Source organism: Micromonospora sp. CA-248260 (assembly GCF_050942205.1).
Taxonomy (GTDB): Bacteria; Actinomycetota; Actinomycetes; order Mycobacteriales; family Micromonosporaceae; genus Micromonospora; species Micromonospora antibiotica.
Window position 1 is genome coordinate 3,421,378 of the sequence record NZ_CP192021.1, and the last position, 230,027, is coordinate 3,651,404.

The window sequence follows — 230,027 nt, forward strand, 5'->3', positions numbered from 1 at the left end:
CGCCGCCCGGCTGACGGGACCCGTCGTCGGCCCGGGGTGTGTCGCGCCGACCTGCCGATAGGGTGCGGCGGGTGAGCGTTGACACGGAATCACGGCGACGGCGGCTGGAGCCCGACGCCCGGCGCGGGCAGATCCTCGCCTGCGCGGTGAGGCTGTTCGGCGCGCGCCCCTACGCCGACGTGTCCACCACCGACGTCGCCCGCGAGGCCGGGGTGGCCCGGGGCCTGATCAACCACTACTTCGGCACCAAGAAGCAGCTCTACCTGGAGGTCGTCCGGGTGATGGTGACCGTGCCCGGGGTGGCCGTCGAGCGACTACCCGTCGGTGACCTGCGCACCCGGGTCGACGCCAGCGTCACCTGGTTCCTCGACGTGGTGTCCCGGCACCGCGATTCCTGGCTGGCCGCGGTGACCGCCGGGGGGATGGGCCACGACGCCGACGTCGCCCGGGTGCTCACCGAGGCCGAGGAGGTCGCGGCGGACAGCGTCCTGGTGGCGGTGGGGCTGGCCGACGTGACCGTCCGCCGGGCCGAACTGCGCGCCATGATCCGGGCGTACGGCGGGCTGGCCACCGCGACCGCCCGGGAGTGGCTCCAGCGGGGCGCGTTGGACCGTGACCAGGTGCACCTGCTGCTGACCGCCACCCTGCTGACCATCGTGGAGCAGGTCTATCCGGCGGTCGTCGGCCCGGCCGGGGCCTCTCAGGCGGGCGGAGCCGGATCGGGCCGTTGCACCGCCATCGGCACGGTGTCGAGCCGGGCCCAGTCCTGACTGATCCCGGCGGCGGTGCGCAGCAGGCGGGGCAGGTGCTCGTCGGTGAGCCGTTCCAGTGAGGTCTCGGCGGCGTGCACCGTGACGTTGAGCGCGGCCACCACCCGGCCGTCGCCGTCGCGTACCCCGGTGGCGATCGACCGGATGCCGGCGGCCAGGTCCTGGTCGGCCAGGGCCCAGCCGCGTGCCCGCACCTCACGCAGCTCCCGGTCCAGTTCGTCGCGGTCCGGCCGCCAGCGGGCGGTGATGCCGGAACGGCCGGGCACGGCCAGTACGGCGGTGAGTTCCGCCGGGGTGAGGGCGGCCAGCAGCACCTTGCCCATCGAGGTGGCCACGGCCGGGAACCGGGTGCCGATGGTCACCGCGAGCGTGACGATCTTGGGCACCGCGACCCGGGACACGTAGACGATGTCGCTGCCGTCGAGCTGGGCCAGCGACGTCGACTCGTCGGTCTCGGTCACCAGCTGTCGCATGTGCGGGCGGGCCACGTCCCAGATGCTCAACGAGTTGACGTAGGCCACGCCCAGCTCCAGCACCCGGGGGGTGAGCGCGAAGCCCCGGTCGGCGGTGCGGACGTAGCCCAACTCCTCCAGGGTGAGCAGGATGCGCCGCACGGTGGGGCGGGCCAGCCCGGTCACCGCCGCGATCTCGCTGAGGGTCATCGTCGGCTGGCCCGGACGGAAGCAGCGCAGCACGTCGAGGCCGCGCGCCAGCGCCTCGATGAAGTCGGTTCCGGCCTCGCGCCCCATGGAGTCCCTTCGCTGGCTGCCCCGCGCCCGGCGGGTGGTCACCGCCGGGCGCGTCGGATGGCTATTGTTTCCACTGCGCCGAGCCGGCGTCCCACTGGGTGTAGGTGTACGGGTTGTCCAGCACCGCAGTCTCGGGGACGTCCGGGTTCATCCCCTTCTCCCACGCGTCGGCGCCCATGGTGTCGGTGAGGTGTTCGACGGTGCGTCCGACGGCGGCGCGGGCGGCGGCGAGGTCGACGCCGACCAGCCGGTGCTCGTGCTTGACCAGCCGGCCGTCGATCAGCACGGTGTGCACGTCGCCGCGCTGGGCCTGGAACACCACGTGGCCGTAGGGGTGCAGGATCGGGAACATCACCGGGGAGTTGTCGTTCTTGATCAGCACCACGTCCGCCTTGCGGCCCGGGGTGAGGGCGCCGACGAGGTGGTCGAGGCCCAGGGCCCGGGCACCGCCCCGGGTGGCCCACTCCACCACCTGCTCGGCGCGCAGGTGGCAGTGGGTGACGGTCTCCTGTCGACCGTGCGCCTCGAGGTGTTCCCGGGACCGGTCGGCGCTCAGCGTGGCGCGCATCGCGGAGAACAGGTCCCCGCTCCACCAGACGCTCGTGTCCATGGACAGCGAGACCGGGATGTCGTGGTGCCGTAGCTGCCAGGTGGGCGGGTAGCCCTGGCCTGCGCTCTGCTCGCTCTCGGTGGACACCGAGACCGAGCCGCCGGTTGCCGCGATCCGGTGGTACGAGTCGCGGTTGAGGGTGGCGGCGTGCACGTAGACCGTCGAGTCGGTCATGAACCCGTGCTCGTGCATCAGCCGGATGCCGTCGTCGTTGGTGGCCCCCCACACCCCGGCGTGGGTGGTGACCGGCACCCCGAGGTCCCGGGCCACCTCGAAGGCGGCCCGCTCGGGGAAGGCCGGGTCGCCGGTGACGTCGAAGGCCATCTGGAAGCCGAGCCGGTCGCCGCGGCCGTGGATGCGGCGGGTGACGAAGTCGCGGAACTCGGGGGTGGTGGCCCACTCCCACGGACCCTGTTGCAGGTTGCCGTAGGCGAGCACGAACCGGCCCGGCACCGCCTCCAGGGCGTCGACGGCGGCATCGGCGTGCTGCGGGGTCTGCAGGCCGTGTGACCAGTCCACGGTGGTGGTGACGCCGGCGTCGACCGCTTCGATGGCGGCGAGCAGGTTGCCGGCGTAGACGTCCTCGGGGCGGAACAGCTTGCCGGACTCCAGGTAGTACCAGACGAAATACTGGGTCAGCGTCCAGTCGGCACCGTAGCCGCGCATCGCGGTCTGCCACATGTGCCGGTGGGTGTCGATCATGCCGGGCATGACGATGCCGCCGGCCGCGTCGATCTCCCAGGTGCCCTCCGGCACGGCCAGTTCCGCGCCGACGGCGGCGATCCGGTCGTCGATCACCAGCACGTCGGCGCGGGGGAGCACCGTGTGGGTGTCGTCCATGGTCAGCACCAGGCCGTTGCGGAAGACCACCGGCTGGCCTGCCGCCGGTGTCCGCCCCTCGTTCGCACTCATCGCCGCCACTTCCGTTCCGGGGTGCCTGCGGACGCTTGTCCGCTCTACGGTCAGATCAGGGTTTCGCCAGTGTGTTCCCGGTCACCGGCCATGTCAAGAGCACGTTACCGTCGTGTCTCCGGTTGCTTTCTAACGCGTGGACCTGGGAGTTTCCCGAGAATTTAGTCGAGGTGTTGACGTCTCATGGAGTCATCGGGAAACTGATCGAGCGGACACTCGTCCGCCTAGCGGTCAACGAGAGGGTGGATCATGGCGGAGGAGACACCGGGCCGAACCGGCCCGCTGCACGGCGTCGTGGTGGCCGACTTCTCCCGCATCCTCGCCGGGCCGTACGCCACCATGCTGCTGGCCGACCTCGGCGCCGAAGTGATCAAGGTGGAGGGGCCCGGCGGCGACGACACCCGCACGTGGATGCCCCCGGTCCGCGACGACGTCTCCACCTACTACCTGGGCATCAACCGCAACAAGCGGTCCATCGCCCTTGACCTGAAGGACCCCGACGACCTGGCCGTGGCCCACCGGCTGGCCGCCCGGGCCGACGTCCTGATCGAGAACTTCAAGCCCGGCGGGCTGCGCCGCTTCGCCCTCGACTACGACACCGTGGCCGCCGGCAACCCCCGGGTGGTCTACGCCTCGATCAGCGGGTTCGGCACCGGCGCGGGCGCGGGCTACCCCGGATACGACCTGATGGTGCAGGCGATCTCCGGGCTGATGAGCCTCACCGGCGACCCGGACGGCTCGCCCTACCGGGCCGGCATCTCCGTGTTCGACGTGATGGCCGGGCTGCACGCGTCGATCGGCATCCTGGCCGCCCTGCACCACCGCCACGACTCGGGGCGCGGCCAGCACGTCGAGGTCAACCTGCTCTCCTCCGCGCTGTCCGGGCTGGTCAACCACAGCAGCGGCTACGTCGCGGGCGGAGTGGTGCCCTTCCGGATGGGCAACGCCCACCCCAGCCTCTTCCCGTACGAGCCGTTGCCCGTCGCCGACGGCGAGCTGATCGTGATCGCCGGCAACGACGGGCAGTTCCGCCGGCTCTGCCAGGTGCTCGACCTGCCGGAACTGGTCGACGACCCCCGGTTCACCCGCAACCAGGACCGCACCGCCAACCGGGAGGAACTACGTCCGCTGCTGGTCGAGCGGCTGCGCCGGCGCACCCGCGACGAGTGGTTCACCGACCTGATGGCCGCCGGGGTGCCCTGCGCCCCGATCAACACCATCGACGGCGGGGTCGCGTTCGCCGAACGCCTCGGGCTGGACCCGGTGGTCACCGTCGGCGAGGGCGCCGCCGCGGTCCCCGGCATCCGGCACCCGATCACCCTTTCGGACACCCCCGCGCGGTACGGCACCCCGCCGCCCGCGCTCGACGAACACGGCGAGGAGATCCGCGCGTGGCTGACCGGCAGCTAGACTTCCCGACCTCGATCGGCACCTCCGACCCGACCACCATCCGGCTACTCGGTCAGGACCTGGCCGGTGACCTGATGGGTCGGGTGGGCTTCGGTGAACTGGCCTTCTGGCTGGTCGCCGGGCGTCGCCCCGGCCCCGGCGAGGTCCGCGTCTTCGAGACCGTCCTGGTGGCCCTGGCCGACCACGGCTTCACCCCCACCGCGATCGCCGCCCGGCTGACGTACCTCAGCGCGCCGGAGGCGTTGCAGGGCGCGATCGCCGCCGGCCTGCTCGGCGGCGGCTCCCGCTTCCTCGGCGTCACCGAAGACTGCGGCCGGTTCCTCGCCGACACCCTCGCCGGTCTCACCGAGCCACCCACCGACGACGCCGGCTGGGACGCCGTCGCCCTGGACGCGGTCCGCGCCGCCCGCGCCGCCAAGCGCCTGGTGCCGGGGCTCGGCCACCCGGTGCACAAGGAGACCGACCCGCGCACCCCGGTGCTGATCGCGATCGCCGAGCAGGAGGGGCTGCGCGGGCCGCACCTGCGGCTGTTCGAGGCGATCGGCCGGGTCCACCCGCAGGTGCTCGGCCGCACCCTGCCGCTCAACGGCGCGGGGGTGTGTGGCGCGGCCCTGGCCGACCTCGGCCTGCCCATCGACCTGCTGCGCGGCTTCGCGCTGCTGGCCCGCACCGCCGGCCTGCTCGGCCACCTCGCCGAGGAACGCCGCCGCCCGCTCGGCATGGACATCTACCGCACCGTCGACCGCAACGCCCGGTACGTGCCGGACGACGCCGACTGATCCCCACCCCACCGTCTGCGAGAGGAGCGGCCATGGCCCAGGTCGTCGCGGTCATCGCCTCCACCCACCACCCGTTCTACTACCGCGCCACCACCGCCACCGGCGAGGACCGGCCCCCGTTCGCCGACGAGTGGGCCCGCAAGATCCTCGCGTTCCGGGAGACCCTCACCCGGGCCAGGCCGGACGTGCTGGTGATGGTCGGCTCGGACCACTTCCACCAGCTCTGGCTGGACAACATGCCGCAGTTCCTGGTCGGCAAGGCCCCGTTCTACGACGCCAACTGGTACAACGAGGAACGCGAGTTCGGGCTGCCCCGGATGCTGCTGCGCGGCCAGGAGGACCTGTCGGCCCACGTGCTGCGGGCCGGCCTGGACGCCGGTTTCGACCTGGCATTCAGCAACGAGCTGCGCATCGACCACAGCATCACCTGCCCGATCATCACGCTGCGGCCCGAGGCGGACCTGCCGATCGTGCCGATCTACACCAACATCTTCGCCCCGCCGCTGCCGCAGCCGAAACGGTTCGTGCAGCTCGGCGCGGCCATCCGGGAGATCGTCGAGAGCTGGCCGAGCCACCTGCGGGTGGCCGTCATCGGCACCGGCCACCTGTCGTTGGAGCTGGGCGGGCCCCGCCAGTTCGGCCCGCAGGGCCCGGACCCGGAGTTCGACCGCCGGGCGGTGGAGTGGATCGCCAACGGCGACCTCGACGGCTGCCTGTCCGAGGTGACCCTGGACAGCCTGCACGCCCCCGGCAACGCCACCCACGGTTTCATGGACTTCATGCTGATGATGGGGGTGGCCGGCGCGGGCGCCAAGGCCGACCACGTGGACACCCTGGACCTGTTCCACACCATGGAGGCGTACTTCACCTGGTATCCGAACGGAGCGCCGGCATGAGCCGCTACCTGGTCGACAAGTTCCTCTACACCGTCGACCGCGATCCGGAGCTGGTCGAGCGCTACCGCACCGACCCGCACGCCACGGTGGCCTGGTGGGAGGCCGAACGCGCCAATGCCGTGCTGAACTGCACCACCGGTGAGGCGAGCACCTGGCTGCGGTTCACCGACGAGGAACGCGACGCGTTGGCCAGCCACGACCACGTCCGGCTCTTCGCTCTCGGCGCCCACCCGTTCCTGACGTTGACCCTGTTCATCGCCATGTTCGAGCGGGACCACGACGAGCCGATGGCCTACCAGAAGCAGTACGGCCTGCGGTTGGCCCACTTCTCGCTGCCCTACCCGGACATCGCCACCTGATGACCGCCGGACCCGACGCCGCGTCGATGCCCGCCGTCGTCGTCACCGGTCACGGCGAGCCACCCGAGGTGGTCACCCGCCCCCGCCCGGTGCCGGCCGAGGGTGAGGTGCGGGTACGGGTCACCGCCGCCCCGCTGACCCCGCTGGACCTGCTCTGCGCCTCGGGCACCTCCTACCTGGGCGCCCCGGCGCTGCCGTACGTCCCGGGGGTGCAGGGCGTGGGCACCCTCGACGACGGCACCCCGGTCTGGTTCCCGACCCGGGCGGGACTGGCCCCCGGTGACGGCAGCCTGGCCGGGTACGCGGTGGTCCCCGCCGCCGACCCGGTCGTGCTGCCGGACGACGCCGACCACTGCCTGGTGGCTGCCCTCGGGCTCTCGGCGGTCGCCGCCTGGGCGGCGTTGACCCTGCGGGGCGGCCTGCGCCCCGGGGAGGTGGTGCTGGTGCTGGCCGCCGGTGGCACGGTCGGTCAGGCCGCGGTGCAACTCGCCCGGCTCGCCGGGGCGGGCCGGGTGGTCGCGGCCTGCCGGTCCGACGCCGCCGTCTACTCCGCCCGCCGCTGCGGCGCGGACGCGGTGGTCCGGCTCGCCGACACCGACGATCCGGAGACCCTCGCCCGGCGGTTCCGGCAGGCCGCCGCCGGCCCGGTGGACCTGGTGCTGGACCCCCTGTTCGGGGTGCCCGCCGCGGCGGCCCTGCGCGCCCTGGCCCCGGGCGGCCGGCTGGTCAACCTCGGCGGCTCGGCCGCACCGACCACGACGATCGACTCGGCGACCCTGCGCGGCGGGTCGTTGCGGATCCTGGGCTACACCAACAACGAGCTGACCGCCGCCGAACGCGCCACGGCGATCGCCCTGGTCGCCGGGCACGCCGCCGCCGGTCGGTTGACCGTCACCCACCAGGTACGGCCGCTGGCCGAGGCGGCGCAGGCCTGGGCCGACCAGCGCGCCGGCACCACCGCCGGCCGGTTCGTGCTGGTGCCCCCGGGCTGACCGTCCGCTCCGTGCAGCCCGTCGGCGACAGCGTCGGCCGACCGGCGATGCCGTCGTCTGCGGGCGGGAGCAGGTCGGCTGACCGATTCCCGACCGCCGCTGCCGTCGGGTTGCCCGCCGGCGCGAGGATGAGGCGGTGCTCGAGCTATCACCGCAGGTCGCCGTCCTCGTCGTCGATGCCGCCCGTACGGCCGTCACCCGCTACGCCCCGGAGGAGCTGGAGGTCTTCGACGCGGTCGCCGCCGACTGGCGGGCCGGCACCGGGCGACCCGCCCGGACGTCGGGGGCACCGGGCAGCGCCGTCGGCTTCGGCATCGACACGTCACTGGTCGGCGAGCTGTTCCTGCAGGCGGTCGCCGCCGCCACCAGCGAGGTGCTCGTCCTGGGTGCGACCGGGATCGGCACCGGGATCCTGGCCGGCTGGCGTCGCCGCCGTCGCCCGTCCGAACCGTCCCCGGGCACCGAACCGTCGTCGACCCCGCCAGCCGGGGACCGGGACGGCACGTCGGCCGACCCTCGACCGGCCGCCTGCGCGTCCGCCGCCCCGCTTCCCGGCACACCGGCACAGCAGGACCGGCTGGAGCTGACCGCCGAGCAGGCGGTCCTGCTGCGGGCGGCCTGCCGGCGGCACGCGCTCGCGCTGGGCCTGCCTCCGGAGGCGGCCGACCTGCTCGCCGATGCCACGATCGGCGCGACGGTCACCCCGGACGACCGGTGACCGGACCCGCCACCGGTCCGCCCGGTCCGGTCGACGCGGCCGGACCGGGCGCCACCCGTCCCGCCGGTGGGCCCGCCTCGGCGTCGAGCGCCGGTGGGCCCGGCCCTCGGCAACCCGTCGGGGCGGTCGGCGCGCGATCCGGTCCCGCACCGGACCGGCTGGGCTGGTGGTACCTGCTCGTGGTGGCGGCGCTCGGCGCGGTGGGCGTCGGTGCGGGAGACCTGTACTTCCTCGCCGACCGGTCGCTCAGCCTGCCCTGGGCGGTGGCGTTCGACGCCTGCGAGCGGGCGTTCGGGGCGACCACCGTCGACCCGGTGCCACCCGGGTTCACCGACTGCCTGGCCGAGCCGACCCGACAGCGGGCCCTGGTGCTGCTCGTCGCGGTCGCCGTCGTGCTGGGCTGCGCGGCGGTGCTGCTGGTGGCGGTGCCGGCGGTCGACCTGTGGCGGCTACGTCGGCGCCGGCGTTTCACCGTCGGCGCGGCGGCGCAGCGGTTCGCGGTGCTCTGCGCCGCCGAGGGACTGACCGGCCGGGATCGACCGCGCCTGCTGATCGCCGGTCCACCGGTGCGGCAGGCGTTCACCGTGGGGGTCGTCGGTCGACGGCCGATCGTCGTCCTCCCGGTCGGGCTCGCCCTGGCCCACCGGGACCCGCGACGGTTCGACCCGGTGGTGCGCCACGAGCTGGCCCACGTCCGGGCCCGGGACGTGGTGTGGGTGGCCGCCGTCCGCGCCCTGGTCTGGTTGCCCCTGCCGGCCGTCGCCGTCGGTGGGCTGCTGGAGGTCGGCGTGTTCGGACCGAACCGGACCGTCGCCGGGGCGTTCCTGCGGGCCGGGCTGCTGGCCACCCTGGTCGCGGTGCTGTCGGCGGCGTTGCTGCGGGCGCGTGAACGGGCGGCGGACCGGCAGGCGGCCCGGGACGACCAGGCCGGGGCACTGACCGCCCTGCTGCGCGCCGACGGCGCACGGGCGCGCGCCGACGGCGGCGGACGGGTGCGCGGCGGGCCGGCGCGGGCAGCGCTGCGGACGGTGTTCGCCCGGCACCCGACTCCTGAGCAACGGATCAGGTCGCTGCGGGAGTCGTCGGACCGGCGCGGCGGTGAGGTCACCCAGGGGATGGCGGTCGGCGCGGTGACGGTGGTGAGCATGGCCGCCGTCCACGAACTCGTCGCGAACGCGCACTACCCGGCGCTGGGCTGGCTGCCCCGGCTGGTCGACGTCTGGGTCGCCGCCGTGCTGCTCGTCGGCGGGCTGTTTCCGTCGCTGCTGCGGCGGGCGACCACCGCCCACCGGTCCGCGACCGCGCCCGGCTGGTGGCGTCCGGTCGCCGGTACGGGCCTGGGTCTGTTCGGCGCGACCCTGGTCGTCGCCGTGCTGCCACTGCCCGGCAGCGCGGGACTCTTCCTCGCCGAAGGGGCGGTCGCCGGTCTGGTCTTCGCCGCGGTGACCGGCGTGCTCGGCGCGGGCGCGGTGGCGCTCTGCGTGCTCGTCGCGTCGGCGCTGGCCGACCTGGCCCGACCTCGCACCGGCAGCTGGCGGTACGCCGGGCACGCCACCGCCCTCGCGGTGACGGTCGCGGTGCTCTGGCCGGTGCCGGGGCTGCCACCGCTCTGGTCCGACCCGGAGCTGGTGCGGATCTGGCTGGCCTACGACCTGCCCGACACCGGTTGGCTGCTGCTCGCCCTCGGGCTGCCGGTACTGCTGGGCGTGCGCTTCCTGGTGACCGCCCGACGCGCCGACCGGCACCACGGCGGCTCCCTGGCCCGCCGGATGGTCGACTCGACCCGGGTCCGGGTGGTCGCGGTGGCCGTGCTGGTCGGCGCCGGTGGTGCGGTCGGGCAGCTGCGGTTCGCCCCGCCGGGCACCCTCGACGAGGCGGTCGGCGACGCACAGGCCCGTGGGCTGCTCACCGGGCTCGTCGGCGTCGTCGTCCTGGTGATCACCGCAGCCGGGTCCGACCCCGGTCCGACGAGCGACCCCGGTCCCGCGTCCCCGTCGGACCCCGGGGCCGGTCATTCACCCGCCCCGGGCCGTCGGGGCGGGGTCGCGGACCGGCTCGGTGGGGCGTTGCTCGCCGCGACCGCGGCGACCCTCGGGTCGGCGCTGGTGCAGTACCTGGACGCGGTCCTGGCCGGGCGGTCCGCCGACGGGTCGGCGTTGCGGCTGACCGTGGGCAACCCGCTGGTCTGGCTGCTGTATCTGGCGGCCCTCGTCGTGCCGGTGCTGCTGCCCCGGGCCGTACCCCGCCGGATGGTGCTGCCGACCCGGCTGGTGCTGCCGGCGGCGGTGTCGATCGTGCTGACGGTGACCGTGCTGGTGCTCGGGCCGGGGGTGCCCGGCGTCCGGGTCCCGGTGCCGACGGCCGGCACCTCGTCCGCCTCCCGCGCAGCCCCTGACGCGCCGACCCCGTCGGCACGGGTGGTCCCCGACCCGCCGCCCGCTGCCGGGCGACGACTCACCGCTGCCGAGGCGCGGGTCGCCGTCGATGCCGTCCGGTCGGCGCTACCGACGTCTTGGGAGTCCCGACCGGTCACCGCCGCCGGCAACGATCGGATCGAGCCTACCGAGTGTGTCCCGCTGGCCCGCGACAGCTACCTCGACCGGCTCAGACCGGGGGAGCGGGCCCGGGCGGCGGCGCGGTACGCCACCCCACGCGGCAGACTCGGCATCGCCTCGACCACGGTGGAGGTCGGTGTCACCTCGTACGTCGGGCCGGTGGGCGGGGGCGTGTTCGCCGCCGCCGAGACCGCCCGGGCCGCCTGTCGGCGGTTCGTCAGCGGTGGCGTGCGGTTCACCGTCGGGGGCCGTCCCGCCCCGGCCCTGGGTGAGCAGTCCTGGCGGGTCGACTATGCGCTGGCCGTCGGTAGCGGGCGGAGCCGGATCACCGGTGCGACGGCATTCGTCCTGGTGCGGGTGGGACACAACCTGGTCGCCGTGTCCATGGTCGTGACGGCACAGCCGTTGGACGAGCGGCTGCTCACCGCTGTGGTGACCACCGTGGTCGGTGCACTCGGTCCGCCCTGACCGTCCACGACCCACACCGGGCGGCCGATCGGACGGCGTCCCGCCCGACGCGGAACCGTCTGCCACTTTACTGTTAACAAACTTTAAATTACCGTGGGGGCAGTCACCGGGTTCGATCCGAGCGGCGCGTCGTAGGGCCATCCGGCGCCCGCCGTCGACCGCACGTCCCGCCCCGAGGAGGGTCCCCATGCGTCGAACCGTCACCGTCCCCCTGCTGGCGACGGGTGCCGTCGTCACCTCCCTGGGTCTCGCCGCGCCCGCCCAGGCCCACGGCTACGTCTCCGCCCCGCCCAGCCGCCAGGCCCTCTGCGCCCAGGGGAAAGTGCCCGACTGCGGTCAGATCCGGTACGAGCCGCAGAGCGTCGAGGGCCGCAAGGGGCTGCGCAGTTGCAGCGCCGGGATCACCGGGTTCGCCGTCCTCGACGACGACAACCGGGGCTGGCCGGCCACCCCGGTCGGCAGCACACTCACCTTCACCTGGGTGAACACCGCCCGGCACGCCACCAGCAACTGGGAGTACTTCGTCGGCGACACCCGGGTCGGTGTCGTCGACGGCGGCGGCCGGCAACCCGAGGCCACCGTCTCGCACACCGTCAACCTGGGCGGCCTCACCGGCCGGCAGAAGATCCTCGCCGTCTGGAACATCGCCGACACCGCCAACGCCTTCTACTCCTGTGTGGACGTGCAACTCGGCGGCGGTGGCCCGACCCCCACCCCGACCCGTACCCCGACTCCCACCCCCACCCCCACCCGTACGGTCACCCCGCCCCCGACCACTCCCGGGCCCTCGCCGACCGCCGGCGGCACTTGGACGGCCGGCCGCAGCTACCAGGTCGGCGACCTCGTCACCTACCAGGGGGCGAGCTACCGGTGCCGGCAGGCGCACACCGCGCTCCCGGGCTGGGAGCCGCCGTACGTGCCCGCCCTGTGGACCCGGGTCTGACCGGCGTCGACCGTGCCCGTCCACCGAATCCGGGCCGTGCCCGTACCCCGGCAGGCGGATGGCGTAGCGCCACCGTCCACCATCGACCGCACCCGGTCCGACCGCCACCGTCCCGGCCTGCGCCGGCTGGGTGTGGTGGTCGGCGCGGTCGTGCTGCTCACCGGGTGCGCGCCCGCCGTGTCCCCGGCCACCCCGGGGCCGCCCCCGTCGAGCGGGTCCGGCCCGCCGCCCGTGATCGGCGGATCCGACCTGGTGTTCCTGCACACCATGACGGCCCACCAGGAGCGCACGCTGGTCATCGTCCGGGTCGCGCCGCAGCGGATCCGCCACCCGCGACTGCGTACCCTGGTCGCCGCCATAGACGCGACCGAGACCGACGAGGTCGCCCAGGCCCGCGAGTGGCTGCGCGCCGCCGGGGCGGAGCCCGGCGGGCACCGGCACGAGCATCCCGCCCCGGGGGGCGCACCCGACCCGGTGTCCCGGCTGCGGGACACCCCCGTCACCGGGTACGACGCCGCCCTGGTGGCGGTGCTGGTGGTGCAGCAACGGCAGGCGGCCGGGCTGGCCCGGGCCCACCGGGCGTCGGCGGTCTCCCCGATCGTGCGCGACCTGGCCCGGCGCATCGACGAGTCCCGTACCGCGCAGGTCCGGCTGCTCACCGAGCTGCCGGTGGCCCGGGTCGCGCCCTGACCGGGCGGGCAGCTGTCGGCGGACGACCGGCCCCGCCAGCCGACGTCAGCAGTACGGTGGGGTGCCGGAGCCATAGCGCAAGCGGCTGAAATAACCACCCGTACGGTCAGCGGGTGGGAGTCGTTCGGCCACCCCGACGGAATCGATGTTCCTCGTCTTCCTTGGTCCCCGGTATAGTCCCGTCAATCCTCATTGGAGTGTCGCAGGGAAAGCACGTGATCTGCGTGATGGCAGCTGGGCTGGAGAACGCGGTGGCCGGCCCACCATTCGTCGGGCGGCACCCGGAGATCGCGCGTCTGCGCGCCGCGCACGTCGACCGCGTACGCACCGCGACGCAGGTGGTCTGCGAGGTGGTGGGCGACCCCGGCATCGGCAAGACCCGCTTCGTGCACGCGGCGTTGGACCGCTGCGCCCCGGCCCTGCCCCTCGTCGTCGGCACCGGCGCGGAGGCCGAACAGGGCATCCCGTTCCACGTCTTCCGGCACGCCTTCGGCACCGCCCGGCCACCCCGGGCCGACCCACGGCGACCTCCCACCGGTGGGGCCGAACCCGACGGCGCGCTGCTGCCCCGCTTCGCCGGCCCGGTCGACGTGCGGCTGTTCCGCACCTATCAACTGGCCCGCCGGCTGCTCGCCCTGGCCGCCCGGGACGGGCTTACCCTCGTCCTGGACGACCTGCACTGGGCCGACACCGCCTCCATCGGGCTCGTCACCCACCTGCTGCGTTACCCGGTGCCCGCGCCGCTGCTGCTGATCCTGGCCTACCGGCCCCGGCAGATGGCCACCGCGATGCCGTTCGGCCCACCGGCCACCGGCGTCCCGGCGGGTCGGTGCCGGGAACGCATCGAGCTGGAGCCGCTCAGCCTCGCCGAGACCGTCGAACTCTACCCGGACGACGACCCGGATGAGCTGGACGAACGCCACGAGTGGGCCGCCGGTGTCCCCGGCTACCTCACCGCACTGGCCGGCGTCGTGCCGACCGGTGACCGTGACGCCCCGTCGACCGGCCCGCCCCGGCTCACCGACCGGGCGGTGGCCACCCTGCGTGCCGAGTGGGCCGGCCTGCCCCCGGCCGACACGGCGTGCCTACGCGCCGCCGCAGTGCTGGACACGCCGTGCGCGGTGGAACTGCTCGCCGAGGTGGCCGGCCTGCCCCCACCGCTGGTCAACGAGTCCGCGTGGCGCCTGGTCCGCCGCGACCTGTTGCGGGTCGTCCCGGCGACCTCGCGGTTCACCTTCCGACATCCGCTGCTGCGCTCGGCGGTCCGTCAGGACACCGACCCGGCCTGGCGGGCCGAGGCCCACCACCGAGCGCTGACCGCGTTGCTCGCCGGGGACGCGCCTCCGGCGGAACGGGTGGCGCAGGCCGAACAGCTGCTCGGCCTGCCCCACGACCGGCCGGTCGAACCGTACGTCGAGGTGCTCTGCCGGGCCGCGAGGGAGATCCGCCGCGAGGCCCCGGAACTGGCCGTCCGTTGGCTGCGGGCGGCGTTGCGCGCGTTACGCCCACCGGCCGGTTCCCCCGACAGCCGGCACGACGTCACCCTGCTGTTGGCCCGGATCACCGGGGAGGCGGGCGACCTCGCCGAGAGCCGGACGTTGCTGCGGGAGGTCGTCCCGGAGCTGCCCGCCGACCCGGCGGGTCGGCGGGCAGCCGCCGTCGCCCAGTGGGTGCGGGTGGAACGGCTGTTGGGCAACTACGCGGAGGCCGCCGCGATCAGCCGCCGGGAGCTGATCAGGATGCCGACGCCGAGCGCCGGGGCGTACCAGCTCGCCACCGAACTCGGTGCCGTCGGCATCCTGTCCGGCCACCCCGCGCCGGTGCCCGGCGGCGCACCCGACGGAGACGCCAGCGGCATCGACCGGGCCGGTCTGCTCGCGGTACGGGTACTCGCCGCCGCCCACGACGGTGACGTCGCCATCGCCCGGGACCTGCTCGCCACCGCGACGCCGATCGTCGACGCGCTGCCCGACCGGGACCTGCGCGACCACCCCGACTGTCTGCTGGCCCTGGGCCTGGCCGAGCTGTTCCTGGAACGCCCCGCCGACGCCAGCCGGCACCTGGACCGCGGCATCGCCCTGGTCCGTGACGCCCACCGCGACGACGGCCTGTGCCAACTGCTGCTCGGCCGCAGCCAGGTGGCCTACCACCGGGGGCAGCTCGGCACGGTGATCGCGCTGGCCACCGAAGCCGGGACCGTCGCCCGCCGGATCGGCAGCCGTTCCCTGCTCAGCTTCGCCCTCGCGTTCGAGGCGCAGGGCACCGCCTGGCGGGGCGGCCCCCGCGACGACGAACGCGCGGTGGCGCTGGCCCGCGGCGCGGTGGAGTACGCCAGTGACCTGGACAGCTGGTCCGGGCGCACCGCGGCGACCGCGTTGGCCACCGCGACCCTGCTCGCCGGTGACCCGGTCACCTGCCGGGAGATGCTCACCGACGCCGGTGGGGACAGCCGACTGACCCGCCTCCAGGCATCCCTGCGTCCGATGTGGCACGAGCTGCTCTGCGCCGCGGCGCTGGCCGCCGGGGAACTGCCCGAGGCGCAGCGCCGGGCCGAGGCCGCGTTGGTGGCCGCCGACCTGATCGACCTGCCCGGGCAGCGCGCCTTCGCCGAGTCGGCGTACGGGGAGGTGCTGCTCGCCCGCGGGGAGGTGGCGGCGGCCATGCCCTACCTGCGTGCCGCGGCGGACCGGTTCCGGGCCGCCGGCATGGTGTTGCGGCACAGCCTGGCCCTGGTCTCGATCGCCCGCGCGGCGGACGTGGTGGACCAGGGCGGTCCCACCGCCGCCCGGGCCCGCCACCGGGCGTTGGAACTGGCGGCCCGGTGCGGCACCGACCGGGTCGGCCTGCGGCTGGCCCGACCGCTGCGGGCGCTCGCCGAGACCGCGCTGACCGACCGGGAGTGGCACATCGCCCGGCTGGCCACCACCGGTGTCACCAACCGGCTGATCGGCCGTCAGCTCCACATCAGCCCCCGCACCGTGGAGGCGCACCTGACCCGGATCTACCGCAAGGCGGGGGTGGAGTCCCGGTCCGGTCTGGTCGCCTGGGTGTCCCGCTTCGACGACACGGACCGCTGACCGGCCCCGCGACGCAGGAGCGGCCCACGGGTCGGTCACGACCCGGTCAGCCGTTGTCGACGGGCCGCTGCGGGCCGGGCGGATTCTCCAGCAGGTCCGCGACGTAGGCCTCCGCCTGGTCCTCCACCGCCAGCCGGAACGCCTCGGTGAGCACGTTGACCACCCCCTGGGTCAGCAGGATCGTCTCCCGGTCCACGTCGGACCACGACGGACGGTCACCGGTGCCACCCAGTTCGGGGGCGAGGGCCAACATCCGGGCGGTGACGGCCGCGACCAGTTCGTCGGCGAGGGGCCGGACGCTGTCCAGCACCTCGCTGAGCGCCTGCAACGCCGGCACCGTGCCCATCCGTACCCGGTGCAGGTCCAGCGCGGCGCGCAGCGGCCGGGGCCGCACCGTGCGGACCGTGCCGTCGGGGGCACGTCCGAGCACCCCGTGCCGGGTCAGCGCGTGGGTGAGCGCGGGCCGTTCGGTGGCCAGCCGTTGCAGCATCGCGGTCAGGCCGTCGGGTGCCTCGTCGCCGCTGCGCACGCCGAGCATCGCCTCGATGGAGACCAGGTTGAAGCCCTGCCGTTGCAGGGTCAGGATGGCCTCGAGGCGGCGGACGTGGGAGTCGTCGTAGAGCGCTACCCGACCCCGGCGCACCGGTGGGGCCAGCAGCCGGCGGGCCTGGTGGGCGCGGATGTTGCGCGCCGACATCCCCACCTTACGGGCTAGCTCCTCCACGGTGTATCCGACCGCGGTGCCGGCGGTAGCCGGCCCGGTCGTCACCCGGTCGATGGTCACGGTGGCCTCCGCAGGCGTCGGGGACGGGGTACGGCGACCTGCCGGCCGGTTGCGGCGGACGGCGGGACTTCCCGGGGCCGAGCGTATGACCGGGTAACTGCCGGGCGACAGGAGGGGAACCACTACTTGTCCCCGTCGGCGATCAACCATTATCCTCCGTGAGCGCGCGATCACTGTCCCGTATCGCCCGGTCTCTCCACTCCTGTCCCACCGGTCAGCCTGTCCCAGCGGTCAGCCGGCGCGGGCGGGCGCGGTGAACGGCAGCAGCACCCGGAACACGGTCGCCCCCGGCACGCTGTCCACCCGGATGTCGCCGTGGTGCTTGTTGACCACGATCCGGTACGAGATGTCCAACCCCAGACCGGTGCCCTCACCGACGCCCTTGGTCGTGAAGAAAGGCTCGAAGATGCGCGGCCGTACCGCCTCGGGAATGCCGGGTCCGGTGTCGGCCACCTCGACCGTCAACAGGTCGCCGGCCCGCCCGGTGCGCAGTGTCAGCACGCCCTGCGCGCCCATCGCCGACAGGGCGTTGTCGATCAGGTTCGTCCACACCTGGTTCAGCTCAGCCGCGTACGCCGGCAGGGGCGGCAGGTCCCGGTCGTAGTCGCGGACCACCCGTACCCCCGGCGGGATCTTGGCCTTGAACATCACCAGGGTGGCGTCGAGCAGGTCGTGCACGTCCACCACCTGGTGCGGGGCCCGGTCCAGCTGCGAGTACTGCTTGGCCGCGCCGACCAGGGTGGAGATCCGGGTGACCGCGTCGTCGATCTCGGCCATCAACTGCTCGGTGTCCAACGTGTACGCAAGCCACCGCACCGCCGACTCCAGGTCCTGCGGGCCGACCACCTCGCGGACCTGTTCCAGCCAGGCGACGTCCAGGCCGGCGGCGACCAGTGTCGGCGCCAGGTCCCAGCCGGCGGTGAGCCGCTGCCCGTCCAGCCAGTCGGCCAGCTCGTCCTCGGCGTCGCTGACGGCCATCGGGGACAGTTGCGGCGCGCGGGCGGCCCGCTTCACCGCCTCCTCCTGCAACTCCACCAGGGCGTGCAGCCGGCTGCCGTCGAGCCGGCCGTCGGCGATCATCGCCAGTTTGTGCCGCATCCCGGCGACCCGGTCCCGCAACGCCGAGGTGGCCCGTACGGCCGCGCCGGCCGGGTTGTTCAGCTCGTGGGTGAGCCCGGCCGACAACGAACCGAGGGCGAGCAGCCGTTCCCGCTCGCCGACGATGCTCTGGGTGTCGCGCATCCCGAAGAACAGCCCCTCCAGCAGGTGCATCGCCATCGGGAACCAGGTCCGCACCGCGTGGGCGAACGTCTCGGAGGGCAGCACCAGGAACTCGGCGTCGGTGACTGCCCGCAGGGTGTTCAGGTAGACCTGGTCGACCTGCCCGCCCAGGTACGCCTGGGTGGCCCCGCCGTACACCCCGCGCTGGTCGGTGCGGTTGACCTCCAGGTCGTCCCCGTGCACCCGCCGGCTCATCGACACGGTGCCGGACAGCAGGGTGAAGAAGCAGGTCGCCGGCTCGCCCTCGGCGTAGACGACGGTCCCGGCGGCCCGCTGCTCGACCCGACCGTGCTCGGCCAGCCAGTCGAGCTGCCCGGCGTCGAGGGCGGCGAACAGGAACAGCTCCCGCAGCTGGTCCGGGGTGAGTCGTTCGTCGGAGTCGCTCACTGTGCCTCCAGATAACGGTGTACCAGCGAGACGGCCATCGCGCCCTCACCGACCGCCGAGGCGACGCGCTTGACCGACGAGGCCCGCACGTCCCCGGCGGCGAACACCCCCGGCAGGCTCGACTCGAGGTGGTACGGGTCGCGGGCCAGGGTCCAGCCGGGTGGTCGCCGGCCGCCTGCGGTCAGGTCCGGGCCGGCGACGATGAAGCCCCGCTCGTCGCGGACCAGCACCCCGTCCAGCCACTCGGTGCGTGGTTCCGCGCCGATGAAGATGAACAGCCAGCTGGCGTCCATCTCGCGGACGTCGCCGCTGCGGGTGTCGCGCAGCCGCAGTCGTTCCAGGTGCCCGTCACCGTCGCCACCGACCACCTCGGTGTGCGGGTGCACGACGATCCGGTCGTTGCGTTCCAGCTGCTGGATCAGGTACGACGACATCGAGGCGGTCAGGTCGGCGCCCCGGATCAGCAGGTGCACCTGGCTGGCGTACCGGGAGAAGTACACCGCCGCCTGGCCGGCCGAGTTGGCCCCGCCGACGATCCACACGTCCTGGTCGACGCAGCTCGGGGCCTCGGTCGACGCCGCGCCGTAGAACACCCCCAGCCCGGTCAGGTCGGCCAGGCCGGGCGCGTCGAGCACCCGGTAGGACACCCCGGTGGCCAGCACCACCGTGTGGGCGGCGATGGTGCTGCCGTCGCCGAAGTGCAGCAGCCGGGCCGCTCCGGCGCTCTCCAGCCCCACCACCTCGCGGGTGCTGAGCAGTTCCGCGCCGAACTTCAACGCCTGCCGGCGGGCCCGGTCGGTGAGCTGGGCGCCGGAGACCCCGTCGGGGAAACCGAGGTAGTTCTCGATCCGGCTGCTCTGTCCGGCCTGGCCGCCGGTGGCCCGCCGCTCCACCAGCACGGTGCGCAGCCCTTCCGACGCCCCGTAGACGGCCGCGCCGAGTCCGGCCGGGCCGCCACCGACCACCACCAGGTCGTAGAAGTCGGCGGACGGGGCGACGGTGAGCCCGGCCACCGCCGCCAACTCCGCCTCCGTCGGGGCGATCAGCGCCTTGCCGTCCGGGGTGACCACCAGCGGTACGTCGGTGGCGTCGGCCCCGGCGGCGGCGAGCAGCCGGCCACCCTCCGGGTCGTCGGTGAGCAGCCAGCGGTAGGGCACCAGGTTGCGGGCGAGGAAGTCCCGGACCGCGAACGACGGGGCCGACCAGCGGTGCCCGACCACCCGGATCTCGTCGCTGGCCTGGTCGGGGCTGGCCGCCCAGGCCTCCAGCAGGGTGTCCACCACCGGGTAGAGCTTCTCCTCCGGCGGGTGCCACGGCTTGAGCAGGTAGTGGTCCAGGTCGACCACGTTGATCGCGTCGATCGCCGCCTCGGTGTCGGCGTACGCGGTCAGCAGCACCCGGCGGGCGGCCGGGAAGAGGTCCATCGCGGCCTCCAGGAACTGGATGCCGTTCATCTCGGGCATCCGGTAGTCGGCCAGCAGCACCGCCACCCGTTCGCCGCGCAGCTTGATCTCCCGCAGCGCCTCCAACCCGCCGGAGCCGGAGTCGGCCCGGACCACCCGGTAGCGGTCGCCGTAGCGGCGGCGGATGTCCCGGGCGACCGCCCGGGAGACGGCGGGGTCGTCGTCGATGGTGAGGATCACCGGCTGTGCCATGGTGCCCATGTAAGCACAGCGGGCGGTCCGGGCCGCCGCGCCGCCGGGGCGGTCCGGCGGTGGGTGTCCGTGGCATTATCCGTTGGCTTTCGTCGGGGCGCGGCCTATGGTGGGCCTCATGTCCCTGGCCGTTCGACTGCGCCGTCCCACCGCCACCGGTTCTCCGGTGACGGCGGTCGTGGTCGGCCGGTTCGAGGCGGTGGCGCCCGGTGCGGCACAGTCCGCCGTCGTGCCCACCCAGGGGCGGCCGAGCCCGATCCCCGCCGGGCGTGGCCCACCCGGAGAAACGCTCCTCCTCCGGATCGGCCACCAGGGCGAAGCCATTTCGGCTTCGGCCCTTTTTCTGTTTCCGTCCCTTTTTCTGCCCGTCGTTCCCCGCTTCCCGAAGCGCGGTGCCCCGAAAGGACACGCCATGAGCACCGACCTGCACCACCAGGCCGAGCAGCACCGGCTGACCATGCTCCGCCAGGCCCTCACCGATCAGTTCGCGACGCAGACGGCCCGGTTGACCGAGCTGACCGCCGACACCGGCGACCCGGCCGAGGCGCACACCCGGGGCGCGTTGATCGCGGCCACCAGGCAGAGCCTGGACCACCTGGCCGCAGCGCTGCGACGGCTGGCCGAGGGCGGCTACGGCCGCTGCGAACGCTGCGAGGCGGCGATCCCGGCGGAACGGTTGGAGGTGCTGCCGCAGGCCCGATTCTGCGTTCCCTGCCAGCAGAAGGCGCACGGCTGACCGGCCGTCCGTAGCCGGCGGTGGGGCGGGATGGGGTCGGGGACCCCATCCGCTGATTGCCCTTTCCGGTCGATGGCCTCGCCGGTGGCCGGCCTTTCTGATTGATGGCCTCGCTGGTGTCGGGCCGGCCGCCAGCGGGGCGGTCGCCCCGGCGGGCGGATTCTCCCCGGCCTCCCGGCAACGGTGTCCTGCCGGGAGGCCGGGGAAGCTCGGAACCCCGTTCCGCCCCGCCATGATGCCGGGGAACCCACCCACCGGGCCGCCGGCCCCGACGACCGCCCCATCAACCACCTAGCTACCTAGGATGCCTTACGCGAGCTGACCCCCGGCGTCACCATCGACCAGGCGCCCAATCAGGACGCCGCAGTCAGGGGAGCCGGAGCGTGGTACGAACCGGTACGGTGCTCGCCGTGACCGCAGACGATCACCGGGCGGCCGGCCCGGTCGCCGTGCTCGCCAATCCCACCGCCGGCCGGGGCCGCCATAGGGGTCTGCTGCCCCGGGTGCTCGACGGCCTCGCCACGGCCGGTCGGCCGGTGGAACTGCTCACCGCGCACACCCCGGCCGAAGCGGAGGCGGCCTGCCGCGCGGCGGTCGCCGCCGGAGCGTCCGCGCTGGTCGCGGTCGGCGGTGACGGCACCGTCCACCAGGCCCTCCAGGTGGTCGCCGGCACGGCCGTGCCGTTCGGCCCGGTGCCGGCGGGCACCGGCAACGACTTCGCCGCCGACACCGGGTTCCCGGCCGACCCGCTCGCCGCCGTCGAGGTGATCGCCGCCGCGCTGCGCGCCGGTCGCACCCACCCGGTCGACCTGGCCCGGATGTCCACCGCCGGTGGTGCCGACCGCTGGTACGGCGCGGTTCTCGCCGCCGGATTCGACGCGATCGTCAACGAGCGCGCCAACCGGATGCGCTGGCCGCGCGGCCCCCGCCGGTACGACCTGGCGATCCTGGTCGAGTTGGCCCGGTTGCGCCCGCGTCGCTACACGCTGCGCCTCGACGGCACGGAACACCACGTGGACGCCGTGCTGATCGCCGTGGGCAACTGCGCCAGCTACGGTGGTGGGATGCGGATCTGCCCCGCCGCCGACCCCACCGACGGGCTGCTGGACGTGGTGGTCGGCGGCCGGTTCGACCGGCGCACCCTGATCCGGGTCAAGCCGCGCATCTACGCCGGCACCCACGTGGCGCATCCGCTGGTGCGCAGCTACCGGGCCCGTACCGTCGAGGTGGCCGCCGAGGGCATCACCACGTACGCCGACGGCGAGCGGTCCCTGGACCTGCCGGTGCGGATCACCGCGGTGCCCGGGGCGGTGCGGCTGCTGCGCTGAGCGGCCCCTGCGGCGGCGGCACCGGTGTGGGCAGGGCAGGACCGCCCCCACCCGCCGGCCACCTACCCGCCGGGAGGGGCGGCGACGCGCGGGGCGGCGACCCGGACCGCGCCGATGCTGGCGACGACCACCAGGCCGATCGCCAGCACCTCGACCGGGTGCAGGTCCTGGCCGAGGATCAGCCAGCCGGCGAGCGCGGCGAGCGCCGGCCCGAGACTCATCAGCACCGCGAAGGTCGAGGTGGCCAGCCGGCGCAGGGCCAGCAGTTCCAGGGTGTAGGGCAGCACCGAGGCGAGCAGAGCCAGCCCGGTGCCGAGGGCCAGCACCCCCGGATGCCACAGTCGCGCCCCGGCGTCGGCCAGACCGAACGGCAGGGTGAGCACGGCGGCGAGGGCGAGGGCGAGGGCCAGTCCGTCGGCGCGGGGGAACCGGCCGCCGACCCGGGCGGAGCAGACGATGTACGCCGCCCACAGCGCGCCCGCCCCGAGTGCGAGGGCGGCGCCGACCGGGTGCAGCCGGTCGAATCCGCCCTGGCCCAGTAGGGCCACCCCGGCGAGCGCGAGCCCGGCCCAGCACCAGGCCGTCCACCGGCGGGCGGTCAGCACCGACAGGGTGAGCGGCCCGAGCACCTCCAGGGTCACCGCCGGGCCGAGCGGAATGCGTTCGATGGCCTGGTAGAAGACCGAGTTCATGCCGGCCAGGGCGAGGCCGAAGGTGCCGACGGCCAGCCAGTCCGCCCGGTCGTGCCCGCGCCACCGGGGACGGCACACCAGCAGCATCAGCAGCGCCCCGATGGCCAGCCGCAGGGTGACCGTGCCGGCCACCCCGACCCGGGGGAAGAGCAGCGCGGCGACGGCGGAGCCGAAGTGCACCGACAGCGCCCCGCCGAGCACCAGTCCGACCGCCGCCGCCCGGCCGGAAGTGTCGATCATGGGGAGGGCAGGGCCAGGTCGAGCACGGCGCCGAGGCCGTTGGGGCGGCCGGGGCCGGCGGCCGGCAGCACCAGCGCGCCGCACCCGGCGGCGACCGCCCCGGCGTCGGCGGGGGTGTCGCCGACCATCAGGGTCCGCTCGGGGTCCACCCGCAGCATCCCGCAGGCCCGCAGGAAGATGCCCGGGTCCGGCTTGCACCGGCCCACCTCGTACGACAGCGCGTACGCGTCGACGAGGTCGGCCAGCCCCCAGGCGGCGAAGAACGGCCGCAGGTCGAAGCCGATGTTGCTCACCACCGCCACCGGAATCCCGGCGGCCCGCAGTGCGGTCAGCACCGGCGCGGTGTCCGGGTAGGGCACCCAGCCCTGCGGCACCAGCACCCGTTCGTAGAGCGCCTCGGCGAAGCCCTCGATCCCGGCGTCGACCGTCTCGGCCAGCCCGGTGTACGCGGCCCGGTGGGCGTGCTCGTAGAGATCCCGGTCGGCCCACAGCTCGGCCAGTCGGGGTGGCACCCGGGCCGGCAGCGGTCCACCGGCCCGGCCCGCGGTGAGCAGCCGGTCGGCCAGCGCGGTGGCCCGCATCCGCTCCAGGCTCACCCCGCACGTCGCCGCGGCGGCGACCACCCAGTCGTGGGCGGGTTCGACCTGCGCGAGGGTGCCGTGGAAGTCGAAGAGCACGGCCTGCACGGGGCGGCGGGACGCGTCGGTTCGGGGGGTGTCCCCGACGCCGTTCGTGGCTTCGGGCGGTTCGACGTGATCCGGCACGTCGTGCACCCTACCGACCCGCCCCGACCCCGCTGCCGGACGGCCTTGGCGGGTGGCCGTCGGGGGTACCGATTAATCTTGCTGACATGTCGAGCCCCGCCGAGCGGTACGCCGAGGCACGCCGCCGGGCTGCCCAGGCCGCCCAGTTCCCGGCCCTGGAAGAGTTCGCCCTCGACCTGGGGTTCGATCTCGACGATTTCCAGCGCGAGGCGTGCCAGTCGTTGGAGCGGGGCAGCGGGGTGCTGGTCTGCGCCCCGACCGGGGCGGGCAAGACGGTGGTGGGTGAGTTCGCCGTCCACCTGGCGTTGCGGGGCACGCCTGCGGCGGTGTCGGCGGCGGCCGACGAGCCGGCGACGCCACCGGTGCGGCGCAAGTGTTTCTACACCACGCCGATCAAGGCGCTGTCCAACCAGAAATACCACGACCTGGTGCAGCGTTACGGGGCCGCGCAGGTCGGCCTGCTCACCGGCGACAACGCGATCAACGGGGACGCCCCGGTGGTGGTGATGACCACCGAGGTGCTGCGCAACATGCTCTATGCCGGGTCGACCACCCTGGCCGGCCTGGCCTACGTGGTGATGGACGAGGTGCACTACCTCGCCGACCGGTTCCGGGGCGGGGTCTGGGAAGAGGTGATCATCCACCTGCCCTCCTCGGTGACCCTGGTGTCGCTGTCGGCGACGGTCTCCAACGCCGAGGAGTTCGCCGACTGGCTGGTCACCGTGCGCGGTGAGACGGCGGTGGTGGTCAGCGAGCACCGGCCGGTGCCGCTGTGGCAGCACATGCTCGTCGGCAAGCGGATGTTCGACCTCTTCCACGACGCCGACGCGGCCCGCAAGCACGACGTGCACCCCGAGCTGCTGCGCTACACCCGGGAGCAGACCCGGCGGCTGGAGCTGGGGGAGGGGCGCAGCGCCGGCCCTGGCGGCGGGCGGCGTGGCCCGCGCTGGCGGGGCCCGATGCGCCCCGACATCGTCGACCGGCTGGACCGGGAGGGGCTGCTCCCGGCGATCCTGTTCATCTTCAGCCGGGCCGGCTGCGCCGCCGCCGTGCAGCAGTGCCTGGCGGCCGGCCTGCGGTTGACCTCGGCGGAGGAACGCGCCGAGATCCGCCGGGTGGTGGAGTCGCGGGTCACCGCGATCCCCGGTGAGGATCTCAGCGTCCTGGGCTACTGGGAGTGGCTCGACGGGTTGGAGCGTGGTCTGGCCGCCCACCACGCCGGGATGCTGCCGGTGTTCAAGGAGGTCGTCGAGGAGCTGTTCGTCCGGGGCCTGGTCAAGGCGGTCTTCGCCACCGAGACCCTGGCGTTGGGCATCAACATGCCGGCCCGGTGCGTGGTGCTGGAGCGGCTGGTCAAGTTCAACGGCGAGGCCCACGTCGATCTGACCCCGGGGGAGTACACCCAGCTCACCGGGCGGGCCGGTCGACGGGGCATCGACGTCGAGGGGCACGCGGTGGTGGTCTGGTCGCCGGAGACCGACCCCCGGCACGTGGCGGGCCTGGCCTCCACCCGCACCTATCCGCTGCGGTCGAGCTTCCGGCCGTCGTACAACATGGCGGTGAACCTGGTCGGCAGCGTCGGCGTCGAGCCGGCCCGTGCGTTGCTGGAGTCGTCGTTCGCGCAGTTCCAGGCGGACCGGTCGGTGGTCGGGCTGGCCCGCCAGGTGCAGCGCAACACCGAGACCATCGAGGCGTACGGCGCGGAGGCGGTCTGCCACCAGGGTGACTTCGACGAGTATTTCGCGTTGCGGGTGGCCATCGCCGACCGGGAGCGGGCCATCGCCCGGCAGGGGCAGACCCAGCGTAAGGCCGCCGCGGTGGCGGCGTTGGAGCGGTTGCGGGTCGGTGACGTGATCCGGGTGCCGTCCGGGCGGCGGGCCGGGCTCGCGGTCGTCCTCGACCCGGCGACCGGGGGGTTCGGGGAGCCCCGGCCGCTGGTGCTCACCCAGGACCGTTGGGCGGGGCGGATCAGTCCCGGCGACTTCACCACCCCGGCCGAGGTGCTCGCCCGCATCCGGGTGCCCAAGCACTTCAACCACCGCTCACCGGCCGCCCGGCGGGATCTCGCGGCCGAGGTGAGCAGCACCGGGCTGGACCGGCACGGCGGCCGGCGGGGCGGGCGTTCCCGGCAGGCCGCCGGTGAGGACCACCGGCTCAGCCAGCTCCGCACCGAGCTGCGTCGGCACCCCTGCCACGCCTGCCCGGAACGGGAGGACCACGCCCGTTGGGCGGAGCGGCGACGCCGGTTGGAGAACGACACGGAGGAGCTGCGGCAGCGGGTGTCGGGGCGGACCGGCTCGCTGGCCCGGACCTTCGACCGGATCGTCGCGTTGTTGACCGCCCGGGGCTACCTGTCCGCCGACGGGCGGGTGACCGACGCCGGGCGGATGCTCGGCCGGATCTGGACCGAGGCGGACCTGCTGGTCGCCGAGTGCCTGCGGCGGGGCGTCTGGGACGGGCTGTCCCCGGCGGAGTTGGCCGCCGCCGTGTCGGTGGTGGTCTTCGAGGCCCGCCGGGACGTCGACGAGCGGGCGTCGCTGCCGCGCGGGCCGGTCGCCGACGCGGTCGACGAGACGCTCAAGTTGTGGAGCGAGATCGAGGCCGACGAGGCGCAGCGGGGGTTGACCGTGACCCGGGAACCGGATTTCGGGTTCGCCTGGCCGATCTACCGCTGGGCGCGGGGGGAGACCCTGGCCAAGGTGCTCGCCAGCGGGCACCAGATCGACGGTGAGATGCCCGCCGGGGACTTCGTCCGGTGGGCCCGGCAGGTCGCCGACCTGCTCGGTCAGCTATCCGACTCCGGTGGGGCGTCGATCGAGCTGCGGGCCACCGCGCGGCAGGCGATCGCGGCCGTGAACCGGGGCGTACTTGCCCATTACACCTCCGCCTGATCATCACTTTCGGTCACCGACGGGCGGTGAATCGACGCATCGCACGGTCACCGTGACGGCACCGGCCAGGAAACCGGGGGGCCGATGTTGCGCCTGCTCGGAGCCTCCCCGATCATTGCTCGGGCGCGGTCTCCTACGCGCCGGTAATGAGTGGGGGGAAGGCCGCCGTGGCGGAGATCAATCACTTTGAGTACGGGTGGATCACACCCGCGTTGAGTTACGCACTGTCCGTGCTCGGTTCGTTCCTCGGTCTGGTCTGCGTCGGGCGGATCCGTACCGCCACCAGCTCCGGGCAGCGCTTCTGGTGGGGTCTGCTGGCGGCCTGGGCGATCGGCGGCACGGCGATCTGGGCGATGCACTTCATGGCCATGCTCGGCTTCGCGGTCACCGGCACCCGGATCCGCTACGACGTTCCGCTCACCGTCGCCAGTACGGTGATCGCCGTCACCGCCGTCGGGATCGGCTTGGCCATCGTCGGCACCGGTCGGCTGGGTGCCGCGAAGGTCCTCGGCGGTGGCCTGTTCACCGGCATCGGTGTCGCCGCCATGCACTACACGGGGATGGCGGCGATGCGTCTCAACGGCGACCTGAGCTACGACGCCACCCGGGTCGGGCTGTCGGTGGCCATCGCCGTCGTCGCGGCCACCGTGGCGCTGTGGCTGGCGATGACCGTCCGCCGGGGGCTGGCGATCGCCGGGTCGGCCCTGGTCATGGGGGTCGCCGTCAACGGTATGCACTTCACCGGGATGAGTGCCCTGTCGGTGCACCTGCACGAGCGGCGCGGGGAGCTGACCGGCGCGGGGGTGAGCACGCTGCTGGTGCCGATCGTCCTCGCGGTGATCCTCGTGGTGGTCGGGCTGGTCTACGCGTTGCTCGCCGCCCCCACCGACGACGACCGGGCCGCCGCCGCCTACCTGCACGCCCGGCAGGCCAACGCGCCGGTGGTCGAACCGGAGACCGCCCCGGACCCGGTGGGACTGCGTAGCCGGTCGGCCACCCTGGGTCGGCCGGGCACCCCGTTCCCGTCCCGCCGGGACGTCCCGCCCCCGCGCTGACCGGGCCCGTGCCGGGACTGTCCCCGCCGCGCTTACCGGGCGTGCGTCGCGCGCACCGGGCCCGGCCCGGCCGGGACGTCCACCGGCCGGGCCCGCACAGCCGTGGCCGGCCGGGTCAGGGCTGCGCGGCGAGGGCGTCGACCAGCCGTCGGCAGGAGCCGGCCAGGTTCCACCGTTGGGCCAGCTCCAACAGCCGGTCGGGATCGGCGGGCGCGGTGGGTAGCGTGGTGACCAGCGTCGGCAGCGGCACGTCGGTGGCGACCCGGACCACCTTCGGGGCCACCGCCAGATAGTCGCGGGCGCCGTCGAGCTTGGCCCGCAGCCCCGGGGCGAAGCCGGAGCCCGGGTCGTCGAGCGCGGCGAGGATGCCGGGCAGGCCGCCGTAGCGGTCGATCAGCCGGGCGGCGGTCTTCTCGCCGACCCCGGGCACCCCGGGCAGCCCGTCGCTCGGGTCGCCGCGCAGCGCGGCGAAGTCGGCGTACCGGTCGGCGGGGACACCGTAGCGGGCCCGGACGGCGGCGTCGTCGCAGTCGTCGAGCTTGGCCACCCCGCGACCGACGTAGAGCAACCGGACCCGGCGGGCGTCGTCGATGAGCTGGAACAGGTCCCGGTCGCCGGAGACCACCTCCACCGGGCCGGGTTGGGTGACCGACAGGGTGCCCAGCACGTCGTCGGCCTCGTAGCCGGTGGCCCCGGCGGCGGTGATGCCGATCGCGGCCAGCACGTCGAGGATCACCGGCACCTGCGGGGAGAGGGTGTCCGGCACCTCCTCACCTCCCTCGGGGGCGACCCGGTGCGCCTTGTACGACGGCAGCAGCTCCACCCGCCAGGCGGGCCGCCAGTCGTGGTCGAGCGCGCAGACCATCCGGTCGGGCCGGCGGGTGCGGACCAGGTGGGCGAGCATGTCGAGGAACCCGCGCACGGCGTTGACCGGCTGGCCGTCGTCGGTCCGCGCCGCCGACTCGGGCACCCCGAAGTAGGCCCGGAAGTAGAGGCTGGGGGCGTCGATCAGCAGGATCGGGGGTTGGTCTGCCACGCCCGACAGCCTGGCACACCCCACCGACGGGATGGGGGACGGCACGACGGTCGACCCGGGCCGCAGCTCGGGCCGGCCGGTGACGCGGTGGTCTCCCGCACCCGTCGGGTCACCAGCGCACCGGCACGGTGACCACGATGAGGGTGTCCCGGCCATACCGGACCCGGAGCCGGTCGAGTAACCGGTGGTGGCGGGAAACCGGCGTGACACCCACCGGCCGGCGGGGCGAGACTGCGGGCATGGAGTTCGTGCCCGGTCTGGTGCTGTGCCGCCGCTTCCACGACGAGGTCCTCGCGCCGCTGCTGGCGAGCCGACTGCCGGGCCTGCGGTACTCGGCGGGGTTGCTCGACGGCGGTTCGGAGCTGCTGGGTCTGGACACCGAGCGCTCCACCGACCACGACTGGGGCCCCCGGGCGCAGATCTTTCTGGCCGAGCCGGCCGACCTGGCGTCGGTGCGGGCGGCGTTGGTCGACCTGCCGACCCGGTTCCTGGGCCGACCGACCCGGTTCCTCAGCTGGCCGACCGCCCGGCTGGGGGTGCCCGACGCCGCCGGGGACCGTAGCGGGGTCGAGGTGGCGGGCTGGCGGGACTGGCTGCGGGGCCGGCTCGGTTTCGACCCCACCGTCGCGGTCACCACCGACGACTGGCTCGCCACCCCGACCCAGCGGCTGGCCGAACTGACCGCGGGTGCGGTCTTCCACGACGGGCTCGGCGGCGCGGTCGGCGCGGTCCGCGCCCGCCTGGCCTGGTATCCGGACGACGTGTGGCGGCACGTGCTGGCCGCCGGGTGGACCCGGGTGGGGCAGGCCGAGCATCTCGTCGGCCGGTGTGCCGAGGTGGGCGACGCGTTGGGCAGCCGCCTGCTGGCCGCCCGGGTGGCCCACGACCTGATGCGTCTCGGTCTGCTGCTGCACCGGCGCTGGCCGCCGTACGACAAGTGGCTCGGCACCGCGTTCGCCGCGCTGCCGGATGCCGGGCCGGTGGTGGCTGCGCTGGCGGACACCCTCGGGCCGGGCGACTGGCCGCACCGGCAGGCGGGCCTGGTGCGGGCGCTGGAGACGGTCGGTGAGTGGACCAACGCCACCGGGCTGGCCGCGCCGGTCGTCACCACGGCCCGCCCCTTCCACGGGCGGCCCTTCCTGGTGCTCGACGCGCCCCGCCTCGCCGCCGCGCTGCGGGCCGCGGTCGTGGACCCGGCACTGCGGGACCGGCCGCTGCTCGGGGCCGTGGACCAGTACGTCGACAGCGTGGACGTGCTGACCCACCCCGATCGTGCGCGCCGGGTCTGCGCCGTCGTCGCCGGCTGACGGTATCGCCGGGGGGCCGTGGCGTCGCCGGGCGGCGGTCTCCGTCGGGGTGGGTCGCGGCCACCGACGGTCGGCCCCGCCGCGTGCGGCGACGCCGACCGTCGGTGGCCAGCCGGGTCAGCCCCGGATCCGGCTGCGGATGAACTCCCCCGACTCGGTCAGCACGGCGGTGCCGGTGAAGTCGGCGCCGGCGCAGGTGCCCCGCCGGAACACCGAGTTGCTCTCCGGTCCGTCGGAGTAGCTCCACATCGCGTAGCTGATCTTCAGGCTCTTGAGCAGGTCCAGCCAGGTGGTGGCGCTGTCCAGGTCGTTGGGGCCGTCGCCGGTGAAGGTCTGGGTGCCGAACTCGCTGACGAACAGCGGCAGGCTCCGGGCGGCACGGGCCACCGTGGCCCGTTGCAGGTCCCGGTGGGACGCGGCGTAGAAGTGGAAGGTGTACATGATGTTGGCGGCGTCGACCGGGTCGTCGATCACCTCGGTCTCGTCGGCGCCCTCGGAGACGCCGAGCGAGGAGAATCCCCGGGTGCCGACCAGCACCACGCTGTCCGGGTCGGCGGCCCGGATCACCGGGATGACCTGCTCGGCGTAGCTCTTGATGTCGGCCCAGCCGACCCCGTTGGGCTCGTTGGCGATCTCCCAGAGCACGTTGGTCCGGTCGGCGTGCCGGGCGGCGACCTCGGCGAAGAACGACGTGGCCCGGTCCAGGTTGAACCGGGGGTCGCCGGGGGTCAGGATGTGGAAGTCGACCACCACGTAGAGGCCGAGCGCGCTGGCGGTCGCCACGGCCTCGTCGACCTTGCGGGTGAAGCCGGCCGGGTCGGTCTCGAAGCCGCCCTCCTGGACGTACATGGCCACCCGGACGAAGTCGGCCCGCCAGTCGGTGCGCAGCGCGGCCAGCGAGTCCGGGTTGAGGCAGTTCGGGAAGAACTGGAGGCCGTGGCTGCTCATCCCGCGCAGTTGGATCGGCTCGCCGGCCTCGTCGCACAGGTTCACCCCGCACACCCGCAGCCGGCCGTGCACGGCCACCGGGGACCCGGCGGGCGCGCTGGCCGGGCCCGCGGTGGGCCCGTCGGTGGCGGTGGCCGGGGGAGCGGTGGTGCCGGTGGTCGGGTCGGTGGCGACGGGGCCGGCCGTGGCCGGTGGCGCGGGCTCGGTGTCGGCACTCGCGGTGGGGACGGCCAGGGCCGCCCAGCCGGCGACCAGGGAGGCGAGGGCCACCCCGGTCCAGGTCAGTGCTGCGCGTCGGTGCATCGGAATCTCCGGTCGGGCTCGTCGGGACCCGGGGAAGGCATCCGGTGGTACGAGATCGACGCGGCCACGGTTCACCCCGGGACATGGTCGCCTCCCGACCGCCGGACTGGGCCCTGGCCCAAACGACCGTTAAGCTGACGGGGTGGCGCCCGACGACGGGCAACGGCTCACCACCCTGGAGTTCATCGCGCTATGACTGTCGACCGGATCCTGCCCACCGACGAGGCCCACGACCTGCTCGACCTCGCCACCGAACTCGCCGACCGGGAGCTCGCGCCGAGGGCCGCCGGCTTCGAGGAGCGCGCCGAGTTCCCCCGGGACGTGCTGCGCACCCTGGGCCGGGCGGGCCTGCTGGGCCTGCCCTACGCCGAGGAGCACGGCGGTGCCGCCCAGCCGTACGAGGTGTACCTCCAGGTGCTGGAGATCCTGGCCGGGCGCTGGCTCGCGGTCGCCGAGGCGGTCAGCGTGCACACCCTGTCCTGCTACCCGCTGGCCGAGTTCGGCACCGACGCCCAACGCAAACTGCTGCCGGACCTGGTGGGCGGGGAACTGCTCGGGGCGTACTGCCTCTCCGAGCCGCAGGGGGGCTCGGACGCGGCGTCGCTGACCACCAGGGCGGTCCGCGACGGCGACGACTACCGGGTCACCGGGGTCAAGGCGTGGATCACGCACGCCCGGGTGGCGGACTTCTACAACGTCTTCTGCCGCACCGGCGAGCCGGGCCCGAAGGGCATCTCCTGCCTGTTGGCCGACCGGGACACGCCGGGCATCGTGCCGCAGGCGGCCGAGCGGACCATGGGGCTGCGCTCCTCGCCGGTGGCTCAGGTCGCCTTCGACGACGCCCGGGTGCCGGCCGACCGGCTGATCGGCGGCGAGGGGGCGGGGTTCACCATCGCGATGTCCGCGCTGGACTCGGGGCGGCTCGGCATCGCCGCCTGCGCGGTGGGCCTGGCCCAGGCGGCGCTGGACTACGCCGTCGGTTACGCCCGGGAACGGCAGCAGTTCGGCCGGTCGATCATCGACTTCCAGGGGCTGGGCTTCCTGCTGGCCGACGCGGCCACCCAGATCTCCGCCGCCCGGGCGCTCACCCTGGCCGCCGCCCGGCTGCGCGACGCCGGCCGGCCGTACTCGATCGAGGCGGCCAAGGCGAAGCTGTTCGCCACCGACGTGGCGATGCGGGTGACCACCGACGCGGTGCAGGTGCTCGGCGGGGCCGGTTACGTGTCCGACCATCCGGTCGAGCGGTACATGCGCGAGGCGAAGGTGCTCCAGATCGTCGAGGGCACCAACCAGATCCAACGGCTGGTGATCTCCCGGGCGTTGGCGAGGGACTAGCCTGTGCCGGTGACCTTTCCCCGGATCACCATCGACCCCGAGGTGATGGGTGGCGCACCCTGCGTGCGGCAGTCCCGGATCCCGGTGGCGACCCTGCTGGCGATGATGGCGGAGGGGATGTCGGTGACGGACATCCTCACCGATCTGCCCTTCCTCGACGAGGACGATCTGGCCGAGGTGTTGAACTTCGCCGCGGACGCGGTGCGCGACCGGGCGGCCCGCTGAGCGTCATCTCCGGCGGGACGTCGTCGCCAGGGGAGCGCTCCACCGGGTAGGTTGCACGCGTGGAGGAGATCGACCGTGCCATCGTCGCCGCGCTGACCGCCGACGGCCGTCTGTCGTACACGGATCTGGCGGAGCGGGTCGGCCTGTCGGTCTCGGCCGTGCACCAGCGGGTCCGCCGGCTGGAACAGCGCGGCGTGATCAACGGGTACACCGCCCGGGTGTCGTTCGAGGCGCTGGACCTGCCGATGACGGCGTTCGTGGCGATCCGGCCGTTCGACCCGTCCCAACCGGACGACGCGCCGGAGCGGCTGGCCCACCTGCCCGAGATCGACTCCTGCTACTCGGTGGCGGGGGAGGACTTCTACCTGCTGCTGGTGCGGGTGGCCGGGCCGGCCGACCTGGAACGGGTGCTCCAGGAGATCCGCACCGCGGCGAACGTCACCACCCGCACGACGGTGGTGCTGTCGACGCCGTACGAGGGGCGACCGCCGAAGATCACCGTCGGCGAGTTGCGGCCCCGGGCCCGGGGTGGCGCGGAGGCGTCGGCCTGACACCCCCCGGTGGGTGCGCCGTCGGTCGGTGGCGTGACGCGGGGCCCGCTCAGCGGCCGTTCCAGCGCAGGAGCACCGGTCGGCCGTGTTCGTGGCCGAGCACGCTGACGGTGGCGGTGTCCAGGCGGAGTTTGCCGCCGCCGGATGGGGGCAGCCCGATCCACCGGGCGCCGACCACCCGCAGCTGGTGGGCGTGCCCGACCAGGCCCACGTTGCCCCGCTCCAGCAGGGGAGTGAGCCGGGCGAGCAGCCGGTCGACCCGGGCGCCGATCTCGTCGGGGGCCTCCCCGTCGGGGCAGCCGTCGGTCCAGATGTCCCAGTCCGGCCGGTCGGTGTGGATGTCGGCGGTGGTGCGGCCCTCGTACCGGCCGTAGTTCCACTCCACGAGGTCGTCGTCGGTGTGGTCGACGGTGAGGCCGGCGAGCTGCGCGGTGCGCAGCGCCCTCCGCCGGGGGCTGGCGAGCACGGTGGCGAGGCGCTGGCCGGTCAGCACCCCGGCCAGCGCGCGGGCCTGCCGCTCGCCGTCGGGGGTCAGCTCCAGGTCGGTGTACGAGGTGTGCCGCCGGCTGGCGCTCCACGTCGTCTCGCCGTGCCGGATCAGGATGATCTCGCTCATCCCCCCAGTCAACCAGCATTCGCCGGGCCCGGCCCGGCTCCGCCCGCAGTTCCCGGCGCGGAGACACCGGTCCGTTTGCCGGTTTCCGCCACCGCCACCGCCACCGGGGCCGCCACCGGGACCGGGACCGGGACCGTGCCGTCGTTCTGCGGGGTTCCCACCTGCGGCGGGAGTGGATCGTCACCCCGCCGGTCGGGTGAGTCTGGCGGCGACGGCGTCGAGGACCCAGTCCAGGCCGGTGGCGAAGGAGACCTCGGCGGCCACCTCGGTGCCGTCGTGCACGGCCCTGCTCAGCGCCGGGAAACGGCCGGTGGCCAACATCTTCGTCACGTGCGGGCCGCAGGCACGCTGCCACTCGCGCTTGGACAGGCCGGTGGCGCGTTCGGCCCGCAGGTCGGCGACCTCGCGCCTGATCGCGCCGGTGAAGTAGGCGCTGACCGTCTCCACGGCGCGCATGACGGTGTCGACGTCGGCGAGGCCGTCGAGGGCGGCCAGCGTGGCTTCGGTGACGGCGAGGCCGTTCGGGCCCAGGGCCGGGCGGCCGCCGAGCAGGTCCGCCAGCCATTCGTGCCGCAGCGCGGCCTGTCTGGTGCGGTGGGCGAGGCCGCGCAACGCCTCCCGCCAGTCACCGGGTCGCTCCCCGGGGAGGATCTCGGCGTACACCTCGTCCACCATGAGGTCGAACAGTTGGTCCTTGGTGGAGATGTGGCCGTACAGCCGCATCGGGCCGGCGTTCAGTCGGGCGGCGACCTTACGCACCGACACCGCCGCCAGCCCGCCCTCGTCGGCCAGCGCGATGGCGGCGGCGATGATCTGCCCCCGGTCGAGCGGTACGGGGGGGTTCGGCGGGGCGGGCCGGTCCCAGACACTCATGATCACTCCCTGTCGTTGCGCTGAATTATAGGGGAGCTATACGGTGTATCGCCATGAGACATCGTATTGCTGTGGTCGGGGGTGGCCCGGCGGGTCTGACCTTCGCCCGGGTCCTGCACCGCCACGGCCACCCCGTCGCCGTCCTCGAACGTGATCCCTCGCCCGACTCCCGCCCTCCGGGCGGCACGCTGGACCTGCACGAGGGGCTGGGGCAGCGGGCCCTGGACAAGGCGGGGTTGCTGGCGGAGTTCGAGGCGCTGTCCCGTCCCGAAGGACAGGCCATGCGCATCCTGGACGCCGCGGGGACCGTGCTGCGGGACTGGAAACCCGCCCCGGACGAGCGGGCCAATCCGGAGATCGACCGCGGGCAACTCCGCGATCTGCTGCTCGGCTCTCTGGACGTGCGGTGGGGGCGGGAGGTGACGCGGGTGGTGCCGGGGGCGGGGGAGGGCGTCCTGGTGCATTTCGCGGACGGGCCGCCGGAGGCGTTCGATCTCGTGGTGGGCGCCGACGGCGCCTGGTCCCGGGTCCGTCCGGCGGTCTCGTCGGTGACGCCGCAGTACACCGGCGTCACCTCGGTCGAGACCTCCCTCGACGACGTCGACACCCGCCACCCTGACCTCGCCCGGCTCATCGGTGAGGGTTCGGTGTCCGTGTACGGCGTGAACCGGTCTCTCGTCGCCCAACGCAACAGCGGCGGTCACGTCAAGGTGTACGCCAGGCTCCGCGCGCCGCTGGACTGGCACGCGCACCTGGACCTGGCCGATGTCGAGGCCACCCGGTCGGGTCTGCTGGCGCTGTTCGACGGCTGGGCCGCTCCCGTGCGCGACCTGCTCGGCCACGGCACCGCCTTCGCCCACCGACCCGTGTACGTCCTACCCGCGTCCCACACCTGGGACCATGTCCGGGGGGTGACGCTACTGGGCGACGCCGCCCACCTGATGCCACCGTTGGGGGCGGGCGCGAACCTCGCGATGCTGGACGGTGCCGAGCTCGCGGAGGCCATCGCCGCCGACCCGGAGAATCTGGACGAGGCGGTCCGCGCCTTCGAGGAACGGATGTGGGCCCGGGCCGCCACCTGGTCGAGGATCACGACGGCCGGTCTGGAACGCCTGGTGAGCCCGGACCCCGCCGAAGCCCTCGCCCTCTTCGACCAGGTCCAGCCCTCCTGACCACCGGCAGCAGACCACCGCTTGCCGCCTATTGTCCTAGGATGGCCTACCGGTGGTGTGCCCCGGCACACCACGAACATCAGCGCCCACGGCGCAAATCCGTTTCGAGCCGGACAGAGCGGGGACGCCACGGGTGCGGGGCATCGGCCCCGTGACCGCCGGAGCGACAGGAGGCGACATGAGCTTCACCGACAAGGCGAAGAACAAGGCCCAGGAGCTGACCGGCGCCGCGAAGGAACGGATCGGCGACGTCACCGACAACGAGCGGATGCGCGCCGAGGGTGCCACCGAGCAGAGCGAGGCGCGCGCCCGGCAGGCCGGTGAGCACGTCAAGGACGCCGGTCGCGACGCCCGGGACGCCATGCGCTGAGCGGATCACCATCCGGACAGCCCCCTGAGCATGCTCAGGGGGCTGTCCGGGTTAGCGTGCGGGCATGGTGGTCGCCCGGTCGTTGGTGTTGTTCGTCCTGGCCGCGCTCGCCGAGATCGGTGGGGCGTGGCTGATCTGGCAGGGCTGGCGGGAGCACCGGGGGCTGTGGTGGATCGCCGCCGGGGTGCTCGCGTTGGGCGTGTACGGCTTCGTGGCGACCTTCCAGCCGGATGCGAACTTCGGCCGGATCCTGGCCGCGTACGGCGGGGTGTTCGTGGCGGGATCGCTGGCGTGGGGGGTGCTGGTGGACGGTTTCCGGCCGGACCGGTGGGACCTGACGGGCGCGGCGATCTGCCTGCTCGGCGTCGCTGTGATCATGTACGCCCCGCGCGGGGTGTGACGCGCGCCGCCCCCGGGACCGGTCGGGTCGTCGGGGGCGGCGGGGTGGGTGTGTCGTGGGGTCAGTCGTCGCGGTGTGCGGCCCACCACTGCTGGCCGGCCTCGGGGAGGGTGTCGATCGGGTCGTAGTAGGCGTAGCGCTTGTTGAGCGCCTCCAGGTCGGCCGACTCGATGGAGGTGCGGTAGTTCTTCGTCCAGTAGGAGATGCCGCGTTCCCGGTCGTACTCGGTGAGCATGTGCACCCAGCGCTTGCCGACGAAGGGCACGTCGCAGACGATCCGGGGGGTGGCGTAGCCGGGCAGGTAGCCCATGATGTCGTGTTGGAGCTGCTGGGCGTGCCAGACCGGGACCCGCCAGTGTTCGGCGTTGGGGATCATGTCGCACATGTAGAAGTAGTACGGCAGGATGCCGGCCTCGCCCTGCAGGGCGAAGCACAGGTCGAGCAGGTCGGGGGTGGTGGCGTTGACGCCGCGCATGAGTACGCCCTGGTTGCGCACGTCGCGGACGCCGACGTCGAGGGCGGTCTGGGTGGCCTTCGCGACCAGCGGGGTGATCGACTGGGCGTGGTTGACGTGGGTGTGGATGGCCAGGTTGACGCCGCGGCGGGCGGCGGTGCGGGCGACCCGTTCCAGGCCCTCGACGACGTCGTTCTGGAGCCAGTGCTGGGGCAGGCCCATGAGGGCCTTGGTGGCGAGCCGGATGTCGCGGACGGTTTCGAGTTCGAGCAGCCGCATGAGGTACGACTCAAGGTTGCGCCACGGGACGTTGGCCACGTCGCCGCCGGAGACGACCACGTCGCGGACGCCGGGGTGGGCCTTGAGGTAGCTGATGTGGGCGTCGTAGCGGTCGACGGGCTTGAGGGTGAGCTTGAGTTTGTCGACGGCGGGGGTGGAGTTGCCGACCAGGTCCATCCGGGTGCAGTGTCCGCAGTACTGGGGGCAGGTGGAGAGCAGTTCGGCGAGGACCTTGGTGGGGTAGCGGTGGGTGAGACCCTCGGCGACCCACATGTCGTGTTCGTGCAGTGAGTCACGGCTGGCGTAGGGGTGTGACGGCCAGTCGGTGCGCCGGTCGGCGGCGACGGGGATCATGTAGCGGCGGATCGGGTCGGCGCGGAACGCCTCGGTGGTCATCGGGGCGAACGGCACCATCGTGTTGATCATCTGGGGTGGCACCAGCATCGACATGGTGGCCAGGGCCTGCTGGTCGGCGGCGAGGTCGGTGTAGAAGGTCTCGTCGACGGTGTCGCCGAGGACGGCGCGCAGCTGCTTGATGTTCTTGACGCAGTTGACGCGTTGCCACTGGGCGTTCTCCCACTGCTCGCGGGTGACGTGACGCCAGCCGGGGAAGCGGGTCCAGTCGGGCTCGACCAGGGGGCTGCGGCGGTATTCGTAGGGCTGGCCGGCGGTCGGTGCGGCGACCGGGGCGGGGCGGGGCCCAGGGATGGTCGCCATCGGTTGGGTCTGGGTCACGGCCCCTCCTCGTGGTGTGCGTGGCCGGGGTGGCCGGCGGGTGCGAGCCGGGGTGGCCGGCGGTTGATGATCGGTAGATCCGAAGGCTACTGGAAAATATCCGGCGAAGAAATTAGTCTGCCGTAAGTTTTCCCGCGATGCGAGTCCTGGTCGGGGCTTCGGGCGGTTGAGGGGGGAGGTTGGTGTGACGTCACCGGTGGGCCTGCACCGTGTCGTGGAGCCGGCGGGGGTGCTGCCGCAGGCGGCCTGGCGGCTGGACGCCGACCCCCGGATCGCCCCGAACGAGGTGCGCATCCGGGTCGAGCGGTTGAATCTCGACGCGGCGAGTTTCCGGCAGTTGGCGCAGAAGCACGACGGGGACGGGGAGAAGGTCCGCGCCGAGGTGCTGGAGATCGTGTCGACGCGGGGCAAGATGCAGAATCCGGTGACCGGTTCGGGGGGGATGCTGATCGGCACCGTGGAGGAGGTCGGTCGTCGGTCGCCGTTGGGGTTGGCGGTGGGTGACCGGGTGGCGACGCTGGTGTCGTTGACGTTGACGCCGTTGACGATCCTCGACGGGTTGGCCCGCTGGGACGGGCGCAGCGAGCAGGTGCCGTGTGACGGGTACGCGATCCTGTTCGCCCGGTCGATCGCGGCGGTGCTGCCGGGGGACCTGCATCCGGAGTTGGCGTTGGCGGTGCTGGACGTGTGTGGGGCGCCGGCGTTGACGGCCCGGGTGGTCGCTGAGCAGGTGGCGCGGCGGGAACGCGCCGGTGACGGGTCGGCGGTGACGGTGGCGGTGATCGGTGGGGGCGGTAAGAGCGGGTCGTTGTCGTTGGCGGCGGCGCGGCGGGCGGGTGCGGGTCGTACCGTGGGGGTGGTGCCGGTGGCGGCGGAGCGGGATGCGCTGGTGGCGGCTGGTCTGGCGTCGGTGGTGGCGTTGGCTGATGCCCGGGATCCGGTGGGGTTGTCGTCGGCGGTGACGACGGCGTTGGGTGGGCCGGCGGACGTGACGGTGGTGTGCGTGGACGTGCCGGGGTGTGAGCACGGTGCGGTGTTGGCCACGGCGGACGGCGGCACGGTGGTCTTCTTCTCGATGGCGACGAGTTTCGCGGCGGCGGCGTTGGGTGCGGAGGGGTTGGCGGCGGACGTGACGATGCTGGTGGGTAACGGGTTCGTGCCGGGGCACGCGGATCTGGCGTTGGGGTTGTTGCGGTCGGAGCCGGGGGTACGTGGTCTCTTCGAGTCCCGGTTGGCGGCAGACTGAGTGCCATGACGAACCCCTCGACGTTGTATCGCGGTGGAGTGCTGCACTGTCCGGCGGAGCCGAGCGCGACGGCGCTGTTGGTGCGGGACGGGCGGATCGCCTGGTTGGGTGGTGCGGCGGATGCGCCGGCCGCCGATCGGGTGGTGGAGCTGGACGGGGCGTTGGTGACGCCGGCGTTCGTGGACGCGCACGTGCACGCGACGGATACCGGGCTGGTGTTGTCGGGTCTGGAGCTGTCGTCGGTGCGGTCGGCGGGGGAGTTGCTGGCGGCGGTGTCGGCGTTCGCGGCGGGTCTGCCGGGTGACGCGGTGGTGTTGGGACACGGTTGGGACGAGTCGGCGTGGGGGGATCCGCGGCTGCCGGATGCGGTGGAGCTGGATCGGGCGGCGGGTGGCCGGCGGGTGTACCTGTCGCAGGCGTCGATCCATTCGGCGTTGGTGTCGCAGGCGTTGCTGGCGGCGTGTCCGCAGGCGGCGGTGGTGCCGGGTTTCGATGCGTCGGGGTGGTTGCGGCGCGACGCGCATCATGTGGTGCGGGCGGCGGCGCTGGGTTCGGTGGGTCGGGCGCAGCGGGTGGCGGCGCAGCGGGTGGCGTTGGCGCATGCGGCGTCGTTGGGGATCGCGGCGGTGCACGAGTGTGGTGGTCCGCAGATTTCCGACGAGGAGGACTTCACCGGGTTGTTGGCGTTGTCGGGGGCGGGGTTGCCGGAGGTGTACGGGTACTGGGGTGAGTTGTCGGGGGCGGCGCGGGCGCGGGAGTTGGGTGCGGTGGGTGCGGGTGGTGATCTGTTCGCGGACGGGGCGTTGGGGTCGCGGACGGCGCACGTGTCGCGGGATTACCTCGACGGTGAGGGTTGCGGTCACGGTTATCTGAGTGCCGGTCAGGTTCGTGATCATTTGGTGGATTGTGCGGCGCACGGGATGCAGGGCGGGTTCCATGCGATCGGTGATGCGGCGATCTCGACGGTGTTGGAGGGGTTCGCGGGGGCGGCGGCGGTGTTGGGCACGGACCGGGTGCGGGCGGCGCGGCACCGGGTGGAGCATGCGGAGATCATGAGCAAGCGGTTGATCGCGGGGTTCGTGGAGTACGGGGTGGTGGCGAGTATGCAGCCGGCGTTCGACCGGTTGTGGGGTGGTGCGGGTCGGATGTATGAGTCGCGGTTGGGTCTGGCCCGGTCGTTGGAGTCGAATCCGATGGGGGCGATGCACGCGGTGGGGGTGGCGTTGGCGTTCGGGTCGGATTCGCCGGTGACGCCGTTGGATCCGTGGGGTTCGGTGCGGGCGGCGGCGGCGCATCACAGTGCGTCGCAGCGGATGAGTGTGCGGGCGGCGTTCGCGGCGCACACCCGGGGCGGGTGGCGGGCGGTGCATCTGGACAACGAGGGGGTGATCGCGTTGGGTGCGCCGGCGACGTTCGCGGTGTGGTCGAGTCCGGCGGGGGTGGAGCGGGGGTTGCCGGTGGTGCAGGCCGAGGATCCTGAGTTGCGGGGTCCGGCGGATCCGACGCCGTTGCCGGTGTGTCGGCGCACGGTGTTGCGTGGTGAGGTCATCTATGAGGAAGGCGTTTCGTGAGCGAGCGATCCATCGGTACGGCGCGGCAGGGCGGGTCGGGCAAGCTGGGTCTTGATCCGGTGTTGGTGGGTCGGGCGCGGGAGTTGGCGCGTCGGGCCGGGCAGCCGGTGGTGGATCTGGCGCGGAGTCACACGACGGTGTCGGTGGAGCGGGCGGTGTTGCGGCTGGCGGGGGTGTCGGGGGCGGATCCGGACGGTATTCCGTGGGTGAACCGGTTGGTCGATGCGGTGGTGGCGGATGTGGGGCTGGGGCACGGGGTGGCGTTGCCGGTGTTCGACGCGTTGGCGCGGGAGGGTGTCGACGATGTGACGGTGTTGGCGCAGGAGGCGGCAGCGGGGTCGGTGCGGTTCGTGGTGCCGTCGGGGAGGGCGGCGACGGCGGCGCGGCGGGTGTCGCGGCGGGCGGTGGCGGCGGGGGTGCGGCGGGTTGATCGGCGGCGGGTGGAGCGGGAGCGTCTGGTCAGGCGGTACGGGGATCCGGTGCGGCGGCCGTGGATCTATCTGATCGTGGCGACCGGGGACATCTATGAGGACATTCCGCAGGCGCAGGCGGCGGCGCGGGCGGGTGCGGATGTGATCGCGGTGATCCGGTCGACGGGGCAGTCGTTGTTGGACTATGTGCCGGAGGGGGCGACCCGGGAGGGTTTCGCGGGGACGTATGCGACGCAGGAGAACTTCCGGTTGATGCGGGCGGCGTTGGATGAGACGTCGAAGGAGTTGGGTCGGTATGTGCGGTTGACGAATTATGCGTCTGGTTTGTGTATGCCGGAGATGGCGACGTTGGCGGGTCTGGAACGGCTGGACATGATGCTCAACGATTCGATGTACGGGATTTTGTTCCGGGACATCAATCCGATCCGGACGTTCGTGGACCAGCGGTTTTCGCGGCAGGTGCACGCGCGGGCGGGGATCATCATCAACACCGGTGAGGACAACTATCTGACCACGGCGGATGCGGTGGACGAGGCGCACACGGTGACGGTGTCGCAGTTGCTCAACGAGTTCTTCGCGCATGAGGCGGGGTTGGCGGACTGGCAGTTGGGGTTGGGGCACGCGTTCGAGATCAATCCGGATGTGCCGGAGTCGTTCCGGTTGGAGTTGGCGCATGCGTTGTTGGCGCGGGAGTTGTTTCCGGATGCGCCGTTGAAGTGGATGCCGCCGACGAAGCACATGACGGGTGACGTGTTCCGGGGGAACCTGTTGGACGGGTTCTTCAATCTGGTGGGCACGATGACGGGGCAGGGGATCCTGTTGGTGGGGATGATGACGGAGGCGGTGGTGACGCCGTGGTTGTCGGATCGGGACATCGCGTTGCAGAACGTGCGGTACGTGTTGGGTGCGGCGGGTGGGTTGCACGAGGATTTCGTGCCGGCGCCGGGTGGGTTCATCCAGCAGCGGGCGAACCGGGTGTTGGGTGAGGCGGTGCAGTTGTTGGAGCGGATCGGGGACCAGTCGTTGTTGACGGCGATCGCCGAGGGCACGTTCGGCATCATGAAGCGCCCGGCGGACCGGGGTAAGGGGTTGGCGGGGGTGGCGCGGCACGAGGCCGGCTACTACAACCCGGCGACGGAGATCCTGGAGCAGCCGGCATGAGTGAGCGCACCGAACGCAGTGAGGGCCGCGAGAGCATGCCCGGCGGGAACGGCATGAGTGAGCGCACCGAACGCAGTGAGGGCCGCGAAGGCATGCCCAACGGGAACGGCACGGGTGTCGTGGGGGCTGGCGCGGTCGCCGGGAAGCGGGTCGTGCGGCCGTACGGGGACACCACCGGTGACGGGATGGTGCAGGTGTCGTTCACGTTGCCGGTGCCGCACGACAAGCGGGCCGAGGGTGCGGCGGTGCAGTTGGCGAACCGGATGGGTATCGATCCGGCGATGCTGGTGCACGCGAAGCCGATGAGTGACGGGTTCACGTTCTTCGTGGTGTACGGGCGGGTGAACCACCTGGTGGATCTGGATCAGGTGCAGGTGGTGGAGCGGGACTTTCCGTTGCTGGGCGCCAAGGAGGTCAACGCGGTGGTGAAGCAGCGGTTGCGTCGGAAGTTGTCGGTGGTGGGGGCGTGTATCGGCACGGATGCGCACACGGTGGGTATCGACGCGATCCTGAATGTGAAGGGTATCGCCGGGGAGAAGGGGCTGGAGTATTACCGGGAGTTGAAGGTGACCAATCTGGGTGCGCAGGTGAGTGTGCCGGAGTTGGTGGAGGCGGCGCGGCGGGAGCGGGCGGATGCGGTGTTGGTGTCGCAGGTGGTGACGCAGCGGGATGCGCATCTGCACAACACGCGGGAGATGTCGGCGGCGTTCCGGGAGGCGTTGCCGGCGGGTAAGCGGCCGTTGCTGATCGTGGGTGGGCCGCGGTTCGACGAGACGATGACCGCGGAGTTGGGGGTGGACCGGATCTTCGGTCGGGGCACCACGCCGGGTGAGGTGGCGTCGTATCTGGTGCACGCGTTGGTGACGAGCAGGAAGGCGGGGGCATGAGCGATTCGCGGGTCGGGTTGACGGTGACGCATCGGCGGTATGTGCCGTATTCGCACGCCCATTACGCGGGGAACCTGGTGGACGGGGCGTACACGTTGGGGTTGTTCGGGGACGTGGCGACGGAGGTGTGTATCCGTACCGATGGTGACGAGGGGTTGTTCGCGTCGTACGCGGATGTGCAGTTCCTGGCGGCGGTGCGGGCGGGTGACGTGCTGGAGGTGACGGCGACGGTGGTGCGGGTGGGTACCCGCAGCCGGACGGTCGATTTCGTGGCGCGGGTGGTGTGTCGGGGGCGGCCGGAGCGGGGTGGGTCGGCGGCGGAGGTGTTGGCGGAGCCGGTCGTGGCGGTGACGGCGACGGGCACCGTGGTCGTTCCCGGGGCGGCGTGAGTCTGGCGGTCTGCGCCGACGTCGGGTCGACCTGGACGAAGGCGGCGGTGGTGGACCTGGCCGTGGGGCGGTTGGTGGGGGCGGCGTCGGCGCCGACGACGGTCGGTACGGACGTGCTGCACGGGTTGGACGCGGCGGTGGGTGCGGCGGTCGACGGGGCCGGCGCGGGGCGTGCGGGTGCTCTGCCGTGGTACGTGTGTTCGTCGGCGGGTGGTGGGTTGCGGTTGGCGGTGGTGGGTTACGAGCCGTTGGTGACGGCGCAGGCGGGTCGGCGGGTGGGGTTGTCGGCGGGGGCGAACGTGGTGCACGTGGCGGCGGGCCGGTTGGCGGCGGCGGAGCTGGCGGCGGTGCGGGCGGCCCGGCCGGATGTGGTGTTGCTGGTCGGTGGCACCGACGGTGGGGACGTCGACACGGTGACGCACAACGCGACGCGGTTGGCGCGGGCCCGGTGGCGGGTGCCGGTGGTGTTGGCCGGCAACGTGGACGTGCGGGAGGGGTTGCGGGAGGTGTTGGCGGCGGCGGGGGTGCCGGTGACGGTGGCGGACAACGTGTTGCCCCGGATCGGGGTGTTGGCGCCGGCGTCGGCGCGGGCGGCGATCCGGGAGGTGTTCCTGCGGCACGTCATCGGGGGTAAGCGGTTGTCGCGGGGGTCCCGGTTCGCCCGGTTGGTGCGGGCGGCGACCCCGGATGCGGTGTTGACCGGGGTGGAGGTCCTCGCCGACGTGGTGGGGGGTGATCTGGCGGTGGTGGACGTGGGTGGGGCGACGACTGACGTGTATTCGGTGTTGACGCCGGACGAGCGGGCGGGTGGGCCGGGTCGGGAGGTGGCTGGGGCGTTGTGGCGGGCCCGCACCGTGGAGGGTGACCTGGGGATGCGGTGGAGCGCGCCGGGGGTGGTCCGGGCGGCGGTGCAGGAACGGTTGCTCGATGCGGTCGGGCAGGAGGAGTTGGCGGCGGCGGCGGCGGTGCGGGCGGCTGATCCGGGGTTCCTGCCGGTTGATGCGGCGGGTCGGGCGGTGGACGGGCGGATCGCGGTGTTGGCGGCGACGGTGGCGTTGCGGCGGCATGCCCGGGGTGCGGCGACGGGGGAGCGGGCGGGTCGGGATCTGCGGGATGTGCGGCTGCTGGTGGGTTCCGGTGGTGTGCTGCGTCACGCGTCGGCCGGTGCCGGGGTGGGGGTGTTGGCGCAGGTGCTCGTGGATCGTGCGGGTGGGTGGCCGTTGCCGCGGGCGGCGCGGCCGGTGGTGGATGTGGATTATGTGCTGGCCGCCGGGGGGTTGTTGGCGGGGGAGCATCCGGTGGCGGCGGCGGCTTTGTTGCGTCGGCATCTCGGTGGGGATTGAGACCTGCCGACGCGACACGCCGGGTTGGTGGACGTGACTGGCCGGTGGTGGGTTGACAGCGGCGGGGGTGTAGGCCGTACCGTCTTTGAGTCCTACTACGGGAAGCGGCTGTTGTTCGCTTCGTCCCTTCGTCCGCTGGCCGAGCGACATTGTTGGTGCGTATTTGTCGCGGCGGCCAGGTCCAGCGGGCGGGGGTCGGCGGGGCGGCGCGAACCGGCCGCGGTTACCGGTGTACGGGCAGGGTGAGTGGTACGGCCAGTAGACAACGGCCGGGCGGGGGCAGCCAGTCCACCGTCGGGTCGGTCCGAAGGTCGGCGTCGCTCATTTTGTCCCACCGGCCGGGAAGGGCCTGGGAGCATCGGGGCGCGGCTGAGGCCGCGCCCCGATTTCGTGTCCGCCCGCTGCGGGGGTCGGTGTCACCGGTGTTCCCCGGGGTGGGCCGACCGGCGTCGCGTTGTCCGGGGCGGGGCGGGGCGGCGTCGGGTGGGCTCGGGCCTGCGGCTCGGTGGTTCGGGGGTGCCGGGGTGGGGCGGGTAGCCTTCGGCCCGTGATCGTGGTGAGGTGCCGGTGACGACGCTCGACCGGGATGAGACGCGTACCCCGGTGGTGGTACGACCGACCAGGGGGCCGGTGCCGTTGCGGGTGGCGGTGCCGGTGGCGGTGGCGGCCGGGTTGGCGCTGCTGGTGGCGTTCCCGCCGTACGGGTGGTGGCCGTTGGCGCCGGTGGGGGTGGCCGGGTTGGCGGTGGCGGTGCACCGGCGGCGGTTGCGGGCCGGCGCGGGGTTGGGGTTCCTGACGGGGGTGGCGTTGTTCGCCCCGTTGTTGGCGTGGACGAATCTGCATACCGGGCTGCTGCCGTGGGTGTTGTTGTCGTTGTTGCAGGCCGGCTATGTGGCGTTGCTGGGGGCGGCGTCGGCGTGGGTGTCGCCGGTGGTGGACCGGTGGCGGTGGGCGTGGCCGGTGGTGACCGGGGTGTTGTGGGTGGGGCAGGAGGCGCTGCGCGACCGGACGCCGTTCGGGGGGTTCCCGTGGGGGCGGTTGGCGTTCAGCCAGGACGCGTCGCCGCTGCTGGGGTGGGCGTGGCTCGGTGGGGCCCCACTGGTCACCGGGGTCGTGGCGGTGGCCGGCGGGTTGCTGGTGGTGGGGTCGTGGCGGCGGTGGCCGGGCCCGGACGGGGTGTGGCGGCCGGTGGCCGGGGTCGCGGTCGGGTTGTTGCTGCTGGTGGGGGTGGGGTTGGCGGTGCCCACGGGTGCCGGCGGTGGCCGGTCGGTGCGGGTGGCGATCGTGCAGGGCAACGTGCCGCGGTTGGGGTTGGATTTCAACGCCCAGCGGCAGGCGGTGCTCAACAATCACGCCGATGCGACGGTGGAGTTGGCCGGGCGGGTCGCCGCCGGTGCGGTGCCGCGTCCGGACCTGGTGGTGTGGCCGGAGAACTCCTCGGACATCGACCCGTTGCGCAATGCCGCCGCCGGGGCGCGGATCTCCGCGGCTGCGGACGCGATCGGTGCGCCGATCCTGGTCGGTGCGGTGCTTGCCGGTCCGGGTGACGGTGAGGTGCGCAACGCCGGCATCCTGTGGCGGCCGGGCACCGGCCCGGACATGGCCCAGTTGTACACCAAGCGGCATCCGGTGCCGTTCGCCGAGTACGTGCCGATGCGGTCGTTGGCGCGGAAGGTGTCGTCGCAGGTCGACCGGGTGCGGGCGGATTTCGTGCCGGGGTCGACCCCGGGGGTGGTGGACGTGGGCCCGGTGGTCCTCGGTGACGTGATCTGTTTCGAGGTGGCCTACGACGGTCTGGTGCGCGACACCGTCGACGGTGGGGCGCAGTTGCTGGTGGTGCAGACGAACAACGCCACCTTCGACGTGGCGGAGGCCCGGCAGCAGTTGGCGATGGTGCGGTTGCGGGCGGTGGAGCACGGTCGGGCGGCGTTGATGGCCTCGACGGTCGGGGTGTCCGGGTTCGTCGCCCCGGACGGGCGGGTAAGCGACGCCACCGGGTTCAACACCCGGGCGGTGGTGGTGCGGCAGGTGACGCTCTCCGACGGGCGTACCCCGGCCACCCGGGCCGGGCGGTGGCCGGAGTCGACGCTGGCGGGTCTGGCGGTGGCGGCGTTGGTCGTCGCGGGGATGCTGCGCCGTCGGCGGGAGGTCACCGTCGCCGGGTGAGCCGGCAGGAACGGGGGACAGGCGTGGGTGAGGCAGTCGCGGGGCAGCCCGGGGTGGGTCGGGTGCTGGTGGTGATTCCCACCTACAACGAGGCCGACAACGTCGCCGACGTGGTGGCCCGGGTCCGCCGGGCGGCACCGGCGGTGGACGTGCTGGTCGCCGACGACAACAGTCCCGACGGTACGGGGGCGTTGGCGGAGGCGATGGCCGGCACCGACGCGCAGGTGCACGTGCTGCACCGGCCCGGTAAGGAGGGGTTGGGGGCGGCGTACCTGGCGGGGTTCGGGTGGGCGCGGCAGCGCGGCTACGACGCGGTGGTGGAGATGGACGCCGACGGTTCGCACGCCCCGGAGGATCTGCCGGCGTTGTTGACTGCGGCCCGCGACGCGGATGTGGTGATCGGGTCGCGGTGGGTGGGTGGGGCGCGGGTGGTGAACTGGCCGTGGCGGCGGTTGGTGCTGTCGCGGTGCGGGAACCTGTATGCGCGGATGGCGTTGGGGATGCCGGTGTCGGACGCCACCGGTGGTTTCCGGGTGTACCGGTTGTCGGCGTTGCGGGCGATGCGTCTGGAGTCGGTGTGTTCGCAGGGGTATTCGTTCCAGGTGGAGTTGTCGCGGTTGGCGCACCGGGCGGGGGTGCGGATCGTGGAGGTGCCGATCACGTTCGTCGAGCGGGAGCGGGGGGCCAGCAAGATGAGTCCGTTGATCGTGGCGGAGGCGTTGTGGCGGATCACCACCTGGGGGCTGCGGGACCGGCGGCCGGGTCGGCTGCGTCGCGGTCACGACCGGTGGCCGTGAGGTGGGGCGTGGCATGCTGGAGGAGCGGGCCTGTCGCCCCGGGCGCTGTCCGGTTGACGGTGGTGGGCGGGTGCCGCGCGACGCGGATGAGGTGAGATGCGCCGATACCTGAGGTTCGTGCCACCGGCCCTGCTGTTGGCGGTGGTGGCGGAGTTGGCGGTGTTCGTCGTGGTGGGCCGGGCCGTCGGGTTCGGCACGGCGGTGCTGCTGGTGTTCGCCGCGTCCCTGGTGGGTCTGGTGTTGCTGCGCCGGGAGGGGATGCGCGCCTGGCGGGGGTTCCGTACGTCGGTGGAGTCGCGGCAGCCGCCGGGCCGGCAGGTGACCGATGGTCTGGTCGGGTTGGCTGGTGCGTTGCTGCTGGCGGTGCCGGGTCTGTTCAGTGGTGTGGTGGGTTTGGTGTTGCTGGTGCCGCCGGTGCGCCGGTTGGTGCGCTCGGGGGTGCAGCGGGCCACTGAGCGGCGGGTGTCGTCGATGGTGGCCGGTGACCTGTTCGGCCCGCGTACGGTGCGGGTGCGTCGGGGCGAGCCGGCGACGTCGACGCCGCCGGTCGATGGTGACGTGGTGGCCCCGCCGCCGGTCGACGGGGGTCGGGCCATCGAGGGGGAGATCGTGGAGCCCCGCCGGCCCTGACCGGCCGGTGGTCCCGCCCAGGAGCGGGCACTGTCGTCCCATACCTTTCGGTCCGCCCCGCAGCCCGGGTGGGGCGTGGGCTCCGGTTGTCCCGGTGGGCAGGGAAGCGGTGGTGACACGACGGCGCCCCCGGGGATCTCCTCCCCGGGGGCGCCGTCGTGGTGCGGTACGTCAGGCGCGGCCGCGGCGGGTGCGGACCTCCTGGAGCCGTTCGGCGAGGATGTCCTCCAGCTCGGCGATGGAGCGCCGTTCCAGCAGCATGTCCCAGTGGGTGCGTGGCGGCTTGGCCTTCTTCTGCTCCGGTTCGGTGCCGTCGACGAGCCGGGCGACGCTGCCGTCGAACTTGCACTCCCAGGTGGTGGGGACCTCGGCGTCGACGGCGAAGGGGACCTCGAACTGGTGGCCCTTGGCGCAGAGGTACTCGCGGGTCTGGCGCGGCGCGAGCTCCGTGTTGCGGTCGGATTCGTAGCTGACCGCGCCCAGACGGCTTCCGCGCAGCATGCGCTCGCCCATGATCGACTTCCCCTCGTTCGTGGTGCTGGTCTTCCGGTATAACGGCCGGTCACCGCCGGGGCATTCCCGCCCGTCGGGTGGGACGGCCCCCGCAAGGGTAGCCCGCCGTCGCACCGCCCCGGCGGGTTCGTCTGCGGCCGGGTCGACATCGGTGCCGTGTCCCGGGTGTGCACCGCGATGGTAGCCGCCGCCGGTGCGTCCCGCGCCGACGACGGGCCGTGCCGGGGCGGCCGGTGGCGATAGCATCCGCGGCATGGCCACCACCGTGCATCCCGGCGCGTGCCCCCTGGACTGTCCCGACACGTGTGTCTGGCAGCTCACCGTCACCGACGGGCGGCCGGTGGCGCTGCGCGGCGACCCGGGTCACCCGTTCACCCGGGGCGCGTTGTGCGGCAAGGTCAACCGTTATCTCGACGCGGTCACCGGGCCCGACCGGCTGACCACCCCCCTGGTGCGGGTCGGCCCCAAGGGGGTCGGGCCGGTGTCGTACCGGCCGGCGAGCTGGGACGAGGCGGTGCGTCGGGTCGCGGCCGGGTTGCGGGCCAGCATCGACCTCAACGGACCGGAGTCGGTCCTGCCGTACTACTTCGCCGGCACCATGGGTCTGGTGCAGGGCTGGTCGATGGGTCCGCGGCTCTTCGCCCACCTGGGGGCGTCGCGGTTGCGGACCACCATCTGCACCGCGGCGTCCCGGGCCGCCCTCGGGTCGATCTACGGCGGGTCCGTCGGTTTCGAACCGGAGTCGGTGGTCGAGGCGAAACTGATCGTCCTGTGGGGGGCGAACCTGCTCTCCACCAACCTGCACCACTGGCCGTTCGTGCGGCAGGCCCAACAACGCGGCGCGTACGTGGTCACCATCGACCCGTTGCGCACCGACACCGCGGCCCGCAGCGACGAGCACGTGGCACCGCTGCCCGGCACCGACGCCGCCCTCGCCCTGGGGTTGATGCGGCACGTACGGGACGTCGGTGGGGTCGACCGTGGGTGGTTGGACGCGCACACCGTCGGGTGGGAGCGGATGGCGGCCCGCCTGGACGAGTGGCCGGTGGAGCGTGCCGCCGCCGAGTGCGGCCTCGACGTCGATGTGGTGCGTCGCCTCGGCGAGCGGATCGCCACCACCCGTCCCACCGCCATCCGGATCGGGCTCGGCCTGCAACGGCACGCCGGGGCCGGGCAGGCGGTCCGGGCTATCGCGGCGATCCCCCTGCTCACCGGGGATTTCCGGTATCCCGGCGGCGGGGCGTTGGCCACCACCAGCGGGCATCACCGGGTCGACTCCGACCGGGTCGCCCGGCCCGCCGGGATGCCCGCTCCCCCGGCCCGGTCGATCAACATGAGTCGACTCGCCGCCGCCCTGACCGGGGAGGCGGACCCGCCGGTCACCGCGCTGGTGGTGTTCGACACCAACCCGGTCGCCACCGTCCCGGACCAGAACCTGCTGCGTCGGGGGTTGACCCGCGGTGACCTGTTCACCGTGGTGCTGGAGCAACGCTGGACCGACACCTGCGACTTCGCCGACGTGGTGCTGCCGGCCACCATGCAACCTGAGCACCTGGACCTGCACACCTCCTACGGTCACCACTACGCCACCCTGAACCTGCCGGTGCTGGACCCGCCGGGGCAGGCGCTGCCCAACACGGAGATCTTCCGGCGGATCGCCGCCGCGCTCGGGCTGGACCATCCCCGGCTGCGGGACAGCGACGAGGACCTGGCCCGGCAGCTGCTCGACGGCACCGGCATCAGCTACGACGAGTTGGTGCGCAGCACGTACGTGCGGGCGACGGGGGTGGCGGTGGGGTCCGCCCCGTACGCCGAGGGTGGGTTCCCCAGCCTCGACGGGCGGGCCCGGTTCCACGACCCGCGGCTGACCGCGCAGGGCGTCGACCCGCTCGTCGGGTACACCCCGCCGGTCGAGGTGGGTGACGCGGCGCTGGCCCGCCGGTTCCCCCTGGCGTTGATCTCCCCCGCCGGCCGGTTCTTCCTCAACTCGACGTTCGCGTCGTTGCCGTGGCACCTCGGTCGCACCGGTCCGCCGCGCATCCACCTGCATCCCGTCGACGCCGCCGCCCGGGGCCTGGCCGACGGTGACCCGGCGCGGGTGCACAACGACCGGGGCGAGTTCCTCGCCACCGTCGCCGTGGACGACGCGACCCGCCCCGGGTTGGCGTTCACCTACAAGGCGTACTGGGCCCGGTTGAGCCCCGGCGGCAGCACCGTCAACGCGGTCACCGGGGTCCGGGACACCGACCTCGGTGGGGGGCCCACGTTCCACGACACCCGGGTCGAGGTGCACCCCGCCCCGGTGGGCCGACCGGGCGACGCGGGCGGTGACCCGTCGGGGTCGACTCAGCCCGGCTGAGTGGGGCCGCTGAGCCGGGCCAGCGCGCCGGCCAGATCACTGACCTGGTCGGCGAGTTGACCGGCCCGGCGTTGGGCGGCGTCACGGTCGGCCTGCGCCGCCGGCAGCAGCCGGTCCAGTTCGGCCAGCCGGGCCCGGTCGGCGGCGGTCGCCCGGTGCGCCTGCGTCACCTCCGCGCGGGCCCGGGTCAGCTCGGCGGTCAGCGTGTCCACCCGGGCCAGGGCGGCGGCCAGGTCCTCGGCGGCGCGGGCGGTCAGCGCGGCGGTCTCCTGCCGGGCAGCCGTCGCGTCGGCCCGCGCGGCGGCGACGTCCCGCCGGGCCGCCTCGGCGGTGGCCTCCGCCTGCCGGGCCTGCTCGGTGGCGGTGTCGGCCCGGGTGCGGGCCGCCGCGGCGTCGGCGTGGGCCTGCCGGGTCTCCTGGCGGGCGGCGGCGGCCTCGGCGGCGGCGCGCTGCGCGTCGGCCAACTCCCGGGCGGCGTCAGCGCGGGCGGCGTCACGTTCGGCGGTCAGGTCGGCGGTGCGTTGCCGCTCGGCGTCGCGTTCCGCGCGCAGGGTCCGCAGCTCGTGCCGGGCGGCGTCCCGGTCACGTTCGGCCTGCACCCGCAGCGCCTGCGCGGCGCTGGCGTCGCGGCGGGCCGCGTCGGCGGCGGTGTCGGCCTGCCCGGCCCGCTGCTGTGCTTCGGCGGCGCGGGCGTCGGCCTGCGCGGCGCGGGCCCGCGCCGCGTCGGCGTCGGCGGCCGCGGCCCGGGTCTCCTGCCGGGCCCGGGTGGTCTCCGCGGCAGCCGTCTCGGCGGCTTCGCGGGCCTCGTCGCGGGCGGCGTGGGCCTGGGCGATGGCGGTGGCGGCGTCGGCGCGGGCCTGGGCGAGTTGCCGTTCCACCCCGACCGGGGACAACTCGGCGTGCAGCGCCTCGGTGAGGGTTTCCACCACCTGGTCGAGGCGGTCGACGGCCTCCCAGGTGCGGGCCACCTGGCCGGGCAGGCCGGGGGCGTTGCGGTGGCGCATCCGGGAGTTGCGTGACGCCCGTTGGCAGGCGCCGTCGTTGTCCCGGCAGTAGCGGAACGGGCGTCCCGCGCCGGCACGTTGCGGCACGTCACGTCCACAGTGCGCGCAGGGGCGCAGGTCGGTGGGGGAGGGCTGCGGGTCCATCGCCGGGCAAGTCTAGAGGCTGCACCCGGCCCAGGGTGCGGCGGCGTCGCGCGGGCGTCGGGATGGTCCACCGGTACCACGACCGTTACCGTGGGCCGGTGGCCGTCTCCCCGTACATCGTGAAGTTGCGTGCCCACGTCGGGCACGACCTGTTGCTGCTGCCCGGGGTGACCGGGGTGGTCCGTGACGACGCGGGTCGGGTGCTGCTGGCCCGTCGGGGCGACAACGGCCGCTGGTCGCTGCCGGCCGGGGTGGTCGACCCGGGTGAGCAGCCCGCCGAGGCCGTCGTGCGGGAGGTGTGGGAGGAGACCGGGGTACGGGTCGTCGTCGACCGGATCGCGGGGGTCGCCACCCACCCGGTGGTCTACCCCAACGGCGACGCCTGCGAGTACCTCAACGTGTGGTTTCGGTGCCGGCCGGTCGGTGGGTGGCCCCGCGCGGACGGTGACGAGTCCACCGAGGTCGGCTGGTTCACCCCCGACGCGTTGCCGGAGTTGGACGAGTGGGCGCGGTTGCGGCTGGACACGGCCGCCGCCCCCGACGACGCCCCCTGGTATGCGCGGCCCGGTGAGCGGCATCCCGCCCTGTGTCGACCCGACGCGCTGTGACCCACCGACGCGCTGTGTCCGGCCGGAGGTGTGCCGCTCACCCGGTGCCGGCCGGCCGACCGTCGAAGGCCACCCGCACCGCCGTGCCCGCCGGCAGGTCACAGACGGCGTCGCCGTAGGGGCTGCGCACCCGTACCCGCTGAGCGGACACGGCGACCAGGCGGGCGGTGACCCGACCCTCGTCCCAGGTCAGCTCCTCGACGGTGATCCGCCCCCGGCAGGTCACCCCGCGCAGCGTCCCCCGGGTCAGGCCCGGTGGCAGCGCCGGCAGCAGCCGCAGCAGCCCCGGCCGGGACTGCACCAGCGCCTCGATCAGCACCGCCGGCAGGGTGTGCGCGGCGTCGGCGTTGTAGGTCACCCGGCCCGGGTTGTGCGCACTCATCAGCGACCGGAAGAACATGTCCGCCGCGACGATGCGCCGCAGGTACGCCCCGACCAGTGGCCCGTCGCCCAACCGGGCCGCCACCAGGGCCCGGTGCAGGGTGCCGTGCGCGGAGCCGTCCTCGTCGCCGCGGACCGTCAACGCCCGGTGCGCCGCCGCCGCCAACTCCGGGGTGTCGTCGGGGTCGACCTCCCCGGTCGGCCACACCGGATAGAGGTGGCTGACGTGCCGGTGGTCGTCGTCGGGGCGGTAGCCGGGCCACGCCCACTCGGCCAGCGCACCCCGCTCGTCGATGCGGTAGCCGGGCAGCCGGTCCCGGGTAGCCGCCCACCGCTGCGACCCGGTCACCTCGGCGGCGACCGTCATGGCGTGCCGGGCGGCGGCGACGTCCATGGTGGCGTTCACCGCGACGGGCACCGGCCGCCCGGTGTCGTCGAGCGGCCCGGTCTCCGGCGAGTACGACGGCACCAGCGCCGGCTGCCCGTCGACGTCGGTGAGCACGTCGGTGAAGAAGTCGGCGACCTCGGCCAGCCACCCCGCCACCTCCCCCAGTGGCTCCCCGGTCACCTGGTGGTGCTCGTACAGCGGGTGCAGTAGCCAGTGCGCACCGGTCAGCCAGGCGGTGAACGGCCAGTGCGGGTGGACGTGGAACAGGTGCCCGTGTTCGCCGTCGGTGCGGCTGGGCGCCAGCAGGCCCCGCGCCCCGTAGACGGCGCGGGCGTTGTCCCGCCAGTGGTCGACCTGGGCGCGGACCAGCCGGGCGTGCGCGGCGGTCACCTCGGGCAGCGCGCCGACGTTCGCGCCGGCCAGTTGCAGGTTGAGGTTGGCGTCGGTGGTGAAGTCCCCCGCCCAGGCGGCGTCCCAGGACCCCGTCCAGATCCCGGTCAGCCGGGGCGGCAGCACCCCGCTGGCACTGAACAGCAGGTACCGGCCGGCGTGGAAGAGCCGTTCCAGCAGGGCCGGGTCCAACCGGTCGGCGGCGACCTGCCGGGCGGTCAGCACACCGACGGGCAGGTCCCGGTCCGCCGCCGGCACCGCCAGGTCCAGGTCGACGCGCTGGTACGGGCCGGTGTGCCGGGCGACGTGCCGGGCCAGCAGGGTCGGGTAGTCGTCCGGGCCGGCGGCCAGCCGACGTTCCTGCGCGGCGGTGCGCCACCGGGGGCTGCGGGTGCGGTCCAGGACGGTGGTCAGCAGCGCCGGCCCGTGCACCAGCACCCGGTCGCCGGCGGGTTCGGCATCCCCCCGGACCAGGGTCACCCCCTCGAACCCGTACGCCCCGCCGACGTCCGGGTAGCGGCCGCGTACCCGCAGGAACACCAGCCCGTCGTGGCGGTAGGCGGTGGTGTCGTAGTGCACCGTGTCGGGGCGGCCGGGCAGGTCACCGGTGGCCCCGACGACACACCCGCCCTGGTCGAGGTGGGTGACGACGAGCCGGTCGGCGCGGGAGACGAAGCTGCGTCGCCGTCGCCCGGACCACGACACCACCACCTCACCGGTGCGGAAGTCGGTGTGCCGCCGGTAGTCACGCACCGGGGCGGGTGCGGCGTCGACGGTCAACGCGAAGCCCGGGTGGTACGGCTGGGTCCACGCCAGCTCCCGGCCGCCGGTGAGCAGTTCGCCGGCCTCGGCCCGCCGGCCGGTGAGGACCAGTTCCCGGATCCGGGGCAGCAGCGCGGCCAGCTGCGGTGCCCGCGCGTCGTGGGTGCCGTTGGGCAGCACGAACCGGTGGTGGTTGAGCACGAGCCGCTCGGCGTGCGGTTCGCCGTGCACCATCAGCCCGTACTCGCCGTTGCCGGTGAGGAACGCGTCGGGCCAGTCGACGGCGGGGGCGTCGTCCCAGATCCGGTGTGCTGCCGGTGGTGGCCCGCAGGTCACGGCCGGGCCCGCACGGTCGGTGCGACGGTGCTGTCCCGGATGGTCAGCCGGGGCGGCAGCAGGGTCACCTCCGGCACCGCCTCGTCGTGCAGTTTGCGCATCAGCAACGCCACCGCCTGCCGGCCGATCTCCTCGGCTGGCACCGGTACCGAGGTGAGCCGGGGCCCGGCCTGCTCGGCGAACTGGTCGGGGCAGATCGCCACCACCGACATGTCCTGCGGCACCCGCCGGCCGAGGGTGGGCAGGCAGGCCAGCACCGGCCCCACCGCCGCCTCGTTCTGCACCACCAGCGCGGACAGGTCGGGGTGCCGGTCGAGCAGGTCGGCGAGTTCCTGCCGGATCGAGGCGGGTCCCTCCTCGAAGGGTTGGGTGACGACGGTGACGCCGTGCCGGTCGGCGGCGGCGGCCACCCCGGCGCGGGTGCGGTGGGCGAACCCGGTGCCCCGGTCGTAGACGGCGGCGGGGGCGCCGAGCAGCGCCACCCGGCGGTGCCCGAGCCGGGCCAGGTGTTCCACGCACACCTGCCCGGCGCGGTGGAAGTCCAGGTCCACGCAGGTCAGGCCGGTCGGGTCGGCGGGGACACCGATCAGGACGCTGGGTCGGGTCAGGTCCCGCAGCAGCGGCACCCGGGAGTCGTCCAGCTCGACGTCCATCACCAGCATCCCGTCGACCATGGCGCTGCCGGCGATGCGGCGTAGCCCGGCCGGTCCCTCGTCGGAGGTGACCAGCAGGACGTCGTGGTCGAAGCGGCGGGCCGTGGTGACGACCGCGATGGCGAACTGCATCACCACCGGCACCTGCATGCCGGCGCGCAGCGGCAGCACCAGCGCGATGGTGTTGGCCCGGCGGCTGGCCAGTGCCCGCGCCCCGGCGTTGGGGTGGTAGCCCAACTCCCGGATGCTGGCCAGCACCCGGGTGCGGGTCACCTCGGAGATGGCTCGTTTGCCGCTGAGGACGTACGACACGGTGCTGACGGCGACCCCGGCGTGCCGGGCGACGTCGACGATGGTGACCTGGTCGGGTGACTTGCGTCCGCGCCCGGGTGCGCCGGTCACCGGGTACCGCCGCCGGCCGGGACCGCCGGGCGGGACTGCTGCGGGGCGGGGCGGGCGTGTACGGTCACCGCGCCGACGGCCCGGATGTCACGGGAGGAACGGCCGACCAGCAGGGTGTGGGTGGCGTCCTCCACGACGGGGCCGTCGCGGTGTTCGTCCCACCAGGACAGGTCGGTGGTGCGCAGCCGCAGGGTGACCCGCTGGTGTTCGCCGGGGGCGAGGGTGAGCCGGGCGAAGTCGCGCAGCTGCCGCAGGGGCTGCTTGACCCGGGAGTGTCGCTGCCGGGTGTAGAGCTGCACGATCTCCGTACCTTCCCGGTCGCCGGTGTTGCTCACCTCGACGCTCACCTCGACCTCGTCGCCGACGGGCACTGTCGGTGCGCTCACCTGCAGGTCAGCGTAGTCGAACCGGGTGTAGCTGAGGCCGTGGCCGAACGGGTACAGCGGTTCGCCCCGGTAGTAGAGGTAGGTGCTGTCCGCGCCGATGACGTCGTAGTCGAGCAGGTCGGGCAGGTCGGCGGTGTCGGCGTACCAGGTCTGGGTGAGCCGGCCGGCGGGGTCGGCGTCGCCGAGGAGCACCTGCGCGAGGGCGGTGCCGTGTTCCTGCCCGCCGTGCGCCGACCACAGCACCGCCGGGACGTGTTCCTGCGCCCACCCCACCGCGTACGGGTAGCTGCTGGTGAGCACCAGCACGGTGCGCGGGTTGGCCGCGTGTACGGCGCGCAGCAGCCGGTCCTGTCCGGCGGGCAGGTCCAGGTCGACCCGGTCCTCGGTCTCCCGGCCGTTGACCATCGGGTGGTTGCCCAGGACGACGACCGCCACGTCGGCGGCGGCGGCCAACGCGGCGGCCTCGGCCACTCCGTCGGCGACGAGTTCGACGGTGAATCCGGTGGCGGTGTCCGGGTCGGTGGCGTCGGCGCGTAACCGTCCGTCGTCGCCGACCCGCACGTACGCGCCGGTGGCGAGGTGGTGCAGCAGGGTCGTGCCGTCGGGGCGGTGGTGCAACCGGAAGGTCTCCCGCACGATCCAGCCGCCCGGTCCGGGCCGGTCGTTGATCAACGTTCCGTCGTCGTCGACGCCGACGTGCCGGCCGTTGGCCACGGCGCGGAGCGCCACCACGTCGCGTCCCCAGTCGAACACGTCGAACCAGGTGCCGTCGCGGCCCTCGTCGGCGGTCAGCGGTCCCCCCTCGGACGAGCGGGGGCAGCGGACGTGCCGGTTGCCGACGCGTAACGCGATCCGGTCGGCGCCGGGGTGGTGGGTGACCGTCGGCAGCGCCCGGGCGAGGCCCTCCCGGACGGTGACCGTGTAGGGCAGGGTGCCGCTGTACCAGTCGGTGTGGACGGTGTCGGCGAGCGGGCCGAGCACCGCCACCCGGGTCGTCGGGTCGGTCGGCAGGGGCAGCAGCCCGTCGTTGCGTAGTAGCACGACCGACTGGCGGGCGGCCTCCCGGGCCAGGTCGCGGTGGGTGGGGCTGTCGAGCACGTCGGGGGACACCCCGGCGAACGGGTCCTGCCCGGGTGGATCCAGGTCACCCAGCCTGATCCGGAGGGTGAGGATGCGCCGCACCGCCCGGTCCACGTCGGACTCGTCGATGAGTCCCCGGTCGAGGGCTTCGGTGAGCCGTCGGATGGTCTGTCCGCTGTCGGTGTCGTCCTCGGTGAAGTTGTCGATGCCGGCGCGTAGGGCGGCGGCGAAACCGGTGACGTGGTCGGGCAGGTGACCCTGCACCCCGGCGATGTTGGTGACCGCCCCGGCGTCGCCGACGACCATCACCTCGTCGGTGGTCCACCGGCGCAGTTCGTCGTTCAGTAGTGGGCTCAGGTGCGCGGGAACCCCGTTGACCAGGTTGTACGAGGCCATCACGGCGACTGCCGCACCGGCGGCGAGCGGGGCGCGGAACGCGGGCAGTTCGTACTCGTGCAGCACCCGGGGTGGCAGGTCGCTGGAGGTGGTGGCCCGGTCGGTCTCGTTGTTGTAGCCGAGGAAGTGCTTGACCGTCGGGGCGGTACGCAGCCGGTGGGGGTGGTCGCCGCGGAGCCCGAACGCGTAGGCGGTGGCGAGGCGGCCGGTCAGCCACGGGTCCTCCGACCAGCCTTCCTCGTTGCGGCCCCACCGGGGGTCGCGCAGCGGGTTGACCACCGGTGCCCACACGTTGAGCCCGACGGCGGCCGGGTCGGCCTGGTGTTTGACCCGGACCTCGTCGCCGGCGGCGGCGCCCACCGCCCGGATCAGGTCGGGGTTCCAGCTGCTGGCCAGGCCGACGACCTGGGGGAAGACGGTGGCCGGGCCGAGCCAGGCGACCCCGTGCAGCGCCTCGGTGCCGGTGCGGAATCCGGGTAGGCCCAGGCGTGGCACCGGGGCCTGCCACTGGTGCAGCAGGCCGATCTTCTCCGGCAGGGTGAGCCGGGCCAGCAGGTCGTCGGCGTGCCCGGCGGGGGACGGGCCGGTGGCGCGGTCGGTGGGGTCGTTCATGCGGTTACCTTCCGGTGGGCTCGCGGTGAGGCGCCGGCCGGCGGTCGAAGCGCTTCGACGGCCATGGTGACGTGCGGCATCGCGTCGTGGTGGCTGCGGCGGTCGTCGGCCCGGAGCGGCGAAGCGCTTCGACGATCGCGGAGAACATGCCGCCCCGGGTGCCCGAACGACGGGGCGGCGGTTCGAGGTTGGCACCTGCGCGTCGGTCGGTCAAGGGGTGACCGGCACCCGGATCAGGCGGTGGGGAGTCGACCGGCCTCGATGGTGGCCAGCGCGGCGGCGGCGCCGCCCAGCGCGGCGGCGGCGGAGTCCAGCGTGGAGGCTTCCAGGCGGCACCCGCCGGCCTGCGGGGCGAGGGTGCGGGCGACCAGCTCGATGCGGGCGGCCGGCAGCAGCCAGGGCGCCAGGGTGGCGAAGTGTCCGCCCACCACGATCGCCTCGGGGTTGAGCAGGTTGGCCAGGATCGACGCCCCGTGCCCGAGGTGCCGGCCGATCTCGGCGAGCCCGGCCAGCACGGCCGGGTCCCCCTGCCGGGCCGACGCCACGATCCGGTCGAGTTCCGGCAGGTAGTCGGTGACCGGGCCGTCCCGCCCGGCGTCGGGCAGCAGCCGGTCGACCACGGCCGGTAGCGCGGTCGACGCGGCCAGGCAGCCGCGTCGACCGCACGGGCAGGGTGGTCCGGCCGGGTCGAGGCAGAGGTGGCCGAGTTCGCCGGCGTGGCCCCGGCCGCCGCGCAGCAGCCGGCCACCGGCGAGCACCCCGGCGCCGACGGAGATCCCGCCGGTGAGGTGGACCAGGTCGGTGGCTGCGGCGTACCCGCCGTGTCGCTGTTCGGCCAGGACGGCGAGGTTGGCGTCGGTGTCGACGGCCACGGTGAACCCGGTCTCCCGCAGCGCGGCCCGTAGGTCGGCGGCGAGCGGCACGTCCCGCCAGCCGAGTCCGCTGGCCAGGGGCACACCCCCGGCGGTGTCGACCAGGCCGGGCACCCCGACGGTGAGGCCGAGCACCGTTCGCCCCTGTCCGGTGACCCGGCCGATCGCCCGCCGGGCCAGGGTGACCAGGGCCCGGACGGTCTCGGCGGGGGAGGCGGTCGGGGCGGGGAACGCCCGTCGCCAGGTGAGCAGCCGGTTGCCGCCCAGGTCCACGGCGACCACCACCAGGTCGTCCGCGCCGATCTGGAGGCCCAACGCGGCGTACGGGGCGCCGTCGAGGACGAGCATGGTAGCCGGCCGGCCGACCCGGTTGCCGGTCAGTCCGGTCTCGCGGACCAGCCGCCGGTCGAGCAGTTCGGTCACCAGACTCGACACGGTGGCCTTGTTGAGGCCGGTGGCGGCGGCGATGTCGGCCCGTGAGCAGGGTGCGTGCAGGCGGACGTGTCGCAGGACCACGGCCCGGTTGGCCACCCGGACGTCGCCCAGGTCGGTCGGCTGCGGTTCGTTGTGGATGCTGATCACGATCTGCCCGCTCCCTGCGCCCGACGGTGGGTGGTGCCGGTGCATCGTCGCCCACCGCCGGCCCCCCGCACGGGTACGCCGGTCGGCCGGTGGGCGATGCTGCCCGGCGGGCCGGTGCACCGTCGGAAAGTCTGTTCGGCTGGAAACTCAACTAACTCTACCGGCCCCCGGTGGTCGGGGTGTCCGGGCCGGTGTCACCCCGCCGGGGAAGGGTCGGCCACGATCTTCTCGTCCGGGACCAACGGTGGTCGGTACGGCATCGGCGTCTCCTCGGCAGCGCTCTGCGGCGGTACCGACAGTTTCTTTGCCTTCCCAACGAACTGTCAACGATTAGGTTTGATTGGACCACGATGCAACCGATTGACATGGGCAAATAGTCTTCATAGTTTGGACACCTATCAAACAAAGTCAACGGGATGGTGGGTATGTGGGACGACGGGCGGCTCTGCCACGGCGGTGACTACAACCCCGAGCAGTGGCCCGCCACCACCTGGCGCGAGGACGTCGCCCTGATGCGCCGGGCCCGGGTCAACCTGGTCACCGTCGGCGTCTTCGCCTGGTCCCGCCTGGAGCCGGCCCCCGGCCGCTACGACTTCGGCTGGCTCGACGAGGTGCTGGACCTGCTGCACGACGGCGGCATCCGGGTCGCCCTGGCCACCCCGACCGCCTCGCCGCCGCCCTGGTTCTCCCTGGCGCACCCCGACGCGCTGCCGGTCACCGCCGACGGCGTACGACTGCACCACGGCAGCCGCGACACCTACTGCGCCGCCGCACCCGCCTACCGGGCCGCCGCCCGGGGTATCGCCGCCACCCTCGCCGCCCGCTACGCCCACCACCCGGCGCTGGCGATGTGGCACGTGCACAACGAGTACGGCACCACCTGCCACTGCCCGCACACCGAGGCCGCGTTCCGCCGCTGGCTCGTCGACCGCCACGGCGACCTGGACACCCTCAACGCCGCCTGGGCCACCAGTTTCTGGAGCCAGCACTACGCCGACTGGGCGTACGTGAGCACCCCCCGGGCCACCCAGTACCTCGGCAACCCCGGGCAGCTGCTGGACTTCCGGCGGTTCTGGTCCGACACCCTGCTCGCCGCGTACGTCGAACAACGCGACCTGCTCAAAGCGGCCAACCCGGCGGTCCCCGTCACCACCAACTACGTCCTCGGCGACTGGGTGCCCGTCGACCACGCCCGCTGGGCCGCCGAGGTGGACCTCGTCGCCATCGACCACTACCCGTCGGCGGTCGACGGCGGTGCCGAGGAACAGACCGCCCTCGCCGCCGACCTGGCCCGCGGGTGGGCCCGACACGGACGCCTGCGGTCCGCCGACCCGGCCCGCGTCACCGCCCCGGCGACGTGGCTGCTGATGGAGAGCGCCGCCAGCCAGATCCACACCCCCGGCCGGGCACACACCAAGGAGCCCGGCCGGATGGCCCGGCACAGCCTTTCCCACGTCGCCCGCGGCTCCCGGGGGGCGATGTTCTTCCAGTGGCGGGCCCCGGCCGGCGGCGCGGAGCGCTTCCACTCCGCCCTGGTGCCGCACACCGGGGCCGACAGCCGGGTGTTCCGGGAGTCGGTACGCCTCGGTGAGCACCTCGACCGGCTCGCCGAGGTCACCGCGGGCGAGACGGCCGCATCCGTCGCACTGGCCACGGACGCCGCCAGCGGCTGGGCGCTGCGCCACCCCGGGATGCCGTCCGAGCTGCTCGACGGGCACGCCGAGCTGGCCGCCGCGCACCGGGCGCTGTGGCGGGCCGGGTACGGCTGCGACGTGGTCGTCCCCGGTGACCCCCTCGACCGGTACCGGCTGCTCGTCCTGCCCGCCCTCTACCTGGCCGACGACACCACCGCCGGCTGGGTCCGCGCCCACGTCGAAGCGGGCGGGCACCTGCTGGTCAGCTACCTCAGCGGGGTCGCCGACCCGCACGCCCGGGTCCACCTCGGCGGCTACCCCGGCGCCTACCGGGACCTGCTCGGCCTGCGGGTGGAGGAGTTCCATCCGCTCGCCGCCGACGAGCAGGTGCTGCTCTCCGGCGGCGGGACCGGCCGGATCTGGTCGGAGACCGTCCAGCTGCACGGCGCCGAGCCGGTCGGCACGTACGTCGGCGGGGTCCTCGACGGCCGACCGGCGGTGACCCGGCACCGGGTCGGCGACAGCACCGCCTGGTACGTGTCGACCCGACCCGACGACGCCACCTACCGTCGCCTGCTCACCGAGGCGGCCCGGACCGCCGGCGTGCACCCGGTCTGCCCGGACGCCCCACCCGGGGTGGAGGCGGTCCGCCGCACCGCACCCGGGGCGAGCTGGCTGTTCCTGCTCAACCACACCGACCGGCCGCAGCGGGTGCCGGCCGACGGGCTGGACCTGCTCACCGGCGTCCCCGCCGACGGGGCGGTGACCCTGCCCGCCGGTGCAGCGGCGGTGCTGCGCGAGCACCCCCGATGACCCGCGGGTGGGTCCGCCGATGACACCCGTCACAGCCGGTCCGCCGATGACCACCCGGCCCGGCCCCGCCTACCCTTGCCCCGGTGTGGACGAGAAACACGGCACCGCAGCGGGCGCTACCCCTCTGGCCGCTGTACGCCATGTTCGCGGCGATGCCGTTGTGGTGGCTGCTCGGCGGCCTCTACCTGGGGTGGGCGCTGTTCGGGATGCTGCTGGCGGTGGTCCTGCTCACCCACGGCAAGGTGGTGTGGCCGCCCGGCTCGGCGTTGTGGTTCGTCCTCGTCGGGCTCGTCCTGATCAGCGCCACCCGACTGGAGAAGGCCAGTGGGCTGCTCGTCTACGGCCTGCGGCTCGGATTCGTGCTGACCGCCTTCGTGGTCTACCTGTACGTCTACACCGCCGCCCGGCAGGGAGCCCGGTGGGAACGGCTGTTCCAGCCGGTGCTGTTGTTCTGGCTGGGGATGGTGGCGCTCGGCTGGGTCGGCGTGCTGGCCCCCCGCCTGGCGTTGACCACCCCGGTGGAGTCGCTGCTACCCGACGGGCTGGCCGGGCAGCGGATGATCCGGGCGGTCACCCACGTGCACTCCACCGAGTTCAACCCCACCGGCCGTAACCCGTACTTCCGTACGGCGGCCCCGTACCCGTACACCAACAACTGGGGGACCGGCTTCGCGCTGCTCGTGCCGTGCGTGTTGGCGTACCTGTCGGCGGTGCGGACCGGCCCGCTGCGCCGGGTGCTGGTGGTGTCCCTGCCGTTGGCCCTGGTGCCGGCGTTCCTCACCCTCAACCGGGGCATGTTCATCGGCCTGGGGGTGGGGCTGGCCTACCTGGGGCTGCGGGCGCTGCTGCGCGGCGACGTCCGGCTCATCGGCACCATCACCGCCGGCGTGGCGGTGGCGTGGGTGATCACCCTGGTCGTCCCGGTCGGCGACATGATCATGAACAGGGTGGAGAACACCGACTCGACCCGCGACCGTGCCGACCTCTACCGGCAGACCCTCGACGCGGTCCTGCGTTCGCCGCTGCTCGGCTACGGCGCCCCGCGCAGCGCCGACACCACCACCGGCGCGGAGCCGCTCGGCACCCAGGGGCAGGTCTGGCTGACCATGTACAGCCACGGCGTCCCCGCGCTGCTGGCCCTGCTGGCGCTGCTCGTGGTGCTGGTCCGCAGCACGGCGGTCGCGGTGTCCGCCGCCGGCCGCTGGTTGAGCGTGGTGCCGGTGGTCGCCCTGGCCCTCGCCCCGTTCTACGGGTTCACCGACATGAACCTGTCGGTGATGTTCTTCGCCATCGGGCTGGCCGTGGCTGCCGTGGACGGCCCGGTGAACCGGGAACTACCGACGGCGGCGTCCCGACCGTCGCCGGTCTGAGCGGATCAGCCGCTGGCCACGGCCGCCCGGGACCGGTCGGCGGCGATCCGTACCGCCATCGCGGCGAGCACGCTGCCGGTCACCCACCGCTGGACCCGTGCCCAGCCCGGCCGGCGCACCAGGAACGCCGACACCGACCCGGCGGTCAACACGATCAGGGTGTTCACCGACAGGGCCACGACGATCTGGGTGCCACCGAGCAGCAGGCTCTGCACCGCCACGGCACCCCGGGTGGGATCGACGAACTGCGGCAGCAGCGACACGTACAAGATGGCGATCTTGGGGTTGAGCAGGTTGGTGAGCAGTCCCATGGCGAACAGCCGGCGCGGCCGGTCCACCGGCAGTTCCTGCGGGGTGAACGCCGACCGCCCACCCGGGCGCAACGTCCGCCACGCCAACCACAGCAGGTACGCCGCACCGGCCAGCTTCACCGCCGTGTACAGCGGCGGCACCAGCACGAAGACCGTGGCGATGCCGGCGACGGCGGCGGCCAGGTAGACCCCGAACCCGGCGGCCACCCCGAGCAGGGACACCAGCCCGGCCCGGCGGCCCTGGCTGACCGACCGCGACACCAGGTAGACCATGTTCGGCCCGGGGGTGAGCACCAGACCGAGCGCCACCAGGGCGATTCCCACCACCGCACCGACCGTGACCATTGCCGCCCCCGCTCCGCCGTCCCCGACCGCACCCTACGCCGCCGCGCCGTCACCGGCCGTCCCGGTACGACGTGACGCCGGCCCCGAACCCGGTAAGGCAGGGGTTCCGGACCGGCGATGACAGCGGCCACACTGCTCAGATGTCGGTGACCCTGCGGACCGCCCCCACCGCCGCCGCCCCTGCACTGGTCCTGCGCTGGTGGCGCGACGACGACGTCGACGCCCTGGTCGAGGCGCACCGGGACCCGGAGCTGCGGGCCCGGACCCGTAACCCGTTGACCACCCCGGCGCAGGCGAGACGCTGGGTGGCCGGCAACCGGCAGGGCTGGGCGGCGGACCGCCGGTTCAGCTTCGCCGTCTGCGAGCCGCTGCCCGCCGGGGAACGGCTGGTCGCCTGTGTCCTGCTCAAGGACGTGGTGCCGGGACGCGCCGACGCGGAGATCGGCTACTGGACGGCCGGGCCGGCCCGTGGCCGTGGCGTCGCGTCCCGGGCGGTGGACGCGGTGAGCCGCTGGGCGTTCACCCGGTTCGCCGCGACCGGGCTGACCCGGCTGGAACTGCTGCACCAGGTCGACAATCCGGCGTCCTGCCGGGTGGCGGAGAAGGCGGGGTACCCCTTCGTCGAGGTGCTGCCCGCCCGGCCACCGTTTCCCCGCGACGGGCACCGCCACGTCCGCCACCGCGGCTGAGCCGGCCACCGGGCAGCCGGGAATGCCGGCCCCCGCGTCGGCGCTGCACCGGTGACGGCCAGGGTGGATACGGTGGACGCGTGGGAGGTGCCCGCGATGGTGGACGCGTGGGAGGCGGCGGTCGAGGCGCAGATCCGCAGCGCCCAGGAGCGCGGCGAGTTCGACAACCTGCCCGGCATGGGCAAACCGATCCCCGGCCGGGACCTCCCCTACGACGAGTCCTGGTGGATCAGGAGTTTCCTGGAGCGGGAGGCGCTGCCCACCGACCTGCTGCTGCCCACCCCGTTGCAGTTGCGCCGCCGGGTCGAGCAGGTCCCCGACGAAGTCCGTGACCTGCCCACCGAGGAGTCGGTCCGGGAGTTCGTCGGGCTGCTCAACCAGGAGATCGTCGCCTGGCTGCGGTACCCCGAGGGCCCCCGGGTGGTGGTCCGCCCGGTCGACACCGAGGCGGTGCTGCGCCAGTGGCGGGCCCACCGCGCCGCCCGGAACGCCGCCGCCGGGGCCGCGCCGGCACGGGCGCTCCCGCCGCGTCCCGGGCGACGGTGGCGCTGGCCGTGGCGGCGGGCCTGAACGACCGCCGTCGACCCGCCGGTGCCCGATCCGGCCCGGCTGCGGCTCAGCCGACGGCGGCCCGCCAGGTCCAGTCGGTGCGTCGCGGCCGGCCGTCCAGGGCGATCCGCCCGGTCATCCAGAGCAGCACGTCGGCCGGATCACCGGCGGGTGCGTTGGGGAACAGTCGTCCCAGCACCGCCGCGCTGGGCGCCGCCGGGGGCCGCCACGTCACCCCGAGCCCACCGGTGATGTCGTACGTGTGCAGCAGTGTCTCGGCGATGCCCATGGCGGCGAAGCCGGGCGGGTCGCAGGGCCCCCAGTGCCAGGCCCGGGTGTGCGCGGGCACGGTGTCGAGCGCGGCGGCGAGCAGCCCCCCGCAGGCGGCCACCACCACCAGCACCTGCGCCGGGGTGGCGTCGGGGCGTACCCGCAGGTCGAACGGGAGGTAGGCGGTGTCGGGGCGGCCGGTGAGCTGGGTGGCGTAGCCGAGCAGGTCATGGGCGATGTGCGCGGCGGTCGTCCAGCACGACCAGTCCAGGTCACCGGCGGGAGCGGTCCAGTCCCGGTCGGTGTGCGGGCCGAGCGTGCGGGTCAGTTCGTCGATGGCGTCCCGGACCCCGCGACCGGTCAGCCGTTCCTCGGTGGGCATGCGACCGATCCTCGCACCACCGTGTCCCGTGCGCCGGGCCGTGTGGCGTGGCTCAGGCCCGACGTGCGGGCTGCGGGCCGGTGGCAGACGCGGCGGCCACGAGGGTTTCGAGCACCGACCGGGCGGGCGTCGGACGCCGGCCGAGGAGTGCCCCCAGGGTCGGGTCGGTGACGGCGAACTCGCCCCGCCGGGCCGCCCGGTACATGCCGAGGGTGAAGTCGGCGGCGGCCCCGGGCATGCCCCGGGCGACGGCGGTGGCCCGCCACTCGTCGTCGTCGAGGACGACCCGGGTGACGGTACGTCCGGTGAGGTCGGTGAGGATGCCGGCGACGTCCGCCAGGTCGAGCATCTCCCCGGCGGTCAACGCGGGGGTGACGCCGTCGAGCACGCCCTGACCGGTCAGCGCGATGGCGGCGGCCTCGGCCAGGTCGTCGTGCGCGGTCCAGGACACCGGCCCGTCGGCCGGTGCCACCAGGCGGCCGGTGGTCAGGGCGTCGCCGATGACGGACCCGAGGGCGCCGGCGTAGAAGCCGTTGCGCAGGGCGGTGAAGGGCACCCCGGTCGCGGCCAGGTGCTCCTCGGTGGCGGCGTGGGTGACCTGGGCGGGGAAGAGCGACTCGCGGGAGGCGGCCTGGTGGCTGGTGTAGAGGATGCGGGCGGCTCCCGCGGCGCGGGCGGCGTCGACGGCGGCCCGGTTCGCGGTGACCGCGTCGCCGCCCCGGATGGCGGCGGACACGATCAGCACCCGGTCGGCCCCGGCGAAGGCGTGCTCCAGCGTGGCGGGCTCGGTGAAGTCCCCCCGGCGGACCCGTACGCCGCGTTCGGCCAGGTGGGTGGCCTTGTCGACGTCGCGCACGCTCACCTGCACGGTGGTGGCGGGCACCCGGGCCAGCAGTTGGTCGACGATCCGGGAGCCGAGCTGCCCGGTGGCACCGGTGATGACTAACACGAGAGCGACCCCTTCGGCTAATCAACGTTACGCTGTAGACGTTAACACCGATATTTCGCCGCTAACAAGGGGCTGTTATCGTTGATTCGTGACCGTGACGCCCGACACCCCGCCCCGCGACGACGTGCGATCCGACATCGTCGCGGCAGCCGCCCGCCTGCTTCGTGAACACGGGGCACACGCGGTGACCACCCGAGCCGTCGCCCAGGCCGCAGGCGTACAGGCACCCACCATCTACCGGCTGTTTGGTGACAAGAACGGCCTCGTCGACGCCGTCGCCGAACACGTGCTGGCCAGCTACGTCGCCACCAAGACGCACCTCACGGATGCCGCCCCGCAGGACCCGGTGGCCGAGCTGCGCGCCGGGTGGCGTACGCACCTGGAGTTCGGCCTGGCCAACCCCGAGTTGTTCCGGTTGCTCGGCACGCGCGGGCCCGGCGACCCGTCACCGGCGTCGGTGGCGGGTCTCGCGGTGCTGCGCTCGCGGGTGCGCCGGCTCGCCGCCGCCGGCCTGCTGCGGGTCGACGAGCAGCGGGCCACCATGATGATCCACGCCGCCGGTACCGGCGTCATCCTCACCCTGCTGGGGACCCCCACGCCGGAACGCGACCCCGGACTGGGTGACGCCGTGTTCGACGCCGTCCTCGGCGGCATCCTCACCGCCGCCCCGGTGACCCCCGACCCGACCCTGCGCACCGTCGCGGTGACCCTCGCGGCGCTGACGCCGGACCTGCCCGGCCTCACCGACGCCGAACGCACGCTGTTGACCGAGTGGCTCGACCGGTCACTGGCCCGGCTGCGCCACCCGCAGCCGTAGCCGACCCGGACCCGCCGGCGTCCCGGTCCCGGGCAGCAGGGGCGGCGACGGCGGTACGGCAGGTGCACCGAAGCACGTCCGCAGCACGGCCTCGTGCGGCAGGGCGGCCCCGCAGAGCTCCTGGTAGAGCGTCGCCGCGCCGGTCCGACTGACGGGTGTCACCCGGGCCCGTAGCGCAGGCGCCGGCTGGTGGCCGACGCGTCGCACCACCGGCCCTCCGAGCGACTCCAGCCGCCACCCACCAGCCCGACGCAGGAGTGGTCCCCCGCGAGAAGGAACTCCTCGGCCAGCAACCCCTCGGGCTCGCCGACACCGTCGTGGACCACGTAGTAGTGCAGGGCCGTCGTCACCCGTCGATTGTCAGGCCGGTGGTGTGCGACCGCGATCCGGCTCACCGCAGCCGCCGCCCTACCCCTCCATTATCCCACGAGCGCATTCTTTCACTACAACAGGTAGTGGATTACGTGCGATCCGGTGACCGCTACGGTGCCGGCATGCTTACTGGCGAGGAGAAGTTCGTTCGTCGCGGGCACGTCCGGCTGTGGACCGAGCGTTTCGGCCACCCGGACCACCCCACCGTCCTATTGATCATGGGCACGTCCACCCAGGGCATCGGCTGGCCCGACGAGCTGGTGGAGGCACTGGTGGACAGTGGCCGGCAGGTGATCCGCTTCGATCACCGTGACACCGGCCGTTCCGACTCCGTCGATTTCACGGCGCACCCCTACGCGCTCGCCGACCTGGCGGCCGACGCGGCAGGTGTCCTGGACGGTCACGGCGTCACCGCCGCGCACGTCGTGGGGACGTCGCTGGGCGCGGCGATCGGGCAGTGGCTCGCCCTGCACCAGGCGTCACGGGTCCGCACGCTGACGGCGATGGCCTCCTCTCCGATGGGAAACAACCCCGGTCCGGCGTGGGCGCGGGCGATGGCGGGCCAACCGCCTGCGGCTGATGAACTCCCGCCGCCGACGGCGTGGTTCCTCGGCCATCTGATGGACGCGGCGAAGGCGCCCCGCGCGACGGCCCGTCAACGCGTGGACGCCGACGTGCGGACCTGGCGGGTGCTCAACGGTAGTGTCCTGCCCTTCGACGAGCCGGCTGCGCGGCGGTTCGTCGAGCACTGTCACCAGCGGGCCGACAACCTCGCTGCCGCCGCGAACCACGATCTGGCCGGCCGGCGCTGGGACCACGACCGGCGGGCGGCGCTGTCTGGCATCACGGCCGCGACGTTGGTCCTGCACGGCAGCGACGACCCGCTGTTCCCGCCGGCCCACGGTGAGGCCGTCGCGGCGCAGATCCCCACCGCGCGGCTGGAGATCGTGCCCGGGATGGGCCACCACCCGTTCTTCTCGCCCGGGCTCACCGAACGGATCGCCGGCTCGATCATCCGCCACACGAGCTGAGTCGGCCCACCCCGCACCCGGGCCACGGCCCGGCACGGATCCTGCGTGGCCCGGGTGCGGTCGGTCCCGGCGGGAGCCACCGTGGTGACCATCCGGAGGGAGGACGTCCGGATGGTCACCCACCCACCTCTGCATTAATTAACGGATTACCAGTAATGAAAAACCAGCAATTGGATCAGCCAAAACGGGCATAACGGTGTAGCACCATAATGACTGTTCTGTTGTTTCCCGGTCCAGGTGCAGGGGTTGGCTATCCGCTGCGGTTGTCCTGCCCCGACGGGCACCGCCGCTACGCCGGTCCGGTCAGCGGCGGATCGATCGCCTCGGGGGTCACCGGGGTGAAGAAGTTGACCATGTTGCCGTCGGGGTCGCGGAAGAGCAGGGCGCGGTCACCCCACGGCATGGTCGTGGGACCGGACAGCCGCCTGGCCGTGGGGGCGGTAGCCTGCGCCGATGCCGGTCAGGGACTTTCACCAGGACGACTGGCCTGCGGTTCGGGCGATCGTCGAAGCCGTCGTCGCCGCAGGCGACACCTTTCCGTACGACCCCCGGTGGTCGACCGAGGCGCTGCGCGACGTCTGGGTGGAGCGTCCGCCCGGTCGGACCACGGTCGCCGTGGTGGGGAACCGGGTGCTGGGCACCGCGAAGATGGGCCCGAACCGGCCAGGCCCCGGCCGGCACGTCGCCACCGCCAGCTTCATGGTGGCCCGCAACGCCCGGGGGCGGGGGGTCGGTCGCGCCTTGGCCGAGGAGGCTCTCGACTGGGCACGCGACCAGGGCTACGCGGCGATGCAGTTCAACGCGGTGGTCGAGGGAAACGACGCTGCCGAGCGGCTGTACCGGCGGCTGGGGTTCACCGTGGTCGGCACCGTGCCGGCGGCCTTCGACCATCCGACCCGGGGGAGGGTCGGGCTGCACGTCATGCACCGCTTCCTCTGAACGGCGGTGCGGTGGGCCCTCGGTCCGGGTGCCAGGATGGGGCGATGAGCGACGAGCCGATCGACCTGGTGTCCGCGCTGGCCTCCTTCGACCAGTTGTGGAGCCCGCGCATCGTCACCCGGGTCAACGACTATGACGTGCGGGTGGCGAAGGTGGCCGGGGAGCACGTGTGGCACACCCACGACCACACCGACGAGTTCTTCCTGGTGCTCGACGGCGAACTGCGCATCGGGCTGCGGGAGGACGCCGGCGAGCGGACGGTGGTGTTGCCGCGCGGCGCGGTGTACGTGGTGCCGCGCGGGGTGGCGCACCGTCCGTCCGCTCCCGACGGGGCGTCGATCCTGATGTTCGAACCGTCGGGGACGTCCAGTGTGGGGGACCGGCACGACGAGGTGCCCGCGCACGTGGACGCCACCACCGGCCACGCCCTCTGAGCCGGACGACTCCCACCCGGCTGTCGGACCTGGGGTGTCCGGGAGCGGGCGACGCCTACGCCAATCGGTGTAGGGAGTACGCGGTGGGCGTCGACCACTGTGACATCCGCGGGACGACGCGGCACAGGACGGGACTTCCCTAGCGTCGGGGCATCCCCGATCGAGGAGGCCCCATGTTCCGCTCCGACCCGGTCAGCACCTCGTCGCCATCCCGTGGAGCGCGGCGGATCCCGCCGGCCACGGTGCCGCGCCCGCCGCGTACCGGCCGCCGGATCGCCGTGGACATCGCCGCGGGTGGGCTGGTCCTGCCGCTGGTCGGCTTCGCCGTGGCCGATCTGATCAACCCGGATTGGAGTCCGGTCGAGACGATGATCAGCCACTACGTACACGCTCCGCACGGTGGGTGGTTGGTGCCGCTCGGCACGCTGAGCATGGCCGTCGCCTCCGGGACGCTGACGTGGCTGGCTGCCGGGTACACCCGGGGTGGCCGCACCGGCCTGGCGCTGCTCGGGGTCTGGACCGTCGGCCTGCTGGTCGCCGGGGTGTTCCCCACCGACCCGCCCGGCCAGTGGGACCAGCCGCCGAGCATCGCCGGCACGCTGCACGGGATCGCCGCGCTGCTCGCCTTCACGACGCTGCCCGTAGCCGCGGCCGTGCTGAGCCGGGTGTGGCGTCGGGATCCCCGGTGGCGTCCGGTCGCCGGTGGGCTGGCCGTCACGGCGGCGTCGTCGGTGGTCACCTGCGCACTGTTCATGATCACGTTCTTCGACGTGATGGGTGGTCCGTCCCTGGCGGTCGGCGCGTGGTCGACCGTCACCGGTCTGGCCGAGCGGGTGATGGTGTGGTCCTACGTCATCGATGGATCGCTCCTGCGCCGCGCTGCCCGGGAGCGGGACGGGGCTGCCGCGTCGGGCCGTCACCGTGGTCCTGGCCGTGCTGACTCTGGTCGCCGTGCCGACCGCCACCGCGCTCGCCGGTGGCAGCGTGACCCTGTACGGCGTCCTTCCGCTTGCCGGGACGCTCGCCGTCCTGGTGGTGCTCCGTCGGCGGTGGCCCGTCGCCGCGCTGCTCACAGCGGTGGCGGCGATGAGGGGCGCCGCTCTGGTGGAGGTGGGCTGGATCTGGCCTGCCACCGTGCTGGTCGCCCACGCTGTCATGATCGGACGCATCGGCGGGGCGGTCGGGACCGGCGTCGTCGTCCTGGCCTATGCCGCCGGGTGGGAGTGGACGGTGCTCGGGCACAGCCCGGATCTGGTTGTCGCCCGGGTCGGTGGCGAGGCGCTCTGGCTGGCTCTCGTGGTGGCGGTCGGTGTCGCGTACCGCAACCGGCGCGGCTGGCAGCAGGAACTGGCCGCCCGGGTGAGGCAGTCCGCCTACGAACGCGACCTCGACGCCCGGCGTCGGCGGGCGGAGGAACGGATACGCATCGCGCACGAGCTGCATGACGTGGTCTCGCACACCCTCGCCGTCGTCGGGGTCCACCTCAACGTGGCCCTGGACACGCTGGAGTCCGCGCCCGACGAGGCCAGGGACGCGCTCCAGCTCGCCCAGGACGTGCGCGGCAGGGCGATGGCCGACCTGCGGGCCCTGGTCGACGTGTTACGCGACGGGTCCACGGCGACCATCGAGTCACCGGCGGCCCAGTTGGACGGGCTGGCCGGCCTGGTCGCGCAGGTGCGGGCCGCCGGGATCGACGTGGAACTGCAGGAGACGGGCGACCGGGCGGCGGTGCCCGCCCCGGTGGCGCTGGCCAGCTACCGGATCGTGCAGGAGGCGTTGACCAACACCGTCCGCCACGCTGCGGCCACCCGAGCCGTGGTGACGCTGTGCTACGAACCGGCACAGGTCACTATCACCGTCACCGACAACGGCACGCCGGTCGAGTGCGACCGGCCGGCCACCACCGGCGATCCGGTCCATCTCGGGACCAGCCGGCCGGCCGGCGAACCCGGCAGCCCGGACACCGCCGGGCACGGCATCGCCGGAATGCAGGAACGGGTCCGTGCGCTCGGCGGCCTGCTACGGGTCGGTCCCGCCACCGGAGCCGGGTTCACGGTCCAGGCATCGATTCCGGTGGCCAGGTGACCATGGCGATCTCCGTACTGCTCGCCGACGACCAGCACCTGGTGCGGGCCGGGTTCCGCAGCCTGCTCAAGCGGGACCGTGACATCACCGTCCTCGGTGAGGCGTCCACCGGCGACGAGGCGGTCCGCACCACCCGGGCACTGCGGCCCGACGTGGTGCTGATGGACATCCGGATGCCGGGCATGGACGGCATCACGGCCACCCGCCAGATCGTCGCCGACCCGCAGTTGCGCGGCTGCCGGGTGGTCATCCTCACCACCTTCGAAACCGACGAGTACGTCTTCACCGCCCTGGCGGCGGGGGCAAGCGGGTTCCTCACCAAGGACGTCGACCCGGACGGCCTGCGCCGGGCCGTCCGGGTCGTGGCGGCCGGCGAGGCGCTGCTCTCCCCGAGCGTCACCCGCCGCGTGGTCGCGCAACTCGCCCACCGGCCGGCGGCCGGCACCGGCGGGGTGCCGCTCGCGGTGCTCACCGCGCGCGAACGGGAGATCGTCCGGCTGGTGGCGACGGGCCTGTCCAATGACGCCATCGCCGGTCACCTCGTGATCAGCCCGCTGACGGTGAAGACCCACGTCACCCGGGCCATCGCCAAGCTCGGCGTCCGCGACCGGGTCCAACTGGTGATCCTGGCGTACGAGACCGGGCTGATCCGTCCGGGCGAGGCCGCCGCGCCCACCGGACAGGCACCGTCCGACGGTTGACGCCGGCGCAGCGGGGTCGCGTCACCCCGAGCGGGCGGTGGTGCGACGGCGGCGGCGGGACCGGTGGATGGTCGGCCATCTTCGGGTTGACGGGCGCGCCGCGACGCGGTAAATACTGAAGTACGAGTTGAGTCGACCTGACTCAACTCAAGGACCTTCGGCCCGAGGAAACCGAGGAGGCACGACCATGCTGATGCGTACCGACCCCTTCCGTGAGATCGACCGGCTCGCCGAGCAGCTCTTCGGCACCACCAGCCGCCCCGCCGTGATGCACCTGGACGCCTGGCGCGACGGCGACCACTTCCACGCGGCGTTCGACCTGCCCGGGGTGGACCCCGACAGCATCGACTGCACCGTGGAGCGCAACGTGCTGACCGTCCGCGCGCAGCGCCGCCGGGCCACCACCGACACCGTCGAGCTGGTCGCCGCCGAACGCCCGATGGGCACCTTCTCCCGGCAGCTGTTCCTCGGCGACACCCTCGACACCGACCGGCTGGAAGCCACCTACGAGCACGGGGTGCTGACGCTGCGCATCCCGATCGCGGAGCGGGCCAAGCCGCGCCGGGTTCCCGTCACCGCCAGTAACGGGCGCAAGCAGCTCACCGCCTGATCGCCACCGCTGCTGTGGGGCCCGGCCCGGCCCCACAGCAGCGGTGCACCGGCGCGCCTCACGGTGAATCCCCACCGAGGCTGAGAGTCTTTTTCGCATGCTGCGTCCCGACGTCCCCGTCCTGCCCCGCGCCTCGGCCCGCCCGGCGCTCACCGGCACACCGGTCGACTTCACCGAGGCGTGGTTGCGTAACCGTCGGTTATCGGCGCACACCCGCGACGCGTACCGGCGCGACATCGCCGGCTGGCTCACCTGGTGCGCCGCCGGGGACCTGGACCCGTTGCGGGCCAACTTCCTCGACGTCAACGCCTACGCCCGGCAGTTGGAGGCGACCCCGTCGGCGCGCAGCGGGCGGCCGTTGACCCCGGCCACCGTCGCCCGGAAACTCTCCGCGCTGTCCAGCTGGTACGAATTCCTGGTCAAACTGCGGGCGGTGGACGCCAACCCGGTCGCCGGCGCCGACCGGCCACGCATCGACCGGGACCACTCGGCAACCGTGGGGCTCACCCCGCAGGAGGTCGACGCCCTGCTCGCCGCCGCCGACACCGACACCGGCCCGACCGCCGCCCGCAACCGGGCCGCCGTCGCCCTGCTGGCCGACCTCGGCCTACGCGTCGGTGAGCTGGTCTCGCTCGACCTGACCGATCTCGGGGCCGAGCGCGGGCACCGCAGCGTCCGGTTCGTCGGCAAGGGCGGCAAGGCCCGCCGTCGCGCGCTCACCCCCGGCACCGCCCACGCGGTCGACGCCTACCTCGCCGACCGGGCGGCGACCGCGGGGGTGAGCGTGGACGCGTTGACCGGTCCGCTGCTGGCCACCGCCACCGGTGGCCGCCTCGACCGGCACTCGGTGTTCCGGCTGGTGCGCCGGTTGGCCGAGACCGCCGGCATCGCGGCGGCGGCGAAGCTGTCCCCGCACTCGCTGCGGCACGCCTTCGCCACCACCGCCCGCGAGGAGGGGGTGCCGTTGGAGGACGTCCAGGACGCGATGGGACACGCCGACCCACGGACCACCCGCCGCTACGACCGGGACCGGCACAACCTCGACCGGGACCCGGCGTACGTCATCTGGGCGGCCCGGGCGCGGCGGCGCAGCTGAGAAAACCGATTGACGGAGTAAGCGCTCACTCCCGAGCCTGGTGTCATGACGGCACCCGGGGGACGTCGGCGGCGCGCGCCGGCCATGAGCGCCGACCGACGTCGCGCCATGATCGTGCAGACGGCCCTGCCGCTGTTGACCCGCCGGGGCACCGCCCTGACCACCGCCGAGGTGGCGCGGGCCGCCGGGATCGGCGAGGCGACGGTGTTCCGCGCCTTCGCCGACAAGCAGGCCCTGCTCGACGCCTGCGTCGCCGAGGTCCTGCGACCTGACGCGCTGCTCGACCGGTTGACCCGCATCGACCGGGAACAGGCCCTCACCGGCCGACTCACCGAGGCCGCCACGGTGATCCACGCTCACCTGGCCCGACTGGGTGCGGTGCTGGGCGCCCTGCACGCCGCCGGCCGGTCCCGCCAGCCCCCACCGCCGACCGGCGCGGCGGTGGGGGCGGTCCGGTCGGCGGTGGCCGCGCTGTTCACCCCCGACGCCGACCGGTTGCGGCTGCCGGCCGACCGGCTCGCCGACCTCTTCCTCGGCCTGCTGTCCCCACCCGGGCCGCTGGGCACCACACCGCCGTCGACCACGGCACTGGTCGACCTGTTCCTGCACGGCGCACTCACCCACCCCGACGGCCACTGACCCCCGGCCGTCGCGGTCGGCGGGGCCTCGTGGTCAGCAGAGCAGGTCGAGGTGGTGGTGGGCGTCGGCGGAGATGTCCTCGTGCCGCAGCCACCGCCGGGCCCACAACCTGGCGGCCACCTCGGCCTGCCCGTCACCCCAGGCGGCGTGTTCGACCAGCAACGCCGTGGCCAGCGCGTACGCCATCCGCAGGGCGAGACTACGCGCGCCGGCCAGCACCGCCACCGCAGCCGGTTCGGCGGTGACCTCACCCAGGGTGTCCCGCAGTTCCCCGACGACCGTGGCGAGGGTGTCCGCCAGTGCCGGGGACAACGGTCGGGCCAGGTCCACCGCCCCGGCCAACCGACGCAGCAGCGGTGCGCCGGCGTCCTCCCGGGTGACCGCGCGCAGCACGTCCAGGGCCAACACGTTCGTGGTGCCCTCCCAGATCGGCAGCACCTGGGCGTCGCGCAGCAACCTCGGCACCCCGGTGTCCTCGACGTAACCGGCCCCGCCGAACGCCTCCCCGTACTCGGCGGCACTGGCCACGGCCAGCCGACCGGTGACCAGCTTCGCCAACGGCGCGACCACCCGCAGTTCGGCGGCAGCCTGCGGATCACCACCGACCTCCACCCGGCCGAGCAACGCGAACGCATGCCCGGCCAGGGCGAACGCGCCCGCCGCGTCGACCGCCAACGCACCGAGGGTGGCCCGGTGCAGGGGGTTGTCCAGCAACGACCCACCCGCGACGTGCCGGCCGCGCGCGTACGCCAGCGCGTAGGCCAGACCCCGCCGCATCCCCGACGCGGCGGCCGAGGCGTTGTGCACCCGGGTCACCACCACCAGGGTCATCGCCCGCACCAGGCCCGGCACCACCGGGTCACCCAACGGCAACGCGTACGCGTCACGCAACCCGATCTCGGCGGTCGGCAACGCCCGGGTGCCCAACTTGTCCTTCAGCCGGTGCACCACCACCCCCGGTGCGGGGTGGTGCGCGGCGGCGGTGCTCCCCGCCAGCGGCGAGTCGGCGGCGTACCGGGGCACCAGGAACGGGGCGAGGACCCGGCTGCCCCGCCCGGCGCCCTCCGGCCGGGCCAACGCCACCGCCACCGTCGCGTCGGCCGCCGAGCAGAACCACTTCTCCCCGGTCAGCCGCCACGACCCGTCGGCGGCCGGCCGCCCCAGCGTGCTGGTGCCGGACAGGTCGGAACCGCCCTGCGACTCGGTCATCCACTGCCCGCTGACGATCGCCGTGTCCGGGTCGGTGGCGATCAACCGGGGCAGCCAGGCGTCACGGACCTGCACGTCGACGTCGGGGCTGCTCAGCAGCGCCGCCGCCCCGTCGGCCATCGCCACCGGGCAGGAGAACGTGGCCGACTCCGGCCCGTACAGGTGCAGCAGGGCGTGCTGGACGACGCGGGCGGCGGCCCCCCACCTGCCACGCGCCGACTCCAGGTAGGGCAACGCGACCACGGCGTGCCGGGCGGCGGCGGCCCGCTGCGCCTGCCAACCGGCGCTGGTGTCGATCCGGTCGACGCGGGCACCCCACGGGTCGTAACGCACCAGCGTCGGCGGGTGGGCCTCGGCGTCGGCGTGCGCGGCCCGCAACGGCCCGACCACGTCGGCGGCCAGCGCGGTCAGCTGGTCCTGCGCGGCGGCGTGCCCGGCCGGCCCGAGCTGCCGGGTCAACCACGACCGCAGCAACCCGTCCCCGGCGTACGGGTCGTCGATGTCCGTCACCGGCTGCACGTAACGGCTCATCCGTCGCTCCTTCACCAGGGGTGTGCGCCGACGGTAGACGATCGGCGCGGCGGCGCGACAGGGGCGAAGCGGCTGCGCGGCACCGCCCCGCCCGCATACCGTCGCAGGTGATGGGTGTGGAACAGGCGTGGACCCGACCGGCGCGGCGGCACCGCCCGGTGCGCACCGGGCTGTTCCTGGGTGGCCTCGCCACCGGCCTGTGCCTGGTCGGGGTGGCCGGGCTGGGCGTGTGGAACGCGCAGGTCGTGGTGGGCGCGACCGGCCCGGTGCGGGAGACCGCCGACGGGTTCTTCCGGGAGTTGTCCGCGGGGCAGGTGGAGCAGGCCTACCGCCGGTTGTGCGCGCAGACCCGGGGCCGGTGGAGCGAGATCGGTTTCGCCGGGTGGGTCCGCACCCCACCGGTGGTCACCGGCTACGAGATCCTCGACGTGTCGGTACGCACCAAGGGGGGTCGGCCCGCCGGTGAGGTGGCGGTGCGGGTCACCCGCGACGGTGGGGCCGCCGAGCAGCGTCAACTGCCGGTGGTGAAGGAGGACGGCAGGTGGCGGGTCTGCGGGGACCCGTACTGAACCCGTCCGCTCAGGCCCGGGGGCCGAGATCGCCGGAGCGGTAGTGCCGCCGGCACAGCACCTGGTAGCGCACGTCGGCGGTGTCGACGGTGTCCCCGATGACGACCTGCGCCCCCTCACGGACCACCCGGCCGGCGACGACCCGGGCGTTGAGCAGGCCCTCCCGGCCGCACCAGCACAGCACCTCCACCTGGATGCGGGCCACCTCGTCGGCGAGTTCGAACAACCGCCGGGCGGCCGGGAACAGGCAGGACCGGAAGTCGGTGGCCAGGCCGAAGGCGTACACGTCGACGTCGTAGCCGTCGACCAGCTCGGCCATCTGCTCGACGTGCGCCACGTCGTAGAACGACGCCTCGTCGCAGATCAGGTAGTCGATGCGGACCCCCTCGGCCCAGGTGTCGCGGACCAGGGCCCGCAGGTCCAACTCGTCGGTCACCTCCACCGCCGTGTGGGCCAACCCGATGCGGGTGGTCACCTGCGGGCCCAACGACCTGTCGATGCGGGTGGTGACCAGCCCCCGCCGCCCCTGCCGGGCGTGGTTGTAGTTCATCTGCAACGCCATCGTCGACTTGCCGCAGTCCATCGGACCCCAGAAGAACTTCAACGCGGCGGCGTGCAACGGGCGGCCGTCGACGCCCCGCGCGGCGGCGCAGCCGGCCCCGCCGTCATCCGGGCCGGGAAGCGGGCGGGCCAGGCAGGTAGGGGTGGCAGCGGCGTCGTCGGTCACGTCGGGGCAGCCTAGCCCATCGGCACGGGTGGATCGGGCCGATGGTCAGAGCACCCGGGGCGGGGTGTTGCCGGCGGCGATGATGGCCCGGCGCATCGGCACCGCCGCCAACAACGCGAACCCGACCACGAAGAAGATCAGCAACGACACCAGACCCACCCGGTAGGAGGAGGTGAGCTGGAAGACCAACCCGAACGCCAGTGGGCCGAGCCAACTGGTGCCCTTGTCGCTGATCTCGTAGAACCCGTAGTACTCGCCCTCCTTGCCGGCGGGGATGAGCTGGCTGAACAGCGACCGGCTCAACGCCTGGCTGCCGCCGAGGACCAGACCGATCGCCCCACCGAGGATCATGAACGGCAGCGGCGCCTCGGCGGGCAACCGGAACGCCCCGATGATCACCCCGGTCCACAGCACCAGCGACAGCAGCACCGTCTTCCACGCGCCGATGCGCCGGGCCAACGCCCCCAACGCCAACGCCCCACCGAAGGCGAGGAACTGCACCAGCAGGATCGTCACGATCAGGGTGCTCTGCCCCAGCCGCAGCTCCTCGGTGCCGTACTGGCTGGCCAGGGTGATCACCGTCTGGATGCCGTCGTTGTAGACCAGGAACGCCAGCAGGAAGTACAACGTCAACGGGTACGCCTTGACCTCCCGCAAGGTCCGCCCCAGCTGCCGGAACCCGTCGGTGACGACGTTGCGGCCCGCACCGCGTACCGCCTCGACGGTGGGATGGTCGCGCAGCCACCGCAACGGCACCAGGGTGAACACCGCCCACCACACCCCGGCCGACACGATCGACCAGCGCGCCAGGTCCAGGGTGCGCTGCGGGTTGTCGTCCTCGCTGAGCAGCGTGACCGCCACCAGGTTCAACGCCAGCAGCACACCACCACCGAGGTAACCGATCGCCCAGCCGCGACTGGACACGGCGTCACGTTCGTCGGGGCCGGCGAGCTGCGGCAGGAACGAGTTGTACACCACCACCGCCGCCCCGAAGGCGATGTTGGCGACCAGGAACAACACCCCACCGAGCAGGTACCGCTCGCCGGTGACCAACGCCATCGCGACGGTCGCCCCGGCCCCGGTGAACGCCGCCCCGGCCAGCAGCCGCTTCTTGTGCAGGGTCCGGTCGGCGATCGCCCCCACCACGGGCAGCACGAACACGGTCAGGAACACCGACAACGAGATCAGGTACGGGTAGTACGAGCCGGCGGCGATCCGGATGCCCAACGGGTGCACGTACCCGTCGCAGCTGTCCGCGCCGAGTTCGCAGCCGGCCGCCAACTCGGTGACGGTGGTGAGGAACGGGCCGAGGAAGACCGTGATGACGGTCGTCTGGAAGGCCGAGTTGGCCCAGTCGTACAGGTACCAGCCACGCCGTTCCCGGCGCAGACCCGCCGGGGCGTCGACGGCGGTGGGGGTGGTGACCGGGTCGGCCATCATGGTCCTCGGGGCTCAGGCGGCCCAGTGGCCGCGGCTGCGGTAGACGTCGCGCAGCACGCCGACGTGATCGGTCATGATGCCATCCACACCACGATCCAGTAAGTCGTGCATCTGGGCAGGTTCGTCGATCGTCCAGACGTGCACCTGCAACCCCGACCGGTGGCAGTAGGCCAGGAACCGGCGGTCGACCACCGGCACCCCGCCGTAGCGGGGCGGCACCTGCACCGCCACCACCGACTCCGGCAGCCGCACCGGCCGGCCGTGCCGCGACGCCCACCACAGCCGGGCCACCCCCCGCATGCCCAGCCCGGTGGCGACCCGCCCTGCGGTGGCCGCCCGCAACCGGGCCAGCCGGGCGTCACTGAACGACGCCAGCAGCACCCGGTCGGCCGCGCCGGCCCGGGTCACCGCCGCCACCGCCGGGGCGACCCCACCGTCGGCCTTGACGTCGATGTTGAACCGGACCTGCGGCCACCCGGCCAGCACCTCGTCGAGCCGGGGTACGACCGTCGCACCGCCGACCCGCACCGACGCCAGGTCGGCCCAGCGCAGGTCGGCGATGCGTCCCCGCTGCCCGGTGACCCGGTGCAGGGTGGCGTCGTGGAAGACCACGCACACCCCGTCGGCGGTGGTGTGCACGTCGGTCTCCACGTACCGGTAGCCCAGGTCGACGGCCCGGGTGAACGCGGCGACGGTGTTCTCGTCTCCGTCGGCGGCACCCCCACGGTGGGCGAAGGCCAGCGGGGCGGGGGCGTCCAGGAAACCGGGACGGATCAGCACGCAACGCAGTATGCCCGTCCGCGGCGACCCCCGGGTGGCCGACCGGCAACGTGTTTCGTGGGTGGCGGGTCAGCTGACGGTGGGGCGGCGGTGGACCCGGCTGGTGTCGACGGGGCGGCCCGGGTCGACGTGCCGGGGCCGGTCGGGTTCGTCGGCGCGCAGCGGGGCCAGGGTGTCGGTGATGGCGTCGATGATCCGGTCGGTGCCCCGGCGGGCCGCACCGGGTGCGGTGGGGGAGAGGTCCCGCAGGTCCAGCGGCGCACCGAAGCGGACCCGGATGACCGGGCGGCGCACCAGCGCCCGGGCCAGCGCCCGCAGCATCCCCCGGGGCGCCCGGTAGGGCAGCACCTCGTGCGACCCCCACTGGGCGACGGGCACCACCGGGGCGGCGCAGGCCATGGCGAGGCGGGCGGTGCCGGTCTTGCCGCGTTCGGGCCACATGCCGGGGTCCAGGCCGATGCGTCCCTCCGGGTAGACCAGCACCACCGACCCGGCGGTGACCGCGGCGGCGGCGGCGTCGAGCGCCCGGCGTACGCCGGTGGTGCCCCGGTCGACGCGCAGGTGCCCGGCGTGGCGCATCAGCGCGCCGAGGCCCGGGGTGCGGAACAGCCCGCCGGTGGCCATGAAGCGGGGTGCCATGCCCCGGGCGCGGCAGGCGGCGCCCAGCACGATGGGGTCGAAGGGGCTGATGTGGTTGGCGGCCAGGATCAGTGGTCCCCGGCGCAGGTGCGCGGGGACGTCCCCGCTGACCTCCAGCCGGGCGAACAGGGCGACGACCAGCCGGGCGAACAGTTGGGCGGCACGCCAGAACAGGGGTGGCTGCCAGCCGGGGGGCGGGGTGTCCATCAGTCGCCGATGGTCGCACGGGTGTGGGGGAGGGCCGGACCCGGGTCGTGCGGCCTGTGGTGATCAGGGTCATTGGTCCCGGGCCGGATCGGGACCCCCGGCCCTGCCACCCGAACTACGACACGCAGTAGTATTTACTACGTCTCGTAGTATTAACGGCAGGGGGATCTCGGTGGACGCGTTGGACGTCGCCCGCTGGCAGTTCGGTGTCACCACCGTCTACCACTTTCTCTTCGTACCACTGACCATCGGACTGTCCGTCCTGGTTGCCATCCTCCAGACCCGCTGGCACCGCACCGGCGACGAGAAATACCTCAAACTCACCAAGTTCTACGGCAAACTCTTCCTGATCAACTTCGCCATGGGCGTCGTCACCGGCATCGTGCAGGAATTCCAGTTCGGCATGAACTGGTCCGACTACTCCCGCTTCGTCGGCGACATCTTCGGCGCACCCCTGGCCATCGAAGCCCTCGTCGCCTTCTTCCTCGAATCCACCTTCATCGGCCTGTGGATCTTCGGCTGGGACCGACTCCCCAAACGCCTGCACCTGGCCAGCATCTGGGCCGCCGCCATCGGCACCAACCTGTCCGCCTACTTCATCCTCGCCGCCAACTCGTTCATGCAGAACCCCGTCGGCTACCGCTTCAACCCCGACACCGGACGCGCCGAACTCACCGACTTCGTCGCCGTCCTCACCAACAAGGTCGCCCTGATCACCTTCCCGCACACCCTCGCCGGCGCCTTCCTCGTCGCCGGCTCCCTCGTCACCACCGTCGGCCTCTGGCACCTCATGCGCCACCGCACCAGCCCCGACACCGACGCCTACCGGTACGCCACCCGCTTCGGCGCCTGGGTCGTCCTGATCTCCTCCACCCTGGTCCTGCTCACCGGCGACATCCAAGGCAAGATCATGACCCAGGTGCAGCCGATGAAGATGGCCGCCGCCGAGGGCCTCTACACCACCGAGAGCCCCGCCTCGTTCTCCGTACTCACCATCGGCAGCCTCGACGGCAGCCGCGAGGTCTTCGCCCTCAAGATCCCCTACCTGCTGTCCTACCTCGGCACCGGCGACCCCAACGGCACCGTCCACGGCATCAACGACCTCCAGGCCCAGTACGCCAGCCAGTACGGCCCCGGCAGCTACACCCCGATCATCCCGGTCACCTACTGGAGCTTCCGCTTCATGATCGGCTTCGGACTCGCCGCCGCCGCCATCGCCCTGCTCATCCTCTGGACCCAACGCAAAGGCCGCACCCCCACCAACCGCTGGCTGCTGCGCGCCGGCCTGATCATGCCCGCCCTGCCGCTGCTCGCGAACTCCTTCGGCTGGATCTTCACCGAGATGGGCCGCCAACCCTGGATCGTCTTCGGCGAAATGCTCACCCGCGACGGCGTCTCCCGCAGCGTCTCCCTCACCGAAGTCCTCACCTCCTTCACCGCCTTCACCCTCATCTACGCCGTCCTCGCCGTCATCGAATTCAAACTCCTCATCCGCTACGCCCGCGCCGGCGTACCCGACGTCACCCCCACCCCCGACGACACCGACGACGCCGAGCGCCCGCTCGCCTTCGCCTACTGACCCGGAGCCCCACCGTGGAACTCACCACCATCTGGTTTCTCCTCGTCGCCGTGCTCTTCACCGGCTACTTCATCCTCGAAGGCTTCGACTTCGGCGTCGGCATGCTCCTGCCCATCCTCGGCCGCGACGACCGGCAACGCCGCGTCCTCATCAACACCATCGGCCCCGTCTGGGACGGCAACGAGGTCTGGCTCATCACCGCCGGCGGCGCCATGTTCGCCGCCTTCCCCGAGTGGTACGCCACCCTCTTCTCCGGCTTCTACCTGCCCCTGCTACTCATCCTGCTCGCCCTCATCGCCCGCGGCGTCGCCTTCGAATACCGCCACAAACGCCCCGAAGCCTCCTGGAAACGCCGCTGGGACCACACCATCTTCTGGGGCTCCGCCATCCCCGCCCTACTCTGGGGCGTCGCCTTCGCCAACATCTTCCGCGGCGTACCCCTCGACGCCGACCACGAATACGTCGGCGGCCTGATCGACCTGCTGCACCCCTACGCCCTGCTCGGCGGCCTGACCACCCTCGGCCTGTTCCTCACCCACGGCGCAGTCTTCCTCGCCCTCAAGACCACCGGCGACATCCGCCACCGCGCCGGCACCCTCGCCGTCCGACTCGGCGCCGGCACCGCCGTCGTCGCCGTCGCCTTCCTCACCTGGACCCTCACCATCCGCTCCAACCCGGCCGCCGTCGTGCTCACCGCCGCCGCCGCCCTCGCCCTGCTCGGCGCACTCGCCGCCGCCCGGGTACGCCGCGAAGGCTGGGCGTTCACCGGCACCGCCCTGGCCATCGCCCTCGCCGTGGCCACCCTCTTCACCGCCCTGTTCCCCAACGTCATGCCCTCGACCCTGGACCCCGCCGGCACCCTCACCGCCACCAACGCCGCCTCCACCCCCTACACCCTGAAAATCATGACCTGGGTGGCGGTGATCTTCACCCCGATCGTCCTCGCCTACCAAGGTTGGACCTACTGGGTGTTCCGCAAGCGAATCGGGGTACAGAACATCCCGCAACACTGAAAGCGCGCGAGGGGCGCGGGGACGCGGGGCCGGGGCGAGGGGGTCGCACCGGCCCCGCAACGCGCCCCGGCACAAACCGATCGCCACCCCACCCACCCACCGCTATCGTCGCCCGCATGCACCACACCCCCCACGTCCGGGAACTCACCGACGACGACGCCACCGCCGCCTGGCACCTCGGCCGCACCGCCTTCGGCTCCGACCCGCAACCCCCACCACCACCCACCAACACCCCCGGCACCACCCGCTACGGCGCGTTCGACCACACCGGCCGCCTCATCGGCAAAGCCGTCGACCTGCACCACGACCAGTGGTGGGACGGCCACACCGTCGCCGCCGCCGACATCGCCAGCGTCGCCGTCACCCCCGAAGCCCGCGGCCGGGGCGTCGCCCGCGCCCTACTCACCACCCTGCTGCGCGGCGCACACGACCGGGGCGCCGCCATCAGCGCACTCTTCCCCACCGTCGCCGCCCCCTACCGGGCCTGCGGCTGGGAAACCGCCGGCACCCTACGCACCGTCGACCTACCCACCGCCCTGCTCACCCGCCACCAGCCCAGCCCACACCTCACCGTCCGCCCCGGCACCCCCGCCGACCTCACCGCCGTCGACGAACTACACACCCACACCACCCGACACCGCCGCGGCCTACTCGCCCGCACCGGCCCCCTGCACGAACACCACCGCGCCCGCCACACCACCGCCAACACCCTGCCCTACGACGGCCTCACCCTCGTCGAACACCACGGCCACCTCGTCGGCTACGCCGGCTGGAACCGCCGCGACGGCTACGGCGACCAGGGCACCCTCACCATCGAAGACCTCACCGCCACCACCGCCGACGCCGCCCGCGAACTCGTCGGCATCCTCGCCAGCTGGCACAGCGTCGCCCCCACCCTGCGCCTCACCCTGCTGTCCGGCGACCCCCTCACCCCCCACCTGCCCGTGGAGAAGGCCCGCGAACACGAACAGGACACCTGGATGCACCGCCCCGTCGACGTCACCCGCGCCATCCGCGACCGGGGCTGGCCGGCACACCTGCACGGCACCACCACCTTCACCCTCGACGACCCCCTCGCCGACTGGAACACCGGCACCTGGCACCTGGAGATCACCAACGGCGACGCCGACCTACGCCGCACCACCACCCCCGCCGACCTGCACCTCACCGTGCGCGGCTTCGCCCTGCTCTACACCGGCGCCGCCACCGCCCGCACCATCGCCCAGGCCGGCCTGCTGCACCACCCCACCGGCACCGACCCCGCCCCCCTCGACCTGCTCGCCGCCGCCGGCCCCGCCCAACTCGGCGACTACTTCTGACCCCCACAGGTTCCGGCACCCACCGCGCGACCGCCCACAACGCCCCCACCGCACCACACCGGCCGCTACACCACCCCGGCACACGCACCCACCCGCGCCGCGGTGACGCCCCGACCGCCGCAACAGCCGCCGGGCCGCCCACCACGAACCAACCTCAACGGGCCTCGCGCAACTCCGCCAACCGCGCCTCGATCTCCGCCAACTCCGCCCGCAACTTCTCCGCCTGCTGCTCCGCCTCCGACCGCTCCGCCGACAGGATCTGCTCCACCGCCTCCTGCACCCCCGGCACATCCACCAGCGCCACCATCCGCAACGCCTCCGCCGGCTTGACCACGTACGGCTTCGCCAACGCCTTCGCCCCCTGCTGCGCCGCCACCGTCCACTCACCGTCGGCGTACGCCAACGTCACCGTCAACCCCGCCGGACCCTTCGGCTTCGCCACCTTCGCCGGCCGACGCGCCGCCGGCTTCTCCACCACCGGCTCCGGCTTCGACTCCACCCTCGACTCCTCCCGCCGCTGCACCGGCACCCGGGGGGTGTCCAGCACGAACTCCGGCTCCGCCTTCGCCGTCGACTCCACCTGCTCCACCACCGGCTCCGCCTTCGCCTCCACCACCCGACGACCCGCCCCCCGCGGCGCCACCGCCACATCGGCGGGGGAGAAGGGCAACTCGTCGCGCCCGAACCGCACCACCACGAACTCGTCGGACACCGCCGGATCGGTCAGCTCCACCACCTGACCCACCTGACCGGCGATCTGCCCCGCCGACGCGGTGAACACCACCTTCGGCTTGCGCCCCGCCGTCAACGCCTCCCGGATGCCGCGTACCTCGTCATCGGACAAACCCTGGCCCACCATCACAACCCTCTTTCGTACACGTGTGTCATTCCTGCCTTGATACCAGTCGACGGCGACATCCGGAAGATCAACCCCCCAGCACCCGCAACGCCTCGTCGGCGTGCTCGTTCATCCCCAACTCGCTGTGCACCACCGCCAGCACCCGCCGATCCACCCCGATCACGAACGTCATCCGCCGGGTGCTCAACGGCCCCAACGGCAACCGCCGCCGCACCCCGAAAGCCTGCGCCACCACACCCTCGACATCCGACAACAACGGATAGTCGAACCCGTGCAACCGGGAGAACTCAGCCTGCTTCGCCACCGGATCCCGACTGATCCCCACCCGCTGCGCACCCACCGCCGCGAACTCCGCCGCCAGATCCCGGAAATGGCAACTCTCCGCCGTGCACCCCCGGGTCATCGCCGCCGGATAGAAGAACAACACCACCGGCCCCGACGCCAACAACTCCGACAACCGCCGCGGCGTACCCGTCTGATCCGGCAGCTCGAAATCCTCCACCAGATCGCCGACACTCACACCCACCACACACCTCCACCGGTCCGTCCGAAACGCGGTGAGCGTAAGCGATCGACCCACCAACCCACCCACCACCGCACCGCAACCCGTGCACCCCGCCCACCCGCGGTACCGTCGGCCCACCGCACGCCAGGCCCACAGGGGGAGTACCGCATTGACTCCGGTCACCATCATCACCGGCGGCAGCCGCGGCATCGGCGCCGCCACCGCCCGCCGACTCGCCACCGAAGGCCACCACCTCGTCATCGGCTACCGCCGCGACCACGCCGCCGCGGCCACCGTCACCGCCGACATCCACCGCCTCGGCCGCCGCGCCGTCGCCGTCCCCGCCGACACCACCGACCCGACCCACATCGACCGCCTCTTCACCGCCGCCGCCGACCTCGGCCCCCTCACCGCCCTGGTCAACAACGCCGGTGTCACCAGCCCCATCGGCCCCTTCACCGACCTGCGCCCCGACGACCTGCGCCGGGTCGTCGACGTCAACCTCATCGGCTACGTCCTCTGCGCCCAACAGGCCGCCCGCCGACTCACCTCCGGCGGAGCCATCGTCAACATCTCCTCCGCCGCCGCCACCCTCGGCAGCCCGGGGGAGTACGTCCACTACGCCGCCGTCAAAGCCGCCACCGACACCCTCACCATCGGTCTGGCCAAGGAACTCGCCCCCCGCGGCATCCGGGTCAACGCCGTCGCCCCCGGCATCATCCGCACCGACATCCACGCCGACTCCGGCGTACCCGACCGACCCGACACCGCCGCCGGGCGCATCCCACTGGGCCGCGCCGGCGAGCCCGACGAGGTCGCCGGCGCCGTCGCCTGGCTGCTCGGCCCCGACGCCACCTACACCACGGGCACCGTGCTGCGCGTCGCCGGCGGCCTGTAGCCGGCCCGGTGCTCGCCCAGGGGCACGGAAAGGGACTTGCGCACCCGACGCAGGCAGCTAATGCTACATCCGTAGCATTTAAGGAGAGCTGATGTCACCACTTGAGACAGCGCCGCACCGCGAGGTGGTCCTGCCACCGGGCTGGGCCCCGTACGCCGTGACCGGGGACACCACCGGGAACCTGTGGATGACACTGGTGACCCCGCCGGGACTCGCACGATTCGATCCCGCGGACACCGCCACCGGCGGTGGGACCACCTCCGCGGTGCGCCACGAACGCCTCCCACACAGCCACGGCCATCCGATGCAGCTGACCGTCGCCCCCGACGGCGCGCTCTGGTGCACCAGCACCGACGACCGGCTCAGCCGCCGAGACCTCCACGGCGACCACACGGTGATCGACCTGGCACCCGGCTCAGCGCCCTACGGCATCGCCGCCGCACCGGACGGGGAGGTCTGGTTCACCGCACCCGGGCTCAACCAGATCGGCAGGATCGTCACCACATCGGGGGACATCACCATGCTCGACCTGCCGATTCCCGACGCGCGGGCGGCGATGCTCACCGTCGACGACGCGGGACGACCGTGGGTCGCGCTCAACGCTGCCGGCGCCCTCGCCTACGTGCACGACGGCGCGGTACGGACCGTCGAACTACCCGGCGGCCGGGCACCGGCCGCACCGGTCGGCATCGCCGCCTGCGCCACGGGGATCTGGTACGCGGACATCGCCGGCGGCTGCGTCGGCAGGGTCGACTCGTCCGGCTCGACAGAGAAGATCAGCTTCGCCGACCCCGCCTGTCGGCCCCACGCCGTCGCGGCCGACACCGACGGCGGATGCTGGGTCACCCTCTGGGGCACCGCCCAGTTGGCCCGGATCACCGCGGACGCAGACGTGACCCTCCACCAGTTGCCCGGGCGGGAACCGCACGGCCTGTGGGTCGAGGACCGCCTGGTGTGGGTGGCGATGGAGAGCGGATCCCTGGTCGCGGTCGAGAAGGGAAACAGCGCGACCCGCTGACCCGACGCCGAGACGGACACCGCGCCCGGCCCGCCGATCTCCCTGGTTCCTCTCCGGAACCGCACGGCGACGCACCCGTCGCACACTGCCGGGCCGACCGACGCTGCGCTGCGGGCCACCGGGCTGAACGCCGAACGGTCGTCGACCTGCCGGGCCGACCCCTCTCCAAGAATTCGATAATGCACATTATGTAAAGTTGACCGGATCGGGGCGCTCCTCCCATGGTCCGCGCCTGCGGCGTGACCATGGGTGGCGACGTGGCTGCCGGTGCGGTCGCCGTCATGGGTCGACCGCCGTCCGGCCTGGCGGGCACGAAACCCGGACCCCGGCTGGCGAGCCGCTCCTGGCCGCCGTCTGAGCAGCGGCATCACGAGCCCGGTGAGCAGCCCGTGGCCACCTCAGGTGGCGCACGGACCGGCACGGAGGGCCGGACCGGTTTCGGCAGCGTGTGGCCGGGATCCGCCCGACGGCATGCGTCCCGCGCGCCACTCCCCTTCCCGGTGGCCATGAACCCGAGAAAGCTGCATAATATCCCTTATGCATGACATTCGGCACGAATCGGTTGAACGACTCATCGAGGAGTTCCTGACCGCGCGGGCCACCCGTAAGCCCTCCCCGCACACCCAGGATGCCTACCGGCGGGACCTGCGCAGCGTCGCGGCGTTGGCCGGCGCGGAGCACTCCCCTGCCCTGCCCCTGGACGCCCTGATGATCTCCGCCCTCTCCCCCCGGGTGATGCGGGCGGCGTTCGCCCGGTTCGCCGCACCCCGGGCGGCGGCGTCGGTGCACCGGGCCTGGTCGAGCTGGAACGGGTTCTTCTCGTTCCTGGTGGCCGAGCAGGTGGTGGCGGGCAACCCGATGCCGGCGGTGGGGCGTCCCCGTACCCCGCTCCCCCAGCCCAAGCCGTTGCGCGGTGAGGACACCCCGGAGTTGCTGCTGGCGTCGGTGTCGCGGGAGGACGGGCGGCAGCGTGATCCGTGGCCGGAGCGGGACGTCGCGGTGCTGGCGTTGGCGTTGTGCGCGGGGCTGCGCCTGGCGGAGCTGCTGGCGTTGCGGGTGTCGTCGGTGTCGGGGCGGGCCGGTGAGCGGCGGGTGGCGGTGGCCGGTAAGGGTGGCCGGCCGAGGGTGGTGCCGGTGGAGCCGGAGTTGGACGAGGTGGTGTCGGCCTACCTGGACAGTCGGCGGCGGCGGTTCGGGGCGCGCAGCGTACGCCCGGACGGGGTGTTGTTGGTTGACCGGCAGGGTGATCCGCTGCGTCGGGGCGGGTTGCAGTACCTGGTGGATTCCTGTTACCGGCGGGCGGGGATCACCGACCGGGTGCCGGCGGGGGCCCGGTTGCACGCGTTGCGGCACACGTTCGCCACCCGGTTGGCCGAGGACGGGGCGGGGGCGGCGGAGATCATGCGGTTGTTGGGGCACGCGTCGTTGGCGTCGTCGCAGACGTACATCGAGGTGACGGCGGGTCAGCAACGGGCGGCGGTGCGGTCGAACCGGACGAACCGGGTGTTGGTGGGGTTGGTGTCGGATCAGCTCGGGCGGTAGGAGCAGCGGGTGCCGGTGCTGATCGTGGTGCGTAGGTGGTCGCCGAGTACGGGGTCGCTGGTGGTGATGCGGTCCAGGGCGCGGCGGATGGCCTTGCCGACGGCGATGCGGGCCCGTTCGGTGTTGCCGGTGAAGGTGCGGTCGCGACCGTGGAGTCCGGTGCGGGCGGCGAGTTCGTCGATGAGCCACTGGCGTTCGGTGCGGGCCTGTTCGGCGCGGTGCGGGTCGTGGGCGTTGTCGGCTTCGTCGATGGTGGTGTCGAGGTCGCGTAGTCGTCGCCGGTAGGCCCGTTTGGCGGTGTCGTCGAGGACGGGTTGGCGGTCGGTGGTGGTGTCCGCTGCGTCGCCGGCGAGTTGGATGGCGGGGATGTCGTGTCCGGGGTTGGCGATGAGGATGGCGAGGTATCGGGCGCCGACGCAGTCGTCGATGGTGGCGGTGCGGTGGCCGAGGGTGAGTTGCCAGTGTCGGCCGTGGCGGTGGCATCGGATGTGGGGGCGGTGGGGGGTGTGTGGGCGTGGTGGTGGGGTGGGGAGGGTCATGCCGAGTTCGGTGGCGTCGGTGTGGGCGAGTTGGCGTTGTCGTTCGGCTTCTCGGCGGTCGTGTTGGCCGGAGCGTTGGTCGAGGGCCTGGGCCAGTCGGGCGCGGGAGAGGGTGGCGGCGGGGAGGTGGCCGAGTCTGAGGTTGTCGTGTACTGCGGCGTGGAGGTGGGTGATGGCGCGGTCGGTTTCCCCGGCGGTGAGGGCGGCGGTGCCGAGGGTGTGTTGGGTGCTGCCGAAGCAGGTGATGGCGAGGCTGGCGAGCATGGGTCGGTCGGCGTAGGGGGTGAGGAGGTCGTATGCCTCGGTGGCGAGGTGACCGTCGTCGAGGAGGTGGGCTGCTTCGACGATGCCGTGGAGGGTGACGAGCCAGCTGCTGGAGCGGGGCAGGGTGGTGAGGTCGTTGCCGTGGAGGCGGGCGAGGGCGGCGGTGGCTTCGCGGCGGTGTCCGGCGAGGGCGGAGGCGACGGCGAGTGCTGCCTGGTAGGAGTGGTCGACGGTGCTGAGGGTGGGTGAGACGGCCAGTGCGCGCAGCATCGGGAGGTGGTCGGCGAGGTGGCCTTGGTACCAGGCGATGGTGGTGAGGTGGGCGCCGTGCCAGCCGGTGGTGTCGGCGTCGCCGGCGGTGGTGCCGCGTTGGGCGCAGGTGGCGGCGCGGGCGCGGGCTTCGGTGAGTTTGCCGGCGCGGATGGTGAGCATGACGTCGATGGCGTGGGCGACGTAGGACACGGCGAGGTGGTTGTGGTGGGTGAGGTGGGTGTGGAGTTCGGCGAGGCTGCGTTCGGCTTGGGGGTCGGTGTCGAGGAACTGGTCGACGGTGCGCCAGAGGAGGGCGACCGTGAGGTCGCTGGGGCGGCCGGTGGCGAGGGCGGCGGTGAGGGCGTCCTGGCTGAGTTCGTGGCGTAGTCGGGTGTGGTCGGGGCCGAGGAGGCAGTGGTGGGCGAGGCTTGCGGTTTCGGTGAGGGCGACGGGGTCGCCGGTGGCGCGGGCCTGGGTGACGAGGGTGAGGGTGTCGTTGTGGGTGGCGGTGCGGTAGTCCTGTTCGGCGGCGAGTCGGGCGCGTAGTCGGATGCCGAGGGGGGTGTGGGGGTCGGTGGTGGCGATGGCGTGGTGGAGGCGGTGGAGCAGGAGGGTGGCGTCGCTGGTGGTGCGGTGTTCGTGGACCCAGAGGCCGCCCATGCCGGTGACGGCGAGGGTGCGGGTGTGGTGGTCGCCGGTGGCTTCTGCGGCGCGGTAGGCGGCGTCGAAGTGGATGCGGCTGGTGGTGAGGTCGCCGTCGGTCCACAGGGCATCGGTGGCGCGGCGTAGCAGTTCGGTGGGGTGGGTGGATGTGGTGGGTGTCCTCACGGGTCACACCTCTCAATGAACCGAGTCAATGGGGTGATTGAGGTGAGTCTCGCATCGGTTTGGTTGGTGGCGTCAACTGCGTTCGCGGCCGGGAATCCGACATTGGGGGGTTTTGCGTGGCTGGGTGTCTGTTGATTGCACCGAGGTTGTGGTCGGATTGCTCGGAGGTGTTGCGGGGGCGCGGTGCGGGCAGGGTTCGGTGGAGGTGAGGGGTGACGGTGCGGGACGATTTCCGGCTGGTGGCCGATGCGGTGGCGGCTGATATCCGGTCCGGGCGGATGCGGCCGGGGCAGCGGCTGCTGCCCCAGCGGGAGTTCGCCCGGCGTCACGGGATGGCGGTGTCGACGGCGGCCCGGGTCTATCAGGAGCTCGCGCGGCGGGGTCTGGTGGCCGGGGCGGTGGGTCGGGGCACGTTCGTGGTGGATTTCTCGGTGCGGTCGGGGGACGCGGACCTGGTCGATCTGGAGGCCAACTTTCCGGTGTTGCCGGGGCAGTCGTCGATGGTGGCGCGGGCGTTGGGGCGGGTGTTGGCACCGCCGGGCCTGGAGGCGGCGATGCATCCGGTGCCGGTGACCGGGTCGCGGGAGTCGCGGCGGGTCGGTGCGTCCTTCCTGTCCCGGCCGGGGTGGGTGGTGGACTCTGAGCGGTTGTTGTTCACCGGTAGTGGGCGGCAGGCGATCGCGGCGGCCATGGTGGCGTTGGTGGCGCCGGGGCAGCGGCTCGGGGTGGAGGAGTTGACGTATCCGGTGGTGAAGACGATCGCGGCGCGGCACGGTGTGACGTTGGTGCCGATCGGTATGGATGGGGAGGGGTTGAGTGCGTCGGCGTTGGAGCAGGCGCATCGTCGGGCGCCGCTCGCGGCGGTCTACCTTCAGCCCACGTTGCACAACCCGTTGGGGGTGACGATGTCGGCGGCGCGGCGCATCGAGTTGGGTGGGCGGCTCGCGCGGTTGGGTCTGGTCGCGATCGAGGATCGGATCAATTCGTTTCTGCACGACGAGGAGTTGCCGTTGGCCGCGCATGCTCCGGAGCAGACGATCCTGGTGGACAGTTTGTCCAAGCGGGTGGGTGCGGGGCTCAATCTGGGGTTGCTGGTGTGTCCGGCGGGGTTGGCCGGGCGGGTCGCGGCGGCGGTGCGTTCCGGTACGTGGGGGGTGCCGGGTGTGGCGTTGGCGTGTGCGACGGCGGTGTTGGCTGATGGTACGGCGCAGCGGATCGTGCGGCTCAAGCAGCAGGACGCGCGGTTGCGGCAGGCGGTGGTGGCGGAGGTGCTGGCCGGGTTCGACGTGCGTGCTGATCCTCGGTCGTACCACGTGTGGTGGCGGTTGCCGGGTGGGTGGTCGACGGGGGCGTTCGTGTCGGCTGCGGCCCGGCAGCGGGTGGTGATCAGTCCGGCGGCCGACTATGCGGTGGTGGGGGTGCCGGTGCCGGATGCGGTGCGGTTGTCGACGTCGTCGCCGGATGTGGAGACGTTGCGGGGCAGTGTGGCGTTGCTGGCGGCGATTGCGCGGGGGGCGCCGGAGGAGGTGGGTGCGGCGTACTGAGGGGGCCGGAACGGGGTGGCACGGGGTGGAACGCCGTTAGGGGTGTCCGTGCTGGTGTCCTGATTCGGAGGAGACATGTCCCGTGTTCACAGAGTGCTCTGCCTGCTGGTGGCGGTGGTCCTCGCCGGGTTGACCGGTGCGGTGCCGGCGTCGGCCGGGTCGGGTGTGTCAGCGGTCCCGGTGTCGGCGGGGTCGGGTGTGTCAGCGGTCCCGGTGTCGGCGGGGTCGGGTGTGTTGGCGACGCCGCCGAGTGCGGTCGTCGACTGGGAGGGCCTGCCGACGTGGAGTGGTGGGTACGGCCCGATGCGTAACCAGAGCAATGGTCTCAAGGCGCTGCGGTACGCGGAGCGCGACTACGGCATCAATCTGAACTGGACCGACTGGCCGAATTCGCGGTGGGAGGTGTACGGGGAGGGTCTGCCGACGAACGCGCCGATCACGAACACCACGAAGGTGGCGTTGCGGGTTCCGGGCGGGGGTTACCTGCGGTGGGGTGCGCAGAGCTGGGGCATCGACCTGGTCTGGTCGGCCACTGCGGTCTACGAGTGGAACGTGATCACCACGGCGGGTGGTCAGGCGTTGTTCAATCGCAGCCGTAACGACTATGTGGTGTATGGCAGCCGGCCGTGGGGGGTCAACCTGATCTGGTCGGGTGATGCGATGGTCACGCCGCCGGATTCGGGGGCGACGGGGGTGCGGACGTTGTTGACGTACAACTGTCACAACGACCGGCGGCCGCTGCGCATCTGGATCAACGACATGGACGCCGGGGGTGTCTGGACGGATCTGGGTCTGTTGGGTTCGCAGTGGAGTGGCAGCAGCTGTCCGGTGGGTTCGCCGTTCAACTACTCGCCGACGGTGGCCAATCACCGGATCCAGGTGGTGGCGGTGGACTACAGCGCCCCGGGGTGTGCGAACGATCCGGTCATCGGGTCGTGTCGTCGGTCGATGGTCGGCATCATCAGCAATCCGGCTGGTGGGGTCGCGCAGATCACGGTCTCGTAGCAGGTCGGTCAGTGGGGCCCGGTCGTCGTGTGGCGGCCGGGCCCGGCGCGTGTGGGGTGGCGGGGCCCGGTGGGCGGTGGGGTGTGGCATGGTGGGGGTGGATGCGACTGGCGGCACGGGGATGGGTCAACCATCGGGGAGCTCGTCGCGGAGGTCGACCGCCTGGGCCTTCGTGGTCGAGGTGTGCCATGTCTGTTTCCTCTTGCCCCTCCCCCACGTCTGGTACGGCCCGGTTGTTGCCGGGTGGGCCGGTGGCGGAGCGGATTCTCGCCGAGGTCGCCGAGGGGGTGGCGGCGTTGCGGGCGGTCGGGGTGGTGCCGTCGTTGGCGACGGTGCTGGTCGGTGACGACGACGCGAGTGTCGGGTATATCCGGATCAAGTCCCGGCAGGCGGCGGAGTTGGGTTTCGCGTCGCCGCATGTGCGGTTGCCGGGGTCGGCGACGCAGGCGGATCTGCATCGGGTGTTGCGGGATCTCAACGACGATGCCGGGGTGCATGCGGTGTTGGTGCAGCATCCGGTTCCGGGGCATCTGGATTACGACCGGGCGTTGGAGGTGTTGGATCCGGATTCCGACGTGGACGGGATGCATCCGGTGAACATGGGCCGGTTGGCGTTGGGGTTGCCGGGGCCGTTGCCGTGTACGCCGGCGGGGGTCGAGGCGTTGTTGGCGTTCCACGGGGTGCCGGTGGCGGGGCGGGAGGTGGTGGTGCTGGGTCGGGGTGCGACGTTGGGTCGTCCGTTGGCGATGTTGTTGGCGCAGAAGCGGCCGACGGCGAATGCGGCGGTGACGGTGGTGCACACGGGGGTGGCGGACTGGCCGCGGTACACGCGGCGGGCGGAGATTCTGGTGGCGGCGGTGGGGGTGCCGGGGATCGTGCGGCCGGAGCATGTGCGTCCGGGTGCGGTGGTGGTGGGTGGTGGGGTGCGGTATGCGGGTCGCCGGTTGTTGCCGGATGTGGACGAGGCGTGTGCGCGGGTGGCGGGGGCGATCACGCCTCGGGTGGGTGGGGTGGGTCCGACGACGGTGGCGATGCTGTTCCGTAATGCGTTGCGGGCGGCGCAGCGGGCTGCGGGTCGGGGGTGACCGGTGGTGGGTCAGCCGAGGTCGACGACGAGGGGGCGGTGGTCGGAGATGGTGGAGCGTGGGTTGTCGGTGGCGGTGACGGGGGGTAGGAGGTGCCGGTCGTGGGGGTCGGCGAGGATGTGGTCGAGTTGCACGCGGGGTGCGGTGGCGGGGTAGGTGGGGCGGCGGGCCAGGGGTTGCCAGCCGGTGAGGAGGCGGGCGGGGCCGGCGGGGAGGTTGAGGTCGCCGAGGAGGATGCGGGGGGCGGGTAGGGCGCGTAGGGCGCGGACGGCGCGGCGGAGTTGGTGGGCGTTCCAGCCGGGGACGAAGGACAGGTGGGTGGCGGCGACGGTGAGGGGGCCGTGGGGGGTGTCGAGGACGGCGGCGAGGACGACGCGGGGTTCGTCGCGCAGGAGGATGAGGCCGCCGCCGGGGCCGGGGACGTAGATGGGTGAGCGGACGGGTGCGGGGTTGAGGCGGGTGACGTGCCAGCTGCGGACCCGGTGGCGGCTGATCAGGCCGATGCCGTAGCAGGGTTCGCCGTGGCCGTCGTCGTCGTGGCGTAGGGGGCGGAAGTGTTCGCCGGGGGTGCCGACGACGGCGGCGGCGAAGCGGTGTTCGGGGGCGTCGAGGGCCTGGGCGGCGAGGGTGGTGAGGTCGTGGTGGCCGCTGCGGGACTGGTCGCGGTCGACTTCCTGGAGGGCGAGGATGTCGGCGTCGAGGGCGTGGACGGCGGCGGTGAGCCGGGCGGGGTCGACGAGCCCGTCGGTCAGGGAGCGGCCGTGTAGCAGGTTGAAGGTCGCCAGGCGCACCTGTGCACCCTACGTCCGTGGCACAGTTACCGAATGATCAAGTTGTTGTGTTGTTCGGTGTTGGTGTTCGTGGCGTTGGGTGTGGTGGGGGTGTGGCTGCGGCGGCGACGTGGGCGGTGAGGTGGGCCACTTGAGCGGGCGGGTGGCCGGGTGGGGTGGGGAGAATGGCCGGCCGTGGATCCTGTGTCGTTGACGACTCTGCTGGCTGCGGCTGCCCTGGCGGGGTGGGTGGATGCGGTGGTCGGTGGGGGTGGGTTGTTGTTGTTGCCGGCGTTGTTGGTGGCGGTGCCGGGGGTGCCGGTGGCGACGGCGTTGGGGACGAACAAGTTGGCGGCGATCGCGGGTACGTCGACGGCGGCGGTGACGTTCGCGCGGCGCACGCGGGTCGATTGGGCGGTGGCGGGTCCGGCGGCGGTGTTGGCGGTGGGGTGTGCGGGGGTGGGTGCGGCGTTGGCGGGGGTGGTGCCGGCGGGGGCGTACCGGCCGGTGGTGTTGGTGGTGTTGGTGGGGGTGGCGTTGTTCGTGGTGTTGCGGCCGCGGTTGGGGACGGTGGCGGTGCCGGCGCGGCGGACCCGGGTGCGGGTGGTGGCGGCGGTGGGGGTGGCGGGGGTGGGTATCGCGTTGTACGACGGGTTGATCGGGCCGGGGACGGGGACGTTCCTGGTGGTGGCGTTCACGGTGTTGGTGGGGGCGGATTTTCTGGGTGGTTCGGCGATGGCGAAGGTGGTCAACGCGGGGACGAATCTGGGGGCGTTGGTGGTGTTCGCGGTGACGGGGCACGTGTGGTGGTGGTTGGGGTTGGCGATGGCGGTGTGCAACGTGGCGGGGGCGGCGGTGGGGGCGCGGATGGCGTTGCGGCGGGGTGCGGGGTTCGTGCGGGTGGTGTTGCTGGTGGTGGTGGTGGCGTTGGTGGTGCGGTTGGGTTACGACCAGTGGCTGGCCGGCTGAGCGGGTGGGTGCTCGGCGGGCCAGCCACTGGTGGGTCTGGGGTGGTTCAGGCGTGTCGGACGACGGTGTCGTAGTCGAGGCGGGGCAGGCGGGGGTGCCAGGCGTCGGGGCCGGGGTGTCCGATGTTGACCAGGAGCAGGGACTTCCAGCCGGTGTCGGTGAAGAATTCGTTGTCGACGCCGGTGGCGTCGAATCCGCCCATGGGTCCGGCGGCGAGGCCGGCGGCGCGGATGGCGAGCAGGAAGTAGCCGACCTGGAGGCCGGCGTTGAAGCGGGCCATGCCGTCGCGGACGGTGGGGTCGGCGGCGAAGTGTTCGCGCATGCCGGGGCGGATGGGGAAGACGGTGTCGAGGTGTTCGTGGAAGTTGGTGTCGGCGGCGAGGACGGCGACGACGGGGGCGGTGGCGGTTTTGGTGCGGTTGCCTTCGGCGACGTGGGTGAGGAGGCGGTCGCGGCCTTCGCCGGGGCGGACGAACAGCACCCGCAGGGGTTGGACGTTCATGGCGGTGGGTGGGTACTTGGCGAGGTCGAAGATCGCGTGGAGTTGTTCGTCGCTGACGGGGGTGTCGGTGAAGGTGTTGGCGGTGCGGGCTTCGGTGAACAGTTGGGCCTGGGCCTGCGGGTCGAGGGTGATCAGGTGGTTGGGCAGTACGTCGGTCATGGTGTCCTCCGGTCGGATCGGCGATTGCTGCGACCACAGTAGCAGCTAGTTTTTTCGAAGTGGCTAGGGTGAGTTACGGACCACGTATGCTGGGCTTATGACGACGTGCTCCCCGATCGACGACGGGCCCCGCGCCTGTCCCGGGGGGCTGTCCCGGGCGTTCGCGTTCCTGGGCAAACGGTGGAACGGCATGATCCTGGGCACCCTCGCCCAGGGGCCGGCGGGCTTCGCCGAGCTGGCCCGGGCACTGCCGGGGATCAGCGAGTCGGTGCTGTCGGACCGCCTCGGTGAGCTGGCCCGGGTCGACCTGGTCAGCCGCACCGTGCGGGAGGGCCCCCCGCTGGGGGTCAGCTACCAGCTGACCGGCCGGGGCGCCGCCCTGCTGCCGGCGCTGGACGAGCTGGCCCGCTGGGCCGACGAGAACCTTCCCGCAGGTCGTTGCTGAGCGGTGCCGGTCCGCGCCGAACACGACCGTGCCGTGCTGGCCGGGCTGCTGCGGCGCGATCCGGTGCTGCACGCCTACCAGTTGGGTGACCTGGACGACTTCTTCTGGCCCTACACGTCGTGGTTCCGTCGGGGTGAGCAGGTGGCGTTGCTCTACCACGGGGCGGCACAGCCGGTGCTGCTGCTGTTCGCCGCCGAAGAGGACCGGCCGGCGGCGGCGGCGCTGCTCGACGAACTGGCCCCGGTGCTGCCCGCCCGGCTGTACGCGCACCTGTCCCCCGGGCTGGAACAGGTCCTCGCGGGCCGGTACGTGATCACCCCGGCGGGGGCGCACCTGCGGATGGCGTTGACCGACCCGGGTCGGCTGGCCGGGGTCGCCACCTCGGGTGAGGTGCTGACCGGGGCGGACCTGCCGGCGCTGCGGGCCCTGTACGCCGACGCGTACCCCGGTAACTGGTTCGACCCGCGGATGCTCGACACCGGCCACTACCTGGGGGTACGTGCGGGTGGTGAGCTGGTCGCGGTGGCCGGGGTGCACGTGTGGTCGCCGACCTACCGGGTGGCCGCGGTGGGCAACGTGACCACCCGCCCGCAGGCGCGGGGTCGGGGGTTGGCCCAGGCGGTCGTCGCCGCGCTGTGCGCCCGGCTACGCGACAGCGTCGATCACGTGACGTTGAACGTGCGGGCCGACAACACCACGGCGGTGCGCCTCTACGGGCGGCTCGGTTTCACCACGGTGGCACGGTTCGGTGAGTACACGCTGACCAGCGGGGCGGGTTGAGCCGGCCGGTCAGCGGTGGCGGCTCGGTGAGTCGAACCGGCCGGCGCGGATCTCCCGCAGCGCCTTGCGGCGGATGTCACCGCGCAGGGTGTCGACGTAGAGCCGACCGGCGAGGTGGTCGGTCTCGTGTTGCAGGGCGCGGGCGAGGAACCCGCTGCCGGAGATGGTCAGCGGGTCGCCGTGCCGGTCCACGCCGTGCACGGTGGCGTGCAGGGCCCGGCGGGTCGGGAAGTACAGCCCGGGAATGGACAGGCACCCCTCGTCGTCGTCCTGGGTCTCGTCGGACAACTCGATGGTGGGGTTGATCAGGTGGCCGCGGTGGCCGTCGGCGTCGTAGACGAACACCTGGGCGTCGACGCCGATCTGCGGGGCGGCGACACCGGCCCGGCCCGGTTCGCCGGTGAGGGTGTCCATCAGGTCGTCGACGAGCTGCTGCAGGGCGGTGTCGAAGCGGGTCACCGGGGTGCAGGCGGTGCGCAGAACGGGGTCACCGATGATCCTGATCGGGCGTACGGTCATGCCCGGAAGGCTATCGGGGGGTCACCGGCGGCGGTGGACCGGCGCACCGGTCGGCCACCAGGGCGGCGATACCGTCGAGGATGCGGGCCAGTCCGAAGTCGAAGGCACGGGTCGGGTCGGTGGCGGCCTGGTACTCCTGCCCGGCGGCGGCGCCGACCCGGGCGGCGGTGGGGAAACGGGCCGGGTCCATCACCTTTTCCAGGTAGGGGGCGTGGGCGTGCCACCACTGTTCGTCGGTGAGGCCGGTGCGGGCGGTGGCCTGGGCGGCTTCCACCGCGCCGCGTACCGCGCCGTGGACGTAGGAGTCGACGAGGGTGATCACGGCGTCCATCTCCAGGTCGGTCAGGCCGATACCCTCGACGGCACGTAGTTCGTGGTCGTAGCGTGCGGTGACCTGCGGACCCAGGGGTGGGCGGGTGGTGGCGACCTGCAACAGCCAGGGGTGGCGCAGGTACAGCGCCCAGTTGTCGCGGGCGACGCGTTCCAGGCGGTCCCGCCAGCCGCCCGGGACGTCCGCCGGTCGGGGGGTCTCGCCGTGCACGGTGTCGAGCATGAGGTCGAGCAGTTCACCCTTGCCCGGCACGTGGGTGTAGAGGGACATGGTGCCCACGCCGAGACGTTCGGCGACCCGACGCATGGACAGCGCGGCGAGTCCGTCGGTGTCGGCGACGTCGATGGCGGCCCGGACGATCCGGTCGACGCCCAGGTCGCCGCTGCGGCTGGTGCGTTCGCGGGTGCGCCAGAGCAGGGCGAGGCTGCGGGCGGGGTCGCCGGTGCCGCTGTACTCGACGTGCATGCGGCCACCATAGCGGCCGGTGCGGTGGTCAGTCGGCGGCGAGCAGGGCACGCACCGGGGCGGCCTTGGCGGCGGCCTCGGCGACCTCGGCGTCGGGGTCACTGTCCCAGGTGATGCCGCCGCCGGCCCACAGGTGCAACCGGTCGGTGTCGGCGGCGGCGGTGCGGATGGTCAGGCCCAGGTCGAGGTGGTCGGGGCCGATCCAGCCGAACCCGCCCATGCCGGCGCCCCGGCCGACGGGTTCGACGGCGGCGACCAACGCCAGCGCGGCGTGTTTCGGGGCGCCGGTGACCGACCCGCCGGGGCAGGTGGCGCGCAGCAGGTCAGCCAGGCCGATCCCGTCGGCGAGGGCCGCGGACACGGTCGACTCGGCCTGCCACAGGTCGCACCAGCGGCGCACGGTGAACAGGTCGTCGACGGTCACCGAACCGGTGCGGGCGATCCGGGCCAGGTCGTTGCGTTCCAGGTCGACGATCATGACGTGTTCGGCGCGTTCCTTGGCGGAGGCGAGCAGCTCGCGGCGGCCGGCGGCGGTGGCCGGGCGGGTGCCCTTGATCGGGCGGGTGACGACCCGGCCGGCGTGCACGGCGACGAGGGTCTCCGGTGAGGCACAGCCGATCGTCCAACGGTCGCCGTGCAGGGTGCCGCCGTAGCGGGCGCCGGGCAGGCCGGCGAGGCGGGCCAGCGCGGGCCGCGGGTCACCGGTGTAGGTGGCGGCGGCGTGGCCGACGACGTTGACCTGGTAGACGTCGCCGCGGCCGATGGCGGCCCGGACGGTGCGCACCGCGTCGGCGTGCTGCCCGGGGTCCAGCTGTCCCGCCAGGGGCCGACCCGCAGGTGCCCCGGCACCGGCCCGGTCGGGGGCGGGCGGCGGGTGCCGTGGTCGTAGACGACGACGGCGACGTCGGGCAGGTCCGGTGCCGGGCTGGCCGCGCCGGTGGGTGCGCCGACCATCCGGGCGCCGGCGGCGGCGGAGACGAACAGGGCGGCGCCGCAGGGGCCGTCGGTGCGGTGGGTCGCCGGGCGGGTCAGGTCGTCGACCGGCAGGCCGTGCGCGGCGAGGAAACCGGCGATCTGCGCGGCCGGGTCACCACCGTCGGTGATCCGCCACTCGAAGCGGTCACGTTCGACGAGCACGCTGCGGCACCGCGCCGGCACCCCCGGTACGTCGACCGGCACCGTTGGGAGCGTTTCCACGCCGGGTGGCCCATTCCTGCTCATCCGTTCAGCGGATTTCGGGGCAACATGACCGAAGGCTGCTCGATCCGGTGCGCTGTCCCTTGGTACTGTGCGTCACTGGTCATGTGAACCATGACACAGTGCCCCCACAGTCCGGAGAACCCGATGTGTCAGCACCAGATCACCTGCCCTTCCGCCGAAGCGACCGACCGGGACGCCGCCCGGGTCATCGCCTGCTTCCCTGAGCAGGGCTGGAGCCTGCTCTGCAACGGTGTCATCGTCTTCGAGGACACCGGTGAACTCCTTCCCGACGGCAGCACCATCGCCCCGCACCGCGGGCCGGCCCGGCACGCCCTCGTCGCCTGACCGATCACGGTCCGTCGGCGTCACCAGCCACATCATCGCAGGCTGGCCCCCCGACAGGGGCCGCCCTCCCCGGTCGCCGCACCGGGGCGGCACGTCCGCCGCCCCGGCACCGCGCCTCAACCCTCGAACGCCTCCGGCGCCGGGCACGAACACATCAGGTTCCGGTCGCCGTACGCGCCGTCGACCCGCCGCACCGGCGGCCAGTACTTCCCCGCCCGGTCCACCCCACCCGGGTACGCCCCCACCGACCGCGGATACGGATGCGGCCACTCGTCGGCCGACACCATCGCCGCGGTGTGCGGAGCGTTGGCCAGCGGATTGTCCCCGGCCGGCCACTGTCCCGACGCCACCTGGTCGATCTCCGCCCGGATCGCGATCATCGCGTCGCAGAACCGGTCCAACTCGGCCAGGTCCTCACTCTCGGTCGGCTCCACCATCAGCGTCCCCGCCACCGGGAACGACATCGTCGGCGCGTGGAACCCGTAGTCGATCAGCCGCTTCGCCACGTCGTCGACACTGACCCCGGTCGCCTTCGACAGCGGACGCAGATCCAGGATGCACTCGTGCGCCACCAGGCCCTTGTTGCCGGCGTACAGCACCGGGAAGTGCTCCCGCAGCCGCACCGCCACGTAGTTCGCCGCCAGCACCGCCACCCCCGTCGCCCGGGCCAGCCCCGCCGCGCCCATCATCCGCAGGTACGCCCACGGGATCGGCAGGATCCCCGCCGACCCGTACCGGGCCGCCGAGATCGCCGGCGCCCCCTGCACCCGGGCACCCGACGGGTCCCCCGGCAGGTACGCCGCCAGGTGCGACCGCACCGCCACCGGACCCACCCCCGGCCCACCCCCACCGTGCGGAATGCAGAACGTCTTGTGCAGGTTCAGGTGCGACACGTCCGCCCCGAACCGGCCCGGCTTGGCGAACCCGACCAACGCGTTGAGGTTCGCCCCGTCGACGTACACCTGACCACCGGCGTCGTGGACCTTCGCGCACAACGACGCGATGCCCGTCTCGTACACCCCGTGCGTCGACGGGTACGTCACCATGATCGCCGCGAGAGCGTCCCGATGCTTGTCGATCTTCGCGTCGAGGTCGACCAGGTCGACGTTGCCATCGGCGTCACAGGCGACCACCACCACCCGCATCCCGGCCATCACCGCCGACGCGGCGTTCGTGCCGTGCGCCGACGACGGGATCAGACACACGTCCCGGTGGGTGTCACCCCGGTCCCGGTGGTAGGCGCGGATCGCCAACAACCCCGCCAACTCCCCCTGCGACCCGGCGTTGGGCTGCACACTGACCGCGTCGTACCCGGTCACCTCCGCCAGCCACCCCTCCAACTGCCCGATCAGCTCCCGGTAACCGGCGGTCTGCTCATCCGGGGCGAACGGGTGCAGATGCGCGAACTCCGGCCACGTCACCGGCTCCATCTCGGTGGTCGCGTTCAGCTTCATCGTGCACGACCCCAACGGGATCATGCCCCGGTCCAGGGCGTAGTCGAAGTCCGCCAACCGGCGCAGGTACCGCAGCATCGCCGTCTCCGAATGGTGACTGCGGAACACCGGATGGGTCAGGAAGTCGGTGTCCCGCGCCAACCCCGCCGGCAACGCCACCTCCACGTCACCGACGACCGGATCCACCCCGAACGCCTCCCACACCACCGCCAGGTGCGCCCCGGTGGTCGTCTCGTCACACGACACCCCCACCCGGTCGGCGTCGACCAGCCGCAGGTTCACCCCCCGCTCCCGCGCCGCCGCCACCACCCGCGCCGCCCCACCCGGCACCACCGCCGTCACCGTGTCGAAGAACACCCCGTCGACGACCTCGACGCCACCGGCGCGCAACCCCGCCGCCAACCGCAACGCCATCCCCCGGGTCCGGTCGGCGATCCGCCGCAACCCGTCCGGCCCGTGGTACACGGCGTACATGCCGGCCATCACCGCCAGCAACACCTGCGCGGTGCAGATGTTGCTGGTCGCCTTCTCCCGCCGGATGTGCTGCTCCCGCGTCTGCAACGCCAACCGGTACGCCGGCTCACCGGCCGCGTCCCGGGACACCCCGACCAGCCGACCCGGCAGCATCCGCTCCAACCCGGCCCGCACCGCCAGGTAACCGGCGTGCGGCCCACCGAAACCCATCGGCACCCCGAACCGCTGCGTGGTGCCCGCCGCGATGTCCACCCCGATGCGCCCCGGCGCCCGCAGCACCGTCAACGCCAACAGGTCCGCCGCCACCGTCACCAACGCCCCCACCGCGTGCGCCGCATCGACCAGCGGCGCATGGTCACGCACCGCACCCGACGCCCCCGGGTACTGCAGGTGCAGACCGAAGAACTCCGCCGGCAACTCCTCCACGGCCAGGTCCACCACCCGCACCTCGATACCGAGCGGCTCGGCCCGACCCGCGAGCACCGCCACGGTCTGCGGCAACGCGTCCGCGTCCACCACGTACACCGTGCTGCGGCTCTTCGACGCCCGCCGCGCCAGCGTCATCGCCTCCGCCGCCGCCGTCGCCTCGTCGAGCATCGACGCGTTCGCCGTCGCCAACCCCGTCAGGTCCGTCACCATCGTCTGGAAGTTCAGCAGCGCCTCCAACCGGCCCTGACTGATCTCCGGCTGGTACGGGGTGTACGCCGTGTACCAGGCCGGGTTCTCCAACACGTTGCGGCGGATCACCGCCGGGGTGTGGGTGCCGTGGTAACCCAGGCCGATCATCGACACCGCGACCGTGTTGCGGGACGCCAACGCGCGCAGCTCGGCGATCGCCTCCCGCTCCGTAGCCGGCGCCGGCAGATCCAGGGAGCCGTGCCACCGGATCACCTCGGGAATCGCCGCGTCCATCAGCTCGTCGATCGAGCCGTGCCCGACGACGTCCAACATGCGGCGCTCGTCATCCGGGCCGGGACCGATGTGCCGGTCGGCGAACTGTTCTGCGGTCATGCGTGCGCTCCAGACTCCACGGGGCGAGGTCGACGGATCGGCCTCCCCCTGAGTCACGCCGCACGGCGCTCCACAGTGCCTGCCCGTCGCGGTCCTTCTGCCTGAGAGGTTCCGGGGAGAATCTGCCCCTTCGGCGCCGCCCGGATACTGCTGGGCGATCTCTCCCGCGTGGGTGGTGTCGGCATGGTCAACGCTACCAGCGCCACCGTTACCGGCGGATGTCGTACCCCCCGGGTCGACCCCACCGGGCGGAGATCAACCCGCCACGGGCGTGACCGCCACCACCGGGGCGGACCCGCCGACCCCGTCACCCGCAGCGCGGTCCGCGCCCGCCACCACCCGCTGCACCACCTGCGGCAACACCCACCCCAACGGGGCATCCACCCGCAGCGCCGCATACCCGTCACCCCGGGTGACACCCTGATTGGCGATCACCACCGCCGTGCCCAGTTTCGCCGCCCGCAACACGAACCGCCGCCCCGACCACACCGTCAACGACGACCCCAGCACCAGCAACGACCGGGCCGCGTCGACCATCGCGAAACACCGCGACACCCGGTCGGCGGGCACCGTCTCCCCGAAGAACACCACGTCCGGTTTCAGCATCCCCGCACCACAACGCGTGCAGTCGACCAACCGGAACGCGGCCACCCGCTCATCGTCGAGTTCCACGTCACCATCCGGATTCACCACCGCGACCGTCGCGTCGAACCCCGGGTTCGCCGCCACCAACCGCCGATCCAGCTCCTCCCGCGACGTGCGGTCACCACACCCCAGACACACCACCGTGTCCAAGCGGCCATGCAGATCCACCACCCCGGTGCTACCCGCCGCCGTGTGCAGACCATCGACGTTCTGGGTGATCACCCCGTCGACCAGACCGGCGGCCTGCAACCGGGCCACCGCCCGATGCCCGTCGTTCGGCGACGCCCGCGCGACCATCCGCCACCCCAGGTGACTACGCGCCCAGTACCGCCGCCGGGCCGCCGGCTCCCGGGTGAACGCCTGATACGTCATGGGCGGATGCCGGCGGGCCACACCCGTCGGCCCCCGGTAGTCGGGAATACCCGACTCCGTGGACAACCCGGCCCCACTCAACACCACGACCCCACCAGCGGCGACCAGGCCCGCCAACGCGTCGATCGTCTCCGTCACCCGTCCATGCTGCCTCAGCCGCCGCACCCCGGCGACCCTGCGGGTCCACTCAGCCGCCCAGGACCGCCCGCAGCTGGGCGCTCGCCCCACCCGCCGCCGCCGCATCCGCCCGCAGCTGCTCCGACTGCGCCGCCAGATACGACTGCCACCGGTTCAGCTGCTGCTGCGCCGCCGCAACCGCCGCCAACGCCGCCGCGTGCCGCTCCTCCAACGCCTGCAACTTCCCCGCCAACTCCGGCGACGGACCCCCACCGGCCGGCGGCCCCGCCCCACCCACCTCACCGGCCCGCCGGTGCGCGTCAGCGACGATCTCCTCAGCCTGCCGCCGCGCATCCGCGATGATCTCCGCGCCCTCCGCGCTGGCCTCACCGATCGTCCGGTTCGCCTCGTCCTGCGCCCGCATCGCCAACTCGACAGTCATCGGATCCGGGCCCTGCGGCGCGCTACTCGGCAACGTCCCGTGCCGCAGCATCTCCACCTGACTCAGCAGCCCCTGGTTCTCCCGCCGCTGCCGCGCCAACTCCGCCGTCAACACCCCGATCCGGTCATCCGCCGACCGGACCAACGCCGCGACCTCATCAGCGGACAACCAGTGACTGCCCCGGAACCGCCGCTCCTCCAACACCGACAACTGGCGGGCGATCTCACCCTCCTCCGCGCCGAGCCGATCGGAGTGGTCCACGCTCATCGGGCACCCGTCCCACTGAAGTCACGCGGAGCACCGGCACCGGCCTCGGCGAGCGGCGGATAGAGGGAATGATCATAGCTTTCCGTCAGGACCTGCTCCGGATCCACACCCGAACGCGCCAGGATCGCCACCGTCTCCCGGGTCATCTCCGGGCTGCCACACACCAGGATCTCCGTGTCCGCCCACGGCCCCAACCGCACCGCCGTGTCACCGGCCCGACCGATCGCCCCCTGCCAACCCCAACCCGTCTCCACCGTCGGCACGTACCGCAACCACCCCGTCCCCCCGTGCGGCCACCCCGCCGCCGGCGACAACGCCGCCAACCGCGACACCGCCACCTCGTCATACAGGTCGTCCGGGGTACGCCCACCCACCACCAGCGTCGTGCGCCGCCCCGCACCCTGCTGCACCGCCTCCACCACCGCCCGCAACGGCGCCAACCCCGTACCCCCCGCGATCAACAACAACGGCAGGTGCGGCGACCGGTCGAACGACGACAACGCCGTCCCCGTCGGATGCCCCAACAACAACCGCTCACCCGCCCGCAACCGGCGCACCAGATGCGTGGAGAACCGGCCCGCCGCCCGCACATGGAACTCGATCGTCCCGTCCGCACGCGGCGCGTTCGCCGGCGACAGGTACCGCCACGTCCGCAACTGCGGCACCTGCACCGGCAACGACTGCCCCGGCCGGTAGCTGCACAGGTAGTTCGGACGCACCGTGAACACCATGATGTCGGCGCGGCGCCGCTCCGCCGTCAACACCTCCGCCTCCCAGTGCGGCGGCGACGTCCGTTCCGCCTCCGCCGCACCATCGAGCATCAGCTTCGCCACCAACTCGTACGCCGCCGCCCACTGCGCCCGCAACGCCGGCGTGAAGTACGGGCCCAGGAACCGCTCCAACGTCGCCAGCAACGCCTGACCCACCCAGATGTAGTGCCGCTCCGCCAACACCACCGGATTACCCCGCTGGTCCTGACCATGGAACCGCCGATGGTCGGCACCCAACCGCTGCGCGAACGCCGACAACGCCCCCGGATCGTCCAAACTGGTGATGATGTGCCCCAACGCCGCCAGGAGCTTGTCCTCCTGATACTGCATGTTCGTCGGGAACATCGACCGCGCCTCCGGCGCCACCACGAACAACGTGGCATAGAAATACTTCGCCGCCTCCGGGCCGGCAGCGGAGAACTGGCTCCAACTCTGGCGCAACGCCGCGTTGTCCATCCTCAGTCCTCCTGCGCGCGAGCCACGTCATGACGCTCACGCAACGTCATCTCCACCACACCATCCGGGTCGTAGGCGCGGTCAGTCTGCCAAAGATTGGGATTCGGGACCCGGGTGTCGTAGTAGCGGTGGTGCACCGCGTGCAACGCCGCCCACCCCACACTCCCGTTGAGCCACGACCAGTCACCGTGCACCGGACGACCCGCCCGCTCCTCCTGCGCACAGAACTTCATGAACAACTCCGACTCGGTGTGCGGATCGGACACCCGCACCCCCGCCTCCCGGAACGAGTGCAACACCGCCTGGTTCAACACCAACGCCGCATGCTCCCGCCACAGAGTGTCCTCCCGCGACGTGTCCAACCCCAACCCCGCCGCCACCACCGGCAACTGGTCATACCGCTGCCGGTCACCCATGTTCCGGGTCCCGATCTCATCACCCAGATAGTGACCGTTGAACGGCGCGCAACTGTAGTCGACCCCGCCGATACGCAGACGCATGTTACTGATCACCGGCAGCGCATGCCAACGCAGCATCAGATCCGCGAACCACGGATGGTCCGGATGGGTCAACGCCACCTCCCGCACCAACTCCCGCGGCACCTGCCACACCGACGGCGACTCGTGCGCCGTCTCGATCACCCACGGCAACAGGTCGAACCGCCCCGGCACCGGCGGCGGCCGCCACCCCAACCGGCGAGCCGCCCGCACCATCGCCACCTGCGCCGGATCACCCACCACCACACCGTCGTCCCGCAGATGACCGCAGTAACGGACCAACTGGTCGTTCCAGATCCGCGCCCGCGGACCCACCCCCGGCCGGTCCGGCGCGAAAACCGTGATCACCGACTGGATCCGACCCCCGTTGTCCCCCGCCGCCAGATGCGCCGACAACTCCCCGGCGATACCCGCCGCCGTCGTCACGTGCCGACGGTCCCGCACCCGCAACCCCGCCCACCGCACCCGCCCCACACACCGCGCCGACTGCCGCCACGCCACCCGCGCCCCGTACACCAACTCCTCCCGGGTGTGCCGGTACGAACCGGTCAACGCGATCTCCTCGCGCACCTCCGCCAACCGCGCCGCCAACCCCGGCAACTGCCGCTCGGCGTGCAACGCCTCCAGGAACTCCGTCGCCTCCGCCACCACCTCCCCACCGGAGTGGACCGCGACACCCGGCGGCGACACAGCGGAGACCGGACACCGCGACCCGGCATCGTGACCGGCGACGACACCACCGGCCCGCACGGCACCCACGCCGACATAGTGATCAATGTGCACTGTGGTTCGTTTCCCGTCCTCGGCGGGACCACGGATGCGACCCCCGCACCATGCTCCACGCATCAACCCGACGCCACCACCAACCGTCACTCACCGTGACCGATCGATGTTCTCTGGTGATCGCCCTGGACAGGATTCACGGCCGAACCACCGCTGTCAACAAACCCGACTCCACCCGGGAACATCCACCATGGACCCCACCCGCCCACCCCACCACCCAGGTCACGAGCCACATCGATACGACACCCCACCACCCACACAACAAAACGCCGCGACCGGAACCCCGGCCGCGGCGTCGACGACACCACGAATCACCCCGCCCGCCGCCGCGCCCGACGCGCCGCCAACTCGTCACCCACCACCTCCGACGACGACCCCTGCGCGACACCACCCGCAGCCGACACGGACTCCCCACCCCCGGCCACCGCCGGCTCCGCCGGCAGATGCGACAACGACCCCTGGATCTCCTTGAACGCCCCACCGATCGCGATACCGAACACCCCCTGGCCACCCTGCAACAGGTCCACCACCTCCTCCGGAGACCGGCACTCGTACACCGTCGTCCCGTCCGAGATCAGCGTGATCCCCGCCAGGTCCTCCACCCCACGCGACCGCAACGCCTCGATCGCCTTCCGGATGTTCTGCAGGGACACCCCGGCATCCAACAACCGCTTGACGACCTTCAACACCACCAGGTCCCGAAACGAATACAACCGCGACGTACCCGAACCCGACGCGTCCCGGACACTCGGCACCACCAACGTCGTCCGCGCCCAGTAGTCCAGCTGGCGGTAACTGATCCCCACCGCCGAACAGGCCGTCACACCCCGGTACCCGACCGCACCGTCGCCCTCCAGCGACGACGACACCGCGCCCGACCCGCCCCGCTCCACGCCTGGCTCAGGCTCCCGTGGCTCGTGCATCCCGACAACCTCCCCGTCAGTGCGGCACCACGTCGACTACGCCGACGCCCACCCCTCGACACGGCAACCCTAACGCCGCACCAAGGGGTTACCACGGAGAAACCGCCGCGACACGCCGCGCGACGACACACCACACACCGACGCCGCCACCACGACGACCCGGCCTCAACCGGCGAAATCCTCCGGACGCACCTGCTCCAGGAACTCCCGGAACTTCTCCACCTCGTCCTCCTGCTCGTCGGGAATCACGATCCCCGCCTCACTGAGGACCTGCTCCGCACAACGAATAGGCGCACCCACCCGCAACGCCAACGCGATCGAATCACTCGGCCGGGCCGACACCCGCACCCCGTCACCCAGCAACAGATCAGCGTAGAAGACGTTCTCCTTCAACTCGGTGATCTCCACCGCCCGCAACGGCGCCTGCAACGCCGCCAGCACGTCCCGCAACAAATCATGCGTCAACGGCCGGGCCGGTTTGACCCCCTGCTGCTCATAAGCGATAGCCGTGGCCTCGACCGCACCGATCCAGATCGGCAGATAGCGGTCGCCCTCGACTTCCCTGAGCAGGACGATCGGCTGGTTGCTGGGCAGCTCCACCCGAACCCCGACCACGCTCAGCTCGCGCACCGCCGCCTCCGTGTCGTTGTCACCTACACCCGCACCGCGCCTGTCCCTGCACGGTACACGGACCTCGACACGGCCGTCCCATCCGCACCAGCACCCGCACCGCGCCAGAAAAGGGGTTACCCCGGCAAGCCTACGACACGCTTCCCGGGGCAGAACCTTCCGCGCACACCACCGAACCGGGTCACCGACCCAACGTCGACCGCAACCCCACCCGCACCAACGCCGCATGCAACTGCTGCGACAACGCCACCAACTCACGCGCCGTCTCCGCCGCCCGCGCCCGCGCCGCCGGATCCGACTGCCGCGCCAACGGCGCCACCAACTGCGCGAACAAACCCACCTCACGATCCGCCGACGACCGGTAACCCCGCAGATGCCGAGGCTCCAACCCGTACGCCGCCAGACCCGCCACCGCCCGCGCGATGATCAACGCATCCGCGTCGTACCACCCCGGCGGATCCGGCACCAACACACCCAGCCGCTCCAACTCACCCAACGTCGACTCGGCGATCCCACTACGCGCCACCAGATCGGCCCGCCCGAGCCGCACCTGCGACTCAGGCTCCTCCACCGACCGGCCCGGCACCTCACCACCGGGACCCACCGCCACCAACGTCGGCCGCTGCCGGCCCGGCGTCTCGTCACCACCGTCCCACTGCGCCAACTGCTCACGGATCACCCGCAACGGCAGAAACTGATCCCGCTGCGCCGTCAACACGAAACGCAACCGGGCCACATCGTCCCAGCTGTACTTCCGGTAACCCGCCGCCGTCCGCTGCGGCTCCACCAGGCCCTCGGCCTCAAGGAACCGCAACTTGGAAATCGTGACGTCCGGAAACTCCACCCGCAGCTGACCCAGCACCTCACCGATACTCATCAGCGGGTGTGACCGGGCCGCCCCGGACGGCATGGAGGCCGCAGGCTCGTTCACCCCCGGCCGGCCTCCTCCTCCGGGCGAGGACCGGCGATGAACACCACCCGGAACTTACCGATCTGCACCTCGTCACCATTGCTCAACGTGGCCGCCTCGACCCGTTCCCGGTTCACGTAGGTGCCGTTCAGGCTCCCCACGTCCCGCACCGTGAACGTCCCCGAATCCCGATGGAACTCAGCATGCCGCCGCGACACCGTCACATCGTCCAGGAAGATGTCACTGTCCGGATGCCGGCCACTCGTCGTCACATCATGGTCCAACAGGAACCGGGCACCCGCATTCGGACCCCGACGAACCACCAGCAGCGCCATCCCCGGCGGCAACGAGCCGGACATCCGACTCGGCACCACATCGGTGTCCGGACCCTCCAGCACTTCGTCCAACGAACCGAGATTGAGCGTCGAAGTGACGTCGAGCGGGGGGAACTCGTCGCCTGGGCGCGTCATGGGACCACCTCACGGATCAGTTCGGTCAGCATCAGGATAACGGCGGGTATGGCCGCCGGGCAGATCACACACCCGGCGGCTGGCTCCCCGTGCCCAGGAAGGCAATCACCCAACGCTCAACCATTTGGGGTTCTCGGTCGACTGGGCGAGCCTAGCCAGCGCCGAAATGCAGGGCAACCGGACGCGCGGCAAACATCACCCACGCCCGGCACGACACCAATCAGCTCTCGGTGAGCTCACGGTACGCGTCAGCGGTCAACAAACCATCCACCGCCGCCGGATCCGCCGGCACGATCTCCACCAACCAACCCGCACCGTACGGATCCGAGTTGATCACCTCAGGAGAGTCACCCAACGCCTCGTTACGCGCCGACACCGTCCCGCTCACCGGCGCGTAGAGCTCCGACACACTCTTGGTCGACTCGATCTCACCCAACGACTCACCGGCCTCCACCACCACACCGGAGTCCGGCAACTGCACGAACACGATGTCACCCAACGCATCCTGCGCGAACTGGGTGATACCGACCCGGACGGTGCCACCCTCGGCACCCACCACCCACTCGTGCTCGGCGGTGTAACGCAGATCCTCAGGAATCACCAGCGCGTCCCTCATCCATCGGTGCACCGGGACCACCCGGCGCGGCCGCGCCGGCCTCAGGAGACCGGACGGGCGTGTTCCAGCTTCAACGGCGCGTGCAGCGCCGAAACCTCGGCAACCTCACGATCCTCGACGCTCACGTTACCGCCGTCACCGCGAACCGATGCGGCCACCCCGCCCGGAATGTTCAACGCGGTACGCATCGTCTCCGGATCACCGATCACCGTGATCGTGAACGGACCCGTCAACGTCCGCCCGTCCACCACCAACGCATCCCCCGACCCGTCCAGGAAGTACGTCGAGGCGATGATCCGCACCGTCGCCCGATCCCCACCCGAGATCTGCATCGCCTCCGCACCCGCACCCCGCAACTCCTGCACCGCATCCAACACCCGGTCCGCCCGGATCGGCTTGCCACCCGGCTCGAACCGCACCGCCAACCCCGGCCCCCGCGCCGGCAACGTACCCGCCAGGATGCCCATCTCGTCGGCCCGCTTCGTCGCCTCCTCCAACGCCGCCTGCCGACCCTGCTCCCCCGACCGCAACTGCCGCTGGCTGTCCTCCAGGCCCTCGATGTCCTGCTGCAGACGCTTCTCCCGGGAATCCAGATCCGAGAAGATCCGCACCAGGTCCTCCTGCCGGGTCGCCGCCAGGGTCGGATCCGTCGACGTGGTCTTCAACTGCACCACCAACGTGAACCCCAACAACGCCAGCAACGCCGCGATCATCACCGCCGCCGACGACACCTTCCGACCCGGCATCCGCGACGACGCCGACTCCACGGGCTCCGCCGCCGACGACACCGGCCCGGACTCCACCGGCCGCGCCCCGGACGACGCCACCTGCGCCAGGTTCACCGTCTCGCCGCCGTCGTCACCGGACCCCGGGCCACCCTCGTCCGGCACCAGCGAACTCACCTCGTCCGCATCCGGCGCGTCCGGACGCGGATCCGGGCCAACCGCCGGACGACCCGCCTCCGGCTGCGGCCACCCGGTACCCGTCTCCCGATGCTCGTCGCTCACGTCACCAACCTACGCCCGGAACAGGTGCCGGCGGATCGCCGCCACATTGCCGAAGATCCGCACCCCCAACACGACCACCACACCCGTGGACAACTGACCCCCCACCCCCAACTGGTCACCCAGATACACGATCAACCCGGCCACCAGCACGTTCGAGATGAACGACACCACGAACTGCTTGTCGTCGAAGATCCGGTCCAACTTCGCCCGCACCCCACCGAACACGGCGTCGAGCGCGGCCACCACCGCGATCGGCAGGTACGGCTGCAACGCCGCAGGCACCGTCGGATCAAGATAGATCCCCAGCACCACACCGGCGAGCAACGCCAGCACCGCGATCATCGGACACCTCCGGAAGGGCGGGAAGACGAACCCGGACCGGACGACCCGGCACCGGACGAACGAACAGCACCCGAACCCGTCGACGACGGACTCGGACTCACCGACGGCCGCGCGTAGCGTAGCCGCGGCTCCGGAGCGGACGGCAGCGTGAGGTCGTCCGCCCGGCGCACCTCGAACGACAACCCCGTGTCCCGGGCCACCCGACGCATCAGATACGCCGAACGGCTGTCGTCGAACCGGTCCCGCAACGCCTTCGGCCCGATCGCCGAAACCTCGTACGGGCTGGTCACCGGACGGAAGTCCACCAGGATCGCCGCGCCCGCCGACCGGATCGTCGACGTCGCCGTCAACCGCTGACCGTTGATCGCGATCGCCTCCGCACCCGCGGCCCACAGATCGTTGGCGACCTTCTGCAGATCCGAGTAGATCACCCGGGACGGTCCGGCCCCCGAGTCACCGCCCACCGCCCCGTCGTCCTGCGACGGCGCGTCGGCCAACCGCACCACCACCCCGTCACCACGCACCCGACCGAGACCGGTCCCCGCCTCCAGGTTGCGCAACCGGGCCGCCTGCGAACCACTCAACGCCGCGTCGCGCTGCCGACCGACCTCCTCCCGCAACCGCGCCGCCCGCACGGTCATCGCGTCGGTCTCCGCCTCCCGCTGCTTGATCTGCGCGATCAACGCGGCCCGCGCCTGACTGCGACTCGGCTCGTCGGCCATCGTCTCCCGGTAGGCCACCGCGAACAGGAAACCCACCGCGACGACCACCACGATCGCCACCACCCGCGCCGAGCCACCCCGCCAACCGGCCGTCGGCGGCGCCTCCCGCCGACGGGCCGCCGCGTCGGCGTAGCCCGGATCCAACGGATTCTGGAACAGCTCGGTGAGGAAGTCCGGGGTGAACAACCGGACCGGGGGCTTCGGCCCGTCCTGTGGCGCGCTCACGCGGCAGCTCCCCCGGGACCCGACCGTGCCCCCCGGACCAGCTGGGTCGCCTGCATCACGTACATCGCCCCGGCCACCCAGTACAGCACCAGCCCCCACCAGGCCGCCCCCCAGCCGATCGCCCCGACGGTCGTCGCCGTCACCGACGTGGTCACCGACGCGACGAGCAGCAGCGGGAAGGCGGCCAGCAGCAGGAAGGTGGCGGTCTTGCCGACGTAGTGCACCGGCGGCGGGCCGTAGCCGTAGCGGCGCAGCACCGCCAGTGAACCGAGCAGCAGCAGCTCCCGGGCCAGCAGCGCCGCGGTGAACTGCCACGGCACCACCTCCCGGGCGGTGAAGGCGAGCAGGGTGGCGAGGATGTAGAGCCGGTCGGCGAGCGGGTCGAGCAGCTCGCCCAGCCGGCTGACCTGCCCGAGCCGGCGCGCGATCCACCCGTCCACCCAGTCGGAGGTGCCGCCGAGGGCGAGCACCACGATCGCCGCGACGTCCGCCTCCACGACCAGGAACAGCCACAGAAACAGGGGTACGCCGAGCAGCCGGACGAAGCTGATCAGGTTCGGCAGGGTCATCACCCGGTCTGCCCCACCCGGTGCACCCGGATGCTCTGCCCGAGCCGGCCGACGTGACACCGAACCTCCCTCCGCAGCACGATCCGCGGCGCCCCGCACGGGTGCCGCGATCAGTCGTGCGCTACCGGGCCGGCGGGTGCCGGCGTCTCGGTGATCCCGGCCGGGACCTCCCCCTGATGCGGCCCGCGGCGGTCGACACCCCGGGCCGGCAGCCACTATATCGGGCTCGTTGTGGCCTTTCGGTACGACGCGTTCGCTGTCGGCGACGTGGTCTGTCGTGTGCTGCGTCACCACCGCTAAAGCATCCTAGGATAATAGGGGAACGCGGTCCGCCCTCAGGCGGTACGCACGGCCGTGTCGGTCTGGGGCGGCGTGCCCGAGGCAGCCGCCTGACCGAAGGCCACCAGCGCCAACAGCAGTTCGTGCTGGGCCCGCGCCGGCATCCGGTCCAGCACCGCCTGCACCGCCCGGTGCCGGCGCTCCCGGACCTCGGCCAACAGGGTGACCGCCGCGGCGGTCAGGACCAGCCGCACCTCCCGCCGGTCCCGGGGGTCCGGGGTGCGACGCAGCAGGCCGGTGGCCTCCAGCCGGTCACAGAGGCGGCTGGCCGACGACGGCACCACGTCCAGCAGCTCGGCCAACCCGTTGACGTTCGTCTCCGGCCGCTCCCTGATCAACGCCAGCACCCGCAGCTGGGTCGGCGGGACCGCCACCTGGTGACGGGAAGTGGCCGAGTCGAGCACACCGACGAGCGCCTCGGCGGCGGCATCGATCGCCGCAGCAAGATCCGGAGGTCGATCCACCCGCTGTCCCCTGCGATTCTCCGCTGTCGTGTGTCGCTGACGACCGATCACCGAGCGCGCCACCCGCCCGGACCGCACCAGTCCAGGCACACGACGACGGCGTCGTCACGGAGATCAGTGTCGGCATGATATGCGAACAGCTCGCGCATCACCGTACCGACCGCCTCCGTCGCCGGTTGCAGCCGCGTCGACCGCATCGACCGGGCCATGGCCCGCTCACCGTATGCCTCCTGGCCGCCCGGCTGCGCGTCGTACACGCCGTCGCTGACCACGAAGAGCCGGTCACCGGGCAGCAGGTCGAACTCCTGGACCGTGTAGCGGGTCTCGGCGAACATGCCCAACGGCAGCTGCGGCTCCAGGGTGATCCGTTCGATGGCGCTCCCCCGCAGCCGCAGCACCCGCGGCGAACCGGCGTCGACCGCCCGCGCGCGACCGGTGGCGGTGTCCACCGACAGCAGCAACGTCGCCACGTGCCGCTGCCCGCGATGCTGGTAGAACAGGGTGTCCGAGGCCAGTTCGGCCTGCTCCACCAGACCACCGCCCGAGCGTCTCGCGTTGCGGATGGCGTTGACCGTGAGCGCGGTGAGCATCGCGGCGGCCAACCCGGTCCCGGCCCCGTTGAGGACGGTGAGGGTGAGCCGCCCCGGGTCGACCGACCAGTCGAAGTGGTCGCCACCCACCGAGTACGCCGGTTCGAGCTGCCCGGCCAGCAGGAACGCCTCGTTGGTGACGCTGCGCCCAGGCAACAGCTCCCACTGCATCTCGGCGGCCATGCTCAGCCGCTCCCGACGCCGCGTACGCCGGTAGCGGTCGGTCTCCCGGTCGGCGGCCCGCAACGTGGTGGCCAGGTCGACGGCCAGGTCGGCGATCAGGTCCACGGTCGGGTGGTCCGGACCACCGGCCAGCTCGACCAGGAACACCCCCAGGCGTTCCCCCCACGCGGTCAGCGGCGCCCACACCCGCAAGGGCCCGCCGTCGTGCGGGTCGAGCACCGGTCGCTGGCCGCTGAAGCAGCGTTGCGCCGCGCCCTGGCCGCTGAGGGACCCGGCGGACAGCTCCGGGTCGAGCACCGACCACAGCCCACTGATCCGGTAGTCGGCCAGGAACACGTCGACCCGCACCGCGTCGAGGGCGGACCGGAGGGCCCGGTCGACGGCCTCCACCACCTGGTCGGGTGGAGCCTCACGTAGCGCACGCGACATCGCTGCGAGCGCATCCGACATGATCGTCCCTCCGAGATTCTTGCTACAGGGCAAGCATCATACGGAGCGATCGGCCCCGTTCCGACCGGGGTCACCACGGCTGGGACCGCCCCCCGCACCGCCGCACCGCAACCGACGACACCCTCCTTCGACCCGACCCGACCCGACCGACGCCGACAGCCGTACCGGCCGGGTCGGGGTCGGCGGTTTCCGCCCCGCCGACCCCCGCCCGGCCGAGATACTGGCGCGGGCGGGAGGTGCGCGGGGTGAACTCGGCGAACGGCGCGGCGGTCGTGGTGGGCGTGGACGGCTCGGAGTCGGCGCTACGCGCCGTCCGGCTGGCCGCGACCGAGGCGGTGCGGGGGCACCGGCCACTGCGGGTGGTGCACGGCTTCATCTGGCCGCTGCTGCGGGTGCCGATCGACCCGCTCGCCGGCAACCCACCCGGCGGCGGGTTGCGCCAGCAGGCACAGAACCTGGTGGAGGCGGCCGTGGCCGAAGCCCGCACGGCGCAGCCCGGCGTCCGGGTGACCGGAGAGATCATCGACGGTGAGGCCTCGGCGGTGCTGCTCGGCGAGACACCCGGCGCGGCGGTCATCGTGCTGGGTGACCGGGGCCTCGGCGGATTCACCGCGCTGCTGGTCGGTTCGGTGGCGATCCAGGTCGCCACGCACGCCGACTGTCCGGTCCTGGTCGCCCGGGGCGAGGAACACCCCGACGGCCCGGTGGTCGTGGGGGTCGACGGCTCGCCGGCCTCCCGCGCCGCCGTGGACTTCGCCGCCGCGCAGGCGTCCGCCCGGGGCGTCCGACTGCGGGCCCTGCACGCCTACACCCACCCGGCCTCCACCCGCCCCGGCGACATCCAACCCCTGGTGTACGACGAGTCCCGGCTGCGCGACGAGGAGGACGACGTGCTCGCCGGGTGCCTCGTCGGGCTCGCCGAACGACACCCCGACGTGCCCGTCGACCGGGAGCCCGTACACGCCCGGCCGGTCGCCGCGCTCACCGAGGCGTCCCGCCGGGCGCAGCTGGTGGTGGTCGGCGGTCGGGGTCACGGCGAGCTGGGCGGCCTGCTGCTCGGCTCGGTCAGCCACCGGGTGCTGCACCACAGCGCCTGCCCGGTCGCCGTGGTCCGCACCCCGACCTGACGGCACCGCCGGGCACACCCGGCCCGGCGCGTGACCAGACTGCGGAACGTGGGCGACACGCCACAGGAGTGCCGATCCGATCACGGCCCTTCCGCAGCGCACCGGGCCCGGTCCGGGCGGGTGGAACCGGGCCCGGTGACGGCAGCGCACCGGCACCCGCACGGGCCCCGCCGTCGGGGTGGTCAGCCCCGGTCGCTGTCGTCGTCGGCGGTCTGCGCGCCCGGACCGTACGGGGACGCCTGGCCGCGGGGCGTCGGGCGACCCCGGTCACCGCGCGAGGTGCCCCGGTTGGCGGGGTGTCCGGTCGCGGGAGGCCCCGCGCTGTCCTGCACGGTCGGGTTGTTCCCGTTGCGGCGCATCTCAGGCTGCTGCACGTTCGTCACGGGTGTCTCCTTCCCGGGTGGGGGCACGGTGTTCCGCGCCCGGCAGCGGTTACCCGCCACCGGGAGCCGCATGCGGGCCCCGGCAGGTCGACCCCGGGGGCCGGGGGTGAGCTGCGGCAGGACGGGTAGTACCGGGTGATGGGGGACGATCGACGGCTGGCCCGGACGCTGCTGGACCGGCAGAGCCGCACCTACGCCGAGGAGGCCGGCATCACGCTTGCCGACCGGCCCGGCCCGCTCTACCAACTGCTGGTGCTCACCACGTTGCTGAGCACCCGGATCCGGGCCCAGGTGGCGGTGGCCGCCGCCCGGGAACTGTTCGCCGCCGGGTGGCGTACCCCGCAGGCGATGGAGGCGGCACCATGGCAGGACCGGGTGGACGCGTTGGGTCGCGGCCACTACCGCCGCTACGACGAGCGGACCGCCACGATGCTCGGCACCGCGGCCCGCCTGTGCCTGGACCGCTGGCACGGTGACCTGCGGCGGATGCACCGGGAGGCCGGGGGCGAACCGGCGGCGCTGCGACGGCGGCTGACCGAGTTTCCCGGCATCGGCCCGACCGGGGCGGACATCTTCCTGCGGGAGGCGCAGACGGTCTGGCCGGACGTGCGTCCGTACGCCGACCGGCGCACCCTGGCCGGCGCGAAACGACTCGGCCTACCGGCCGACCCGCACGGGTTGGCCGGGCTGGTCGCCGAACCGGACTTCGGCCGGCTGGCGTCGGCGCTGGTCCGGGTGGCCCTCGGGGAGGAGTCGGCCGGTGAGGTGACCCGCACCGCCGCCGCGACCCGCTGACCGGTCGCCCCCGCCGCGATCCCGTCGCCGCCGCAGACGTTGATCGCGCTGGACGAGCCGGGTGGCGCACGGGGCCACCGGAGCAGCAGTCAGTCGACCGGTTTGTTGCCCGCCGGCTTGGTCAGGTACCACACCAGCACGGCGGCGAGCAGGGCCAACAGCACCACCCCGCCGGAGACCCCACCGCCGTCCTCGGTGGAGCTCCGCCCGGTCACCCCGAAGTAGATCACCGCGAGGCCGGCGACCACCGCCAGAAACGTCCGCATTCCTCGGTCCTTCACGCCCCGCACGGTACGAGCACCCGCCCTGCCGGGCCGGGCGATCAGACCCGGTTCCCCCTTCCGGGCGACGCCGACGGACCGGGCGGGTCCACCGCGCCGACCGCCGGGGCGGGATGGGTCCGCCCGGTCAGTCGGTCTCCAGGTCGTCCAGGGAGATGGCGTGGGTCATCAACCAGCGGGCCAACGCGGCCATGCCGAACAACCACAGCGGCGCACTCTCGGTGGGGCCGTTGGTGGCGAAGATGGCGAACCGCAGGTCCGGGGCCCGGTACGCCTCGATCCGCCAGCGATGGTTCCGGTCCCGCCAGACCGCCGAAGGGTCCATGGGCGTCACGGTAGGCGACCCGGAGCCACCCGGAGGGCGGTTCGCCGGTGTGCCCGGTCCGGCCGGCCGGCGGGGGCAGGTTCAGCGCCCACCGTCGGGTAGGGCCACCGCCCGGCACCGGGGTCGACGGGGAACGCCGCCGGCTGCGACCCGCGCCGGCTGCCGGCGGGCCCGGCCCACCGGTCAACCCGTCCCGGTCACCTCGCGGGCGTCGTCAGGCAACCGGCGGGTCACCCCACGGCGGTCCAGCAGCTCCAGCAGCGGCACCGCCACCCGACGGGTGGTGTCCAGGGCCTGCCGGGCGGCGCTGAGGGTGAACGGCTGCGGCAGCCGGGCGAGGACCCGCACCGCCTCGTCGGCCGCGTCGGGCAGCAGCACCACGTTGTCCGCCAGCCGTAGCAACGCACCGGCCCGCACGGCCGCACCGACCTCCCGGGGGCCGAGGCCCAGCGCGGCCAGCCGGTCGGCCTGCGGCGCGCGGAACGGGTGGGTGGCGTACTCGCTGCGGACCCGGTCGACCGCGCGGGCCACCGGCTCGGGTAGGCCGCCGGACGCCCCGGTGCCGATCCGGCCGGCCCGCAGCGTCAACGGCGGCCGGACCAACGCCTCCACCAGGGCCCGGTCGGGTAGGCCGAGGCGCTGCCGCAGCGCCTCCACCGGGGCGCCCGCCTCCAACGGGTGCGCGGCCACCCAGGCGGTCACCTCCTCGACCAGTCGTCCGCCCAGCCACCGCCAGTGCCCGGGGTCGGCCAGCCAGTCCCCGGCGACCGGGGCGACTGCGCCGGTGACTCCCATCCGGGTCAGCTCACCGGCCCGGACGAGCCGGCGGCGGCGCAGCTCCCCCGCCAGGTCGGGCTGCCCGTCCAGGTCGGTGAGGACGGTCGCGCGGGCGGCGGCGGCACCGCGTCGGCTCAACGGTGGCGGTGCCACGTCCAGCACGGTCACGCCACCGCAGACGTGGTGCCGCCCCGGATCGCGCAGCACCGCACGGTCCCCGATCAGCAGCGGCAACGGACGGGCCAGCCGCAACCGCACGGTGTCCGCGCCGAGCGGACGGACCCGCGCCGGCACCGCCGCCGACCCGACGTGCAGGGTCAGCGTGACCGGCAGGTCACCGGCCGGGTCGCCGGCCAACCGCACGTCGAGCAGGTCGGTCCGGTGGAACTCACCGGGGGTGAGCAGGGCGTCGCCCCGGCCGAGCCGGTCCCGGGGCACCCCGCGCAGGTTGACCGCCACCCGGGACACCGCGGCGACCCGAGACGCGGCCGTCCCGAGCCGGTGCAGGCCCCGGACCCGGACCGGTTCGCCGGTGGTGGCGAGCGCCACCTGGTCACCGACGTGCAGCTCACCACCGCCGAGGGTGCCGGTGACCACCGTGCCGCTGCCCCGGATGGTGAATGCCCGGTCGATCCACAGCCGCACCGGCCCGTCGGTGCGCGGCGGGGGCAGCCGGGCCACCAGCCGGCCCAGGGCGGCGCGCAGCTCGGGCAGGCCGACACCGGTGACGGCGCTGACCGCCACCGACTCGACCGCGCCCAGCGACGTCGCGGCGAGCCGCGCACGGGCCTGCGCCGCCGCCGGTCCCGGGTCGGCCAGGTCCGCCCGGGTCACCACCAGCAGCCCGTGGGACACCCCGAGGGCGTGCAGGGCGGCCAGGTGCTCGGCCGACTGCGGCATCCAGCCCTCGTCGGCGGCGACCACGACCAACGCCGCCGGCACCGGTCCCACCCCGGCGAGCATGTTCGGCACGAACCGCTCGTGCCCGGGCACGTCGACGAACGCGACCGTGTCACCGGTGGGCAGGGCGGTCCAGGCGAAGCCGAGGTCGATGGTCATCCCCCGGCGGCGTTCCTCGGCCCACCGGTCCGGTTCCATCCCGGTCAACGCCCGGACCAGGGTGGACTTGCCGTGGTCGACGTGCCCGGCGGTCGCGACGACGTGCATCTCAGTCGGCCACCCGCAGCACCACGTCGCGCACCGTGTCGTCGGCGTCGGCGGGTACGCAGCGCAGGTCCAGCAGCAGCCGGCCCCGGACCACCCGGCCCAGCACCGGCGGGTCGCCCTGCCGCAGGGCGGCGGCGTACCGCTCGGGCAGGCTCAGCGCCCACGAGTCCAGCTCGACGCCCGGGGCGCCGCCCCCACCGACGACGGCGACGCTGGGCACCACCTCGGCTTTGTGTCCCTCGGCACCGAGGGCGTCGCGCAGCCGTTCGCAGCGGTCCCGCAGCATGGTTGGGTCGGCGTGCAGGGCGGCCCGGGTGGGGGTGGTCGGCCCGTGCAGGGTGGCCGCCAACGCGGCGAGGGTCAGCTTGTCCACCCGCAGCGCCCGGGCCAGCGGATGGCGACGCAACCGGTCGACCAGGTCGGCGTCGCCGAGCAGCAGCCCGGCCTGCGGGCCACCGAGGAGCTTGTCGCCGCTGGCGGTGACCAGGTGTGCCCCGGCGCGCAGGGTGCCCGCCGCGTCCGGCTCGGCGAGCAGCAGCGGGTCGGCGGTGAGCAGGCCGGATCCGATGTCGGCCACCACCGGCACGCCGAGGGTGGCCAGGTCACCGACCCCGACGGCCGAGGTGAACCCGGTGACCACGAAATTGGACGGGTGCACCTTGAGCACGAAACCCGTGGCCGGGCCGACCGCCCGGGCGTAGTCGTCGCGGGTGGTGCGGTTGGTCGTGCCGACCTCGCGCAGGCGGGCACCGGTGCTGGCCAGCAGGTCGGGCAGGCGGAACCCGTCGCCGATCTCCACCAGTTCACCCCGGCTGACCACGATCTCCCGGCCGGCGGCCAACGCGGTCGCGGCGAGCACCAGGGCCGCCGCGCCGTTGTTGACCACGTGCACGGCGGCGGCGTCGGGCACCGCCGCGGCCAGCGCGGCGAGTGCGTCGCGGCCCCGGCGGGCCCGCCGACCGGTGCCGAGGTCCAGTTCCACGTCGGTGCAGCCGGCGGCGGCGACCAGCGCGTCGACGGCGGCCGGGGACAGGGGGGCCCGCCCGAGGTTGGTGTGCAGCACCACCCCGGTGGCGTTGAGCACCGCCCGGGGCCCGGGGGCGGGCAGGTCGGTGAGGACGGCGTCGCGTACCTCGTCGGGGGTGATCTCACCGTGGCGGGCCCGCTGCTGGGCGCGGGCGACGGCGACCTTCACCCGGGCCCGGCCGAGGGTGGCCACCGCAGCGGCCACCGCCGGATCGGCCAACAGCACGTCGGTACGCGGCACCCGCCGTCGCGGATCGACCGCCGCCTCGCCCATGCGTGTCAGCTCCCCCGGTGGTTGGCGGAGACGGACGGGAATCGAACCCGCCTGGCCCGGATCCCGGACCACACCAGCTTTGAAGGCTGGGAGGGGCACCAGCCGCCTGAACGCCTCCGCCCCCGAGTCAACCACAGCGCCACCCCGACGGCGCGGTGAGGTGTCAGACCTGCTCCGACCGGCGACGGATCCGTTCCCGCTGCGGCAGGACCGTGTACTTCGGGTCCCGCGCCGAGGCCACCCCGCCGTGGAAGATGCCGAACCGGGTGGCCACCGAAGCGGCCAGCAGCGCGGTGCCGGACAACGCGGACACCACCCGGCTGCGCCGGCCGGCCAGCGCCCCGACCACCCCGGCGGCGGTGAGCAGGCGACCCGCGCGCAGCAGCCGACCCGCCCTACCCAGCCGGTAGGGCTCACTGAGCAGACCCAGCCGGGTTTCCACCGAGTGCGCACCCCACAGTTCCAGGGCGGCCCCGGCCACCGCCATCCGGCGGGCCGGCCCGGCCTGGGCACAGGGCGCGGCGAGCAATCCCACACCGGCGCCGCTGGCCAGCGCGCTGCCCGCGAAGATGGTCGGCAGCTCCGGGTACGCCTCGTGCCAGGACGGCACCGCCGTCCCGGCCAGCAGCACCCCGGTGTACGTGGCCAGCGCGGGCGCGACGGCGGCGGCGGCCAGCCCGGCGACCTGCCCGGCCGGCGGCAGCAGTCGACGGGCCAGTCCGGACACCCCGCCCCCGGGCAGCAGCCGGGCGCCCTCGGCGACGGCGGCGAGCCCGGCGGCCGGGCCGTACGCGGTGAGGATCCAGGTGCCCACCGACATCGGCGAGGTCGGTTTCGCCACCCGCAGCATGTGGTGGAACCGGGCCGGCCGGCCCAGGTCGTTGACCAGGAAGTACGCGCTGGCGGTGACCGCGCCCAACGCGGTGACCCGGCCGGCCCGCCGCAACGCCGGCCGGCCGGTGAGCTGCCCCCCGGCGGCCAGCAACGACGACCCGGCGGCCAGCCCACCGGTGAACAGGTAAGCGGCGATGTCCCACCGCCACACCGGGGCCTTGAGGATCGGCCGGCCGTAGTAGGAGGTGAACTCCGCCTCCGGGACGCGCAGCTCCTCGCCGCCGCGCCCACCCCGGCCACGCCGCCGCGCCACCGGCGGCACGTCCCGGGCGGCACCGGCGCGTCGGCCGAACCCGGGGCGCCGGCCGGGTGCGCACCCTCGGCCGGTCCGGCACCGACCTTCGGGCCGTGGCCGAGCCGTACCGAGGAGCGCTGCGGCCGGAACACACCGTCGGCGGCGAGCCGGGCGCGGAAGCCCCGGAACCGCTCCCCCACCGGAATCCGGCCGGCGGTCACGACGACCCTCCGACGAACGCGGCGACGGCCGCCGCCGTCATGGCCAACGCGGCGAGCCCCGCCCGCCGCCACATCCGGGGCAGGTCCCGGGTGGTGACCACCGGGTCCGGGGGCAGGCCGTACACCTCGGGCTCGTCGAGGAGCAGGAAGAACGCGCCGTCGCCACCGACGCCGTCGGTCGGGTCGTGACCGTACAGCCGGGCCTCCGGGACGCCCCGGTCGTGCAGCGTGGCGACCCGCTGCGCGGCCCGCTCCCGCAGCTCGTCGAGGGGGCCGTACTGGATGGACTCGGTCGGGCAGGCCTGGGCGCAGGCCGGGGTCATCCCCGCGCCGAGCCGGTCGTAGCACAGCGTGCACTTCCACGCCCGGCCGTCGCCCTTACGCTGGTCGATCACCCCGTAGGGGCAGGCGGAGATGCAGTAACCGCAGCCGTTGCAGATGTCCTCCTGCACCACCACCGTGCCGAACTCGGTGCGGAACAGCGACCCGGTGGGGCAGACGTCCAGGCAGGCGGCGTGGGTGCAGTGCTTGCAGACGTCCGACATCATCAGCCAGCGGAAGTCGGTGCGGGTCTCCACACCGGTGTCCCGGCCGGGTGGCGCGGCCCCGGGCATGCCGAGAAACCGGGTGCCCGTGCCGCCGGCGCCACCCGCCGACGCACCGACGGTGCCACCCGGCGCGGTGGCCATCCGGGCGGCGGCGTCGGCGTCGCCCGGGGGTACGCCCGGTTCGGTGCCGCTGGTGCCGGTCGTGCCGGCGGCGACCGCCGCCGACGTCGCGCCGGCCGAAGCACCGGTCGGGTTCCCGGCGAACGGGGCGGTGCGGTGCCCGGCCGGCACCGGCTGCTCGACGAAGGCCACGTGCCGCCAGGAGTTCGCGGTCAACGCGCCGGTGTTGTCGTACGACATGCCGAGCAGGTCGAAGCCGGACTCGGGGACGGCGTTCCACTCCTTGCAGGCCACCTCGCACGCCTTGCAGCCGATGCAGACGCTGGTGTCGGTGAAGAACCCCATCCGGGGGCCGGCAGCCGTCCAGCCCGCGTCCGGGGCCGGATCGAGCGGGCCGTAGAGGCTGTTGCCGTCAGGCATGGTCGGCGCCCTTCTCCCGTGGCCCGTCGTCGCTGCGACCCGCCGGCCGCAGCACCGGGGTCGTCACCGTCGGCGGGCGTTCCCCGGGCACGATCCCGGCCCGTCGACGGTAGTCCTCGACCAGGTCCCGCAACACCGGGCCGGTCGGTCGCCGGCCCGGCCGGACGTCGCAGGTGCCGACCTTGCTCTCCTGAATGAGCACGTTCGGGTCCAGGGTGATGCCGAACAGGTCGTTGGCCGAGTCGCCGGTGACCAGCCCCTCGTAGCCGAAGTGGTATGGCAGCCAGAGCTGGTGGATGATCCGACCGTCCACCCGCAGCGGGGTGAGCCGGTCGGTGACCAGCACCTTCGCCTCGATCACCGCCCGGCCGCTGATCAGGTGCGCCCAGCCGAGGTGGGTCAGCCCCGTCTCGGCGGCCAACTCCGGGGACACCTCCACGAACATCTCCGGTTGCAGCTCCGCCAGTGGACGCACCGTACGGCTCATCGCCCCGGCGGTGTGGTGCTCGGTGAGCCGGCTGACCGTGAACACGTACGGGAAGACCTGGCTGTGTTCCTGCGGTGGGCTCGGGTTCACCGAGTTCACCGGGTGGGCGTACACCTTGCGGGTCGGGTTGGCCTGCTGGCCGTAGAGCGGGTTGCGCAGCGGCGACTCCGCCGGCTCGTAGTGCGTCGGCAGCGGACCGTCGAGCACCCCGCTCGGCGCGTACAGCCAACCCTTGCCGTCGGCCTGCATGATGAACGGATCGTCGCCGGCCAGCGCCGCCGGGCCGGACGCCCCCTGCGGCGGCCGGTACGTCGGCGGTTTCGTCCGCTCGAAGTCCGGCACGTCGTGACCGGTCCACTCGCCGGCCTGCGGGTCCCACCAGACGTACTTCTTGCGCTCGCTCCACGGGCGGCCCTGCGGGTCGGCCGACGCCCGGTTGTAGAGGATGCGCCGGTTCGCCGGCCACGCCCAGCCCCACTCGGCGGCGACCCAGTCCTGTTCGTGCCGGGACCGGCGGCGGGCGGCCTGGTTGACCCCGTCGGCGTAGACGCCGGAGTAGATCCAGCAGCCCACGGCGGTGCTGCCGTCGTCCTTCGCCTCGGTGAACGAGGACAGTGGACGGCCGGTGGACACGTCGTACCCGTTGATCTCGCGCAGCACCGCCTCGGCGCTCGGCTCGTCGTGCGGGCCGTCGGTGGGGTAGTCCCAGGCCAGGTCGAGCAGGGCGCGGTCGCGGCGGTGGGGGGAACCGGCCAGCCGCTCCCGCAGCCGCCGCCCCAGGTGGTAGAAGAACCACAGCTCGGAGCGGGCGTCGCCCGGTGGCTCGACGGCCTTCTCCCGCCACTGCAACAGCCGCTGGGTCTGGGTGAAGGTGCCCTCCTTCTCCACGTGCGAGGCCGCCGGCAGGAAGAACACCTCGGTGCGGCACTCGGTCGGGACGATCTCGCCGGTGGCCACCTCGGGGCCGTTCTTCCAGAACGTGGCGCTCTCGATCATGAACAGGTCGCGGACCACCAGCCAGTCCAGGTTGGCCATGCCGAGCCGCTGCGCCCGCCCGTGCGCCGAGCCGACAGCCGGGTTCTGGCCGAGCAGGAAGTACCCCTTGATCTTGCCGTCGATCATGTTGAGCACCTGCTGGTAGGTGCCGTGGTCGCCGGTCATCCGGGGCAGGTGGTCATAGCAGAAGTCGTTGTCCGGGGTCGCCGCGTCCCCCCAGTACGCCTTCAACAGGCTCGCCGCGTACGCCCGCGCGTCGCCCCAGAAACCCTTCTGCCCGGGGTGGCGGATGCTGTCCACCCAGTCGTCGAACGTCGGGTGGTCGGCGTGGTGCGGCATCGGCAGGTAACCGGGCAGCAGGTTGAACAGCGTCGGGATGTCCGTGGAGCCCTGGATGCTGGCGTGCCCGCGCAACGCCAGGATGCCGCCGCCCGGCCGGCCCATGTTGCCCAGCAGCAACTGGATGATCGCCCCGGTGCGGATGTACTGCACACCGACGCTGTGCTGGGTCCAGCCCACCGAGTAGACCAGTGCGCCGGTGCGGTCCCGGCCCGAGTTCTCCGTCCAGGCCCGCGCCAGCTCCAGGAACTTGTCCCGGGGGATGCCGCAGACCCGCTCCACCATCTCCGGGGTGTAGCGGGCGAAGTGCCGGCGCAGGATCTGGTAGACGCAACGTGGATGTTGCAGGGTCTCGTCCCGCTGGGTCTGCCCGTGCACCTGCGCGCCGTGCGACTCGTGCCGCAGGCCGGCCGCGTTGTCGCGTTCCTTGGCGGTGTGCCCGTTGCCGGAGTCCCCCTCGTGCCCGGCGTACTGCCAGCTGGTCTCCACGTAGCTGTCGGTGTTCGGGTCGTAGCCGGAGAACAGGCCGTCGCCGTCCTCGGTGTCGGCGAACTGCTCGCTGACGATCGTCGCCGCGTTCGTGTACGCCAGCACGTACTCCCGGAAGTCCAGCTCGTTGTCCAGGATGTAGCGCACCACGCCGCCGAGCAGGGCGATGTCGGTGCCCGCCCGGATCGGCAGGTAGGTGTCGGCGACCGCGCTGGTGCGGGTGAACCGGGGATCGACGTGGAAGACCTTCGCACCGCGCCGTTTGGCCTCCATGACCCACTGGAAGCCCACCGGATGGGCCTCGGCCATGTTCGAGCCCTGGATGACGATGACGTCAGCGTTGGCGAGGTCCTGTTGGAAGTCCGTCGCGCCACCGCGACCGAAGCTGGCCCCCAGACCGGGGACGGTGGCGGAGTGTCAAATGCGGGCCTGGTTCTCGATCTGGAGCGCCCCCATCGCGGTGAACAGCTTCTTGATGAGGTAGTTCTCCTCGTTGTCCAGCGTCGCCCCACCCAGGCTGGAGATGCCCAGCGTGCGGTGCAACGGCCGGCCGTCGCTGTCGACGTCCTCCCAGGTCTGCTCGCGGGCGGCGAGGATCCGGTCGGTGATCATGTCGAGCGCGGTGTCGAGGTCGAGGTCCTCCCACTCGGTGGAATACGGTCGCCGGTAGCGGACCGTGGTCTGCCGCAGCGGGCTGGTGACCAGGCTCCTGCTGGCCGAGCCCTTCGGGCAGAGCCGCCCCCGGGAGATCGGGCTGTCCGGGTCGCCCTCGATCTGGGTGACCCGGTCGTCGGAGACGTACACCCGCTGCCCGCAGCCGACCGCGCAGTACGGGCAGACCGAGCGGGCCACCCGGTCGGCGGTCTCGGTGCGGGCGGTCAGCCCGGCGGAGCGGTCCGACTGCGCCGCCGCGCCCCGGCCGAGCGGGTCGGTGCCGGTGAGCTGGCGGTAGACCGGCCAGCCCGCGATGAAGGTACGCAGACCCACTGCGCTCCTCCCTCCCCGGCATGAACCGACCCTCTGAACATAGGCCAGCGCGGCGGAGGATGCGACCCGGTGCGGGGATCTCCACGCACCGATACGGCGCTGCCCCCGACCGGACCGGTCGGGGGCAGCGCCGTACCGCGATGGCGGAGCGCCGATGTGCATGTCGCCTCTCGGCGCGTGGCGCAACGCGGCTCCAGCCGAACGGAACTCCGCGACGGCAATTCAGGTGAGGCCCGGGGACACTGGACACACCGACGCTCCTGCCGCCAGCTTACCCCGCCGGGCCCTTCCGCGCGCCCGTCGCGGGCACCGGCGGCGGCGGTTCGTCGGAAGCCACGCACCTGAGCTGGTCGAACCGGCGTTACCCTGACACCATGCAGGCCACCCTGGCGACCGCCCCCCACCTGGCCCGGCCGGGCCGACCGGTGGTGGTGGCGCGCACCCTGGCGGAGCTGACCGGCCCCACCAGCGGGGTGGTGGAGCTGCCGGTCCGGCTGATGTGGAGCAGCGAACGCACCTTCGACCTGGCCGAACCGGACGATCTGCTCTGGTTGTACGAGAACGTGCTGCGGGAGACCACCCGCGCCGACGACCTGCGGGCGCTGATCGACGGGCGCACCCTGCGCCGGGTGTGGCGGCGGCTCAACCTGCCCCGGGGGGTACGGGCGGCCTGGGAGAGCCGACACCGGGGCCTGCGGACCGCGTGACCCACCTGCACGACTTCTACCGGGAGGTCGCCCGGGTCGCGCTCACCGCGGCCGGGCCGCACCGGTTCGTCCTCGGCGGCGGGGTGGCCTGGGCGGCGCACGGTCTGGTCACCCGGCCCACCGAGGACGTCGACCTGTTCGCCGACGTGGAGGGGGCGGCCGCCGCGGCGGCGGCGGAGGTGTGCGCCGCGTTGGAACAGGCCGGGTACACGGTCGCGCCGGCCGACCCGGACAGCGACCTCGGTGACCTGTTCGAGGGCTTCGACCGGGACATCCGGGACTTCGTCGTCGGCCGGGACGACCGGCGGATCCGGCTCAGCCTGGCCCGGCTCGACCGGTACCGCTCACCGGTGGTGATGGACCTCGGCCCGGTGATGGACCTGCGCGACCTGATCGCCAACAAGACCGCCGCCCTGGTCAACCGCCGGGAGGCCCGCGACTACATCGACGTCGCCGCCGCGCTGGCGCAGTACCCGGTCGACGAGCTGCTGGCGCTGGCCCGGCAGGTGGACCCGGCGCTGGTCGACGAGGACGTCCGGGCCGCCGGCCGCTACCTGGACCGGCTGCCGGACCGCCGGCTCGCCCGCTACGGCCTGGACCCGGCGCAGATCGCGCAGGTCCGCCGCCGGATGGCCGGCTGGCCCCGCTGAGCGTCCGCCGCCGGCCCGTGCCACGGGGCGCGGGCCGGCGGTCGGCAGGCCGGGCCGGGTGCGCGCGGGTGGGCAGCTCACCTGGTGAAGCGGCCGCCGGTGACGCCGAGGATCTCCCCGGTGACGTAGCTGGACTCCTGGGAGGCGAAGAAGACGTACGCCGGGGCCAACTCGGCGGGTTGCCCGGCCCGGCCCAGCGGGGTGTCGGTGCCGAACTTCTCCACCTTCGCAGGTGGCATGGTCGCCGGGATCAGCGGCGTCCAGATCGGGCCCGGGGCGACCGCGTTGACCCGGATGCCCCGGTCGGCGAGCTGCGCCGCGAGACCCTTGGTGAAGTTCGCGATGCCCGCCTTGGTGGTGGCGTAGTCCAGCAGCGGCGGCGACGGGTCGAACGCCTGGATCGAGGTGGTGTTGATGATCGTCGCGCCCTCCTTCAGGTGCGGCACGGCGCTGCGGCAGAGCCAGAACATGGCGTACAGGTTGGTCTTCATCACCCGGTCGAACTGCGCGGTGCTGATCGACGTGATGCCGTCGTCCTGGGCCATCTGGTAGGCCGCGTTGTTGACCAGGATGTCCAACCCGCCGAGGTCGGTGACGGTCCGGTCGACCAGGTCGCGGCAGTGCTGCTCGTCGGTCAGGTCGGTGCGCACCGCCACGCCCCGCCGGCCGGCCTCCTCGATCAGCCGCACCGTCTCCCGGGCGTCGGCGTCCTCCTCCTCGTCGAGGTAGGAGACGACGACGTCGGCGCCCTCCCGGGCGAAGGCGATCGCCACCGCCCGACCGATACCCGAGTCGCCGCCGGTGATCAGGGCCCGCTTGCCCGTCAACCGGTCGCTGCCCCGGTACGACGTCTCCCCGTGGTCGGGCGCCGGGCCCATCCGGTCGGTCCGGCCGGGAGCCGACTGCTGCTGGGCCGGCTGACCATCCTGGTGGCCGTACTGCTCGGTGGGGTCCTGCGGGGTGTACTGGTCCTGGCTCACCGTGCCGCTCCCTGCCTGGTTTGGTCCGTTCTGGGTCCCTGGCTGACCTACCCCGACCGGTACGCCGGAAACAACAGTCGGACCCGACGGTGGAACCGGATGTGACAGGGAGATGGCCGGTGGGGTCGGTGTGGTGAAACACCCCCGACCACTGTGGCGGGAGCGACGGCTGCTCGTTATGGTGCGCAGCGGCGCCCCACGAGGCGCGTCCACCCCCGATGGAAGGCATTTTTCATGACCTCCTCCTCCGGCGCGTCGCGCCGCCAGGTGCTGGCCGTCGCCGCCGCCGCGGCGACCGCCCCGCTGATCGCCGGCGGGCCCGCCCAGGCGGCCCAGCGGCAGGGCCCGCAGGGTGCGAAGACCTGGGACCTGACCGTCCTGGGCACCTCGGACACCCACGGCAACGTCTACAACTGGGACTACTACCGCGACGCCGAGTTCGACGACAGCAAGCACAACGACGTCGGCATCGCCAAGCTCGCCACCCTGGTCAACCAGATCCGCGCCGAGCGGCGGGGCCGGGCCACCCTGGTCCTCGACGCCGGCGACACCATCCAGGGCACCCCGCTGGCCACGTACTACGCCAAGCAGGAGCCGATCACCGTCACCGGCGCGACGCACCCGATGGCCCGCGCGATGAACATCCTGCGGTACGACGCCGTGACGCTGGGCAACCACGAGTTCAACTACGGGCTGCCGCTGCTGGCGACCTGGATCGACCAGCTGGGCTTCCCGGCGCTGGCCGCGAACGCGGTGAACGCCCGCACCGGCAAGCCGGCGTTCCGGCCGTTCGTGCTCAAGCGGGTGCGGCCCGGTGGGCCCGGGACGCCGACGCTGACCGTGGGCATCCTCGGCCTGACCAACCCCGGCGTGGCCATCTGGGACAAGGGCAACGTGGAGGGCAAACTGCTCTTCCCGGGCATGGTGGAGACCGCCGCGAAGTGGGTGCCGGTCATGCGGCAGCGGGGTGCCGACCTGGTCATCGTCTCCGCCCACGGTGGCGACAGCGGCACCTCCAGCTACGGCCCGGAGCTGCCCAACGAGAACCCGGTGGCGCTGATCGCCCAGCAGGTCCCCGGCATCGACGCGATCCTGTTCGGCCACGCCCACAACGAGGTGGTGGAGAAGTTCGTCACGAACACCGCCACCGGGGCGCAGGTGCTCACCGCCGAACCCTCCAAATGGGGCCAGCGGCTGACCCGGATGGACTTCACCCTGACCCGGGAGCGGGGCCGCTGGAAGGTCGTCGGCAAGGGCGCCACCATGCTCAACACCAACACCGTGGTCGAGGACCCCAAGGTGCTCGCCGCCGTGCGGGGCCAGCACGCCAAGACGGTCGGCTACGTCAACACGGTGGTCGCCCGGTCCACGCAGGAACTGTCCGCCGCCGAGTCACGCTACCGGGACACCCCGATTCTGGACTTCATCAACCACGTCCAGACCGAGGTGGTCACCGCCGCGCTCACCGGTGGCCCGTACGCGGCGCTGCCGGTGCTGTCGATCGCCGCGCCGTTCAGCCGCACCGCCGTCTTCCCGCAGGGTGACGTGCGGATCCGTGACGTCGCCGGGCTGTACGTCTACGACAACACCCTGGAGGCGGTGGTGCTCACCGGCGCCGAGGTGAAGGCGTACCTGGAGTTCTCGGCGAAGTACTTCACCACGCTGCCGGTCGGCGCACCGGTCGACCCGGCGACGATCAGCGACCCGGCCGTGCCGGACTACAACTACGACGTGATCTCCGGGCTGGACTACGACGTCGACGTCTCCCGGCCGGTCGGTCAGCGGATCACCCGGCTGGTGCTGCCCGGCACCGACACCCCGGTCGCCGCCGACGCGCAGTTCGTCGTCGCGGTGAACAACTACCGGCGCAGCGGCGGCGGGAACTTCCCCGGCATCGTGAAAACCCAGGTCTACAACGCGCAGCAGGAGATCCGTCAGCTGCTCATCGACTGGGCGCAGGCCCGGGGCACCATCGACCCGGCCGACTTCTTCGTGCCGAACTGGCGGCTGGTCCGGGCCGGCGTGCCGGTGTTCTGAGCCACCCCGGCCGGCGACTGCCACACCCGACGGGTCCCGGGGTGCCACCCCGGGGCCCGTCGCGCCGTTCAGCCGCCCGAACGCAGGTCCTGCTCGTGCCGGCCGGGGGTCGGGTCGGGCTGGTAGCGGGGCGGCTCGGTCTCGGTCGACGTCGTCCGGTCCTCGGGTCGGACCGGCGGCGGCAACTCGCCGAAGCGCATGTGCCGCAGCAACGCGTGCTGCTCGTCGGTGAACGGTTCGCTCATGACGCTCAGTGTGCACCCGGCATCAAGGCCGGCGGGAGGGGTAAGCGGGCGGTTCCGTCGGCGACGAGAGGACGAAACCATGCGTGCGGTACGGATGACCGCCCCCGGGGTGCTCGAACAGGTGCAGGTGCCGACGCCGACGCCCGGCCCCGGCGAGGTGCTGGTACGCGTCGGCGCGGTCGGCGCCTGCCACTCCGACCTGCACATCCTCGACGCCGGGCCGGGGGTCTTCCCCACCCCGATCACCCTCGGCCACGAGATCGCCGGCACCGTGGACACCCTCGGCGACGGCGTCACCGGCTGGTCCGCCGGGGAGCGGGTAGCCGTCTACGGGATCATCGGCTGCGGCACCTGCCGGGGCTGCCTGCGGGGCCGGGAGAACCAGTGCCGCACCGTGCCGGTGGGCGGGATCGGGCTCAGCCGTGACGGTGGGCTGGCCGAGCACGTGGTGGTGCCCGCCTCCCGGCTGCTGCCCGTCGGTGACCTGGAGCTGACCCAGGCCGCGCCGCTGACCGACGCCGGGCTGACCCCCTACCACGCGATCGAGCTGGCCCGGCCGGTGCTGCGGCCCGGGACGTCGGTCGTGGTGATCGGCATCGGCGGCCTGGGGCACATGGCGGTGCAGATCCTCGCCGCCACCACCGCCGTGCGGATCATCGCGGTGGACAGCAACGTCGCCGCCCTCGACCTGGCCACCCGGGTCGGCGCGCACCACGTGGTGCCGGCCGGCGCGGACACCGTCGAGCGGATCCGGGAGCTCGTCGGCCCGGCACCCGACGGCGCGGACGTGGTCATCGACTGTGTCGGGGTGGACGCCACCCTCACCACCGCCCGTGACGTCGTGGCCACCGGTGGCCGGCTGCTGCTGGTGGGCCTGGGCGGCGGCACCATGCCGGTGCGGCCGGTCGCCGACGAGCCGCCCACCGTGCCGTTGGAGACCAGCGTCGAGGTCCCGTTCTGGGGCACCCGGGCCGAACTCCAGGAGGTGATCGCCCTGGGCCGGGCCGGGCTGCTCACCGCCGACGTGCAGACCTTTCCGCTGGAACGCGCCCCGGAGGCGTACGACCTGCTGCGCGCGGGTGAGATCCACGGCCGCGCGGTGATCGTGCCCTGAGCGGCGGCGTAGGTGGTGCGGTCAGTGGCCGACGCCGGGGGCCGGCGGCTGCCCGCCGCCCCGGGCGGGCAGCCGGTCCAGCAGGGCCAGGGTCGCGCGCACCGGCCCCCGGTCCAGGGTCCGGTCGAAGCTGGACCGGCCCTGGCAGAACCGGACGAACATCGCCCAGCCGGCCGGGGTCGCCAGGAAGGCGTGGCACACCTCGGGGCGACGGGCGAAGGTCTGCAGCAACCGGTGCCCGGCGCGCATCGACGGCACCAGCCGCTCGTGCACGTCCCGGGGGTAGCGGTCCAGGTCACCGGCGGCGACCGCCGCACCGGCCAGCGTCCCGGACCGCAGCGCGTAGCTGATTCCCTCCCGGGTCCACGGCTCCAGCAGGCCCGCCGCGTCCCCGGCCACCAGCACCCGACCGTGGCGCAGTGGCGCGTCGTCGGCCCGGCAGCGGGTCAGGTGCCCGGAGTCGTGCTCGGCGGCCACCTGAGCCAGGCCCAACCGGTCGAGGAAGCTGTGCAGGTAGGCGCGGGTCCGGTCGCCCTCGCCGCGGGCGCCGATCACCCCGACGGTGAGCACGTCGCCCTTGGGGAACACCCAGCCGTACGCGCCGGGGAACGGGCCCCAGTCCAGCAGCAGCCGCCCCCGCCAGCGGGCCGCCTCGGCGGGTGACACCGGCAACTCCCGTTCCAGACCCAGATCCACCTGGCGGAACCGGACGCCCACGTGCCGGGCGGTCACCCCGGCGGAGCCGTCCGCCCCGATCACCGTGCGGGCGGTCAGGGTGGTGCCGTCGGCCAGTCTGACGCGTACCCCGTCGGGGTCCTGGTCGAGGGCGCGCACGGCGACGCCCTCGCGGACCTCGGCCCCGGCGGACACCGCCGCCGCGCGCAGCCGGTCGTCGAACTCGTCGCGGCGCACCATCGTCACCAGGGGTGTGCCGTGCCGGCGGGTGAAGCCCCACCGGCCGTCCCGGGTGAAGGTGACCCGGTCGACCCGGTCGTGCGCCGGCACCTCGATGCGGCCGGCCACCATCGACAGCGAGGTGCCGATCAGGCCACCCCCGCAGGTCTTGTAACGGGGGTGCACGGCCCGGTCCAGCACCAGCGTCCGCACCCCGGCCGCCGCGGCCTCCCGGGCCGCGCTGAGCCCGGCCGGCCCGGCGCCGACCACGACGAGATCCCAGATGATCATGCCGGTCAGCCTAGGGCACCCGGCCCCGCGCCGAGGGGTACGACCGGCCGTGCGGCAGGCATTGTCGGGTGGCCAGTGGGTAGACCGCGTCACCCGGACCGCCCGACCGGTCGGCCGGGCCCACGGCAAGGAGGGCACCATGCAGCAGGTACGTCTGTCGGAGGTCGAGGTGCGCGTCTACGAGGCGGTCAGCGTGCTGGAGACCCGCAGCCAGGTTCCCTACCCCGACCTGATCGCCGAGGAGGCGGGGCTGGCCGAGCAGGACGTCCACGCGCCGCTGCGCCAGCTCACCGAGAAGGGCCTGCTGCACCGGGAGGACTCGCCGCTGGCCGGGCTGGACTTCGGCCCCCGCTGGTGCGCCCGCCAGCCGGCGTGAGCGCAGTCGCGCCCCGCCGGCCGGCCGGGTCGGGCACCGGTTTGCCGCACCGTCCCCCGGGTAGCGCTGCGGCATGCCCGATCACCGGTCCGTACGGGATCATCGGTGCGTGCCCGATCGCCGTCACGCGCCAGATCGCCGGTCCGTGGTGACAGCGACGGACGACCGCCGCCGTTGGCAGGCCCTCGGGGTCGGCCTGGTCGCGGCGTTCATGACGCTGCTGGACGTCAGCATCGTCAACGTCGCCATCCCGTCGATGGACCGGTCGTTGCAGGCCAGCCCCAGCGACCTGCAGTGGGTGCTGTCCGGCTACGCGCTGACCTTCGGGCTGGTCCTGGTGCCGGCCGGCCGGTTCGGCGACGCCCGGGGTCGACGTAACGCCTTCGTGGTCGGGGTCGCCCTGTTCACGCTCACCAGCGCACTGGCCGGGCTCGCCCAGTCCCCGACCTGGCTGGTCGCCGCCCGACTTCTGCAGGGCGTCGCCGCCGGGGTGGTCAACCCGCAGGTGACCGGCCTGATCCAGCAGCTGTTCCGGGGCGCGGAGCGGGGTCGCGCGTTCGGCCTGCTCGGCGCCGTCATCGGCATCTCCACCGCCGTCGGTCCGCTGCTGGGCGGCCTGCTCATCCAACTCGGCGGCGAGGACCACGGCTGGCGGTGGGTGTTCTTCGTGAACGTGCCGGTGGGGGTGCTCGCCGTGCTGCTCGGCTGGCGGCTGCTGCCCACCCGGGCCGCCGGCCGGCTCGACCGGCACCGGCTCGACCCGGTCGGGGTGCTGCTGCTCGGGGCCGGTGTGACACTCCTGCTGCTGCCGTTGGTGCAGCGGGAACAGTGGCCCAGCCCGTGGAAGTGGGCGCTGATCCCCGCCGGGCTGGTCGTCCTGGTCGCCTTCGGACTCTGGGAGCGCCGCTTCGGCCGCACCCGGACACCGCTGTTCGACCTGGGACTGTTCCGGTTGCGGTCGTACACCATCGGCGCGGTCATCGCGCTCATCTACTTCGGTGGCTTCACCGCGATCTTCTTCATCTTCACCCTCTACCTCCAGAACGGTCTCGGCTACCGGGCGCTGACCGCCGGCCTGGCGATCACCCCGTTCGCCCTCGGCTCGGCGCTCGCCGCCGCCCTCGGTGGCCGGCTGGTCACCCGGTTCGGCCGGCCGCTGGTCGGGCTCGGGCTGGTCATGGTGCTGGTCGGGCTCGGCGGGGTGGTGTTCGTGCTGCGCGGCGACCCGCACGGCTCGATTCCGCTGCTCACCGCGCTGCCGCTGCTGCTCGCCGGGCTCGGCAGCGGCCTGGTGATCACCCCGAACCAGACGTTGACCCTGTCCGAGGTGCCGGTGCCGCAGGCGGGCAGCGCGGCCGGAATGTTGCAGACCGGTCAGCGGATCGGTTCGGCCGCCGGCATCGCCGCCGTCGGCGCGTTGTTCTTCTCGTCGCTGGCCAGCACCGACGGTCAGTGGGCCGCCGCGTTCCGGCATTCCCTGCTGCTGGCCATGGGCATCGTCGCGTTGGCGTTGGTCGCCGCGGCGACCGACATCGTGCTGAACCACCGCGCCGCGCACCACCGCTGAGCCCGCCGACCCGACGTCGCACCCGGGGGGACGCCCCGACGTGACGCGCCGACGCCGACCGGCCGGTCCCGTGACGGGAACCGGCCGGTCGGCGCTGCGTCAACTGGTCACCAGTGCTGCTGGACGAGGTCCGCGGCCTGCTGCTCCCACTGGGCGTACGCGTACGGGTAGGCCGAGACCTGCACGGTCTGCGCGGCGGTGGTCAGCGGCAGGTCCTCCCAGCCGGGCACGTTCTTCAGCGCGGAGAAGAACGCCCGGGAGGCGTACCGCGGGTCGGTGATCTGCTCCGGGCTGCCCCACCCCGACGACGGGCGCTGCTGGAACAGTCCCTGCGAGTCGTGGTCGTTGTAGGCGCCGAGGTGCCCCAGGTTGTACAGCTTCGACTCCTGCAACGAGGTGGCCACGCCGATCACGGCGCCGCGCTCCCCCACGCCGGTCCGCTTGGCCTCGGCGATGATCGCCTTGGCGTTGGCGACCTGCGCGTCGTCGAGCGGGACGCGGGACTGGGCGCCCTCCAGCCCGTGCGGGATGAGTTCGTCGGTGCTCGGCTTGCCGGCCGGCACCTCGGTGGTGGGGCTGCCCGTGGTCAGGCCGGACTCGACGGTGACGCCCTGCCGGCTCTTGCCGGTGGCCAGGTCGATCGCGGCGCGGGCCCCCTGGTGGGGGCCGGTGGTGACGGGGGCGGCCACGGCCGCCGGGCCGAACGCCAGTCCGCCGAGGGCGGCGACGCCGGCGATGCCCAGTGCGGTCCTGCGGTCCTTCGCGATGGCCGGGAGCCATCGAGTGAAGTCCAGCTTCACGATGGTTGCCCTTTCGATCGTGGCGACGCGCTCCGGGGTGAGCGGGCCTCGGGGGAACTCCCACGCCAGCCGGGGTGTGGTGGCCGGCGTATGGGGGACACAACCAGCCGGGCGTGTCGGTCATTCCGGAAATGCCGTGGCCGACCCGGGCTGTGGTCCGGGTCACCGGCAGGCGACTCGCGCGGTCTCATACCGGACAGACGACCCGAATCGCACGACGCGGGTCCGGAGGGGCGTGGCCGTCCGGAGGGGTGTGGGCCGCCCGCGCGCAGGCAGGAGGGCACCGGACGGCTGGCAGCAGGAGCCCAGCGGGCGGACCGGTGCCGGCGTCAGCCGTCGGTGCCGAACCCGTGATCACCACCCGGGCCTGCCCGGCACCGGAGTACGCAGCCTGCTCGGGCAGCCCCAGGGCGTCCCGGAAGAAGGCGACCGCAGCGTCGTAGTCCTCGGCCTCCACCACCAGGCGCAGCTGCCGTACGCCCGGGGGGCGGTTGTCGTCGGTCACCCGGCCGATCCTGGGCCCGCCGGGGCCGGGCGGCGGTGAAGGCCGCCCGGCCGGTGCCGTCAGTGGCCGCGGGTCAGCCACTCCTGCAGGTGGGGGGCCTCCGCGCCGATGGTGGTGTCGTCGCCGTGTCCGGTGTGCACCACCGTGTCCGCCGGCAGGGTGAGCAGGCGGGTCCGGATCGACTCCACGATCGTGGCGAAGTCGCTGTACGACCGCCCGGTGGCCCCCGGGCCACCGGCGAAGAGGGTGTCGCCGGTGAAAACCGCGCCGAGCGACGGGGCGTGGAAGCTGCACGCCCCGGGGCTGTGGCCGGGGGTGTGCAGCACCCGCAGCACCGTGTCCCCGACGGTGATCTCCTGACCGTCGGACAACTCCCCGTCCGGGGCCAGCCCGGGGTGCACCAGATCCCACAGCACCCGGTCGTCGGGGTGCAGCAGGATCGGCGCATCGGTGACCTTGGCCAGCTCGGGGGCGACCCGGACATGGTCGTCGTGGGCGTGGGTCGCGAGGATCGCCACCACCCGGCGGTCGCCGACGGCCCGGCGGATCGTGGCCACGTCGTGCGGGGCGTCGAGGACCACGCACTCGGTGTCGTCGCCGACGACCCAGACGTTGTTGTCGACGTCGAAGGTCTGCCCGTCGAGGGAGAACGTGCCGGAGGTGACGGCGTGGTCGACCCGGGCGGTCACGGGAACACCACCACCGAACGCAGCACGTCCCCGTCGTGCATCCGGTGGAACGCCTCCTCCACCTGGTCCAGGGCGATCTCCTCGGTGACGAAGGCGTCCAGGTCGAGCCGGCCCTGCAGATAGAGCTGGGTGAGCAGCGGGAAGTCCCGGCTGGGCAGGCAGTCGCCGTACCAGCTGGACTTGAGCGCGCCGCCCCGGCCGAAGACGTCCAACAGCGGCAGGTCCACGGTCATCTCCGGGGTGGGCACCCCGACCAGGACGACGGTGCCGGCGAGGTCCCGGGCGTAGAACGCCTGCTTCCAGGTCTCCGGCCGACCCACCGCGTCGATCACCACGTCCGCGCCGAACCCACCGGTGGCGGCCCGGATCGCCTCGACGGCGTCCTCGGCGGAGGCGTCGACGGTGTGGGTGGCGCCGAACCTGCGCGCCCAGTCGAGCTTGCGACCGTCGGTGTCCACCGCGACGATCGTGGTCGCGCCGGCCAGGACGGCACCGGCGACCGCCGCGTCGCCGACCCCGCCGCAGCCGATGACGGCCACCGAGTCACCCCGGGTGACCTGCCCGGTGTTCATCGCCGCGCCGAGGCCGGCCATGACACCGCAGCCGAGCAGCCCGACGGCGGCGGGCCGGGCCGCCGGGTCGACCTTGGTGCACTGGCCGGCGTGGACCAGCGTCTTCTCCGCGAAGGAGCCGATGCCCAGCGCCGGGGTCAGTTCGGTGCCGTCGGTGAGGGTCATCTTCTGGGCGGCGTTGTGGGTGTCGAAGCAATACCACGGCCGGCCACGGCGGCAGGCCCGGCACACCCCGCACACCGCCCGCCAGTTGAGCACCACGAAGTCGCCGGGGGCAACGTCGGTGACCCCGGCACCCACCTGCTCCACCACCCCGGCCGCCTCGTGGCCCAGCAGGAACGGGTAGTCGTCGTTGATGCCACCCTCGCGGTAGTGCAGGTCGGTGTGGCAGACCCCGCAGGACTGCACCCGCACCACCGCCTCGCCGGGCCCCGGGTCGGGCACCACGATGGTGGTGACCTCGACCGGAGCGCCCTTGCTCCGTGAAATGACGCCCCGGACTTCCTGGCTCACGTTGTGTCCTCCCTGCTTGCCGGCACGACGGCCGGGTGGGTCCCGCTCACCGCCGAACCTACCGCGATCATGCCGCCCGCCCCATCGGTCCGCCGGACCCACCACCCGCCGGCCCGTCACCCCCGCCGTCGGGCCACTCCCCCCGGGGTACGCACACCGCGTCGCCGGGCGCCGCCGCAGCTTCCCCCGGCCGGGTGGCGTGCCGGCGGCGGGCGGCGTTGCGGTACCGCAGCACCTGCACCGCGCCCAGCACCCACAGCAGGTACTGCACGGCGAACGCCCACCGGAACGCCGCTAGCGGTGGGGCGGCCGCACCCGCCGGGGTGGTCACGTCCAGCACCACCCCGATCGCCAGCACCAGCACGATCGAGGCGACGAATCCGCCGACGTTGACGATGCCGGTGGCACTGCCGATGCGGTGCACCGGGTTGGACGTGCGCGCGTAGTCGAAGCCGACCACCGCGCCGGGGCCGTTGAGGGCCAACACCAGCACCAGGATCACCAGCAGCCAGAACGGTGCCCGGCCGGGCCAGGCCAGCACCGCCGCCCACACCCCGGCGCTGGCCCCGGCGATGACGAAGATCAACACCGAGCGGTGGAACGGGTGCCGGGCGCACAGGTACGCGACCAACGGCCCGGCGAGCAGCGCCCCGACCGTCATCAGGGTGAGCAGGGACGCGGCGACGGTCGGCGGCAGGCCCTGCCCCTGCACCAGGAACGGGTAGCCCCACAGCAGCGCGAAGACCGCACCGGAGAACTGGGCGACGAAGTGCGACCACAGGCCCAGCCGGGTGCCCGGTTCGGCCCACGCGGCGGCCAACTCCCGGCGCACGGTGGACAGGGCGGGGGTGGCGGCGACGCCCGGCCCGACGTGCGGGCCGTCCCGGACGACCACCAGCACCAGCACCACCGCCGTCGCCCCGAGCCCGGCGGCGACCAGGAACGCCGGGGTCCAACCGGCCAGGTGCAGCAACGCCACCAGTGGCACCGCGGCGAGGATCGCCCCGACCTGGCCGAAGGTGCCGGTGAGCTGCACCAGCAGCGGGTTGCGTCGACCCGGGAACCAGAACGCGACGATCCGCAGCACGCTGATGAAGGTCATCGCGTCGCCGAGGCCCACCAGGACCCGCCCGCCGACCGCCAACCGGACGTCGGTGGCGACGGCGAAGCAGAGCTGACCGGTGACCATCAGCGCGCCACCGGCCAGCAGCAGCCGACGTGAGCCGTACCGGTCCAGGAGCACCCCGACCGGGATCTGCATGGCGGCGTACACGGCGAGCTGGGCCACCGAGAACACCGCCAGGGCGGAGGCGTTGATGTCGAACCGGTGGGTGGCCTCCACCCCGGTCACCCCGAGGGAGCTGCGGTGGAACACCGCCGCCAGGTAGGCGGTGACGGCCACCGCCCAGACGGCGGTGGCCCGACGACCGGCGGGGACGCTCACCGGCACGCCGACCCGGTTCCCGCCCGCGTCACCCCGACCGGCCGCCGGTCGGCCCGCGCGGCGGGCACCCGTGCCGGCGTACGGCGTTTCGTCATGCAGCAATGGTGCGTCGCCCGGGGCCCGGTCGCCCCCGGCGGGTGCACCGCCGGTGGTCCGCGCCACTACCGGCACCGGGTGGCCCGCACCCCGCCGGCACCCGGTCGCCCGCGCCGGCACCGACCGCGGGGGCGGACCACCCGGGCAGGATCACCCGACCGATCGACCCCGCCACGCGGGGTGATCGGCTGACTGGGCACAATCGACACATGTCTCCCCGCCGGTGGTTGCTCGCCGATCAACTCGGGCCGCACTTCCTGGACGACGACCGGCAACCGGTGCTGCTGATCGAGGTCAGCGAGTTGTTCCGGCGTCGGCGGCTGCACCGGCAGAAGGCGCACCTGATCCTCAGCGCCCTACGCCACCGCGCCGCCGAACTGGGCGACCGGGCGCTGCTGGTGCGCGCCGGCACCTTCCGGGAGGCCCTGGCGTCGGTCGACGGCCCGATCGAGGTCTGCCACCCCAGCACCCGGGCCACCCACGACTTCGTCAGGTCCGTCCCGGGACTGACCGTGCTGCCACCCCGCGGCTTCGTCACCGACCGGGCCGACTTCGCCCACTGGGCCGACCAGCCCCGACGGGAACCGCTCCGGATGATCGACTTCTACCGGCACGTGACCCGACGGCACGGGGTGCTCACCGGCCCCGGGCCGACCGCACACGCCGGACCCACCCCCGGCGGGCGGGCCCTGGACGTACCGCCCGCACCGCCGATCGTCGAGGACGACATCGACGCCGAGGTACGGGCCGACCTGGACCGGTGGGAACGCGACGGGGTGCGGTTCGTCGGCCGGGACGCCCCCCGCGCGCACCCGGCCAGCCACGCCGAGGCCGACCAGCGGCTGGAGCACTTCCTGCGGTACCGGCTGCCCGACTTCGGCCGCTACGGCGACGTGATGAGCGCCGAGGACCCGGTGCTGGCCCACGGGATGCTCTCCGCCTCGTTCAACCTCGGGCTACTCGACCCGGCGGTGGCGGTGACCCGGGCGGAGGCCGCCTGGCGGGCCGGCGACGCCCCACTGGACTCGGTGGAGGCGTTCCTGCGCGGTCTTCTCGGCTGGCGCGAGTTCCTCTGGCAGCTCTACTGGCACGTCGAGCCGGCCCGGCCGGACACCGGCCGGTTGGCCGCGACCGAACCGCTGCCACCGTGGTTCCTCGACCTCGACGCCGACGCGGTGGAGGCACGCTGCCTCGCCGACGTGCTCGCCGGAGTCCGGGACCGGGGCTGGGCCCACCAGGCCCAACGGCTCCTGGTGCTGGGCAACCACGCGTTGCAACGCGGGTGGCGCCCCGCCGAACTGGCCGACTGGTTCCAGCGCTGCTTCGTCGACGGCGTCGACTGGGCGATGAACACCACCGTGATCGGCCTGAGCCAGTACGCCGACCTGCCCCGGGTCGACACCCGCCCCTACGCCGTGGACGGCCGGTACATCGACGAGATCAGTGACTACTGCACCGGCTGCCGCTACCAGCCGGACCGGGAACTCGGCGATCTCGCCTGCCCGTACACCGGGGGGTTCGCGGCGTTTCTGCACCACAACCGGGAGAAGCTGGTGGCCGACCCCCGGCTGGCCGCGGAACTGGCCGCCCGGGACGACCCGCAGCACCGGGAGGCGGTGCTGGCGCAGGAGGAGAAACGGGGCAGCAACCCGCCCTGACCGGCGGTGCCGGGACGCGGGCCCCTCACGCCACCTCACCGGCGGGCAGGTCGGTCGGGACCGGGGCCGCCGACCGGGGAGACAGGGCGGAACGCCCCGCCGCACCACCGGCGAGGCGGATACCGGCGGTGAGCAGCCGACCGTACGAGCCGGGCAGGACCCGGCCCAGCAGATCGGGCAACTTCGCCGACCAGCCGATCAGCACCCGGCCGCGACGCCGTTCGACGCCGTCGAGGATCACCTCGGCGGCCCGCTCGGGCGCGATGGACAGCAACTTCTCGAACTGCCGCAGCGTGGCCGCGAACTCCTCGCGGGCCACCCCGCTGCCGACCCGGGCGTTACGGGCGATCCGGGTGGCGATGCCGCCGGGATGCACCGACGTCACCCCGATGCCGTCCTCGGCCAACTCGTGCCGCAGCGCCTCGGTGAACCCGCGCAGCGCGAACTTGCTGGCCGCGTAGGCGGTCTGCCCGGCCGGCGCGATCAGGCCGAACAGGCTGGAGACGTTGACCAGGTGCGCTCCCGGCTCGGCCTTCAACGCCGGCAGCAGGGCATGGGTGAGCTGCACCGGCGCCCGGAAGTTGATGTCGACGACCCAGTGAAACTCGTCCATGGTGACCTGGTCGAACCGGCCGCCGAGGGCCACCCCGGCGTTGTTGACCAGCAACCGGATCCGGGGATGCCGGGCCTGGATCTCCTCGGCCACCCGGGCGGTGGCACACAGGTCGGCCACGTCGACCACGTGGGTGTCGACCCGTCGACGGGGGTGGGTGGCACGGATCGCGGCGGCCACCGCGTCGAGCCGGTCGACGTCCCGGTCGAGCAGGACCAGGTCGCTGCCGCGCCGGGCCAACCCGTGGGCGAGCGCCTCACCGATTCCGCTGGCGGCACCGGTGACCACGGCGGTCCCGGCCGGGAAAACGAAGCTACGCACGCGGCCTCCTCGCTGCGAAACAGGAACGGATTGCAGTGTGGTCGACGGTGGGTCGACTCAACCGACCGGGGTGTCGGCGGCCGCCCGGGAGAACCGCACCCCCTCGTCGACGAGCCGGCCGTGCTTCATCAGCAGGACGTCCCGGACGTAGTTCTGGTGCAGCCGCCACGGCGTCCGGGGACCCTGCCTGGGCAGACCGTCCACACTGCGCAGCACGTACCCCGACCGCAGGTCGATGATCGGCGACAACGGCCCGTCGGCGGGCGCGACGGGGGTGACGACCTGCTGGCCGGTGGCGTCCAGGTGCCGCAGCAACCGGCAGACGTAGGTGGCGACCAGGTCGGCCTTCAACGTCCAGGAGGCGTTGGTGTAACCGATGGTCAACGCGAAGTTCGGCACCCCGGAGAGCATCATCCCCTTGTACGCCACCGTCGCGCCGAGGTCGACGTCGACACCGTCCACGGTGAGGGCCATCCCGCCGAGGGCCAACAGTTGCAGGCCGGTGGCGGTGACCACGACGTCGGCGGGCAGTTCGACGCCGGAGCCGAGCCGGACGCCGCCGGGGGTAAACGTGTCGACGGTGTCGGTGACCACCGACGCCCGCCCCGACGCCACGGCCGCGAACAGGTCCCCGTCCGGTGCCACGCAGAGCCGCTGGTCCCACGGGTCGTAGCGGGGCGAGAAGTGCCGGTCCACGTCGTAGCCGGCCGGCAGCCGCCCCCGGGCCGCCCGCAGCAGGAACGCCCGCACCGCCTTCGGGGCCCGCCGGCTGAGCTGGTAGTTGACGGTGCCGAGCAGCACGTTCTTACCCCGCACCAGCGGGTACGCCAGCCGGGCGGGCAGCCCGCGGCGCAGCAGGTCGGCCACCCGGTCCCGGGTCGGCAACGCGATCACGTACGTGGGGGAACGCTGGAGCATGGTGACGTGCCCGGCCCGCCGCGCCAACGCCGGCACCAGGGTCACCGCCGTGGCACCGCTGCCGATCACCACCACCCGCCGGCCGGTGTGGTCGAGGTCCCCCGGCCAGTGCTGCGGGTGCACCAGACGGCCCGCGTACCGCTCGACACCCGGAAAGTCCGGTGTGTAGCCGGCGTCGTACCGGTAGTAGCCGGTGCAGGTGAACAGGAAGTCACAGGTCAGCACCACCTCCTCGGCGGTGTCGTCGCGTCGGGCGTGGACCGTCCACCGGGCGGTGCCGCTGTCCCACCCGGCGCGGACCACCCGGTGGCGGAACCGGATGTGCTCGTCGACGCCGTACCGCCGGGCGGTGTCGCGCACGTAGCGGCGGATGGAGTCGCCGTCGGCGATGGCCTTCGGGTCGGTCCACGGCTGGAACGAGTAGCCGAGGGTGAACATGTCCGAGTCGGAACGGATGCCCGGATAGCGGAACAGGTCCCAGGTGCCGCCGATCGCGTCGCGCGCCTCGAACACCGCGTACGTCTTGTCGGGGCAGTCGCGTCGCAGGTGACAGGCGGCACCGACCCCGGACAACCCCGCACCGACGATGAGCACGTCGACATGCTCGGTGGCCATCGCACCTCCCGGGTCCCGAGGCGGTGACCGGACCATATCCCACCCGGTCGCCGCCCCGTCGCCGTCCGGCGGACAATGGTGGGGGCCGCAGCCGGCCCACGGGGATCTCCGGCCCGACCGGCCGGCACCAGCGTCGAGGCGGGGAGAACGGACGGCATGTCGGAAACCAGCGGGCTACGGGCCGACTGCGCCCGGTGCGTCGGGCTGTGCTGCGTCGCGCCCGCCTTCACCGCCTCCGCCGATTTCGCCCACGACAAGCCCGCCGGCCGACCCTGCCCCCGGCTGGGCGCCGACTCCCGGTGCGGCATCCACGACGAGCTGCGGGAACGCGGCTACCCCGGCTGCGTCGTGTTCGACTGCTTCGGCGCCGGCCAGCGGGTCAGCCAGGTCACCTACCCGGGGCGGGACTGGCGCGACGACCCGACCACCGCCGCCGGCATGTTCGCCGCGTTCGCCGTGGCGCGGCCGCTGCACGAACTGCTCTGGTACCTCACCGAAGCAATGACGCTCACCCCGCACGGCCCGCTGCGTGACCAGCTGCGCGCCGCCCGGGACGCCACCGACACCCTGGCCGCCGGCACCCCCGAGGAGCTGGCCTCGGTCGACGTTGACGCCCACCGGGGCCGGGTGAACCCGCTGCTCGCGGCCGCCAGCGAGGCCGCCCGCGCCGGCACCGGCGGGGCCGACCGGCGGGGCGCGATGCTGCTCGGCGCGAACCTGCGCGGTGCGGACCTGCGCGGTGCGAACCTGCGGGGCGCGTGCCTGGTCGGCGCGGACCTGCGGGGAGCGGACCTGCGCCGGGCCGACGTCACCGGCGTCGACCTGCGCGGGGCGGACCTGCGCGGGGCGGACCTGTCCAGCACCCTCTTCCTGCACCAGTCGCAGCTGGAAGCGGCCCGGGGCGACCGGCACACCGCGCTGCCCGCCCGGCTGCGCCACCCCGGGCACTGGACCGGGCTGACCCTCACCCCGACCCGCCGCCTGGGTGCCACCCGCCGCGCACGCCGCCCCGCTGCTGACATCCCGGCCGGGTGGTGGTGGACCCGGCCGGTGGTCGGCCCGTGCTCCACCGGCCGCACCGAGCGCGGCGGGAACCCGGCCGGTGGGCGCGGTGCTCGACGGGCCGCACCGCCGCACGGCGGGTCGGGTTTGCCCGGCGGTGTGGCGGGCAGGTAGGTCGGCATGACGGACGAACGACACACCGACCGGGCCGACACCGACGAGCCGGACGGCGTACCGGCGTACGAGGCGTCGCTGCGCCCGCCGGGCGAGTCGCTGGGCAGCGGCGGCGACACCGGCGACGACTTCGCCGACCTGCCCGCCGAGGAACACCTGTCGGCCCGGGAGACCAGCCGCGCGGGGTACGACGTCGATGCGGTCTCCGGCGCGGGCGACCCCGCCGAGGAGGAAGCCGCCAACCCCGCCACCGAGTGACCCGACCCACCGCCGGCCACCGACCCGGGCCGGCGGCAGGCGGGACCGGTCGCGGGCACGGCGGCCCACCGGGAAGGCGGCAGCCGGGGCGGCACTCAGCGGGAGGTGCCCACCGCCGACCGGGCCTCGGTCATGCCCCGGTTGGCCAACGCGTCCGCGCGTTCGTTCTCCGGGTGGCCGTTGTGCCCCTTCACCCAGTGCCAGCTCACCTCGTGCCGGGCGCAGGCCGCCTCCAACCGCTGCCACAGGTCGGCGTTCTTCACCGGCTGCTTCGCCGCGGTCCGCCAGCCGTTACGCTTCCACGACGCCAACCACCCGGTGATGCCGTTACGCACGTACGTGCTGTCGGTGTGCAACCGCACCACGCACGGCCGGGTCAGCGTCTCCAACGCCTCGATCGCAGCGGTCAACTCCATCCGGTTGTTGGTGGTCGGGGTGGCCTCGCCACCGCACAACTCCCGCTCGTGCCCGCCGAAACGCAGCACCACACCCCAACCGCCCGGCCCGGGGTTGCCGCTGCACGCCCCGTCGGTCCAGATCTCCACGACCCTGCCGGCCGCCGCGTCCACCATGCCACCGAACCTACCGCTCCGGTCCACCGGCGACCGTCGCCGTGCCCTCAGCGCCGGGTCAACCGGGCGCGCAACCGACCGGCCGCGTCACCGAACACCGCCGAGGTCATCGGCAACAGCGGACTGGACCGCATCACCGCCAGATCCTCCGCCGGGGTGGTCGCCCCGTCGAGGAAACGCAGCACCCGCGACGCCGGGTTCCGGTCGAACAGCCGGTCGAAGAACTCCGGACCACCCACCGCACCGGAATCCCACGCCCGCAACGCCACCGCGTCCATCCACCGGTGCCGCCCCGGATACGCCGCCCGGGGCACCGGCGGCCGACCCGCGGCGAGCGCGGCGGCGACCTGCCCGGCCTGCCGGTGCATCGCCGAGAAGGTGAACCCGGTCGACGGACGGGTCGCCCCACCGGCGGTGCCCAACCGCACCACCCGGGGCGACGGCCGCCGGTCGAACGGCGCGTCCGTCATCGGGATCACCCCGTCCTCGACCTCCCGCACCGTCAACGCCGCCAGGTCCAGACCCAACAGCCCGGCATACCCGCGCAGCCCCGCGTCGTAGCCCGCGTCGGAGAGCACCGCCGGGGAGAACTCGGTGTACTCCACCAGCGCGTACCGGTCACTGACCGGCAGCACGTAGCCGAAGGAGACACCCCGTCGCGGCTGCGGGGTGCGAAAATCCATCAGCACCGCCCGCCCCGGATCGAACACCGGCGTCGACGACTCCAACCACCAGCCCCGGAAGTGCTGCAACCAGGCCGTCCGGCCGGGCCGACGCGGTAGACGGGGACGCGAGTCGAGCACCCAGCCGGCCCGCAGCACCGCCCGCCCGTCGGTGTCGCGCACCGACACCGCCGAGCCGTCGTCGTCGAGCACCCCCACCGCCGCGTCGTACCGGACCGCACCGAGCCGCTGCTCCGCCTCGGCGGCCCGCTCGTACACCGGCGCGGAGCGCAGCATCGCGTACCGCAACGGGGTCAGGTCCAACACCCGGGCGACGGCCGGGGTGGCCACCTCCACCCGCGACCAGCTGGCGCTGAGCATCGGCTCCAGGTCGCCCCCCGGGGTGCCCCAGAACGCCCAGGTGCGGTCCTGACCACGCTTGCGCACCGGGTCCACCACGGCGACCCGCAGCCCCGGCAGCACGTGCCGGGCCAACGCCGCGAGGACCAGCGATCCGGCCCCGCCGCCACCGACGACGGCCAGGTCGACTTCGGCCGGTACGCGCACACCCACCCGGCCACGCTGTCACACCACCACCGACCAGCGGCACGGACCCCACCCCACCACGCGCACCCGCCCACACCGGGCCGCCCACCGGTGGCGGCACGCCGCCGGCCGCGTACCCGGGTAGCGTGCCGCCCCATGAGCCCGTCCGCCAACGCCCTCACCGCCCGCTGGGCCGCCCGACTGGACGACCGGCAGACCGTCCTGTCCGGCGCCGGGGTGTACCCGCTGCTCGCCCTGCTCGCCCGGTACGCCACCGGCCCGGCCCGCGACGAACTGCACGCCGTCGCCCCCACCCCGGCCACCCCCGTCGACTCCCCCACCACCCGGCTGGCAACCGGCTTCTGGTCCCGCGCCGGACTGCCCCTGGGCCGGCGGTGGCGCACCGAACTGGACAACACGACCCGGGGTGAGCTGACCGGCGACCCGACGGTCGACCAGCCGCGACTCGACCAGTGGGTACGGGAGCAGACCGACGACCTGATCGACCGGCTGCCGATCCAGGTCCGGCCGGGCACCGCCCTGGTGCTGGCAAACGCGCTGACCGTGCTGGTCGACTGGGCCACCCCGTTCCGGCCGGCCCACTGCCAGCCGACGACCGGGCCGTGGCAGGGCCGCCCACTGGCCGGACTGCACCGCTGCGGCGGCGACCCGGCCTCGCTACGGGTCGCCGACACCCCCGCCGGCCCGATCAGCCTGCTCACCGTCACCGGGGACGCCGACGTCGACGTGCTGCTCGCCCTCGGCCCGGCCGGACAACCGGCCGCCCGGGTGCTCCCCGCCGCGCTCACCGCCCTCGACCACCCCGCGACCCTGCCCGCACCGGCCGGGCCGGGCGTCACCGAGGACACCGTCCAGGGGTACGACGACCGCCCGGAGCTGCTGGTGCGTACCGTCGGGTTCACCGTCACCGGCGACCACGACCTGCTCGACCACGCCGACCTGTTCGGCCTGGTCGCCGCCGGACGCGACGGCGACCACTTCCCCGACATCAGCCCCCAGTTGTCGGTCTCCGACGCCCGGCAGAGCGCCCGGGCCGAGTTCACCGCCACCGGATTCCGCGCCGCAGCCGTCACCGCCATCGGCATGCGGGCCGGCTCCGCGCCACCCCGCACCACCGTCCGTCGACGACGGATCCGCCTCGACGTCGACCGCCCGTTCGGTTTCCTCGCCGTGCACCGCCCCACCGGTCTGGTGCTGATCGCCGGCTGGGTGACCGACCCCACGGGGGCCTGAACCGGCCGGTCACCGGCGACGCGTAGGTTCGGTGCGACCGGACGACCAGCGCCGACGATCGGGGAAACCCAGCATGACGGACAGCACGCGCCAGCCACTGCGGGTCGGGCTGCTCGGCTACGGCGTCGCCGGCCGGTTCTTCCACGCCCCGCTGATCGCCGCCACCCCCGGCCTGCGGCTGAGCGCCGTCGTCACCGCCGACCCGCAACGCCGGGAGCAACTGGCCGCCGAGCACCCCGACGCCCGGGTCGTCGACGACGCCGGGGCGCTGTGGGCCGACCCGGACGCCCTCGACCTCGTCGTGGTGGCCACCCCGAACGCCTCCCACGTGCCCCACGCCCGCGCGGCGGTCGCCGCCGGGCTGCCGGTGGTGGTGGACAAGCCGCTCGCCGCCACCGCCGACGACGCCCGCGCACTGGTCGACGAGGCACACCACCGGGGCGTCCCGCTGACCGTGTTCCAGAACCGCCGGTGGGACGGCGACTTCCGCACCGTACGACGGCTGGTCGAGGACGGCGCGCTGGGCCGGGTGACCCGCTTCGAGTCCCGCTTCGAACGCTGGCGACCGCAGATCAGGGCCGGCTGGCGGGAAGGCGGCAGCCCGGCCGACGCCGGTGGCGTCCTCTACGACCTCGGCGCCCACCTCGTCGACCAGGCCGTACAGCTGTTCGGGCCGGTCGGCACCGTCTACGCCGAGGTGGACCGGCGGCGACCCGGCGCACAGGTCGACGACGACGCGTTCGTGGCGCTCACCCACGTCGGCGGGGTCCGCTCCCACCTGTGGATGAGCGCGGTCACCGCCCGACTCGGCCCCCGACTGCGGGTCCTCGGCGACCGGGCCGGATACACCTGCCACGGGCTCGACGGGCAGGAGGACGCGCTGCGCCACGGCGGCCGACCCGGCACCCCCGGCTGGGGCGAGGTCACCCCCGACCGGTACGGCCTGCTCGGCGCGGGCGACGACCTCCGGCCGGTGCCCACCGAACCGGGCCGCTACCAGGACTTCTACGCCCAGGTCGCCGCAGCGCTGCGCGGCGACGGGCCGCTGCCGGTGGACCCCCGCGACGCGGTACGCACGGTGGAGCTGATCGAGCTGGCGCACCGCTCGGCCGCCGAACGGACGGTGCTACCCGTCCCCGCCTGACGTGACGGGCTGCCGGGGTGCCGTGCCCGCGTAGGCGGCGGCGACGGCGGACCGGTCGAACACCCGCCAGGTCGCCGCGGACACGGCAACGGCCACCACGAACCCCGCCCAGTAGGGTGCGGTCAACCCGAACGTGCCGGCCACCACCCCGCCGAGCAGCGCGCCCGCGCAGTTGCCGCCGGCCGCGATGAACAGCGTCGTCGCACCGACCCGGCCCCGCAGCTCCGACGGGGTCAGCCGCTGCCGCAGCGAGTGGAACACGATCCCCCACAGGGCGCCGTGCACGCCGAACGCGAACAGCGCGAACCCGACCAGCCAGGCGCTGGTCGAGGCGGCCAGCGTCAGGTGCAGCCCCGCCTCGACCAGCAGCCCGACCCGCACCGTCCAGGTCGGGGTGACCCGGGCGATGAGCCGGTCACCGACCACCGCGCCGAGCAGCCCACCGACCGACATGCTGGTGAACAGCAGGCCGTAACCGACGGAGTCCAGACCGAGCCGCTGCGTCGCGAGCAGCACCAGCACCGCCATCGCGGCCGTCAGGGTGAGGTTGAGCAGGCCGATCAGCACGGCCATCGCACGCAGCAGCCGCTGGCCGAGCAGGAACCGGAAGCCCGCCCCGATCTCCGCGCGCACCGACCGGGCCGCCGATGGGACCGCCTCCCCACCGCCCCGGTACGACCCGGCGATCAGCGCGACGAGCACCGCGCTGAGCGCGTACGTGCCGGCGTTGACCAGGAACGGGAGGCTCTCGGCGAGCACGAACAGGAACCCGCCGAGCGGGCCCGCCAGCATCCCCTGGGCCAGCGTGGTGCCGCCGCCGAGCCAGCCGTTGGCCCGTTCCAGCCGGGACGTCGGCACCAGCGTGGGGAGCATCGCCTGACTGGCCGACCGGAACACGATCTCGCCGGTGTTCACCACGAACAGCACGGCGTACAGCAGCGGTATGCCGGCCCGCCCGGCCAGCATCGCCGCGCCCAGCGACACCAGGGCGACCACCCGGACCCAGTCGATGACCACCATCAACCGCCGCTGGTCCAGCCGGTCGGCCAGCACCCCGCCGGGCAGGGCGAAGAGCAGCCAGGGCAGCCAGGCCGCCCCGGCGGCAGCGGCGACCACCAGCGGATCGTCGCTACGCGCCGCCGCGTACAGCGGGGCCGCCACCGTGGCCATGCCACTGCCCAGCGCCGACAGCGTGCTCGCCGCCCAGAGCCGGCCGAACCGGGCGTCCAGGCCCTCCCCCGTCACGGTCCGGCAACCTACCAGCCAGGTCGGACACCCACCGTCGTCCACCGGCTCGGGGCGGTCGGCCACCGAATTGCCGTTGAGCGGACCACCGGCATCTGCCACCGTCAGCCGGTGACTGACAACGACCACCCGGGCCCCGGTCGGCCCGGCACCGACTACCGCGCCCTCAACCGGGCCAGCTGGGACGACCGGGCCGCCGCCCACGCCGCCTCCCCGGACTACGCCGTGGACCGGTTCGCCGCCGACCCGGCGTACCTCAGCGAGGTGGTCCGGTTCGACCTGCCTCGCCTCGGTGACGTGGCCGGGCTGCGCGGCGTGCACCTGCAGTGCCACATCGGCACCGACACCGTGTCGCTGCACCGGCTCGGCGCGCGGATGACCGGCCTGGACTTCTCCGGCGCCTCGCTGGCCCAGGCGCGGGCGCTGGCCGAGCGCACCGGCGCGGCCGTCGACTTCGTCCAGGCCGACGTCTACGACGCGCCCGACGTCCTCGGTGTCGGCGGTTTCGACCTGGTCTACACGGGCGTCGGCGCGTTGTGCTGGCTGCCGGACATCAGGCGTTGGGCGGGCGTGGTCGCCGCCCTGCTGCGGCCGGGCGGGCGGCTGTTCCTGCGCGAGGGGCACCCGATGCTGTGGGCCCTGGACGAGACCCGCCCGGACGGCCTGCTGGCCGTCGAGCACCCGTACTTCGAGCGCACCGAACCGGTGGTGTGGGACGAGGGCGGCACCTATGTGAGCACCGAGGCGACGTTCACCCACAACACGACGCACGAGTGGAACCACGGTCTCGGCGAGGTGGTCACCGCCCTGCTCGACGCCGGGCTGGAGCTGACCATGCTGTGCGAGCACGACAGCGCCCCCTGGGACGCGCTGCCGGGGCGGCAGGTCCGCGACGGGCACGGCGAGTGGCGGCTGACCGAACGCCCGTGGCGACTCCCCCAGACGTACACCCTCCAGGCCCGTCGCCGCTGACCTTTCGCCGGGCCGTGTCCGCCAGCCGCCTCCTGTCCCGGAAGGCGGCTGGCGGTTTGTCGGGGTGGGTACGGTCTGTGCCGCGCGCAGTGGGTCACAGCCGCTAGGGCGTCCTAGGAGGCTGGGTTGTGGTCTGGGCGGGGTGTCCGCACTGTCCCGGCAATTCCGCCGGCCGGCGGCGCGGGGGAAAACACGTGACGGCAACGAAGATTTCTCATTTACCCCGTTACGGGGGGTCAACCCTCCTAGTGTTGGCCACACCGGTGAGTTACGGAGTTGGCCACCCGAACGACGTCCCACGCAGACAGCGGACGAAAAGTGAGGGAAGACGCGTATGAAGGCACAGAAGGTTCTCGTAACGACGGCGCTCGGCGTGGGACTCGGCACGCTCCTGCTCCCGACGGCAGCGCTCGCGGACACCACGGTGTCGCCGGCCAGCACCCCGGTCGGCGGAACGGTCGTGCTCACCGCGACGACCTGCAACCCGAAGTCCGGTGACGTGCTCTTCCACGTCACCGGCCCGGACCGGGACCAGAACGTCCGCTCCACCACCGCCGCCGCCGGCGGTGGGCTGAGCGCCGAACTCTTCACCGCCGGTTTCACGCTGGGCACCTACACCGTCGCCGCCACCTGCGGTGACGGCAGCGCCGCCGGCAGCGCCACCTTCGCCGTCACACCGATCGGCGGGGCACCCGCCGGCGGTGGCGGCGGCACCGGCAACACCGGCCTGCTGGCCGCCGGTGGCGCGCTCGCCGGGGCCGCCGCGCTCGGCACCACCGTGCTGCTGCGCCGCCGACGCCGGGCGGCGGCCACCGTCGGCTGACGGCCGGCGGCGACCCCGGCGCGACCGACGCCGGGTCGCCTGACGGCGAGCCACACACCATCCCTGGGACGGGTGCCCGCACCGGCGCGAACCGGCGCGGGCACCCCGACCACGTCGGACGTCGGGGAGGACGGGCGATGGGCGTACGCGAATGGACGGTCCGGACCCGCACCGCCGTCACGGCGGTCACGGTCAGCGGTGCCGCCGGGATCGCCCTGCTCGCCGCCGGGCTGACCATCGGACCGGTCGGGCCACCCCAGCCGAGCATCGACGTCAGCGGCGGCAACAGCAGCCGCTCCCCGATCCCGGCCCTGCCCCGCTCCACCCCGGTCCGCATCGACATCGCCGCCATCGGCGTCCACGCCGACCTGGTGCCGGTGGCGGGCGATCCGAACGGCACCCTGGAGGTGCCCCCACTGGACAGTCCCGCCGTCGCCGGCTGGTACCGGCCGGGGGCCAGCCCCGGCGAAGCGGGCAACGCCGTCGTCGTCGGGCACGTCGACACCCGCGACGGGCCGGCGGTCTTCTTCGACCTCGGGCGGCTGCGCCCCGGCGACACCGTCCGGGTGACCCGCGCCGACGGGCGGACCGTCACCTTCGCCGTCGACGGGGTCGGGACGTACCCGAAGCGGGGCTTCCCCACCGCGCTGGTCTACGGGCCGGGCGGACCTGGACCGGCGTTGCGCCTGGTCACCTGCGGGGGGCGGTTCGACGAACGGTCCCGCGACTACTCCGACAACATCGTCGTGCGGGCCACCGCCGTCGGCTGACCGTCACCCGGCCCCACCCCTGTCGCGCCGGCCTACTACGGTGGGCCGGCGGACGGGCGGCGAGGCGGAGGTACCCGGTGGAGCGGCGAGCGCTGACGACCCTGCTCGGTCCCCGACTGCACACCCTGGTCGGCCGGCTACGCCGACAGGCCGGGGAGACCACTACCGCCACCACCCGACGGGTCAACCCCGATGCCGTGGTCGACTGCGCGGTCTACGTCAACGGCCGCCGGGAGACCGGCCGGCCACACTACGCCGACGCGTACGCCCGGGCCCGGCGCAGCCGCAACGCGTTCGTCTGGCTGGGGCTGCACGACCCGGGCGCGGCGGTGCTCGCCGCCGTCGGGCAGGTCTTCGGTCTCGACGAGCTGACTGTCGCGCAGGCCCTCGCCGACGGGCACCGGCCCACCGTGCAGCGGCACGGCCCGGTCACCCTGCTGGTGCTGCGCACCGCCGCCTACGTCGCCCAGGGCGAGCTGACCGCGACCTCCGAGGTGGTGGACACCGGTGACGTGATGGTGCTGCTCGGCGACCGGTTCGTGGTCACCGTCCGGCACGGCGCCTCCGGCGCCCTCGCGCCGGTCCGCCAGGCGATCCAGGGCCGCCCGTCGCTGCTCGCCGAGGGCCCGTGGGCGGTGGCGTACGCGGTGACCGCCCGGATGGTCGACCTCTACCTGGAGGTCGCCGCCCACCTCGAGCAGGACCTGGAACGGGTCGAGGAGAGCGTCTTCGCCCCGGAGCACAACGCCGACATTCAGCAGATCTACCAGCTCAAACGGGAGTTGGTGGAGTTCAAGCGGGCGGTGCTGCCGCTCCAGGAGCCGTTGCGCGCCCTGGTCTCCGGCCCGGACGACGGCCCGCCTGCGGGGCTGCGCCGCTGGTACGTCGACGTGGAGGGCCGGCTCACCCGGGCCGTCGACCGGATCACCTCCTACGACGAGCTGCTCAACTCGATCCTGCAGTCCCGGCTCACCCAGCTCGCGGTCGACCAGAACAACGACATGCGCAAGATCGCGGCGTGGGCGGCGATCGCCGCCACCCAGACCGCCGTGGCCGGCGTCTACGGGATGAACTTCGCCCGGATGCCCGAGCTGTCCTGGCGGTACGGCTACCCGGCCGCGTTGGCGTTGATGGCGACGGCGGCATTCACCCTGCACCGGATGTTCCGCCGATCCGGCTGGCTCTGATCCCGCCGGCCGGGGTCCGGCCGCGTCGACAGCCGGACCGCCGGCAGCCCGGCACGGCACGCCCGGCTGGGACCGATGAGGGGTCCGGGCACCCGCCGCCGTGCCCGTCCGGCACCCGCCTCGTGCCGGTACCGCAGTTTCCGCGCGGGATGGCGGGTTCGCCCTGCGCGGGGTCGGGCGGTGGCGGTCACCGGGCGGCGGATGGGACCGGGTGGGTGCTTACGCCGGTGGAGGTGGTTTCGGGCGTGGTGTCCGGTTCCGCGGCGGCGCGGTCGTCCGGTGATCGGCGGGCCGTCCCCGGTGGGTGCGGTGTCCCGTGGCCGGGGCCACCCGCACGGCGGAATCGTCGCCGGGGCCGGGGCGTTGTACCTGGCATACCACCGCCACTCCCCCACCCCCCGGGGGACGGCCCCGGAACCCCGACCGCGGAATGCGGTCGCCACCGGGTCGGTTACACCTCCCTGGACGCCCGAGCAGGTCCCCCCCGACCGCCAGGCGATCCCCTGAACTTCCGGCCACGCCCCACCCCCTGAGGGCGTCCGCCACACCCCCGAATGCAGAGGAGCACGCGACCATGCGTACCGATCTGATCCGCAAGACCGCCCTGACCGCCGCCGGCCTCGCCTTCACCACCGGCGCCATCGCCGGCCCACTGACCACCGCCCACGCCGCCGACGCCCGAACCCCCACCACGGCGCAGACCGAACGCCGACCCGCCGGCGAGCGTGAACTGACGATGAACTACCAGCCCCAGCCCAACTTCTACTACTGCGGCCCCGCCGCCACCCGCAACGCCCTGTCCGTCCAGGGCAAGAACATCGACGTCGACGCCATGGCCAAGGAAATGCGCACCACCGAAAACGGCACCGACAGCATCAACGACATCACCCCCGTACTCAACAAGCAGACCGGCCGCAAAGCCTACGAAAGCACCGAAATCCGCACCACCAAGGCCGACGACAAGCAGACCAACGAACTCCGCACCGACATCGTCCGCACCATCGACGACGGCCGCGCCGTAGTCGCCAACATCGCCGGCACCGCCACCGACACCGACGGCACCACCCACGCCTTCGAAGGCGGCCACTACATCAGCGTCATCGGCTACCGCGACGCCGGCAAGACCGTCACCATCGGCGACTCCGCCAACCCGAACACCGCGTCCTACCGGATGAGCGTCGACAACCTCGCCGACTGGATCGCCACCCGCGGCTACACCTCCTGACCCCGAACACCGACACGGGCCGCCCCCACCCAGGGGGCGGCCCGATCGTCGGTCACGGGGCGTGCGGCAGGATGGGCGTCATGGCCAAAGACGCATCCCGGCGGTCCTGCCCCTGCGGCACCGGGCTGCCGTACGACGACTGCTGCGGGCCGCTGCACCGGGGCGAGGGTACGGCCCCGACGGCGGAGGCGTTGATGCGGTCCAGGTTCAGCGCCTTCGCCGTCGGCGACCCCGCCTACCTGTTGCGCAGTTGGCACTCCCGCACCCGGCCGGGCGGGCTACGACTCGATCCCGCCCAGCGGTGGACCCGGTTGGAGATCGTGGAACGCACGCGCGGCGGCCTGCTCGACAGCACCGGCACTGTGGCGTTCCGCGCCCACTACCGCGACGCCGGGCAGCCGGGCACCGTGGACGAGCACAGCCGGTTCGTCCGGGAGGACGGCAACTGGGTCTACCTCGACGCGCTGCCGGGCTGATCCCGGCGACGCCGATCGCTCCCGGGCCCGGGAGCCCCGGCGGCGGGCGTCGGCCCCTCGGCAACGGCGCACGTCCGCCGCCGCCCGCTCACCGCCCCGGTGCCGGCTCACGAAACCACCTCCCCCGGCGGGCGGGGCCGCGGCACCGCACCGGACCGCCCCGACACCAGCAACGCGGCGGCGACCAGCAGGTAGGGCCCGGCCGCCGCCGCGAACGCCATCGCGTGCCCGCCCGTCGTGGCGACCAGCGCGTAACCGCCGTAGGCGACGATCATCGCCAGGTCGGTGCCCATCCCGGCGAGCGAGGTAACCGTCGCCCGCCCCGGGCCGGTGATCCGGGCCTGCAACCGGGCGTCGGCGAGCACCGTGGCCAGTTGCAGGGCGCAGAACGCCACGCCGAGCAGCACGAAGCCGCCCGGATGTCGTACGACGGCCCCGCCGGCCAGCGCGACCGCGGCCAGGGCGAGCAGCGCCGCGTACCCCCGGGTGGACAGGCGCTCCACCGTCGGGGCGAGCAGGCCGCCGACGGTCATCCCGAGCCAGACCGGCAGGAGCAGCAGTGGCACCGTGGACGTCGGGACACCGGTGTCCCGGGCCAGCAGCGGGGTGTACTCGTCGAGGATGCCCCAGAGTGCCGTCACCGCCGGGACGAGCAGCACGGCGGCACGTACCCGCCGGTCGGCGCGTGCCTCGGCGAGACCGGTGCGCAGGCTCGCCCACCAGCCCACTTCGGCCTCCGCGCCGTCCGGTGGCCCGGGGACCGGCACGGTCGACGAGCCGGCGGCCGGCGCGGCGGGACGGTGTTCCGGGAACCGGGTGGCCACGGTGGCGGCCAGCACACCGGACAGCACGCTCGCCGCGCCGACCACCGGCCACCCACCGACGGCGAGGACCGGGCCGGCCAGACCGAGCGAGGCGAGCACGCCGAGCACCCCGGCGGTCCGGGCCCGGCCCATCGTGCGGGCGTACCGTCCGGCAGCGCCGAGCCGGTCGAGTTCGGTGTAGACCAACGCCTCGAGGGCGCCGGAGCCGAACGCGCCGGCGGCACCCCAGAGCACGAAGCCGAGCGCGAACGCCCACCACGACGGCACCAGCACCCACAACGTGAAGCAGGCCCCGGTGAGCAGCGGCGCGAGGCAGAGCAGCAGGCGGCGGGAGACGGTGTCGGCCCAGGCCCCGGACGGGACCTCCAGCAGGACAGCCGTCATCGACCAGAGCACGAACAGCCCGGAGATCTGCCCGACGGTGAGGCCGGTGTCGCTGAACAGCAGGACGTACACCGGATAGAGCAGGACAAGGTCGTCGAGGAACAGGTAGCAGTAGAGCGTGGTCGACAGTCGGCGGACACGGGTGTCGGGCACCCGTGTGCAGGTGAGGGTCATCAGGGCCTTTCCACGGGACGGAACGGACGCGGGAGGTACGGCGTCCGCGGCGGCCCGCGGCTTCGGCCTTCAGGGCCGGATCAACATCGCCAGGTCATCCGCCGATGCTAGCCCGTCGCGGCCCTGGGGTGCGGCCCTGCGGGGTGCACACGGCGGCGGGGCGGGACCCTGGTCCGGTCCCGCCCCGCCGCCTGCGCTGTTCAGCCTCGGGGCGTGCCCGGGTCCAGCGGGGGAATGACCATGGTGGCCTCACTGTCGGTGGTGGAGCCGTCCACCGGCCCGGCCTGGCGCGGCACCGCGACGCCTGACGTGTCGGTGACGTCCCGGTCCGCGCCCGGCGCTGCCGGTGGGGTCGGTTCCGGGTCGGCAGGACGGGACACGACCTGGGTCTGCTCCGCCTCGTCGGACCGTGGCAGGACCTGGGTCGCCTCGGCGTCGTCGGGGCGGGTCACCACCTGGGTGCGCTCGGCGTCGTCGTCCAGCGACGTCGGTGGGGTGGGTGTGGCGGCGGTGGGCACCGGCGGGGTGCGCTCGGCCTGCGCGTACGGGCCCAACCGGGCAGCGACGTCCTGCCGGCCCGCCTGGTAGGCACGGGCGTGGGTGGCGATGGTGCGGGACTCCTGCTCGGCACGGGTCAGCCAGGACTCCCAGCGGGCCTGCATGGGACGGATCAGTCCGCCGCCGACCCCGACGACGAGGATTCCGCCGACGGTGGCGAGGACGGCGATCAGCACCGGCGTGGTGACCGCGGTGGCGACACCGATCTGGTTGAGGGCGGCGATCACCCCGAGCCCGAGGATGAACACCGAGGCGATGTTGGCCAGCACCCGGCCGTAGGACAGGCCGCCGAGCGCGCTGCTGATGATGTCCTTGACCGCGTTGGCGATCGCGGCGGCGACCACCACGATGACGATGGCGACGAACGCCCGGGGCAGCCAGGCGATCACCCCGGCGATCAGGTCGGAGATCGGGTTGGGCCCCCAGATGCCGAAGGCGAGTTGGAGGGTCACCAGCAGCACCCCGTAGTAGGCGAGCTTGGCGACGATGTCGCTGGCGTCGTAGCGGGAGCGGGCCAGGGCGGTCTTGATGCCGCCACGCTCGACGGCCCGGTCGAAGTGCACCCGCTCCAGCACCTTGTCGACGATCCTGCGGACGGCCTTCGCGATCAGCCAGCCGGCCACCAGGATCGCCACGAAGGCGACCGCCTTGGGCAGGAACAGCAGCACCGCGCGGAGGGCGTCACCCGCCGCGTCGCCGAAGTTGTCTGTCATCCGTGGTCCTCCACCGTCAGCTCGGTCGACCCCCGAAGCTACCCCCGGCCGGTGCGCCGGAAACTCCGGTCGGACCGGACGGTCAGCCCGACGTGCAGGTGGGCAGCAGTGACACCACCACCGGGCCGGTGGGGGCGGAGGCGTTGCCGGCGTCGTCGACGGCGATCACCTGGACCGGGATCCTGGTGGTCGCCGGGGGCGTCGGCAGGTCGCCGAGGGTGCCCGCGAAGGTGTCCGGGCCGGTCTGGGTCATGGCGACCGTGCGGGTGGCCCCGTCGAGGGTGTAGCGCAACGACACCCGCAGCAGGTCGCCGGCAGCCCCGTCGTCGAGGACCCGGGCGGTGACCGTGGTCGAGGTGGCCACGTCGGGGCAGCCCTTCGGCTCCACCGTGGCCGGGCTGGCGTCCACGGCCGACACCGTCGGCGGGAACACGTCGGGGGGCAGCAGCGGGCTGATCGGCGTGGCCGGTGGTGTGGGACTCGGGGTGCGTACCCGGGTGGTGGCGGTGGCCGACCGGGCCGGGCTGGTGGGCGGTGGGTCCGTCGTGGTCGCCGCCGGGGTGGGGCTGCGGCTCGGCTCCGGCGGCACGACGCTGATGGCCGGGGCGGCGGCGAGCGGCGCGGGGCTGCGGGTGGTGGCGGCGGTCGCTCCCGGCCCGACGGCACCGTCGGCGAGGGTGAACGCCCCGGGCCCGCGGGCGACGTAGCCCAGCCCGACGACGCCGACCAGCAGTGCCGCGGTCAGCCCGACACCGACCAGGGCGTTGCGGGTGCCGCCGCGCCGGGGGCCCGGGTGGGGCCCGGCGGGGTCGACGGCGGCCGGGTCGACGTGCCCGGGGGCACCCTCGGGGAAGGGGAGGCAGGCGGCGAGCAGCGCGACCCGTTGGGCCAGCTGACGCCGCCCCCGTTCCTCCCACTCCCCGCCGTACGAGCGGGCGGCGGTGTGTTCCAGCTCGGTGAGGAAGATCTCGGCGGGCTGGGTCCGGTCGGCGGGGCACCAGGCCAGGCCGTGGCGGAGCAGGTCGTGCACCGGGGCGGGGGTCGGGGTGCCGGGGATCGGGGTGGCGCTGTGCTGCGCGCGCAGGGTGGCCAGGTCCCGTCCGTCGTAGGGAGGTCGGCCGGTGAGGCACTCGAAGAAGGTCGCGGTGGCGGCGTAGATGTCACCGGCCGGCTCGGCGGGGGCCCCGGTCCACTGCTCGGGGGCCTGGTAGTGCCGGTTGCCGGTGGGCGGGGTGATGCCGACGTCGGTAAGCGTGGGCCACCCGTCGCGGGTGACGAGCACGTTGTCGGGGCGGTGGTCACCGTGCACCACACCGCGGGCGTGTACGGCGGCGAGCCCGGCGAGGGAGCCCTTGAGGACGCAGAGCGCGGCCTCCGGACCGATGGGGCCGCGCGTGCGCAGCAGCTGACGCAGCGGCACGCCGTTGACCAGCTCCACCACGATCGCCGCGGCGGCGTGCGTCTCGGCGTACTCGAAGAGGCGGCAGACGTGCGGGTCGTCCACCTCGACCAGCAGTCGCGCCTGCTCCCGGAAGGCCATCCGGAAGGCGGGATCGTCGCCGAGGGACGGCGGGAGGTAGCGGATGGCGACCGGGGTGCCAGTGGCGTCGTGGGTGGCGAGCAGCACCCGGCCGGACGTGCCCGCGCCGAGCTGCCGTACCGGGGTGTAGCCGGACAACCGCCAGTCGCCGGTCACCCGCCGGCCTTTCCGGTCCGCCGGGACTGGTCACAGGTCAGGGCCACACTGATCATTCTCACCCGGGGCGAGCTGCGGTGAATCGGCGCAACGGGTGTTTTCTCGCGTCCGGACGTCTGTCCCCGGAGATTAGTTCCGGTCACCCTGGTGCCGGCGGCGGTCGTCAGGCGGGGTGACCGGGCCGCCGTCGGTGGGGCCGGCGGGGACCAGGTCGGGGGCGACGTCGGCGATCCGCTGCCGCATCGACCGCTGCCGCAGCGCCGCCAGCGCCTCGTCGACGAGCCGGCTCAGCGGGTACGCCAGCTCCGCCTCAAACCGGCGGGCGGCGGTGGCGGTGGCCGCGTACTCGGCGTGCAGGACGGGCAGCAGTTCCCGGGCCCGGTCGGTGGGGGTGACGACGCGTTGCCGGGCGTCGGTGCCGGGAGCGAGGGTGACCAGCCCGTCGGCCGTCATCCGGGCGACGGTCTGGCTGGCGGCGGAGTGGGTCACCCCGGTCGTCTCGGCCAGGGTACGGATCGATGCCGACCCGAGCCGGTCCAGCGCGATCAGCACCGGGGTGTAGCGGGGTCGGAAGCCGGTCAGTCCGAGGTCGGCATAGACGGCGGCGACGTCGCCGTCGAGCAGCTCCAGCAGGTGGCGCAGCCGGGTGCCGAGCAGTGCGGGGTCGGACGGTTCGTCAGCCATGCCGTAATGTAACAGCGCTGTTGTATCTCACGCCCCGGGGAGGCCCACCGATGGACGAGCGGTACCCGCCGATCGAGCCGTACGACCACGGAATGCTCGACGTCGGCGACGGCAACCGGGTCTACTGGGAGGTGTGCGGCAACCCGACCGGCCGGCCCGCGCTGGTCGTCCACGGTGGACCGGGCTCCGGCTGCGGCCCGTTGGCCCGGCGCTACTTCGACCCGGACCGCTACCGGGTGATCCTTTTCGACCAGCGCAACTGCGGGCGCAGCACCCCGCACGCCGGTGACCCGACCACCGATCTGCGGCACAACACCACCGCGCACCTGATCGCCGACATGGAGCGGCTCCGCGCGCACCTGGGCGTCGACCGGTGGCTGCTCTACGGCGGCTCGTGGGGCTCGACGCTGCTACTGGCGTACGCGCAGCGGCACCCGGAACGGGTGTCGGCGATCGTCATCGCCGCCGTCACCACCACCCGCCGGTCGGAGATCGACTGGCTCTACCGGGGCGTCGGGCGGTACTTCCCCCGCGAGTGGGAACGGTTCCTCGCCGGCGGTGGCGTCGGCCCGGACGACGACGTGGTCGGCGCGTACGCCCGACTGGTGGAGGACCCGGACCCGGCGGTACGGGAGCGGGCGGTACGGGACTGGTGCGCCTGGGAGGACGCGGTGGTCTCCGCCGAGGGGGTGGGCAACCCGTACGGTGACCGCCCGTCGGCGGACCGGACCGCGATGGTGCGGATCTGCGCGCGCTACTTCTCCCAGGGGGCCTGGCTGGCCGAGGGTGAGCTGATCCGGCAGGCCGGCCGGCTCGCCGGCATCCCGGGGGTGCTGATCCACGGCCGGGTCGACCTGGGCGGCCCGCTGGCCACGGCCTGGGCGCTGCACCGGGCCTGGCCGGGTTCGCAGTTGCAGGTGGTCGAGGGGGCGGGACACTTCGGCACGGTGGCGACCCGACGACACCTGCTGGCCGCGCTCGACCGGTGCGCCGCCGCCGACTGAGCAGCCGACTCGGGACCACCGCACTGACGGCAGGAATTCGGACAGTTCCGCCCGGCACGCCTTGAAGACGGGCAGAATCGATCGATGGCGCCCTCTAGCGCCGACCGCCGTCCTGGCAATATCCTCCACTTCATGCTTGCTCAACGGAGCTAGTTTTCACATTCGGCGTCAGCGCCGCCGGCCGCCGAGGAGATGCCATGTCCGACGTACGCCCCGCACTCGACCGACGTACCCTGCTGCGGGCCGGCCTCGGCGCGGCCACCGTCGCGGTCGTCGGGTCCGAACTGGCCCTGCCGGGTGCGGCCCGGGCAACCCCCGGCACGGACCTGGACTGGATCATCGGCTGCGACGAGTGGGACGCCCGGCCGCCGGCCGACCCGCTGTCGGTCAGCACGATCCCGACCAACAAGATCATCGTGCACCACATGGCCTTCCCGAACGTCACCGACCACTCCCGGGAACAGGCGGTCAAGCTGGCCCACGATTGCCAGGACCTGCACATGGACGGCAACGGCTGGTCCGACACCGGCCAGCACTTCACCGTCAGCCGGGGCGGGTACGTCCTGGAGGGACGGCACGGCAGCCTGGACCGACTGCGGGCCGGCGACCGGCAGATGATCTCGGCGCACTGCCCCGGCGAGAACGGTCGGGCCATCGGCATCGAGAACGAGGGCACCTACGTCACCGACACCCCGCCACCGGACCTGCTCGACTCGCTGGTCCGGCTCTGCACCACCATCTGCCGGCAGTACGGGCTGCACGCCCACGACATCTTCGGCCACTGGGACTTCCGCACCACGCTCTGCCCCGGCGCGCAGTTCTACCGCCTCTTCCCCGGCGTCCGCCGGCAGGTCTTCCGCCGGCTCGGCACCCGCCTGGCCGAGGTGCCGGCCCGCCGCTGGCCGGACCTGTGGCGCTTCGTCAACTCCCCCACCGTCCAGGTCGCCCAGTACCTGCTGGCCTACCGGGGCTACCCGGTCACCCCGAGCGGCACGTTCGACGCCGCCACCGTCGCCGCGGTCGCCGACTGGCAGGCCCGCAACGGCATCCCGGTCGACGTCGACGCCACCCTGACCGCCCCCACCTGGGAGACCCTCGCGCCCGCACTGGACCGCGACGCCACCGGCCTGCCCGTGCAGGCGGTGCAGTTCATCCTGAACTGGAAGGGATACGCCGAGGTCACCGTCACCGGCGGGTTCGACCCCGCCACCCGCAGGGCCGTCCAGGACCTCCAGGGTCTGCACGGGCTGCCCCGCACCGGCCGGGTCTCCACCGACACCTGGTGCGCCCTGGTCGGCGGCATCGTGCGGCAGTCGTTGCGCCACCACTGACCGCGCCACGCGGGTGGGCGGTTTGGGCGGCGGCGGCAACGGGGAGTGTGGCCGGCATGACGTGGGCCCGCCGCACCGTACCCGTGATCGCCGCCGCCGTCGCCGGCCTGGCCGCCCGCGACGTCCTGCAACGTGACCATGCGCTGCTGCGCAACTTCCCGCTGGTCGGGCGGGCCCGCTACCTGCTGGAGGCGATCGGGCCGGAGCTGCGGCAGTACATCGTCGCCGGCAACGACGAGGAACGGCCGTTCACCCGGGACCAGCGCCGCTGGATCTACGCCTCGGCCAAGCAGGAGAACAACTACTTCGGCTTCGGCACCGACAACGACATCGAACGCAGCCCCGGCTACCCGATCATCAAGCACCGCACGTTCGCCCGGACCGTCCCGTCGTCGGTGCCGACCAGCGGGCACGACGTACGGCTGCCGGCGGCCAAGGTGCTCGGCGGGCCACGCGGGCGGGCGAAGGCGTTCCGCCCCGGGTCGGTGGTCAACATCTCCGGGATGAGCTTCGGGTCGCTGTCCGGCAACGCGGTGTCCGCCCTCAACCAGGGGGCGGCGCTGGCCGGCTGCCTGCAGAACACCGGCGAGGGTGGGCTGTCGCCGTACCATCGCCACGGCGGTGAGCTGGTCTTCCAGCTCGGTACGGCGTACTTCGGCTGCCGGGACGCCCGGGGCCGGTTCGACCTCGCCCGGCTGCGGGACCTGGTCGCCGGGGCGCCGGTGCGGGCCCTGGAGATCAAGCTCAGTCAGGGCGCGAAGCCCAGCCTGGGCGGGCTGCTGCCCGGGGCGAAGGTGTCCGCCGAGATCGCCGCCACCCGGGGGATCACCCCCGGGGAGGACTGCGTGAGCCCGTCGCGGCACGCCGAGTTCTCCGACTGCGACAGCCTGCTGGACTGGGTGGAGCTGCTGGCCGCCGAGACCGGGCTGCCGGTCGGCATCAAGTCCGCCGTCGGTGACCTGGGGTTCTGGGAGGAACTGACCACGCTGATGCGCGACACCGGCCGGGGCGTCGACTTCGTCACCGTCGACGGCGGCGAGGGCGGCACCGGCGCCGCACCCCTGATCTTCACCGACTCGGTGTCGCTGCCGTTCCAGCAGGGCTTCGCCCGGGTCTACCGGACCTTCGCCGAGCGGGGGCTGCACGAGCAGACCGTCTTCGTCGGCGCGGGCAAACTGGGCCTGCCGGACAACGCCGTGGTGGCGTTCGCCCTCGGCTGCGACCTGGTCAATGTCGGCCGGGAGGCGATGCTGGCGATCGGCTGCATCCAGGCGCAGAAGTGCCACACCGACTCCTGCCCCACCGGCGTCGCCACCCAGAACCCCTGGCTGGCCCGGGGCCTGGACCCGGCCCGCAAGTCGGTGCGGGCGGCGAACTACATCGGCACCCTGCGCCGGGACCTGGTGAAGGTGGCCGAGGCGTGCGGGGTCGAGCATCCGGGGCTGATCGACACCGACGCCGTCGAGATCCTCGACGGCCGGACCTCGGCCCGCCCCCTGCGGGAGGTCTACGGCTACCAGCCGCAGTGGGGGTTGCCGTCGGCGGCGGACCGGGCGGAGATCGCCCGGCTGATGGCCGGCGAGGCGCCGCAGGGCGGCAGCGCCGTCCCGTCGGCCACCGCCCAGGGCTGATCCGAGCCCGGCAGCCGGTGACCGTTCGGTCTCTTCGGGGACACCGTTCCGGCAGCTCAGTGCGCCCCGGTCGAACACCTGTGCGAACATGGGGCGGTGCCGACCGGAGCCAGCATCCTGCACGCCGACCTGGACGCGTTCTACGCCTCGGTCGAGCAGCGGGACGACCCGCGCCTGCGCGGCCGACCGGTGATCGTCGGCGGCGGGGTGGTCCTCGCGGCCAGCTACGAGGCGAAGGCGTACGGCGTGCAGAGCGCGATGGGCGGGCGGCAGGCCCGGCGGCTCTGCCCCGAGGCGATCGTGGTGCCGCCGAGGATGGCCGCGTACACGGCGGCGAGCCGGGCGGTGTTCGCCATCTTCCGGGACACCACCCCCTGGGTGGAGGGGCTCTCCATCGACGAGGCGTTCCTCGACGTGGGGGGCCTGCGCCGGCTCTCCGGCTCGCCGGTGCAGATCGCGACCCGGCTGCGGCGGATGGTCGGCGAGCAGGTCGGGCTGCCGATCACCGTCGGGGTGGCCCGGACGAAATTCCTCGCCAAGGTCGCCAGCGGGGTGGCCAAACCCGATGGCCTGCTGGAGGTCCCGCCCGACGGCGAGCTGGCGTTCCTGCACCCGCTGCCGGTGGAACGGCTCTGGGGCGTCGGCCCGGTCACCGCGGCGAAGCTGCGCGCCCGGGGCATCCACACGGTCGGCCAGGTGGCCCGCCTCGACGTGCCGACCCTCGAGTCGCTGCTCGGCGCGGGCGCCGGCGGACATCTGCACGCGCTGGCCCACCACCGCGACCCCCGACCGGTGCAGGTGGGCCGCCGACGATCCTCGATGGGAGCCCAGCACGCCCTCGGGGCCGGCCCGCACTCCCCCGCCGACGTCGACGCCACCCTGTCCGGGCTGGTCGACCGGGTGGCCCGCCGGCTTCGGGCCGCCGGCCGGTCCGGCCGGACGGTGACCCTGCGGCTGCGGTTCGCCGACTACACCGCGGCCACCCGGTCGCGGACCCTGCGCCGGGCCACCGATCGGACGACACCGTTGCTGGCCGCCGCCCGGGCACTGCTGCGGGCGGCCCAGCCCGAGCTGGCCCGCCGCGGGATCACCCTGGTCGGGGTGGCGGTGGGCAACCTCGACGACGCCCCGGTCCAGCCGGAACTGCCGTTCACCCCCGACCGGGGGGTCGAGCTGGACAGCGCCGTCGACGCGGTCCGGGACCGGTTCGGCGCGGCGGCGCTGACCCGGGCCACCCTGCTCGGCCGTCGAGCCGGTCTGGAGATGCCCCGGTTGCCCGACTGATCCCCCGGGCACCACCTGCTGCCGGCCACCAGGGTGGCCTGACACCGGCGGGGGCCGGGCCACCCGGTGCCGGTCACCAGGCGCAGGGCGCGTAGTCCTTCAGGAAACAGCCGTACAGCTCCTCGCCCTGCTCGCCCCGGACGATCGGGTCGTACACCCGGGCCGCCCCGTCGACCAGGTCCAGCGGGGCGTGGAAACCCTCGTCGGCGAGGCGCATCTTCGTGGGGTGCGGGCGCTCGTCGGTGATCCAGCCGGTGTCGACGCTGGTCATCAGGATGCCGTCGGCGCGCATGTCCTCGGCGCTGGTGCGGGTGAGCATGTTCAGCGCCGCCTTGGCCATGTTGGTGTGCGGATGCCCCGCCCCCTTGTAGCCCCGGGCGAACTGCCCCTCCATCGCCGACACGTTCACCACGTACGCCCGCCCGGCCGGGGCGGCGGCCAGCGCCGGCCGGAGCCGACTGACCAGCACGAACGGGGCGGTCACGTTGCACAGCTGCACCTCGAGCAGCTCGACCGGGTCGACCTCGTGCACCCGCTGCACCCAGCTGTTGGTGTCGCCGAGGTCGGGGGCGAGCCCACCGGCGTCGATGGCGGTGGCGGCGGCGATCCGCTCCGGCGTGGCGGACCGGCCGGTCAGCGCCAGCGCGGTGAGGGCGTGCGGGGCGATGGCGGCGGCCGGCACGGTCCCGTCCGGCAACGCCAGGGTGACACCCCGACCACCGGTGAAGGTGAGCAGCTCCGGCAGCGGCCCCTCGGGCAGCGCCGCCGTCTCGGCGGCGACCAGGTGGGCGTACGCGCCGGGGGTGCGGCGTACCGTCTGGGCGGCGTTGTTGATCAGGATGTCCAGCGGACCCTGCGCGGCGACCGAGTCGGCCAGCGCCACCACCTGGGCGGGGTCCCGCAGGTCGATGCCGACGACCCGCAACCGGTGCAGCCAGTCGGCGCTGTCCGGCATGGCGGTGAACCGGCGGACCGCGTCGTGCGGGAACCGCGTGGTGATCGTGGTGTGCGCACCGTCACGCAGCAGCCGCAGGGCGATGTACATGCCGATCTTGGCGCGTCCCCCGGTGAGCAGCGCGCGCCGCCCGGTCAGGTCGCACCGCGCGTCCCGGCGCTCCCGGTTGAGGGTGGCGCAGTCGGGGCAGAGCTGGTGATAGAACGCGTCGACCTCGCGGTAGCGGGTCTTGCAGATGTAGCAGCCACGCGGATTGATCAGAGTGCCGGCGATGTCACCGGCGGTCGGCGAGGCGAGCGGGATGCCCTTGGTCTCGTCGTCGATCCGGCCCGGGGCACCCGTGGCGGTGGCGGCGGTGACCGCGCGGTCGTGGGCCAGGACGGTGTCCCGCCGCTCCTCGCGTCGCCGCTGCTTCACCATCTTGAACAGCCGGGCGGTGGCCCGCTGCACCCGTACCACGTCCGGGTGGTCGCTGGGCAGCGACTCCAACGCCGCAAAGACCCGCAGCGCGACCGCCAACTCGTCCTGGTCGACACCCGGGGTGCCGGCGTCGCGCCCCCGGCTGTCGACGTCGCCCGATTGTCCGACGTTGTCCACCGTCATGTCCGCTATCGTCCCGCCCTGCCATCCGGGGCCGACCGCCGGCCCGACCCGGGAACTCTACGCACCCGGGGCGGACCGGCGCGACGCCTGGTCACGGCGGCGGCGGTGAGCTGGGCCACCGCCGCCGCCCGGGGCGGCGGTGGCCCAGCCCGCTGTCAGGGCAGCTTGATGCTCTTGGTGTTCGGGAAGCTGTAGGGGCAGGACGCCGAGGACCCGGTGCCGACCACGACGTAGCCGGCCGGGATCGGCGACGCCGAGCAGATGGTGGTGATGCCCGTGGTGGACGGCTTGGTGATCGTCCAGGTGTTCGGGAAGCTGTACGGGCAGGACGCCGACGACCCTTCCGCGATGATCACGAACCCGGTCGGCAGGGTCGACGCCTTGCACATCACGCTCGCCGAGCCGGTGGGCGGGATCCGGATGGTCCAGGTGTTGGGGAAGCTGTACGGGCAGGACGCCGACGACCCCTCCGCGATGGCCACGTAACCGGTCGGCACGGCGGAGGCCTTGCACATCACGGTGGTCGAGGTGGTGGAGGGCGTGGTGATCGTCCAGGTGTTCGGGAAGCTGTACGGGCAGGACGCCGACGACCCTTCCGCGATGATCACGTAGCCGGCGGGTATCGGCGAGCTCTTGCAGATCGTGGTGGTCGCGGCGCTGGCCGGCGTCGCGACGGCGAGCGTGGCGGCGACCCCCGCGACCAGCACGGCGAGGAGGGCCAGGGCGGCACGCAGCGGGGTGGTGGTCCCCGGGCCCCGCCGCCGGCGCAGTGGGTTGATCCGCTCGGTCCAGTTCATGCAGAGGTCCCTTCGTTCAGGCGCGCGACTACCGAGGGCATCGTCGCCGGCACGCGCTGTGAGCATAATGGACGGTGCGACGCCAACGGACAACCCTCGGAAGGTCGCGCCACAGTCGGGAAGCCGACTCGACACCCCGCGCCGCGGCCGGCCGCCGCGGCCGTCCGCCGCGGCCGATTCCGACGGGACACTGCCTTGCGTAACCGGTTGGTACGGTGTCGGTGATCGCGGTCCGCCGTCCACCGAGGCGTCCCGGCCCGACCGGGCGTGGCGTCGGTGGCTGTCCCCTGGGGAGGGTGGGATGTGGGCGGATGAGGCGGCCCTGGACGCGGCGGCCCGCCGGCTCGACGGGTGGGAGTCGTCGTTCACCGACCGGGCGGAGCGGGCGAAGCACCTCGCGGCACAGGTGCAGGCCCTGACCGGCACCGCCCGCAGCCCCGACCGGACCATCGAGGTCACCGTCGACCCCACCGGCCTGCTGATCGACCTGCGGCTGGACGAACAGACCCGGCAGCACTCCGCCGCCCACACCGCCCGGCAGATCCTGGCGACCACCCGCGCCGCCCGCACTGACCTGCTGCGGCAGCTCGCCGAGGCCACCACCCGGGTCCTCGGTGCCGACGACCCGACCGCCCAGGCGATCATCGAGTCGCACCGGCAGCGGCTCGCCCCCGGTCAGGGCCCGCCGGATGCCCACCGGTGACGGCATCCAGGTCGACCCGGACGACCTGACCGCGCACGCCGCCCACCTGGACCGCTGCGCCGACAGCCTCGACACCGCCCGCCAGGCCGGCCACCACGTCCGGCTCGACGCCGACGCGTACGGGCAACTCTGCGCGATCATGCCGACGCTACTCACTGGCCTCCAACGGACCCTGGTCGACGGCGTCGGCACCGCCGCCGGGTCGGTCCGGGACACCGCCGGGAAGCTCCGGTCCGGCGCCGACGGCTACCGGGCCGCCGACGCCCGCGCCGCAGAAGTGCTCGACCGGTTACGGGACCGGCGGTGACCGGCAACCCGCTGGTCGCCACGCCATCGGACGCCGGGCCCAGCGCGTGGGCCGGGATCTGGATCTGCGAGGACATCGAACTCGTCGCCCAGGGCGTCCGCACCGGCAGCTGGATCGACGGCAGCCTCGGCGTGGTCAGCGCCGGCCTGGACGCCCTCGCCCTCGTCTCCGACCCGGTCGGCGCGCTGCTCCAGTACGGCATCGCCTGGCTCATCGCACACATCAAACCCCTCAGCGAGGCCCTGGACTGGCTCGCCGGTGACCCCGCCCAGATCACCGCACACGCCCAGACCTGGCGCAACGTCGCCGTCTCGCTCCGCGCGGACGCCGCCGAGCTGACCCACGCGGTCCGCACCGAGGTCGCCGGCTGGGGCGGCGACGCCGGACCCGCCTACCGGGCCTGGGCCGCCGAGCAGCACCGGGCGATCACCGGCCTCGCCCGGGGCGCCGACACCCTCGCCGCCGCCACCGAGGGCGCCGCCGGCCTGGTCGCCGCCGTTCGGCTCCTCGTCCGCGACGCCATCGCCGCCTGCGTCTCCCGCCTCATCGTGTACGCGGGCGAACTGCTCGTCACCGGCGGGCTCGCCACACCGCTGGTGGTGGAGCAGGTGACCACGCTGGTGGGATCGTGGGCGGCGCGGATCGCCCGGTTGCTGCGTGGCCTGTTGGCCAGTCTGCGACGGTTGCTGCCGGAGCTGCGCCGACTCGGCGACCTCATCGACCAACTCAAGCAGGCGCTCCACCGGCTCGCTCGGATCGGCCCGAACGACCGGATGGGCACACGCCGCGACTGGGCTGATCCACGGGCCCGGCCGATGAGCCCGAAGGAGCGACCGGATTCCTATCTCCCCGCCGGTGATCCGGTCTACCACACCGACCATTCCACAGTCGTCGGGTACGACGCCCGGACGATGCGGAACAGGCAGAAGTCCCTGCCTCTCGACGGGCACCACGACGTCGTCGTCCACGGCACCGACAAGGGCTACTTCATCCCCGGTAAGCTCTCGTCGGAGGGGGCGGACATGGACGGGAACCCGACCAGCGCAGCACAGATCGCTACGGCGCTCAGGGACAATCCGGCTTACGACGGGGGACCGGTGCGGCTGGTGTCCTGCTACTCGGGCTCGATCGATTCCGAGGTGATAAACGCCGTTCCGCTCGGGCAACAGGTCGCTGACGCGCTTGGCGTGACCGTGGTCGCGCCGACAAAGCGAGTCGGCACCGAACGGTGGGCGGCCGAACCCGAGCCGCCGGTTGTCGAAGCCGGCGGCATCTGGAGGGTCTTCGAGCCGCGACCAGAGGGCCGTCGATGAAGACGGCCGGCTTCTTCCGAGAACTCGGCCCGGACCCGGTCTCGGTCTACACCGAGAGCATCCGTACCCACCTGGCTCCACACCCGCTCCCCGACGCCGATCGGGTAGTCCAGTATCTGCGCGACGGACACGGCCTGATCGACGTGATGGGCGCGGAGATGGACGTCCTGGGTAGTGGCCGGCACCTTGTCGGCGGAGCCTCCGTGATGACGGACGGGGAGTGGCTGTGGCGCGACGATCTGCGGTTCTACGTGGCGACCTACCACGCACGCCTTCCTGAAGGCTTCTTGGCCACCATTCGGGCGAGTGATTATCACGTTCCTGAACTGCGGGTCGAGGATCTTCGCGCGGCGGGGAAGGAAGCGATGCAAATCCTCGGTTACCACCGACCTCCCACCCCGTCACTTCATTGATGGCGAGCCTGACGAGGCCGGTTGAGCCTTCCCGGACGTTCCGCCGGCAGCGTTCGTGAACCGGATGGTCACGTCGCTGCCGTCGCGGAGGTAGTCGGCGAGCCGGATCCGTACGCCGGCCCGGACCACCTCGGTGCCCGCGCCGAACGACTCCGGCATCCGCCGGGTACGCCACCAGCGCAGTGACTCCCCCGCTGCCCGCTTCTGCCGCTTGAGGACGGCTTCCGCCGCGATGACGTCGGCGTGCCGACCCTCGACGACCTCCACCAGTTGGGCACCCGCACGCAGGTGTTGCCGTACCCGGCTCGCTCCGCCAACGCCGAACTTCAGCAATCCGCGATGCCGCACCAGATATAGCAGGTACGGCGTGTCGCGGAGCGCGGCGAAGGTACGGTCATCGGGCTCGGGTGGGCACTGGGCACAACTGCGGTCGCGGACCCGTTGCCACGAGTCGCAGCGCAGGTGCAGACCCCAGGTGCCGTGCGAGAAGGGAGCCTGCCGTTCGCCGTACCACGGTAGGCCGTGGACGTCGCCGGCCAGGTCGGCCCAGCCGTCGCGGCGGTGCCGGTCGAGTTCCGCGCCGAGGGCGATCGCGGCCTGGAACTCGGCGGCGGCCCGGGTGGGGATGGTGTCGGTGTCGGCCAGGCCGGCGAAGCGGCGTACCTGGTCCGCGAGTCCGGTTTCGTCCGGCGACCGGGTCAGCAGGCGTGCACCGGCGGCGAGGCTGAGGCCGGCGGACCGCTCGTCCAGACAAATGTGACACCGGGTTCGCCAACCGGTGCGGCAGACGCGGAGACTTCCGCAGGTGCGGCACCGGTAGAGGTCGACGCTGCGGTCCGGCAGCAGACCGAGCGGTTGCATCTGGTCGGCGACCAGGTCCGCGCACGGTCGGCAGTGGCCGAACCAGGCGGTGTCCGGGCCCCGCTGGCGGGTGTTCGCCCGGCCCTCGACGGTATCGCCGCAGTTGACGCAGATACACCCCGTAGGCCGGCTGGGCCTGGGCTTACGCGTCGTCATGTGTCGGTGCCGGCGGAGCGACGGCTGTGGGTCCGGTGGGCGCGCGCCGCCTTCGCCTGCGGCGTTCCGCCCTGGCCACCCTCTGTCCAGGAGACCTCGCTGTACTGGTCCCAGCGGGCGTCGAGCTTGGCCGCATCGCTCTGCTCGTCCGGCGTGACGGTGCAGTAGTCGCAGCCGATCGCCCGCATCTGCATCCACACCGCGTTGACGATGTCGGCGTACTGATCTGGTCCCACGCCCCGGAGGCGTACCGTGAACTGCCGCTCGTCCTGGCTCACGGCAGGCGGATTCCGGTGCAGGGGCTGCTGTGCGCGGGGCGGTGCCGCATCCAGAAGACCACGTCGAGGACGCGCAGCAGGCTCACCGTCTCGGGCAGGCCAGCCTTCTCGTGCAGTGCGCGCAGCCGCTGCCCCAACGCGCCGTCCTCCTCGCGGAGCCTGCCGTGCAGCCACTCCCAAAAATCGGTGCCGGTGCGATAGGCGCAGGACACCACCGCGTCGTACACCGGCACCAGCTTCGGACGCTTGCGGGCGAGCAGCTTGCCGGCGATGACCCACCCGATGCCGTCCGCGTCGCGCAGCGCCCGCCACGCGGTGTCCGCAGCACCGCCCGCCACCACCAGGGGGTACGCCTCGTCGGCGCCCAGCGCGACGTCGACCGGAATCTTCGCCAGCTCGGCGGCGATCCGTTCACCGAGCGCCCCCTGCAACAGGTCGAGCGCGCTCCGGGGCGGCACCCGTACATCGAGCAGGTCCACCGCGACGAGGTCTTCGGCGGTGATGGTTCCGGCCGTCTCGGGGCGGTTGCCGCCGCCACCGAGGTGTTCGAACTGGCCACCGGTGAACGCCGCGTCGCCGGTGGCCAGATAGTAACGTCGCAGGTCGGAGACCGACCGGGGGTCGTCGAGCACGGCCAGCATCTCGGCGAGAGTCAGGGGCTGGGGCACACTTCTCCTTCGGGGTCTAACGGTCAGTGGCGGCGAACGTCAGGTACGGGCTGGGTGTTCCGCTCCACGACGCATAGAGGTCCTCGCGGGCACGGGTGCTGGCGACGAAGAGCAGACAGCGTTCCCGGAGCAGGTCGTTGTCGTGTTGCACCTGGTCCACCTCGGCCGGCGTGACTTCCTTGGCGAAGGGGATCGTCTTGGCGTTGACACCCACCATCGCCACACAGCGGAACTCCAGGCCCTTCATGGCGTGCATGGTGGCGAGCCGTACCCCGTCCACGTCCGCGCCCGGCTGGTCCCGTACCCAGGCGGTGGGGATGCCGGCGGCGGTCAGCTCGTCGTGCATGCCGCGCAGCGTGGTGGTGAACCGGGCGCAGACGGCGATCTCGCCGGGCCGGACGCCCTGCCCCAGCCACTCCCCCACCCGCTGTGCCAACGCCGCCCCCTCGGCCTGCGGCGTCGGGTGTCCCTGCGCCTGCGGTCGCCTGCCGTGCAACAGCGACCGGTAGCCGGTGAGGTTGTCCTCGCCGTCGCCGCCGAGTGCGTCGACCCGTGCACCGACGAGCACCTGGGCCGCCCAGGCGAGGATCTCCTCGGTGCTGCGGTAGTTGATGCGCAGCCGGCTGCTGCGCCCGGTGACGCTGATGCCGAGCGAGCCGAGCGACACCCGGGAGTCGTAGATCCGCTGGTGCGGGTCGCCGGTGATGAACAGGTCGTCCGGTCCGGGCGGCACGGCGGCGCGCAGCACCCGCCACTGCGCGGGGTGCAGGTCCTGCGCCTCGTCGACCACCACGTGGTCGAAACCGTGGGTGGCCGGGTCTGCGTCGGCGAGCAGGTCCGCGGCCCGTGCGCAGATCTGCAGGTACGTGGCGGAGCCTGCGGCGGTCAGCTCCGCGTGGAACATTTCGACGGCCTCCCACAGCCGGTCCCGCTGCCGGGTGCCCAACGCCGAGCCCCGCCCACGCCGGCTGGCCGCGCGGTACCCGTCCCGGCTGCGCACGTCGTGGGCGAGGATCACGTGCCGGTACTCCTGGGCGAGGAACTGTTCGGTCCAGGGCAGGGCCAGCCGGCGGCAGACCCGCCGCCACACCTGCCGCTCGTCGGGGTCACCGACCGGGGTCGGCACCCGGCCGGCAAGGGCGCGCACGGTGCGGTTGGCGAAGGCGTTCACCGTGGTCACCTCCACCCGCGACAGTTGCTTCTCGTCGTCGAGCAGCAGCGCCAGGTGCTCCCGGAGGGTCGCGGCCAGGGCATTGGTGTACGTGGTGAGTAACACCCGGTTGTCGGGCGTACGGGCCAGCAGGTGCTTGACCCGGTGCAGCGCCGCCACCGTCTTGCCGGTGCCCGGCCCCCCGGTCACCTGGGCCGGCCCGCCGTAGGACACCCGGTAGGCGACGCGGCGCTGCGAGGGGTGCAGGAAGACCCGCCAGGCGGCGAACGGCTTGTCCAGGATCTCGGCCAGTTCGTCGGGCCGGGTGACCAGGGTGATCCGGTTGGTGGTGTTGGCGATCGCCATCGCCAGACTCTCGCTCGGTTCGTCCGGCGCGTCGACGGGGCGGCGTTGGGCGACCAGGTCGCGGTAGACCTCGTCCGGGGTGAACCCCTCGGCGAGGTGCTGCAACACCTCGAACTGGTCTTCGGGCAGCAGCGTCCCGAACGCCTCCAACTGTGGCTTGTCGATGATCGTGCGGACGGCCCGTAGCACCTGGTCGTCGATGCCGAGGTGCCGCAGCGCCGTGTCCGAGTGCTTGGCGAACAGCAACGTCGGCACCTGCGCCGCCGCCTTCTCCAACGCCGGGGTGAGCTGCTCGATGGCGACCACGTTGCGGACCTCCAGCGCCCGCGTCGCGGTGTTGACGGTGTAGAGCCGCTTCGCCGCCCAGGTGTACGCGCCGTCGTGCGGCACGACGTTGAGCAGCAGGAACGTGTCGCTGCCGTCGTCGGGGGCGAGCACCACCCCACGCCAGAAGTCGTTGATCCGGATGGTCCGCATGCGCGGGTCCCGGGCGTTGTTGACCGACTCCAGGTGCAGTCCCTTGTCGGCGTGCAGCTCGGCGATGGTGAGTTGCTGGAACTTCTCCATCGCCTTGCGTACGCCGGCCCTGACGGGCTTCTCCAGGACGTCGAAGCTGTGCCAGAAGCTGTTGGCGAAGGCGAGCTGCGGCACGGACGGGACCTCCGGGGCGGGGGATGCGGATCGTCTAGACCAGGTCGGTTTCGTCGGGGGTACTGATCTGTGCCTGGTCGTAGAACCAGCGCAGATGGTCGAGCAGTGCGTCCCGGGCCTCGGCATCGGCGAGGACCGTCAACGGGAAGTTCGGCCGCAGGGCGAGCTTGGCGGCGGCGATCTCGACACCCGGCAACTGGTTCAACCGCTGCCGCAGTTCCTCCCGCAGGGTCACGCCGTCGAACGGCGTCCGGATGCTGAGGTGCTGGAAGACCACCTCGCACTTCCCGCTGGGATAGAACGTCACCGGCCAGATGTTGCCGTACTCGTGTTCCTTCCCCCGGGCCAGCAGGAAGCAGGAGGTCTCGTCGCCGTTGCCGTAGCCCAACAGGCCACCCATGGTGGTCCACGCGTCGAGCACGACGGCGGTGGCCGTGGCGACCGCCGGCCCCTGGGACGCGGTGAGCTGTTCCATGAAGCGCGCAGCGTGGTCGGCTTCGCTGTGCGCGCGGGATCGCGGCTCGGGCAGGTCGGGCGGCGTCACCCCGGCGAGCTGCGCCAACTCCTCGACGGTGATGCGCTGGGCCTGGTCGGCGCGACCGTACTGGTCGAACGTCACGCCCTCGGCGCGCAGCACGTCACGCGGGTCGTCGCTGCGGCCGGGTTCGAGCCACCGGAAGTTGCCCGCGACGATCCCACCGGCCTGGAGCACCCGGTGGGCGTTCAGGGTCGGATGGTTGGCCAGCCGGTTCCCCACGGGTTGCGGTGCCGTGCCGATCAGGGCGGCCAGGTCACCGTAGGTGGTCCACGCCCCGGCCGGCAGCTCGGCGAGGGCCTTCGCCAGCACGTCCCAGGGCACCTCGGACTCGTTGCCGGTCTCCTCGGTGGGGCCGGGCCAGATGGTGACGATCCGGTCGGCGAGGGCGTCGGCCCGCGCCAGGATCTCCGAGCGACCCCACCGCTGCCGGTCGGCGATGTCCCGGCTCAACTGGACACCGCTCTTCGCCAGGGCGAACCGCTTGACGGCGAACGGCTTGTTGCTCAGCTCGGAGTTGTAGCCGGTGAGGGTCAGGTTCCCCAGGGTGTGCACGAGCGCATCGTGCGCATCGTCGGGGGTCTCGTCCGCGTCGAGGTCGGCGGCGAGCATCCGCCGCCACTCGTCGCTGAGGGCCTGCGGCAGCACGTGTTCGATGGTCAGCTTCTCCAGCGCCACCGGCTCCTTGCTGTCGTGGGACTCCTCCAACCAGCGCAGCACCAGGCTGCGCTGGTTGGCCCGGCCGTTGAGATAGAACGGGATGGTCCGCACCAGGGCGCGCAGGCTCGCATCGGCGGCCCAGTGCTTGCGGCCCGTCGACAGGTATTTCCGCACCGCCTCGTGGACCGGCAGGTCCTGGTCCATCTCGGTGACCACGGCGAGCAGGATGCGGTTGATGTTCATGGTGCTCCGGCCGATCAGCAGCCGCCGGACGAAGAAGCTCTCCAGGTACAACATCGCGGAGGCGATCTGCGCGGAGGTCGCCGTGCCACGGTCCCGTCGGTCGAGCAGGTGCAGCAGCACCGGGTAGACGGTGGTGGTGCCCCACGCGCTGAGCCGCTCCAACCGCTGCCGTACGCCCGGGTCCTGCTCCTCGGCGGGGTGCAGGATCACCCGCAGCAGCGCGCCGAGCCGGCTGAACCGTTGCACCTCGGCCTCGACGTCCGCTTCGGTGCGGAGCTTTTCGAGCCGGGCCTGCTGGGACGAGTACGTGTCGGTCTGCTTGACCTTCGGGTCACGGTGGACCAGGTCGAGCCAGAAGAGCAGGACCAGCTCCGTCGGGGTGAACCGCTGCTGCAGCGGCAACCAGAGCGACTCGTAGACGGCCTGCCCCCGGTGGGGCAGTCGCATGAAGATGTAGTTGCGCAGCAGGTCGGCCTGGGTGAGCGTCAGCCCGGTGTTGTTCAGCGACTCGAAGATCCGGTAGACGTTGTCACCGGGCTTGGCGGTGATCGCCACCAGCGCCAGGCCGGTGACGACGGCACTCTCGATCTGCTCGATGGCGATCGGCTCCTCGGCGGTGCCGAGGGTGGTCAGCGCCTTGGCGAAGAACTGGTACGCCCGCCCCACCGGGTTGTCTCCGCCGACGTGCGGCGTCGACTTCACGCAGGCCGTGTAGGCGTCCCGGTCGGCCTGGGTGGGGACCAGCTTCAACCAGCGCTGCTCCTCGAACGGGTTGGTCAGGTACTGCTGATCGAGCCGGAGCCGGTGTTTCGGGCTCTCGTGCTCGGCCCGGTGGTCGCGGATGGCGCAGAGCAGGATGGTCAGGGTGGTGAGCCGCTGCTGGCCGTCCACCACCAGGTACTCGGCGACGCCGACCGGACCCATGGCTGGGCTGGGCGCGAGCACCAGCGAGCCGATGAAGTGGGTGGCGGCCGGGTGGTCGGCCCGGTCCCTGGCGAGCTGGCAGACGTCGTCCCAGATCCGGGCGAACTGAAGCTCGGTCCACGAATAGGTCCGCTGGTAGAGCGGCACGAGGTATTGCCTCGTGCCCTCCAGCAGACCCTGCAACGTGGTTTCGTGCGCCGCGACCATTCCGCCCCCGTCCCTTTCGGACCCACCCTGAGCCGGCAAGACAACCAGACCGAGGACCGACGGGGCAAACACGGATCTCCGCGATCTGTGCGTGCCGTCAGCCGCCGAAGGAGATGCCACCGCGGATGTCACGCGCCTGCACGACCGGACCGCTGACGTCACCGGAGACCGAGTTCACCACCCCGTCCGCACTGGCGGCGAGGGTCGCCTCCACCCTCGCCCACAGGTTGTGGAACTCAGCGGCGAAGCCCGGGTCGCGGCTCGCTTCGTCGGCCAGAACCGCAGCCAGCAGGCGGGTTGCCGCAGGCGAGGGCACTTCGAACGCACCCTCGATCGCTGCCCTCGCCGCCGGCTCGCGCCGGAAACGCTCGCGAAGAAAAGTGACCAGGGAGCCCACCGCTTCCCGGCTGCCCTGGGCCAGTTGGGTGGTGCCCCAGGTGACGAGTGTCGTGACGGCGGTGAGCATGATGGGATCCGTCATCCGGTTCTCCTCGAATGCGCTTTGCGTCGGAAACACGACAGCCGGCAGAGCGACGAAGGCGGCCGAATCGATAATACGGTCGACGTTCCATTCGTGATCCCACCTGGAGGTTTGTATGAGTGGGAACCGTTGGCAGGCGGACACCTCCGCCGAGCTCACGCGACGCTGGGGAAAGTCGTCGCACGAGTTGGGCAACACCTCCGGCGACGGGAGCTGCCCGGACATCTGGGAATTGAGCAACGGAGACATCGCGATGATCGGGCAGGACGCCACCGAGGAATACCTCGGCCGGCTGCCCGACGGGGTGTCGATCGACCCGGGCGAGCGACTGGTCATCGTTCCCCGCTCCACCGTCATCGCCGCGAAGGTGGACATTCCCGATGCATGACCTTCTCGGCGGCGATCCCGGCGAGCGGCTCGACCTGGCGGAATACTGGGCGGACTTCGAGGACCGGTTCTGGAAGACGGCCGCGCCGGGGTTCTGGAAGTTGGAACGGCAACAGTCCTTCAAGGAGCCCGGTGACGAGGGTTGGCGGGCCTTCGCCGAGGGCCGCTGGGCGGACTCGCTGCGCATCCTGGAAAGTCGCCGCCAGGAGTTCGCCGGCTACTACCGCCGGGTCGCCGAGAGCGGCTTCGCCACCCGACGGGTACGGGTAGTCGACGAGCCCCTCACGCCGTACCTCCAGTGGGAGTTGCATGTGCTGCGGCTGCGCCACGAGTACGGCGGCCTGGCCCGGGTGGTGGACCCGGCCCGGGTCGCCACCGCCGAGACAACGGGCGTGCTGCCGGAGATCTACACCCTCGGCACCGAGGTCATGTACGAGGCGGTCTACGACGCCGACGGGGTGTTGGCGGCGGCCCGCCGCTGGCGCGACCCGGAGGTGGTGGCGCGCTGCCAGGCGTTCATCGAGTCGCTCTACCGCGACGGCGAGCCGCTCGACGGGTTCTTCGCCCGCGCGGTGGCGCCGCTGGAGCCACCCCGGATCGAATGACGTGAGTGAGCGGGACGGGCAGGAGCCGACGCCCCGCCATGTCAACCGGTCGGAGCTGAGTGGCCCCGCCGATCTGGTCCAGGCCCGGGACGTCTACGGCGGGGTGCACTTCCACGGCGACGGCGTCGAGCGCGAACTGCCGCCCCAGCAGCTCCCCGGCGACGTACGCGGTTTCGTCAACCGGGTCGCGGAGCTGCGCGCCCTCGATCGGCTCACCGGTGACGACGATGCCCGGGTGACCCTCTCGGTGATCACGGGTACCGCCGGGGTGGGCAAGACCTCCCTCGCCCTGCGGTGGGCGCACCGCGCCCGGCACCGCTTCCCCGACGGGCAGCTCTACGCCAACCTGCGCGGGTACGACCCGGGCGAGCCGACCCGGCCGGAGGTGGTGCTCGACCGGTTCCTGCGGGCGCTCGGTGTGCCGCCCGCCGCTGTTCCCGCCGACCCGGAGGACCGCGAGGCCCTGTACCGGTCCCGGTTGGCCGACCGGCGGGTGCTGCTGGTCCTCGACAACGCCGCCACCGCCCGACAGGTGCGTCCACTCCTGCCCGGCTCGGACACCTGCCTGACGATCGTCACCAGCCGGAGCATGCTCTCCGGTCTCGTCACCCGCGACGGCGGTCGCCGGCTCACCCTGCCGATGCTGACCGAGGACGACGCGGTCGCGCTGCTGCACGGCGTCACCGCCGACCACCGTGCTGGCGACGACCCCGCCGAACTGGTCGAGTTGGCGCGGCTCTGCGCCCGCCTGCCGCTCGCGCTGCGGATCGCCGCCGAACGGGCCGCGAGCCGCCCGTTCATGCCGCTCGGTGACCTGATCCAGGATCTGCGGGACGAGTCGGCGCTGTGGGACGCGCTCACCGCCGAGGACGACGAGGAGGCCGACGCGGTGCGTACGGTCTTCGCCTGGTCCTACCGGGGGCTGGGCACCACGGCAGCCCGGCTGTTCCGGCTGCTCGGGCTGCATCCCGGGCCGGACGTGAGCGTGCCGGCCGCCGCCGCGCTGGCCGGGGTGCCGGCCGCCGAGGTACGCCAGCCACTGGACGCGCTCGTCACCGCGCACCTGGTGGAGCAGCACGCGCCTGCGCGCTACCACCTGCACGACCTGTTGCGCGCGTACGCCGTCGACCAGGTCAGGCAGTTCGAGGGCGAGGAGGATCGGCGGCACGCGCTGCGCCGCGTACTGGAGTGGTATCTGCACTCGGCGGACGCCGCGCTGGCGCAGAGCTTGCCGTTCAATCGCACCGTGGCGCTGGATCCACCGGCCGGCGTCGTGCCGCTGGCTTTCGCCGGCCCGGCCGAGGCGGACGCCTGGTTCGACGTCGAACGCGACAACCTGGTCGCCGCCACCCGGACCGCCGCCGAGGCCGACGCGCCGCGTGTGGCCTGGCAGCTCGCCGCGATCCTGCGCAGCGTCTTCATGCACCGCAACGCCTTCGACGGTTGGTTCACCACCGCGCGGATCGGGTTGGCGGCGGCCCGCTCGCTCGGCGACCGACGCGGCGAGGCGGAGGCGTTGGAAAGTCTCGGCAAGGCCCACTTCCAGGCGCGTCAGCTCAACGAGGCGGCCGAGCACCACCGGGCCGCGCTGGCGATCCGGCGCGACATCGGCGACGAGCACGGCACGGCGGTGTCGGTGAACGCGCTCGGCCTGCTGGGGCTGCGGCACCGCCGCCTCACCGACGCGCTCGCCCACTTCACTGACGCGCTCGCCCGGTTCGAGCGGCTGGGGAACCGGCGCTGGCAGGCCCTGCTGCTCAGCAACCTCGCCGAGACCCGCTACGAACTCGGGGAGCCGGCGCGGGCCGTCGAGCTGCTCGACCGGGCGCTCGCCGTGCAGCGGGAAATCGCCGACCGAGGGCAGGAGGGCAACTCGCTGTTCTTCCTCAGCATGGCGCTGCGCGAACTCGGGCGGATCGGGGAAGCCGAGGCCGCCATCGAACGGGCGCTCGCCATCGCCGAGGACGCCGGCAGCCCGGTGTGGCTGGCGCACTGGCTGGTCGAGCAGGCCCGGGTGCTGCGCGCGTCGGGGCGGCCGGCGGAGGCGCTGGAGGCGGTGCACCGGGCGGCCATGATCCAGCGGCGGTTGGGCGATCGCAGCCGCGAGGCGATGGCGCTCGACGGTGCGGGCGAAGCGTACCGGGAGTCGGGCCGGGCGGAGGAGGCCATCGCGTTCCACCTGCGGGCGGCGGCCACCCACCGAGGACTCGGCGACTCCTGGCAGTTGGCGGTCACCCTGGCGAACCTGGCCGCCGCCCTGGTCGAGGCGGGCCGCGCCGAGGAGGCGGAGCCGCCGCGACGGGAGGCACGGGACCTACTCGCCAGGTTCGACGACGCCCGCGCCGCCACCCTGCATGATCGCCTCGACGCCGCCGGAGACGGTCGGCTCAACCCCGGTCCAGCCAGCGACTGATCTTGGTTTGATGCCCGGGAGTCGCAGGCACCGCCGAACAGTGGATCAGCGGATTTCGCTGGCCCGCGCCCTGAGGAACTGTCGGTTCCCGCGTCTACGCTGCCGCGCGTGAGCATGAACGGGAACTGGATGCGGGTCAGTCCGGCCGAGTTGGCGCGCGCGAAAGACGACCTGGACTGGGCATACGACCTCGTGCGCGCCGCCATGGACGGCGAGGACGATCGCATTGGCGGCACCGGCAAGGCGTGGCACGCCTTCGATTTCCTCCTCGACCGACTCGGCATCGAGCTGCCGATCGTGGTCGGTGCGGAGACGTTCGTCGAGACGCCGGAAGCGGACCCCAATGACGACGAGTACGTCGAGGACCTGGCGCACGACTGGGGGTACGGGTCGCCCCGCTATCTCACGGCGGAGCAGGTCGCGGCGGCCGACGCGCTGCTGGGTGCGCTCACCGAACAGGACCTCAGTCGCGGCGTCGACCAGGCCGAGCTCGAGCGCGCCGACATCTATCCGATGGTCTGGGACAGGCCGGACCAGCTGTCGTGGGTGACCCACCACCTCCCCTACGCACAGCGGTTCTTCGCGGCGGCCGCCACGGACGGCGACGCCGTCATCTGCTGGCTCGACTGACCCACTCAGCTTGGTGGACCTCCTCGATAATTTTGGTGATGAGTCGTCGGGACTGCTCTTCGTCGAGGGCGAGGGTGTCGAGGCTGGCCCAGATCTTCTCGTAGGCGGCCAACTCCGCCGGACGGTCGAGGTAGAGCGCACCGGTCAACGACTCCCGGTAGACGACCGGGGGTTCGGATTCGATGCGGCTGCCGGGCGGGAAGTCCAGCAGCACGAACGCTCCGGCGATGGCACCGGCGTGCAGCCCGGCGGCGAGCGGCGCCACCCGGATCGTCACGTGCGGCAACCGTCCCACCGTCAGCAGGTGCCGGAGCTGCTCGGCCATCGTCGCCGCCCCGCCGACGACCCGCAACAGCACCGCCTCGGAGAGCATCACGTCGAGGCGGGGCGGTGGGGGCAGCCGCCGCGACAGTAGGTCCTGCCGGCGTAGCCGGGCCTCGACCAGGCAGTCCCTTTCGTCACCGGTGCCAGCCACGCGGTGCTGGCACACCTCGGTCGCGTACTCCCGGGTTTGCAGGAGGGCGGGGACCAGAGCGGTGGCGTGCTCGCGGAGCCGGGTCGCGGTGGCTTCCAGGCCGGCGTACAGGTCGTACCAGCGGGGGATGCTGCCGCCGTAGGAGTGCCACCAACCCTTCGCCCGCGTCTCGCCGGCCAGGGCGGTCAGCGCGTCGGCCAGCGGACGCCGCACGCCGTACAGCTCACACATCAGCCGTACGTCGAGCCCATGCACCGCGCCGGCGCCGCCCTCGATCCGCCACACCTTCTGCCGACTCCACCGCAACGCCTCCGCCGCGCCGTCGAGGGTCATCAGCGCCTCGGTCCGCAGCTCCCGCAACGCCCGCCCGAGCTGCCGGCGCGGCACCGTCGACCCCACATCCTCAGCCATCGGAGCCCCTCCCCGCACGCTGCCGACCGGCCGACTCCGCCCGGTAACGGTCCGCACGCTGGTTCGACCCAAGCGCCGCCCGCCGCTGCTCAGGCCGCTCGTAGACGATCGCGCCGTCGCACCGCGACGTCTCCACCCCATCGGGTACGACGCCCTCGACCGTCTCCCGCCGCCAGCACTCCGACACGTCCCCAGCCGGCACCACCTGCCCGGTCAGGTCGACCGCGACCCTCCCCGGCCGCAAGAACCACTTCCACCGCCTACCCATGCCGCTTCCCTCCGTGATCTGCTCGCCAGCAAGTTTACAACTAAACACGTCAAACAAGCTATAGACTTTAAACAAGGCATAGGTTGCACGACGTGAAGCCGGCTGTGATGGAGTCGGCCCATGGTGCAGTACGTGCCGCTGTGGCGAAGGATCCGGCAGGACATTTTGGACAGGATCGATGCCGGGCTCCTGAAGCCCGGCGACAAGCTGCCCACGACGAAAGAGCTTGCCGATCAGTACGACACTTCGGGCGTGACCGTAAGGAAGGCCATCGAGATCCTGATCGAGGCAGGCGTCCTGGAAGGCCGGCAAGGCATCGGCGTGTTCGTCGCTGATGTCGCAGGGCGAAACTGATGGTAAGCCCTCGAATCTGACTCAAGAATGCTCCCCATGCGGGCTCCACAGGCCCATCTGCTTCCTTGCATAACAGTGGCGCGGACGTGGCCCGCCGAAGTCCCGAATATCCTGACCACACCCTGCCAAAGAGTCGATGGACAAATATCTCCGAGAGTCGCCCGCTTGCCGAATCTAGCTCGCCGCTGGCAGGGACTACGAGTCTTGAATTCGGCGTCCTAGCTCGAACGTCGAAGCTGCGAACGAACCATTTGAGCGAACGGCGACACTCCGTAGCGGTTCGATAAACCTCGTGAACTAAGCCAATGATCGCCCTCTACAAGGATCACGGCCTGTCTCGCACGTGTTAGACCAACATAGAAAGCCCGGCGAAGTTGTTCGAAGTCGCCTGCAGGAACAGGCACCCATTCACGAGTGAGATCATTCCAGCGGCGTCGCGGCATCACGCCGTCTATTAGGCCGGGAAGTATGACGAAGTCCCATTCACGGCCCTTTGCGGCGTGATAGGTCGTCAAGGTTATCTTACCAACGCGCAAAGCACCTGCGATATCACCAACGCACAACCGGTTACCTGCGGCTATATCCAGTAGAGACTCTACCGCGTGGCGGTCGCGTTTAAGGGGACTACGGGAGGCGAGATTGTCAAGACCGAGCACCGCATTGAGTTGACTAATCCATGGAGCTAAAGCCGCATCGGTTCTCACAGTGTGCAAGGCCGCAGCCACCAGCCGGACCGCTGGCCGGCGCAGCGGTGACGACTGGCCGAGACCCTCATGCAGGACTCTATAGGTCGATGCCAGTTGGCGGATTGTCGGCACGACAGAAGTACGGGTAATATCAGGAGTGCCGACTGGCTGCGGACCGGCGATCGCCCGAGCAGCACACTGGCGAATGAACTCTACGAATTCCCCACCAGGAAGCCGTTGATCGTTCTCATGAACGTACTCATAGATACTATCGTCAAGGGCTGTAATGAGCTCATCAAGAAGCGCGCCCTTGCCCGGATAAAGCACAGCTATTCGATGCTCCTCGACATCATTGGCGACAAGTTCATCGATTTTCATGACAGTCATCTCGGCATGTTCGCCGATTGCACCACTAACTGAGACTAGCTCTACGACGCCGGGGTCAGTACGAAGCGGATTAGCGTGATAGGCTCGGCTGCCGTTAATTGCCGCCTGACTAGCGGCGATAATTGCGGAACCGCATCGGTAGTTGATATTTAGGCTCACATTTAGAAAATCACGCCTTGAAGCTAACTCAATTAGAAATTCAGGGTCAGCACCTGCAAATCCCATAATGGCTTGGTCCGGATCTCCAAATGCAGCGACTTCGAGGCCACCTTGTTCACGCAGGTGAAGGACAATCTGGTGTAACACTGGCCCAAGATCTTGATACTCGTCGACGATCAACATCGGAAATTGCGAAGCCAGCAGTTGTGTGATTCGAGGATTACGACGCAAAAGGGCAAATGCCTCCGAAATCATAAGATCGAAGTCATACAGGCTCCGATCGCGCATACGCTGTTCCATTTTCAAGGCAGCCCGCACCAGTGGGTCGCGGTCATCCTCCGTAATGCCCGCAGCCATACGTCGCCGAATCCTACAAATCTCGGTCTTTTCGAATCTGGCAAGCGATCCGGGGGTAGCCTCATCGAGGCACTGCTGCAAGAGAACCACCCACTCGACACTCTTGTCGTCGATGACATGGCCTATGCCGGGCGGCACCATACCGACAAGCGGCCCAAAGGGACGCAAGATTCGTTGTAGGCACCAGCCATGCAAGGTGCCAGCAGCAATCCTCGCACCGCCATCCACCTCAAGCACGTCGAGTCGATGTACGATCTCCTGGGCAGCGTGCCGGGTATACGTAATGGCAGCCAGCCCACGACGGGGCGGGATCAACGACTCGAGTGTATAGGCAGCCTTCGCCACGAGAGTTCTTGTCTTACCTGATCCAGGTCCAGCCTGGACAACCACGCTACCTGGATGAATCGCTGCTACGAGTTGAGATTCATTAAGTGCAGCGAGTTCTTCTTCCAGGCGACGTGGCAGCCCCGTAGGAATGCTCACTCCTCGCTCTCTCCCTCATTAAGAATCTGCAAAATACTATAACCTCGAACCATCCAAGAGATACGGTCTATGGCAGCGAGAACATAGCCGTAACTCCCCACCGAGAGCAGTAACTCGGCCGTGTCAACCATGTTGATCTTGCCGGTCAATTTAAAGTCGACCAGCAGCGACTGCGTGTCGCTTTCCTGAATATGCATAGCAAGCCGCTGGCTGTACCGACCCTTGCTAACCGACTTGATTCGCCTCAATATATCATTTCGATCTACCTGGCCTGCGCTCCCGCTCTGGAAAGACTTCGCAGCCGCCGTAAACTGCTTCACTAGATCATCAGATTCCTCGAGTTCTTCATACGCGGAGATCATCTGGCCAGCCAGGAGTGGCGCCAGATCACATTCCAATGTGTGTACTCCAACGAAGACATCGATCTTCATCGCCGCCAAGCGCGCATTGGTCGTGTCTCCAGTGCTACCTGCCGCCAAAGCAGCATTCGCGTTCGCCGTAAGCTCGTCTCTAAGCTCGGGCCGCTGCGCAAGCTTTGCCGCTCGAAACAGGCCCGCCGCAACATACTTATCCCGAGAGATGGGGTCGCCGTCGGTAACGATTACATGGGGAAGATTGAGAGCATTCTGGCCTAGCATTCGACGGTATGGGCCAAAGTTTGTGCCAGAGATATCTGCGACCACGACACCGTAGGCGTCGAGATTAAAGCCGAGCGCTGAAGCCAGCGCCGGCAACAAATATGTTTCGGACGGCCCTTCAACTAAGATCGTAGCCGAGCAAAACAGCACCTCGGCTCGGTTAGCATCAAGATAGCGCTCCAGATCGGCGGACTCGGCTGCGGTCAATTTTGCCTCGCCAGCACAGGCCGCAATAGTGCCACCAGAGCTAGCTTGCAACAGAATAATTGATTCGAGCCTGGCTACTGCAGCAATGTGTGGACTATGGGTAGTGACCACGAGGGAGGTTTCATTATTCAACAAGTAACGGAAGAGTTGACGCTGCAGGATCGGGTGAAGATGGGCCTCAGGTTCCTCTACCGCGAGGAGCGCCGCAACCAAGATATCGCGCTCTTTTCGCGATGCAAGCCTCTCGAGCAGCAACCCAAGATACATCACGTTCGCATTTCCGGTGGACGTTTCTCCAACGCTGCGAGTCTGCTTTTCATCAACGAAAAGCCGTATCGACCGAAGAAGCCGGTCCGGGATGCTCGAGGCAAACCCGAGCGTGGGCGTCACATCTAGACGAGGTCCGGCCATATTGACCAACCGACTTCCCAGATCTTCTGCGACAGCCGTGATTGCGGGATCAGCGGCTAGAGCACCCATTACCCCGCTCACACCCTTAGCCGCCGCTTCCAGTGCCGACCGTGATGGGCTGCGAGCCTCCAGCAAATCCTGCAGCGGCGAGCCTCGCCATCGCGACAACTCAGTGACAGCGTCCCGGAGTGGCGGAAGCACAGTCAGCGACACATCATCGCTGAACCGGCGCGGGGCGTCTTCCTCACTCAGGCCTCCAAAGATTCTGCACTCGTAGTCGTCGCGGTCGAGTGGTTCGGCCGTGACACCAATCCCCAGACGGGGTCGGAACACATAGGTCAGACGGGCGGTTAGCGGATCCAGGTTGACGAAGCAGCCATCGCACGTTCCGTCTTCGCCGACGCTTTCGTCAATGTCCACCAGGTCAACTTCGATGCGCACTTCAATGCCATCCGCAAGGGACTTACCGCTAAAATCACAAATATCATCGGCGCGCAACTTACGTGCACTATTCGGCAGATCAGGATCGAGGATCAACCGAAGCGCATACAATAGGTTAGACTTCCCTACACCGTTCTCGCCGACGATGACAGCATTCGGAGGGAAAGGATCGACCACCAGGTCGCGGAAGTTTCGAAAGTTCTTGATCGCAAGTCTACCGATACGCAAGCCGAACCTCCAGTGGGATGTATGAGGGGAACGCGCAGGACTTCCTGAACAGGTTTAAGTCTGGGAACCCTATCGCCAAGAGGCCTCCCACGGCTCTTTCTAGACTCCATGATTCCGAGTCTTGAACAGCGGGAGGTAGTCATACCTCAACGGGAAGGTCATGCCGAATCATGTCGGCCGAATGCTACTCAGGCGAAACACTGCACAGTGTGTCCGAGAGTACAGAGTGCCGAAGGCCGTCGCCAGGAGGCGGTTGAATTAGGGTCTCGTACTTGATGCCGGCTTGCTTGGCCTCCGTCAAACGGTCATAGCTGTCAAGGATGAGAGCCTTAGTGCGGTAGGTGCTGCGGCTGAACTCGTCCGCCCGTCTGACCGTGTCGAAAGTATTCATCACGTGGTCTACATCGTCGCGGCTAAGTCCGTACAGATAAAAAAGGCTAGCGTCGAGTTCGGCGCGTGTCATCTCGCGCCGGCCTATATCCCAGCGGTACGGCGGTCCTACATATCCAAGCTCCTCTGCATAGTCGGCCATATCAGTGCTCGTATACGCCAGTTCTACCACACGGTCGATGAACCAGCGATCCCCGCCATGCAGGGCGCGGAATGCAGCCCTGGAAGGAACCGGCAACTGGTAAAGGTACGAGTACGTAAGGTGAGTTCCCGCTATTTTTTGTCGGATTACGTAGTCGAAGACGAAAGAACTCAGGCACGCTTGAAGAAGAGCTGCAGCCTCAGCTCCCAAAGGGAAAACCAAGGGGTTCGTATGACCCACCCCGTAGCTTGGTAGCACTGCAGCCATCATCGTTCGCGTGTCTGTAGAACGAGCGATATCCCGCCACCCCATCAGCCATTGGTGATCCCAGCCCCGCTCAGCAAGCCGGGAACTGACGCCTAGATCGTAGATGACGTTTCCCTTCTTATCCCGCTTCTCAGTAGGGATATCGAACTCCGGGACCCAATACCTGGGCATCGGCACAAAGCTGGGATCATCGTGTTGCTCGGGGGTCAGTCGTGGAAGGGTACCCATGTTGGCTTGAGCCTCGGTCTGGCCGTCGTACGTACCCAAGCGGTGATCGAAATGGTGGAGCATCTTCGCCTCGTACAGCGGCAACATTCGCTGTTGGTCGCGCTCGAAGATGTTGCCGTGCAAGGTCCAGCCGTCGCGCTCCAACTGTTCACGGGTGCGGAACAGGTGCGAGTCGTTGGACATGTCAAACATGCGCATGAATGACAGGCCCCATGGATTGCCATTCGGGTCGCCCTCCTTGAGAAGCACCGGCACCCGACGATAGATGCCAAGAGTGATCTCGGCGTCGCGCCGGGAACGAAAGACAGGGAGGGTGCCCGTGTTGGGGTTGACGAGCAGGATCTCCTCGGGTGGCATGGCAAACCGCCGGCTGTCCAGGTCCTCGATGTACCGCGTGCCGAAGGCAAAGGATGCCCGGCCCACGCGTTCGCCCTTGCCCGCCACGGTCAGCAGAGCAAACCGGACCCGGTGATCAACATCCCGGCTGAGGATGAATGCCTCGTTCTCGAAGTCCAGGAAGGAAACGAGACGCGCGGTGCGCACAAGGTCGGAGAAGAAGGGCGCGGTCGTGGCGTCCGTCGCGATGCCGGTAGGCAGGACCAGCCCGAAGCGACCATGTGGCGCGATCGCGAGGGAGGCAGTCTCGGCGAAGACGGCATACGTGTTCACGTCTCCCCGCCCGGCAAGCGGATAGCGGCCGGAGTTGCGGAGCAGGTGACTGACTCCTTCGGCCAGCCGACGGGCGGCGGCGAAGGCCGCATGCATGACCCGATCCGCGCCTTCCTGACTGTCCACCAGTGCCTTGATGAGCCGTTCGCGAGCAGCCTTGTTGGCAGCCTTGGCGATCGTCTCGCTGCGGGCGGCGAAAAACTCCTGCTCCTGAAGCTTGACGCGCTCCCACGGCGGGTTTCCAAGCATGCAGTCGAAGCCGCCCGACCAGCCCGTTGCCGGATCAGTGTCGATCGCGCTGTCCGCCACCGCGAAGAGTTCGGGAAACTCCAGGTGCCAGTGGAAGAACAGGTACTCCTCCCGCAGCCGTTCGATCTCCTCGTGAGTCTCCCGCGACGCAGCCGACGCGTTCGGGTTCTCCATCGCCCGGAAGATGCCATGAGTGACCGCTGGCGGTGCGTGCACCGTCTTCCGCCAGATGAAGGCCGCACACCAGGCGTCGGCGAGATGCAAAGCCCGCTGGTAATCGTCAGACGCGACGAACTCCCGGTAGGCGGACTCCTGCTGGCGTACGTGGCTCAGGTCGGTTGAAGGCGCATCCGTGATTCGGCGAAGGCCCTGCGCGAAGACGGTGTTGGCAACCCGCGTCTCCGCGTCGAAGTCGAAGAGGCTGACCTGATTCGCCCGCTGCTGGCTGTTCTGCTTTTCCAGGCCCTTTGCGAACTTCTTGTCGTCGCCCTCGATGGGTTTGAACGCCGCGTCGGGGATGCCGTCCTTGAGCAGCGCGGGCGTGGCACCGATCAGCGCGTTGCCGTGCTTGATGTGGGCGTCGAGGAAGCTCAAGGGCTTGCCCGGTTCGAGGGCTTCCAGCCACAGCGACACTTTGGCCAGTTCGACCGCCATCGGGTTGAGGTCGACGCCATAGATACACCGGGCGATGACCTCGTGCAGGGCGGTGCGTACCGCGTCGAGAGTCGGTTCGGGGTTGCGTTCGCGTACCGCCGCGACCCGCTTGCCGATCCGGCGGGCCGCCGCGACCAGGAAGTGGCCGGAGCCGCAGGCCGGGTCGCAGACGGTGAGTGACAGCAGCTCGTTGACGATCGTCTCGGACGGGTCGGGTTGGCCGGCGGCGGTGGCCGCCACTTCGCCGCGCTTGACCGCGTCGTCGATCACCGGGTCGAGCGCCGAGTCCAACAGGCATTCGATCAGCGACGACGGGGTGTAGTAGGAGCCGGTCGTCTTGCGGGTGTTACCGGGAAGTTCGACCAGCTCGAAGGAGCGGTCGACCGCGCTGTGCCTGGGCACCAGCTCCAACAGGGATTCGTAGATCGAGCCCAACTCTTCGGCGTCCAGGTGCCGGTAGTCGACCGACCGCCAGCGCCGCGAGCCGGTGTCGCGCACCTGGCACAGGTGGCGTACGGCGGTCAGTAGGTATTCGTTGGCCAGCGACAGGCCGCGCAGCGGGGCGTCCGCCTCCCGGTCGTCGAAAATGCCGCCGAGGCCGGGCAGGCCGATTTCGGGGCGACCGTTCACGTCGCCCAGCGCGTCGAGGACGATCCACAGCGCCTGGTAGCGGTCGGCGTGGGCGGTGCCTCGGCGACGTCGGGCGTGGGCGCGCAGCCGCGCCGAGGAGAAGTACCGCTCGTACCGCTCGCGGGTTTCCTCGCTGGTGCCCGGCGGATGCAGCGCGTCGCGGTCCTCGGCGACGAAGAGGAACAGCAGCCGGTAGACCAGACGCAGCAGGGCGTTGTGGAACTCCTGGACGTCGAAGTCCTCGCGCAGCCGCTGGTTGTCCGGGTGGCGCAGGAAACCCGTGCCGAGCGTCGTGATCGCCTCCTGGACGCCCCGGCGGAGCTGTTCCAACGCGCGTACGCCCGAAGTGATCGCCTCGGTACGCCACTTCTCCAGCCAGCAGGTCGACGGGGCCGCGCCCTCGGCCACCGCGAAGCGGGAGACGTGCAGCAGCCGGTAGAGCAGCACGAACTCGCTGAACAGCTCACCGTCGAAGATGGCTTCCAGGTCGAATTCGACGTAGGCGGCGGTGGCGAGGGCGTTGGAGTCGCGCAGCAGCCGCAGTTGCCGGCCGTTGGTGAGCACCCCCCACAGGTGGGCGTCGGTGCGGTTCAGGCACTCCTGCACCAGCGACTGCGGCGGGACGCTGCCGCCGCCGGCCGGGCGCTTGTCGAGGGTGGCGTTCCACGGGGCCAGGTGGATCGGCACGTGCTGCCAGCGGTGGCTGATCGGGAAGGTCTTGCCGCCGTCGTCGGAGGTGATGCCGGTGGCCCCGATCGGGGTGAGCGCACCGAAGCCGAACGCGTCGAACAGCGGGGCCAGCCACTGGGTGCCGGCCCGGCCGGTCGGGTCGGCGGGGGTGTCGGCCTCCGGGGCGGCGGGCAGGCTGCCGCGTAGGTCCTTCCACACCGACTTGAGCCAGTCCCAGTGCCGTTCGGCGTCGTCGCGCACCGACCGCGCGCCGACCACCCGGTAGTCGGCCGGCTTGGTGCCGGTGACGTCCTTACCCTCGGCGATCCGCACCAGCATGTCGGCGGGAAGCAACCCACCAATCGTGTGTACGGCGGTGAAGACCTGGTTGCGGGCGGTGGCAGACATCAGGCGACGGCTCCGGCGGTGGGGGCGGGCAGATAGACGTAGGCACCGAGCACGTCGGCGCCGTCCTGGGCGGTGACGGTGAGGCCCCGGACGATCTCGCCGGAGGCGCTGCGCACCCGGCGGTGCGAGGCGAGCAGCTCGGCGGCCAGCTCCTCGCCGTACCCCTTGAGGTGGTCGGCGACGGCCGGCAGGTCGTCGAGGATCTGCCGCATGGTGCGTTCGCCGAAGCCGGGGTCGGTGTTGGCGTCGGCAGTCGCCTCGAGCAACGCCAGGGCGTCGTCGGGGGGCAGCCAGCGGGCATTGGCGGGTGCCCCGGCGAAGGCGAGCAGCCGGGCATCCTCGGCGACGAGCTGCCGGGTGCCGTTGCGCGAGGGCAGGGTGAGGTGGAACCGGTAGCGCACCACCAGCAACGTGGTCCGGCCGGCGACGGCCCGGGTCCGGATGACGCCACAGCGCCGCGCCGGGCGGGGGCCGGAAGCCTGCTCGTCGAGGGCGGCGTTGAGGACGTAACCGGCGAGCGCCACCACCGTCGGGTCGGTACGGACCAGCGCGGCCTCACCCCGGTCGACGGCGGCCATGCTGCGGAACGGGACCGGTCGGCCGAGTTCCACCACGTCACCGCCGAGCACCGGGGCCAGGGCGTCACGCAGCCCGGCGGGGGTGCCGCTGACATCCGCGGTGAAGTCGCCCGGCCGCGCCGGATCGTCGCGCAGCACACCGTCGAGCGCCCGCAACGACTGGCGTACGAAAGATCGGATCTCCCCCGCCCGGCCCAGGGTGTCGCGGACGGCGGCGACCTCGCGGGCCACCTCCTCCGGCCGGATCGCGTGCTGCGCGAACCGCGACCGGGACGTCTTCTCCCGCTCGGCTGCCGACTGCCAGTCGGCGGCCAGGGTGGCGGCCTTACGGTCGATGGCCCGGTATTCGTCGGCGTCGAAGAGGCTGCCCTGCTCGCCGCGTTCGGCCTGCTGGCCGCGCAGCAGCACCCACTCGACGATCGCGTCGGTCACCCCGGAGGACGCCTCGTCGGGCACCGAGACCGAGACGCCGAGGTCCTTGCGGATCTGCCGGTGCTTCTTGATCAGGACGTCGAGGACCTTGCCGTCGATGCCGTTGTCACCGCCATAGAGGGTGATGACCTTGACGACGCTGCGCTTCTGGCCGAACCGGTCGACCCGCCCCTCCCGTTGATCATGGCGGGTGGGGTTCCAGGCCAGGTCGTAGTGGACGACCGCGTCGAAGTGGTGTTGCAGGTTCACGCCCTCGGAAAGGCAGTCCGTCGCCACCAGCACCCGACGGGCGGCCGGGTCGTCGCCGGCCGCCTCGGCGAGCTTCTCGATCCGGTCGATACGCTGCTGCGGCGAGAGTGTGCCGGTGACCGCGTGCACCACCGTCTTCTTGCCGAGCTTGCCGTCGAGGTGCTCGGCGACGTACTCGGCGGTGGGGATGTAACGGCAGAAGACGATCGGGTGATAGCCCTCCTTGAGCAGCGCCTTGAGGTGGGTGACCAGGGCGGCGAGCTTGCGGTCCTCGGTCGGCCCCTCCAGCTTGGCCGCCTGCTCCGCCAGCTCGGCCAGCCGCGCTCCCGCACGGTCGCCGCCGCCGGCCGGGTCCACACCGCTGGCCGGGTCGCCGGTCGCCGCGCCGGGGGCGACGTCGAGCCCTTCGAGAGCGTCGTTGTCCGACGAGTCGCTGGTCATCGGTGCGCCGAGCCGGTCGGCCTCCTCGGCGCTGCCGGCCGCCACGGTCGCCGACCGGGTACGCAGGGTCTGCGCGGCGGCACGCGGTGACGACACCAGCGACCGCAGCAGCGCGATCGCCGACCACCAGGCGATCCGGGCCTCCCGCCGCCCCTGCCGGTCCGCGGCGGTCACCCGCTCACTGGCGTACGCGATGGCGTCGTCGAGCAGCGCCCGGTAGGCCGGGGACAGCTTGTAGGTCTCGTCCTTGAAATGCCGGTCGGCGGGGAACGACGTCGTCTCGGCGAGGCTGTCGTCGGCCAGCCCGTCGTCCCGGGTGAGATATTGCCGCACGTCGGCGCGCTTGCGGTGCACGAAGTAGGGGGCCAGTGCCCGGCGGCCCGCGTCGGAGCTCAGGTCGACGGCGGCGAGTTCCGGCCTGACCAGGCCGAGCAGGTTGCGGAAGGCGCCCTCCTTGCCGCTGTGCGGGGTGGCGGTCACCAGCAGCAGGTGCCGCTCGGGGTCGGCGGCGACCCGCTGGAGCAGTTCGAAGCGGAGCTGGTTCTGGGCGGAGGTGTTGTCGTCGGCCGCCACACAGGTGTGGGCCTCGTCGACGATGACCACGTCGGGGCAGTGCCGGACGAAGTCGTCGCGGTGCCGGGTCGACTTGATGAAGTCGGTGGAGACGATCACGTACGGGTGCCGGTCGAACAACGACTGGCCCAGGTCCAGGGCGCGTTCCAACCGGGACACCGTGGAGGCGAGGACCAGCTCGGCGTCGATGCCGAACTTGCTGCGCAGCTCCCCCTGCCACTGCTCGGCCAGCGCGGGTGAGCAGAGCACGGCGAGCCGGCGGGCGCTGCCCTGGGCGAGCAGCTCGGTGGCGATCAGGCCCGCCTCGACGGTCTTGCCGATGCCCACATCGTCCGAGATCAGTATCCGGACGGTCCTCTGCCGCAGCGCCATCATCAACGGCACGAGCTGATAGGCGCGTGGCTCGACGGCGATGCCGGCGAGGGACCGGAACGGGCCGGCACCGGAGCGGAACCCGATCCGCAACGCGGAACGCAGCAGGCCGGCGGCCTGGGCGTCACCCAGGTCGGCCGGCGACGGGTCGGCGAACCGCGCGCCGGTGACCCGCTCGAAGGCGGGGAAGACCGCCGCGACGTCGTCGTCCGCACCGCCCAGGGGGCGCAACACGAGCATGTCGGGTGCGCTCTCCGGGAGTACGACCCAGTCGCGGCCCCGGGCGGAGACCAACGTGCCGGCGCTGAAGGGGGTGGTCATGAAGGGGTCCTCGCACAGTCTGCGGTGTCGGGAAGGTCCCCCTCCTGCGCGTGGGGCGACAGGAGCGGTCCCTTGTTCACATCGGGGGGTGGGTGGGGTCAGCGGGTGGCGCTGGTGCCGAAGCAGTACCGGTGCTGGTCGGCGATGGCGGCCCAGTCGGCGTCGTACGGGAACCGGATCACGTCCCAGCCGGCGTCGCGGAGCCGTTCCTCGGCCTCCCGGTCACGCTGGGCAACCGTGTCGTGCTCGTGCACCGGGCCGTCGACGAAGACCGCGACTGTCGCGCCGGGCAGCCGGTAGACGTAGTCGGGTTGGGCCAGCGCCTCGGTGACCAGGGTCTGCGCCTCGTCGGGCAGCCGCAGGCCACGCTGCTTGAGCCAGGTGATCAGCTTGGCCTCCAGCGCGGTGTCCGACCGGGCGGTCAACCGGGCGAGCTGCTCGGTGCGCGACTCGCCCTGGCCGGTGGGGGCGGCCTTCGCGGCGGCGAAACGCAGCAGCAGGTCCCGCACGCCGTGCCGGTCGATGAACCGGTGGTTGAGCTGGTTGCCATAGGTGAGCAGGCACTCGTAGCAGCCCATCGCGCAGGGGCGGTCGGGGTGCGGTCCCTTGAGGTCGGTGCCGTCGGGGGCGAAGTGGCAGATGGCCAGCGCCTCGGCGGCTGCCCGGCGCAGCGCCTGCGGGTCGGCCTGCATCAGCCGCAGCACCCCCGCCCCGCCCTCGGCCGCCTCGGTGAACAGCATCCGCTCCCGTGGCCCGTCGTTCGGCGGCAGCAGCTCGGTGGTCAGCTCCGAGTCCTCCAGCTCGAAGGCGGCCTCGATGCCGCGCTCCAGCGCGTACATCAGGGAGAGCGCCACGTCCTGGTCGAGGGCTTCGTCGAGCTTGACGACAAGGATGTTGCGCCGGTCCTCCACGTACGGGATGACGCGCTTCTTGCGGCGCTTGTCGTTGCCGTCGGCGTCGACGAGCGGCATCTCGCTGGAGTCACCGGCCGCCTCCCCGGCGTCGCGCTCGTTCATCCACCGGCCGTCGGCCGGGTCGAGCCAGAACCCCTCGGCCTCGTCCGGCTTGGCCCGCACCCGCCCGACGTTGGTGATCCGGACGGTCGCCGAGTCGCCGTACGACAGGGTCGCCAGGCCCCCGGCGGCGTCGGCGACCAGGGCGTCCCGGCGGCCGGGGCGGGCGCCGTGGTCGTGGAACCGGTAGGACGTGACCAGCCGGTACCCGGCCCGGCGACGCTCCTCCTCGTCGGAGGAGATCCGCTCCCGGCGCGTGGTGTAGACGGTGTGCAGGTGCAGCAGGCCGGTCGTCTTCTCCCCCAGCGGCTGGTCGCACATCTGGCAGCGGTCGGCCCGCTCCTTGGCGTCGTGGTGGTAGCCGCACTGCTCGCACCGGTTGGCCTCGCCGGTGGTCACGTCGCCCGCCGCGTCCGGCGGCAACTGGATGCGGGTGACCTGGTAGCGCGCCCCCTCGTGATAGATGAGCGCGCCGGGGCCGAACTCGCGGATGGCCAGGAAGCGGGGACGCTGGAGGTAGTCGCCGTCGCCGAACCTGCGCCCGGTGGTGGGGACGTAGGCGGCCAGCGGCAGCCGGGGGAACGAGTAGCCGGGCAGGAAACCCTCGCTGGCCAGGTACCGGTACGGGTTGAAGTCCGACAGCACCGACTTGCTGTCGACGCTCTCGTTCTTGAGCAGGTTGAGCTGCGTCTCGGCCTCCTTGCGGCGGCCCACGGCGATCCGCCGGTCCCGCTCCGACAGGGTGTGGTCGAGGACCCGCTTGTTCTGCTCGGCCTGGTCGACCAGCGCGGCCTTGAACAGTCCGCGCCACCGGTCGAAGGCGGCGTCGAACCGGTCGGGCGTGGTCCGCACGGTGTCCTCGATCCACCGGTCGTCCCACCAGCTCGACTCGGCGTACTCGGTCAGCAGGCCGGCGAAGACCGTGCGGGCCGCCCGGGCGGCCCGCTCCTGGGACCGGGTGTCGCGCAGGGCGGCGGTGATGTGGTCGAGCAGCGCGAGCGCCGGATTCGGCAACCGGGAGTCCTCGGCGTACGCGATGTCGACGGTCTCCGGGATGGCCCGGCCGAGCTTCAGCCCCGCCTCGGCCAACCAGATCGCCTGGACGTGCGACCGGACCAGGTCCTCGTTGGCCAAATCCAGGCGCGGCGGGGCGACCGCACCGGCGACCATCCGCTCGGAGCGGCGGAAGTAGTACTGGTCGTGGCTGTTGCCGGTGGCGCAGTAGGTGGTCACCAGCGCGGGCTGTCCCGAGCGACCGGCCCGACCGCTGCGCTGCGCGTAGTTCGCCGGAGTCGGCGGCACGTTGCGCATCATGACCGCGTTGAGCTCGGAGATGTCGACGCCCAGCTCCATGGTGGGCGAGCAGTAGAGCAGCTTCAGCTCCGCCTTGCGGAAGGACTCCTCGCGCCTCTCCCGTTCGGTCGGGTCGACCTGGGCGGTGTGCTCGCGGGCGGTGAGGCCGGCAAGCGTCCCGGCGGCCTCCCGGTAGAGCTTGCGGAAGAACCCGTTCACCTGGGGGCCTTCGCCCTGGGCGAAGGTGCGGGTCAGCGGGTCGTGGCTGCCCTTCTCACCGGTGCCGGCCCGCCAGATCAGCGAGGCGGCCGACACCCGGTAACCGGTGCTGCTCGGGCCGGCCGGGCCGCGGAACCGGCCGGCACGCTGCGGGGCGACCTCGATCCTGGTGACCACGCTGGCGTCGGCCAACACCTCCAGCACCTCGGCGATCACCCGCTGCGCGTCGTCGAAGCTCAGGCTGCTGCCGAAGTAGACCCGGCGCAGGTACTTACCGAACTTGCCCCGCCCGGAGAGGAACAGCCCGGTCCGGTCCATCCCCCGCCCGGAGGGCTGCGGGTAGGCGGTGCCGACCTTCGGGCTGTCGGTGACCGACAGCACCCACGGGTCGGTCAGCCGTTCCTCGCTGGCCCGCTGGAGCGGGTCGAAGTCGTCACGGAAATACTGCACGTCGATGGCGAGCGACCGGCGCATCTCGTTGAGCAGCGCGCGCATGATGTCGAGACGAGTGCCCGGATCGGCGTCCAGCAGTGGCTTGTGGGTCCTCGACCAACGCTCCTGGTTGCCGGCCAGCCAGTCGAGATCCTCGTAGTCGATCTCCAACAGGCCGGTCTGCTCCAGGTTGGGCATGGTGATCCGCCAGCCCCGCTCAAGGTCGAGATAGAGCCGGAAGGCGACCACGTCCCGCAGCGTCTTGGCCGCCGCCTTCGCCAGCGACGGCGGCAGGTCGTTGCCCCGGGCGTAGTCGGCCTCCCGCAGGCCCAGCGCCGCCGTCACCTTGGTCGCCAGGTCCTCGTGCGTGATGCCGTCCTTACCGGCGTCGCGGGCTGCCTGGTAGAGCGCGCCACGTAGCTGGGTGATCTGCACGAAGTCGTTGAAGTGGCCGGCCTGGAGCGAGGCGTCCTGCCGGTTGTCCACGAAGGTCAGCAGCTTGCGTGCCTTCGGGTCCAGCACCTCGGGCGGCGCGCTCATCAGCGACCGGACGATGGACGCGGAGACCAGCGAGGTCGCCGAGGACCGCCCCTCCTGGTCGAGGGTGGCGAGCTTGGCGAAGTCCCTCCCCCGGACCTGCTCGTAGGCCACCCCGCAGTGGGCGCAGAACAGGAACGGCGACGGGATGAACGCGGCCCGTAGCGCACCCCGGCCCTCGTAGCCGTACGGGTCGACGGTGACGGCGGTCGGCAGCCGGTCCCGGTAGGAGGCGCGGACGCTCTCCTGCCCGTGCTCGTCGGGCTCCAACCACGACTCGGGAATGCGTCGGTCGGCGATGGCCTCCTCCCGACTGGTCGGCCAAGGCCGCTCGGAGTCGATGTAGAGGTAGCCGTCGGTGGTGCTGCCGCCCGTGCCGACGGTGTCCCGCCGGGGCTCGTAGACGACGCTGCCGTTGTGGGTGGTACGCCAGACCGTCAGGTACTCCTGGCCACACTCCCGGCAGAAGGCGAGTGGCAGCAGGATCTTCCCGTCCGAGCCGGGTAGGACCAGCTGATAGTCGCGGGTGAGGTGGCGGGTGAGTTCGTCCTCCAGGGTGACGTAGACGGTGTCGCCCTTGGCGAGGAACTGGTGCAGCCGGAAGGCGAACAGGGGGCGCTCGGTGACCGGGTGGCGCGCGTCCGAGCCGGCTTTGAGGGTGTCCCGGATCGCTTTCGCGCAGTCGGCGACGGTCAGTTTCGAGGCGTCGGCCAGCGCCACCGCCGCCTGTTCGATCTTGGCGGGTTTCTGCCGGACCAGGTGCCCCGCCGGGTCCGTGGTCAGACCGAAGTGGCTCTCGATCCAGCGGGCCAGCGGATCGTCCACCAGGTCGGCGTACGCGCGGGGTGCGCCGGGTGCGCGCAGCCGCTCGACCGGCACGGTATCCGGGGCGGGGCCGGTGGCCCGGACCAGGGTCTCCCCGATCACGTTGGTCTCGGTGACCTCGGTGCCGAACAACGTGCTGGCGACCCGGGCGACAGTGGCCTTCTGGTCAGCGGCGCTGCCCTCGCTGGAGATGGTGGCGGAGGTGCCGATGCACTGGAGTGCCCGCGCCTGGCAGGCCTCCCGGACCCGGCGGATCAGCAGCGCCACGTCGGCGCCCTGCCGGCCCCGGTAGGTGTGCAGCTCGTCGAAGACGAGGAACTCCAGCCCGCTGGCCATCCTGATCAGCGACCGCCGGTCGTCCGGGCGGGTGAGCATCAACTCCAGCATCACGTAGTTGGTAAGCAGGATGTCCGGCGGGTTGTCGCGGATCGCCCGCCGCCGCTCGTCGCTCTCCTGGCCGGTGTACCGGGCGTAGGTGACCGGTTCCCGGCCGGCGCCGTACCCGTCCAGGAGGAACTTGTCCAGCTCCTTGAGCTGGCTGTTGGCCAGCGCGTTCATCGGGTAGACGATGATCGCCCGGACCCGCTTCGTGGCCTTCTTCCCCTCCTGCGCACGGGCCTTGAGGACCCGGTCGACGATCGGCACGATGTACGACAGCGACTTGCCGGAGCCGGTGCCGGTGGTCAGCACGTACGAGGCGCCGGTCCGGGCCCGGTCGATCGCCTCCCGCTGGTGCTGGTGCAGCGTCAACGGGCGGCCGTCACAGCGCGTACTGCCCTCGGTCTTCCTGGCCTGGAAGATCCGGGCGCACTCCTCGTGCAACACGCCCTGGGTGACGAGTTCGAGGATCGAGCCGCCGGCGGCGAAGAACGGGTTGAGCGACACCCACGGGTCGGGCCACTGCGACTTGGCGCTTAGGTCGTCCTCGACGAAGAGCTTGATCCGGTCGTCGCGGATGACCGTGCCGCCCTCGGTGAAATCGCGGTAGTCCTTGATGAGCTGCCGATGCACCCCGAAGACGTCCATGCCGGCGCTGGTGGCCTCGGCGGGCTCGACCTCCTCGGCGGCAGGCGACGACGTGACGGCCTCAGCCGCCGCCCGCTCCCGCTCCAGGTAACGCACCGGGTCGAAGGACTCCCAACCAGCGACCTGCGCGGTGCCGGTGGCGAAGGGCAACAGCGCGTCCCGCACGACGCCCGCATCGGCCGGCCGGCCGGTCGGTTCCTTGGCCAGCAGGCGACCGATCAGCCGTACCAGCTCGGTCGGCACGTCCGAACGCATCAGCCGGATCGGCGGGACGGGCTCGTGCAGGTGCTTCTGACCCAGCCCGTAGGCGGACTCGCTGACGAACGGCGGCACCCCGGTCAGCAGCTCGAACAGCACGCAGCCCAGCGCGTACAGGTCGGCCGCCGGGGTCACCGCCGCCGCGAGGAACTGCTCCGGTGCCATGTAGCGGGCCGTGCCGACCGTGACGCCGGTGCTCGTCACCCGGCCGGCTTCGTCGTCGAGGATCCGGCCCATGCCGAAGTCGAGGACCTTGATCGCCCCCGTCCGGAGCAGCATCACGTTGGACGGCTTGAGGTCACGGTGCACGACGTCGACACCGACGCCGTGCGCCGCCGCCAGCCCGTCGGCGATCTGCGCCCCTATCGCCGCCACCCAGGAAATGGGGAGCTGGGGGCACTCGGCCACCAGGTCACGCAGGGTTTCCCCGTCGAGCAGTTCCATCGCGATGTAGGGCACGTCCTGGACGGCTCCGGCGATGATCCGGGGCAGCCGGGGATGGTCGAGCCGGCGCATGATGCGCATCTCGCGCTCGAAGCGCTGCCGGGCCTTGCTGTCGGGTGAGGTGTCGATGACACCTCCGGAACGTCCGCGCAGGATCAGCTTCAGCGCGACGATCCGGTCAATCGAGCCCTCCGCCGCCGCCATGTCCTCGGCCCGGTGGACCTCGCCCATGTTGCCCTTGCCGATCGCGCCGTTCAGGCGGAACCGGCCCGCCACCCAGTCCTTCGTCCCCGTCACCCTCATTGCCCCCAGCTCGTCGTCCGCGGTGATCGCTACGAATCACGTATCGGGAGGCCAACAACCACAGTCGACTGTCCGGCTTCGATGGACAGGAGTTGTGCCGATACTCTGATTCGTGCCGTTTGTTAGCGATGCCGCCCGAGGAGTATGTCTGGCCGCCCAAAGTGGTAAATCAGCCGATTGGTGGAATCGACCCACCAATCATGGTCCGGACGACAACACCCCTTCCGGCCCGCCCGGGTCACATCCGAGGTCCAGAGCGGTCACGATCAGGGCTTTAGGCCCTCCCGGGCTAGTCCGTCCGCCATTGACTCCACCAGCACCTCACCCCCTGCGGGAGAGCTGTCGGATTGCCGACTCGGGGACCTCCAGCCACCGGAACGCCGACCCGTACAGACCACTGCCCCCCGGCGGGGGGTCGGACTCGGCGGAACTGCGGACAGCCGATGGTGACCAAGAACGGGAAGAAGTCGATCTCGCCGCGTTACGGCCCGACGCCCCGACTGATCATGTCGACGTCGACATTGCGATAAGCGCCGGCTCGGCCCGCCGCCAATCGGTCGAATCAAGAGGGACCGGCACCCGAGGGGCCGAAGTCCTTGATCTGACGATATCAGCCCAGCTCAGTGGCATGATCAAATAGTCGAGTGTCCATGATTGGACAGTCACCACCCTGGTTCGGCACGGTTCCCGGTGACTACCGTTTGACCCATAAAGGGTATTGATCAGATTCAACCGGCAAGTGATATCTGATCAGTAAATTTCCTTTTTTACCGCCAGGTTGACCGCACCTCGCGGCACCAGCCCCAAAGGAGTCCCTCATGTCCACCGAGTCCAGCAAGCACGCCGACCAACCCCCCGCAAGCGCCAGCGACATCGCCGAAGCCACCGCGCTCCTGGTCCCCGCCACCTCCGCCGGCATGCCGCCGACCGCGCAGCTCTTCTTCGCCGTGGTCGAGGCCAACGGGGTCCTGAACCGCGGCTTCGGGGTCGTCTCGTCCACCCGCGTCGCCGTCGGGCAGTACCAGGTGGTGTTCAGCCACGACGTGACCCGCTCGGCGTTCGTCGGAACCATCGGTCTGACCGGTTCCGTCGGCGCCTCGCCCAGCGGCGAGATCGCGGTGGTCGGCCGCTTCGGCGTGCCGAACGGCGTCTTCGTCCAGACGTTCACCTCGGCGGGCGCGCCCGCCGACCGGGCGTTCCACCTCACCATCTCGTCCTGACAGTGGCGCATCCAGGTCCCCGTCACCCCCGGTGGCGGGGGCCGCTCGCGTCGGGCGGACCCGGCGCGATCACGGTCGTGCACCCAGAAGTCGTTCATCCGACTGAGGAATGCCCGCAGGACAGCCGACAGGGTGCTCCACCGACGACCGGGCTAATCTGCGTCGAAAGCCCGCGACCAACGCCCACAAGGGAGTGGATAGTGTTCATCGGGGCGACGCAGGATCCCAACACACGCAGCCAGTCCGAGGGGGCCGAATCGGGTGCGGAGGCATGGGGCGCGCTGCTGCCCATCGACGCCGGCCTGACGCAGGCCGAGGCGGACCAGCAGTTGGCCACCTATCTTGCGGCGGTGCAGGCCGGCGAGGCGCTGTGCATCCGCGCGCACGGCAACGACCTGGAGATCGGCGACGCCGAGGCCGGTGCCAAGGACTGGGGCTGGACCTACAAGAAGCTGGCCCGGATGCTGGCCACCCACCTGACCGCCACCCCGAGCATCATTCTGATCCGCTCGTGCGCCGAGCAGGTGACCAACTTCCCGACGCAGATGGCGGTCCGCCTGGAGTCGAACTGGCCCGGCGCGAACCACCTCGACGGGGTCACCATCTACGGCTACAACACCTCCGTCAAGGTCAGCACGCCTGTCCCTTCGCCGGCGCAGCTGGCCAAGAACGTGCAGGTGCAACCGGTCGTCGTCGCGCTCTGACCCCAGGCCCGGTGAGGCCGGTTGGGCCAGCGAACCGACAGTGATGCTCGCATGGCCAGGATCTGTCCACCGCGATCGCCGGCCGGGCGGATCACGAGACAGCCGACGCAACCGCGACCACTGTGGATGGTTAGGCTGAGAGGTTGATCGCCACGACTAGGAACGGCGGAAACGGCGTGACGGAACATGTGCAGGTGCCGGTGTGGACCCTGGCGACAGATCCCGGGAAGGTCTCGCTGGCAGCTCAGCTCCCCGTGCATCACAAGGGGATGACCCAGGAGCGGCTCGCCGGGCTGCGGCAGGCGCTCGCCGCGTTTCTCGACACGCCACTCGTCACGGTGGAGGCCTATCCGCTTCCCGCAGAGGTGCACCTTCGAGGTGGAAGGCTCCTCGACGCCGCGTCGCCGCTCGCCGTGGAACTCCGAAACCTGTTGCAGCTACCGAGCAACACCGCCACGGGCGTCGCCGACGCCGCGAAGTCGACGGAGACGCTGTACCGCATGGTGGTGCCGAGATCAGTGGCGGCACAACTCGGCAAGGGCCTGATCCGGCCCATACCGTCCAAAGCCGTCGCCGGTGGGATCCACGGCGGCATCCTCGGCAGGACGGGAATCGTGAGCCAGGCGACCTTCGTCCCGGTGGTGGTTGACGCGCCACGGTCAAGCGGTACCGGAATGATGAGCGGCACCGCGAGAGCAGCTACCGGCGCCGGCATGGTCACCGCCGCAGCATCCTTCGTCCTCCTCGCCGTCGCCACCGCCGCGAGCCTGTACGCCGAAGAGCAGCGCCGCAAGGCCATGGAGCGGGTCACCGAGCTTCTCGAGGAGCTGACCGCCGACAGTCTCAACGCGGAGCGTGACCGCCTGAACGGCGCGACGACCGCCGTCGAGCGAGCGACCGCGCTCCTGCTCGACAAGGGTGAGGCCGGGCACTCCCTGGGCTTGGACGCCGCAGTAAACGCCGTCGACACCGCCATCGCCGCAGCCACCCGCCGGGCCGGCACCTGGCGGACGAAACTCGCCGCGTTCTCTCCTGAAGGTGTGGAGATCGCGGACCTGATCAAGGCCTTCCCCGGGATCGACCAACCCAACGGTGCCTTCCGCGTCGAGCTCCGGCTCGCCTCGTTGGCCATCGCTACGAAACGGCGGGTCGCGGTTCTCCAAGCCGTGGAGCACGCCCAGAAATCCCCGGAGCTCAGCTTCCACCGCTTCACCGCGATGTTGCAGGACGAGCAGCGAAGCGTGGACGCACTCCAGGGTGAGCTACGCGCGCTCCTGGTCGACCTGGCCGAACTCCGGCTGCGTGCTCCCACCAAGAGCTTCACGAACCGCCTGTTGACGCAAGGCGAAGTGAACACCCTGCTCGCCTGGCCGGGCCGCCTGCGGCAACTGGCGAGCGAGGAGTCCTTGACTGCCTCGGAACTGCCCGATGTCGAGATCGGCCTCGTCCAACGAACGGACGGAAAGGTAATGGTGCTGCCTGCGGAGGCGTTGGCACGCGATCACCCCCTGCTGAGTCCGATCGCGACCTCCGGGCAGTGGTGAAGCGGCCGTCGTCGTGGAGACGGCCGCCGTTTCAGGTAAGAGGCTTCCGCCGCCTCTTCGAAGCCACCCGCGTCTTTGCCGTGCTCGTTCTGACCGACGCGCCCGCGCCACCGGGACGGAAGCCGCTGGCGCGGGCGCGGGCCTTACCGCATCACTGGTAGTAGCAGCTCTCCTGGATGACCCGGCTGCGCTCAAGCTGGCCCACGGTCCCGTCGTAGCGAGCGAGGTAGTGGACCGGCCCGCGGTAGTCGAGAATGCGGACCAGCGAGTTCTGCGGTACCCAGATCCCCGGATCCGGGCTGGTGTAGAGAATTGCCGAACTGTCGGTGCGGCACAGTTGATTCGGCTGGGCCGCCTGGGCCGCGACCGGTACGGACAGCACAGCAGCGGAGATCAGGGCAGCGCACACCGCGCCGCGCCGCAGGAGCTCACGCAACTTTTTCTCTTTTCGTGTCGGGTCGAATCGGCGGATCGGGCACCCCGTCAAACTGAAATCGTTTGATGTCAATCACTCGTGAACGCGTCCCGAGTGGTGTCGGCCATTCCCACGGAATGCGCAACCGGAGGATGTCACGCCACTTCGACCCGACCGCCCACTACCAGCTCACCGGGCTTTTCTCCGCAACCTTACTGAGTACACGGTCAGCATCGCTCCGGGAACACACCGCGTCTGCAACGTCAACCGGGTAGACACGAATAGCTTTATTGATTCCCGATTTTCAGCTCAGCGCAGAGCGGAGCGGACAGTTTCGGCAGACTCGGACGTACGGGTTCACCCCACTCGCGCGACGCCTCCGCTTCGGGCTGCCAGGTCGACGGCCGAGGCGGGTTGGGCTGCGGTCACGAGCCAGCCACAATGCGACACTCATTTCACGGGAATTGCATGGTGTGGTTGTTGTCTGGGTTTCTGCACTTCGGCGCGCTACCCGGTTGCGTCGGTGATCGGCACACCCCGGGATCCGTTCGTCGGGATCACGTCGGCCGAATCGCGCCCCGGGCCAGCCCGTCCGCGGTGAGTTGCACCAGTTCCGCCCCCAGCGTCGCCGCCTGCCGCAGCGTCTGCTCGAAGGCGTCCAGCCGCCGGGCCGCCTCGCCGTACGCCCGCTGCTCCGGCAGACCCAGCCGACGCACCGACGCCCGCCGGATGTCGAACCGCAGCGTCCCGGACAGGCTCGACGCCTGCTTCTCGTTGGCCGAGGTGCGCAACTGCCCGGCCAGGAACCACGGGTCCAGCGCCCCCGGATCGGGCCGCAACAGATAGAGGTTGCGCCCCAGCAGCGTCCCTGTCGTGGTGACCACCCGCGCGGTGAGCTGCTGGGCGACCACCGGCACCACCACGTCCCCCACCTCCAGGGGGATCTGCTGGCCGTAGCGGTCGTCGATCCGGCCGGAAGCCTGCGCACCGGCGAGCACGTCCCCGACGGTGAGCACGGGCGGCCCGTCCGGGGCCGGCTCCGACACGCCGGCCCGCACCGGTCCGAGCAGGTGCAGCGCGCCGGCCCGGAGCAGCTCCCCGACGGTGAGGAACTGCCCGGCCGCCCCGTCCGGTGCGGGGGTGGCCGGCGGCATCAGCGCCGGCAGTGCGGCGACGACGGCGGCCAGCCGCTCCCGGGTGCGTGTCAACTGCTCCCCCGAAACCTCGCTGCCGACGGCCGGTTGCCGGCGCGCGGGCGTCAGGTCCACCTCCTCGTCGAGCAGCTCGATCACCGGGATCGTGCGGGCGAAACCGGCCTGGTCGACCTCGGCGTCCGGCATGGCGTCGAAGTCCCGCCACACGCCCAGCACCCGGGGGGCGGTCTCGGCCAGATCGCCACCGGCTGCGTCGACCAGCAGCACCCGGGCCGGCGGCGACGCCTCCGTCGCGGCCCGCCGCAACACCCACAGGTGCAGCGGCACACCGTGTGCCGCGGCCACCCCTGGCGGGAGCGCGATCACCGCGCGCAGGTGGCCTCGGCGCAGGAGTTCGCTACGGATGCGTTTGCCGGCCCGGCGGCTGGCCACCGTGGGCGGCATCAACAGCACCGCGTGCCCGCCGACCCGCAGGTGCGCTAGGGCGTGCTGCACCCAGGCCAGCTCCGGTTCGGTACGCGGGGTGGTGCCGACGATCCAGCGGGGATCGTGGCCCAGCTCGTCGTCGCCCCAGTTGGTGGCCCCGAACGGGGGGTGGCAGACGACGGCGTCGACCTGCTGGCCGGCGAACGCGTCGGCGCGCAGCGAGTCACCGGTGCGCACCTCGCCGGGCACGTCCCGCAGGGCCAACCACAGTCCGGCGAGCGCGGCGAGGTCCGCGTCGATCTCCTGCCCGTAGGCGGCGGCACAGCCGGCACGGGCGGCGGCCCGCAGGGTGGCCCCGGAGCCGACGGCCGGGTCGAGGACACTGCCGCCACCCACGGCGGCGAGCCCGACCATCAGGTCGGCCAGGTCGTCCGGGGTGGCGAGGGGCCTACCAGGGCCGGGTCCGGAGAACCGCTGCCACAGCTCGTCGAAGGCGTCCGGCACGCCCCGGTCGTCAGCGAGGGCGTCGAGGTCGGCCAGCAGCGCGGCGGGAAGCGAGACCGCAGACGGTAGGGCGGCGGACCAGGGCTCGGCGGGCAGCGCCGCACCGCGCTGCGGGTCGACGGGAGGCGGGGTGGTCTCCCGGGGAGGGTGGGCGCGGTGGCGGGCGAGGAGTCTCGCGCCGACGGCGACGAGGGCGGCGGCCGGGGAGTCGCCGGCCGCCGCGAGGTGTCGCCAGAGCCGGTCGGCGGTGTCGAGGTCGGGCAGCTTGCCCTGGCCGCGCAGCCACTGCTCGACCTCGATCAGGCCGAACTCGGGGCTGGCTGCGGAGCCACCCACCGGGGCGGGGAAGTCGGGGTGCCGCTTGCGCCAGTTACTGACGGCGGCCCGGCCCACCCCGGCGAGCCGGGCGATCTCCGCTGCCGTCACGGTCGGCGTCTCCTGCATCTTCGCATGATGCCACAGCCGTCAAACGTCATGTCCGTTGACAGCGTTCACGGATAATGTGAACATGTTCCCCGCAACACCCCGAACCACGACGAGGAGTGCGAAGATGCGTCACGCCCAGCACCACCGGACGACCGGCCCGACCCCCCGCCCCGGCGCCCGGGACGACTCCCGCCGACCCGGCAACACCCAGCCTCCCCTCTTCGCGCACCCGGTGCCCGCACCACCGCCAGGGACCTACCTGACGACCGTCTACCGACTCCGGGTCGACCCGACCGCCGCCGGCCTGACCCGGGCGCTCAACCGTCAGTACCTGGTGGACAGCGGCTTCCCGGTCAACACCCGGCAGGTCGCCGGAGCGCCCGCGCTGCTGGTGCACGGCACCGTGCCCCGCCCCCGCGCCGACTGGTGCGACGTCCTCACCGGACTCACCGGCCGCGAGGTCGACCTCGGCCACAGCAGCGGTGGCGGGTTGCTCCTGCTCGCCGTTGACGACCAGGCGTACGCCCTCACCTACGGCACGCTGGGCCGGCACATGATCGACCAGGGGGCGGTCGACCCCACGTTCGGGGTCTCCTTCGCCGTACGCGCACTGCTGCCCAGCGAGATCCGCCAGGTCCGGCGACGGATGGTCGGCACCAGCGGACGGGTGGACCGCAGCCTCGTCCCCGCCGGTCAGCCCATCCGCAAGTTCGGCATCGACAAGTGGGGCGAGATCGTCGGGCAGCTCAGCGGACCGGCCCACATCCCGAACCTGACCGTGTGCCGCCGCACCGGCCGGACCACCCGGATCGAGGGCGGCGACGCACTGCGCATCCATCTCGCCGTGCAGCCCGCCGCGCTGCTCGCCGACCTACGGGAGATCGACCGGGTCTGCCGGCAGGAGTCGCCGCTGGCCGACCTGGCCTTCGTCACCCAGATCCGGCCGGTCTCCTCCCGGGACCCCCGGTTGCCCGCGCTCGCCGCCGAGTTGGACGCGCGGCTCGGCCAGCCCGACCCGGCGCACCTCGGGATGGCCGTCCCCGGCGATCTCGTCGCGGACATCGAGGACGTCCGGTCCTACCGGATCCAGGTCCCGAAGTCCGGCCGGCGGGCCACCCTCACCCCCGAGCTGGACCTGCCCGCCCTGCTGGCCCACACCCGTCGGGCGTCCGACGGTGACCGGTGGTCCGGGCTCCAGCGGGGACGGATCACCCTCTGCGCCGACGCGGGTGGCACCGAGGAACTGGTCTCGATGCCGGCCTCCCGCTGGATCACCGCCGAGGTGGCGGTCGGCACGAGCCACCTGCTGCTGCACGAGGGCGGCTGGTACGAGATCGGCGACCGGCACCGCGAGTTCCTGCACCAGGAGATCGCCGGAATCCTGGCCCGCCCCTGCGGCATCGCCCTGCCGCCGTGGACGTCCGACCTGCCCGACGAGGACGCCTACAACCGGGCCGCCGCCGACCGCGACCCCCGCCTGGTCCTGCTGGACAAGAAGCTGCTCCGCACTGCTCAGCACCGGCGCGGCATCGAGGCCTGCGACCTGCTCGGCCCGGACGGCGAGCTGATCCACGTCAAGCGCGCCTCCGGCAGTTCCCCGCTGAGCCACCTCTTCGCCCAGGGCGCCGCCTCGGTGGACGCCCTGCGTTACGAGGCGGACGCCCGGGAGCGCCTGGCCGAACTGGTCCGGCGGCAGCCCACCGGCCGGGAGATCGACGCGGACTTCCGACCCCGCAAGGTGATCTACGCGATCGCCCTGGGCAGTGGCCGGGCCGTCACCGTCGGCACGCTGTTCACCTTCGCCCAGGTGGCGCTCTACCGGGCGGTGAAGGCGCTGCGTGCCGAGGACGTCGACGTCGAGGTCGTCGGCATCCCCGCCGCCTGATCCACCTCCCACCTCAAGCCGATCTCACTCAGGAGGCGCGTGATGGGTTCCGACGGCTCTCCCCCCGCTCCGCCGGGTCTCCCCCCGAAGATCATCGGGCCTGGTCCCGGCCTCACCCCGCCGACCGCCGACCCGGGCGAGCTCGACCTACGCGACCGGTGCAGGCGGGGGTCCACACCTACCGGCCGGCGGCACGCCACACGGTGCCGCGTCGCTCGTAGGCGAAGAGGGTCTCCACGGCGTGCGCGACCCGGGGGCCGAACTCCCGTTCCAGGATGTGCAGGCCGAGGTCCAGGCCGGAGCTGACGCCGCCCGAGGTGACGAGGTCGCCGTCGTCGACGACCCGCGCCGGCACCGCGTGCACGCCGGTGGCGTCGAGCGCGTCCATGCCGAGGTGGTGGGTCACCGCGTGGCGGCCCTCGATCAGGCCGGCCATGGCCAGGGCGAGCGACCCGCCGCAGACGGCCGCCACCGTCACGTCGGGGTTGTCGAGGGCGGCGCGCAGCGGTACGGCCGCCGAGTCGGCGAACCGGGACAGCAGCACGGGAATCGTCGCCACGCCCTCGTCGGGGTCGCCGGTGGTGGGTCCGCTGGCACCGGGCACCACGACGTAGCCGGGCCGGGCCGGGTCCAGCCGGGCGGTCGCTCGCAGCGTCAGGCCGCGGGTGCCACCGACCACCTCCCGGGGGCCCTCGACCGAGACGAGTTCCACCGTCAGGGCACTCCCGGCGGCATCGGCGCCGGCGGCCAGGACCTCGAAGGGCGCGATGACATCGAGCGGGTCGAACCCGTCGAACAACACGATCTGGATCGGCATGTCCACGATCCTCGGCCTCGCCGCAGCCGCCGGCCAGTGGCAGGATTGCCATTGCCCGACGGCTTCTTGCCATCCCGCACGTTGCGGGGTGCCCGCCGTCGATCCGAAGGAGGTGCCGCTGTGCACACCGTGCTGGTCCTGGCGCTCCCGGGCACCATCGCGTTCGACCTGGCCACCCCGATCGAGGTGCTGGGCCGGGTGCGGTTGCCGGGCGGCCGGGCCGGCTATCGGGTGCTGGTCTGCGGCAGCGAGCCGGTCGTCGACGCCGGCCCGCTGCGGCTGGCCGTCGACCACGGCCTCGACGCGCTCGCCGACGCCGACACCGTCATCGTGCCGGGCCGCTACGACCCGGCCGCGCCACTGCCCGCTGCGGTGCTGGACGCGCTGCGGGCGGCCGCTGCCGCCGGCGTCCGGATCGCCTCGATCTGCGTGGGCGCGTTCACCCTGGCCGCCGCCGGGTTGCTCGACGGTCGGCGGGCCACCACGCACTGGGCCGCCGCCGAGCGGTTCCAGGCGATGTTCCCGGCCGTCCGGGTGGACCCGGCGGTGCTGTACGTCGACACCGGCCAGTTCGTCACCTCCGCCGGGGCGACCGCAGGCGTGGACATGTGCCTGCACCTGGTCCGCCGTGACCACGGGGCGGCGGTCGCCGCCGACGCGTCCCGGCAGGCCGTGGCCCCGCTGCACCGCGACGGCGGACAGGCGCAGTTCATCGTGCGCCCCGGTGCGGACCCCGCCGGGGTGGGTCTCGGCCCGGTCCTGGAGTGGTTGGAGTCGCACGCGGACGAGCGGCTGACCCTGGCCGACGTGGCCGCCCGGGCCGGGCTCAGTGTGCGGACGCTCAACCGCCGTTTCCACGAGGAGACCGGCCTCACCCCGATGCAGTGGGTCGCGGCCGTGCGTGTCCGCCGGGCGCAGGAGTTGCTGGAACGCACCGACCACGGCGTCGACCGGATCGCCCACCTCGTCGGTTTCGCCTCACCGGCGCACTTCCGGGTCCAGTTCAAGCGGCGCAGTGGAGTGTCACCGCAGGCGTACCGCAGGACTTTCGTCGCCGGGTCGGTGCCCGGCTGAACGGGCGTTCCGCCGGGGACGGCAGGTGGTGCACCGTCGCCGCCGGGAGTGACCGGCCCCGGTACACCCGATGCTGTGCCAGCGGCTGGACGGCGGTTACGCCGTGTTCGTCGCCAGGCCGGACCGCCCACCAGTCCCGACCGGTACCACGACGCGCCCGCCCATCCTCGGGTCCGGTCAGTACAGCGCGGCGCTGGCGGCGGCCCGGACCGCTGCCGTCAGCGCTGTCAGCGCCGTGGATTCCAGCCGCCAGCACTGCCAGTAGAGCGGCACGTCGAGGTGCCGGCCGGCGGCCAGGTCGACGAGGCGACCGGCGGCGAGGTCAGGTCGGGCGACGGCCTCGGGGAGCAGTCCCCAGCCGAGGCCGAGCCGGATCGCCTCGGTGAAGGCGGCCGTCCCCGGCACGAAGTGTGTCGGCGGGTCGACGTCGCGGCGGGTGAGCGTACGGGCGAAGCGGTGTTGCAGGGTGTCCTTGCGGTCGAAGCGGATCATCGGCGCGGTCGGGAACGCGGTGGCGGGCTCACGGTCGGCGAAGTGCGCCGAGTGGGCGGCGGGTGTGGCGACGGCGAGGTAGCGCAGCGCGCCGAGGCGCAGGACCCGGCAGCCCTGCACGGCGGTGCGTTCGGTGGTGACGGCCGCCATCACGGTGCCGTCGCGCAGCAGTTGCGCGGTGTGCGCCTCGTCGTCGGTGCGCAGGTCGACCAGCACGTCGGGGACGGCGGTCAGGGCCGGTAGGAACCAGCCGGCGAGGGAGTCGGCGTTGACCACGACGGTGACCCGGGTGTGGTCGCGCAGGGCGCCGCGCGCGGCGTCGAGGGCTTCCTGTTCGAGCAGCGCCACCTGCCCGCCGAGGCGGATCAGGGGCGCTCCGGCCTCCGTCGGCACACACGGCCGGGTGCGGCGCACGAGGACCTGCCCGACGGCGCGTTCGAGGGCCTTGATGCGCTGGCTGACCGCTGAGGGGGTGACGCGCAGCGCCTGCGCGGCGGCGTCGAAGCTGCCGTGGGTGACGACCGCCCGGAAGGTCGTCAGCTGGACCGGGTCGAGTGACATGAGCAATTCTAATGCTACTGAAGAATCTTTAGCTGGAGTGTGGGAGTAGCCCGCCCTAGCCTGGCCGCCATGGGTTCCGTGCTCGCCGGTTTCGGCTTCTCCCTCGCGCTGATCGTCGCCATCGGGGCGCAGAACGCCTTCGTGCTGCGCCAGGGGCTGCGCCGGGAGCACGTACTCCCGGTGGTGGCGATCTGCGTGGCCGGCGACGCCACACTGATGGCCGCCGGCATCGCCGGCCTGGGGGCGTTGCTCACCGGGACGCCCGCCGTCCTGGCCGCGGTCCGGTGGGGCGGGGTCGCCTTCCTGCTCGGGTACGCGGTGCTGGCCGCCCGCCGCGCCCTGCGCCCGACCACTCTCACCCCGCTGGACCGTCCGCCGGCCACGCTGCGCGCGACACTGCTGGCCTGCCTCGCGTTCACCTTCCTCAACCCGCACGTCTACCTGGACACGGTGGTGCTGCTCGGCACGGTCGCCCATCAGGACCCGAACCGGTGGGCGTTCGGTGCCGGAGCGGTGACGGCGAGCCTGGCCTGGTTCGCCGGGTTGGGGCTCGGTGCCCGCCGGCTGGGTCCGGTGCTCGCCCATCCGGCGGCCTGGCGGGTCATCGACGGGGTGATCGCCGTGATCATGGTGGTCGTCGCCGTCTCGGTCGCCGTCGGCTGAGCGGCGCGGACCCTCCGGACGGGGTTCGGGACCGTAGGATCGACATCCTTCAACCCCACACTCCACTTTGGAGGGAACCGCGCATGACGGGTCCACTCACCCGACTCCTCGCCACCGCCCGGCTGACGCTCGCGACCGCCGGCGTCGCCGTGCTCGCGCTCGCGGGCACCGCCGCCGTCGTGACCACCCCGGCCCAGGCCGCCGGCCCCCGACCGAACTTCCAGATGCCGGTGCCCTGCGGCGAGACCTGGCGGATGGCCACCTACTACGGTCACGACGACTACGACATCGACCTGACCTTCACCGGCGGGGCCAGCAACGGCCGCCCGATCCTCGCCTCCGCCAGCGGCACGGTCTCCTTCGCCGGCTGGGGCAGCAGCGGCGGCTGGTACGTGGTCATCGAACACGGCGACGGCTGGCGGACGCTCTACCTGCACATGATCGAGACCCCGATGGTCGGCGCCGGGCAGTGGGTGTCGACCGGCCAGCAGCTCGGCCGGGTGGGTAGCACCGGCAACTCCACCGGCCCGCACCTGCACTACGAGCAGGTGCGCGACGGCGTCAAGACCGAGTCGTACTTCAACGGCGTGCCCTCCGGCATCACCTCCGACGGCAGCCCGTCCACCGGCCCGCTCTACGTCTCCGGCCCCACCTCGCCGGCCCGGAACATGACCAGCCAGAACTGCGGTCAGGCCGCCAACCGCCAGGTGTACGAGTCCGGCAGCCACAGCGGCTGGCAGATGCTGCCGGTCAACAGCATCACCGGCTCGGCCACCGCGGCCATGGTCATGGGCACCAACAAGCTGCTCTACACGGTCAACGACGGCCGGGTGTACGAGGCGTCCAGCGACACCGGCTGGCGCAACCTGTGGACCGGCATCTCCGGCGTCAGCAACAACGCCCTCGCCGTGATCAACGTGGGCGGCGTCAAGTACATCTACACCGTGGTCGGCGGCTGGGTGCACGAGGCGTCCAGCGCCAACGGCTGGAAGAACCTGAACACCGGCATCTCCGGGGTCAGCAACAACGCCCTCGCCGCCATCAACCACAACGGCGTGAAGATCATCTACACCGTGGTCGGTGGCCTGGTGCACGAGGCGGCCAGCAACAACGGCTGGCGCAACCTGTGGACCGGCATCTCCGGCGTCAGCAACAACGCCCTGGCCGTGATCAGTATGGACGGCGTCAAATACATCTACACGGTCGTCAACGGCCTGGTGCACGAGGCGAACAGCAACAACGGCTGGCGCAACCTGTGGACCGGCATCTCCGGGGTCAACTCCGACGCCCTCGCCGCGATCAGCTTCAACGGCGTGAAGATCATCTACACCGTGGTCGGCGGCCTGGTGCACGAGGCCGCCAGCAACAACGGCTGGCGCAACCTCAACTCCAACGTCCGGGGCACCGCCGTCTCGGCGACCACCGTCAGCGGCGTGAAGGTCCTCTACACCGTCTGACGACACCTCGGCCCGCGACGCAGCCGGGCCACCGACGCCGACCGGGTCGTGGCACGGCCGGCGTACTCCCGCACGGCTCCGCGCGTCGCCCGACCGGCGACGCGCGGAGTCGGCGTGCCCGGGTGGTCAGCACCGACCACGTCGCCCGCAGGGGGCCGGGATCGGGGCAGCCGCCCCGGCACGGCGCTGACCGCCCGGGGGTGTCCACCTGCGCCGCCCCGCAGGTGATGCCGTATTCACGATTTCAAACTCCGCCATTGTCACGAGTTTCCGCCCGGAATCTCACCGCTGGTCGATGACGCATCGCACTGTGCCCGACGGCCCACTGATCGCAGGATTGACATCAACCGATCAGGGGATGGGAGGCAGCCGAGATGGACGACAGATACGACGCGTACTGCGCGGTCGACCCGCTCTTCTACGACTCGTTGTCCAGCGCGAGCGCCACCGCCACCGGCATCGGCTACGCCGCGGACCGCCCGCAGCCGGCGGGCTGGGAGTCCGAGGTCAAGGACGACTGGCTGATCCACGCGCCGGTCGGCGGCACCCTGCCCGCCCAGGGCTGGAAGATCCACGTCTCGGCCCGGTTGGACAACGCCGAGCGGGTGCTGACCCAGGTGATGGACTACTGCCAGCCGCGCGGCATCCCCTTCAAGCACCTGCGCGGCCCCCGGATGCTGCTGATGCGCAACAGCAAGTACGCCCGCCGCGGCGGCAGCGGCAAGTTCGTCACCGTCTACCCCCGCGACGACGCCGAGCTGGAGCTGACCGCCAAGGAGTTGTCGGCGCTGCTCGACGGCGAGCAGGGGCCCTACATCCTCAGCGACCTGCGCTACGGCGACGGCCCGGTCTACCTGCGCTACGGCGGTTTCGCCGCCCGCTACTGCCTCTCACCCGAGGGTCAGGTGGTGCCGGCGATCGCCGACGCCACGGGGACCCTGGTCCCCGACCGCCGCGACCCGGTGTTCCACCTGCCCGACTGGGTGACCCTGCCGGACTTCCTCGCCCCGCACCTGGCCGCCCGCAACGCCGCCAGCACCACCGAGCTGCCCTACCGGATCGAGAAGGTCGTCCACTTCTCCAACGGCGGCGGCCTGTACGAGGCCCGGGACACCCGGACCGACACCCGGGTGGTGCTGAAGGAGGCCCGCCCGCACGCCGGCCTCGACGCCACCGGGGCGGACGCGGTGACCCGGCTGCGCCGGGAGGCCGAGGTGCTGCGCCAACTCGCCGACGTCCCGCACCTGGTCCGGGTGCACGACGAGTTCAGCTTCGGCGGGCACGAGTTCCTGGCCCTGGAGTTCGTCGAGGGCCGCCCGCTCAACCAGGAGGTGGTGCAGCGCTACCCGCTGGTGCACCCCGACGCCGACCGGGCCGGCTACACCCGCTGGGCGCTGGACGTGCACCGGCAGGTCGCCGAGGCGGTCGAGGCCATCCACGCGCACGGCATCGTCTACGGCGACCTGCACATGTTCAACATCATGGTCGGCGACGACGGGGCGGTCACCCTGATCGACTTCGAGGTCGCCGCACCCGCCGCCGAGGCGAGCCGCCCGGCGCTGCGCAACCAGGCGTTCGCCGCGCCCCGCGACCGGGTCGGCCCCGACGTCGACCGGTACGCCCTGGCCTGCCTGCGGCTGGCCCTGTTCCTGCCGCTGACCGCGATGCTGCGGCTGGCCCCGACGAAGGCGGCGCACCTGGCCGACGTGGTGGCCGAGCACTTCCCGGTCGACCGGGAAGTGCTCGACGAAACCGTCGCGGTGATCGTCGGCGACCCGCCGGCCACCGGCACACCCGACGCGGCGACCCCTCCCGACACGGCCACCCGGGCCCGGCTGGACCCGGACGTGGTGCGCATCGACCCGGACGACTGGCCGGGCCTGCGCGACCGGCTGGTCCGGGCGATCACCGCCAGCGCCACGCCCCAGCGCGACGACCGGCTCTTCCCCGGCGACATCCGGCAGTTCAGCGGCAACGACGGCGGGCTGAACCTCGCCCACGGCGCGGCCGGGGTGCTCTGGGCGCTGCACGCCACCGGCGCCCCCGTCGACCCTCGCCACGTCCGGTGGCTGATCGACCGGGTCCGGGAACCCGCCTCCGGCAGCCGACTCGGCTTCTTCGACGGGCTGCACGGGGTGGCGTACGTGCTGGACCTGCTCGGGCACCGCGACGAGGCCCGCCGGCTGCTCGACCGCTGCCTCGACGAACCGTGGCCGGAACTCGGCAACGACCTGGTCGGTGGGCTGCCCGGCATCGCGCTGAACCTGACCCACTTCGCCGGCCTGACCGGGGAGGAACGCTACGAAGCCGCCGCCCGGCACGCCGTCGACCTGGTCGTCGACCGGCTCGGCGACGTCGACTCGGTGGCCGAGGTCAGCGGCGGCCGGCACCCGTACGCGGGACTGATGCGCGGCGGGGCGGGGGTGGCGCTGATGCTGCTGGGCCGGCACGAACGGGAACCCGACGAGCGGCTACTCGACCACGCCGCCACCGCGCTACGGCAGGACCTGCGCCGGTGCGTCCGCCGCGACGACGGGCACCTCGAGGTCAACGAGGGCTGGCGGACCATGCCGTACCTCGCCGAGGGCAGCGTCGGGGTGGGACTGGTGCTCGACCGCTACCTGCGTCACCGGCCCGACGAGAGCCTCGCCGAGCAGGCCGAGGAGATCCGCCGCTGCGCCGACTTCCCGTTCTACGCCCAGTCCGGACTGTTCGCCGGACGCGCCGGCATCGTGGCCTACCTGGCCGGCCGGGGCGAGCACGAGGTGGCCCACGCCCAAGCCCGGCTGCTGGGTTGGCACGCCCTGCCGTACGCCGAGGGCACCGCCTTCCCCGGCGACCAGTTGCTGCGGCTCTCCATGGACCTGGCCACCGGCACCGCCGGCGTGCTGGCCGCCGTCGCGGCCAGCCGGCCCACCGACCCGGTGCGGTTGCCGCTGCTGGGCCCGACCGACACCACCCCGGCCGACTGACGGCCCACCCGCTCCCCGGGGGTCACCCCGGGGCCACCCGACCCGACACCTGTGGAAAGGAGGAAAGACATGGCCCTGCTCGACCTTCAGGGGATGGAGCTGCCGGCCGCCGAGCGTACCGGCGGCGGAAGCCGGGCGAGTCTGCTGCTCTGCGGCGACAGCTCGCTCAGCGTCACCACCTGCAACTGAGCCGACGGTCGTCGACCCGACGACCCGACGAGGTTCACCACCAGGCACGTCCAATGACGACAGAAAGAGGTAAGACCATGGCTCTGCTCGACCTCCAGGCGATGGAACTGCCGGCCACCGAGCGTACCGGCGGCGGAAGCCAGGCCAGCCTGCTGCTCTGCGGCGACAGCTCGCTCAGCGTCACCACCTGCAACTGATCGACCGGTATCGCATGGCCCCGGACCGGCACCTGCCGGTCCGGGGCCGCGCGGCGTGGGAAGGGGCGCGATGACACCGGACGACCGGCTCCTGCTGCGGGCCGTGCGCGCCGCCGGCTGGTGGACCCCGACGCTTGCCGTGGTCACCGTGGCCGGCACCGCAGCCGAACTGGCCCTGCCGGCCGTGCTGGGACGGGCCGTCGATGCCGCCGTCGGAGCCGCCCCGCAGTCCTCCCCCGGCCGTTGGCTGGCCGCCGTCGCCGCCCTGGTCGCCCTGCTGGTCGTCGTCGGCGTCATCCGCGACTACGGCACCGGCGCGGCCACCGCCCGGTCGGTGGCGCACCTGCGGCACACCCTGGTCCGGCACCTGTTCGCCCTCGACCCGCGCACCGCCGCCCGCCGCCCGGTGGGTGACCTGGCCGGCCGGGTGGTGGGGCAGGTGGCCGACGCCGGGCAGGCCGCGCCCACGGTCGTCACGGCCGCCACCGTGGCGTTGCCGCCGGTGGGCAGCCTGGTGGCGCTCACCCTGATCGACCCGTGGCTCGGCGTCACCTTCGTGCTGGGCCTGCTGCTGCTCGCCCTGCTGCTGCGCGGCTTCGTCGCCGACGCCTCCGCCGCCGTCGCCGGCTACCAGCAGGCCCAGGGCGACCTCGCCGGCCGGCTGGTGGAGACCCTCGCCGGGGCGCGCACCATCGCCGCCGCCGGCACCGGCGAACGGGAGGTCGACCGGGTGCTGACCCCCCTCGCCGCGCTGCACCGGCACGGCGCGCGCACCTGGACGGTGCTGGCCGGGGCGGCGACCCGGGGTGCCGTGCTCAACCCGCTGCTCCAGGTCGCGATCGTCGCCGTCGGTGGGTTGTCGCTGACCGCCGGCCGGCTGACACCCGGAGAACTGCTGGCCGCCATCCAGTACGCCGCGCTCGGTGCCGGCCTCGGCACCGTGGTCGCCGCCCTGAACACCGCCGTCCGGGTACGCGCCGGCTGCCGCCGGGCCGCCGAGGTGCTCGCCGAACCCGCCCGGCCGTACGGCGCCCGGGCCCTGCCACCCGGGCCGGGCACCCTGGAACTGCGCGGTGTCACCGTGCGCGACGCCGAGGGCCGGGCCCTGCTCGACCGGGTGGACCTGCGGGTGCCCGGTGGCACCCTGCTGGCCGTCGTGGGTGCCTCGGGTGCGGGCAAGTCCCTGCTCGCCGCCGTCGCCGGCCGGCTGCGCGACCCCGACGACGGCGTGGTGCTCCTGGACGGCGTACCGCTGCCGGAGCTGGCCCCGGCAGCCCTGCACGCCGCGGTGGGTTACGGGTTCGAACGGCCGGTGCTGGTCGGCGACACGGTGGGCGCCGCCGTCGGGGTCGGCGTGGACCCGGTGCCGCTGGCCAGGGCCGCCGCCATCCACGACTTCGTCGAACGGCTGCCCGACCGGTACGGCACCCCGCTGGCCGAGGTCGCCATGTCCGGCGGTGAACGGCAGCGGCTCGGGCTGGCCCGCGCGTTGCGCGCCGAACGGCTGCTCATCCTCGACGACGCCACGTCCAGCCTGGACACCGCCACCGAATACCAGGTGACCCGGGCGCTGACCGGCCCCGGTGACCGGCGTACCCGGGTGGTGGTCAGTCACCGGCTCGGCATGGCCGCCCGCGCGGACCTGGTGGCGTGGGTGGCGGGCGGTCGGGTCCGGGCGGTCGGCCCGCACCCGACGCTGTGGGCCGACCCCGACTACCGGGAGGTGTTCCGGTCGTGAGCACCGTCGTCGGGGTGACCCGGGCCGCGCTGCGGGCCCGGCGGGCGCAGCTGTGGCGGTTGGCCGGCTGGTCGGCGGCGGAGGTGCTCCCGGCGGCCCTGTCCGGGCTGCTGACCGCCCGTGCCGTCGACAGCGGCTTCCTGGCCGGCCGGCCGGACGTCGGGCTGGCCTGGCTGGCCCTGCTGGGGCTGGCGGTGCTGGTCGGCGCGGCCGGCACCCACCGGTCGTACGCGCTGCTCGGGGCCGTGGTCGAGCCGTTCCGCGACGACCTGCTCCGCCGGGTGGTACGCGGCGCGGTCGCCGCTGCGGCCGGCGGCCGGGCCGACAACGCGGCGGTCGCCCGCCTCACCCACCAGGTGGAGCTGGTCCGGGACACCTACGCCGGTCTCCTGATGGTGGTACGCGGTTTCCTGTTCGCGCTCGGCGCCGCCGTGCTCGGTCTGTTCTCGCTGGCCGCCCCGGTGGCCCTGGTGGTGGCGGTGCCGGTGCTGGCCGGTCTCGTCCTGTTCGCCGTGGCACTGCCGGTGATGGTGACCCGGCAACGGGAGTACGTGCAGGCCGACGAGCAGTTGGGCCGGGCCGTGGTGACCGCGGTGACCGGCCACCGTGACGTCGCCGCCAGCGGCGCACGGGACCAGGTCACCGGCTGGGTCGGCGGGTCCGTCGACGCCCAGGCCCGGGTGGAGCGGCGGCTGGCCACCATGGCGGCGACGCGCGGTCTGAGCCTGGCACTGGGCGGCTGGCTGCCCGTTCCGGTGCTGCTGCTGGCCACGCCCTGGCTGGTCCGCCAGGGCCTGGGGCCGGGTGCCGTGCTCGGCGCGCTGGTCTACGTGACGCGCGGGGTGCAGCCGGCGCTGCACAGCCTGGTGCAGGGGGTGGCTGCCGGTGGCCTCCGGTTCGCGGTCACCCTGGACCGGCTGCTACGTACCGCCGCACCGGCGGACACCACACCCCCCGGCACCACCGGCGGCCGGCCCGCCGCGCCACGGCCCGCCGGCCCGGCCGCTGCCGCACCTGCTGTCCCCCCTGACGACTGCCGGCCCGCCGCCGGCCCGCCCGGATGGTCGCCCCCCGGAGCGCGGCGGGCCGCGACGGCGTTGTCGCTGCGTGCGGTGACCTTCCGGTACGGCCCCCACGCCGACCCGGTGCTCGACCACCTCGACCTCGACGTGCCCGTCGGGGACCACCTGGTGATCGTCGGGGCCAGCGGGATCGGCAAGTCGACCCTGGCGGGTCTGATCGCCGGGGTGCTGTATCCGCAGGCCGGCACCATCCACGTCGCAGGGTTGGCGGTGACCGGCGCGACACCGGGAGAGCTGGCCGACCGGCGGGTGCTCATCCCCCAGGAGGCGTACGTCTTCACCGGCACGCTGCGCGACAACCTCGGCTACCTGGCGCCCGGCCTGCCGGACGAGGCGGTCGACCGGGCGGCGGCCCGGCTCGGCCTGACCGGGCTGCTGGCCCGGCTCGGCGGCCACGACGCGCTGCTGTGCCCGGGGAAACTGTCCGCAGGGGAACGCCAGCAGGTCGCGCTGCTGCGGGCCTGGCTCTCCCCGGCCCCGCTGATCATCCTCGACGAGGCCACCTGCCACCTCGACCCGGCGACCGAGGCCCGACTGGAGAGCGTCTTCGCCACCCGCCCGGGCACCCTGGTGGTCATCGCACACCGGGTCAGTTCGGCCCTGCGGGCCCGGCGGGTCCTGCTGCTGGACGGACGGACCGCGCTGCTGGACACCCACGAAGGGTTGCTCACCCGCTCGGCGGCCTACCGCGCCCTGGTCGGCTACGGCGAGACGCAGGACGAGCCGCCGGCGATCGCCACCTGCTGGACGACACCGGACGACAAGGCGGGGACCGGCCCGGCGTCGAAGCCAGGGACGGAACCGGCCGTAGGAACGGACAGGACGCCCCGCACCGGGACGGTCCGGGGCGCGAGGGTGGCGACGGCTCGGGCCGGGTCGGATGCGACAGCCCGGACCGCAACGGGGTCGACGACCGGAGCGGGGGGTGCCGCGTAGGCCGCCGGTGCCGGGTCGTCACCGGGGGTTGCACCACGCGACGAGGCGGGGCGGGCAACGAGGTAGGGCGGACGGGTCACAGCCAGCCCGACTCGCGGGCGATACGCACCGCCTCCCAACGGGTCCGGGCCCCGGTCTTCGCCATGATCCGCGACAGGTGGTTGCGCACCGTCCCGGTCGACAGCACCAGTCGATCAGCGATCTCCTGGACCGGATGCCCCTCGGCGACCACGTCGAGCACCTCACGCTCCCGATTGGTCAACGGGCTGGCGGCGACCTCCAGGGCGGCGACCACCAGATCCGGATCGAGGACGACCCGGCCCTCGGCGAGCTGGCGCACCCCATCGACGATTCGCCCGGGTGGAACGTCCCGACTGAGGAAGCCGATCCGGTTCCCGTACTCGGCGAGCACCGACCCGAGCCGCCCGGCCCGCCGCTGCTCCACCAGGACCAGCAGGGACCCTACGGGGGTGACCGGAGAAGCAGTGCGTTGCCGCAGGGACGCAGCACCGGCGATGTCCGTGGCTACCGGACCACAACCCGCCGTCACGGTGTCGGCCCGGCCGATGGCCCCCGCTCCGGGACCGGCCATGGGGTCGGCACCGGGGTCGGCAGTCGCCAGGTGGATCAGTTCCGCCACGGTCAGCATGTCGAACTCGATCACGGCCACGTCGGGGCGTTCGGCCCGGACCGCAGCGCGTAGGTGGTGCGGGCTGTCCACCTCGCCGACGATCTGGATGTCGTGCTCGGCCGAGAGCACCTGAGCGAGGGCGCCACGAAGCAGCCCGCCCTGGAGAGCGAGCAGTGTGCGGACCATAAGCAACTCCCGAGATCAAGCAGGTGTTGACGAAATGTGCGCAACCCATGACGCACGGTTGGGAATCTTATTGAACTCGTAACTGAACCGACACCCCTTCTCACGGTTGGTCAGATCCAGCCTGCGTCCTGGGCGCGCAGGACAGCTTCCCAACGATTGCGGGCACCGGTCTTGCCCAGCACCGCCGACAGGTGATTGCGGACGGTGCCGGGGGCCAGATGCAGGTGGGCGGCGATCTCCTTGGTCGACAGACCGCGTGCAGCTGCGGCGGTTACCTGCCGTTCCCGCTCGTTCAACGGGTTGACCGCGGCGTCGAGCGCGGCCAGCGCGGTCACCGGGTCGATCATCCGGTTGCCCTCGGCGACCAGCCGCAGTTGAGCCAGTAGTTCCTGCGGCGGGACGTCCTTGGCGATGATGCCCCGCACCCGCGCCCCGAGCGCCCGCCGCAGCACCCGCGCGGTCCGCCGGGACGTCAACACCACCACGGCGCACTCCGGCACCCTGGCGTGCCACCGTCCGGTGAGGACGGCCGGGTCGTCGATCCCGTCCAGGTCGACCAGGACCACGTGCGGACGACGGGTGACGACCCGATCGGTGACCTGGTGGTCGGGGTCACTCTCCCCCGCCAGCTCGAACCCGGGGGCGGCGGCCAACACCGCTGCCAGCGCGGTACGCAACAGGCCCGGTGGACCCACCACGACGACCCGGATCGTCGACGATTCGGCTTCTGCTGGCCGGCCCGGACCCGACGACGACTGCTTCCGGTTGGTCAGTTCGTCCATCCACTACATCTTCCCGAGACAACGGAAAAAGAGTCATGAATGTCAGAATGACGACGCAATAAAGGTCAACAAAAATGGGGGCGATCTGCATTCGTCGATACGGCCGCAGTATCGTCGGGGCTGCGCAGGCCTGGGCGGATCGCAGAACGCCAGGAACCGCGACTGCTGTTGCCGACCGAAATCGGCAGCAGAGCGGACGGGGCGGCCCGGTGGCGTGTTCGGGGCGTGAAAACAGTTGAGGCCGACCCCGAAGGGTCGGCCTCAACCAAAGATTGTCCGGCGGTGTCCTACTCTCCCACACCCTCCCGAGTGCAGTACCATCGGCGCTGGAGGGCTTAGCTTCCGGGTTCGGAATGTAACCGGGCGTTTCCCCTCCGCCATGACCGCCGTAACACTATGAACATATCAAACAACACACACACCCACACAACACACGGTGGGGGGTTGTTTGGTGTTTGTTCAGAGTTGCACAGTGGACGCGTAGCAGCCTTGTTATCAAGTCCTCGGCCTATTAGTACCGGTCAACTGAACCCGTTACCGGGCTTACATTTCCGGCCTATCAACCCAGTCGTCTAGCTGGGGGCCTTACCCCCACAAAGTGGGGTGGGATACCTCATCTTGAAGCAGGCTTCCCGCTTAGATGCTTTCAGCGGTTATCCCTTCCGAACGTAGCTAACCAGCCGTGCCCCTGGCGGGACAACTGGCACACCAGAGGTTCGTCCGTCCCGGTCCTCTCGTACTAGGGACAGCCCTTCTCAAGTATCCTACGCGCACGGCGGATAGGGACCGAACTGTCTCACGACGTTCTAAACCCAGCTCGCGTACCGCTTTAATGGGCGAACAGCCCAACCCTTGGGACCTGCTACAGCCCCAGGATGCGACGAGCCGACATCGAGGTGCCAAACCATCCCGTCGATATGGACTCTTGGGGAAGATCAGCCTGTTATCCCCGGGGTACCTTTTATCCGTTGAGCGACACCGCTTCCACTCGCAAGTGCCGGATCACTAGTCCCGA

General features: G+C 72.5%; 199 protein-coding genes, 1 tRNA gene, 2 rRNA genes, 3 pseudogenes and 2 riboswitches (1 of these 207 running past the window's edge). Of the genes and pseudogenes, 105 read left to right on the plus strand and 100 right to left on the minus strand.

Annotated features, from left to right (window positions below; genetic code table 11):
- Positions 1-71 precede the first annotated feature (71 nt).
- Positions 72-770, plus strand: coding sequence for a TetR/AcrR family transcriptional regulator (locus ACQP2H_RS15105; RefSeq protein WP_219461917.1), 699 nt, complete (start codon positions 72-74; stop codon positions 768-770).
- Here ACQP2H_RS15105 and ACQP2H_RS15110 read toward each other — a convergent pair.
- Positions 701-1,519 carry an IclR family transcriptional regulator domain-containing protein gene (locus ACQP2H_RS15110; protein WP_208565991.1) on the minus strand — a complete coding sequence of 273 codons (819 nt, stop codon included), beginning with the start codon at positions 1,517-1,519 and terminating at the stop codon, positions 701-703. The two genes, ACQP2H_RS15105 and ACQP2H_RS15110, sit on opposite strands and share 70 nt — an antisense overlap.
- Before the next feature lie 61 nt (positions 1,520-1,580).
- Positions 1,581-3,041: an amidohydrolase family protein gene (locus ACQP2H_RS15115; protein ID WP_219461925.1), complete on the minus strand. Its 1,461-nt coding sequence runs from the start codon at positions 3,039-3,041 to the stop codon at positions 1,581-1,583.
- Positions 3,042-3,290: 249 nt separating this feature from the next.
- Here ACQP2H_RS15115 and ACQP2H_RS15120 point away from each other — a divergent pair, with 249 nt between their 5' ends.
- The 10 genes from ACQP2H_RS15120 to ACQP2H_RS15165 all read left to right on the plus strand — a co-directional run bounded on the left by ACQP2H_RS15120 (position 3,291) and on the right by ACQP2H_RS15165 (position 15,928).
- Positions 3,291-4,451 (plus strand): CaiB/BaiF CoA transferase family protein, encoded by a 1,161-nt coding sequence (locus tag ACQP2H_RS15120; protein WP_219461928.1) that lies wholly within the window; start codon positions 3,291-3,293, stop codon positions 4,449-4,451.
- A complete protein-coding gene (locus ACQP2H_RS15125; protein ID WP_219461930.1) occupies positions 4,433-5,230 on the plus strand; it encodes a citryl-CoA lyase in 798 nt (265 codons plus the stop codon). The genes ACQP2H_RS15120 and ACQP2H_RS15125 overlap by 19 nt, the downstream gene beginning before the upstream one ends.
- 32 nt (positions 5,231-5,262) lie before the next feature.
- Complete coding sequence (locus ACQP2H_RS15130; protein WP_145920058.1) at positions 5,263-6,126, plus strand: extradiol ring-cleavage dioxygenase; 864 nt, start codon at positions 5,263-5,265, stop codon at positions 6,124-6,126.
- On the plus strand, positions 6,123-6,485 hold the full coding sequence (locus tag ACQP2H_RS15135; protein ID WP_208565987.1) for a hypothetical protein: 363 nt from the start codon (positions 6,123-6,125) through the stop codon (positions 6,483-6,485). Before ACQP2H_RS15130 ends, ACQP2H_RS15135 begins: the two co-directional genes overlap by 4 nt.
- Positions 6,485-7,477: a quinone oxidoreductase family protein gene (locus tag ACQP2H_RS15140; protein WP_357533481.1), complete on the plus strand. Its 993-nt coding sequence runs from the start codon at positions 6,485-6,487 to the stop codon at positions 7,475-7,477. The genes ACQP2H_RS15135 and ACQP2H_RS15140 overlap by 1 nt, the downstream gene beginning before the upstream one ends.
- Positions 7,478-7,613: 136 nt before the next feature.
- A complete protein-coding gene (locus ACQP2H_RS15145) occupies positions 7,614-8,195 on the plus strand; it encodes a hypothetical protein (RefSeq protein ID WP_357533479.1) in 582 nt (193 codons plus the stop codon).
- Complete coding sequence (locus ACQP2H_RS15150) at positions 8,192-11,218, plus strand: M56 family metallopeptidase (RefSeq protein WP_357533477.1); 3,027 nt, start codon at positions 8,192-8,194, stop codon at positions 11,216-11,218. The genes ACQP2H_RS15145 and ACQP2H_RS15150 overlap by 4 nt, the downstream gene beginning before the upstream one ends.
- Before the next feature lie 187 nt (positions 11,219-11,405).
- Positions 11,406-12,161 (plus strand): lytic polysaccharide monooxygenase, encoded by a 756-nt coding sequence (locus tag ACQP2H_RS15155; protein ID WP_219461943.1) that lies wholly within the window; start codon positions 11,406-11,408, stop codon positions 12,159-12,161.
- Between the two features lie 36 nt (positions 12,162-12,197).
- Positions 12,198-12,851, plus strand: a complete 654-nt coding sequence (locus ACQP2H_RS15160) for a DUF305 domain-containing protein (RefSeq protein ID WP_433233262.1) — start codon at positions 12,198-12,200, stop codon at positions 12,849-12,851.
- 197 nt (positions 12,852-13,048) lie between these two features.
- Entirely contained in the window at positions 13,049-15,928 is a 2,880-nt protein-coding gene (locus tag ACQP2H_RS15165; RefSeq protein WP_219461945.1) for an AAA family ATPase, read from the plus strand.
- 46 nt (positions 15,929-15,974) lie between these two features.
- On the opposite strand, the gene ACQP2H_RS15170 is transcribed toward ACQP2H_RS15165, so the two are convergent.
- The 3 genes from ACQP2H_RS15170 to ACQP2H_RS15180 all read right to left on the minus strand — a co-directional run bounded on the left by ACQP2H_RS15170 (position 15,975) and on the right by ACQP2H_RS15180 (position 20,035).
- Positions 15,975-16,712, minus strand: a complete 738-nt coding sequence (locus ACQP2H_RS15170) for a MerR family transcriptional regulator (protein WP_219461946.1) — start codon at positions 16,710-16,712, stop codon at positions 15,975-15,977.
- Positions 16,713-16,943: 231 nt separating this feature from the next.
- Positions 16,944-18,380, minus strand: coding sequence for an ATP-binding protein (locus tag ACQP2H_RS15175; protein ID WP_357018565.1), 1,437 nt, complete (start codon positions 18,378-18,380; stop codon positions 16,944-16,946).
- Positions 18,377-20,035: an FAD-dependent oxidoreductase gene (locus ACQP2H_RS15180; RefSeq protein ID WP_363823116.1), complete on the minus strand. Its 1,659-nt coding sequence runs from the start codon at positions 20,033-20,035 to the stop codon at positions 18,377-18,379. Before ACQP2H_RS15180 ends, ACQP2H_RS15175 begins: the two co-directional genes overlap by 4 nt.
- Before the next feature lie 412 nt (positions 20,036-20,447).
- Here ACQP2H_RS15180 and ACQP2H_RS15185 point away from each other — a divergent pair, with 412 nt between their 5' ends.
- Together ACQP2H_RS15185 and ACQP2H_RS15190 are read left to right on the plus strand one after the other, a co-directional pair.
- The gene (locus ACQP2H_RS15185; RefSeq protein ID WP_091240169.1) at positions 20,448-20,771 is read left to right on the plus strand and encodes a TraR/DksA family transcriptional regulator; all 324 of its coding nucleotides are present in this window, start codon (positions 20,448-20,450) and stop codon (positions 20,769-20,771) included.
- Between the two features lie 401 nt (positions 20,772-21,172).
- Complete coding sequence (locus ACQP2H_RS15190; protein ID WP_091240171.1) at positions 21,173-22,099, plus strand: diacylglycerol kinase family protein; 927 nt, start codon at positions 21,173-21,175, stop codon at positions 22,097-22,099.
- A gap of 62 nt (positions 22,100-22,161) precedes the next feature.
- On the opposite strand, the gene ACQP2H_RS15195 is transcribed toward ACQP2H_RS15190, so the two are convergent.
- Both ACQP2H_RS15195 and ACQP2H_RS15200 read right to left on the minus strand, forming a co-directional pair.
- The gene (locus ACQP2H_RS15195; RefSeq protein ID WP_219461953.1) at positions 22,162-23,031 is read right to left on the minus strand and encodes an EamA family transporter; all 870 of its coding nucleotides are present in this window, start codon (positions 23,029-23,031) and stop codon (positions 22,162-22,164) included.
- Positions 23,028-23,795 carry an HAD family hydrolase gene (locus ACQP2H_RS15200; protein WP_433233266.1) on the minus strand — a complete coding sequence of 256 codons (768 nt, stop codon included), beginning with the start codon at positions 23,793-23,795 and terminating at the stop codon, positions 23,028-23,030. Before ACQP2H_RS15200 ends, ACQP2H_RS15195 begins: the two co-directional genes overlap by 4 nt.
- An 86-nt stretch (positions 23,796-23,881) precedes the next feature.
- On the opposite strand from ACQP2H_RS15200, the gene ACQP2H_RS15205 reads away from it, so the two are divergent.
- Both ACQP2H_RS15205 and ACQP2H_RS15210 read left to right on the plus strand, forming a co-directional pair.
- The gene (locus ACQP2H_RS15205; RefSeq protein WP_208565974.1) at positions 23,882-26,686 is read left to right on the plus strand and encodes a DEAD/DEAH box helicase; all 2,805 of its coding nucleotides are present in this window, start codon (positions 23,882-23,884) and stop codon (positions 26,684-26,686) included.
- Between the two features lie 167 nt (positions 26,687-26,853).
- Entirely contained in the window at positions 26,854-27,741 is an 888-nt protein-coding gene (locus ACQP2H_RS15210; protein WP_219461955.1) for an MHYT domain-containing protein, read from the plus strand.
- A gap of 115 nt (positions 27,742-27,856) precedes the next feature.
- Here ACQP2H_RS15210 and ACQP2H_RS15215 read toward each other — a convergent pair whose 3' ends face one another.
- Entirely contained in the window at positions 27,857-28,777 is a 921-nt protein-coding gene (locus ACQP2H_RS15215) for a 5'-3' exonuclease (protein ID WP_363823110.1), read from the minus strand.
- A gap of 239 nt (positions 28,778-29,016) precedes the next feature.
- On the opposite strand from ACQP2H_RS15215, the gene ACQP2H_RS15220 reads away from it, so the two are divergent.
- Positions 29,017-30,084, plus strand: coding sequence for a DUF4037 domain-containing protein (locus ACQP2H_RS15220; RefSeq protein WP_219461959.1), 1,068 nt, complete (start codon positions 29,017-29,019; stop codon positions 30,082-30,084).
- Between the two features lie 117 nt (positions 30,085-30,201).
- On the opposite strand, the gene ACQP2H_RS15225 is transcribed toward ACQP2H_RS15220, so the two are convergent.
- Positions 30,202-31,335, minus strand: a complete 1,134-nt coding sequence (locus ACQP2H_RS15225; protein ID WP_433233270.1) for a glycoside hydrolase family 5 protein — start codon at positions 31,333-31,335, stop codon at positions 30,202-30,204.
- A gap of 192 nt (positions 31,336-31,527) precedes the next feature.
- Between ACQP2H_RS15225 and ACQP2H_RS15230 the strand changes: the two genes are divergently transcribed.
- Genes ACQP2H_RS15230 through ACQP2H_RS15240 form a run of 3 tightly spaced genes read left to right on the plus strand, consistent with a single transcriptional unit; the run spans position 31,528 to position 33,446 of the window.
- Positions 31,528-32,670: an acyl-CoA dehydrogenase family protein gene (locus tag ACQP2H_RS15230; protein ID WP_219461965.1), complete on the plus strand. Its 1,143-nt coding sequence runs from the start codon at positions 31,528-31,530 to the stop codon at positions 32,668-32,670.
- A gap of 9 nt (positions 32,671-32,679) precedes the next feature.
- Complete coding sequence (locus tag ACQP2H_RS15235; protein WP_208565968.1) at positions 32,680-32,895, plus strand: DUF433 domain-containing protein; 216 nt, start codon at positions 32,680-32,682, stop codon at positions 32,893-32,895.
- Between the two features lie 59 nt (positions 32,896-32,954).
- The gene (locus ACQP2H_RS15240; protein WP_208565967.1) at positions 32,955-33,446 is read left to right on the plus strand and encodes an Lrp/AsnC family transcriptional regulator; all 492 of its coding nucleotides are present in this window, start codon (positions 32,955-32,957) and stop codon (positions 33,444-33,446) included.
- 49 nt (positions 33,447-33,495) lie between these two features.
- Here ACQP2H_RS15240 and ACQP2H_RS15245 read toward each other — a convergent pair whose 3' ends face one another.
- Positions 33,496-34,062, minus strand: coding sequence for a histidine phosphatase family protein (locus ACQP2H_RS15245; RefSeq protein WP_208565966.1), 567 nt, complete (start codon positions 34,060-34,062; stop codon positions 33,496-33,498).
- A gap of 180 nt (positions 34,063-34,242) precedes the next feature.
- Positions 34,243-34,935, minus strand: a complete 693-nt coding sequence (locus ACQP2H_RS15250; RefSeq protein ID WP_219461968.1) for a TetR/AcrR family transcriptional regulator — start codon at positions 34,933-34,935, stop codon at positions 34,243-34,245.
- A 53-nt stretch (positions 34,936-34,988) separates the two neighbouring features.
- On the opposite strand from ACQP2H_RS15250, the gene ACQP2H_RS15255 reads away from it, so the two are divergent.
- The 3 genes from ACQP2H_RS15255 (at position 34,989) to ACQP2H_RS15265 (ending at position 36,877) form a co-directional block, all read left to right on the plus strand.
- Positions 34,989-36,107, plus strand: a complete 1,119-nt coding sequence (locus ACQP2H_RS15255) for an FAD-dependent oxidoreductase (RefSeq protein WP_219461969.1) — start codon at positions 34,989-34,991, stop codon at positions 36,105-36,107.
- A gap of 178 nt (positions 36,108-36,285) precedes the next feature.
- Positions 36,286-36,477 (plus strand): CsbD family protein, encoded by a 192-nt coding sequence (locus ACQP2H_RS15260; protein ID WP_219461971.1) that lies wholly within the window; start codon positions 36,286-36,288, stop codon positions 36,475-36,477.
- 64 nt (positions 36,478-36,541) lie between these two features.
- On the plus strand, positions 36,542-36,877 hold the full coding sequence (locus tag ACQP2H_RS15265; RefSeq protein ID WP_219461973.1) for a YnfA family protein: 336 nt from the start codon (positions 36,542-36,544) through the stop codon (positions 36,875-36,877).
- Between the two features lie 61 nt (positions 36,878-36,938).
- Here ACQP2H_RS15265 and ACQP2H_RS15270 read toward each other — a convergent pair whose 3' ends face one another.
- A complete protein-coding gene (locus ACQP2H_RS15270) occupies positions 36,939-38,345 on the minus strand; it encodes a KamA family radical SAM protein (RefSeq protein ID WP_374197500.1) in 1,407 nt (468 codons plus the stop codon).
- A gap of 196 nt (positions 38,346-38,541) precedes the next feature.
- Between ACQP2H_RS15270 and ACQP2H_RS15275 the strand changes: the two genes are divergently transcribed.
- The 9 genes from ACQP2H_RS15275 (at position 38,542) to ACQP2H_RS15315 (ending at position 48,966) form a co-directional block, all read left to right on the plus strand.
- Positions 38,542-39,591, plus strand: a complete 1,050-nt coding sequence (locus ACQP2H_RS15275) for a zinc-binding alcohol dehydrogenase (RefSeq protein WP_433233543.1) — start codon at positions 38,542-38,544, stop codon at positions 39,589-39,591.
- Between the two features lie 5 nt (positions 39,592-39,596).
- Positions 39,597-41,162: an amidohydrolase gene (locus tag ACQP2H_RS15280; RefSeq protein WP_357533465.1), complete on the plus strand. Its 1,566-nt coding sequence runs from the start codon at positions 39,597-39,599 to the stop codon at positions 41,160-41,162.
- Entirely contained in the window at positions 41,159-42,754 is a 1,596-nt protein-coding gene (locus ACQP2H_RS15285; protein WP_307799036.1) for a lysine 5,6-aminomutase subunit alpha, read from the plus strand. The genes ACQP2H_RS15280 and ACQP2H_RS15285 overlap by 4 nt, the downstream gene beginning before the upstream one ends.
- 92 nt (positions 42,755-42,846) lie before the next feature.
- Complete coding sequence (locus ACQP2H_RS15290) at positions 42,847-43,641, plus strand: OAM dimerization domain-containing protein (protein ID WP_363823173.1); 795 nt, start codon at positions 42,847-42,849, stop codon at positions 43,639-43,641.
- Positions 43,638-44,030 (plus strand): hotdog domain-containing protein, encoded by a 393-nt coding sequence (locus tag ACQP2H_RS15295; protein ID WP_208565960.1) that lies wholly within the window; start codon positions 43,638-43,640, stop codon positions 44,028-44,030. Before ACQP2H_RS15290 ends, ACQP2H_RS15295 begins: the two co-directional genes overlap by 4 nt.
- The gene (locus ACQP2H_RS15300; RefSeq protein ID WP_219461977.1) at positions 44,027-45,373 is read left to right on the plus strand and encodes a glutamate mutase L; all 1,347 of its coding nucleotides are present in this window, start codon (positions 44,027-44,029) and stop codon (positions 45,371-45,373) included. Before ACQP2H_RS15295 ends, ACQP2H_RS15300 begins: the two co-directional genes overlap by 4 nt.
- A gap of 567 nt (positions 45,374-45,940) precedes the next feature.
- A complete protein-coding gene (gene lnt / locus ACQP2H_RS15305; protein ID WP_374197559.1) occupies positions 45,941-47,539 on the plus strand; it encodes an apolipoprotein N-acyltransferase in 1,599 nt (532 codons plus the stop codon).
- Positions 47,540-47,562: 23 nt separating this feature from the next.
- Positions 47,563-48,336: a polyprenol monophosphomannose synthase gene (locus tag ACQP2H_RS15310; protein WP_219461981.1), complete on the plus strand. Its 774-nt coding sequence runs from the start codon at positions 47,563-47,565 to the stop codon at positions 48,334-48,336.
- Between the two features lie 96 nt (positions 48,337-48,432).
- Positions 48,433-48,966: an FxsA family protein gene (locus ACQP2H_RS15315; protein ID WP_219461984.1), complete on the plus strand. Its 534-nt coding sequence runs from the start codon at positions 48,433-48,435 to the stop codon at positions 48,964-48,966.
- A gap of 171 nt (positions 48,967-49,137) precedes the next feature.
- On the opposite strand, the gene ACQP2H_RS15320 is transcribed toward ACQP2H_RS15315, so the two are convergent.
- Positions 49,138-49,479 carry an RNA polymerase-binding protein RbpA gene (locus ACQP2H_RS15320; RefSeq protein WP_007070998.1) on the minus strand — a complete coding sequence of 114 codons (342 nt, stop codon included), beginning with the start codon at positions 49,477-49,479 and terminating at the stop codon, positions 49,138-49,140.
- Positions 49,480-49,732: 253 nt separating this feature from the next.
- Between ACQP2H_RS15320 and ACQP2H_RS15325 the strand changes: the two genes are divergently transcribed.
- Positions 49,733-51,838: a molybdopterin-containing oxidoreductase family protein gene (locus ACQP2H_RS15325; RefSeq protein WP_357533464.1), complete on the plus strand. Its 2,106-nt coding sequence runs from the start codon at positions 49,733-49,735 to the stop codon at positions 51,836-51,838.
- Here the strand turns inward: ACQP2H_RS15325 and ACQP2H_RS15330 are convergent.
- Positions 51,826-52,986: a hypothetical protein gene (locus ACQP2H_RS15330; protein ID WP_433233277.1), complete on the minus strand. Its 1,161-nt coding sequence runs from the start codon at positions 52,984-52,986 to the stop codon at positions 51,826-51,828. The two genes, ACQP2H_RS15325 and ACQP2H_RS15330, sit on opposite strands and share 13 nt — an antisense overlap.
- A gap of 98 nt (positions 52,987-53,084) precedes the next feature.
- Here ACQP2H_RS15330 and ACQP2H_RS15335 point away from each other — a divergent pair, with 98 nt between their 5' ends.
- Positions 53,085-53,594, plus strand: coding sequence for an NUDIX hydrolase (locus tag ACQP2H_RS15335; RefSeq protein WP_219461990.1), 510 nt, complete (start codon positions 53,085-53,087; stop codon positions 53,592-53,594).
- A gap of 37 nt (positions 53,595-53,631) precedes the next feature.
- Here ACQP2H_RS15335 and ACQP2H_RS15340 read toward each other — a convergent pair whose 3' ends face one another.
- From ACQP2H_RS15340 to ACQP2H_RS15355, 4 genes are all read right to left on the minus strand, one after another.
- Complete coding sequence (locus ACQP2H_RS15340) at positions 53,632-55,851, minus strand: glycosyl hydrolase family 95 catalytic domain-containing protein (protein ID WP_357533460.1); 2,220 nt, start codon at positions 55,849-55,851, stop codon at positions 53,632-53,634.
- Positions 55,848-56,906 (minus strand): LacI family DNA-binding transcriptional regulator, encoded by a 1,059-nt coding sequence (locus ACQP2H_RS15345; RefSeq protein ID WP_357533458.1) that lies wholly within the window; start codon positions 56,904-56,906, stop codon positions 55,848-55,850. Before ACQP2H_RS15345 ends, ACQP2H_RS15340 begins: the two co-directional genes overlap by 4 nt.
- Complete coding sequence (locus tag ACQP2H_RS15350) at positions 56,903-59,380, minus strand: beta-glucosidase family protein (RefSeq protein WP_433233280.1); 2,478 nt, start codon at positions 59,378-59,380, stop codon at positions 56,903-56,905. Before ACQP2H_RS15350 ends, ACQP2H_RS15345 begins: the two co-directional genes overlap by 4 nt.
- Positions 59,381-59,613: 233 nt before the next feature.
- Positions 59,614-60,834, minus strand: a complete 1,221-nt coding sequence (locus tag ACQP2H_RS15355) for an ROK family transcriptional regulator (RefSeq protein WP_219461997.1) — start codon at positions 60,832-60,834, stop codon at positions 59,614-59,616.
- Between the two features lie 416 nt (positions 60,835-61,250).
- On the opposite strand from ACQP2H_RS15355, the gene ACQP2H_RS15360 reads away from it, so the two are divergent.
- Positions 61,251-63,281: a beta-galactosidase gene (locus tag ACQP2H_RS15360; RefSeq protein ID WP_433233283.1), complete on the plus strand. Its 2,031-nt coding sequence runs from the start codon at positions 61,251-61,253 to the stop codon at positions 63,279-63,281.
- Between the two features lie 83 nt (positions 63,282-63,364).
- Positions 63,365-64,651: an O-antigen ligase family protein gene (locus ACQP2H_RS15365; protein WP_307799031.1), complete on the plus strand. Its 1,287-nt coding sequence runs from the start codon at positions 63,365-63,367 to the stop codon at positions 64,649-64,651.
- Positions 64,652-64,656: 5 nt separating this feature from the next.
- Here ACQP2H_RS15365 and ACQP2H_RS15370 read toward each other — a convergent pair whose 3' ends face one another.
- Positions 64,657-65,307 carry a LysE family translocator gene (locus tag ACQP2H_RS15370; RefSeq protein WP_363822308.1) on the minus strand — a complete coding sequence of 217 codons (651 nt, stop codon included), beginning with the start codon at positions 65,305-65,307 and terminating at the stop codon, positions 64,657-64,659.
- Between the two features lie 140 nt (positions 65,308-65,447).
- Here ACQP2H_RS15370 and ACQP2H_RS15375 point away from each other — a divergent pair, with 140 nt between their 5' ends.
- Positions 65,448-65,996 carry a GNAT family N-acetyltransferase gene (locus tag ACQP2H_RS15375; RefSeq protein ID WP_433233286.1) on the plus strand — a complete coding sequence of 183 codons (549 nt, stop codon included), beginning with the start codon at positions 65,448-65,450 and terminating at the stop codon, positions 65,994-65,996.
- Positions 65,997-66,068: 72 nt separating this feature from the next.
- Positions 66,069-66,566, plus strand: a complete 498-nt coding sequence (locus tag ACQP2H_RS15380) for a DUF1992 domain-containing protein (RefSeq protein WP_433233288.1) — start codon at positions 66,069-66,071, stop codon at positions 66,564-66,566.
- Between the two features lie 46 nt (positions 66,567-66,612).
- Here ACQP2H_RS15380 and ACQP2H_RS15385 read toward each other — a convergent pair whose 3' ends face one another.
- Positions 66,613-67,197: a maleylpyruvate isomerase N-terminal domain-containing protein gene (locus ACQP2H_RS15385; protein ID WP_433233290.1), complete on the minus strand. Its 585-nt coding sequence runs from the start codon at positions 67,195-67,197 to the stop codon at positions 66,613-66,615.
- Positions 67,198-67,249: 52 nt separating this feature from the next.
- Positions 67,250-68,146, minus strand: coding sequence for an NAD(P)H-binding protein (locus ACQP2H_RS15390; protein WP_433233292.1), 897 nt, complete (start codon positions 68,144-68,146; stop codon positions 67,250-67,252).
- Between the two features lie 88 nt (positions 68,147-68,234).
- Between ACQP2H_RS15390 and ACQP2H_RS15395 the strand changes: the two genes are divergently transcribed.
- Positions 68,235-68,963 (plus strand): TetR/AcrR family transcriptional regulator, encoded by a 729-nt coding sequence (locus ACQP2H_RS15395; protein ID WP_357533445.1) that lies wholly within the window; start codon positions 68,235-68,237, stop codon positions 68,961-68,963.
- Positions 68,964-69,121: 158 nt separating this feature from the next.
- On the opposite strand, the gene ACQP2H_RS15400 is transcribed toward ACQP2H_RS15395, so the two are convergent.
- Positions 69,122-69,313 carry a hypothetical protein gene (locus ACQP2H_RS15400; RefSeq protein ID WP_357533443.1) on the minus strand — a complete coding sequence of 64 codons (192 nt, stop codon included), beginning with the start codon at positions 69,311-69,313 and terminating at the stop codon, positions 69,122-69,124.
- 144 nt (positions 69,314-69,457) lie between these two features.
- Between ACQP2H_RS15400 and ACQP2H_RS15405 the strand changes: the two genes are divergently transcribed.
- The gene (locus tag ACQP2H_RS15405) at positions 69,458-70,366 is read left to right on the plus strand and encodes an alpha/beta fold hydrolase (protein WP_433233294.1); all 909 of its coding nucleotides are present in this window, start codon (positions 69,458-69,460) and stop codon (positions 70,364-70,366) included.
- 289 nt (positions 70,367-70,655) lie between these two features.
- On the opposite strand, the gene ACQP2H_RS15410 is transcribed toward ACQP2H_RS15405, so the two are convergent.
- Positions 70,656-70,769, minus strand: a complete 114-nt coding sequence (locus ACQP2H_RS15410) for a hypothetical protein (protein WP_433233296.1) — start codon at positions 70,767-70,769, stop codon at positions 70,656-70,658.
- Between the two features lie 50 nt (positions 70,770-70,819).
- Between ACQP2H_RS15410 and ACQP2H_RS15415 the strand changes: the two genes are divergently transcribed.
- From ACQP2H_RS15415 to ACQP2H_RS15450, 8 genes and pseudogenes are all read left to right on the plus strand, one after another.
- A complete protein-coding gene (locus tag ACQP2H_RS15415; protein ID WP_219462014.1) occupies positions 70,820-71,305 on the plus strand; it encodes a GNAT family N-acetyltransferase in 486 nt (161 codons plus the stop codon).
- Between the two features lie 44 nt (positions 71,306-71,349).
- Positions 71,350-71,739 carry a cupin domain-containing protein gene (locus ACQP2H_RS15420; RefSeq protein ID WP_219462016.1) on the plus strand — a complete coding sequence of 130 codons (390 nt, stop codon included), beginning with the start codon at positions 71,350-71,352 and terminating at the stop codon, positions 71,737-71,739.
- 173 nt (positions 71,740-71,912) lie between these two features.
- Positions 71,913-72,515: pseudogene (locus tag ACQP2H_RS15425) on the plus strand (DUF998 domain-containing protein); the annotation flags it as partial.
- Between the two features lie 82 nt (positions 72,516-72,597).
- Positions 72,598-73,824, plus strand: coding sequence for a sensor histidine kinase (locus tag ACQP2H_RS15430; RefSeq protein WP_433233299.1), 1,227 nt, complete (start codon positions 72,598-72,600; stop codon positions 73,822-73,824).
- A 2-nt stretch (positions 73,825-73,826) separates the two neighbouring features.
- Positions 73,827-74,525 (plus strand): response regulator, encoded by a 699-nt coding sequence (locus tag ACQP2H_RS15435; RefSeq protein ID WP_433233545.1) that lies wholly within the window; start codon positions 73,827-73,829, stop codon positions 74,523-74,525.
- Positions 74,526-74,712: 187 nt separating this feature from the next.
- Positions 74,713-75,135, plus strand: a complete 423-nt coding sequence (locus ACQP2H_RS15440) for an Hsp20/alpha crystallin family protein (RefSeq protein ID WP_219462022.1) — start codon at positions 74,713-74,715, stop codon at positions 75,133-75,135.
- A 97-nt stretch (positions 75,136-75,232) separates the two neighbouring features.
- A complete protein-coding gene (locus ACQP2H_RS15445; protein WP_219462024.1) occupies positions 75,233-76,231 on the plus strand; it encodes a tyrosine-type recombinase/integrase in 999 nt (332 codons plus the stop codon).
- Between the two features lie 108 nt (positions 76,232-76,339).
- The gene (locus tag ACQP2H_RS15450; RefSeq protein WP_433233301.1) at positions 76,340-76,870 is read left to right on the plus strand and encodes a TetR/AcrR family transcriptional regulator; all 531 of its coding nucleotides are present in this window, start codon (positions 76,340-76,342) and stop codon (positions 76,868-76,870) included.
- Positions 76,871-76,903: 33 nt separating this feature from the next.
- Here ACQP2H_RS15450 and ACQP2H_RS15455 read toward each other — a convergent pair whose 3' ends face one another.
- On the minus strand, positions 76,904-78,610 hold the full coding sequence (locus tag ACQP2H_RS15455; protein WP_433233303.1) for an acyl-CoA dehydrogenase family protein: 1,707 nt from the start codon (positions 78,608-78,610) through the stop codon (positions 76,904-76,906).
- Positions 78,611-78,720: 110 nt separating this feature from the next.
- Here ACQP2H_RS15455 and ACQP2H_RS15460 point away from each other — a divergent pair, with 110 nt between their 5' ends.
- The gene (locus ACQP2H_RS15460; RefSeq protein WP_219462031.1) at positions 78,721-79,179 is read left to right on the plus strand and encodes an Rv0361 family membrane protein; all 459 of its coding nucleotides are present in this window, start codon (positions 78,721-78,723) and stop codon (positions 79,177-79,179) included.
- A gap of 10 nt (positions 79,180-79,189) precedes the next feature.
- On the opposite strand, the gene ACQP2H_RS15465 is transcribed toward ACQP2H_RS15460, so the two are convergent.
- The 4 genes from ACQP2H_RS15465 to ACQP2H_RS15480 all read right to left on the minus strand — a co-directional run bounded on the left by ACQP2H_RS15465 (position 79,190) and on the right by ACQP2H_RS15480 (position 82,972).
- Positions 79,190-79,906, minus strand: a complete 717-nt coding sequence (locus tag ACQP2H_RS15465; protein WP_208565933.1) for a thymidine kinase — start codon at positions 79,904-79,906, stop codon at positions 79,190-79,192.
- Positions 79,907-79,951: 45 nt separating this feature from the next.
- On the minus strand, positions 79,952-81,343 hold the full coding sequence (locus tag ACQP2H_RS15470) for an MFS transporter (RefSeq protein ID WP_219462033.1): 1,392 nt from the start codon (positions 81,341-81,343) through the stop codon (positions 79,952-79,954).
- Between the two features lie 15 nt (positions 81,344-81,358).
- Positions 81,359-82,126 carry a glycerophosphodiester phosphodiesterase gene (locus ACQP2H_RS15475; RefSeq protein ID WP_433233306.1) on the minus strand — a complete coding sequence of 256 codons (768 nt, stop codon included), beginning with the start codon at positions 82,124-82,126 and terminating at the stop codon, positions 81,359-81,361.
- Between the two features lie 69 nt (positions 82,127-82,195).
- The gene (locus tag ACQP2H_RS15480; RefSeq protein WP_433233308.1) at positions 82,196-82,972 is read right to left on the minus strand and encodes a lysophospholipid acyltransferase family protein; all 777 of its coding nucleotides are present in this window, start codon (positions 82,970-82,972) and stop codon (positions 82,196-82,198) included.
- Between the two features lie 172 nt (positions 82,973-83,144).
- Between ACQP2H_RS15480 and ACQP2H_RS15485 the strand changes: the two genes are divergently transcribed.
- The 3 genes from ACQP2H_RS15485 (at position 83,145) to ACQP2H_RS15495 (ending at position 86,883) form a co-directional block, all read left to right on the plus strand.
- Positions 83,145-84,551, plus strand: coding sequence for a cytochrome ubiquinol oxidase subunit I (locus ACQP2H_RS15485; RefSeq protein WP_208565929.1), 1,407 nt, complete (start codon positions 83,145-83,147; stop codon positions 84,549-84,551).
- A 14-nt stretch (positions 84,552-84,565) separates the two neighbouring features.
- On the plus strand, positions 84,566-85,564 hold the full coding sequence (cydB, locus tag ACQP2H_RS15490) for a cytochrome d ubiquinol oxidase subunit II (protein WP_433233310.1): 999 nt from the start codon (positions 84,566-84,568) through the stop codon (positions 85,562-85,564).
- A gap of 116 nt (positions 85,565-85,680) precedes the next feature.
- The gene (locus tag ACQP2H_RS15495) at positions 85,681-86,883 is read left to right on the plus strand and encodes a GNAT family N-acetyltransferase (RefSeq protein ID WP_433233312.1); all 1,203 of its coding nucleotides are present in this window, start codon (positions 85,681-85,683) and stop codon (positions 86,881-86,883) included.
- Positions 86,884-87,037: 154 nt separating this feature from the next.
- On the opposite strand, the gene ACQP2H_RS15500 is transcribed toward ACQP2H_RS15495, so the two are convergent.
- Together ACQP2H_RS15500 and ACQP2H_RS15505 are read right to left on the minus strand one after the other, a co-directional pair.
- Positions 87,038-87,742 carry a hypothetical protein gene (locus tag ACQP2H_RS15500; protein WP_208565926.1) on the minus strand — a complete coding sequence of 235 codons (705 nt, stop codon included), beginning with the start codon at positions 87,740-87,742 and terminating at the stop codon, positions 87,038-87,040.
- 67 nt (positions 87,743-87,809) lie between these two features.
- Complete coding sequence (locus tag ACQP2H_RS15505; RefSeq protein WP_433233314.1) at positions 87,810-88,271, minus strand: peroxiredoxin; 462 nt, start codon at positions 88,269-88,271, stop codon at positions 87,810-87,812.
- 145 nt (positions 88,272-88,416) lie between these two features.
- Here ACQP2H_RS15505 and ACQP2H_RS15510 point away from each other — a divergent pair, with 145 nt between their 5' ends.
- The 3 genes from ACQP2H_RS15510 to ACQP2H_RS15520 all read left to right on the plus strand — a co-directional run bounded on the left by ACQP2H_RS15510 (position 88,417) and on the right by ACQP2H_RS15520 (position 91,705).
- A complete protein-coding gene (locus ACQP2H_RS15510; protein WP_219462046.1) occupies positions 88,417-89,145 on the plus strand; it encodes an SDR family NAD(P)-dependent oxidoreductase in 729 nt (242 codons plus the stop codon).
- Between the two features lie 91 nt (positions 89,146-89,236).
- Complete coding sequence (locus tag ACQP2H_RS15515; RefSeq protein ID WP_433233317.1) at positions 89,237-90,163, plus strand: Vgb family protein; 927 nt, start codon at positions 89,237-89,239, stop codon at positions 90,161-90,163.
- Between the two features lie 537 nt (positions 90,164-90,700).
- Complete coding sequence (locus ACQP2H_RS15520) at positions 90,701-91,705, plus strand: tyrosine-type recombinase/integrase (protein ID WP_219462049.1); 1,005 nt, start codon at positions 90,701-90,703, stop codon at positions 91,703-91,705.
- Here ACQP2H_RS15520 and ACQP2H_RS15525 read toward each other — a convergent pair.
- Positions 91,690-93,588, minus strand: coding sequence for a hypothetical protein (locus ACQP2H_RS15525; protein WP_219462051.1), 1,899 nt, complete (start codon positions 93,586-93,588; stop codon positions 91,690-91,692). The two genes, ACQP2H_RS15520 and ACQP2H_RS15525, sit on opposite strands and share 16 nt — an antisense overlap.
- Before the next feature lie 218 nt (positions 93,589-93,806).
- Here ACQP2H_RS15525 and ACQP2H_RS15530 point away from each other — a divergent pair, with 218 nt between their 5' ends.
- The 3 genes from ACQP2H_RS15530 to ACQP2H_RS15540 all read left to right on the plus strand — a co-directional run bounded on the left by ACQP2H_RS15530 (position 93,807) and on the right by ACQP2H_RS15540 (position 97,222).
- Positions 93,807-95,132, plus strand: a complete 1,326-nt coding sequence (locus ACQP2H_RS15530; RefSeq protein ID WP_433233319.1) for a PLP-dependent aminotransferase family protein — start codon at positions 93,807-93,809, stop codon at positions 95,130-95,132.
- Positions 95,133-95,207: 75 nt separating this feature from the next.
- The gene (locus ACQP2H_RS15535; protein ID WP_219462055.1) at positions 95,208-96,137 is read left to right on the plus strand and encodes a hypothetical protein; all 930 of its coding nucleotides are present in this window, start codon (positions 95,208-95,210) and stop codon (positions 96,135-96,137) included.
- A 93-nt stretch (positions 96,138-96,230) separates the two neighbouring features.
- Positions 96,231-96,312, plus strand: a riboswitch (ZMP/ZTP riboswitch).
- Between the two features lie 13 nt (positions 96,313-96,325).
- Entirely contained in the window at positions 96,326-97,222 is an 897-nt protein-coding gene (locus ACQP2H_RS15540) for a bifunctional 5,10-methylenetetrahydrofolate dehydrogenase/5,10-methenyltetrahydrofolate cyclohydrolase (protein WP_433233321.1), read from the plus strand.
- 11 nt (positions 97,223-97,233) lie between these two features.
- Here the strand turns inward: ACQP2H_RS15540 and ACQP2H_RS15545 are convergent, their stop codons facing one another.
- Positions 97,234-98,013: an endonuclease/exonuclease/phosphatase family protein gene (locus ACQP2H_RS15545; RefSeq protein WP_357533427.1), complete on the minus strand. Its 780-nt coding sequence runs from the start codon at positions 98,011-98,013 to the stop codon at positions 97,234-97,236.
- A 189-nt stretch (positions 98,014-98,202) separates the two neighbouring features.
- Here ACQP2H_RS15545 and ACQP2H_RS15550 point away from each other — a divergent pair, with 189 nt between their 5' ends.
- Positions 98,203-98,961, plus strand: a complete 759-nt coding sequence (locus ACQP2H_RS15550; RefSeq protein ID WP_255597581.1) for a sulfite exporter TauE/SafE family protein — start codon at positions 98,203-98,205, stop codon at positions 98,959-98,961.
- Positions 98,962-99,007: 46 nt separating this feature from the next.
- On the opposite strand, the gene ACQP2H_RS15555 is transcribed toward ACQP2H_RS15550, so the two are convergent.
- Complete coding sequence (locus ACQP2H_RS15555; protein ID WP_208565915.1) at positions 99,008-99,622, minus strand: malonic semialdehyde reductase; 615 nt, start codon at positions 99,620-99,622, stop codon at positions 99,008-99,010.
- Positions 99,623-99,719: 97 nt separating this feature from the next.
- On the opposite strand from ACQP2H_RS15555, the gene ACQP2H_RS15560 reads away from it, so the two are divergent.
- Positions 99,720-100,067 carry a winged helix-turn-helix transcriptional regulator gene (locus tag ACQP2H_RS15560; RefSeq protein ID WP_208565914.1) on the plus strand — a complete coding sequence of 116 codons (348 nt, stop codon included), beginning with the start codon at positions 99,720-99,722 and terminating at the stop codon, positions 100,065-100,067.
- A gap of 3 nt (positions 100,068-100,070) precedes the next feature.
- Positions 100,071-100,847, plus strand: a complete 777-nt coding sequence (locus ACQP2H_RS15565) for a GNAT family N-acetyltransferase (protein ID WP_357533425.1) — start codon at positions 100,071-100,073, stop codon at positions 100,845-100,847.
- Between the two features lie 9 nt (positions 100,848-100,856).
- On the opposite strand, the gene def is transcribed toward ACQP2H_RS15565, so the two are convergent.
- From def to ACQP2H_RS15580, 3 genes and pseudogenes are all read right to left on the minus strand, one after another.
- Positions 100,857-101,366, minus strand: coding sequence for a peptide deformylase (gene def / locus ACQP2H_RS15570; protein ID WP_219462061.1), 510 nt, complete (start codon positions 101,364-101,366; stop codon positions 100,857-100,859).
- Positions 101,367-101,376: 10 nt separating this feature from the next.
- Entirely contained in the window at positions 101,377-102,162 is a 786-nt protein-coding gene (locus ACQP2H_RS15575; RefSeq protein WP_219462062.1) for a TetR/AcrR family transcriptional regulator, read from the minus strand.
- 28 nt (positions 102,163-102,190) lie between these two features.
- Positions 102,191-103,383: pseudogene (locus tag ACQP2H_RS15580) on the minus strand (chorismate-binding protein).
- Between the two features lie 123 nt (positions 103,384-103,506).
- On the opposite strand from ACQP2H_RS15580, the gene ACQP2H_RS15585 reads away from it, so the two are divergent.
- Positions 103,507-103,707, plus strand: a complete 201-nt coding sequence (locus tag ACQP2H_RS15585; RefSeq protein WP_067311530.1) for a DUF5999 family protein — start codon at positions 103,507-103,509, stop codon at positions 103,705-103,707.
- 116 nt (positions 103,708-103,823) lie between these two features.
- On the opposite strand, the gene gcvP is transcribed toward ACQP2H_RS15585, so the two are convergent.
- The 16 genes from gcvP to ACQP2H_RS15665 all read right to left on the minus strand — a co-directional run bounded on the left by gcvP (position 103,824) and on the right by ACQP2H_RS15665 (position 119,435).
- Positions 103,824-106,646 carry an aminomethyl-transferring glycine dehydrogenase gene (gcvP, locus tag ACQP2H_RS15590; RefSeq protein WP_433233326.1) on the minus strand — a complete coding sequence of 941 codons (2,823 nt, stop codon included), beginning with the start codon at positions 106,644-106,646 and terminating at the stop codon, positions 103,824-103,826.
- Positions 106,647-106,725: 79 nt separating this feature from the next.
- Positions 106,726-106,823, minus strand: a riboswitch (glycine riboswitch).
- A gap of 78 nt (positions 106,824-106,901) precedes the next feature.
- The gene (locus tag ACQP2H_RS15595) at positions 106,902-107,801 is read right to left on the minus strand and encodes an NAD-dependent protein deacetylase (RefSeq protein ID WP_308290744.1); all 900 of its coding nucleotides are present in this window, start codon (positions 107,799-107,801) and stop codon (positions 106,902-106,904) included.
- 49 nt (positions 107,802-107,850) lie between these two features.
- Positions 107,851-108,489 (minus strand): hypothetical protein, encoded by a 639-nt coding sequence (locus ACQP2H_RS15600; protein WP_357533420.1) that lies wholly within the window; start codon positions 108,487-108,489, stop codon positions 107,851-107,853.
- Positions 108,486-109,715, minus strand: coding sequence for a globin domain-containing protein (locus ACQP2H_RS15605; protein ID WP_208565906.1), 1,230 nt, complete (start codon positions 109,713-109,715; stop codon positions 108,486-108,488). The genes ACQP2H_RS15600 and ACQP2H_RS15605 overlap by 4 nt, the downstream gene beginning before the upstream one ends.
- A gap of 2 nt (positions 109,716-109,717) precedes the next feature.
- Positions 109,718-110,962 carry a nitric oxide synthase oxygenase gene (locus ACQP2H_RS15610; protein WP_433233547.1) on the minus strand — a complete coding sequence of 415 codons (1,245 nt, stop codon included), beginning with the start codon at positions 110,960-110,962 and terminating at the stop codon, positions 109,718-109,720.
- 344 nt (positions 110,963-111,306) lie between these two features.
- Positions 111,307-111,918 carry a MerR family transcriptional regulator gene (locus ACQP2H_RS15615; protein WP_208565905.1) on the minus strand — a complete coding sequence of 204 codons (612 nt, stop codon included), beginning with the start codon at positions 111,916-111,918 and terminating at the stop codon, positions 111,307-111,309.
- Between the two features lie 165 nt (positions 111,919-112,083).
- Positions 112,084-112,548 (minus strand): bifunctional nuclease family protein, encoded by a 465-nt coding sequence (locus ACQP2H_RS15620; protein ID WP_088647333.1) that lies wholly within the window; start codon positions 112,546-112,548, stop codon positions 112,084-112,086.
- A 181-nt stretch (positions 112,549-112,729) separates the two neighbouring features.
- Positions 112,730-113,425, minus strand: coding sequence for a transcriptional regulator FtsR (gene ftsR / locus ACQP2H_RS15625; RefSeq protein WP_208566438.1), 696 nt, complete (start codon positions 113,423-113,425; stop codon positions 112,730-112,732).
- A 50-nt stretch (positions 113,426-113,475) separates the two neighbouring features.
- Positions 113,476-113,928: an oxoglutarate dehydrogenase inhibitor Odhl gene (gene odhI / locus ACQP2H_RS15630; RefSeq protein ID WP_067311506.1), complete on the minus strand. Its 453-nt coding sequence runs from the start codon at positions 113,926-113,928 to the stop codon at positions 113,476-113,478.
- 220 nt (positions 113,929-114,148) lie between these two features.
- A complete protein-coding gene (gcvH, locus tag ACQP2H_RS15635) occupies positions 114,149-114,529 on the minus strand; it encodes a glycine cleavage system protein GcvH (protein WP_208565904.1) in 381 nt (126 codons plus the stop codon).
- A gap of 56 nt (positions 114,530-114,585) precedes the next feature.
- Positions 114,586-115,551: a DUF881 domain-containing protein gene (locus ACQP2H_RS15640; protein WP_363822357.1), complete on the minus strand. Its 966-nt coding sequence runs from the start codon at positions 115,549-115,551 to the stop codon at positions 114,586-114,588.
- A gap of 9 nt (positions 115,552-115,560) precedes the next feature.
- The gene (locus tag ACQP2H_RS15645) at positions 115,561-115,893 is read right to left on the minus strand and encodes a small basic family protein (RefSeq protein ID WP_067311500.1); all 333 of its coding nucleotides are present in this window, start codon (positions 115,891-115,893) and stop codon (positions 115,561-115,563) included.
- Complete coding sequence (locus tag ACQP2H_RS15650) at positions 115,890-116,840, minus strand: DUF881 domain-containing protein (RefSeq protein WP_357533415.1); 951 nt, start codon at positions 116,838-116,840, stop codon at positions 115,890-115,892. Before ACQP2H_RS15650 ends, ACQP2H_RS15645 begins: the two co-directional genes overlap by 4 nt.
- Positions 116,837-117,469: a CDP-alcohol phosphatidyltransferase family protein gene (locus tag ACQP2H_RS15655; RefSeq protein ID WP_357533413.1), complete on the minus strand. Its 633-nt coding sequence runs from the start codon at positions 117,467-117,469 to the stop codon at positions 116,837-116,839. Before ACQP2H_RS15655 ends, ACQP2H_RS15650 begins: the two co-directional genes overlap by 4 nt.
- Before the next feature lie 275 nt (positions 117,470-117,744).
- Positions 117,745-118,212, minus strand: coding sequence for a MarR family winged helix-turn-helix transcriptional regulator (locus ACQP2H_RS15660; protein ID WP_208565900.1), 468 nt, complete (start codon positions 118,210-118,212; stop codon positions 117,745-117,747).
- A 47-nt stretch (positions 118,213-118,259) separates the two neighbouring features.
- On the minus strand, positions 118,260-119,435 hold the full coding sequence (locus ACQP2H_RS15665; RefSeq protein ID WP_219462071.1) for a PP2C family protein-serine/threonine phosphatase: 1,176 nt from the start codon (positions 119,433-119,435) through the stop codon (positions 118,260-118,262).
- A 245-nt stretch (positions 119,436-119,680) separates the two neighbouring features.
- On the opposite strand from ACQP2H_RS15665, the gene ACQP2H_RS15670 reads away from it, so the two are divergent.
- A complete protein-coding gene (locus tag ACQP2H_RS15670) occupies positions 119,681-120,562 on the plus strand; it encodes a universal stress protein (protein ID WP_208565898.1) in 882 nt (293 codons plus the stop codon).
- Positions 120,563-120,744: 182 nt separating this feature from the next.
- Here ACQP2H_RS15670 and ACQP2H_RS15675 read toward each other — a convergent pair whose 3' ends face one another.
- Positions 120,745-120,945: a hypothetical protein gene (locus tag ACQP2H_RS15675; RefSeq protein WP_208565897.1), complete on the minus strand. Its 201-nt coding sequence runs from the start codon at positions 120,943-120,945 to the stop codon at positions 120,745-120,747.
- Between the two features lie 138 nt (positions 120,946-121,083).
- On the opposite strand from ACQP2H_RS15675, the gene ACQP2H_RS15680 reads away from it, so the two are divergent.
- Positions 121,084-121,740 (plus strand): hypothetical protein, encoded by a 657-nt coding sequence (locus ACQP2H_RS15680; RefSeq protein WP_357533410.1) that lies wholly within the window; start codon positions 121,084-121,086, stop codon positions 121,738-121,740.
- An 89-nt stretch (positions 121,741-121,829) separates the two neighbouring features.
- Here the strand turns inward: ACQP2H_RS15680 and ACQP2H_RS15685 are convergent, their stop codons facing one another.
- From ACQP2H_RS15685 to fdh, 8 genes are all read right to left on the minus strand, one after another.
- The gene (locus tag ACQP2H_RS15685; RefSeq protein ID WP_208565895.1) at positions 121,830-122,006 is read right to left on the minus strand and encodes an amidophosphoribosyltransferase; all 177 of its coding nucleotides are present in this window, start codon (positions 122,004-122,006) and stop codon (positions 121,830-121,832) included.
- A gap of 142 nt (positions 122,007-122,148) precedes the next feature.
- Complete coding sequence (locus tag ACQP2H_RS15690; RefSeq protein WP_091240450.1) at positions 122,149-122,346, minus strand: hypothetical protein; 198 nt, start codon at positions 122,344-122,346, stop codon at positions 122,149-122,151.
- Between the two features lie 183 nt (positions 122,347-122,529).
- Entirely contained in the window at positions 122,530-124,290 is a 1,761-nt protein-coding gene (gene selB / locus ACQP2H_RS15695) for a selenocysteine-specific translation elongation factor (protein ID WP_219462074.1), read from the minus strand.
- 1 nt (position 124,291) lies between these two features.
- Positions 124,292-125,590 carry an L-seryl-tRNA(Sec) selenium transferase gene (gene selA / locus ACQP2H_RS15700; RefSeq protein WP_433233335.1) on the minus strand — a complete coding sequence of 433 codons (1,299 nt, stop codon included), beginning with the start codon at positions 125,588-125,590 and terminating at the stop codon, positions 124,292-124,294.
- Positions 125,591-125,612: 22 nt separating this feature from the next.
- Positions 125,613-125,708, minus strand: a tRNA-Sec gene (locus tag ACQP2H_RS15705).
- Positions 125,709-125,753: 45 nt separating this feature from the next.
- Positions 125,754-126,746 carry an NrfD/PsrC family molybdoenzyme membrane anchor subunit gene (nrfD, locus tag ACQP2H_RS15710; RefSeq protein WP_374197561.1) on the minus strand — a complete coding sequence of 331 codons (993 nt, stop codon included), beginning with the start codon at positions 126,744-126,746 and terminating at the stop codon, positions 125,754-125,756.
- A 190-nt stretch (positions 126,747-126,936) separates the two neighbouring features.
- On the minus strand, positions 126,937-128,028 hold the full coding sequence (locus ACQP2H_RS15715; protein WP_357533405.1) for a 4Fe-4S dicluster domain-containing protein: 1,092 nt from the start codon (positions 128,026-128,028) through the stop codon (positions 126,937-126,939).
- The gene (gene fdh / locus ACQP2H_RS15720; protein ID WP_357533403.1) at positions 128,021-131,326 is read right to left on the minus strand and encodes a formate dehydrogenase; all 3,306 of its coding nucleotides are present in this window, start codon (positions 131,324-131,326) and stop codon (positions 128,021-128,023) included. Before fdh ends, ACQP2H_RS15715 begins: the two co-directional genes overlap by 8 nt.
- Before the next feature lie 374 nt (positions 131,327-131,700).
- On the opposite strand from fdh, the gene ACQP2H_RS15725 reads away from it, so the two are divergent.
- Positions 131,701-132,033, plus strand: a complete 333-nt coding sequence (locus ACQP2H_RS15725; RefSeq protein ID WP_219462080.1) for a hypothetical protein — start codon at positions 131,701-131,703, stop codon at positions 132,031-132,033.
- The gene (locus ACQP2H_RS15730; RefSeq protein ID WP_208565889.1) at positions 132,030-132,683 is read left to right on the plus strand and encodes a nucleotidyl transferase AbiEii/AbiGii toxin family protein; all 654 of its coding nucleotides are present in this window, start codon (positions 132,030-132,032) and stop codon (positions 132,681-132,683) included. The genes ACQP2H_RS15725 and ACQP2H_RS15730 overlap by 4 nt, the downstream gene beginning before the upstream one ends.
- Before the next feature lie 77 nt (positions 132,684-132,760).
- Here the strand turns inward: ACQP2H_RS15730 and ACQP2H_RS15735 are convergent, their stop codons facing one another.
- Positions 132,761-133,663: an SDR family oxidoreductase gene (locus tag ACQP2H_RS15735; RefSeq protein ID WP_308290746.1), complete on the minus strand. Its 903-nt coding sequence runs from the start codon at positions 133,661-133,663 to the stop codon at positions 132,761-132,763.
- Between the two features lie 234 nt (positions 133,664-133,897).
- Here ACQP2H_RS15735 and ACQP2H_RS15740 point away from each other — a divergent pair, with 234 nt between their 5' ends.
- On the plus strand, positions 133,898-135,700 hold the full coding sequence (locus ACQP2H_RS15740) for a bifunctional metallophosphatase/5'-nucleotidase (protein ID WP_219462082.1): 1,803 nt from the start codon (positions 133,898-133,900) through the stop codon (positions 135,698-135,700).
- 68 nt (positions 135,701-135,768) lie between these two features.
- On the opposite strand, the gene ACQP2H_RS15745 is transcribed toward ACQP2H_RS15740, so the two are convergent.
- The gene (locus ACQP2H_RS15745; protein ID WP_219462084.1) at positions 135,769-135,945 is read right to left on the minus strand and encodes a hypothetical protein; all 177 of its coding nucleotides are present in this window, start codon (positions 135,943-135,945) and stop codon (positions 135,769-135,771) included.
- A 79-nt stretch (positions 135,946-136,024) separates the two neighbouring features.
- Here ACQP2H_RS15745 and ACQP2H_RS15750 point away from each other — a divergent pair, with 79 nt between their 5' ends.
- Complete coding sequence (locus tag ACQP2H_RS15750; protein WP_357533398.1) at positions 136,025-137,059, plus strand: NAD(P)-dependent alcohol dehydrogenase; 1,035 nt, start codon at positions 136,025-136,027, stop codon at positions 137,057-137,059.
- 21 nt (positions 137,060-137,080) lie between these two features.
- On the opposite strand, the gene ACQP2H_RS15755 is transcribed toward ACQP2H_RS15750, so the two are convergent.
- The gene (locus tag ACQP2H_RS15755) at positions 137,081-138,244 is read right to left on the minus strand and encodes a geranylgeranyl reductase family protein (RefSeq protein ID WP_357533396.1); all 1,164 of its coding nucleotides are present in this window, start codon (positions 138,242-138,244) and stop codon (positions 137,081-137,083) included.
- Positions 138,245-138,383: 139 nt separating this feature from the next.
- Here ACQP2H_RS15755 and ACQP2H_RS15760 point away from each other — a divergent pair, with 139 nt between their 5' ends.
- Positions 138,384-138,620 (plus strand): hypothetical protein, encoded by a 237-nt coding sequence (locus tag ACQP2H_RS15760; RefSeq protein WP_204928348.1) that lies wholly within the window; start codon positions 138,384-138,386, stop codon positions 138,618-138,620.
- A gap of 145 nt (positions 138,621-138,765) precedes the next feature.
- Positions 138,766-140,187: an MFS transporter gene (locus tag ACQP2H_RS15765; RefSeq protein ID WP_308290747.1), complete on the plus strand. Its 1,422-nt coding sequence runs from the start codon at positions 138,766-138,768 to the stop codon at positions 140,185-140,187.
- Between the two features lie 107 nt (positions 140,188-140,294).
- Here ACQP2H_RS15765 and ACQP2H_RS15770 read toward each other — a convergent pair whose 3' ends face one another.
- From ACQP2H_RS15770 to ACQP2H_RS15790, 5 genes are all read right to left on the minus strand, one after another.
- Positions 140,295-140,987 carry a hypothetical protein gene (locus tag ACQP2H_RS15770; RefSeq protein WP_219462092.1) on the minus strand — a complete coding sequence of 231 codons (693 nt, stop codon included), beginning with the start codon at positions 140,985-140,987 and terminating at the stop codon, positions 140,295-140,297.
- Positions 140,988-141,174: 187 nt separating this feature from the next.
- Positions 141,175-141,492, minus strand: a complete 318-nt coding sequence (locus tag ACQP2H_RS15775; RefSeq protein ID WP_357533393.1) for a hypothetical protein — start codon at positions 141,490-141,492, stop codon at positions 141,175-141,177.
- A gap of 59 nt (positions 141,493-141,551) precedes the next feature.
- Positions 141,552-142,181 carry an MBL fold metallo-hydrolase gene (locus tag ACQP2H_RS15780; RefSeq protein ID WP_219462094.1) on the minus strand — a complete coding sequence of 210 codons (630 nt, stop codon included), beginning with the start codon at positions 142,179-142,181 and terminating at the stop codon, positions 141,552-141,554.
- Positions 142,178-143,266, minus strand: a complete 1,089-nt coding sequence (locus tag ACQP2H_RS15785; protein WP_208565879.1) for an S-(hydroxymethyl)mycothiol dehydrogenase — start codon at positions 143,264-143,266, stop codon at positions 142,178-142,180. The genes ACQP2H_RS15780 and ACQP2H_RS15785 overlap by 4 nt, the downstream gene beginning before the upstream one ends.
- Positions 143,267-143,333: 67 nt before the next feature.
- Positions 143,334-144,710 carry an MFS transporter gene (locus ACQP2H_RS15790; RefSeq protein WP_433233342.1) on the minus strand — a complete coding sequence of 459 codons (1,377 nt, stop codon included), beginning with the start codon at positions 144,708-144,710 and terminating at the stop codon, positions 143,334-143,336.
- 305 nt (positions 144,711-145,015) lie between these two features.
- On the opposite strand from ACQP2H_RS15790, the gene ACQP2H_RS15795 reads away from it, so the two are divergent.
- Positions 145,016-146,464 (plus strand): cryptochrome/photolyase family protein, encoded by a 1,449-nt coding sequence (locus tag ACQP2H_RS15795; protein WP_357533390.1) that lies wholly within the window; start codon positions 145,016-145,018, stop codon positions 146,462-146,464.
- Between the two features lie 25 nt (positions 146,465-146,489).
- Here the strand turns inward: ACQP2H_RS15795 and ACQP2H_RS15800 are convergent, their stop codons facing one another.
- A complete protein-coding gene (locus ACQP2H_RS15800) occupies positions 146,490-147,398 on the minus strand; it encodes an SDR family NAD(P)-dependent oxidoreductase (RefSeq protein ID WP_363822381.1) in 909 nt (302 codons plus the stop codon).
- A 57-nt stretch (positions 147,399-147,455) separates the two neighbouring features.
- Positions 147,456-148,931 (minus strand): flavin-containing monooxygenase, encoded by a 1,476-nt coding sequence (locus ACQP2H_RS15805; RefSeq protein WP_363822384.1) that lies wholly within the window; start codon positions 148,929-148,931, stop codon positions 147,456-147,458.
- Positions 148,932-149,087: 156 nt separating this feature from the next.
- Between ACQP2H_RS15805 and ACQP2H_RS15810 the strand changes: the two are divergent.
- Positions 149,088-149,939 (plus strand): annotated as a pseudogene (locus ACQP2H_RS15810) (pentapeptide repeat-containing protein); the annotation flags it as partial.
- A gap of 174 nt (positions 149,940-150,113) precedes the next feature.
- Positions 150,114-150,365 carry a hypothetical protein gene (locus ACQP2H_RS15815; RefSeq protein ID WP_357533382.1) on the plus strand — a complete coding sequence of 84 codons (252 nt, stop codon included), beginning with the start codon at positions 150,114-150,116 and terminating at the stop codon, positions 150,363-150,365.
- A 95-nt stretch (positions 150,366-150,460) separates the two neighbouring features.
- On the opposite strand, the gene rnhA is transcribed toward ACQP2H_RS15815, so the two are convergent.
- On the minus strand, positions 150,461-150,937 hold the full coding sequence (rnhA, locus tag ACQP2H_RS15820) for a ribonuclease HI (protein ID WP_219462111.1): 477 nt from the start codon (positions 150,935-150,937) through the stop codon (positions 150,461-150,463).
- Positions 150,938-150,984: 47 nt separating this feature from the next.
- Complete coding sequence (locus tag ACQP2H_RS15825) at positions 150,985-152,172, minus strand: lycopene cyclase family protein (RefSeq protein WP_219462112.1); 1,188 nt, start codon at positions 152,170-152,172, stop codon at positions 150,985-150,987.
- A gap of 129 nt (positions 152,173-152,301) precedes the next feature.
- Here ACQP2H_RS15825 and ACQP2H_RS15830 point away from each other — a divergent pair, with 129 nt between their 5' ends.
- On the plus strand, positions 152,302-153,399 hold the full coding sequence (locus tag ACQP2H_RS15830) for a serpin family protein (RefSeq protein WP_219462114.1): 1,098 nt from the start codon (positions 152,302-152,304) through the stop codon (positions 153,397-153,399).
- 73 nt (positions 153,400-153,472) lie between these two features.
- Complete coding sequence (locus tag ACQP2H_RS15835; RefSeq protein WP_219462116.1) at positions 153,473-154,543, plus strand: Gfo/Idh/MocA family oxidoreductase; 1,071 nt, start codon at positions 153,473-153,475, stop codon at positions 154,541-154,543.
- Here the strand turns inward: ACQP2H_RS15835 and ACQP2H_RS15840 are convergent.
- Entirely contained in the window at positions 154,526-155,788 is a 1,263-nt protein-coding gene (locus tag ACQP2H_RS15840; RefSeq protein ID WP_433233347.1) for an MFS transporter, read from the minus strand. The two genes, ACQP2H_RS15835 and ACQP2H_RS15840, sit on opposite strands and share 18 nt — an antisense overlap.
- Before the next feature lie 111 nt (positions 155,789-155,899).
- On the opposite strand from ACQP2H_RS15840, the gene ACQP2H_RS15845 reads away from it, so the two are divergent.
- From ACQP2H_RS15845 to ACQP2H_RS15870, 6 genes are all read left to right on the plus strand, one after another.
- Positions 155,900-156,760, plus strand: coding sequence for a class I SAM-dependent methyltransferase (locus tag ACQP2H_RS15845; RefSeq protein WP_357533372.1), 861 nt, complete (start codon positions 155,900-155,902; stop codon positions 156,758-156,760).
- A 334-nt stretch (positions 156,761-157,094) separates the two neighbouring features.
- Complete coding sequence (locus tag ACQP2H_RS15850; protein ID WP_219462122.1) at positions 157,095-157,583, plus strand: hypothetical protein; 489 nt, start codon at positions 157,095-157,097, stop codon at positions 157,581-157,583.
- Positions 157,584-157,720: 137 nt separating this feature from the next.
- Positions 157,721-158,353, plus strand: a complete 633-nt coding sequence (locus tag ACQP2H_RS15855; protein ID WP_219462124.1) for a class F sortase — start codon at positions 157,721-157,723, stop codon at positions 158,351-158,353.
- 77 nt (positions 158,354-158,430) lie between these two features.
- Positions 158,431-159,540, plus strand: coding sequence for a magnesium and cobalt transport protein CorA (locus ACQP2H_RS15860; protein WP_357533370.1), 1,110 nt, complete (start codon positions 158,431-158,433; stop codon positions 159,538-159,540).
- 574 nt (positions 159,541-160,114) lie between these two features.
- On the plus strand, positions 160,115-160,765 hold the full coding sequence (locus tag ACQP2H_RS15865) for a C39 family peptidase (protein WP_219462126.1): 651 nt from the start codon (positions 160,115-160,117) through the stop codon (positions 160,763-160,765).
- A gap of 80 nt (positions 160,766-160,845) precedes the next feature.
- On the plus strand, positions 160,846-161,241 hold the full coding sequence (locus ACQP2H_RS15870; RefSeq protein WP_208570799.1) for a YchJ family protein: 396 nt from the start codon (positions 160,846-160,848) through the stop codon (positions 161,239-161,241).
- 107 nt (positions 161,242-161,348) lie between these two features.
- Here the strand turns inward: ACQP2H_RS15870 and ACQP2H_RS15875 are convergent, their stop codons facing one another.
- From ACQP2H_RS15875 to ACQP2H_RS15890, 4 genes are all read right to left on the minus strand, one after another.
- A complete protein-coding gene (locus ACQP2H_RS15875; RefSeq protein WP_357538404.1) occupies positions 161,349-162,623 on the minus strand; it encodes an MFS transporter in 1,275 nt (424 codons plus the stop codon).
- 200 nt (positions 162,624-162,823) lie between these two features.
- Positions 162,824-163,894 (minus strand): mechanosensitive ion channel family protein, encoded by a 1,071-nt coding sequence (locus ACQP2H_RS15880; protein WP_219462133.1) that lies wholly within the window; start codon positions 163,892-163,894, stop codon positions 162,824-162,826.
- Between the two features lie 82 nt (positions 163,895-163,976).
- Positions 163,977-165,590: a serine/threonine-protein kinase gene (locus ACQP2H_RS15885; protein ID WP_433233351.1), complete on the minus strand. Its 1,614-nt coding sequence runs from the start codon at positions 165,588-165,590 to the stop codon at positions 163,977-163,979.
- 129 nt (positions 165,591-165,719) lie between these two features.
- The gene (locus ACQP2H_RS15890; protein ID WP_433233353.1) at positions 165,720-166,274 is read right to left on the minus strand and encodes a MarR family winged helix-turn-helix transcriptional regulator; all 555 of its coding nucleotides are present in this window, start codon (positions 166,272-166,274) and stop codon (positions 165,720-165,722) included.
- Between the two features lie 50 nt (positions 166,275-166,324).
- Here ACQP2H_RS15890 and pip point away from each other — a divergent pair, with 50 nt between their 5' ends.
- The 4 genes from pip to dinB all read left to right on the plus strand — a co-directional run bounded on the left by pip (position 166,325) and on the right by dinB (position 171,524).
- Positions 166,325-167,278 carry a prolyl aminopeptidase gene (gene pip, locus ACQP2H_RS15895; protein ID WP_433233355.1) on the plus strand — a complete coding sequence of 318 codons (954 nt, stop codon included), beginning with the start codon at positions 166,325-166,327 and terminating at the stop codon, positions 167,276-167,278.
- Between the two features lie 197 nt (positions 167,279-167,475).
- Positions 167,476-168,609, plus strand: coding sequence for a peptidoglycan recognition protein family protein (locus tag ACQP2H_RS15900; RefSeq protein ID WP_433233357.1), 1,134 nt, complete (start codon positions 167,476-167,478; stop codon positions 168,607-168,609).
- Positions 168,610-168,665: 56 nt separating this feature from the next.
- Positions 168,666-170,240, plus strand: a complete 1,575-nt coding sequence (locus ACQP2H_RS15905) for an FMN-binding glutamate synthase family protein (protein WP_091240583.1) — start codon at positions 168,666-168,668, stop codon at positions 170,238-170,240.
- A gap of 96 nt (positions 170,241-170,336) precedes the next feature.
- Positions 170,337-171,524 carry a DNA polymerase IV gene (gene dinB / locus ACQP2H_RS15910; RefSeq protein WP_433233359.1) on the plus strand — a complete coding sequence of 396 codons (1,188 nt, stop codon included), beginning with the start codon at positions 170,337-170,339 and terminating at the stop codon, positions 171,522-171,524.
- Between the two features lie 73 nt (positions 171,525-171,597).
- On the opposite strand, the gene ACQP2H_RS15915 is transcribed toward dinB, so the two are convergent.
- A complete protein-coding gene (locus ACQP2H_RS15915; protein ID WP_433233361.1) occupies positions 171,598-173,082 on the minus strand; it encodes an SDR family NAD(P)-dependent oxidoreductase in 1,485 nt (494 codons plus the stop codon).
- Between the two features lie 155 nt (positions 173,083-173,237).
- Entirely contained in the window at positions 173,238-173,879 is a 642-nt protein-coding gene (locus tag ACQP2H_RS15920) for a hypothetical protein (protein WP_363674079.1), read from the minus strand.
- A gap of 301 nt (positions 173,880-174,180) precedes the next feature.
- On the opposite strand from ACQP2H_RS15920, the gene ACQP2H_RS15925 reads away from it, so the two are divergent.
- The 4 genes from ACQP2H_RS15925 to ACQP2H_RS15940 are packed head-to-tail and all read left to right on the plus strand — an operon-like array spanning position 174,181 to position 176,615.
- Positions 174,181-174,582: a YbaB/EbfC family DNA-binding protein gene (locus tag ACQP2H_RS15925; RefSeq protein ID WP_433233364.1), complete on the plus strand. Its 402-nt coding sequence runs from the start codon at positions 174,181-174,183 to the stop codon at positions 174,580-174,582.
- Complete coding sequence (locus ACQP2H_RS15930; protein ID WP_433233366.1) at positions 174,569-174,889, plus strand: type VII secretion target; 321 nt, start codon at positions 174,569-174,571, stop codon at positions 174,887-174,889. The genes ACQP2H_RS15925 and ACQP2H_RS15930 overlap by 14 nt, the downstream gene beginning before the upstream one ends.
- Positions 174,886-176,202 (plus strand): WXG100 family type VII secretion target, encoded by a 1,317-nt coding sequence (locus ACQP2H_RS15935; RefSeq protein WP_433233368.1) that lies wholly within the window; start codon positions 174,886-174,888, stop codon positions 176,200-176,202. The genes ACQP2H_RS15930 and ACQP2H_RS15935 overlap by 4 nt, the downstream gene beginning before the upstream one ends.
- Entirely contained in the window at positions 176,199-176,615 is a 417-nt protein-coding gene (locus tag ACQP2H_RS15940; RefSeq protein WP_433233370.1) for a hypothetical protein, read from the plus strand. Before ACQP2H_RS15935 ends, ACQP2H_RS15940 begins: the two co-directional genes overlap by 4 nt.
- On the opposite strand, the gene ACQP2H_RS15945 is transcribed toward ACQP2H_RS15940, so the two are convergent.
- From ACQP2H_RS15945 to ACQP2H_RS15970, 6 genes are all read right to left on the minus strand, one after another.
- Positions 176,604-177,476 (minus strand): hypothetical protein, encoded by an 873-nt coding sequence (locus tag ACQP2H_RS15945; protein WP_433233372.1) that lies wholly within the window; start codon positions 177,474-177,476, stop codon positions 176,604-176,606. The genes ACQP2H_RS15940 and ACQP2H_RS15945 overlap by 12 nt on opposite strands.
- A 152-nt stretch (positions 177,477-177,628) precedes the next feature.
- Positions 177,629-177,910, minus strand: coding sequence for a hypothetical protein (locus ACQP2H_RS15950; RefSeq protein ID WP_433233374.1), 282 nt, complete (start codon positions 177,908-177,910; stop codon positions 177,629-177,631).
- On the minus strand, positions 177,907-178,578 hold the full coding sequence (locus tag ACQP2H_RS15955; protein WP_433233376.1) for a DUF6308 family protein: 672 nt from the start codon (positions 178,576-178,578) through the stop codon (positions 177,907-177,909). Before ACQP2H_RS15955 ends, ACQP2H_RS15950 begins: the two co-directional genes overlap by 4 nt.
- A 16-nt stretch (positions 178,579-178,594) precedes the next feature.
- Positions 178,595-180,745, minus strand: a complete 2,151-nt coding sequence (locus ACQP2H_RS15960) for a UvrD-helicase domain-containing protein (RefSeq protein WP_433233378.1) — start codon at positions 180,743-180,745, stop codon at positions 178,595-178,597.
- A gap of 34 nt (positions 180,746-180,779) precedes the next feature.
- Positions 180,780-183,314, minus strand: coding sequence for a GmrSD restriction endonuclease domain-containing protein (locus ACQP2H_RS15965; RefSeq protein WP_433233380.1), 2,535 nt, complete (start codon positions 183,312-183,314; stop codon positions 180,780-180,782).
- Positions 183,315-183,411: 97 nt separating this feature from the next.
- Positions 183,412-183,795 (minus strand): hypothetical protein, encoded by a 384-nt coding sequence (locus ACQP2H_RS15970; protein ID WP_433233382.1) that lies wholly within the window; start codon positions 183,793-183,795, stop codon positions 183,412-183,414.
- Between the two features lie 115 nt (positions 183,796-183,910).
- Between ACQP2H_RS15970 and ACQP2H_RS15975 the strand changes: the two genes are divergently transcribed.
- From ACQP2H_RS15975 to ACQP2H_RS15990, 4 genes are all read left to right on the plus strand, one after another.
- Entirely contained in the window at positions 183,911-184,183 is a 273-nt protein-coding gene (locus ACQP2H_RS15975) for a hypothetical protein (protein WP_091240624.1), read from the plus strand.
- Positions 184,176-184,787, plus strand: coding sequence for a DUF6879 family protein (locus ACQP2H_RS15980; RefSeq protein ID WP_433233384.1), 612 nt, complete (start codon positions 184,176-184,178; stop codon positions 184,785-184,787). The genes ACQP2H_RS15975 and ACQP2H_RS15980 overlap by 8 nt, the downstream gene beginning before the upstream one ends.
- 1 nt (position 184,788) lies before the next feature.
- Positions 184,789-187,200, plus strand: coding sequence for an ATP-binding protein (locus ACQP2H_RS15985; protein ID WP_433233386.1), 2,412 nt, complete (start codon positions 184,789-184,791; stop codon positions 187,198-187,200).
- Between the two features lie 114 nt (positions 187,201-187,314).
- Complete coding sequence (locus ACQP2H_RS15990) at positions 187,315-187,830, plus strand: DUF1877 family protein (RefSeq protein ID WP_433233549.1); 516 nt, start codon at positions 187,315-187,317, stop codon at positions 187,828-187,830.
- On the opposite strand, the gene ACQP2H_RS15995 is transcribed toward ACQP2H_RS15990, so the two are convergent.
- Positions 187,811-188,716, minus strand: coding sequence for a helix-turn-helix domain-containing protein (locus ACQP2H_RS15995; protein WP_433233388.1), 906 nt, complete (start codon positions 188,714-188,716; stop codon positions 187,811-187,813). The two genes, ACQP2H_RS15990 and ACQP2H_RS15995, sit on opposite strands and share 20 nt — an antisense overlap.
- Before the next feature lie 388 nt (positions 188,717-189,104).
- Here ACQP2H_RS15995 and ACQP2H_RS16000 point away from each other — a divergent pair, with 388 nt between their 5' ends.
- Complete coding sequence (locus ACQP2H_RS16000; RefSeq protein ID WP_433233390.1) at positions 189,105-189,338, plus strand: GntR family transcriptional regulator; 234 nt, start codon at positions 189,105-189,107, stop codon at positions 189,336-189,338.
- Positions 189,339-189,556: 218 nt separating this feature from the next.
- Here the strand turns inward: ACQP2H_RS16000 and ACQP2H_RS16005 are convergent, their stop codons facing one another.
- The 5 genes from ACQP2H_RS16005 to ACQP2H_RS16025 all read right to left on the minus strand — a co-directional run bounded on the left by ACQP2H_RS16005 (position 189,557) and on the right by ACQP2H_RS16025 (position 206,951).
- Complete coding sequence (locus ACQP2H_RS16005) at positions 189,557-191,410, minus strand: UvrD-helicase domain-containing protein (protein ID WP_433233392.1); 1,854 nt, start codon at positions 191,408-191,410, stop codon at positions 189,557-189,559.
- Entirely contained in the window at positions 191,407-193,335 is a 1,929-nt protein-coding gene (locus tag ACQP2H_RS16010) for an ATP-dependent nuclease (RefSeq protein ID WP_433233394.1), read from the minus strand. Before ACQP2H_RS16010 ends, ACQP2H_RS16005 begins: the two co-directional genes overlap by 4 nt.
- A gap of 184 nt (positions 193,336-193,519) precedes the next feature.
- A complete protein-coding gene (locus ACQP2H_RS16015; protein ID WP_433233396.1) occupies positions 193,520-197,641 on the minus strand; it encodes an Eco57I restriction-modification methylase domain-containing protein in 4,122 nt (1,373 codons plus the stop codon).
- Complete coding sequence (locus ACQP2H_RS16020; protein ID WP_433233398.1) at positions 197,641-200,607, minus strand: helicase-related protein; 2,967 nt, start codon at positions 200,605-200,607, stop codon at positions 197,641-197,643. The genes ACQP2H_RS16015 and ACQP2H_RS16020 overlap by 1 nt, the downstream gene beginning before the upstream one ends.
- Before the next feature lie 98 nt (positions 200,608-200,705).
- A complete protein-coding gene (locus ACQP2H_RS16025) occupies positions 200,706-206,951 on the minus strand; it encodes a protein kinase domain-containing protein (protein ID WP_433233400.1) in 6,246 nt (2,081 codons plus the stop codon).
- Between the two features lie 824 nt (positions 206,952-207,775).
- Between ACQP2H_RS16025 and ACQP2H_RS16030 the strand changes: the two genes are divergently transcribed.
- The 3 genes from ACQP2H_RS16030 (at position 207,776) to ACQP2H_RS16040 (ending at position 210,425) form a co-directional block, all read left to right on the plus strand.
- On the plus strand, positions 207,776-208,177 hold the full coding sequence (locus ACQP2H_RS16030) for a hypothetical protein (protein ID WP_433227890.1): 402 nt from the start codon (positions 207,776-207,778) through the stop codon (positions 208,175-208,177).
- A 200-nt stretch (positions 208,178-208,377) separates the two neighbouring features.
- Positions 208,378-208,881, plus strand: coding sequence for a hypothetical protein (locus ACQP2H_RS16035; RefSeq protein WP_433227892.1), 504 nt, complete (start codon positions 208,378-208,380; stop codon positions 208,879-208,881).
- Positions 208,882-209,024: 143 nt separating this feature from the next.
- Complete coding sequence (locus tag ACQP2H_RS16040; RefSeq protein WP_433227894.1) at positions 209,025-210,425, plus strand: hypothetical protein; 1,401 nt, start codon at positions 209,025-209,027, stop codon at positions 210,423-210,425.
- A 151-nt stretch (positions 210,426-210,576) separates the two neighbouring features.
- Here ACQP2H_RS16040 and ACQP2H_RS16045 read toward each other — a convergent pair whose 3' ends face one another.
- Both ACQP2H_RS16045 and ACQP2H_RS16050 read right to left on the minus strand, forming a co-directional pair.
- Positions 210,577-210,861 (minus strand): hypothetical protein, encoded by a 285-nt coding sequence (locus ACQP2H_RS16045; RefSeq protein WP_433227895.1) that lies wholly within the window; start codon positions 210,859-210,861, stop codon positions 210,577-210,579.
- Positions 210,862-211,397: 536 nt separating this feature from the next.
- Positions 211,398-213,368 (minus strand): N-6 DNA methylase, encoded by a 1,971-nt coding sequence (locus tag ACQP2H_RS16050; RefSeq protein WP_433227897.1) that lies wholly within the window; start codon positions 213,366-213,368, stop codon positions 211,398-211,400.
- 106 nt (positions 213,369-213,474) lie between these two features.
- Here ACQP2H_RS16050 and ACQP2H_RS16055 point away from each other — a divergent pair, with 106 nt between their 5' ends.
- Positions 213,475-215,235, plus strand: a complete 1,761-nt coding sequence (locus ACQP2H_RS16055) for a DUF6119 family protein (RefSeq protein WP_433227899.1) — start codon at positions 213,475-213,477, stop codon at positions 215,233-215,235.
- A gap of 178 nt (positions 215,236-215,413) precedes the next feature.
- Here ACQP2H_RS16055 and ACQP2H_RS16060 read toward each other — a convergent pair whose 3' ends face one another.
- Positions 215,414-216,052, minus strand: coding sequence for a DJ-1/PfpI family protein (locus ACQP2H_RS16060; RefSeq protein WP_357538357.1), 639 nt, complete (start codon positions 216,050-216,052; stop codon positions 215,414-215,416).
- A gap of 120 nt (positions 216,053-216,172) precedes the next feature.
- Here ACQP2H_RS16060 and ACQP2H_RS16065 point away from each other — a divergent pair, with 120 nt between their 5' ends.
- Positions 216,173-217,126: a GlxA family transcriptional regulator gene (locus ACQP2H_RS16065; protein WP_357538355.1), complete on the plus strand. Its 954-nt coding sequence runs from the start codon at positions 216,173-216,175 to the stop codon at positions 217,124-217,126.
- Positions 217,127-217,303: 177 nt separating this feature from the next.
- Here the strand turns inward: ACQP2H_RS16065 and ACQP2H_RS16070 are convergent, their stop codons facing one another.
- Entirely contained in the window at positions 217,304-218,179 is an 876-nt protein-coding gene (locus ACQP2H_RS16070) for a LysR family transcriptional regulator ArgP (RefSeq protein ID WP_219462186.1), read from the minus strand.
- A 69-nt stretch (positions 218,180-218,248) separates the two neighbouring features.
- On the opposite strand from ACQP2H_RS16070, the gene ACQP2H_RS16075 reads away from it, so the two are divergent.
- The 7 genes from ACQP2H_RS16075 to ACQP2H_RS16105 all read left to right on the plus strand — a co-directional run bounded on the left by ACQP2H_RS16075 (position 218,249) and on the right by ACQP2H_RS16105 (position 227,413).
- Positions 218,249-218,842 (plus strand): LysE/ArgO family amino acid transporter, encoded by a 594-nt coding sequence (locus tag ACQP2H_RS16075; RefSeq protein WP_357538351.1) that lies wholly within the window; start codon positions 218,249-218,251, stop codon positions 218,840-218,842.
- An 83-nt stretch (positions 218,843-218,925) separates the two neighbouring features.
- Entirely contained in the window at positions 218,926-220,299 is a 1,374-nt protein-coding gene (locus tag ACQP2H_RS16080) for a M23 family metallopeptidase (RefSeq protein ID WP_363822450.1), read from the plus strand.
- Between the two features lie 374 nt (positions 220,300-220,673).
- A complete protein-coding gene (gene lanKC / locus ACQP2H_RS16085; protein WP_433227902.1) occupies positions 220,674-223,271 on the plus strand; it encodes a class III lanthionine synthetase LanKC in 2,598 nt (865 codons plus the stop codon).
- Between the two features lie 69 nt (positions 223,272-223,340).
- Positions 223,341-223,460: a SapB/AmfS family lanthipeptide gene (locus ACQP2H_RS16090; protein ID WP_088647629.1), complete on the plus strand. Its 120-nt coding sequence runs from the start codon at positions 223,341-223,343 to the stop codon at positions 223,458-223,460.
- Between the two features lie 77 nt (positions 223,461-223,537).
- The gene (locus ACQP2H_RS16095; protein ID WP_067312693.1) at positions 223,538-223,657 is read left to right on the plus strand and encodes a SapB/AmfS family lanthipeptide; all 120 of its coding nucleotides are present in this window, start codon (positions 223,538-223,540) and stop codon (positions 223,655-223,657) included.
- Between the two features lie 70 nt (positions 223,658-223,727).
- Positions 223,728-225,395 carry an ABC transporter ATP-binding protein gene (locus ACQP2H_RS16100; RefSeq protein ID WP_433227905.1) on the plus strand — a complete coding sequence of 556 codons (1,668 nt, stop codon included), beginning with the start codon at positions 223,728-223,730 and terminating at the stop codon, positions 225,393-225,395.
- Positions 225,392-227,413 carry an ATP-binding cassette domain-containing protein gene (locus ACQP2H_RS16105; protein ID WP_433227906.1) on the plus strand — a complete coding sequence of 674 codons (2,022 nt, stop codon included), beginning with the start codon at positions 225,392-225,394 and terminating at the stop codon, positions 227,411-227,413. The genes ACQP2H_RS16100 and ACQP2H_RS16105 overlap by 4 nt, the downstream gene beginning before the upstream one ends.
- A 76-nt stretch (positions 227,414-227,489) precedes the next feature.
- On the opposite strand, the gene ACQP2H_RS16110 is transcribed toward ACQP2H_RS16105, so the two are convergent.
- From ACQP2H_RS16110 to ACQP2H_RS16125, 4 genes are all read right to left on the minus strand, one after another.
- The gene (locus tag ACQP2H_RS16110; RefSeq protein WP_255597586.1) at positions 227,490-228,230 is read right to left on the minus strand and encodes a response regulator transcription factor; all 741 of its coding nucleotides are present in this window, start codon (positions 228,228-228,230) and stop codon (positions 227,490-227,492) included.
- A 110-nt stretch (positions 228,231-228,340) separates the two neighbouring features.
- Positions 228,341-229,012 carry a response regulator transcription factor gene (locus ACQP2H_RS16115; protein WP_357538340.1) on the minus strand — a complete coding sequence of 224 codons (672 nt, stop codon included), beginning with the start codon at positions 229,010-229,012 and terminating at the stop codon, positions 228,341-228,343.
- 274 nt (positions 229,013-229,286) lie between these two features.
- Positions 229,287-229,403: ribosomal RNA gene (gene rrf / locus ACQP2H_RS16120) — 5S ribosomal RNA — on the minus strand.
- A gap of 100 nt (positions 229,404-229,503) precedes the next feature.
- Positions 229,504-230,027: ribosomal RNA gene (locus tag ACQP2H_RS16125) — 23S ribosomal RNA — on the minus strand (it continues 2,586 nt past the right edge of the window).

What these genes read in the sequence shown, in the direction of transcription:
- ACQP2H_RS16100 (WP_433227905.1), top strand. Translation starts at nt 223,728, where the DNA reads ATGACACCGGACGACCGGCTCCTGCTGCGGGCCGTGCGCGCCGCCGGC.
- ACQP2H_RS16055 (WP_433227899.1), top strand. Translation starts at nt 213,475, where the DNA reads ATGCGTCACGCCCAGCACCACCGGACGACCGGCCCGACCCCCCGCCCC.
- ACQP2H_RS15925 (WP_433233364.1), top strand. Translation starts at nt 174,181, where the DNA reads ATGTGGGCGGATGAGGCGGCCCTGGACGCGGCGGCCCGCCGGCTCGAC.
- ACQP2H_RS15905 (WP_091240583.1), top strand. Translation starts at nt 168,666, where the DNA reads ATGACGTGGGCCCGCCGCACCGTACCCGTGATCGCCGCCGCCGTCGCC.
- ACQP2H_RS15470 (WP_219462033.1), bottom strand. Translation starts at nt 81,343, where the DNA reads ATGGCCGACCCGGTCACCACCCCCACCGCCGTCGACGCCCCGGCGGGT.
- ACQP2H_RS15575 (WP_219462062.1), bottom strand. Translation starts at nt 102,162, where the DNA reads ATGCACGTCGAGTACAGCGGCACCGGCGACCCCGCCCGCAGCCTCGCC.
- ACQP2H_RS15205 (WP_208565974.1), top strand. Translation starts at nt 23,882, where the DNA reads ATGTCGAGCCCCGCCGAGCGGTACGCCGAGGCACGCCGCCGGGCTGCC.
- ACQP2H_RS15195 (WP_219461953.1), bottom strand. Translation starts at nt 23,031, where the DNA reads ATGATCGACACTTCCGGCCGGGCGGCGGCGGTCGGACTGGTGCTCGGC.
- ACQP2H_RS15865 (WP_219462126.1), top strand. Translation starts at nt 160,115, where the DNA reads ATGCGTACCGATCTGATCCGCAAGACCGCCCTGACCGCCGCCGGCCTC.
- ACQP2H_RS15990 (WP_433233549.1), top strand. Translation starts at nt 187,315, where the DNA reads ATGAACGGGAACTGGATGCGGGTCAGTCCGGCCGAGTTGGCGCGCGCG.
- ACQP2H_RS15500 (WP_208565926.1), bottom strand. Translation starts at nt 87,742, where the DNA reads ATGGTGGGCCAGGGTTTGTCCGATGACGAGGTACGCGGCATCCGGGAG.
- ACQP2H_RS16060 (WP_357538357.1), bottom strand. Translation starts at nt 216,052, where the DNA reads ATGCCGATCCAGATCGTGTTGTTCGACGGGTTCGACCCGCTCGATGTC.
- ACQP2H_RS15370 (WP_363822308.1), bottom strand. Translation starts at nt 65,307, where the DNA reads ATGGTCACGGTCGGTGCGGTGGTGGGAATCGCCCTGGTGGCGCTCGGT.
- ACQP2H_RS15180 (WP_363823116.1), bottom strand. Translation starts at nt 20,035, where the DNA reads ATGGCACAGCCGGTGATCCTCACCATCGACGACGACCCCGCCGTCTCC.
- ACQP2H_RS15600 (WP_357533420.1), bottom strand. Translation starts at nt 108,489, where the DNA reads ATGAGCGTGGACCACTCCGATCGGCTCGGCGCGGAGGAGGGTGAGATC.
- ACQP2H_RS15965 (WP_433233380.1), bottom strand. Translation starts at nt 183,314, where the DNA reads ATGGTCGCGGCGCACGAAACCACGTTGCAGGGTCTGCTGGAGGGCACG.
- ACQP2H_RS15410 (WP_433233296.1), bottom strand. Translation starts at nt 70,769, where the DNA reads ATGCCGTGGGGTGACCGCGCCCTGCTCTTCCGCGACCCCGACGGCAAC.
- ACQP2H_RS15715 (WP_357533405.1), bottom strand. Translation starts at nt 128,028, where the DNA reads ATGCCTGACGGCAACAGCCTCTACGGCCCGCTCGATCCGGCCCCGGAC.
- ACQP2H_RS15280 (WP_357533465.1), top strand. Translation starts at nt 39,597, where the DNA reads ATGACGAACCCCTCGACGTTGTATCGCGGTGGAGTGCTGCACTGTCCG.
- ACQP2H_RS16110 (WP_255597586.1), bottom strand. Translation starts at nt 228,230, where the DNA reads ATGGTCCGCACACTGCTCGCTCTCCAGGGCGGGCTGCTTCGTGGCGCC.
- ACQP2H_RS15110 (WP_208565991.1), bottom strand. Translation starts at nt 1,519, where the DNA reads ATGGGGCGCGAGGCCGGAACCGACTTCATCGAGGCGCTGGCGCGCGGC.
- ACQP2H_RS15585 (WP_067311530.1), top strand. Translation starts at nt 103,507, where the DNA reads ATGTGTCAGCACCAGATCACCTGCCCTTCCGCCGAAGCGACCGACCGG.
- ACQP2H_RS16075 (WP_357538351.1), top strand. Translation starts at nt 218,249, where the DNA reads ATGGGTTCCGTGCTCGCCGGTTTCGGCTTCTCCCTCGCGCTGATCGTC.
- ACQP2H_RS15875 (WP_357538404.1), bottom strand. Translation starts at nt 162,623, where the DNA reads ATGACCCTCACCTGCACACGGGTGCCCGACACCCGTGTCCGCCGACTG.
- ACQP2H_RS15850 (WP_219462122.1), top strand. Translation starts at nt 157,095, where the DNA reads ATGAAGGCACAGAAGGTTCTCGTAACGACGGCGCTCGGCGTGGGACTC.
- ACQP2H_RS15480 (WP_433233308.1), bottom strand. Translation starts at nt 82,972, where the DNA reads ATGGACACCCCGCCCCCCGGCTGGCAGCCACCCCTGTTCTGGCGTGCC.
- ACQP2H_RS16015 (WP_433233396.1), bottom strand. Translation starts at nt 197,641, where the DNA reads ATGTCTGCCACCGCCCGCAACCAGGTCTTCACCGCCGTACACACGATT.
- ACQP2H_RS15915 (WP_433233361.1), bottom strand. Translation starts at nt 173,082, where the DNA reads ATGACGGTGGACAACGTCGGACAATCGGGCGACGTCGACAGCCGGGGG.
- ACQP2H_RS16070 (WP_219462186.1), bottom strand. Translation starts at nt 218,179, where the DNA reads ATGTCACTCGACCCGGTCCAGCTGACGACCTTCCGGGCGGTCGTCACC.
- ACQP2H_RS15535 (WP_219462055.1), top strand. Translation starts at nt 95,208, where the DNA reads ATGTCCCGTGTTCACAGAGTGCTCTGCCTGCTGGTGGCGGTGGTCCTC.
- ACQP2H_RS15245 (WP_208565966.1), bottom strand. Translation starts at nt 34,062, where the DNA reads ATGAGCGAGATCATCCTGATCCGGCACGGCGAGACGACGTGGAGCGCC.
- ACQP2H_RS15295 (WP_208565960.1), top strand. Translation starts at nt 43,638, where the DNA reads ATGAGCGATTCGCGGGTCGGGTTGACGGTGACGCATCGGCGGTATGTG.
- ACQP2H_RS15945 (WP_433233372.1), bottom strand. Translation starts at nt 177,476, where the DNA reads ATGCAACCGCTCGGTCTGCTGCCGGACCGCAGCGTCGACCTCTACCGG.
- ACQP2H_RS15450 (WP_433233301.1), top strand. Translation starts at nt 76,340, where the DNA reads ATGATCGTGCAGACGGCCCTGCCGCTGTTGACCCGCCGGGGCACCGCC.
- ACQP2H_RS15815 (WP_357533382.1), top strand. Translation starts at nt 150,114, where the DNA reads ATGACGGACGAACGACACACCGACCGGGCCGACACCGACGAGCCGGAC.
- ACQP2H_RS15830 (WP_219462114.1), top strand. Translation starts at nt 152,302, where the DNA reads ATGAGCCCGTCCGCCAACGCCCTCACCGCCCGCTGGGCCGCCCGACTG.
- ACQP2H_RS15455 (WP_433233303.1), bottom strand. Translation starts at nt 78,610, where the DNA reads ATGAGCCGTTACGTGCAGCCGGTGACGGACATCGACGACCCGTACGCC.
- ACQP2H_RS15995 (WP_433233388.1), bottom strand. Translation starts at nt 188,716, where the DNA reads ATGGCTGAGGATGTGGGGTCGACGGTGCCGCGCCGGCAGCTCGGGCGG.
- ACQP2H_RS15130 (WP_145920058.1), top strand. Translation starts at nt 5,263, where the DNA reads ATGGCCCAGGTCGTCGCGGTCATCGCCTCCACCCACCACCCGTTCTAC.
- ACQP2H_RS15690 (WP_091240450.1), bottom strand. Translation starts at nt 122,346, where the DNA reads ATGGACCCTTCGGCGGTCTGGCGGGACCGGAACCATCGCTGGCGGATC.
- ACQP2H_RS15185 (WP_091240169.1), top strand. Translation starts at nt 20,448, where the DNA reads ATGAGCACCGACCTGCACCACCAGGCCGAGCAGCACCGGCTGACCATG.
- ACQP2H_RS15855 (WP_219462124.1), top strand. Translation starts at nt 157,721, where the DNA reads ATGGGCGTACGCGAATGGACGGTCCGGACCCGCACCGCCGTCACGGCG.
- ACQP2H_RS15250 (WP_219461968.1), bottom strand. Translation starts at nt 34,935, where the DNA reads ATGAGTGTCTGGGACCGGCCCGCCCCGCCGAACCCCCCCGTACCGCTC.
- ACQP2H_RS15680 (WP_357533410.1), top strand. Translation starts at nt 121,084, where the DNA reads ATGGGGGACGATCGACGGCTGGCCCGGACGCTGCTGGACCGGCAGAGC.
- ACQP2H_RS15540 (WP_433233321.1), top strand. Translation starts at nt 96,326, where the DNA reads ATGTCTGTTTCCTCTTGCCCCTCCCCCACGTCTGGTACGGCCCGGTTG.
- ACQP2H_RS15140 (WP_357533481.1), top strand. Translation starts at nt 6,485, where the DNA reads ATGACCGCCGGACCCGACGCCGCGTCGATGCCCGCCGTCGTCGTCACC.
- ACQP2H_RS15135 (WP_208565987.1), top strand. Translation starts at nt 6,123, where the DNA reads ATGAGCCGCTACCTGGTCGACAAGTTCCTCTACACCGTCGACCGCGAT.
- rnhA (WP_219462111.1), bottom strand. Translation starts at nt 150,937, where the DNA reads ATGGTGGACGCGGCGGCCGGCAGGGTCGTGGAGATCTGGACCGACGGG.
- ACQP2H_RS15520 (WP_219462049.1), top strand. Translation starts at nt 90,701, where the DNA reads ATGCATGACATTCGGCACGAATCGGTTGAACGACTCATCGAGGAGTTC.
- ACQP2H_RS15880 (WP_219462133.1), bottom strand. Translation starts at nt 163,894, where the DNA reads ATGACAGACAACTTCGGCGACGCGGCGGGTGACGCCCTCCGCGCGGTG.
- ACQP2H_RS16095 (WP_067312693.1), top strand. Translation starts at nt 223,538, where the DNA reads ATGGCTCTGCTCGACCTCCAGGCGATGGAACTGCCGGCCACCGAGCGT.
- ACQP2H_RS15430 (WP_433233299.1), top strand. Translation starts at nt 72,598, where the DNA reads ATGGATCGCTCCTGCGCCGCGCTGCCCGGGAGCGGGACGGGGCTGCCG.
- ftsR (WP_208566438.1), bottom strand. Translation starts at nt 113,425, where the DNA reads ATGAGTATCGGTGAGGTGCTGGGTCAGCTGCGGGTGGAGTTTCCGGAC.
- ACQP2H_RS16080 (WP_363822450.1), top strand. Translation starts at nt 218,926, where the DNA reads ATGACGGGTCCACTCACCCGACTCCTCGCCACCGCCCGGCTGACGCTC.
- ACQP2H_RS15460 (WP_219462031.1), top strand. Translation starts at nt 78,721, where the DNA reads ATGGGTGTGGAACAGGCGTGGACCCGACCGGCGCGGCGGCACCGCCCG.
- pip (WP_433233355.1), top strand. Translation starts at nt 166,325, where the DNA reads ATGGACGAGCGGTACCCGCCGATCGAGCCGTACGACCACGGAATGCTC.
- ACQP2H_RS15120 (WP_219461928.1), top strand. Translation starts at nt 3,291, where the DNA reads ATGGCGGAGGAGACACCGGGCCGAACCGGCCCGCTGCACGGCGTCGTG.
- ACQP2H_RS15805 (WP_363822384.1), bottom strand. Translation starts at nt 148,931, where the DNA reads ATGGCCACCGAGCATGTCGACGTGCTCATCGTCGGTGCGGGGTTGTCC.
- ACQP2H_RS15940 (WP_433233370.1), top strand. Translation starts at nt 176,199, where the DNA reads ATGAAGACGGCCGGCTTCTTCCGAGAACTCGGCCCGGACCCGGTCTCG.
- ACQP2H_RS15665 (WP_219462071.1), bottom strand. Translation starts at nt 119,435, where the DNA reads ATGTCGGATGCGCTCGCAGCGATGTCGCGTGCGCTACGTGAGGCTCCA.
- ACQP2H_RS15980 (WP_433233384.1), top strand. Translation starts at nt 184,176, where the DNA reads ATGCATGACCTTCTCGGCGGCGATCCCGGCGAGCGGCTCGACCTGGCG.
- ACQP2H_RS15930 (WP_433233366.1), top strand. Translation starts at nt 174,569, where the DNA reads ATGCCCACCGGTGACGGCATCCAGGTCGACCCGGACGACCTGACCGCG.
- ACQP2H_RS15920 (WP_363674079.1), bottom strand. Translation starts at nt 173,879, where the DNA reads ATGAACTGGACCGAGCGGATCAACCCACTGCGCCGGCGGCGGGGCCCG.
- ACQP2H_RS15265 (WP_219461973.1), top strand. Translation starts at nt 36,542, where the DNA reads ATGGTGGTCGCCCGGTCGTTGGTGTTGTTCGTCCTGGCCGCGCTCGCC.
- ACQP2H_RS16115 (WP_357538340.1), bottom strand. Translation starts at nt 229,012, where the DNA reads ATGGACGAACTGACCAACCGGAAGCAGTCGTCGTCGGGTCCGGGCCGG.
- ACQP2H_RS15760 (WP_204928348.1), top strand. Translation starts at nt 138,384, where the DNA reads ATGCAGCAGGTACGTCTGTCGGAGGTCGAGGTGCGCGTCTACGAGGCG.
- ACQP2H_RS16030 (WP_433227890.1), top strand. Translation starts at nt 207,776, where the DNA reads ATGTCCACCGAGTCCAGCAAGCACGCCGACCAACCCCCCGCAAGCGCC.
- ACQP2H_RS15515 (WP_433233317.1), top strand. Translation starts at nt 89,237, where the DNA reads ATGTCACCACTTGAGACAGCGCCGCACCGCGAGGTGGTCCTGCCACCG.
- ACQP2H_RS15230 (WP_219461965.1), top strand. Translation starts at nt 31,528, where the DNA reads ATGACTGTCGACCGGATCCTGCCCACCGACGAGGCCCACGACCTGCTC.
- ACQP2H_RS15435 (WP_433233545.1), top strand. Translation starts at nt 73,827, where the DNA reads ATGGCGATCTCCGTACTGCTCGCCGACGACCAGCACCTGGTGCGGGCC.
- ACQP2H_RS15320 (WP_007070998.1), bottom strand. Translation starts at nt 49,479, where the DNA reads ATGGGCGAGCGCATGCTGCGCGGAAGCCGTCTGGGCGCGGTCAGCTAC.
- ACQP2H_RS15440 (WP_219462022.1), top strand. Translation starts at nt 74,713, where the DNA reads ATGCTGATGCGTACCGACCCCTTCCGTGAGATCGACCGGCTCGCCGAG.
- ACQP2H_RS15260 (WP_219461971.1), top strand. Translation starts at nt 36,286, where the DNA reads ATGAGCTTCACCGACAAGGCGAAGAACAAGGCCCAGGAGCTGACCGGC.
- ACQP2H_RS15750 (WP_357533398.1), top strand. Translation starts at nt 136,025, where the DNA reads ATGCGTGCGGTACGGATGACCGCCCCCGGGGTGCTCGAACAGGTGCAG.
- ACQP2H_RS15350 (WP_433233280.1), bottom strand. Translation starts at nt 59,380, where the DNA reads ATGAACGACCCCACCGACCGCGCCACCGGCCCGTCCCCCGCCGGGCAC.
- ACQP2H_RS15420 (WP_219462016.1), top strand. Translation starts at nt 71,350, where the DNA reads ATGAGCGACGAGCCGATCGACCTGGTGTCCGCGCTGGCCTCCTTCGAC.
- ACQP2H_RS15315 (WP_219461984.1), top strand. Translation starts at nt 48,433, where the DNA reads ATGCGCCGATACCTGAGGTTCGTGCCACCGGCCCTGCTGTTGGCGGTG.
- gcvP (WP_433233326.1), bottom strand. Translation starts at nt 106,646, where the DNA reads ATGACCGCAGAACAGTTCGCCGACCGGCACATCGGTCCCGGCCCGGAT.
- ACQP2H_RS15405 (WP_433233294.1), top strand. Translation starts at nt 69,458, where the DNA reads ATGCTTACTGGCGAGGAGAAGTTCGTTCGTCGCGGGCACGTCCGGCTG.
- ACQP2H_RS16020 (WP_433233398.1), bottom strand. Translation starts at nt 200,607, where the DNA reads ATGACCACCCCCTTCAGCGCCGGCACGTTGGTCTCCGCCCGGGGCCGC.
- ACQP2H_RS15605 (WP_208565906.1), bottom strand. Translation starts at nt 109,715, where the DNA reads ATGGACAACGCGGCGTTGCGCCAGAGTTGGAGCCAGTTCTCCGCTGCC.
- ACQP2H_RS15330 (WP_433233277.1), bottom strand. Translation starts at nt 52,986, where the DNA reads ATGGACCCGCAGCCCTCCCCCACCGACCTGCGCCCCTGCGCGCACTGT.
- ACQP2H_RS15375 (WP_433233286.1), top strand. Translation starts at nt 65,448, where the DNA reads ATGTCGGTGACCCTGCGGACCGCCCCCACCGCCGCCGCCCCTGCACTG.
- selB (WP_219462074.1), bottom strand. Translation starts at nt 124,290, where the DNA reads ATGCACGTCGTCGCGACCGCCGGGCACGTCGACCACGGCAAGTCCACC.
- ACQP2H_RS15900 (WP_433233357.1), top strand. Translation starts at nt 167,476, where the DNA reads ATGTCCGACGTACGCCCCGCACTCGACCGACGTACCCTGCTGCGGGCC.
- ACQP2H_RS15745 (WP_219462084.1), bottom strand. Translation starts at nt 135,945, where the DNA reads ATGAGCGAACCGTTCACCGACGAGCAGCACGCGTTGCTGCGGCACATG.
- ACQP2H_RS16000 (WP_433233390.1), top strand. Translation starts at nt 189,105, where the DNA reads ATGGTGCAGTACGTGCCGCTGTGGCGAAGGATCCGGCAGGACATTTTG.
- ACQP2H_RS15555 (WP_208565915.1), bottom strand. Translation starts at nt 99,622, where the DNA reads ATGACCGACGTACTGCCCAACCACCTGATCACCCTCGACCCGCAGGCC.
- ACQP2H_RS15835 (WP_219462116.1), top strand. Translation starts at nt 153,473, where the DNA reads ATGACGGACAGCACGCGCCAGCCACTGCGGGTCGGGCTGCTCGGCTAC.
- def (WP_219462061.1), bottom strand. Translation starts at nt 101,366, where the DNA reads ATGACCGTACGCCCGATCAGGATCATCGGTGACCCCGTTCTGCGCACC.
- ACQP2H_RS15890 (WP_433233353.1), bottom strand. Translation starts at nt 166,274, where the DNA reads ATGGCTGACGAACCGTCCGACCCCGCACTGCTCGGCACCCGGCTGCGC.
- ACQP2H_RS15725 (WP_219462080.1), top strand. Translation starts at nt 131,701, where the DNA reads ATGCAGGCCACCCTGGCGACCGCCCCCCACCTGGCCCGGCCGGGCCGA.
- ACQP2H_RS15360 (WP_433233283.1), top strand. Translation starts at nt 61,251, where the DNA reads ATGGTGGGTATGTGGGACGACGGGCGGCTCTGCCACGGCGGTGACTAC.
- ACQP2H_RS15685 (WP_208565895.1), bottom strand. Translation starts at nt 122,006, where the DNA reads ATGCGGACGTTTCTGGCGGTGGTCGCCGGCCTCGCGGTGATCTACTTC.
- odhI (WP_067311506.1), bottom strand. Translation starts at nt 113,928, where the DNA reads ATGACGCGCCCAGGCGACGAGTTCCCCCCGCTCGACGTCACTTCGACG.
- ACQP2H_RS15615 (WP_208565905.1), bottom strand. Translation starts at nt 111,918, where the DNA reads ATGCACGAGCCACGGGAGCCTGAGCCAGGCGTGGAGCGGGGCGGGTCG.
- ACQP2H_RS15495 (WP_433233312.1), top strand. Translation starts at nt 85,681, where the DNA reads ATGCACCACACCCCCCACGTCCGGGAACTCACCGACGACGACGCCACC.
- ACQP2H_RS15445 (WP_219462024.1), top strand. Translation starts at nt 75,233, where the DNA reads ATGCTGCGTCCCGACGTCCCCGTCCTGCCCCGCGCCTCGGCCCGCCCG.
- selA (WP_433233335.1), bottom strand. Translation starts at nt 125,590, where the DNA reads ATGGGCGAGGCGGCGGTCGATCCGCGACGGCGGGTGCCGCGTACCGAC.
- ACQP2H_RS16090 (WP_088647629.1), top strand. Translation starts at nt 223,341, where the DNA reads ATGGCCCTGCTCGACCTTCAGGGGATGGAGCTGCCGGCCGCCGAGCGT.
- ACQP2H_RS15255 (WP_219461969.1), top strand. Translation starts at nt 34,989, where the DNA reads ATGAGACATCGTATTGCTGTGGTCGGGGGTGGCCCGGCGGGTCTGACC.
- ACQP2H_RS16050 (WP_433227897.1), bottom strand. Translation starts at nt 213,368, where the DNA reads ATGCAGGAGACGCCGACCGTGACGGCAGCGGAGATCGCCCGGCTCGCC.
- ACQP2H_RS15290 (WP_363823173.1), top strand. Translation starts at nt 42,847, where the DNA reads ATGCCCAACGGGAACGGCACGGGTGTCGTGGGGGCTGGCGCGGTCGCC.
- ACQP2H_RS15970 (WP_433233382.1), bottom strand. Translation starts at nt 183,795, where the DNA reads ATGACGGATCCCATCATGCTCACCGCCGTCACGACACTCGTCACCTGG.
- ACQP2H_RS15975 (WP_091240624.1), top strand. Translation starts at nt 183,911, where the DNA reads ATGAGTGGGAACCGTTGGCAGGCGGACACCTCCGCCGAGCTCACGCGA.
- lanKC (WP_433227902.1), top strand. Translation starts at nt 220,674, where the DNA reads ATGGACGACAGATACGACGCGTACTGCGCGGTCGACCCGCTCTTCTAC.
- ACQP2H_RS15220 (WP_219461959.1), top strand. Translation starts at nt 29,017, where the DNA reads ATGGAGTTCGTGCCCGGTCTGGTGCTGTGCCGCCGCTTCCACGACGAG.
- ACQP2H_RS15325 (WP_357533464.1), top strand. Translation starts at nt 49,733, where the DNA reads ATGGCCACCACCGTGCATCCCGGCGCGTGCCCCCTGGACTGTCCCGAC.
- ACQP2H_RS15645 (WP_067311500.1), bottom strand. Translation starts at nt 115,893, where the DNA reads ATGATCGCGGTGCTGGCGTTGCTCGCCGGTGTGGTGCTGGGGATCTAT.
- ACQP2H_RS15870 (WP_208570799.1), top strand. Translation starts at nt 160,846, where the DNA reads ATGGCCAAAGACGCATCCCGGCGGTCCTGCCCCTGCGGCACCGGGCTG.
- ACQP2H_RS15755 (WP_357533396.1), bottom strand. Translation starts at nt 138,244, where the DNA reads ATGATCATCTGGGATCTCGTCGTGGTCGGCGCCGGGCCGGCCGGGCTC.
- ACQP2H_RS15115 (WP_219461925.1), bottom strand. Translation starts at nt 3,041, where the DNA reads ATGAGTGCGAACGAGGGGCGGACACCGGCGGCAGGCCAGCCGGTGGTC.
- ACQP2H_RS15385 (WP_433233290.1), bottom strand. Translation starts at nt 67,197, where the DNA reads ATGCCCACCGAGGAACGGCTGACCGGTCGCGGGGTCCGGGACGCCATC.
- ACQP2H_RS15415 (WP_219462014.1), top strand. Translation starts at nt 70,820, where the DNA reads ATGCCGGTCAGGGACTTTCACCAGGACGACTGGCCTGCGGTTCGGGCG.
- ACQP2H_RS15795 (WP_357533390.1), top strand. Translation starts at nt 145,016, where the DNA reads ATGTCTCCCCGCCGGTGGTTGCTCGCCGATCAACTCGGGCCGCACTTC.
- ACQP2H_RS15155 (WP_219461943.1), top strand. Translation starts at nt 11,406, where the DNA reads ATGCGTCGAACCGTCACCGTCCCCCTGCTGGCGACGGGTGCCGTCGTC.
- ACQP2H_RS15740 (WP_219462082.1), top strand. Translation starts at nt 133,898, where the DNA reads ATGACCTCCTCCTCCGGCGCGTCGCGCCGCCAGGTGCTGGCCGTCGCC.
- ACQP2H_RS15225 (WP_433233270.1), bottom strand. Translation starts at nt 31,335, where the DNA reads ATGCACCGACGCGCAGCACTGACCTGGACCGGGGTGGCCCTCGCCTCC.
- ACQP2H_RS15560 (WP_208565914.1), top strand. Translation starts at nt 99,720, where the DNA reads ATGACGACGTGCTCCCCGATCGACGACGGGCCCCGCGCCTGTCCCGGG.